This is a genomic window from Lysinibacillus sp. BNK-21 (genome assembly GCF_048684915.1).
Classification (GTDB): domain Bacteria; phylum Bacillota; class Bacilli; order Bacillales_A; family Planococcaceae; genus Lysinibacillus; species Lysinibacillus capsici.
Genome location: NZ_JBLQTS010000001.1, coordinates 2,248,104 through 2,477,276, shown reverse-complemented (window position 1 = coordinate 2,477,276; position 229,173 = coordinate 2,248,104). Strand labels below are relative to the sequence as shown.

251 protein-coding genes, 1 pseudogene, 2 riboswitches and 1 other annotated feature (1 of these 255 cut by a window edge) are annotated in these 229,173 nt (G+C 36.6%); of the genes and pseudogenes, 184 read left to right on the top strand and 68 right to left on the bottom strand.

From position 1 onward, the window contains the following. Positions 1-530, bottom strand: the 5' portion of a protein-coding gene (locus ACMGGO_RS12630; protein WP_374806114.1) for an HXXEE domain-containing protein. It extends 4 nt beyond the left edge of the window; the window shows 530 of its 534 coding nt (coding positions 1-530); its start codon is at positions 528-530; its stop codon lies off the left edge, out of view. Positions 531-681: 151 nt separating this feature from the next. Between ACMGGO_RS12630 and ACMGGO_RS12625 the strand changes: the two genes are divergently transcribed. Continuing rightward, positions 682-942, top strand: a complete 261-nt coding sequence (locus ACMGGO_RS12625; protein WP_374806113.1) for a hypothetical protein — start codon at positions 682-684, stop codon at positions 940-942. Positions 943-1,217: 275 nt separating this feature from the next. Next, entirely contained in the window at positions 1,218-2,990 is a 1,773-nt protein-coding gene (locus ACMGGO_RS12620) for an oleate hydratase (RefSeq protein ID WP_374806112.1), read from the top strand. A 186-nt stretch (positions 2,991-3,176) separates the two neighbouring features. Here ACMGGO_RS12620 and ACMGGO_RS12615 read toward each other — a convergent pair whose 3' ends face one another. Next, a complete protein-coding gene (locus tag ACMGGO_RS12615) occupies positions 3,177-3,638 on the bottom strand; it encodes a GNAT family N-acetyltransferase (RefSeq protein ID WP_066038266.1) in 462 nt (153 codons plus the stop codon). A 78-nt stretch (positions 3,639-3,716) separates the two neighbouring features. Between ACMGGO_RS12615 and ACMGGO_RS12610 the strand changes: the two genes are divergently transcribed. The 6 genes from ACMGGO_RS12610 (at position 3,717) to ACMGGO_RS12585 (ending at position 7,551) form a co-directional block, all read left to right on the top strand. Further along, positions 3,717-4,112: a pyrimidine dimer DNA glycosylase/endonuclease V gene (locus ACMGGO_RS12610; protein WP_374806110.1), complete on the top strand. Its 396-nt coding sequence runs from the start codon at positions 3,717-3,719 to the stop codon at positions 4,110-4,112. Between the two features lie 15 nt (positions 4,113-4,127). Further along, on the top strand, positions 4,128-4,751 hold the full coding sequence (locus tag ACMGGO_RS12605) for an HAD family hydrolase (RefSeq protein ID WP_374806109.1): 624 nt from the start codon (positions 4,128-4,130) through the stop codon (positions 4,749-4,751). 407 nt (positions 4,752-5,158) lie between these two features. Then, positions 5,159-5,479: a PadR family transcriptional regulator gene (locus ACMGGO_RS12600; RefSeq protein WP_004228545.1), complete on the top strand. Its 321-nt coding sequence runs from the start codon at positions 5,159-5,161 to the stop codon at positions 5,477-5,479. A gap of 56 nt (positions 5,480-5,535) precedes the next feature. Continuing rightward, positions 5,536-5,877: a DUF1048 domain-containing protein gene (locus ACMGGO_RS12595; protein ID WP_036080890.1), complete on the top strand. Its 342-nt coding sequence runs from the start codon at positions 5,536-5,538 to the stop codon at positions 5,875-5,877. Between the two features lie 164 nt (positions 5,878-6,041). Next, on the top strand, positions 6,042-6,812 hold the full coding sequence (locus ACMGGO_RS12590) for an ABC transporter ATP-binding protein (protein WP_103117984.1): 771 nt from the start codon (positions 6,042-6,044) through the stop codon (positions 6,810-6,812). Beyond that, the gene (locus ACMGGO_RS12585) at positions 6,802-7,551 is read left to right on the top strand and encodes an ABC transporter permease (protein WP_374806107.1); all 750 of its coding nucleotides are present in this window, start codon (positions 6,802-6,804) and stop codon (positions 7,549-7,551) included. Before ACMGGO_RS12590 ends, ACMGGO_RS12585 begins: the two co-directional genes overlap by 11 nt. A gap of 102 nt (positions 7,552-7,653) precedes the next feature. Here the strand turns inward: ACMGGO_RS12585 and ACMGGO_RS12580 are convergent, their stop codons facing one another. Both ACMGGO_RS12580 and ACMGGO_RS12575 read right to left on the bottom strand, forming a co-directional pair. After that, entirely contained in the window at positions 7,654-7,890 is a 237-nt protein-coding gene (locus ACMGGO_RS12580; protein WP_374806106.1) for a DUF362 domain-containing protein, read from the bottom strand. 11 nt (positions 7,891-7,901) lie between these two features. After that, positions 7,902-8,411, bottom strand: a complete 510-nt coding sequence (locus ACMGGO_RS12575; protein ID WP_374806105.1) for a YwhD family protein — start codon at positions 8,409-8,411, stop codon at positions 7,902-7,904. Positions 8,412-8,997: 586 nt separating this feature from the next. On the opposite strand from ACMGGO_RS12575, the gene ACMGGO_RS12570 reads away from it, so the two are divergent. The 4 genes and pseudogenes from ACMGGO_RS12570 to ACMGGO_RS12555 all read left to right on the top strand — a co-directional run bounded on the left by ACMGGO_RS12570 (position 8,998) and on the right by ACMGGO_RS12555 (position 12,085). After that, a complete protein-coding gene (locus ACMGGO_RS12570) occupies positions 8,998-9,348 on the top strand; it encodes a PadR family transcriptional regulator (protein WP_048393791.1) in 351 nt (116 codons plus the stop codon). Next, a complete protein-coding gene (locus ACMGGO_RS12565) occupies positions 9,335-10,333 on the top strand; it encodes an HAAS signaling domain-containing protein (protein ID WP_328011653.1) in 999 nt (332 codons plus the stop codon). Before ACMGGO_RS12570 ends, ACMGGO_RS12565 begins: the two co-directional genes overlap by 14 nt. 139 nt (positions 10,334-10,472) lie before the next feature. Next, positions 10,473-10,610: a hypothetical protein gene (locus ACMGGO_RS12560; protein WP_004228528.1), complete on the top strand. Its 138-nt coding sequence runs from the start codon at positions 10,473-10,475 to the stop codon at positions 10,608-10,610. A 121-nt stretch (positions 10,611-10,731) separates the two neighbouring features. Beyond that, positions 10,732-12,085: pseudogene (locus tag ACMGGO_RS12555) on the top strand (IS3 family transposase). 137 nt (positions 12,086-12,222) lie between these two features. Here ACMGGO_RS12555 and ACMGGO_RS12550 read toward each other — a convergent pair. The 3 genes from ACMGGO_RS12550 to ACMGGO_RS12540 all read right to left on the bottom strand — a co-directional run bounded on the left by ACMGGO_RS12550 (position 12,223) and on the right by ACMGGO_RS12540 (position 13,729). Continuing rightward, positions 12,223-12,618, bottom strand: a complete 396-nt coding sequence (locus tag ACMGGO_RS12550; protein ID WP_328025253.1) for a DUF3888 domain-containing protein — start codon at positions 12,616-12,618, stop codon at positions 12,223-12,225. Between the two features lie 99 nt (positions 12,619-12,717). Next, entirely contained in the window at positions 12,718-12,882 is a 165-nt protein-coding gene (locus ACMGGO_RS12545; RefSeq protein WP_374806353.1) for a hypothetical protein, read from the bottom strand. A 208-nt stretch (positions 12,883-13,090) separates the two neighbouring features. Next, on the bottom strand, positions 13,091-13,729 hold the full coding sequence (locus ACMGGO_RS12540) for a hypothetical protein (protein ID WP_374806354.1): 639 nt from the start codon (positions 13,727-13,729) through the stop codon (positions 13,091-13,093). Between the two features lie 134 nt (positions 13,730-13,863). On the opposite strand from ACMGGO_RS12540, the gene ACMGGO_RS12535 reads away from it, so the two are divergent. Beyond that, a complete protein-coding gene (locus ACMGGO_RS12535) occupies positions 13,864-14,745 on the top strand; it encodes a hypothetical protein (RefSeq protein WP_374806355.1) in 882 nt (293 codons plus the stop codon). Positions 14,746-14,781: 36 nt separating this feature from the next. Here ACMGGO_RS12535 and ACMGGO_RS12530 read toward each other — a convergent pair whose 3' ends face one another. Together ACMGGO_RS12530 and ACMGGO_RS12525 are read right to left on the bottom strand one after the other, a co-directional pair. Beyond that, positions 14,782-14,988 carry a hypothetical protein gene (locus ACMGGO_RS12530; RefSeq protein ID WP_374806356.1) on the bottom strand — a complete coding sequence of 69 codons (207 nt, stop codon included), beginning with the start codon at positions 14,986-14,988 and terminating at the stop codon, positions 14,782-14,784. A gap of 144 nt (positions 14,989-15,132) precedes the next feature. Next, complete coding sequence (locus ACMGGO_RS12525; protein WP_081010967.1) at positions 15,133-15,255, bottom strand: YjcZ family sporulation protein; 123 nt, start codon at positions 15,253-15,255, stop codon at positions 15,133-15,135. A 601-nt stretch (positions 15,256-15,856) separates the two neighbouring features. On the opposite strand from ACMGGO_RS12525, the gene ACMGGO_RS12520 reads away from it, so the two are divergent. The 11 genes from ACMGGO_RS12520 (at position 15,857) to ACMGGO_RS12470 (ending at position 25,287) form a co-directional block, all read left to right on the top strand. Next, positions 15,857-16,210, top strand: coding sequence for a hypothetical protein (locus tag ACMGGO_RS12520; RefSeq protein WP_374806357.1), 354 nt, complete (start codon positions 15,857-15,859; stop codon positions 16,208-16,210). Between the two features lie 205 nt (positions 16,211-16,415). Further along, the gene (locus ACMGGO_RS12515) at positions 16,416-17,033 is read left to right on the top strand and encodes a cysteine peptidase family C39 domain-containing protein (protein ID WP_066037844.1); all 618 of its coding nucleotides are present in this window, start codon (positions 16,416-16,418) and stop codon (positions 17,031-17,033) included. A gap of 462 nt (positions 17,034-17,495) precedes the next feature. Continuing rightward, positions 17,496-18,401 carry an NAD(P)/FAD-dependent oxidoreductase gene (locus tag ACMGGO_RS12510; protein ID WP_281216533.1) on the top strand — a complete coding sequence of 302 codons (906 nt, stop codon included), beginning with the start codon at positions 17,496-17,498 and terminating at the stop codon, positions 18,399-18,401. Between the two features lie 190 nt (positions 18,402-18,591). Next, the gene (locus tag ACMGGO_RS12505) at positions 18,592-19,089 is read left to right on the top strand and encodes an AAA family ATPase (protein WP_288580841.1); all 498 of its coding nucleotides are present in this window, start codon (positions 18,592-18,594) and stop codon (positions 19,087-19,089) included. A 156-nt stretch (positions 19,090-19,245) separates the two neighbouring features. Next, positions 19,246-19,497, top strand: a binding site (T-box leader). A gap of 78 nt (positions 19,498-19,575) precedes the next feature. Then, positions 19,576-20,937: an amino acid permease gene (locus ACMGGO_RS12500; protein ID WP_048393780.1), complete on the top strand. Its 1,362-nt coding sequence runs from the start codon at positions 19,576-19,578 to the stop codon at positions 20,935-20,937. A 190-nt stretch (positions 20,938-21,127) separates the two neighbouring features. Then, positions 21,128-21,598, top strand: coding sequence for a peptide-methionine (S)-S-oxide reductase (locus ACMGGO_RS12495; RefSeq protein ID WP_066037846.1), 471 nt, complete (start codon positions 21,128-21,130; stop codon positions 21,596-21,598). 429 nt (positions 21,599-22,027) lie between these two features. Further along, a complete protein-coding gene (locus ACMGGO_RS12490) occupies positions 22,028-22,870 on the top strand; it encodes a DUF5700 domain-containing putative Zn-dependent protease (protein WP_066037847.1) in 843 nt (280 codons plus the stop codon). Between the two features lie 572 nt (positions 22,871-23,442). After that, on the top strand, positions 23,443-23,733 hold the full coding sequence (locus ACMGGO_RS12485; protein ID WP_066037872.1) for an RNA polymerase alpha subunit C-terminal domain-containing protein: 291 nt from the start codon (positions 23,443-23,445) through the stop codon (positions 23,731-23,733). Positions 23,734-23,751: 18 nt separating this feature from the next. Beyond that, positions 23,752-24,312: a DUF4256 domain-containing protein gene (locus ACMGGO_RS12480; protein WP_066037849.1), complete on the top strand. Its 561-nt coding sequence runs from the start codon at positions 23,752-23,754 to the stop codon at positions 24,310-24,312. 134 nt (positions 24,313-24,446) lie between these two features. Then, complete coding sequence (locus ACMGGO_RS12475; RefSeq protein ID WP_066037850.1) at positions 24,447-24,680, top strand: DUF3953 domain-containing protein; 234 nt, start codon at positions 24,447-24,449, stop codon at positions 24,678-24,680. A gap of 406 nt (positions 24,681-25,086) precedes the next feature. Then, positions 25,087-25,287, top strand: a complete 201-nt coding sequence (locus ACMGGO_RS12470; protein WP_004228479.1) for a hypothetical protein — start codon at positions 25,087-25,089, stop codon at positions 25,285-25,287. Positions 25,288-25,460: 173 nt separating this feature from the next. On the opposite strand, the gene ACMGGO_RS12465 is transcribed toward ACMGGO_RS12470, so the two are convergent. Beyond that, positions 25,461-25,709: a hypothetical protein gene (locus ACMGGO_RS12465; protein WP_254660047.1), complete on the bottom strand. Its 249-nt coding sequence runs from the start codon at positions 25,707-25,709 to the stop codon at positions 25,461-25,463. Positions 25,710-26,369: 660 nt separating this feature from the next. Here ACMGGO_RS12465 and ACMGGO_RS12460 point away from each other — a divergent pair. The 3 genes from ACMGGO_RS12460 (at position 26,370) to ACMGGO_RS12450 (ending at position 31,567) form a co-directional block, all read left to right on the top strand. Further along, positions 26,370-28,472 carry an Ig-like domain-containing protein gene (locus ACMGGO_RS12460; RefSeq protein WP_259951304.1) on the top strand — a complete coding sequence of 701 codons (2,103 nt, stop codon included), beginning with the start codon at positions 26,370-26,372 and terminating at the stop codon, positions 28,470-28,472. Positions 28,473-29,141: 669 nt separating this feature from the next. Continuing rightward, positions 29,142-29,771: a hypothetical protein gene (locus ACMGGO_RS12455; RefSeq protein WP_066037853.1), complete on the top strand. Its 630-nt coding sequence runs from the start codon at positions 29,142-29,144 to the stop codon at positions 29,769-29,771. Between the two features lie 737 nt (positions 29,772-30,508). Beyond that, positions 30,509-31,567 carry a hypothetical protein gene (locus tag ACMGGO_RS12450; protein ID WP_139111242.1) on the top strand — a complete coding sequence of 353 codons (1,059 nt, stop codon included), beginning with the start codon at positions 30,509-30,511 and terminating at the stop codon, positions 31,565-31,567. Here ACMGGO_RS12450 and ACMGGO_RS12445 read toward each other — a convergent pair. Both ACMGGO_RS12445 and ACMGGO_RS12440 read right to left on the bottom strand, forming a co-directional pair. After that, positions 31,551-32,231 (bottom strand): site-specific integrase, encoded by a 681-nt coding sequence (locus tag ACMGGO_RS12445; protein WP_083225386.1) that lies wholly within the window; start codon positions 32,229-32,231, stop codon positions 31,551-31,553. The genes ACMGGO_RS12450 and ACMGGO_RS12445 overlap by 17 nt on opposite strands. Positions 32,232-32,239: 8 nt before the next feature. After that, positions 32,240-32,362, bottom strand: a complete 123-nt coding sequence (locus ACMGGO_RS12440) for a hypothetical protein (RefSeq protein ID WP_256389913.1) — start codon at positions 32,360-32,362, stop codon at positions 32,240-32,242. Between the two features lie 219 nt (positions 32,363-32,581). Here ACMGGO_RS12440 and ACMGGO_RS12435 point away from each other — a divergent pair, with 219 nt between their 5' ends. The 4 genes from ACMGGO_RS12435 to ACMGGO_RS12420 all read left to right on the top strand — a co-directional run bounded on the left by ACMGGO_RS12435 (position 32,582) and on the right by ACMGGO_RS12420 (position 35,170). After that, complete coding sequence (locus ACMGGO_RS12435; RefSeq protein WP_139111245.1) at positions 32,582-32,728, top strand: terminase gpA endonuclease subunit; 147 nt, start codon at positions 32,582-32,584, stop codon at positions 32,726-32,728. A gap of 29 nt (positions 32,729-32,757) precedes the next feature. Continuing rightward, positions 32,758-33,003 (top strand): terminase gpA endonuclease subunit, encoded by a 246-nt coding sequence (locus ACMGGO_RS12430; RefSeq protein WP_066037857.1) that lies wholly within the window; start codon positions 32,758-32,760, stop codon positions 33,001-33,003. 661 nt (positions 33,004-33,664) lie between these two features. Next, on the top strand, positions 33,665-34,231 hold the full coding sequence (locus ACMGGO_RS12425) for a hypothetical protein (protein WP_066037859.1): 567 nt from the start codon (positions 33,665-33,667) through the stop codon (positions 34,229-34,231). Positions 34,232-34,252: 21 nt separating this feature from the next. Continuing rightward, positions 34,253-35,170, top strand: a complete 918-nt coding sequence (locus ACMGGO_RS12420) for a hypothetical protein (RefSeq protein ID WP_139111243.1) — start codon at positions 34,253-34,255, stop codon at positions 35,168-35,170. A gap of 521 nt (positions 35,171-35,691) precedes the next feature. Here ACMGGO_RS12420 and ACMGGO_RS12415 read toward each other — a convergent pair. After that, positions 35,692-35,829 (bottom strand): hypothetical protein, encoded by a 138-nt coding sequence (locus tag ACMGGO_RS12415; protein WP_175400763.1) that lies wholly within the window; start codon positions 35,827-35,829, stop codon positions 35,692-35,694. A 161-nt stretch (positions 35,830-35,990) separates the two neighbouring features. Here ACMGGO_RS12415 and ACMGGO_RS12410 point away from each other — a divergent pair, with 161 nt between their 5' ends. From ACMGGO_RS12410 to ACMGGO_RS12365, 10 genes are all read left to right on the top strand, one after another. After that, the gene (locus ACMGGO_RS12410) at positions 35,991-36,467 is read left to right on the top strand and encodes a hypothetical protein (protein ID WP_066037861.1); all 477 of its coding nucleotides are present in this window, start codon (positions 35,991-35,993) and stop codon (positions 36,465-36,467) included. Between the two features lie 265 nt (positions 36,468-36,732). Further along, positions 36,733-37,164, top strand: a complete 432-nt coding sequence (locus ACMGGO_RS12405) for a BrxA/BrxB family bacilliredoxin (protein WP_004228455.1) — start codon at positions 36,733-36,735, stop codon at positions 37,162-37,164. After that, positions 37,152-37,940 (top strand): class I SAM-dependent methyltransferase, encoded by a 789-nt coding sequence (locus tag ACMGGO_RS12400; protein WP_066037862.1) that lies wholly within the window; start codon positions 37,152-37,154, stop codon positions 37,938-37,940. Before ACMGGO_RS12405 ends, ACMGGO_RS12400 begins: the two co-directional genes overlap by 13 nt. Positions 37,941-38,003: 63 nt before the next feature. Continuing rightward, entirely contained in the window at positions 38,004-38,558 is a 555-nt protein-coding gene (locus ACMGGO_RS12395) for a hypothetical protein (protein WP_066037863.1), read from the top strand. Positions 38,559-38,562: 4 nt separating this feature from the next. Then, complete coding sequence (locus ACMGGO_RS12390) at positions 38,563-39,054, top strand: immunity 22 family protein (RefSeq protein ID WP_066037864.1); 492 nt, start codon at positions 38,563-38,565, stop codon at positions 39,052-39,054. A 103-nt stretch (positions 39,055-39,157) separates the two neighbouring features. Further along, on the top strand, positions 39,158-39,919 hold the full coding sequence (locus ACMGGO_RS12385) for an ANT(4')-I family aminoglycoside nucleotidyltransferase (RefSeq protein ID WP_374806358.1): 762 nt from the start codon (positions 39,158-39,160) through the stop codon (positions 39,917-39,919). A gap of 493 nt (positions 39,920-40,412) precedes the next feature. Further along, a complete protein-coding gene (locus ACMGGO_RS12380; protein WP_066037866.1) occupies positions 40,413-41,207 on the top strand; it encodes a nucleotidyl transferase AbiEii/AbiGii toxin family protein in 795 nt (264 codons plus the stop codon). A 193-nt stretch (positions 41,208-41,400) separates the two neighbouring features. Next, positions 41,401-41,880: an RNA polymerase sigma factor gene (locus ACMGGO_RS12375; protein ID WP_004228445.1), complete on the top strand. Its 480-nt coding sequence runs from the start codon at positions 41,401-41,403 to the stop codon at positions 41,878-41,880. Further along, positions 41,877-42,386, top strand: coding sequence for a hypothetical protein (locus ACMGGO_RS12370; protein WP_374806359.1), 510 nt, complete (start codon positions 41,877-41,879; stop codon positions 42,384-42,386). Before ACMGGO_RS12375 ends, ACMGGO_RS12370 begins: the two co-directional genes overlap by 4 nt. A 250-nt stretch (positions 42,387-42,636) precedes the next feature. Further along, a complete protein-coding gene (locus ACMGGO_RS12365) occupies positions 42,637-43,413 on the top strand; it encodes a basic amino acid ABC transporter substrate-binding protein (protein ID WP_004228443.1) in 777 nt (258 codons plus the stop codon). A gap of 58 nt (positions 43,414-43,471) precedes the next feature. Here the strand turns inward: ACMGGO_RS12365 and ACMGGO_RS12360 are convergent, their stop codons facing one another. Then, positions 43,472-43,921, bottom strand: coding sequence for an SRPBCC family protein (locus tag ACMGGO_RS12360; protein WP_115674635.1), 450 nt, complete (start codon positions 43,919-43,921; stop codon positions 43,472-43,474). A gap of 204 nt (positions 43,922-44,125) precedes the next feature. Beyond that, the gene (locus ACMGGO_RS12355; RefSeq protein ID WP_054549302.1) at positions 44,126-44,563 is read right to left on the bottom strand and encodes a MarR family winged helix-turn-helix transcriptional regulator; all 438 of its coding nucleotides are present in this window, start codon (positions 44,561-44,563) and stop codon (positions 44,126-44,128) included. A 150-nt stretch (positions 44,564-44,713) separates the two neighbouring features. On the opposite strand from ACMGGO_RS12355, the gene ACMGGO_RS12350 reads away from it, so the two are divergent. The 4 genes from ACMGGO_RS12350 to ACMGGO_RS12335 all read left to right on the top strand — a co-directional run bounded on the left by ACMGGO_RS12350 (position 44,714) and on the right by ACMGGO_RS12335 (position 47,411). Further along, positions 44,714-45,118, top strand: coding sequence for an Ohr family peroxiredoxin (locus tag ACMGGO_RS12350; protein WP_004228436.1), 405 nt, complete (start codon positions 44,714-44,716; stop codon positions 45,116-45,118). 22 nt (positions 45,119-45,140) lie between these two features. Then, positions 45,141-45,767 (top strand): nitroreductase family protein, encoded by a 627-nt coding sequence (locus ACMGGO_RS12345; RefSeq protein ID WP_016995324.1) that lies wholly within the window; start codon positions 45,141-45,143, stop codon positions 45,765-45,767. Between the two features lie 67 nt (positions 45,768-45,834). Continuing rightward, a complete protein-coding gene (locus ACMGGO_RS12340; RefSeq protein ID WP_066037869.1) occupies positions 45,835-46,194 on the top strand; it encodes a DUF1304 domain-containing protein in 360 nt (119 codons plus the stop codon). A gap of 482 nt (positions 46,195-46,676) precedes the next feature. Further along, on the top strand, positions 46,677-47,411 hold the full coding sequence (locus ACMGGO_RS12335) for an SDR family NAD(P)-dependent oxidoreductase (RefSeq protein WP_048394621.1): 735 nt from the start codon (positions 46,677-46,679) through the stop codon (positions 47,409-47,411). 350 nt (positions 47,412-47,761) lie between these two features. Here the strand turns inward: ACMGGO_RS12335 and ACMGGO_RS12330 are convergent, their stop codons facing one another. The 4 genes from ACMGGO_RS12330 to ACMGGO_RS12315 form a co-directional block, all read right to left on the bottom strand. Next, on the bottom strand, positions 47,762-48,898 hold the full coding sequence (locus tag ACMGGO_RS12330; protein WP_054549299.1) for a zinc-dependent alcohol dehydrogenase: 1,137 nt from the start codon (positions 48,896-48,898) through the stop codon (positions 47,762-47,764). A 22-nt stretch (positions 48,899-48,920) separates the two neighbouring features. After that, positions 48,921-49,283: a spore coat protein gene (locus tag ACMGGO_RS12325; protein WP_048394572.1), complete on the bottom strand. Its 363-nt coding sequence runs from the start codon at positions 49,281-49,283 to the stop codon at positions 48,921-48,923. Positions 49,284-49,295: 12 nt separating this feature from the next. After that, complete coding sequence (locus tag ACMGGO_RS12320; RefSeq protein WP_016993944.1) at positions 49,296-49,505, bottom strand: hypothetical protein; 210 nt, start codon at positions 49,503-49,505, stop codon at positions 49,296-49,298. A gap of 680 nt (positions 49,506-50,185) precedes the next feature. Then, positions 50,186-51,540, bottom strand: a protein-coding gene (locus tag ACMGGO_RS12315) for an IS3 family transposase (protein ID WP_139111235.1) whose coding sequence is annotated in 2 segments (ribosomal slippage) — positions 50,186-51,087 and positions 51,087-51,540 — 1,356 coding nt in all. Because the reading frame shifts where the segments join, the coding sequence is not laid out codon by codon here. A gap of 376 nt (positions 51,541-51,916) precedes the next feature. Here ACMGGO_RS12315 and ACMGGO_RS12310 point away from each other — a divergent pair. Continuing rightward, entirely contained in the window at positions 51,917-52,156 is a 240-nt protein-coding gene (locus ACMGGO_RS12310; RefSeq protein ID WP_004224260.1) for a hypothetical protein, read from the top strand. A 465-nt stretch (positions 52,157-52,621) separates the two neighbouring features. Here the strand turns inward: ACMGGO_RS12310 and ACMGGO_RS12305 are convergent, their stop codons facing one another. Beyond that, on the bottom strand, positions 52,622-56,587 hold the full coding sequence (locus tag ACMGGO_RS12305) for a leucine-rich repeat protein (protein ID WP_420281940.1): 3,966 nt from the start codon (positions 56,585-56,587) through the stop codon (positions 52,622-52,624). A gap of 769 nt (positions 56,588-57,356) precedes the next feature. Between ACMGGO_RS12305 and ACMGGO_RS12300 the strand changes: the two genes are divergently transcribed. Both ACMGGO_RS12300 and ACMGGO_RS12295 read left to right on the top strand, forming a co-directional pair. Continuing rightward, positions 57,357-58,496, top strand: coding sequence for a hypothetical protein (locus ACMGGO_RS12300; protein WP_225340947.1), 1,140 nt, complete (start codon positions 57,357-57,359; stop codon positions 58,494-58,496). Between the two features lie 11 nt (positions 58,497-58,507). Further along, the gene (locus ACMGGO_RS12295) at positions 58,508-59,218 is read left to right on the top strand and encodes a hypothetical protein (protein WP_139111252.1); all 711 of its coding nucleotides are present in this window, start codon (positions 58,508-58,510) and stop codon (positions 59,216-59,218) included. A 153-nt stretch (positions 59,219-59,371) separates the two neighbouring features. On the opposite strand, the gene ACMGGO_RS12290 is transcribed toward ACMGGO_RS12295, so the two are convergent. From ACMGGO_RS12290 to ACMGGO_RS12280, 3 genes are read right to left on the bottom strand one after another with little or no spacing between them, the layout of a single operon-like run. Continuing rightward, entirely contained in the window at positions 59,372-59,665 is a 294-nt protein-coding gene (locus ACMGGO_RS12290; protein ID WP_004224163.1) for a hypothetical protein, read from the bottom strand. Further along, positions 59,595-59,825, bottom strand: coding sequence for a hypothetical protein (locus ACMGGO_RS12285; RefSeq protein ID WP_004224158.1), 231 nt, complete (start codon positions 59,823-59,825; stop codon positions 59,595-59,597). Before ACMGGO_RS12285 ends, ACMGGO_RS12290 begins: the two co-directional genes overlap by 71 nt. A gap of 14 nt (positions 59,826-59,839) precedes the next feature. After that, a complete protein-coding gene (locus ACMGGO_RS12280) occupies positions 59,840-60,481 on the bottom strand; it encodes a hypothetical protein (protein ID WP_004224156.1) in 642 nt (213 codons plus the stop codon). Between the two features lie 730 nt (positions 60,482-61,211). On the opposite strand from ACMGGO_RS12280, the gene ACMGGO_RS12275 reads away from it, so the two are divergent. Next, positions 61,212-61,859, top strand: coding sequence for a hypothetical protein (locus ACMGGO_RS12275; protein ID WP_244264666.1), 648 nt, complete (start codon positions 61,212-61,214; stop codon positions 61,857-61,859). 426 nt (positions 61,860-62,285) lie between these two features. Here ACMGGO_RS12275 and ACMGGO_RS12270 read toward each other — a convergent pair whose 3' ends face one another. Next, positions 62,286-62,528: a hypothetical protein gene (locus ACMGGO_RS12270; RefSeq protein WP_374805322.1), complete on the bottom strand. Its 243-nt coding sequence runs from the start codon at positions 62,526-62,528 to the stop codon at positions 62,286-62,288. A gap of 216 nt (positions 62,529-62,744) precedes the next feature. Between ACMGGO_RS12270 and ACMGGO_RS12265 the strand changes: the two genes are divergently transcribed. Further along, positions 62,745-63,359 (top strand): recombinase family protein, encoded by a 615-nt coding sequence (locus ACMGGO_RS12265; RefSeq protein WP_319840332.1) that lies wholly within the window; start codon positions 62,745-62,747, stop codon positions 63,357-63,359. Positions 63,360-63,890: 531 nt separating this feature from the next. Here the strand turns inward: ACMGGO_RS12265 and ACMGGO_RS12260 are convergent. Together ACMGGO_RS12260 and ACMGGO_RS12255 are read right to left on the bottom strand one after the other, a co-directional pair. After that, entirely contained in the window at positions 63,891-64,292 is a 402-nt protein-coding gene (locus ACMGGO_RS12260; RefSeq protein WP_319840333.1) for a VOC family protein, read from the bottom strand. Positions 64,293-64,959: 667 nt separating this feature from the next. Then, entirely contained in the window at positions 64,960-68,061 is a 3,102-nt protein-coding gene (locus tag ACMGGO_RS12255) for an ATP-binding protein (RefSeq protein ID WP_420281939.1), read from the bottom strand. Between the two features lie 712 nt (positions 68,062-68,773). Here ACMGGO_RS12255 and ACMGGO_RS12250 point away from each other — a divergent pair. The 16 genes from ACMGGO_RS12250 (at position 68,774) to ACMGGO_RS12175 (ending at position 82,526) form a co-directional block, all read left to right on the top strand. Beyond that, the gene (locus ACMGGO_RS12250; protein WP_404804012.1) at positions 68,774-69,661 is read left to right on the top strand and encodes a hypothetical protein; all 888 of its coding nucleotides are present in this window, start codon (positions 68,774-68,776) and stop codon (positions 69,659-69,661) included. 69 nt (positions 69,662-69,730) lie between these two features. Next, on the top strand, positions 69,731-70,519 hold the full coding sequence (locus tag ACMGGO_RS12245; protein ID WP_420281938.1) for a hypothetical protein: 789 nt from the start codon (positions 69,731-69,733) through the stop codon (positions 70,517-70,519). A gap of 123 nt (positions 70,520-70,642) precedes the next feature. Beyond that, positions 70,643-70,804, top strand: coding sequence for a hypothetical protein (locus ACMGGO_RS12240; protein WP_004224145.1), 162 nt, complete (start codon positions 70,643-70,645; stop codon positions 70,802-70,804). A gap of 79 nt (positions 70,805-70,883) precedes the next feature. Then, entirely contained in the window at positions 70,884-71,045 is a 162-nt protein-coding gene (locus ACMGGO_RS12235; RefSeq protein ID WP_004230910.1) for a hypothetical protein, read from the top strand. Between the two features lie 97 nt (positions 71,046-71,142). Further along, positions 71,143-71,346, top strand: coding sequence for a hypothetical protein (locus ACMGGO_RS12230; protein ID WP_420281937.1), 204 nt, complete (start codon positions 71,143-71,145; stop codon positions 71,344-71,346). A 3-nt stretch (positions 71,347-71,349) separates the two neighbouring features. Further along, entirely contained in the window at positions 71,350-71,583 is a 234-nt protein-coding gene (locus ACMGGO_RS12225) for a pilin (protein ID WP_004230916.1), read from the top strand. Positions 71,584-71,626: 43 nt separating this feature from the next. Beyond that, on the top strand, positions 71,627-72,604 hold the full coding sequence (locus ACMGGO_RS12220) for a hypothetical protein (RefSeq protein ID WP_420281936.1): 978 nt from the start codon (positions 71,627-71,629) through the stop codon (positions 72,602-72,604). Then, positions 72,591-73,991, top strand: a complete 1,401-nt coding sequence (locus tag ACMGGO_RS12215) for a toprim domain-containing protein (RefSeq protein WP_420281935.1) — start codon at positions 72,591-72,593, stop codon at positions 73,989-73,991. The genes ACMGGO_RS12220 and ACMGGO_RS12215 overlap by 14 nt, the downstream gene beginning before the upstream one ends. A gap of 20 nt (positions 73,992-74,011) precedes the next feature. Continuing rightward, positions 74,012-74,437, top strand: coding sequence for a hypothetical protein (locus ACMGGO_RS12210; protein WP_004230920.1), 426 nt, complete (start codon positions 74,012-74,014; stop codon positions 74,435-74,437). A 59-nt stretch (positions 74,438-74,496) separates the two neighbouring features. After that, entirely contained in the window at positions 74,497-75,696 is a 1,200-nt protein-coding gene (locus tag ACMGGO_RS12205) for a hypothetical protein (protein WP_420281934.1), read from the top strand. Positions 75,697-75,787: 91 nt separating this feature from the next. Beyond that, complete coding sequence (locus ACMGGO_RS12200) at positions 75,788-77,242, top strand: hypothetical protein (RefSeq protein ID WP_420281933.1); 1,455 nt, start codon at positions 75,788-75,790, stop codon at positions 77,240-77,242. 200 nt (positions 77,243-77,442) lie between these two features. Then, positions 77,443-79,665 carry a VirD4-like conjugal transfer protein, CD1115 family gene (locus ACMGGO_RS12195; RefSeq protein ID WP_420281932.1) on the top strand — a complete coding sequence of 741 codons (2,223 nt, stop codon included), beginning with the start codon at positions 77,443-77,445 and terminating at the stop codon, positions 79,663-79,665. Between the two features lies 1 nt (position 79,666). Continuing rightward, the gene (locus tag ACMGGO_RS12190; protein WP_420281931.1) at positions 79,667-80,374 is read left to right on the top strand and encodes a flagellar assembly protein FlaJ; all 708 of its coding nucleotides are present in this window, start codon (positions 79,667-79,669) and stop codon (positions 80,372-80,374) included. Positions 80,375-80,409: 35 nt separating this feature from the next. Further along, the gene (locus ACMGGO_RS12185) at positions 80,410-80,649 is read left to right on the top strand and encodes a YdbC family protein (RefSeq protein ID WP_420281930.1); all 240 of its coding nucleotides are present in this window, start codon (positions 80,410-80,412) and stop codon (positions 80,647-80,649) included. Between the two features lie 3 nt (positions 80,650-80,652). Next, positions 80,653-81,789 carry an ATPase, T2SS/T4P/T4SS family gene (locus ACMGGO_RS12180; protein ID WP_202341711.1) on the top strand — a complete coding sequence of 379 codons (1,137 nt, stop codon included), beginning with the start codon at positions 80,653-80,655 and terminating at the stop codon, positions 81,787-81,789. Then, positions 81,786-82,526: a hypothetical protein gene (locus ACMGGO_RS12175; protein WP_328004024.1), complete on the top strand. Its 741-nt coding sequence runs from the start codon at positions 81,786-81,788 to the stop codon at positions 82,524-82,526. Before ACMGGO_RS12180 ends, ACMGGO_RS12175 begins: the two co-directional genes overlap by 4 nt. A gap of 234 nt (positions 82,527-82,760) precedes the next feature. On the opposite strand, the gene ACMGGO_RS12170 is transcribed toward ACMGGO_RS12175, so the two are convergent. Next, positions 82,761-83,501 carry a hypothetical protein gene (locus tag ACMGGO_RS12170; RefSeq protein WP_420281929.1) on the bottom strand — a complete coding sequence of 247 codons (741 nt, stop codon included), beginning with the start codon at positions 83,499-83,501 and terminating at the stop codon, positions 82,761-82,763. Positions 83,502-83,721: 220 nt separating this feature from the next. Here ACMGGO_RS12170 and ACMGGO_RS12165 point away from each other — a divergent pair, with 220 nt between their 5' ends. The 30 genes from ACMGGO_RS12165 to ACMGGO_RS12020 all read left to right on the top strand — a co-directional run bounded on the left by ACMGGO_RS12165 (position 83,722) and on the right by ACMGGO_RS12020 (position 115,049). After that, positions 83,722-83,997 carry a hypothetical protein gene (locus tag ACMGGO_RS12165; protein WP_004230939.1) on the top strand — a complete coding sequence of 92 codons (276 nt, stop codon included), beginning with the start codon at positions 83,722-83,724 and terminating at the stop codon, positions 83,995-83,997. After that, a complete protein-coding gene (locus ACMGGO_RS12160; protein ID WP_004230941.1) occupies positions 83,994-84,893 on the top strand; it encodes a zeta toxin family protein in 900 nt (299 codons plus the stop codon). Before ACMGGO_RS12165 ends, ACMGGO_RS12160 begins: the two co-directional genes overlap by 4 nt. A 13-nt stretch (positions 84,894-84,906) precedes the next feature. Then, on the top strand, positions 84,907-85,140 hold the full coding sequence (locus ACMGGO_RS12155) for a hypothetical protein (protein ID WP_004230943.1): 234 nt from the start codon (positions 84,907-84,909) through the stop codon (positions 85,138-85,140). Positions 85,141-85,156: 16 nt separating this feature from the next. Beyond that, the gene (locus ACMGGO_RS12150; protein WP_315063176.1) at positions 85,157-85,390 is read left to right on the top strand and encodes an antitoxin VbhA family protein; all 234 of its coding nucleotides are present in this window, start codon (positions 85,157-85,159) and stop codon (positions 85,388-85,390) included. Positions 85,391-85,552: 162 nt separating this feature from the next. Next, complete coding sequence (locus tag ACMGGO_RS12145; RefSeq protein ID WP_315063178.1) at positions 85,553-86,653, top strand: S-layer homology domain-containing protein; 1,101 nt, start codon at positions 85,553-85,555, stop codon at positions 86,651-86,653. Between the two features lie 97 nt (positions 86,654-86,750). Further along, positions 86,751-88,805, top strand: coding sequence for a hypothetical protein (locus ACMGGO_RS12140; protein ID WP_420281928.1), 2,055 nt, complete (start codon positions 86,751-86,753; stop codon positions 88,803-88,805). Between the two features lie 186 nt (positions 88,806-88,991). Beyond that, positions 88,992-91,766: a pLS20_p028 family conjugation system transmembrane protein gene (locus tag ACMGGO_RS12135; protein ID WP_420281927.1), complete on the top strand. Its 2,775-nt coding sequence runs from the start codon at positions 88,992-88,994 to the stop codon at positions 91,764-91,766. After that, positions 91,766-92,089 (top strand): DUF5592 family protein, encoded by a 324-nt coding sequence (locus ACMGGO_RS12130; protein WP_374805357.1) that lies wholly within the window; start codon positions 91,766-91,768, stop codon positions 92,087-92,089. The genes ACMGGO_RS12135 and ACMGGO_RS12130 overlap by 1 nt, the downstream gene beginning before the upstream one ends. Beyond that, positions 92,082-92,723 (top strand): hypothetical protein, encoded by a 642-nt coding sequence (locus ACMGGO_RS12125; protein ID WP_216486337.1) that lies wholly within the window; start codon positions 92,082-92,084, stop codon positions 92,721-92,723. The genes ACMGGO_RS12130 and ACMGGO_RS12125 overlap by 8 nt, the downstream gene beginning before the upstream one ends. 22 nt (positions 92,724-92,745) lie before the next feature. Further along, positions 92,746-94,704: a VirB4 family type IV secretion system protein gene (locus ACMGGO_RS12120; RefSeq protein ID WP_374805359.1), complete on the top strand. Its 1,959-nt coding sequence runs from the start codon at positions 92,746-92,748 to the stop codon at positions 94,702-94,704. A gap of 1 nt (position 94,705) precedes the next feature. Beyond that, positions 94,706-95,311: a hypothetical protein gene (locus ACMGGO_RS12115; protein WP_328004019.1), complete on the top strand. Its 606-nt coding sequence runs from the start codon at positions 94,706-94,708 to the stop codon at positions 95,309-95,311. Beyond that, on the top strand, positions 95,308-96,348 hold the full coding sequence (locus ACMGGO_RS12110; protein ID WP_374805363.1) for an NlpC/P60 family protein: 1,041 nt from the start codon (positions 95,308-95,310) through the stop codon (positions 96,346-96,348). Before ACMGGO_RS12115 ends, ACMGGO_RS12110 begins: the two co-directional genes overlap by 4 nt. Positions 96,349-96,364: 16 nt before the next feature. After that, a complete protein-coding gene (locus ACMGGO_RS12105; protein ID WP_420281926.1) occupies positions 96,365-97,288 on the top strand; it encodes a hypothetical protein in 924 nt (307 codons plus the stop codon). Between the two features lie 301 nt (positions 97,289-97,589). Next, a complete protein-coding gene (locus ACMGGO_RS12100; RefSeq protein WP_004233224.1) occupies positions 97,590-97,883 on the top strand; it encodes a hypothetical protein in 294 nt (97 codons plus the stop codon). Then, the gene (locus ACMGGO_RS12095) at positions 97,883-98,218 is read left to right on the top strand and encodes a hypothetical protein (protein WP_004233226.1); all 336 of its coding nucleotides are present in this window, start codon (positions 97,883-97,885) and stop codon (positions 98,216-98,218) included. The genes ACMGGO_RS12100 and ACMGGO_RS12095 overlap by 1 nt, the downstream gene beginning before the upstream one ends. Further along, positions 98,211-98,681 carry a hypothetical protein gene (locus tag ACMGGO_RS12090; RefSeq protein ID WP_420281925.1) on the top strand — a complete coding sequence of 157 codons (471 nt, stop codon included), beginning with the start codon at positions 98,211-98,213 and terminating at the stop codon, positions 98,679-98,681. The genes ACMGGO_RS12095 and ACMGGO_RS12090 overlap by 8 nt, the downstream gene beginning before the upstream one ends. Positions 98,682-98,700: 19 nt before the next feature. Next, positions 98,701-99,933 carry a MobP2 family relaxase gene (mobP2, locus tag ACMGGO_RS12085; RefSeq protein ID WP_340815464.1) on the top strand — a complete coding sequence of 411 codons (1,233 nt, stop codon included), beginning with the start codon at positions 98,701-98,703 and terminating at the stop codon, positions 99,931-99,933. Between the two features lie 13 nt (positions 99,934-99,946). Further along, a complete protein-coding gene (locus ACMGGO_RS12080; protein WP_004233234.1) occupies positions 99,947-100,378 on the top strand; it encodes a hypothetical protein in 432 nt (143 codons plus the stop codon). Beyond that, a complete protein-coding gene (locus ACMGGO_RS12075) occupies positions 100,350-100,610 on the top strand; it encodes a hypothetical protein (RefSeq protein WP_004233235.1) in 261 nt (86 codons plus the stop codon). Before ACMGGO_RS12080 ends, ACMGGO_RS12075 begins: the two co-directional genes overlap by 29 nt. A 13-nt stretch (positions 100,611-100,623) precedes the next feature. After that, on the top strand, positions 100,624-102,327 hold the full coding sequence (locus tag ACMGGO_RS12070) for an LPD25 domain-containing protein (protein ID WP_420281924.1): 1,704 nt from the start codon (positions 100,624-100,626) through the stop codon (positions 102,325-102,327). A gap of 136 nt (positions 102,328-102,463) precedes the next feature. Beyond that, positions 102,464-103,240: a DNA-methyltransferase gene (locus ACMGGO_RS12065; protein ID WP_279494831.1), complete on the top strand. Its 777-nt coding sequence runs from the start codon at positions 102,464-102,466 to the stop codon at positions 103,238-103,240. Between the two features lie 98 nt (positions 103,241-103,338). Beyond that, the gene (locus ACMGGO_RS12060; RefSeq protein WP_225340972.1) at positions 103,339-103,572 is read left to right on the top strand and encodes a hypothetical protein; all 234 of its coding nucleotides are present in this window, start codon (positions 103,339-103,341) and stop codon (positions 103,570-103,572) included. A gap of 138 nt (positions 103,573-103,710) precedes the next feature. Beyond that, the gene (locus ACMGGO_RS12055) at positions 103,711-104,118 is read left to right on the top strand and encodes a hypothetical protein (RefSeq protein WP_225340973.1); all 408 of its coding nucleotides are present in this window, start codon (positions 103,711-103,713) and stop codon (positions 104,116-104,118) included. Between the two features lies 1 nt (position 104,119). After that, complete coding sequence (locus tag ACMGGO_RS12050) at positions 104,120-104,299, top strand: hypothetical protein (RefSeq protein WP_225340974.1); 180 nt, start codon at positions 104,120-104,122, stop codon at positions 104,297-104,299. Continuing rightward, positions 104,296-105,096 carry a hypothetical protein gene (locus ACMGGO_RS12045; RefSeq protein WP_225340975.1) on the top strand — a complete coding sequence of 267 codons (801 nt, stop codon included), beginning with the start codon at positions 104,296-104,298 and terminating at the stop codon, positions 105,094-105,096. Before ACMGGO_RS12050 ends, ACMGGO_RS12045 begins: the two co-directional genes overlap by 4 nt. Next, positions 105,093-105,755 carry a hypothetical protein gene (locus ACMGGO_RS12040; protein WP_225340976.1) on the top strand — a complete coding sequence of 221 codons (663 nt, stop codon included), beginning with the start codon at positions 105,093-105,095 and terminating at the stop codon, positions 105,753-105,755. The genes ACMGGO_RS12045 and ACMGGO_RS12040 overlap by 4 nt, the downstream gene beginning before the upstream one ends. Positions 105,756-105,798: 43 nt before the next feature. Next, positions 105,799-107,937, top strand: a complete 2,139-nt coding sequence (gene topB / locus ACMGGO_RS12035) for a type IA DNA topoisomerase (protein WP_279494835.1) — start codon at positions 105,799-105,801, stop codon at positions 107,935-107,937. Between the two features lie 56 nt (positions 107,938-107,993). After that, on the top strand, positions 107,994-108,230 hold the full coding sequence (locus tag ACMGGO_RS12030; protein WP_279494837.1) for a hypothetical protein: 237 nt from the start codon (positions 107,994-107,996) through the stop codon (positions 108,228-108,230). 139 nt (positions 108,231-108,369) lie between these two features. Next, entirely contained in the window at positions 108,370-109,647 is a 1,278-nt protein-coding gene (locus ACMGGO_RS12025; protein ID WP_131522764.1) for an IS110 family transposase, read from the top strand. Between the two features lie 1,874 nt (positions 109,648-111,521). Beyond that, positions 111,522-115,049 (top strand): tetratricopeptide repeat protein, encoded by a 3,528-nt coding sequence (locus tag ACMGGO_RS12020; RefSeq protein ID WP_279494838.1) that lies wholly within the window; start codon positions 111,522-111,524, stop codon positions 115,047-115,049. A gap of 214 nt (positions 115,050-115,263) precedes the next feature. Here ACMGGO_RS12020 and ACMGGO_RS12015 read toward each other — a convergent pair whose 3' ends face one another. After that, positions 115,264-115,419, bottom strand: a complete 156-nt coding sequence (locus ACMGGO_RS12015) for a hypothetical protein (RefSeq protein WP_175400720.1) — start codon at positions 115,417-115,419, stop codon at positions 115,264-115,266. Between the two features lie 645 nt (positions 115,420-116,064). On the opposite strand from ACMGGO_RS12015, the gene ACMGGO_RS12010 reads away from it, so the two are divergent. Further along, positions 116,065-116,673, top strand: a complete 609-nt coding sequence (locus ACMGGO_RS12010) for a YpjP family protein (protein WP_036080766.1) — start codon at positions 116,065-116,067, stop codon at positions 116,671-116,673. Positions 116,674-117,079: 406 nt separating this feature from the next. Here the strand turns inward: ACMGGO_RS12010 and ACMGGO_RS12005 are convergent, their stop codons facing one another. Beyond that, complete coding sequence (locus ACMGGO_RS12005) at positions 117,080-118,582, bottom strand: SH3 domain-containing protein (RefSeq protein WP_066036868.1); 1,503 nt, start codon at positions 118,580-118,582, stop codon at positions 117,080-117,082. Positions 118,583-119,056: 474 nt separating this feature from the next. On the opposite strand from ACMGGO_RS12005, the gene ACMGGO_RS12000 reads away from it, so the two are divergent. Together ACMGGO_RS12000 and ACMGGO_RS11995 are read left to right on the top strand one after the other, a co-directional pair. After that, on the top strand, positions 119,057-119,404 hold the full coding sequence (locus ACMGGO_RS12000; protein ID WP_048394556.1) for a hypothetical protein: 348 nt from the start codon (positions 119,057-119,059) through the stop codon (positions 119,402-119,404). Positions 119,405-119,706: 302 nt separating this feature from the next. Continuing rightward, positions 119,707-120,252, top strand: a complete 546-nt coding sequence (locus ACMGGO_RS11995; RefSeq protein ID WP_374805379.1) for a hypothetical protein — start codon at positions 119,707-119,709, stop codon at positions 120,250-120,252. Positions 120,253-120,885: 633 nt separating this feature from the next. Here ACMGGO_RS11995 and ACMGGO_RS11990 read toward each other — a convergent pair. After that, entirely contained in the window at positions 120,886-121,323 is a 438-nt protein-coding gene (locus ACMGGO_RS11990) for a carboxymuconolactone decarboxylase family protein (protein ID WP_374805381.1), read from the bottom strand. Positions 121,324-121,337: 14 nt separating this feature from the next. Then, entirely contained in the window at positions 121,338-121,979 is a 642-nt protein-coding gene (locus ACMGGO_RS11985; protein ID WP_048394551.1) for an FMN-dependent NADH-azoreductase, read from the bottom strand. Positions 121,980-122,151: 172 nt separating this feature from the next. Here ACMGGO_RS11985 and ACMGGO_RS11980 point away from each other — a divergent pair, with 172 nt between their 5' ends. After that, entirely contained in the window at positions 122,152-122,652 is a 501-nt protein-coding gene (locus tag ACMGGO_RS11980; RefSeq protein WP_103118029.1) for an RrF2 family transcriptional regulator, read from the top strand. Positions 122,653-122,799: 147 nt separating this feature from the next. Here the strand turns inward: ACMGGO_RS11980 and ACMGGO_RS11975 are convergent, their stop codons facing one another. Then, positions 122,800-123,213: a gamma-type small acid-soluble spore protein gene (locus tag ACMGGO_RS11975; RefSeq protein WP_066036862.1), complete on the bottom strand. Its 414-nt coding sequence runs from the start codon at positions 123,211-123,213 to the stop codon at positions 122,800-122,802. A 194-nt stretch (positions 123,214-123,407) separates the two neighbouring features. On the opposite strand from ACMGGO_RS11975, the gene ACMGGO_RS11970 reads away from it, so the two are divergent. The 4 genes from ACMGGO_RS11970 (at position 123,408) to ACMGGO_RS11955 (ending at position 126,018) form a co-directional block, all read left to right on the top strand. Next, entirely contained in the window at positions 123,408-124,304 is an 897-nt protein-coding gene (locus tag ACMGGO_RS11970) for a TetR/AcrR family transcriptional regulator (RefSeq protein WP_048394548.1), read from the top strand. 347 nt (positions 124,305-124,651) lie between these two features. Beyond that, positions 124,652-124,990: a hypothetical protein gene (locus ACMGGO_RS11965; RefSeq protein WP_231595711.1), complete on the top strand. Its 339-nt coding sequence runs from the start codon at positions 124,652-124,654 to the stop codon at positions 124,988-124,990. Between the two features lie 48 nt (positions 124,991-125,038). Further along, positions 125,039-125,485 carry an HTH domain-containing protein gene (locus ACMGGO_RS11960; protein WP_066036860.1) on the top strand — a complete coding sequence of 149 codons (447 nt, stop codon included), beginning with the start codon at positions 125,039-125,041 and terminating at the stop codon, positions 125,483-125,485. A gap of 155 nt (positions 125,486-125,640) precedes the next feature. Beyond that, the gene (locus ACMGGO_RS11955) at positions 125,641-126,018 is read left to right on the top strand and encodes a hypothetical protein (RefSeq protein ID WP_279494847.1); all 378 of its coding nucleotides are present in this window, start codon (positions 125,641-125,643) and stop codon (positions 126,016-126,018) included. An 82-nt stretch (positions 126,019-126,100) separates the two neighbouring features. Here the strand turns inward: ACMGGO_RS11955 and ACMGGO_RS11950 are convergent, their stop codons facing one another. Beyond that, positions 126,101-126,754 (bottom strand): FusB/FusC family EF-G-binding protein, encoded by a 654-nt coding sequence (locus ACMGGO_RS11950; RefSeq protein ID WP_115674629.1) that lies wholly within the window; start codon positions 126,752-126,754, stop codon positions 126,101-126,103. Positions 126,755-127,111: 357 nt separating this feature from the next. Here ACMGGO_RS11950 and ACMGGO_RS11945 point away from each other — a divergent pair, with 357 nt between their 5' ends. Next, a complete protein-coding gene (locus tag ACMGGO_RS11945; RefSeq protein ID WP_066036856.1) occupies positions 127,112-127,759 on the top strand; it encodes a class I SAM-dependent methyltransferase in 648 nt (215 codons plus the stop codon). Then, entirely contained in the window at positions 127,749-128,732 is a 984-nt protein-coding gene (locus ACMGGO_RS11940; RefSeq protein WP_374805387.1) for an HD domain-containing protein, read from the top strand. The genes ACMGGO_RS11945 and ACMGGO_RS11940 overlap by 11 nt, the downstream gene beginning before the upstream one ends. Positions 128,733-128,747: 15 nt before the next feature. Here the strand turns inward: ACMGGO_RS11940 and ACMGGO_RS11935 are convergent, their stop codons facing one another. Further along, positions 128,748-129,083, bottom strand: coding sequence for a hypothetical protein (locus tag ACMGGO_RS11935; protein WP_259418909.1), 336 nt, complete (start codon positions 129,081-129,083; stop codon positions 128,748-128,750). Between the two features lie 148 nt (positions 129,084-129,231). Between ACMGGO_RS11935 and ACMGGO_RS11930 the strand changes: the two genes are divergently transcribed. The 10 genes from ACMGGO_RS11930 (at position 129,232) to thrS (ending at position 135,814) form a co-directional block, all read left to right on the top strand. Next, the gene (locus tag ACMGGO_RS11930) at positions 129,232-129,714 is read left to right on the top strand and encodes a hypothetical protein (RefSeq protein ID WP_279494850.1); all 483 of its coding nucleotides are present in this window, start codon (positions 129,232-129,234) and stop codon (positions 129,712-129,714) included. An 86-nt stretch (positions 129,715-129,800) separates the two neighbouring features. Beyond that, positions 129,801-130,199: a MarR family winged helix-turn-helix transcriptional regulator gene (locus ACMGGO_RS11925; RefSeq protein WP_420281923.1), complete on the top strand. Its 399-nt coding sequence runs from the start codon at positions 129,801-129,803 to the stop codon at positions 130,197-130,199. Then, positions 130,199-130,546: a DUF3147 family protein gene (locus ACMGGO_RS11920; RefSeq protein WP_016993931.1), complete on the top strand. Its 348-nt coding sequence runs from the start codon at positions 130,199-130,201 to the stop codon at positions 130,544-130,546. The genes ACMGGO_RS11925 and ACMGGO_RS11920 overlap by 1 nt, the downstream gene beginning before the upstream one ends. A 15-nt stretch (positions 130,547-130,561) precedes the next feature. Next, a complete protein-coding gene (locus tag ACMGGO_RS11915; protein ID WP_420281922.1) occupies positions 130,562-131,047 on the top strand; it encodes a GNAT family N-acetyltransferase in 486 nt (161 codons plus the stop codon). Positions 131,048-131,094: 47 nt separating this feature from the next. After that, a complete protein-coding gene (locus ACMGGO_RS11910) occupies positions 131,095-131,559 on the top strand; it encodes a hypothetical protein (RefSeq protein ID WP_131520336.1) in 465 nt (154 codons plus the stop codon). 123 nt (positions 131,560-131,682) lie between these two features. Next, positions 131,683-132,189, top strand: coding sequence for a hypothetical protein (locus ACMGGO_RS11905; RefSeq protein WP_259950661.1), 507 nt, complete (start codon positions 131,683-131,685; stop codon positions 132,187-132,189). A gap of 121 nt (positions 132,190-132,310) precedes the next feature. Next, the gene (locus ACMGGO_RS11900) at positions 132,311-132,907 is read left to right on the top strand and encodes a hypothetical protein (RefSeq protein ID WP_066036851.1); all 597 of its coding nucleotides are present in this window, start codon (positions 132,311-132,313) and stop codon (positions 132,905-132,907) included. An 11-nt stretch (positions 132,908-132,918) separates the two neighbouring features. Continuing rightward, positions 132,919-133,275, top strand: a complete 357-nt coding sequence (locus ACMGGO_RS11895) for a hypothetical protein (RefSeq protein WP_054549268.1) — start codon at positions 132,919-132,921, stop codon at positions 133,273-133,275. A 14-nt stretch (positions 133,276-133,289) separates the two neighbouring features. Next, positions 133,290-133,520, top strand: a complete 231-nt coding sequence (locus tag ACMGGO_RS11890) for a hypothetical protein (RefSeq protein ID WP_004230268.1) — start codon at positions 133,290-133,292, stop codon at positions 133,518-133,520. A 377-nt stretch (positions 133,521-133,897) separates the two neighbouring features. Next, positions 133,898-135,814 carry a threonine--tRNA ligase gene (gene thrS / locus ACMGGO_RS11885; protein WP_258858993.1) on the top strand — a complete coding sequence of 639 codons (1,917 nt, stop codon included), beginning with the start codon at positions 133,898-133,900 and terminating at the stop codon, positions 135,812-135,814. Positions 135,815-135,938: 124 nt separating this feature from the next. Here thrS and ACMGGO_RS11880 read toward each other — a convergent pair whose 3' ends face one another. Beyond that, positions 135,939-136,409: a hypothetical protein gene (locus ACMGGO_RS11880; RefSeq protein WP_328011583.1), complete on the bottom strand. Its 471-nt coding sequence runs from the start codon at positions 136,407-136,409 to the stop codon at positions 135,939-135,941. 172 nt (positions 136,410-136,581) lie between these two features. Next, a complete protein-coding gene (locus ACMGGO_RS11875; protein ID WP_004230265.1) occupies positions 136,582-136,752 on the bottom strand; it encodes an aspartyl-phosphate phosphatase Spo0E family protein in 171 nt (56 codons plus the stop codon). A 518-nt stretch (positions 136,753-137,270) separates the two neighbouring features. On the opposite strand from ACMGGO_RS11875, the gene ACMGGO_RS11870 reads away from it, so the two are divergent. Both ACMGGO_RS11870 and ACMGGO_RS11865 read left to right on the top strand, forming a co-directional pair. Then, a complete protein-coding gene (locus ACMGGO_RS11870; protein WP_416141667.1) occupies positions 137,271-137,837 on the top strand; it encodes a hypothetical protein in 567 nt (188 codons plus the stop codon). Next, the gene (locus ACMGGO_RS11865; protein WP_405027311.1) at positions 137,830-138,387 is read left to right on the top strand and encodes a histidine phosphatase family protein; all 558 of its coding nucleotides are present in this window, start codon (positions 137,830-137,832) and stop codon (positions 138,385-138,387) included. Before ACMGGO_RS11870 ends, ACMGGO_RS11865 begins: the two co-directional genes overlap by 8 nt. Positions 138,388-138,438: 51 nt before the next feature. On the opposite strand, the gene ACMGGO_RS11860 is transcribed toward ACMGGO_RS11865, so the two are convergent. Continuing rightward, a complete protein-coding gene (locus ACMGGO_RS11860; RefSeq protein ID WP_048394516.1) occupies positions 138,439-138,990 on the bottom strand; it encodes a GNAT family N-acetyltransferase in 552 nt (183 codons plus the stop codon). Positions 138,991-139,191: 201 nt separating this feature from the next. On the opposite strand from ACMGGO_RS11860, the gene ACMGGO_RS11855 reads away from it, so the two are divergent. The 3 genes from ACMGGO_RS11855 to ACMGGO_RS11845 are packed head-to-tail and all read left to right on the top strand — an operon-like array spanning position 139,192 to position 140,695. Continuing rightward, entirely contained in the window at positions 139,192-139,779 is a 588-nt protein-coding gene (locus tag ACMGGO_RS11855) for an SMI1/KNR4 family protein (protein ID WP_066036847.1), read from the top strand. Positions 139,780-139,781: 2 nt separating this feature from the next. Next, positions 139,782-140,264 carry a GNAT family N-acetyltransferase gene (locus tag ACMGGO_RS11850; protein WP_420282325.1) on the top strand — a complete coding sequence of 161 codons (483 nt, stop codon included), beginning with the start codon at positions 139,782-139,784 and terminating at the stop codon, positions 140,262-140,264. After that, positions 140,261-140,695, top strand: coding sequence for a GNAT family N-acetyltransferase (locus ACMGGO_RS11845; RefSeq protein WP_054549263.1), 435 nt, complete (start codon positions 140,261-140,263; stop codon positions 140,693-140,695). The genes ACMGGO_RS11850 and ACMGGO_RS11845 overlap by 4 nt, the downstream gene beginning before the upstream one ends. 14 nt (positions 140,696-140,709) lie before the next feature. Here the strand turns inward: ACMGGO_RS11845 and ACMGGO_RS11840 are convergent, their stop codons facing one another. Further along, a complete protein-coding gene (locus tag ACMGGO_RS11840; RefSeq protein ID WP_420281921.1) occupies positions 140,710-141,447 on the bottom strand; it encodes a class I SAM-dependent methyltransferase in 738 nt (245 codons plus the stop codon). Positions 141,448-141,792: 345 nt separating this feature from the next. On the opposite strand from ACMGGO_RS11840, the gene ccsB reads away from it, so the two are divergent. Further along, positions 141,793-142,962, top strand: coding sequence for a c-type cytochrome biogenesis protein CcsB (gene ccsB, locus ACMGGO_RS11835; protein ID WP_288580966.1), 1,170 nt, complete (start codon positions 141,793-141,795; stop codon positions 142,960-142,962). Positions 142,963-143,170: 208 nt separating this feature from the next. Here ccsB and ACMGGO_RS11830 read toward each other — a convergent pair whose 3' ends face one another. Both ACMGGO_RS11830 and ACMGGO_RS11825 read right to left on the bottom strand, forming a co-directional pair. After that, a complete protein-coding gene (locus ACMGGO_RS11830; RefSeq protein ID WP_048394504.1) occupies positions 143,171-144,361 on the bottom strand; it encodes an amidohydrolase in 1,191 nt (396 codons plus the stop codon). 13 nt (positions 144,362-144,374) lie between these two features. Then, positions 144,375-145,904, bottom strand: coding sequence for an AbgT family transporter (locus ACMGGO_RS11825; RefSeq protein WP_048394502.1), 1,530 nt, complete (start codon positions 145,902-145,904; stop codon positions 144,375-144,377). 150 nt (positions 145,905-146,054) lie between these two features. Between ACMGGO_RS11825 and ACMGGO_RS11820 the strand changes: the two genes are divergently transcribed. After that, positions 146,055-147,353: a hypothetical protein gene (locus ACMGGO_RS11820; protein WP_048394501.1), complete on the top strand. Its 1,299-nt coding sequence runs from the start codon at positions 146,055-146,057 to the stop codon at positions 147,351-147,353. Between the two features lie 130 nt (positions 147,354-147,483). On the opposite strand, the gene ACMGGO_RS11815 is transcribed toward ACMGGO_RS11820, so the two are convergent. The 3 genes from ACMGGO_RS11815 to ACMGGO_RS11805 all read right to left on the bottom strand — a co-directional run bounded on the left by ACMGGO_RS11815 (position 147,484) and on the right by ACMGGO_RS11805 (position 150,707). Next, positions 147,484-147,684: a cold-shock protein gene (locus ACMGGO_RS11815; RefSeq protein ID WP_004230248.1), complete on the bottom strand. Its 201-nt coding sequence runs from the start codon at positions 147,682-147,684 to the stop codon at positions 147,484-147,486. A 229-nt stretch (positions 147,685-147,913) separates the two neighbouring features. Beyond that, positions 147,914-148,540 (bottom strand): response regulator transcription factor, encoded by a 627-nt coding sequence (locus ACMGGO_RS11810; protein ID WP_048394499.1) that lies wholly within the window; start codon positions 148,538-148,540, stop codon positions 147,914-147,916. Next, positions 148,515-150,707: an ATP-binding protein gene (locus tag ACMGGO_RS11805; protein WP_288580973.1), complete on the bottom strand. Its 2,193-nt coding sequence runs from the start codon at positions 150,705-150,707 to the stop codon at positions 148,515-148,517. The genes ACMGGO_RS11810 and ACMGGO_RS11805 overlap by 26 nt, the downstream gene beginning before the upstream one ends. 190 nt (positions 150,708-150,897) lie before the next feature. Between ACMGGO_RS11805 and ACMGGO_RS11800 the strand changes: the two genes are divergently transcribed. From ACMGGO_RS11800 to ACMGGO_RS11765, 8 genes are all read left to right on the top strand, one after another. Then, entirely contained in the window at positions 150,898-151,806 is a 909-nt protein-coding gene (locus ACMGGO_RS11800; protein ID WP_288580975.1) for a hypothetical protein, read from the top strand. Positions 151,807-151,853: 47 nt separating this feature from the next. Then, the gene (locus ACMGGO_RS11795) at positions 151,854-152,831 is read left to right on the top strand and encodes a thymidylate synthase (RefSeq protein WP_288580977.1); all 978 of its coding nucleotides are present in this window, start codon (positions 151,854-151,856) and stop codon (positions 152,829-152,831) included. Between the two features lie 184 nt (positions 152,832-153,015). Beyond that, positions 153,016-153,201: a hypothetical protein gene (locus tag ACMGGO_RS11790; protein WP_048394492.1), complete on the top strand. Its 186-nt coding sequence runs from the start codon at positions 153,016-153,018 to the stop codon at positions 153,199-153,201. Positions 153,202-153,246: 45 nt separating this feature from the next. After that, positions 153,247-153,453: a hypothetical protein gene (locus ACMGGO_RS11785; protein WP_036080672.1), complete on the top strand. Its 207-nt coding sequence runs from the start codon at positions 153,247-153,249 to the stop codon at positions 153,451-153,453. A 105-nt stretch (positions 153,454-153,558) separates the two neighbouring features. Then, positions 153,559-153,972, top strand: coding sequence for an Rrf2 family transcriptional regulator (locus ACMGGO_RS11780; protein ID WP_048394490.1), 414 nt, complete (start codon positions 153,559-153,561; stop codon positions 153,970-153,972). Between the two features lie 70 nt (positions 153,973-154,042). Then, positions 154,043-154,672 (top strand): NAD(P)-dependent oxidoreductase, encoded by a 630-nt coding sequence (locus ACMGGO_RS11775; protein ID WP_048394487.1) that lies wholly within the window; start codon positions 154,043-154,045, stop codon positions 154,670-154,672. Positions 154,673-154,827: 155 nt separating this feature from the next. After that, positions 154,828-156,246 (top strand): aspartate ammonia-lyase, encoded by a 1,419-nt coding sequence (aspA, locus tag ACMGGO_RS11770; RefSeq protein WP_004230240.1) that lies wholly within the window; start codon positions 154,828-154,830, stop codon positions 156,244-156,246. 159 nt (positions 156,247-156,405) lie between these two features. Beyond that, on the top strand, positions 156,406-157,650 hold the full coding sequence (locus ACMGGO_RS11765) for a methyl-accepting chemotaxis protein (RefSeq protein ID WP_259950678.1): 1,245 nt from the start codon (positions 156,406-156,408) through the stop codon (positions 157,648-157,650). Positions 157,651-157,776: 126 nt separating this feature from the next. On the opposite strand, the gene ACMGGO_RS11760 is transcribed toward ACMGGO_RS11765, so the two are convergent. Then, the gene (locus tag ACMGGO_RS11760) at positions 157,777-158,166 is read right to left on the bottom strand and encodes a hypothetical protein (RefSeq protein WP_420282324.1); all 390 of its coding nucleotides are present in this window, start codon (positions 158,164-158,166) and stop codon (positions 157,777-157,779) included. Positions 158,167-158,276: 110 nt separating this feature from the next. Here ACMGGO_RS11760 and ACMGGO_RS11755 point away from each other — a divergent pair, with 110 nt between their 5' ends. Then, positions 158,277-158,657 (top strand): PH domain-containing protein, encoded by a 381-nt coding sequence (locus tag ACMGGO_RS11755; RefSeq protein WP_048395723.1) that lies wholly within the window; start codon positions 158,277-158,279, stop codon positions 158,655-158,657. Positions 158,658-158,821: 164 nt separating this feature from the next. Here ACMGGO_RS11755 and ACMGGO_RS11750 read toward each other — a convergent pair whose 3' ends face one another. Continuing rightward, positions 158,822-159,589 (bottom strand): GNAT family N-acetyltransferase, encoded by a 768-nt coding sequence (locus ACMGGO_RS11750; RefSeq protein WP_279494888.1) that lies wholly within the window; start codon positions 159,587-159,589, stop codon positions 158,822-158,824. Positions 159,590-159,800: 211 nt separating this feature from the next. Continuing rightward, positions 159,801-159,985: riboswitch (cobalamin riboswitch) on the top strand. Between the two features lie 225 nt (positions 159,986-160,210). Here ACMGGO_RS11750 and ACMGGO_RS11745 point away from each other — a divergent pair. Next, the gene (locus tag ACMGGO_RS11745; RefSeq protein WP_288581013.1) at positions 160,211-160,966 is read left to right on the top strand and encodes a hypothetical protein; all 756 of its coding nucleotides are present in this window, start codon (positions 160,211-160,213) and stop codon (positions 160,964-160,966) included. Positions 160,967-161,102: 136 nt separating this feature from the next. Here ACMGGO_RS11745 and ACMGGO_RS11740 read toward each other — a convergent pair whose 3' ends face one another. After that, complete coding sequence (locus ACMGGO_RS11740; RefSeq protein ID WP_269898529.1) at positions 161,103-163,040, bottom strand: elongation factor G; 1,938 nt, start codon at positions 163,038-163,040, stop codon at positions 161,103-161,105. A gap of 182 nt (positions 163,041-163,222) precedes the next feature. After that, positions 163,223-163,410: riboswitch (cobalamin riboswitch) on the top strand. Between the two features lie 162 nt (positions 163,411-163,572). Between ACMGGO_RS11740 and ACMGGO_RS11735 the strand changes: the two genes are divergently transcribed. The 3 genes from ACMGGO_RS11735 to ACMGGO_RS11725 all read left to right on the top strand — a co-directional run bounded on the left by ACMGGO_RS11735 (position 163,573) and on the right by ACMGGO_RS11725 (position 167,354). Then, positions 163,573-164,565, top strand: a complete 993-nt coding sequence (locus ACMGGO_RS11735; RefSeq protein WP_387253981.1) for an ABC transporter substrate-binding protein — start codon at positions 163,573-163,575, stop codon at positions 164,563-164,565. Between the two features lie 52 nt (positions 164,566-164,617). Beyond that, on the top strand, positions 164,618-165,295 hold the full coding sequence (locus ACMGGO_RS11730) for a precorrin-3B methylase (RefSeq protein WP_387253983.1): 678 nt from the start codon (positions 164,618-164,620) through the stop codon (positions 165,293-165,295). A gap of 70 nt (positions 165,296-165,365) precedes the next feature. Beyond that, on the top strand, positions 165,366-167,354 hold the full coding sequence (locus tag ACMGGO_RS11725; protein ID WP_420281920.1) for a S9 family peptidase: 1,989 nt from the start codon (positions 165,366-165,368) through the stop codon (positions 167,352-167,354). Between the two features lie 175 nt (positions 167,355-167,529). On the opposite strand, the gene ACMGGO_RS11720 is transcribed toward ACMGGO_RS11725, so the two are convergent. Further along, complete coding sequence (locus ACMGGO_RS11720) at positions 167,530-168,726, bottom strand: class I SAM-dependent rRNA methyltransferase (protein ID WP_420281919.1); 1,197 nt, start codon at positions 168,724-168,726, stop codon at positions 167,530-167,532. A 62-nt stretch (positions 168,727-168,788) separates the two neighbouring features. Next, a complete protein-coding gene (locus ACMGGO_RS11715) occupies positions 168,789-169,706 on the bottom strand; it encodes an alpha/beta hydrolase (protein WP_420281918.1) in 918 nt (305 codons plus the stop codon). 160 nt (positions 169,707-169,866) lie between these two features. Here ACMGGO_RS11715 and ACMGGO_RS11710 point away from each other — a divergent pair, with 160 nt between their 5' ends. Next, on the top strand, positions 169,867-170,343 hold the full coding sequence (locus ACMGGO_RS11710; RefSeq protein ID WP_054549236.1) for a dihydrofolate reductase: 477 nt from the start codon (positions 169,867-169,869) through the stop codon (positions 170,341-170,343). Positions 170,344-170,386: 43 nt separating this feature from the next. Here ACMGGO_RS11710 and trhA read toward each other — a convergent pair whose 3' ends face one another. Continuing rightward, entirely contained in the window at positions 170,387-171,022 is a 636-nt protein-coding gene (gene trhA, locus ACMGGO_RS11705; protein WP_048395699.1) for a PAQR family membrane homeostasis protein TrhA, read from the bottom strand. 275 nt (positions 171,023-171,297) lie between these two features. Here trhA and ACMGGO_RS11700 point away from each other — a divergent pair, with 275 nt between their 5' ends. The 5 genes from ACMGGO_RS11700 to msrB all read left to right on the top strand — a co-directional run bounded on the left by ACMGGO_RS11700 (position 171,298) and on the right by msrB (position 175,019). After that, entirely contained in the window at positions 171,298-172,140 is an 843-nt protein-coding gene (locus ACMGGO_RS11700; RefSeq protein ID WP_036080608.1) for a DegV family protein, read from the top strand. A 396-nt stretch (positions 172,141-172,536) separates the two neighbouring features. Beyond that, entirely contained in the window at positions 172,537-173,466 is a 930-nt protein-coding gene (locus tag ACMGGO_RS11695; protein ID WP_227744879.1) for a GDSL-type esterase/lipase family protein, read from the top strand. A gap of 4 nt (positions 173,467-173,470) precedes the next feature. Further along, positions 173,471-174,052, top strand: coding sequence for a YpmS family protein (locus ACMGGO_RS11690; RefSeq protein ID WP_048395694.1), 582 nt, complete (start codon positions 173,471-173,473; stop codon positions 174,050-174,052). A 12-nt stretch (positions 174,053-174,064) separates the two neighbouring features. Next, positions 174,065-174,598 (top strand): peptide-methionine (S)-S-oxide reductase MsrA, encoded by a 534-nt coding sequence (gene msrA, locus ACMGGO_RS11685; protein ID WP_420281917.1) that lies wholly within the window; start codon positions 174,065-174,067, stop codon positions 174,596-174,598. Continuing rightward, a complete protein-coding gene (gene msrB / locus ACMGGO_RS11680) occupies positions 174,591-175,019 on the top strand; it encodes a peptide-methionine (R)-S-oxide reductase MsrB (RefSeq protein WP_048395692.1) in 429 nt (142 codons plus the stop codon). The genes msrA and msrB overlap by 8 nt, the downstream gene beginning before the upstream one ends. Before the next feature lie 215 nt (positions 175,020-175,234). Here the strand turns inward: msrB and ACMGGO_RS11675 are convergent, their stop codons facing one another. Next, entirely contained in the window at positions 175,235-177,076 is a 1,842-nt protein-coding gene (locus ACMGGO_RS11675; RefSeq protein WP_420281916.1) for a methyl-accepting chemotaxis protein, read from the bottom strand. Positions 177,077-177,324: 248 nt separating this feature from the next. Here ACMGGO_RS11675 and ACMGGO_RS11670 point away from each other — a divergent pair, with 248 nt between their 5' ends. Further along, positions 177,325-177,543 (top strand): YozE family protein, encoded by a 219-nt coding sequence (locus ACMGGO_RS11670; RefSeq protein ID WP_048395688.1) that lies wholly within the window; start codon positions 177,325-177,327, stop codon positions 177,541-177,543. 111 nt (positions 177,544-177,654) lie between these two features. Beyond that, the gene (gene deoD / locus ACMGGO_RS11665; protein ID WP_048395686.1) at positions 177,655-178,362 is read left to right on the top strand and encodes a purine-nucleoside phosphorylase; all 708 of its coding nucleotides are present in this window, start codon (positions 177,655-177,657) and stop codon (positions 178,360-178,362) included. A gap of 107 nt (positions 178,363-178,469) precedes the next feature. Here the strand turns inward: deoD and ACMGGO_RS11660 are convergent, their stop codons facing one another. Together ACMGGO_RS11660 and ACMGGO_RS11655 are read right to left on the bottom strand one after the other, a co-directional pair. Then, positions 178,470-179,513, bottom strand: a complete 1,044-nt coding sequence (locus ACMGGO_RS11660; RefSeq protein WP_328012332.1) for a beta-propeller fold lactonase family protein — start codon at positions 179,511-179,513, stop codon at positions 178,470-178,472. Between the two features lie 404 nt (positions 179,514-179,917). Continuing rightward, positions 179,918-180,007: a hypothetical protein gene (locus ACMGGO_RS11655; RefSeq protein ID WP_333880816.1), complete on the bottom strand. Its 90-nt coding sequence runs from the start codon at positions 180,005-180,007 to the stop codon at positions 179,918-179,920. 380 nt (positions 180,008-180,387) lie between these two features. Here ACMGGO_RS11655 and ACMGGO_RS11650 point away from each other — a divergent pair, with 380 nt between their 5' ends. The 7 genes from ACMGGO_RS11650 to ACMGGO_RS11620 all read left to right on the top strand — a co-directional run bounded on the left by ACMGGO_RS11650 (position 180,388) and on the right by ACMGGO_RS11620 (position 184,917). Beyond that, entirely contained in the window at positions 180,388-180,816 is a 429-nt protein-coding gene (locus ACMGGO_RS11650) for a hypothetical protein (RefSeq protein WP_420281915.1), read from the top strand. 104 nt (positions 180,817-180,920) lie between these two features. Then, positions 180,921-181,295: a hypothetical protein gene (locus ACMGGO_RS11645; protein ID WP_420281914.1), complete on the top strand. Its 375-nt coding sequence runs from the start codon at positions 180,921-180,923 to the stop codon at positions 181,293-181,295. Positions 181,296-181,518: 223 nt separating this feature from the next. Beyond that, complete coding sequence (locus ACMGGO_RS11640) at positions 181,519-181,806, top strand: NUDIX domain-containing protein (protein WP_374805424.1); 288 nt, start codon at positions 181,519-181,521, stop codon at positions 181,804-181,806. 69 nt (positions 181,807-181,875) lie between these two features. Continuing rightward, positions 181,876-182,430: a hypothetical protein gene (locus ACMGGO_RS11635; protein WP_374805426.1), complete on the top strand. Its 555-nt coding sequence runs from the start codon at positions 181,876-181,878 to the stop codon at positions 182,428-182,430. Positions 182,431-182,718: 288 nt separating this feature from the next. After that, positions 182,719-183,234 carry a group-specific protein gene (locus ACMGGO_RS11630; protein ID WP_374805428.1) on the top strand — a complete coding sequence of 172 codons (516 nt, stop codon included), beginning with the start codon at positions 182,719-182,721 and terminating at the stop codon, positions 183,232-183,234. A 495-nt stretch (positions 183,235-183,729) separates the two neighbouring features. After that, positions 183,730-184,143, top strand: a complete 414-nt coding sequence (locus tag ACMGGO_RS11625) for a GNAT family N-acetyltransferase (RefSeq protein WP_259950695.1) — start codon at positions 183,730-183,732, stop codon at positions 184,141-184,143. Between the two features lie 120 nt (positions 184,144-184,263). Beyond that, positions 184,264-184,917 (top strand): DUF2306 domain-containing protein, encoded by a 654-nt coding sequence (locus ACMGGO_RS11620; protein ID WP_066036821.1) that lies wholly within the window; start codon positions 184,264-184,266, stop codon positions 184,915-184,917. A 69-nt stretch (positions 184,918-184,986) separates the two neighbouring features. Here the strand turns inward: ACMGGO_RS11620 and ACMGGO_RS11615 are convergent, their stop codons facing one another. Continuing rightward, positions 184,987-185,688: a DUF421 domain-containing protein gene (locus tag ACMGGO_RS11615; protein WP_387254004.1), complete on the bottom strand. Its 702-nt coding sequence runs from the start codon at positions 185,686-185,688 to the stop codon at positions 184,987-184,989. Positions 185,689-185,848: 160 nt separating this feature from the next. Between ACMGGO_RS11615 and ACMGGO_RS11610 the strand changes: the two genes are divergently transcribed. Next, complete coding sequence (locus ACMGGO_RS11610; protein WP_288583127.1) at positions 185,849-186,868, top strand: serine hydrolase domain-containing protein; 1,020 nt, start codon at positions 185,849-185,851, stop codon at positions 186,866-186,868. 52 nt (positions 186,869-186,920) lie between these two features. Here the strand turns inward: ACMGGO_RS11610 and ACMGGO_RS11605 are convergent, their stop codons facing one another. Next, positions 186,921-187,598, bottom strand: coding sequence for a hypothetical protein (locus tag ACMGGO_RS11605; protein ID WP_231595642.1), 678 nt, complete (start codon positions 187,596-187,598; stop codon positions 186,921-186,923). Between the two features lie 134 nt (positions 187,599-187,732). On the opposite strand from ACMGGO_RS11605, the gene ACMGGO_RS11600 reads away from it, so the two are divergent. Next, on the top strand, positions 187,733-188,218 hold the full coding sequence (locus ACMGGO_RS11600; protein WP_054548636.1) for a hypothetical protein: 486 nt from the start codon (positions 187,733-187,735) through the stop codon (positions 188,216-188,218). A gap of 8 nt (positions 188,219-188,226) precedes the next feature. Here the strand turns inward: ACMGGO_RS11600 and ACMGGO_RS11595 are convergent, their stop codons facing one another. Both ACMGGO_RS11595 and ACMGGO_RS11590 read right to left on the bottom strand, forming a co-directional pair. Then, on the bottom strand, positions 188,227-188,424 hold the full coding sequence (locus ACMGGO_RS11595) for a hypothetical protein (protein ID WP_009371305.1): 198 nt from the start codon (positions 188,422-188,424) through the stop codon (positions 188,227-188,229). A gap of 362 nt (positions 188,425-188,786) precedes the next feature. Next, positions 188,787-189,092, bottom strand: a complete 306-nt coding sequence (locus ACMGGO_RS11590) for a hypothetical protein (RefSeq protein ID WP_048392961.1) — start codon at positions 189,090-189,092, stop codon at positions 188,787-188,789. Positions 189,093-189,374: 282 nt separating this feature from the next. On the opposite strand from ACMGGO_RS11590, the gene ACMGGO_RS11585 reads away from it, so the two are divergent. Next, positions 189,375-189,899, top strand: a complete 525-nt coding sequence (locus ACMGGO_RS11585) for a GNAT family N-acetyltransferase (protein ID WP_374805434.1) — start codon at positions 189,375-189,377, stop codon at positions 189,897-189,899. Positions 189,900-189,931: 32 nt separating this feature from the next. Here ACMGGO_RS11585 and ACMGGO_RS11580 read toward each other — a convergent pair whose 3' ends face one another. After that, on the bottom strand, positions 189,932-191,089 hold the full coding sequence (locus ACMGGO_RS11580) for a Ger(x)C family spore germination protein (protein WP_115673552.1): 1,158 nt from the start codon (positions 191,087-191,089) through the stop codon (positions 189,932-189,934). A 156-nt stretch (positions 191,090-191,245) separates the two neighbouring features. On the opposite strand from ACMGGO_RS11580, the gene ACMGGO_RS11575 reads away from it, so the two are divergent. Next, positions 191,246-192,040: a PhzF family phenazine biosynthesis protein gene (locus tag ACMGGO_RS11575; protein WP_115673553.1), complete on the top strand. Its 795-nt coding sequence runs from the start codon at positions 191,246-191,248 to the stop codon at positions 192,038-192,040. A gap of 275 nt (positions 192,041-192,315) precedes the next feature. Here ACMGGO_RS11575 and ACMGGO_RS11570 read toward each other — a convergent pair whose 3' ends face one another. Then, complete coding sequence (locus ACMGGO_RS11570) at positions 192,316-193,695, bottom strand: MATE family efflux transporter (RefSeq protein WP_420281913.1); 1,380 nt, start codon at positions 193,693-193,695, stop codon at positions 192,316-192,318. Positions 193,696-193,712: 17 nt separating this feature from the next. Continuing rightward, positions 193,713-194,192, bottom strand: a complete 480-nt coding sequence (locus tag ACMGGO_RS11565; protein ID WP_016994140.1) for a DUF6530 family protein — start codon at positions 194,190-194,192, stop codon at positions 193,713-193,715. A 243-nt stretch (positions 194,193-194,435) separates the two neighbouring features. Between ACMGGO_RS11565 and ACMGGO_RS11560 the strand changes: the two genes are divergently transcribed. The 7 genes from ACMGGO_RS11560 (at position 194,436) to ACMGGO_RS11530 (ending at position 202,520) form a co-directional block, all read left to right on the top strand. Next, positions 194,436-196,067 carry a diguanylate cyclase gene (locus ACMGGO_RS11560; RefSeq protein WP_420281912.1) on the top strand — a complete coding sequence of 544 codons (1,632 nt, stop codon included), beginning with the start codon at positions 194,436-194,438 and terminating at the stop codon, positions 196,065-196,067. 23 nt (positions 196,068-196,090) lie between these two features. Further along, positions 196,091-196,453, top strand: a complete 363-nt coding sequence (locus tag ACMGGO_RS11555) for a response regulator transcription factor (protein ID WP_048392951.1) — start codon at positions 196,091-196,093, stop codon at positions 196,451-196,453. Next, a complete protein-coding gene (locus ACMGGO_RS11550) occupies positions 196,446-199,238 on the top strand; it encodes an ATP-binding protein (RefSeq protein ID WP_420281911.1) in 2,793 nt (930 codons plus the stop codon). The genes ACMGGO_RS11555 and ACMGGO_RS11550 overlap by 8 nt, the downstream gene beginning before the upstream one ends. A gap of 526 nt (positions 199,239-199,764) precedes the next feature. Continuing rightward, positions 199,765-200,958 (top strand): MFS transporter, encoded by a 1,194-nt coding sequence (locus tag ACMGGO_RS11545; RefSeq protein ID WP_374805448.1) that lies wholly within the window; start codon positions 199,765-199,767, stop codon positions 200,956-200,958. Between the two features lie 117 nt (positions 200,959-201,075). Beyond that, entirely contained in the window at positions 201,076-201,612 is a 537-nt protein-coding gene (locus ACMGGO_RS11540) for a TlpA family protein disulfide reductase (RefSeq protein WP_048392947.1), read from the top strand. Between the two features lie 99 nt (positions 201,613-201,711). Beyond that, a complete protein-coding gene (locus tag ACMGGO_RS11535; protein ID WP_048392945.1) occupies positions 201,712-202,050 on the top strand; it encodes a hypothetical protein in 339 nt (112 codons plus the stop codon). 245 nt (positions 202,051-202,295) lie between these two features. Further along, positions 202,296-202,520 carry a hypothetical protein gene (locus ACMGGO_RS11530; protein ID WP_281216475.1) on the top strand — a complete coding sequence of 75 codons (225 nt, stop codon included), beginning with the start codon at positions 202,296-202,298 and terminating at the stop codon, positions 202,518-202,520. A 50-nt stretch (positions 202,521-202,570) separates the two neighbouring features. On the opposite strand, the gene ACMGGO_RS11525 is transcribed toward ACMGGO_RS11530, so the two are convergent. Next, positions 202,571-203,083, bottom strand: a complete 513-nt coding sequence (locus ACMGGO_RS11525; protein ID WP_387254479.1) for a GNAT family N-acetyltransferase — start codon at positions 203,081-203,083, stop codon at positions 202,571-202,573. Between the two features lie 225 nt (positions 203,084-203,308). Here ACMGGO_RS11525 and ACMGGO_RS11520 point away from each other — a divergent pair, with 225 nt between their 5' ends. Next, complete coding sequence (locus tag ACMGGO_RS11520) at positions 203,309-203,413, top strand: hypothetical protein (RefSeq protein ID WP_155483363.1); 105 nt, start codon at positions 203,309-203,311, stop codon at positions 203,411-203,413. Positions 203,414-203,865: 452 nt separating this feature from the next. On the opposite strand, the gene ACMGGO_RS11515 is transcribed toward ACMGGO_RS11520, so the two are convergent. Then, positions 203,866-204,741 carry a DMT family transporter gene (locus tag ACMGGO_RS11515; protein ID WP_411825116.1) on the bottom strand — a complete coding sequence of 292 codons (876 nt, stop codon included), beginning with the start codon at positions 204,739-204,741 and terminating at the stop codon, positions 203,866-203,868. Between the two features lie 206 nt (positions 204,742-204,947). On the opposite strand from ACMGGO_RS11515, the gene ACMGGO_RS11510 reads away from it, so the two are divergent. The 3 genes from ACMGGO_RS11510 (at position 204,948) to ACMGGO_RS11500 (ending at position 206,332) form a co-directional block, all read left to right on the top strand. Next, positions 204,948-205,439 carry an Lrp/AsnC family transcriptional regulator gene (locus ACMGGO_RS11510; RefSeq protein ID WP_420281910.1) on the top strand — a complete coding sequence of 164 codons (492 nt, stop codon included), beginning with the start codon at positions 204,948-204,950 and terminating at the stop codon, positions 205,437-205,439. 179 nt (positions 205,440-205,618) lie between these two features. Next, positions 205,619-205,897, top strand: a complete 279-nt coding sequence (locus tag ACMGGO_RS11505) for an ArsR/SmtB family transcription factor (RefSeq protein ID WP_054548639.1) — start codon at positions 205,619-205,621, stop codon at positions 205,895-205,897. Between the two features lie 51 nt (positions 205,898-205,948). Further along, the gene (locus tag ACMGGO_RS11500) at positions 205,949-206,332 is read left to right on the top strand and encodes a VOC family protein (RefSeq protein ID WP_112118708.1); all 384 of its coding nucleotides are present in this window, start codon (positions 205,949-205,951) and stop codon (positions 206,330-206,332) included. Between the two features lie 47 nt (positions 206,333-206,379). On the opposite strand, the gene ACMGGO_RS11495 is transcribed toward ACMGGO_RS11500, so the two are convergent. Together ACMGGO_RS11495 and ACMGGO_RS11490 are read right to left on the bottom strand one after the other, a co-directional pair. Further along, positions 206,380-206,553: a hypothetical protein gene (locus tag ACMGGO_RS11495; protein WP_175400719.1), complete on the bottom strand. Its 174-nt coding sequence runs from the start codon at positions 206,551-206,553 to the stop codon at positions 206,380-206,382. Between the two features lie 91 nt (positions 206,554-206,644). Next, the gene (locus tag ACMGGO_RS11490; RefSeq protein ID WP_048392936.1) at positions 206,645-207,490 is read right to left on the bottom strand and encodes a copper amine oxidase N-terminal domain-containing protein; all 846 of its coding nucleotides are present in this window, start codon (positions 207,488-207,490) and stop codon (positions 206,645-206,647) included. Positions 207,491-207,713: 223 nt separating this feature from the next. Here ACMGGO_RS11490 and ACMGGO_RS11485 point away from each other — a divergent pair, with 223 nt between their 5' ends. From ACMGGO_RS11485 to ACMGGO_RS11475, 3 genes are all read left to right on the top strand, one after another. Beyond that, positions 207,714-207,878 (top strand): hypothetical protein, encoded by a 165-nt coding sequence (locus tag ACMGGO_RS11485; protein WP_004230164.1) that lies wholly within the window; start codon positions 207,714-207,716, stop codon positions 207,876-207,878. 99 nt (positions 207,879-207,977) lie between these two features. Continuing rightward, positions 207,978-208,469: a GNAT family N-acetyltransferase gene (locus ACMGGO_RS11480; RefSeq protein ID WP_288583104.1), complete on the top strand. Its 492-nt coding sequence runs from the start codon at positions 207,978-207,980 to the stop codon at positions 208,467-208,469. Positions 208,470-208,474: 5 nt separating this feature from the next. Continuing rightward, positions 208,475-209,413 carry a DUF2268 domain-containing putative Zn-dependent protease gene (locus ACMGGO_RS11475; RefSeq protein ID WP_281216473.1) on the top strand — a complete coding sequence of 313 codons (939 nt, stop codon included), beginning with the start codon at positions 208,475-208,477 and terminating at the stop codon, positions 209,411-209,413. Between the two features lie 23 nt (positions 209,414-209,436). Here the strand turns inward: ACMGGO_RS11475 and ACMGGO_RS11470 are convergent, their stop codons facing one another. Further along, positions 209,437-209,916: a DinB family protein gene (locus tag ACMGGO_RS11470; protein ID WP_279494951.1), complete on the bottom strand. Its 480-nt coding sequence runs from the start codon at positions 209,914-209,916 to the stop codon at positions 209,437-209,439. Positions 209,917-210,003: 87 nt separating this feature from the next. After that, the gene (locus ACMGGO_RS11465; protein ID WP_004230157.1) at positions 210,004-210,621 is read right to left on the bottom strand and encodes a LysE family translocator; all 618 of its coding nucleotides are present in this window, start codon (positions 210,619-210,621) and stop codon (positions 210,004-210,006) included. Between the two features lie 213 nt (positions 210,622-210,834). Here ACMGGO_RS11465 and fabZ point away from each other — a divergent pair, with 213 nt between their 5' ends. From fabZ to ACMGGO_RS11440, 5 genes are all read left to right on the top strand, one after another. Continuing rightward, positions 210,835-211,260, top strand: coding sequence for a 3-hydroxyacyl-ACP dehydratase FabZ (gene fabZ / locus ACMGGO_RS11460; RefSeq protein ID WP_048392930.1), 426 nt, complete (start codon positions 210,835-210,837; stop codon positions 211,258-211,260). Between the two features lie 17 nt (positions 211,261-211,277). Beyond that, a complete protein-coding gene (locus ACMGGO_RS11455; protein ID WP_319840420.1) occupies positions 211,278-211,460 on the top strand; it encodes a hypothetical protein in 183 nt (60 codons plus the stop codon). 88 nt (positions 211,461-211,548) lie between these two features. Next, positions 211,549-212,043 (top strand): hydroxymyristoyl-ACP dehydratase, encoded by a 495-nt coding sequence (locus tag ACMGGO_RS11450; RefSeq protein ID WP_333880916.1) that lies wholly within the window; start codon positions 211,549-211,551, stop codon positions 212,041-212,043. Next, a complete protein-coding gene (locus tag ACMGGO_RS11445) occupies positions 212,027-212,485 on the top strand; it encodes a DinB family protein (RefSeq protein WP_279494956.1) in 459 nt (152 codons plus the stop codon). The genes ACMGGO_RS11450 and ACMGGO_RS11445 overlap by 17 nt, the downstream gene beginning before the upstream one ends. A 63-nt stretch (positions 212,486-212,548) precedes the next feature. Further along, on the top strand, positions 212,549-213,295 hold the full coding sequence (locus ACMGGO_RS11440; RefSeq protein ID WP_374805458.1) for a polysaccharide deacetylase family protein: 747 nt from the start codon (positions 212,549-212,551) through the stop codon (positions 213,293-213,295). Between the two features lie 43 nt (positions 213,296-213,338). Here ACMGGO_RS11440 and ACMGGO_RS11435 read toward each other — a convergent pair whose 3' ends face one another. Beyond that, on the bottom strand, positions 213,339-213,617 hold the full coding sequence (locus ACMGGO_RS11435) for a hypothetical protein (protein ID WP_048392921.1): 279 nt from the start codon (positions 213,615-213,617) through the stop codon (positions 213,339-213,341). A gap of 131 nt (positions 213,618-213,748) precedes the next feature. Between ACMGGO_RS11435 and ACMGGO_RS11430 the strand changes: the two genes are divergently transcribed. The 9 genes from ACMGGO_RS11430 (at position 213,749) to ACMGGO_RS11390 (ending at position 225,634) form a co-directional block, all read left to right on the top strand. Beyond that, positions 213,749-214,522, top strand: a complete 774-nt coding sequence (locus ACMGGO_RS11430) for a GNAT family N-acetyltransferase (RefSeq protein ID WP_115673563.1) — start codon at positions 213,749-213,751, stop codon at positions 214,520-214,522. A 300-nt stretch (positions 214,523-214,822) separates the two neighbouring features. Next, positions 214,823-216,337, top strand: a complete 1,515-nt coding sequence (locus tag ACMGGO_RS11425) for a S41 family peptidase (protein WP_048392917.1) — start codon at positions 214,823-214,825, stop codon at positions 216,335-216,337. Positions 216,338-216,405: 68 nt separating this feature from the next. Continuing rightward, the gene (locus tag ACMGGO_RS11420; protein WP_374805461.1) at positions 216,406-217,308 is read left to right on the top strand and encodes a CobW family GTP-binding protein; all 903 of its coding nucleotides are present in this window, start codon (positions 216,406-216,408) and stop codon (positions 217,306-217,308) included. 443 nt (positions 217,309-217,751) lie between these two features. Further along, positions 217,752-218,441 (top strand): CAP domain-containing protein, encoded by a 690-nt coding sequence (locus ACMGGO_RS11415; RefSeq protein WP_374805463.1) that lies wholly within the window; start codon positions 217,752-217,754, stop codon positions 218,439-218,441. Positions 218,442-218,543: 102 nt separating this feature from the next. Further along, positions 218,544-218,855: a helix-turn-helix domain-containing protein gene (locus ACMGGO_RS11410; protein WP_374805465.1), complete on the top strand. Its 312-nt coding sequence runs from the start codon at positions 218,544-218,546 to the stop codon at positions 218,853-218,855. A 178-nt stretch (positions 218,856-219,033) separates the two neighbouring features. Beyond that, the gene (locus ACMGGO_RS11405) at positions 219,034-221,988 is read left to right on the top strand and encodes an EAL domain-containing protein (RefSeq protein WP_374805467.1); all 2,955 of its coding nucleotides are present in this window, start codon (positions 219,034-219,036) and stop codon (positions 221,986-221,988) included. A 121-nt stretch (positions 221,989-222,109) separates the two neighbouring features. Further along, positions 222,110-223,543, top strand: a complete 1,434-nt coding sequence (locus ACMGGO_RS11400; protein WP_374805469.1) for a spore germination protein — start codon at positions 222,110-222,112, stop codon at positions 223,541-223,543. Then, positions 223,540-224,568: a GerAB/ArcD/ProY family transporter gene (locus ACMGGO_RS11395; RefSeq protein ID WP_374805471.1), complete on the top strand. Its 1,029-nt coding sequence runs from the start codon at positions 223,540-223,542 to the stop codon at positions 224,566-224,568. The genes ACMGGO_RS11400 and ACMGGO_RS11395 overlap by 4 nt, the downstream gene beginning before the upstream one ends. Beyond that, on the top strand, positions 224,558-225,634 hold the full coding sequence (locus ACMGGO_RS11390) for a Ger(x)C family spore germination protein (protein WP_048392902.1): 1,077 nt from the start codon (positions 224,558-224,560) through the stop codon (positions 225,632-225,634). The genes ACMGGO_RS11395 and ACMGGO_RS11390 overlap by 11 nt, the downstream gene beginning before the upstream one ends. A 43-nt stretch (positions 225,635-225,677) precedes the next feature. Here ACMGGO_RS11390 and ACMGGO_RS11385 read toward each other — a convergent pair whose 3' ends face one another. Next, positions 225,678-227,024, bottom strand: coding sequence for an MATE family efflux transporter (locus tag ACMGGO_RS11385; RefSeq protein ID WP_048392901.1), 1,347 nt, complete (start codon positions 227,022-227,024; stop codon positions 225,678-225,680). Between the two features lie 171 nt (positions 227,025-227,195). Between ACMGGO_RS11385 and ACMGGO_RS11380 the strand changes: the two genes are divergently transcribed. After that, a complete protein-coding gene (locus ACMGGO_RS11380; protein ID WP_048392899.1) occupies positions 227,196-228,272 on the top strand; it encodes an undecaprenyldiphospho-muramoylpentapeptide beta-N-acetylglucosaminyltransferase in 1,077 nt (358 codons plus the stop codon). Positions 228,273-228,352: 80 nt separating this feature from the next. On the opposite strand, the gene ACMGGO_RS11375 is transcribed toward ACMGGO_RS11380, so the two are convergent. Beyond that, positions 228,353-228,901, bottom strand: a complete 549-nt coding sequence (locus tag ACMGGO_RS11375; protein WP_004230128.1) for a GNAT family N-acetyltransferase — start codon at positions 228,899-228,901, stop codon at positions 228,353-228,355. Positions 228,902-229,173: the final 272 nt, after the last annotated feature.

Here is a 229,173-nt window from a genome sequence, read left to right as displayed (position 1 = left end):
ATCACTCTTTTTCCTATCCAATGCGCAGTAAAGACAATGGGGAAAAATAGTATGCCAAAAGGCAGGCTTATCAAAACGATATGCCAAGTAAGGATGCCACTAGTAAACAAAGATTTAAATAAAATAATGCTATAGGGAATAATGATGATGGCTGATGTTATAGCTCCTGGAGTAACAGAACGAAATAAGAGCGATTGTCCAATATGGGTAAAAGCATGGATAAAGAAAACAAGTGTAACAGCTGTGAAAAAATAGATAGTAAAAGTGACTCCATTTAGAAAATAGTAGTTAGCTAGAATGGTAGAGAGACTGACAAACAAGAAGATAAATAAGACAGCAACAGCAAATTGTGCGGTGCTCATTGAAAATTGTTTTACCACTTTATCGGCCATTTTTTGGGGTAATCTTTCATACAGCTTATGACGATTATGATGTAACCATTTCTCTACCATAATAATTTCTTCAAAATCATGAATAATAAATAAAATAGGAAACAACCAAATTAGTGTTTGAACATTCGACCATTCCATATGAATACCTCTCTCCTTATCACTATGCTGGTAGTGTTACTGAAAATACCATATTTATATAATATATGTTAATAATAACATATTAGAAAAAGTTGTACGCTAAGATTCATTTATTATTGAATCTAATTATTAAGAAATCGGGGATGAAGCTGTGAGTGAAATCGATAAACGTAATAGATTAAACAAGGAACCATTCTCATATCAAACGACAAAAAAGGGGACTGTCGTTATTTATTATGAAGGCAAGCAAATTAAAATCGTCAAGGAGAAAGAGGGTGAGCGTCTACTAGCAAAAATTCAGCAGGTGGAGGGGCAGATAAAGGAAGTCCAGCTATTGTTAGCTAAAATTACGGGTAATTTTAAAAGAGGTAACGAGAAATTGGCTAAACATCAAAAAGGGAATGAAGGTTAAAAAAGATTTATTGAGATAATAATTATGCAAAGCTAATAGTAACTTATTGAATTGGTTTTTCCTTTTTAAGGCAGGCGTTAAGGGGGTTATTACGATTATTTACTGTACGGTTCTCTTTATAAAAATACAAGCACTTGCTTTGTCCAATGAGAAGGGAAGATAAATTAACGCACAATTGGCGGATTTGAATTTTTTGTTAATTATTAGCTCATTTTACCATTTTGTCGATAACCTGTGTTATTCTATATTAGAATAATAAATTAGGAGGCGGTAATATGTATTACAGCAATGGTAACTATGAAGCTTTCGCACGTCCTAAAAAACCTGAGGGAGTCGATAAAAAGTCTGCTTATCTGATTGGCTCGGGACTAGCCTCACTGTCAGCAGCATGTTTTTTAATTCGTGATGGCCAAATGAAAGGTGAGAACATTCATATTCTTGAAGAGTTAGATATTTCAGGAGGAAGTCTAGATGGCATACTTAATCCGACGAGAGGGTTTATTATTCGCGGTGGACGAGAAATGGAAGATCATTTTGAATGCTTATGGGATTTATTCCGTTCCATTCCCTCGTTAGAAGTAGAAAATGCTTCCGTTTTAGATGAATTTTACTGGCTTAATAAAGAGGATCCTAATTATTCAAAATGTCGATTAATGAAGGATAGAGGCCAAAGACTTGAGGATGATGGCAAGTTCACCTTATCAGACAAATCCTCAGAAGAAATGATTAAATTATTCTTTACGCCTGAGGAAAAATTAGAGGATAAAAAAATCACAGATGTTTTCTCAGATGAATTTTTTGAATCGAATTTTTGGCTCTATTGGTCCACAATGTTTGCGTTTGAAAAATGGCATTCTGCGATGGAAATGCGTCGTTATATTATGCGTTTCATTCATCATATTGGCGGATTACCAGATTTATCGGCCTTAAAATTTACAAAGTATAATCAGTATGAATCGCTCGTGCTGCCAATGATTAAATACTTAGAAAGTCATGATGTTGATTTCCAATATAATACGGTTGTAGAAAATGTTTTAGTTGATAAGGTAGGAGACAAAAAAGTAGCTCATACATTGGTGTTACGAAAAGATGGTGTGAAAAAGAATATTGAACTAACAGAAAATGAGTTAGTGTTTGTGACAAATGGTAGTATTACAGAAAGTACAACATACGGGGATAATAATACGCCAGCCCCTATCAATAAAGATTTAGGTGGCAGTTGGTCCCTGTGGAAAAATATCGCTGCCCAAGGTGAAGAGTTTGGTCGACCAGAAAAGTTCTGCGATAATCTGCCAGAGGAAAGCTGGTTTGTTTCAGCTACCCTTACAACATTAGATGATCGTGTGGCTCCATATATTGAAAAAATCAGTAAAAGGGACCCATACGCTGGTAAGGTCGTAACAGGAGGGATTGTCACAGCTACCGATTCTAATTGGATGCTAAGCTATACATTGAACCGACAACCTCACTTTAAAAATCAACCAAAGGACCAATTAGTTGTTTGGATTTATGGCTTACTATCAAACAAGCCAGGTGATTTTATTAAAAAAAGTATTACGGAATGTACAGGCATTGAGATTGCACAAGAGTGGTTATACCATATGGGTGTACCAGTGGATGAAATTCCAGACATTGCACAAAATTCTTGCAATACGATTCCATGCTATATGCCTTACATCACTTCTTATTTCATGCCAAGAGCAATGGGTGATCGTCCACTTGTTGTGCCAGAAGGATCAGCTAATTTAGCCTTTATTGGCAACTTCAGCGAAACCGCAAGAGATACAGTCTTTACTACTGAATATTCCGTAAGAACGGCGATGGAGGCAGTCTATCAACTATTAACGATTGACCGAGGTGTGCCAGAGGTGTTTGCGTCTGCCTTTGATGTTCGCACATTATTAGCATCAACGGCTCGTTTGCTGGATGGTAAAAAACTAACAGATATTGATGCACCATTTATCTTAAAGCAAATCGGTAAATTGGGTATTCATAAAACAAAGGATACAATCATTTATGATTTACTGATAGAAAGTAAACTAATATAGTGTTGAAAAAGAGACAAAGCAGTTTGAGGGGCTTTGTCTCTTTTTTTATAGCCAGTCTTTTACATAGGCAAGTAAACCGATAAACGCACCTAACCCCATGCCAATAAAGACAGGCACTATGAGGTTGGCTTTCTTGTGTACGGTTTTCATTTCTTCCATTGAAATCCCTTCTTTCCCATCACATACTTAAAATTCTAAGCGCATCGTTTGGTTCGTATCCTTGAACCCGTGTTTTTCATATAAGGATTTAGCGCCTTTATTTTCAGTCAATACATTTAACTCCAGATAGTCCAAGTGACGATAGGCTGCCCATTTTTTCGCTTCATCTAATAAAGCAGACCCAATTCCTTTGTTTTGGTAATGCTTGCCAACAATCACATCCACAATAAAAGCATATTTGTGTTCAACCAAGCAAGTATAGGGTGGGGTCGTCGTTTCTTTAATAAGTAAAAAGCCTACTACTTCGTTCTCGAATGTTGCGATTAAAATATCTGAATCATCCTCAATGATCGTAAACCTGATAAAGTTGGCATCTTGTTTGGCAGGTTTGATATATTTAGGTTGAAGAATCGACATCTCTAAAAAAAGCTCTTGGTATAAACGCTCAATTTGTGGAATTTCATCAAGCGTTGCAGTTTTTATTTCCATACTATCCCTCCATCAGTTTTAGTATCATAGTAAGTAATATTTTACATTAATGGTTGATTAATAGAAAGGGGAAGGCACATGAGGTTATGGCATATAGATTTAATTGCATATCTACCAAAAGGACAACTACTGTCGCAGTGGAGAGAGCTAAATAGCATATTTGCGAAAGAGGATCAGCATATACTGATTAATTATATATACGAATACCCAAAAGAAGATTTGTATTTATATACAGAAAAAGTCATGGATGAAATGCAGAAGCGGGGTTATCAAATTCGAACCTACGAAAAAAAGAATAACTACTTTAAGGGTTTGGGCCCAGTAAAGGATAGGAGACCCTTTCAACAGCATCATAATCAGGAATATCTTGAAATATGTTTTTATAATTTAAAGGAGAAATTTATAAGAGGCCAGAAGGATTATGAAGAGGAATTGTATCAGCAATTATGCACATATATAAATAACGTGCTTTAACTAGGAGGGTTATACATGTTAAGAGCGATTATATTTGATGTAGATGGAACGATTTTGGGTACGGAGCAAGCGATTTTACAGTCATTGCAAAGAACCTTACGAGAAGAAACAAAACAGGACTATCCCTTTGAGGCATTACGATTTGCTTTAGGCATCCCAGGAAAAGATGCATTGCAGAGGCTTAACGTGGATGACGTAGAGGCTGTGCATCAGAAATGGTCTGCGACTGTGCTGGATTTTTCACATGAAGTGGCTGTTTTCGAAAGTCTAGAGGAAGTTATTCAGCACCTTGCAACAAAGCCACTACAATTAGGTATTGTCACTTCTAAAACAGCGCAAGAGGTAGTGGATGAATTTGAGCCGTTTGGGTTAAGTGAGTATTTCCAACATATTGTAAGTGCCAGTGATACGGAAAAGCATAAACCACACCCAGAGCCGCTGTTAAAATGTCTGGACGCATTACAGGTAGCACCAGAAGAGGCCATCTATATTGGTGATTCTATCTATGATTTCCAATGCGCAAAGCAAGCAGGCACCAAATTTGCCCTTGCCCATTGGGGAGCCAAATCCACCATTGGCTTTGAGGAGGCAGATTACGTTTTTTATGAGCCAAAGGATATTTTAACAATCGTTAAGTAGCATGAAAAACAGAAGATGGTGTCCTAGATTTCACACCATCTTTGCCTATGAGGAAGGTAAATAGTTAAAAAGGTTAAGACAGTTAAATTCCCAATATCTACAATCACATGGGATAAGATATTGAACGTAAATAAATGGTTCACCTGATATGGATAAGTACAGTCGCTTCATAAGAATGTGAAAACTTAATGAAGGAACATGGAGTTGCGAGTTGCGTAGGCAGCTCTGTTTTTCTTTCTTGAATAGTGGCGTCAAAAAATTTTTAAGAAAAGTAATTGACACCCTAACTACTCGGTGTTACTATGTAGTTGTAATAAGTAATACTTAATAGCTTCTCGAAAGCGAAAAAATTTTACCTAAGTACTAAGTTGTACAGAATAGTAAAGCAAATAGAGGTGGTTCTGCATATGGAAAATTTAACGGAGATGCTGAAGGGGTCCCTGGAAGGCTGCGTACTGGAAATCATTAGCCGTCATGAAACCTATGGATACGAAATTACCCGACGCCTGAACGAGTTAGGGTTCACTGAAGTCGTGGAAGGGACGGTCTACACCATCCTCGTGCGTTTAGAGAAAAAAAAACTGGTGAATATTCAAAAGAAACCATCAGATATGGGACCGCCCCGCAAGTTTTACTCACTTAATGAGGCTGGACGTGACGAACTAAAATTATTTTGGGAAAAGTGGGATTTTATCTCGTCAAAAATCAATGCTCTAAAGTCTTTTTAGTTTCATATGATAATGCGTCTGAACTTTAGCTTGATAATACAAAGGAGGAAAATAACGTGATCGAATTGTTCAAAAAAATGATGGGTGATAAAAAAGAGTACAAGATGATGATGGCACGGGTCGAACAACTACCAGAGGATTACCAATTTGTGTTTAAAAAAATTCAAAACTACATGTGGAATTTCACAGTGGGTAATGGGATGGATATGCTGCATATGCAATATGAATTGATCGAGTTGTTCGAGGCTGGGGCAGCAGAAGGCAGGAAAGTGCTGGAAATCACTGGCGAAGATGTAGCGTCTTTTGCTGATGAGCTAGTGGCAAACGCAAAAACCTATATCGCCAAGTATCGTGAAGATTTAAATCAAAGCATTTTGAATCGATTAGGAAAAAAATAAATGGGTCAGTAATACCGACTGAATAGCTACTTGTTCATTGTTGCCTTCGCTATTCAGTTTTAATTTCAAACGGTACTAAGTTATACAGATTATCAGTCAGACTAAGTAGTTAAGGAAAGGTAATCTAACTCTGCAAAGAGATTTTTAAAAAGGGAGGAAAAAGGATGAGCAAAGATACGATTTCTGTAAAAGGGTTAAAAAAATCTTTTAAAGAAAAGGAAGTTTTAAAGGGCGTGGATTTTGAGGTGCGGCGTGGCGAAATTTTCGCATTGTTAGGCTCAAATGGAGCAGGGAAAACGACGATAATCAATATTCTCTCCACATTGATGAAATCTGATGGTGGCAAAGTAGGGATTTGCGGTTTTGATGTCCAGCACCAACCAGATCATGTTCGTCAGAGCATCAGCCTAACAGGGCAGTTCGCCACTTTAGACGGTATGCTAACAGGGCGGGAAAACCTGATCATGATTGCCAAGTTGCGAGGGGTTTCCAATCCCGCTCAAACAGCAGACAATCTACTCGCAAGATTCAGCCTGACAGATGCGGGCAATCGTCGGGCAGACAATTTTTCTGGCGGGATGCGGCGCCGACTTGACATTGCCATGAGCATGATTGGGTCGCCAGCGGTTATTTTTCTAGACGAACCAACGACAGGGCTTGATCCTGAAGCACGAATGGAAGTCTGGGAAACAGTCAAGGAGCTTGCGGATGGTGGCACGACCATCTTGCTAACGACCCAGTATCTGGAGGAAGCCGAACAACTGGCGGATCGTATTGCCATCCTACATGAAGGAAAAATTATAACGACAGGCACCCTTCTAGAACTTAAAGAGATGTTCCCACCTGCGAAAGTAGAGTACATTGAGAAGCAGCCAACACTTGAGGACATTTTCCTTGCCATCATTGGCAAAAAGGAGGATTTAAATGAAGAGTAAAACATGGGTATTGCTAGGGCGTTTAATGCGTAACATTATGCGCAGCCCAGATACAATAATTACGGTGGCGATTACGCCAATTATGATGATGCTACTATTTGTCTACGTATTTGGTGGTGCAATAGAGACAGGTACAGCCAACTACGTCAATTATTTATTGCCAGGAATCTTATTGATGGCCATTGCATCGGGCTGCGCTTACACTTCCGCACGGCTGTTTACAGATAGAAAGAGTGGGCTGATGGCACGTTTTATCACCATGCCCATCAAGCGGTCGTCTGTATTGTGGGCTCACGTGTTGGCCTCGCTTATTTCCAACGCACTTACTGTTGTAGTCGTTATCCTTGTTGCGTTCTTGATGGGTTTCCGTTCTAGTACGGATCTCTTGGATTGGTTTGCGGTAGCTGGCATACTAGGGCTGTTTACGCTAGCACTGACATGGTTGGCAGTCATTCCTGGATTAGCAGCAGGGTCTATGGAGGGGGCAACAGCCTATTCGTACCCGCTGATTTTCCTGCCCTTTATCAGTTCGGCCTTTGTTCCCACGGAAACCATGCCTAAAATTATCCGTGCGTTTGCTGAGAACCAGCCCGTTACCTCAATCGTCAATGCAGTTCGCGCCCTCTTATATGAAGGCTCTGTGAGTAATGATATCTGGCCCGCTCTTATGTGGTGCATCGGCATCATGGTCATCGCTTATTTTTTCGCCATTAAACAATTTAAACGCCAGTTAGGCTAAATTCGTCATTATCAAATAAGCCATACGAACAAGTCGATTTCTTATTGTATAGGAAATCGACTTGTTCTCGCTTCTATTCAATCTATATGGATAAAGACAATGCTAATTTCGAAAATGATTTCGTGCTAGAAGGGTTGCTGACTGATATTCAGAAGGCAAATCATCCTCAAAATAAATCGCTTCTGCTGGACAAACTAATTCACAAGCTCCACAATCAATGCAAAGATCTGGATCAATTACATATTGGGTATCTGTCCTAACAATGCAATTTACTGGACATACATCCAAACAGACAGCCGCTTTTTCATCCCTGCATAATTCTGTAATTACAAATGCCATTATAAATCCTCCTATACAGACAACTGGTGTTTTAATTCTTCGGGTGAGTGTTTCCAATACGCTTCATTAAATTCAGATAAAAACTGATAAAGTAGTTTTTTTGAATGACTATCTATATGCTGCAAGAGAAATTTCCCTTTCAGTGCCTTATCTAAATAATTTACCTGCTCTGGCAAAGATTTATAGCCAAGCTTAATACGACGTTCTTCTTTTGATACCCGTACTTCACTTGCGGTACATCCCGCATAATAGGGGCCATTTTGATTAACCTGAATCGCTACCCAAACTATCCAATAACGATAATAATCGCTACTAGCATGAGCTAGATCAGGTGAAAAACGAACTTTTTTTTCAATTTTACTTCGTCCGTGTAAGGCTTCTAAATCTATAAACACGTGCTCTTTTTCACAATCTATAATAATTGACGTTACATTATTTAGATCAAGGGTACCTACTCCGTAACCTCCATCTCCGTCAGTTGAATCGTTACTTAAAATTGTAAAATGCATTTTCTCTTTCATAGAAGTCACCTCGACACATTTGTATTTCCTTATTAATAAATAGTTAATCGGTCTGAACATACAGTTTTTGCTCATAGCAAAAACGCATAAAAAAAACATCACTGTACGCTACGTTGTACAAGATGTTCTACCTGTTGGTAATTTTTCAAGTACAAATCTAACAAACACATTACGTATAGTTTTTATAAATTAAGATACTTGAACGTTTTAGTAGTAATTTTTTTCTATACGTAATGGTTGTCTAGGATTTTTCCTCATACTTTTATCGTTAAAAAGTATAAATACAATATAACGTCTAACATCAATGATTGTCTTCAGACTAATGTCTGAAATGTTATGTATTGGAAATTTGACGATAATACAGTGATTGGACCTTTAATTAGCAGAAGGTTGTTGCTATAAATTTTGCCATTCCGTTTTAATTGGTAGAAACCAAGCAGCTGAAAAAGGACTAAGACTCCTGAAAACAGCTATTTTTTCTATAAAGGACAATAAAATTGCTTGTTGTTGTAACAACAATAGTGTACGATACATAGTATAAGTTATACAGTGTATGTCATATAGTAAGTGAAATTGAGGTGAGTGAATGAGTACGTTACTGAATTCATTAATGACAGAACTTAGGAGAGGAACACTGACATTAGCCGTTTTAAGTCAATTACGAACACCGCAGTATGGATATTCACTTGTTCAATTATTGGAAGATTCGGGCATTAACATTGATCAAAGTACCTTATATCCATTGCTTCGCCGTTTAGAAAAACAAGAGTTAGTGACAAGTAGCTGGGAAACCTCTGAGAGTAGACCCCGCAAGTATTATGTATTAAGTGAATTTGGATTAGACGTCTTTTTGCAATTGAAACGAGAATGGATTAATAATTCAAAAGAACTTTATGAGCTACTAAAAGGAGATGAGGATAAAGATGAATCTGACTGAAATTTATATTCAAGAAGTCACGCGGAGGCTGCCTGAAAAAAATCGTGAGGATATCGCACTTGAGTTACGATCAACCATTGAGGATATGTTACCTGATGATTACAATGAGCATGATGTAAAGGAAGCGCTGGAAAAGTTAGGGAATCCAGCGGCGTTAGCGAGCGGTTATCGTGATCAACCAATGCATTTAATCGGCCCTCGCTATTTTGATGTATACCTTTCGTTACTAAAAATGATTATACCAATTGCCGCTGTCATTGCAGTAATCTCAATGATTGCTGAATATTTTATTAGTTTTGGTGGGGAAGAAGCGGTTATGAATGCTGTCCTCAATATGATGGGTGAAGGAATATGGAGAATCATTGAAGTAGGCATACATGTCTTTTTCTGGCTAACGGTCGTATTCGTCATTTTGGAACGTACTGATAAAGGAAAAGAGCAGCATCCATTATCAGCAAGTCTAAAAAAATGGACTCCCGAAGATCTGAAAACCGTCATTTATATTCCTAAGAAAAAGGCAATTACCAAGCTTGAAGTATTTGGCTATTTAATGTGGACGGCCATTTGGGCAACTTTTTATTTTTATGCAAATCATCTTTTAGGTATATATGAAGATGGTGGAGAGGGCCTCGAATTCGTAATGCCAGCTTTAAATCAGGATGTTTTACTTCATTATTCGCCCATTGTGATCGTTGTCATTGCTCTCGAAATTGGGTTAGCTCTCTACAAACTACTGAAAGGTCAATGGACGAAAAAGGTGGCAATCTTTAATACAATTGTGGAGCTTTTCGCAACCGTTGTATTCATTGTGATAGTAAGTAATCCGAATTTAATGAACCAAGAAAGTATCGCGTACATGAGTAATTTATTTACCACCTCTACTAAGCAATTTGAAATATGGCTAATGGGCGGCATAATTATTATATTTGTTGTATCTGCGGCAATCAGTATATTCGACGGCTTCCGCAAGGCTCGAATCCGTTAATTCATCGTTGTTTAGCATTAATTAGTACGCAACCATGGATACTTTACTTAAAGATGGCCTCCGTATAGAGCCATCTTTTTCTTTTAAAATCTATGTAGGATGAAGTGAAATTACATAAATAAACAGTGGGGGAAGTAAAATGGATTTACTAATTGGAATAGCAATTGTACTAATTGTGTTTTTCTCTTCAAGCATAATAGAGAGAAAGTTAAAATCGATTGAAAGGCAAAACAATCGCATAATAGAAATACTAGAAGAAATAAGAGATAGAAAATAAATAGATCGTCTATGAACAGCGAAGTTTAGTATAACGATGAAATACCCCATCAAAGTAAGACAAGCTTTGAACTGCTCCCCAAATGTTAGACACATCTAACATTTGGAGGAGCAGTTTTTATATGGCTAAATTTACATCGGAAGAAAAACTACAAGCAGCCTTACGTTACATAAAAGGCAATGAAAATTCACATGAAATTGCTAAATCTATCGGAACAGATCACAAAGCAATTCTTAATTGGGCGAAACAATATGAGTATAATGGCGTAGAAGCGTTTATAAAGCGATATACAAATTATTCGGCACAGTTTAAACTAGACGTACTAAACTTTATGATTGAAAATGGTACGTCCTTACTTGAAACAGCAGCTATCTTTAAGATAGCTACGCCTTCTACACTTCGTAGTTGGAAAAAGCAATTTAAAACAAAAGGATTCGATGCCCTTCAATCAAGGAAAAAGGGGCATCCATCCATGAAAAAAGAAACGAACAAACAACCAAAACAAGCACCAGTAGAAGGGACACCTGAAGCACTTCAAGCAGAAATCAATCGTCTACGTATGGAAAATGAGTACTTAAAAAAGTTGAACGCCTTAGTTCAAGCCAAGGAAAAATCACCAAAGAAGACAAAGTAAAGGTCATCTATGAATTAAGGCATAAATACTCGGTGAAGGCGCTTGCGAAATTCGCAGGCATTCCACGTAGCACGTACTATGATTTAGTGAAGAAGATGGATCGTCCAGATCCAGATGCCGAGTTAAAGGCCGAAATTCGAGCAATTTATAACGAACACGAAGGTCGTTATGGTTATCGTCGTATTCGTGATGAGCTAGCAAATCGTGGGAAAAAGTGAATCATAAAAAGGTTCAACGTATCATGAAAGAATTAGGTTTAAAGTGCTTAGTGCGTATGAAGAAATACAAATCTTATAAAGGGACAATCGGTAAGATTGCGCCTAATAGATTGGATCGTAACTTCATAGCAGAAGCACCGAATGAAAAATGGGTTACAGATATTACGGAGTTTAAGCTGTTTGGTGAAAAGCTCTATTTATCACCTATTTTAGACTTATTTAACGGCGAAATTATTACGTACACAATTGGTCATAGACCAACATATTCGCTTGTATCAGAAATGTTGGAGAAGGCACTAGAGAGGTTGCCAGAGGAACATCAATTATTGATGCATTCAGATCAAGGTTGGCATTACCAAATGAAACAATATCGCCACGCCCTTGAATCAAGAGGCATTGTGCAAAGTATGTCACGTAAGGGAAACTGTTATGACAACTCTGTCATGGAGAATTTCTTCGGCATCATGAAGTCAGAATTCCTCTACTTAAAGGAATTTGATAGTGTCGAGCATTTTAAAAAGGAACTTGAAAAGTATATAACGTATTACAACACGAGACGTTTAAAGGCAAAATTAAAACTGAGTCCGGTAGAATACCGAACTCAGTTTACCCAAGCTGCCTAAACGAAATAACCGTGTCTAACTTATAGGGGTCACTTCAAAGTAAGACAAGCTTTGATGGGGTGCTTTTATGATTCACAGATAAAAAAATCGCATGACATTCAATAAAGGGACAAGCTTACAATTTTAATGGGAAGGTATTATTCAGGCGGATATTTATACGTTTTGAGATGTGTGTGATGAATCAATTTAACATCAGGTCCTGAAGAAATTTCATAGGTCATTCGATCCTTTCCAATAGGAATCCATTGTCCGCCATCCGTAGGTTCAATTTCAAATGTAATTTGCATTTGAAAGCCTCGGAAATGGTTTCTATTTGTATCAATTACTTCAATTTTCCAAGGCGTAATATGAGGGGAAACATCCTTTCTAATCTTTGAATAATAATTGGTCAAATCTTCTTCAATATAAGGAGTAAGCAAAAGCATGAGCATATCCTGCAATCTCAGCTCGTTAGAATCCTGTGTTGGTTCAGCGGATATCGTTTGAAAAGAAGTAACAAATATAAGGAGGAGTACGAGTAACATCTTTTTCATTTTCTTCTACACCTCTTTGTGATCTTTTCCTAATGCATTGTATTGTTACCTTTATGGAATGAAGTATGTATGATCGAAGTAAAGGTGTTCGAGTATAGGTTATACAAATAATTGAAGATATATTCTGACATGACGATTGGCAAAAAATAAGCTGCGATACGGTTCATCATAATAAATGGTGTGGAACCAATCATTTTGACGGAACCTTGCTATATTTTGACCAACATAGGTATTCGATAAAAAATTTAAAATAACCTCTAACATAAATCTACGTCCCATCATAACGAAATAATTATATGTATGGGATGGCGATGAAGTGTGCAATAGGCAAAAAATAGAAGGGGCACAGATGGAAGTGCCCCTTAGTAACAAATCGGGAGGTGCCATGTTAAACGAATTCGCTTAACACTACTTCTATTTATATGATAAGATTACTTGGTTTTATAGACCATCATCTTGCATATGCTAAAATTTACACATCGTAGCGAAGAATAGCTGTTATCCAGTCCTTTACTAATAGTTGCCATTGGAGCTGTGAACTGTCTAAGGGAAGAGAGAGACTTTGCAGCTCTTTAGGGAGCAAGTGTATTTTATGACGTATCATTTCATTGTCAGGTGATTCTGTATCAATAAATAAAAGATAGCGTCCAATTAAATCTTCCTTATACATAGATGGATAATCAAGGGCTTTTAATACACGTGTAGAAAATTCCCCACCATTTAGTATTACTTCAAAATGTCCCCGCACATTAAATTCACAGTGAATATGTGTACCAGATAATCGACGTAGCGCTTGTAGGAAAGCAGCTAATGTTCTTTCACTAGTGAAATAGGTTTTCCAATAGTATTGACTTTCTTCATGTTTACTTGAATTAGCATCATATGTATCATATCTTATTTCTAATGTTTCTTCGGCTTCGTCAGATTTTTTCCTAGTGAGGTAGTGCCGAGCAATTTTTTTAATGGTGTGATGATCTAAGTCACATCCATAGCTGAGAATAGTTACTTGTCTACGTTGTGCTTTGGCAAATAACCGCATTTCTAAATTTGCATCACTATTTAGATCCCAGCCATAGCGTGGGTTGTAATGAATACATGTACTTTTGTTCATTGCGACCTCCTTTTTGCCATGTCTACTAACATTATAAATAATTTTGTCTAATTTTCCCTATTTTTCTTTTAAAAATGAAACTTTTGGATTTTAAGTTTCGTATAAACTGGAAAATACTTTTTTAGGAGGTAATTATGGCTAAATGGAGAGGCACAATCCTTCTTTGTACATTGCTATTAACAGCCTGTACAGCAGAAACCGTTCAACCTAAAGAACAAATACAGGAAGAGAAAAACGATGAAAATATTGTGGTCACAAAGGATGGCAAAATAACCTTTGAAATTAAGAATGAGATTGGTGTTCCACAAGAAAAAGTAGAGGCTATAAAGGATGAAATTGTGACAGCATACGACCACATAAAGAATTCTATACATACTTCCTACACGCCATCCGAGCACATCAACGTATGGTTTAAGGAAGACGGTCTCTCCTGGGGGTTTGCATCGAAAATCGAACTAACTGGTGTTAATGAAGATATCTATCCACTAGTCCATGAAATGACCCATTCTTTACTTGGCTATGGCAACAATTTTGGATCAGACCATGGCTATTTTACACAAGAGGGTTTTGCAAGTTATATGGAAGAACAATATGGAAAAAATAAATTATACTTTGAAAAATACATGAAGCATTATTTGGATTCAGATAAGTTAATTCCTATTAGTAAGTTAATTGATCCAAATCAAGATGATGTCTATTTTCGCCCAGCACTTTCAAGTGAAGAACAGAATCGAGTCATGATGGAGATGAGCTACTCGCATGCGGCATCATTTGTTACATATTTAATAGATACTTACGGACTCGAAAAGTTTGAACATATATATAACGAGAAAGAACTAGCGCAAAAATTAGAGGAAGTTTACGGAAAGAGTAGTAGTGAGTTAGAAAAGGAATGGTTAGCATTTATTCAACAACAACAAGGGTTTACTCATGAGGAAAAATTTAAATCAGGAAATTTTTATGATATGAATACAATTCTTCTTCAAATAGACCCAAAATATTTTGCCAAGGAATAATATTTTTCTAAATATTTAAGTAAACCCAAGTGCTCTTTAATTGGAGCTCGTGGGTTTACTTGTGTATGAATTCGGATGAAACAGTCTATGTAATAAATGAACGCCAAGTAAAACGCACAGACCACCAATGATTCTTAATAATATATTTTTGAGAAATACAGTATCGTCAACCGTAATGACAATCAACATAGGGCCAACCATAATCAATGCGATGCCTAGCAATGTTTTAATTATTCGCAACATGTAGAATTCACCTCAAATTTACCATTTCAAATTTGATTATCGCACGATTGTCTGAAAAGGAAAAGGGTCACTAGGCTGGTAAAGTGACCCTTTTACCTTCAGACTTTAGGAGTCTGTAAAAGGTTTAGGTGCTAATTGGGATGATTAGTACAAGAAAGAAGCGCCAACAATAATTAAAAGAATGAATAGAACGACGATTAATACGAATGTTGAACCGTAATAGCCGCCACCGCCAGAGTCGCCGCCATAATAGCAGCTGTTGTTCATGTTACCTACGTTTCCGTTGTATCCCACTGAAAATCCCTCCTTTCTACAACCTATAATATGTGTGCTGGCAGAAAGGAGAAATGGTATTTACCCTATGGTTCTAAAAAATGCTGAAAACATACTTGTAAATTACTTTTATAGAAGAAGGCTTTTCATTTACTTAATTTTTATTTTTTTACATAATTAGAGAGTGGTGTTTTAGGTTTGCAAGTAAAGTTAGAAAAGAAAGCGGGCGTCACATGCTAAGGGAAAAGCTAAAGCAAAAAATCATAAGTGAACCAACTGAATGTATGGCTTATTTAACAGAATTAGTGAAGTCAAATCGAATTTATGATGGGAAGTATTGGCAATCATTATAGATAGTATAAAAAATGGACCTGATTAACCAACACACAGTGGGATGTTTTGTTAGATAAGGGTTTATTACCTGATCTTTATGTAGAATGTGATAGCTGTGAAGATACCATTCCTTGGTCCGAAATGTACCGTGCGATCTTCAGAGCGAGAGATCATTATTGTCCCTTTTATAGATATTTAGCAAATAAAGAAAATACAAGGTTATTTAGAATGGCTATTGTTTTTATATGTGGTAATTTGTCTATTGAGCTTTAACATAATTCACCTTGGAAACCTTCTCTATGTGGATATGCCGCACGAAGAACCGATGATTGTGACAACATCCTTTGCGCATACATCACTGTTTATTATAGGTATAGGTGTTGTTTGTTTTTTGTATATGAAATATTTATGGGGCAGTAGTGCTTATAAAAAGTCAAAGGCAGTGATCTGGGGAAGTCTATTTACTTGCCATGCATTGACAAGCGGTTTTTATTTGCTCATGCGATATGGGCTTATATGGAATCAACATGAAGCAATGGAGCTTTTATTATCGACGATCATTAGTTTCGTCCTTACAATCCAGGCTGTGATGAAATATGTAGCAAGTAAATATTGAAAGAGTGAGATGCTAGGAAACTGGTATAGTAAAGCAACGTTTGACTTATTCAACAAACGGGCATTTAATTAAGTAAAACATAAACCAAAATTGGATAATTATGTTGAAATGAAGAAGAAATAAAATATACTAAAAAACGGAGCGGATAGTGAAAAAAGGACTTAGAATATCGATTTAATTAGACACAAAGATATGGGGGTCGTGTATGTTTATAGTTAGTCAAGTTATTTTATGGATTATTATATCAACTATTATTAATGCATATTTAATGACATTACCCATACCTGTTTTACAGAGAAGAGATTTTCCAGCTAACTATCTTATTCAACAAAACAATCGAATAGATTTTCAAAAGAATAACGAATGTGCAGCATTTTCAACAGCATATCTATTACGTCATTTTGGCATGGAAGATGATGGTGAAGGGTTATATACGCATTTTCCTAGTAAAACTAGGGTTGGTACTGTATATCCAAAGGGAATCCGAACGGTGTTAAGAAAAAAGGGTTTTAAAACAAAATATCATAAAGGAAATGTAAGTACATTAAAGTATGAAGTTAGTAAAGGAACTCCCGTGATTGTTTTTATTAAAACACAAAAGGATCGTAACTATCTGCATTTTGTCCCAGTAGTAGGCTATGACAAGGAATATATTTACCTTTCAGAATCAATAAAGAAACTGGTGAATTGTGATGATGTACACAATCGCTATAATCGAAAAGTTCCAATTAATGAATTTAAGAAACTATGGAATGTAAAGAGAATTCATATGCTTCTTTATAGCAATACTTACATAGCCGTAGACGCCACACAGTCTAGTTAATTGTTTTATCATTTAAAATGTTTACAATAACAAGAAACAGGAGTTGAACGTTATTTAACAATCGGGCGAGATTTTGCAATAAGAAAAAACACTCAAATTATCAAATAATATAAACTAACAACGCAATATTTTTTATGTGAACTAACTGGTGGAGATATTCAATATCAAGACTTAGATGAAGAAATTGCTTGGTAGGATAGCAATGAAATTTCAAAATTTATTCATGCATACCCGAAAGACTCAGAAGCTATTGAACAACTATTATCAAATTTATCTTAAAAAAATCTTCCACAATTGTGCGCATTTCTTTAAAAAGGAATGCGTCTTTTTTAATACGAAATAAACAAAAACTCCGCGTTATTTTTTAGTGTGTAAAGAATGGAAATCCATGATGTAGGAAATAATGTAGTTCTCGAATGCAAATTACAATTCAAAAGAAAGCAAATCATTGTGGAGGTAAAAATGACTGTTCTTGATTGTATCATTATAGGCGGAGGTCCTTCTGGGTTAAGTGCTGGCTTAACTTTAGGAAGAGCTAGGAGAAATATTGCATTAATGGATGATGGGACAAATAGGAATAGAGTGACACAGGCGTCACATGGATTTATTACGCGTGATGGGATAAAACCACAAGCATTTAAAGAAATAGCTTTAAAAGAGTTGGTGAATTACCCGTCCGTCTCCTATCTTAATGCGACAGTTACTGAAATTATAAAGGATATAGGTAATGAGCGATTTACTGTCAAAACATCTACGAGTCAGGAATTAGTTTCAGAAAAAATAATACTCGCCACCGGTGTTCAAGAAATATTTACTATACCAAGTATAAGAAAGTTTTATGGGAAAAGTCTATTTAGTTGTCCGTATTGTGATGGCTGGGAGCAAAAGGATAAGCCATTAGTGGTGATGGCAGAAAAAGAAGAGCATGTACTCCATTTGACTAAGTTGATTTATAATTGGTCACAGGATTTGGTTGTCTTAACGAATGGAGCTCACTTATCTAAAGAAGGTGAAATGGAGTTACAAAAACACAATATCAAAATAATATCAGAAAAGGTAAAAGACTTCATAGGTAATGATGGGTACTTGCAAAAAATAGAGTTTGAATCCGGAGCCACCATTATAAGGTCGGGTGGATTTGTGGCCCCCTCTTATTATCGCCCCAATCAGTTTGCTGAGAAGCTTGGCTGTGATATTGACGAAGATGGAAAAGTCATAACAGATGGTGTTGGTAGAACAACTCAAAAAAATGTATATATTGCAGGGGAAACCGAAAGATCTAAACCTTCCACTTTAATGATTTCAGCTGCCAAAGGTAATAAAGCTGCTGTTTCAGTAAATACTGATTTAACGATGGAACGCTTTTGATGACGCCAAAACACTTGGAATAGGATCTTAGCAATAACATATCAGCTAATGTATTCTCAAATATTGTGTTAGAGTTACTATAAGAAATGACGAAGAACGGATTTTGCTTGTAGAATCCGTTTTTGTTGTTCGTTTTACAAGGATAGGGTAACAACTAAAACCAATAAAAAAAGCTCGGGGGAAGAAAAACATGAAACAAGTGGGGACTCTATACTTTTTCTGTGGAAAAATGGGAGCGGGAAAATCAACAAAATCAAAACAATTGGCTAAAGAAAAAAATGCGGTACTTTTATCTGAGGATGAATGGCTTTCCTCTCTTTATCCCAATCAGATCACATCATTTGAGGACTATCTAAAATTATCAGCACAGCTCAAGCCGATGTTGAAAAAGCATGTCCAAAACATTTTAAGTGTTGGTACGCATGTAGTAATGGATTTTCCAGGTAACACTCAAAAACAGCGAAAGTGGTTTTTGGATATAGCTTCAGAGGTCAATGCAAACCATCAACTAATCTACCTTAATTTAAATAACCAGCAATGCTTGCGTCAAATTGCGCAAAGGCGTAACGAACAACCCGAAAGAGCAGCTTTTGACACGGAAGCGACGTTTATTGAAGTTACTAAATTTTTTGAAGCACCAGAAGCTTCCGAGGGTTTAAATATATGGGAGTTTAGTGGGAAAGAATAACACAGAATTTTAGCACCAGGAAAAATTAGCTGGACTAAACCGCCTATAGAATTGTCATATGTAATTTATGCGGTTTATGAAGAATTTTTGAAAATTATATTGACAAACTATTTTTTTTCTGTAAAATGAAAAACAATTCAAAAATATTTGTATAGAACAAAGGCTATGAAAAGAAGTAGTATCAATTATTTTTACGAACAGAAAGTTACCGGTCGATGAGAGGTGCATGTAAAACGATTGAGAATTCATCTTGGAGCTGTGTACCGAAAGGATTATTCTAAGTAGGCTACGCCGGTAAGCACCCGTAATCATGTGCGAGAGTATCGTCAAATGACCGTACTTCTTAAGGTAAGTAATGTGAATTGCTTATAAATTAAAGGTGGTAACACGAGTTGAATCGTCCTTTTGGTTAATCCAAAAGGGCGTTTTTTTTATTCCTTTTTTGAGCAAGTATTTGAAAATCTAAACGTATGAGGAGTAAGCATTATGAAAGATAATCATCAAGATTCACAACTAAAGCGGGAATTAAGTACTCGTCACATGCAATTAATTGCACTTGGCGGGTCCATTGGGGTCGGTTTATTTTATGGCTCTAGTTCAACCATTCAAATGGCGGGACCATCTATTTTACTAGCTTATTTAATTGGCGGGTTAGTTATTTTCACCATTATGCGTGCATTAGGCGAAATGGCAGTAGCAGAACCTGTATCAGGCTCATTCAGTATGTACGCGAATAAATATTTAGGGCGCTTTGCTGGCTTCTTATCTGGATGGACATATTGGTTCATGTGGATTGTCGTGGGCATGGCAGAACTAACAGTTGTCGGTGTATATATTAACTACTGGTTTCCAGATATTCCACAATGGGTAACTGCCCTTGTCGTACTTGTGATGATGACGCTTGTAAACTTAGCAAATGTAAAAGCATATGGAGAATTCGAATTCTGGTTTGCGATGATTAAAGTTGTGGCAATTATCGGGATGATCGTTCTAGGATTAGCCATTATTTTCTTCGGTGTCGGCAATCACGGTGAAGCAATTGGCTTTGATAATTTATGGGCACATGGTGGCTTCATGCCAAATGGTTTCCATGGTATTTTAATGTCACTCGTATTAGTTATGTTCTCATTCGGTGGGGTTGAATTAGTGGGTATTTCTGCAGGAGAAGCAAAAAATCCTAGCAAGTCCATTCCATCAGCGATTAACAACATCGTTTGGCGTATTTTAATTTTCTACATTGGGGCGCTAGGCGTTATGATGGTTATTTATCCTTGGAACGAAGTTGGCTCAGAAGGTAGCCCGTTCGTTCAAATTTTCGATTACGTTGGTATCCCTGCTGCGGCTCACATTATTAACTTTGTCGTCATTACAGCTGCAATGTCTGCCTTTAATAGTGGCTTATATGGTTCAGGACGTATGCTACACAACTTATCGGTTCAAAAAAATGGTCCAGAATATTTTAAAACAGTAAGCAAAAACGGTAGTCCGAGTCGAGGGATATTATTTTCGTCAGCTGTGTTATTAATCGCGGTTGTCTTAAACTATGTAGTACCTGAAAAAGTGTTCATCTATATTTCTGCTGTTGCGACGGTTGCAGTCATTACAAGCTGGATGATTATTTTATTAGCACAGTTGAAATTTAGGAAGTCAAAAACGAAAGAGGAAGTAGCCAAACTGAAATTCAAAATTCCGCTTTACCCACTTTCTACGTATATTGCTATTGTATTTTTATTAATGGTGATTGTGTTAATGGCGTTTATTCCAGATATGCGTGTTGCCCTATATGTGGCACCAGTTTGGTTTTTCATCTTATATATTGGCTACAAAGTAATACATGTTAAAAAGTAGTTACATCTTTTTATACTGATACTTCTACTGCGCAAATTGTTAAAAAATCATTTTGGTATACTCGATTCGTTACGTTTATCTAAGGTTTAATAATTTTTAGCCATTAGTAAAGAATGTGATGAGTGCCTTCCTTTATGAATAGGTTCATAATAAAAATTGATCTGTATTTAGACAAAAAAGGAGGGGCAAGATGGAAGTAGTATATTTGGCTGGTGGATGTTTATGGGGCGTACAAGCTTTTATAAAAACGCTACCAGGAGTTACGTTTACAGAAGCAGGAAGAGCGAATGGAACAAGTCGTACGCTTGAGGGCGATTATGATGGATACGCTGAATGTGTAAAAACAGGGTTTGATCCAACAGTTGTAACCATTCGAGATTTAATGGGCTATTTATTCGAAATCATTGATCCTTACAGTTTGAATAGACAAGGACAGGATGTTGGCGAAAAATATAGAACAGGCGTATATAGTGAAAATCCTGAGCATTTAAAAGAGGCGAAGGCATTTCTTAGAGAGCAAAATGATTACGAGCTTATAATGGTTGAAATATTGCCCCTTACAAACTATGTCAGAAGTGCAGAGGAACATCAAGATAGATTAACCAGATGTCCAAATGATTATTGTCATATTCCCGCAGAAATTTTAAATAAATATAAATAACGGAATTCACGAGACCTTTCTTTTTAAACTACACAACAGTTTTGAGGGGGAAGTGGATGACACTATCTATTCTGTGTGTCTGTAAAATGAGAGAGACTGCTATTTGTAAACATTATACCTAAAAATGATAGTTAGAATAAGGAAGATAGTGTATTGGTATATAGTATTGAACAATGTATTATCAAATCAATACATCACTATTATTTTTTAAAGATAAAGCCTGTATCTTCAATTACCAAGTAATTATGGATACAGGCTTTTTTTGTGGCCTTTTAATAAAGATTGATAATAATTAAGTTCGATTAGTAATAATAAATTTTTGATGAAAAAACTGTATGAAATGAGCAGGAACTAAAAATTATTTGGAGAAATTTAAAAGTATAGTTCAAATTAATGAAGAGGATTGTTATATAATGGAGGACGGTAATTATGAAAATTTATAATACAGTTCCATATTTTTTATTAAACTACATGCCTTCGGAGCAGTTCTTAAAACACTACCATGAAAAGTTCTCCCAACACTTCAAGGAATATTTCCTGTATCATTGTAAAAATGCAGATGAGAAGATTAAAAACGCAATTGAAAAATATCCTTCCCAAATGAGTGAGATACAGGAATCAAGTGGAAAAATCGAAAGCCTAATTCAACAAGTTGTGTTATCTTACAGACAAAAATATAATGTCGAGTTCACTAAAGATGTACATATAATTGTTGGAGCATATGGGTCAAATGCATTTACACATCGTCAAATTATTCCTGAAGTGACTTTTTGTTTAGAAAAGCTCTCTTCTAATGATAAGCATTTAAAAGTAATTATTGCTCATGAATTTGGTCATACTCTTCATAATATTTTATCAGATCAGGAGGGGATGGATTGGTCTAAAGTTCAGTGGTTTCATCCCTTTACAACGCTGTTTCAGGAAGGATGTGCAACGTATTTTTCAGAACAAGTTGCTGATGCTGACAAATCGGTCTATTTTTTATACGATGATAATGGAGAAGAATGGTTAAGATTTGCAGAGGATAACAAAAATGATATTATCACTACTTTTTTGGGTGATATAAACAAACGTACACAACCTGAAATTATCCATGAATGGTTTTCAATTAATGGAGGTTCCTACTTTGGTTTCACACGTTTAGGGTATTTTATTGGATACAATGTGATCCAAATCTTAATTGAAAAATATCAAGAGAAAGAGGCCGTTACACTTTGGAAAGAATCTACCTTCAATAAAGAAATAGAGAATGTGCTATTAGAACTTACTTAAAATGTTTAATTTAGAGTTAAGTTATTCGACATTCGGGACCGATTGTCGAGTAACAGAGGACGAAGTAGAAACTTTAAGGTCATCTTCAAGATATTCGGAATCTAACATCTCCACATTTTCATGAAATCTATATGGGTTCTTGAGCCACAATTTGAAGTTAGTAAGAACATCAGGTTTACCGTCTAGATCCAAAATATCCAACCCTTTTATCTTCAAATACACAATGAAATACCATAAGTTGTAGCAGTATGTTCTTATCGTATTAGGGAATACTTCTCGTTCAGCTCTTGCTTGTATCATATCAAGATATTCCTTTACCAATGATTTAAAATCCAAGGATGCTACTCCCTTGCAGTATAGATTTCCAATAAAAAAATCACCGCTCATTTTGTTCAAGTAACAGATTTTTTGATGAGTAATTGAATTTGGCTAAAGTTAACTATAGAAGTTGTTAAATCAGTAAATGTAGCACCAACTTCAATAGAGCGTGAATTGATGAAAAATTAAAGTGTCCCTTTTCAATCCCTTTGAAGAAATATGGTAAAATGGACAAAAGTAAAGGCTTTGGAGGGATGAGGTTGGCAGAAAAAAGGTTAAAAGTTTGTGAAAAAGGACATCCATTTTACAAAAGCACAGATTGTCCAAGCTGCCCTACCTGTGATCAGGAAAATAAACCTAGCAGTGGCTTCCTTTCCAAATTGAGTTCACCTGCAAGAAATGCATTAGTACACGCAGGTATTGATACGTTGGAAAAACTATCTATGTATACGGAAAAGGAAATCTTAAAATTGCATGGTATTGGACCAGCCTCCTTACCGATTATGAAATCATCATTGAAAGAAGAAGGCTTGTCATTTAAATAAGTGAGGGGGAAGACAACAATGTCAACGAAGGAATTATCACAAGAGCAAACCGAGGAACTAATCAATACTTTGCAAGTTCGCTTCGAGAAAAATACATCTCGTCATGAAGGGCTTGACTGGGCAAATGTCCAAGCTAGGCTAGAGGCTAATAGGGAGAAACTATGGTCGCTCTACGAAATGGAAGCAACAGGCGGTGAACCAGATGTAATAGGCTATGATGCAAACACGGACGAGTTCATTTTCTATGATTGTTCTGCGGAAAGTCCTAAAGGTCGCAGAAGTTTATGTTATGACCGCGAAGCATGGGAATCTAGAAAAAATCACAAGCCTGAAAATACGGCTATGGACGTAGCCAAGGAAATGGGTATTGAGCTGTTAACAGAGGAGCAATATCGCCAACTACAGGAGCTTGGCAAGTTCGATTTAAAAACATCAAGCTGGGTACAAACACCTGACAACATTCGAAAACTAGGCGGAGCTATCTTCTGCGATCGTCGCTATGACATGGTCTTTATGTACCACAATGGAGCAGAATCCTACTACGCAGCAAGAGGCTTCCGTGGATCGTTAAGAGTTTAAGAAATAAAGGCATATGTCCGATTTGCGGATGAGCATATGCCTTTTTCTATGGAAATATAGTTATGCCAATGTCTTTCTAGTTAGCTATATCCTTTATTTAGTGTATGATAAACTAAAAGGGGAGGTGGAGAATTATGTTAAATTGTTTAAAAATTATTTTTTCCATCACAGGCATATCTCTCGCAGTTTACGGACTAATCACACGTGATTTCCAATTGAATTACCTCATGATATTGTTCTTAGGCCTTTTCATGTTCACTCTAGGCATTCAAGAATTCCAAAAACAGCGAACAGTTTATGGTTGGTTCCTAATGGGGGTATCTATATTTTCAATCTATGTGTCCGTTCAAAGCTTTGTCTTGATTTAAGGGAAGTAGCCACTGTTAATTTTCGTAATACCATACATTGATCAAGTCCTTCCAGACATTTTCATAAATCACTTCCAAAGTATATAATGGCCCTTCATCTGGATAGGATTCAGTTAAAATTTGCATGGCATTTTTTTTCTGTCGATGTCATGTTCAAATGTTCGTCTTTACCTCACGATTTGCCCCTTGTCCCATCATTATTATTTTTAGGATTTCATCAGGAAATGCAAATGTTTTTCCTCCAGTCTAACTGTTTCATTACAAGCAATAACAAAATGAATAATAAGAATATTTTCTTCATTATTTTCCTAGATATTTTATAGGTTTGTGGGTAGACTCCCTCATCGCACATACTAGATATTTATATGTTATAATTTACATAAATTACATAAAATGAGGTGATAAGATGGAGAATGAAAAATTAGTGTGCAAGGCTTGTGGTCGAGATAAATTTACGACTGGACAGGTGGGAGGTACTACAAGCCAGGGCAATATAAGACCTATTGGCGCAATCATGGCGGTAGGGTCACCACTCCAAATGACTTTTTGTAAAAACTGCGGGGAAGTCGCTTCATTTAAAGTGGTAAAACCACAGAATTTTAAATAATCGTTGAAAGGGTCACTGATAAGAAAGTGATCCTTTTTATATAGTGGACGTTTAAAAGGGATAAGGATTTAAAAGCATACATGATGTTCGACTTTGGTTAATTGAATACCATGATATGAAACCTGTCTTACAAGACAAAACACCCTCTAATAGGTTTAAAGGGTGTTTAAAAACTAGATAGAGTTTCGATAAGCTCTCAAAGTTGAATGTAAGTTTGAATTCGAACTTGTGATTGATTTTTTATAGTTATACATACCTAATGGGCTTAAATGATTAGAACTAGATCCTAATAACCCTTGCTTTACAGCGCTTTTTAACGTATCAATTTGTTTGCTAGATAGTTTAGAAGTTTTACTTTCTTCAATTATTTTATTTATCTTTTCTTGATCCTCTTTTGATGTAGCTTTAACTTCCTTGTTCATTTGTCGCGTCAACCCATAATACTTAGACGAGGATCTACGTGACATTAAATATTGCATAGTAGAAAATTTTGTCGTCATCATGATAAATTGTCACCTTCCCATTCACATTTTTAGTTCCATAGTTCTTATCGTACTGAATTTGAAAAGATTTAGTATATTTACTTTTTTTAGTAATTGATTTTCAGGTTTAATCATACCAGATGATGGCACCTGTAAGCATTGAAAAAACGTTGAGACATACTAGCAAGAACACAGTATTAAGTCAGTTGGATATAAGCTATCATATCTACCACTGCCGAAGAAGCATATATTGAATATGAAAGTAAGCGTTAATTACTGTTTATTTTGTAATTAATATATATTTAATGGATGGATTGAATTACAGAAGGAAAAAAAGTAATAGGTAAAGAATATTTATTGTAGAAGACCTGTTAAAACTAGATGAGTTTGTTGATAGGAGGGATACAATTTAACAAGTAATTTGTGATGATAGAGTTCTAAGTAAAATGAGAAGTCGCTGCACAAGCAACGAATAATTCTATGCTGTTAATAATTAACAGTACTATTAACGTTTGTTAATAGAAACGACATTAAATGGCTATAAAATTAATAATTGAAGATGAAAGATACTTATTCCAAACTAAACTAAGGAGTGTTATTTTGAAAAATATTATAATTAGTATAGTATTTTTATCAAGTTTTGTCGTTTCATTTCTTTCAGTAAATACAGTCACCTTTGCTGCAGTTGATTTCTCTGATATTGAGAATTCCTATGCAAAAAATGCTATCAACGAGTTAGTGGAAAAAGGCATTATAAATGGTTATCCAGATGGTGAATTTAGACCATCATCAGCAATTACAAGACAAGATTTTGCTATGATTTTAGCGAAAGCACTGGATTTAAATCTAACTAACTCTCCAAGTACTCCAACATTTACCGATATTCCAACAACTCATTATGCTTATCCAGCTATCGAAGCAGCAGTTAAAGCCGGATTAATAAATGGGATAGGTGATGGGAAGTTCGGCGTTGGCTCAGGTTTAACACGTCAAGAAATGGCCACTCTATTTGCTAGAGCATTAGGTGGTGAAACTAATGGCCTTGGCGAACAACTTACTTTTGCTGACCAGCATAAAATTTCTGCTTGGGCAAGGGATGCGGTAGGTTTTGCAGTAGCATCAAACCTAATGACAGGCGATACATTAAATCGTTTCAATCCACAAGGAATAGCTGAAAGACAACAAGTTGCCCTTGTTGCTTCTCGATTTTTAAAGCAGATTGATAAAGTAACACCAGAACCAGAACCAAAGCCAGAACCAAAGCCAGAACCAAAGCCAGAACCAAAACCAGAGCCAAAGCCAGAACCAAAACCAGAACCAAAACCAGTACCAAACTCAGACTCAGACTCAGATCCATCACCAACACCAAGTGTAATTCCTGTAGTCGGGATTACATTGAATGAGGTGATAGAAAATCTTAAAATTGGTGAAACAAAGACATTAACAGTAAATGTTGTACCCACAAATGCGACAAATAAACTTGTGAGATGGACTTCCTCAGATCTGAACGTTGCAACTGTTAACGGGCAGGGGAAAGTAATAGCGACTGGTATAGGTACTGTGACCATAACAGCAACAACGGTAGATGGACTAAAAACGGCTTCAGTTACTTTCACAGTGACCCATAGCAATGGTGCAGCGATTACTGGCGTAGGAACATCATCATCTGTTTTACAACTGGGAGAAACTACTAGTAGAACAGCAGAAACAACCGAATCAGGCACAATAACGTGGTCATCAAGCAATACAGGTGTTGCAACAGTTCATTCTAGTACAGGTGAAATTACTGCTCACACACCAGGCAACACAATCATTTCGTATACAAGTAGTAATGGTAAAATGAATTCTGTGAGTCTCACTGTATATGATGAGGCAACAGCAAAAAGCCCAACATATTCGCAAGTACTGCAAATGGATGAAGTAATAACAGCTTCAGTAGGAGCAGGTTTATCTGCAACAGCAACAAACAAAAGTTTTGTAGCTGAACCAACAAGTGTAGCGATAGTGAATGCTACAACTGGCCAAGTAACAGCTATAAGTGCAGGTAGCTCAGTTATTACGTATGTAGGAATGGATGCTAATGGCGTAGTAATTGAAAAAGGTACGACAACTGTGACAGTTCATCCACAAGCAGCAGTAGCAGCAATACCCATGGTGCCAGCACCTTATTCAGTTATTGGCTGGGGCTCAGCAGCAACTAATTTTACGCCTCCAGGAATCGGACAATCCATCATCTGGACTGTAACAAATGGTACAGGAGCTGCAACAATTCAGCAAAGTACAGGGGCTATAAGAGGTGCTACAGCTGGTGATGTAACGGTAAACTATAAAATAGTAGATAATAACACTAGAGTAGTAGCTTACAAGTCAGCACCCGTAACGGTAACAATTCCAGATACACCAAGAGTTAATATTTCACCACCATATGTTGATGGGGGGACATTTGGTGGACCTTATTCCATGTCAACTAATGTAAATTTGACGGTTGCCATAACAGGGGAAAACAATTCAACTGTCATTTTCAGTAATCCGAGAAGTAATGATGACAATATTGCCACTGCAACGATTACGGGTCCAAATCCTTCTGGACATGTTTTTTTAAATGTGCAGAAGATTGGTACAGGAGAAGCTCAGATAACATTTGATTACACAGATATTAACAATAATACTGGGTCGATGACATGGATTTTTAATTTCCAATAGAACTAAATTTACAAGCTAAGGGATGCGTCTATGGACGTGTCCTTTTATAGTGTCGTTCAAAAGAGGCATTGACTAATCATTCCCTCTTTTTTCAGCATAAAGTCGGCAATAAAATCATCACAGCTTGGCGATCAGCCATTCATATATAGTGAACCTCCAAGTAAATTAAGCGAAGCGAAAACAAAGCCAGTTTGATACAAAGCATGTCGCGTGTTGGTCAATGTATTGATACGGACCGATTGAAGCATTTTGGTGCAAAAGCATGGCTTATGTAAATATTATAAGCATACCGTTAGCAGAAACGTTTGAACGGCTTGATTCCTGTCTACTTACAGTTGTTCATTTTGACAATTATGTGAATGGTTTTACCTAACTAACTTTAAATTGTTTTCAAGGGTTTTTGAAGAAAATTCACAGTAAATATTACTTTAGATGTACAAGTAATGCCTTGTACGCCAATAATAAGGAAGGATAAGTGACGTGATTTGGCGTGATTTGTTTTTTATTTATAAATTACGCCAAAATATACATAATAAACGCCAAAAAAATGGCGTTGATTGAGTGTTGATTTAGAAAAGTTAAGAATGTTAGGATAAAATTACCTCGAGGGATATTTACTATAGTAATTCAACAACTATTACTAAATAGATTACAATAGGAGTTTATTTCATGAGAAAATTTAAATTAATGACTATTTTAATGATCACAATGACGTTACTTTTTTCAGGGGTCTCTAGTTCGTATGCAATTAGTACTGTTGAAAGTATGAATCAAGAACAAAAATTAGAAAATGATTTAGCAGAAGCACTTGAATTGATTTTTGACAAAGCAGTTTTAAAAAATAATAAAGAAGTTATTGTAGGTTATGATAGAGAAATAATAGAGACAGAATTAAAAGGTAATTCTATGAAAGAGGCGATCATTGAGGGATTAGAAGTAGAAAACCTACTAATTTCTTCTGAAGACGTTAATATAATTTCTGAACCACAAATTACACTATTTGCAGTAGCTTGTGAATGGCATGGTAAAAGAGAAACAATGGAATTTAGAGCAGCAGAAAATGAATGTATTAAAGAAGGTTTATCGAGTTATTTTGGTATTGCTACATCATTAACGATTATTGTTGATGCAATTAGAGCATCTAATTTCAAACAAGCTGCAAAATTAATTTTAAAAGAGTTTCCTAAAAAAGTTGCAGGTGCAACACTTCCAGGTTTAGTAATAAATCTTAGTGTTATCTCAGTAAGCTGTTCTACTAAGATGAACAAACTATTCCCAGGAAGTTCTAATTGTGAATAAGGAAAAATAAAATATGAAATTAATCAGGAACTTTCTAATTTATTTTATAGTCGGTGCGATAATTATAAACATTTCTAAGTTTATTTATAATAAAGAGGACTACTATTTTGATAGTAAAGAGACGATAATGTACGGTATTATCACTATGGTTGTATTTCTCATAATGGATTATGTAAGAAATATAAGTAAGTCCAAAAGTAAATAATTTTGTGATAAACCCAGGTATTCAATAATTTTGAGCCTGGGCTTTTTCCTTTTGTATTATTGGTATATTTAGTAATTAAATATTACTTTATATGAATACATACTAGAAGCGATGAAACATAATGAAAGCTTTGATTGTTCTAATTGTGCAATCACGAAGTCACATTCCCCCCAAAAACCCAAGAAATCAGGCGAAAAGCATGTCTTTGTACATTCACACAAAACCTCTTTGCGAATACATATGAAAGAGGGTAAAAGCATGAACGCTTATGATGAATGTATGCGTTCATGCTTTTTCTATGTCTTGATATATCAACGTTTATAGGGGTTTTTTGAGGTTGGTTTTTTAGAAAAAGTCACGGAAAGTAAACATTTATTCTTAAGTTCTTTTTGAATAAAGTTTAGGTCTAAAAAAAATTTAGAGCAACATTAAAAATAAAGTATAATATATGTAATAAATGGGTTTTACTAATTAATTTAAACACTTTAAGAAGCGAGTGAGATAGAATATGATACTTGTAAATGGAATTATTATGTATTTAGCAACAGTTGGTATAATGTTGCTTATTTTGAAAAAAATTAGTGTTGTTATGCTAAAGGTACAAAATAAATTAAAAGAATTTTTAAATCGAAAACAACTGAACTACTTAAATAATAGACAATTAAAAAATCTCATTAGAACTATAAAAATAGAACTTTTTTTATTAAATATACTTAATAAATTTATTCAAGGTTTCCCATCTAAAGAGGTAAAGAATTACACAAATGAAGAAACTACATACTTTATAAATGGAAATGTAGAATACTATAAATTTTATTTAATTAAGTTCTTACCTATTAATATTTTTAACGTATTAATAGTATTATGTATATTACAATTATTTTATGAAATACCGATAGTTAGTTACATATTTAATATTAATTTACCAACATTCAAAGAGTTGAAAACTTGGATAAGTTTAGCCTCACCACTAATAGTAATTTTAATAATTGTTCTAGCATTTTATTTTTTAAGCCCATCTGGATTAATAAGAACTACAAAAAAAGCTGTTCATAAAGATAATTTAAAAACGCAAATTGAATTTCATTTTAAACATAAAGGGTTATTTTATAGGGCGTTACGTACTGCTAACCAAAATATAGGATATATTATTAATAATCAGAAGGATTTTATTGAAAATAGAATACATAAAAAAGCTTTTTATTTAGAAAATTTACTTGATATTGATGAAATTTCATTATTGGCAAAAGCAATCAATAATTTTAAAGTCGAAAATTCCAATTTGGAACTATTTACTTTCGGGATTAGTCATAAGGTTTGTTATGATTTAGAAAGAGAATTTTCTAAACAAATGGATGAAAATGAAATTTCAGAAATACTGCAAAGTATTTTTATTACAAAAGAATCCTTTGATACGTTTTATTTTTCAAAAAACGATGAGTTTTTAGTTTACAAATTTAGCAAATGTATTTTAAATAGCATTAAATTTCAAATCTATATTCATAAATATCTTAAAATAGTTGAAGAGAAAATTGTTAAAAAACATAATATATTTGATTTCTTATCATTTATCACTAATAAAGATAAATAAACCATAATAATTTAAATGTGGAGATACTCTTTAAGAAATTAGTATCCCCATTTTTATCTTCACACTTCCAACAACTCAGTAAACTTATCATGCATCCTCTCAGTAGCGGCCATGCGCATCCCAGATGTAACATGCAAATAAATCTTCGTTGTTGATCAGAATTCTTATGTCCAACCCGATTCATAATAAAGTTCAAATCCACCCCAGCCTCTGCCAACAGACTAATATGTGTATGCCGGAGGATGTAGGTGCGGAATTGTTTGTTGATGTCGGTGAGTGCACCGATGCGCCGGACGGTTTGGTTGAGCATTTTGACGATAGGGGGGATGCCCTCCTTATCGCCGAAAACAAAGTCGGACTTAGCCCATTCTCGATACTCGCGCCATTTGTAAAGCTGCTTTAATTTCTCCACTACAATATCATCAATATCGACGGAGCGGATGCTGCCTGCAGTTTTGGGTGGAGTGAGCTCGAAGTAACCCCTTATACTTTTCTTTGCATACACCGTTTTGTTGATGTGTATGACCTTCTTCTCCAAGTCCACATCCTCATACTTTAAGGCAACAGCTTCGCCTGGTCGCATTCCTGTAAAAGCGATTGCGTAGATTAGCGTGCGATATATGATATTATGATGTTTGTCCACGTAACTTAAAAATTCCTTCAGTTCATTGGTTAAAGCTTCGCTGTGTCCTCACTGCTTGCTTCCTCTAACGTCATTTTCTTCTTCGGCACAAAATTAGCTTCCACAGGGTTCATTTCAATCAATCCAGATTCTTTGGCATAGGCAAATAACATTTTGGCTGTATTATGAGTACCGCGTAGCGTATTATAGGCTGTTCCATTATCAAATAGATGATTGAGCTATCCTTGTAATTCGATAGACGTGATTGCGGTTATTTTCTTTTTCGCCAAATAGCGATTGAGTAGGGAGATGCAATAGGTACCTTTAACTTCTAATATTCTCGTATATTTACTATTTAATATCTATATACAGAAGTTAAATGGAAATCACATCTGGGGAAAAAGATTGCTCGAAATATTGAAGCAAAGAAACGTGGATTTCATTTAAACGCCCTTGCATCTCCTTGGGAGAAATGGGCAAAGATTTTAGATGAATTTAAAGAAGCAAATCGTAAAGGTATAGAAACCTTAAAAACGTAGGTTAATACAGTCGTGAGAAGAAAAGACGAATGATTAAAGACCATTATAAACTTATTTCTCGACATATTGGCTATGAATGCGAAGTACCAAAGGACGTATTAGTATTGACGGCTGTAGTTGATGTTCAAGATGACCGATTAGAAGTAGAAGTTGTGGGTAACGCTTCTTTTGATCCTTTTGTAATAGCCCTTTGTCGTCAGATAGGTTCAGCATTAGAACTGAATTATACAGATAATTTAAAAGGTACAACAATAGAGATCCGTATTCTTATTTAGCGAGTATGGGAATCTCCGAGGCACAATTCAAGCTAGACATTTTAAATGGCTTGGAGGAAGTAAAAGGGGCTGAAATTACAGAAGCGAAAGTTATACTTAGTGATACAAAAACTATTCCAGCAGTGATTATAGATGGTAGGACACACGTTTCAAGTACAAGAGCTAGCCGATCTTTTAGGGTTAAAACTCGTTTATAACAACGAAAGTTAAACAACAAAAATGTATGAAGTAAAAAGATAATATTAACTCTTTTGTAATTCGAAGGCCTGTTACCTTAATTGGTAATGGGCTTTTTTATTTCACAAACATAAAATCAAATAAATTACAATGAAATTAATAGTAATTATTGTTAAGGTTTTGTAAAAACAATAAAATATACTATCAGATAAGAATGTCAAACAAAATCTGATGAAATTAAAATAAATGTAACTTTGGACCTTCTTATTACATAAATACCGCCAAAATATGGCGTGATTGATAGCGTTATGTGGCGGTTATTGTAAATTTAATGTAAATTTTACGCCGAAGAATGGCGTGTTTCAACAATTGAAGTGGGGAAGTTTCCAATGATAGGATAATAATAACTCGAGGGTGTGCTTACTATAGTAATCAGCTTATTAACAGAAAATTAAATTCAATTAATTCATGGAGGGTAAATATATTGAAAAAGTTTATTATTAGTCTAATATCTACATTTTTATTATGCGCAACGATTTTACCAAGCATATCTTTTGCACAAGAAATAAATGAAGGATCTGGCAATGAAAATTATGAATATCCCGAAGGATTAGATAATACCCTTCCTATTGATAAAATTGGTGATGGTGAGGAAGCGGTACAACAATTTTGGGTAGGTCCTATATTCAGAGTGGTTTTACAAGCTGGGAAATATATTTCATCGATGAATAGAACAGGTAAGGTAATAAAAACTGCTAGAAATGTTGTAGCTACAGAAGCTCATATTTTTTCAAAAAAGCATCTTGATGGAGGTATACTGAGATTAGGAAAAGATAGACAGCAAATTGTAGACAGAGGGATTGACATAATATCAAAAAATGACGACAACGGAAAGTTGAAACAAGGGCATAATCAAATTTGGACAAATATCAATAACCAGCCAGCTGAGGTAAGATGCTTTGTGAGTAAGGATGGTCAAATAGAAAGTTTTGATATTTTCTTTCGTGCGGTAAGTACGCCTAAACCAGGTGCTAATTTGATTATTGATTAAGAGGCGAGGATGAAAAATTTCATGAAAAAATTACATTCGAACGGACATTCACTTATACAAAATGAAAATACACTATCTTTCGTAAGTTTTTCTGAAGAAGAGGATAAAACTTACTATTATCAATATAATGGTGAAAATCTAAAGGAAATATCAAAAAAAGAGTATGTGGAAAGTAAATTTGGTGATAAATGGGATGATATATCTAGTCAATTGGAGGAGTCAAATTATTCATACATCGAAAATATAGCGAAATGTTGGATAAATGAAGAAGGAAAAAGAAAATTAATTAGTCTTAGTGAATACTATATTAATACATTTGGGGAAAATTGGGAGGATAAATATGATATTAATATCATACCTCACAATATTTTTTCTGATGTTACTAATTTTATGACATGTGCTATAAGAAATGAAACGATTTGCCTTCTGTGGCCTCATAATATCATACTGCACTTCAATGAGGATGATAAGCTTGTTCAATATATTTTGTTGGAAACCTCTGACTATTATGATACATTGTATAAAATTTGTTCAGATGGACAAGCAGTCTGGGGCGTATCTCCCACTTTGAATTCTGTTGTAAAATATAAATTTCCGAGTTTTGAAATAGAAAAAATCTACCGTTATATGCCTTATGAAGAACTCCCAGGAAAGTCTGAAGGTATAAGTAATGAAATCAATGTAATTTATTGTGAAAATGAGCTAACAGGATTAAATTACCCAGAATATATTTCTTATATCGATGAGAAATTATATATTTGTGATATGGAAAATAAACGAATTGTAACGTTTAATCCAAACAGTGGGAAAATTGAACAATATATCTCTCTGAATTCTAAACCGTTTGAGTTTTTAAAATATAAAAATCAATTTGTTATTCAAACAGACACTGGAATATATTTAATGAATAAGAATGAAAAGAAGGATTTTTCCGATTAGAATTTCTCAAAAAAGACCAGGCGCTCATATAAAATAGAGTACCTGGTTCTTTTTGTTTATTCATCATATTCATCACATGAAGTTCCTTAGCTGTATCTTTTCTTTTTAAAATATACAACGATGTTAAAAATCACTAATACTAAGCATAATGAATAAATGACTATCATTGAGTAATCAAAAAACTTTGGTTCTTTCCAATTGACCATATCTGTTAAGATATACAAAGCAAATGCTAAAGCAGCCACATATCCGATATTTTTCATAATTGAATGGATGTGATAAGATTATAGGGAAGGAGGCGCTAACCTCCTTCTGTAAGTTTTTAGCGACGTTTACCTTTGCGAGAGGGCGTCGCTTTTGTTTTGGCTTATTCTTCATATCGCTAGTGTTTTTTGCGGAACTTGTTAGTAAGTTAAGCAGTTGCGATAGCTACTAGATAAGCTAGAACCTTATCATAATCACTTTGTCAACCTCCTTTCTATACTCATGATATATATCAAGTGATTTATAAAAGTTTTTTTTTATTTTGCTAAGTGATTATCATAGTATTCATCAAGCTTTTCAGCTACTCCTAATCCCATACGGCTAATGTCGCTAACACCATCTTTAGCAGCCTGTGCAGCGTTAATAACTGCTTCTACCTTTTCTGTAAGTTTCATATGTCATCATCCTTTATAATTTTATTTAATTGTAAATCAAATGGTATATATATCAAGTGGTTTTTATTTTATAGAGAACCACTCTTTTTGTTGAGAAACTCTTGGTATATTTTAGGTTTCAAAGTATACTCTATATAAATCCATAATAGGAGAGATGACGCATGGTGAAAGCTTTGAATTGTCCAAACTGTGCTGCAGTTTTTAACCCAAGCAATAAGTCATGTGAATACTGTGGGAGTTACATCATCACCACTGATTCGAAACAATTTAAATATGATCTAAATGAATTTAAACCAACTTATAAAAAGATTTTTTTCCATGAAATTGAGATGGGTACGAATGAGCTACCAATACGCTCTGGAATGGCGAACATTTATTATAGTGCAACTAAATCGGATGGAGGGCGCTTGTTATTAACCAATCAACGCCTTATTTTTTGTGCTCATGCTCTAAACATTAATCCTAATTTATATTGGGAAATTAGTTTAAAGGATTTAGATCGAGCCGAGAATGGTTTAAATCTTCTTATCTCTCAGAGAATTAAGATTTTTGATAGGAAAGATAATGAAACAACTTTTGTCGTTTATGGCGGGAAAACTTGGATAGCCGAAATTGAATGTGCTTTAAATCAATATTAAATAGAAGCGACCAGGTATATAATTATTATTAAGCTTGGTCATTTTTCCTCTATGATCCAGTTACATTCAATTTAGTTCCATTTTTTAGGTGTGTAACGACCCCGAATAAAACCACTATCCGTTACACAAAAAAGTCACCAAAATCACAAAAAAGTCACATTTCTCCCGAAAACCTACGAAATCAGGCAAAAAGCATGTCTTTGTACATTCACACAAAACCTTGCTATAATAAGGTTTGCGAATACATAGGAAAGAGGGTAAAAGCATGAACGCTTATGATGAATATATGAAGCAGGTTGTGAAGCCGATGCGTGAGGAGCTTGTGGAGGCTGGTTTTACGGAGCTAACGACTGCGGATGCGGTGAATGAATTTATGGCGGAGACAAAGGGAACATCATTAGTGGTGATTAACTCGGTTTGTGGTTGTGCGGCAGGGCTTGCTCGTCCAGCGGCGCGTGAGGCAATAGCAGCGGTGAAGCCAGATCATCTTGTGACGGTGTTTGCGGGGCAGGATCCAGAGGCGACTGCAGCGATGCGTGGTTATTTTGAGGATGTGCCACCTAGCTCACCATCTATGGCGATTTTAAAGGATGGGGAGTTGGCTTACTTTATCCCACGTGAACAAATTGAGGGATTCCCTGTGGAGCAGATTGTCTCTCATTTAACTGGCGTGTTAGAGCAAACATGCGAGAACTAAAAACGATTGTGACGACAGCGGGCAGACCAGACGATGTATCGATGGCGCTCGCTGCTTTTGCGTGTCAAGAATTAGGTGCTGCGTTTGAGCCACGGAACAAGCGCTCTGTTCGCAAAATTTCGCAGGAGTTGCAGGCACATGTGATGGTCGCTGGGAAGAATCGCTTCGAGTATTACGCCTATGGGGCGCAGGAGCCGTTTTTCTTTCACCCCAATTCTGCGGCGTTTCGATTAAAGCGTGTGGCCCGTGGTGAGGCAGAGCCTTTTTTGGAAGCGGCACAGCTTCAACTGGGGGATTCCGTGTTGGATTGTACGTTAGGTTTAGCGGCAGATGCCATGTTAGCAGCTTATACAGTGGGTGAAGCAGGTCGTGTTGTGGGACTGGAAGCAAATCCAAATGTAGCGTTTATTGTTAGACAGGGGATGCAAGCCTATGATACATCCGAGCTACCGTTAACTGCCTGTATGCAACACATCGAGGTAATACAGTCTGAAGCTGTTCGCTATTTAAAAACCCTACCAGACAACGCATTTGATGTGGTTTATATGGACCCAATGTTTGAGAAGGTTATAGAAGAGGCCAATAATTTTCAGGCATTACGGCTAGCAGGGGAGCATGTCACATTAACCGATGAATGGGTTTATGAAGCCAAGCGTGTAGCGAAAAAGCGTGTGGTGTTAAAGGCACATTTTCGCTCAGAGTGGTTTGCGACCTATGACTTTCAGCAGCATGAACGGATCACTGCAAAATTTCATTATGGTGTGTTAGAGGTATAGAGGCTTGTTCTTGAGACAAGCCTTTTTTTAGTATATGGTAATAAAAGAGGAGGGTGGAATAATATGGTGAACAATGATAAACGAACTCCCTTTGAGCTAGACTTGCTGGCGAATGCACAGTCGTTGATCTGCACGAAACCTCCTATTCCATGGGCGTATGAAACGAGCATTGCTGCCAATGGTGTTTTGGCTTGCGGTTGGGATCATGAGGAAAACATCGTGCTAGTTAGTGGCTCTGGCTATAGTGTCACTGAGCCTATAACAGGTCGTCGTCTTCATCGAGAACGAGATATGGATGAAACCTACGACAGAATGAGTGATGACCGTTTAACGTTTCAATTGCCTCAGGGGACAATATCTATTTTCGGCTTTGAAGCTGGGGATGGGATTCATATGACAGCAGATGGCTGGCAGGTTGAAGTTATTTATCCTTGGTGGCCACGTGCCACAGTAGTACTCGATTATCTTTATACAACTAATTATACTTATTTAAAAAATGCGACAGCTATTGATTTACAGCGATTGGATGGCATGATTAAATGTGGATTTTCGCCATCTGGCAAGCATTTAATAATAATGGGCTCAGGCGGTGCATTGATTTATTCGAGAAAGGGATGAGGTCATGGATGATGAACAGAATGGCTATGTTTCCATATGGGCTGGTAATTTTACAAGCGAAGAACAGTTACATACATATCTTGCCACTGTCTATCAGGGAGAAGATGAAACGGACGAAGCCTTTTCACAAAAGTTAGCAAAGCTTTTTTTACCAGAAAATCAGCACCGTACTTGTGAGGAAGAGTTTAAAGCACTTTATGATGAGTTCTACAATCAATTTGAATACGATTTCGGCTTAACCTTCGACGAGGATTTTTGTGAAGCGCTATGTTACGAAGCAGCTTCAAACCAACTTAAGCAACTACTTTGTGATGAATTTTCCTATTCGCAGCAATTTAAACATCAAGTGCTAGCCAAAATGAGGAATGAACTACAGAAAGCTTATAATGCAATAATTTTACTATATGACATGAAATATGAGGGTCACATTCAATCTGTAAGCCATGAAGCGTTTCATATCGATTTTGTATGCTCTATTAAATTACAGGAAATGTGATGAAAGGAGGTTTTGATGATGTTACCAGCAAAAATTCCTCGTTAAGCCCGTGGTCCACCTTGGTTCAATAACAACGATCTTACTTATAAAAGGAGCGATGTAAATGATTGGACCAAGAAAAAAGACAAGTGATGAACGCATGCAGATTGCCCATTCGATTGCACAACAAGTTATAGCAAAATATGGAGGAAATGTTCGAGCAATTGGTATTTATGGCTCGTTGGCTAGAAAATCAGATGGTCTGTTTTCTGACATTGAGCTTAAGTGTGTCTGTCATCAATTAGAGCACAGCTACAGCTATGAATGGACAGCAGGATATTGGAAGGCAGAGGTTAATTTCGATCAAGCAGAAGTGATTATCGAAGAGGCAATAACGGTTGAGGAAGATTGGCCATTAACAAATGGGAAGTTTTTCGATTTACAGCCACTTTACGATCCTACTGGCTTTTTTCTAGAACTCAAAGACAAAGCGGCCACTGTGGAGAATGCCCGATTTAAGGAAGCAATTTGCAAAACCATTGTAGACGAAATGTATGAATACATGGGGAAATTAAGGAACATAGCTGTTCAGGGTCCCACTACATTTTTGCCGATACTGGCGATGAAAATAGCGATGACAGGTGCCATGATAGTAGGATTACACCATAGGCAGTGCTATACAACATCTGCACAAGTATTACCTGAGGCTTTAGCGATGGATGATCAGCCACATGGGTTAAAAGCATTAGCTGAAATGGTCATGACGGGCAATCTAACGAATCCTCAGCAAATCATAGCTGCCTGTGAAAACTTTTGGCAAACACTTCTCCAATGGACAGCTGAAAAGGGCTACCAGATTAAATGCTCTAAGGAGATTCCTTGGTAATTTTTTATAGACCTTTACTTTTATAGTATAAGGTGCTATAATAGAACACGTGCTATTTTAGGTAGCATATTTCCGTAATCTGGCATTCTGCTTTTTGTTTTTGTAGATACTTATTCACACTGGCGCATGCTTTGGGGCTGCAAGGACGCAAAAGATGGTAGGGTTTGCGTTGCTTAAGTTAGAAGGCACACAGTGGAATTTTACCGCGGTGATGAAACGAATCTGGTTTCAAGATAATATTCCCCAGACGATTGGGTTGAGACTTTACAATTTACGAGAATGTTACCTATAAATACTAAAGGGGTAGTTTCGCAACAGCGAGGCTGCCCCTTGTCTAATTTTAAGGCCTGTCATGTCCAACCATGACAGGCCTTTTTGGTATACATTACCGTTTACTCTCTTCCATAAATAAGTGATAATAAAAGCATGAATTTTAGTAAAAATCTAAATTCTGCATAAAAAATCAGAAAAATCAAAAAGGTGAGGGATGTCAATGGGAAATATCGACACACTATCGACGAATGTCGTGACACAATTAGAAGAAATGGCTATACGGCAAGACAATATGGATCTGCTAGTATCACGCTATTGCCAAGAAAGACTGCTTTATCGCCTATCCGTATCCTCCTATGATGATCAATTTTATCTAAATGGGGATCTACTATTATTTGCTTTAACAAATGGATTGGTGAAGCCTTCCAAAGAAGTCACGCTGACTGCGCAAGCAAGCGTTCATCAACACGATATAGTGAAACAGGCCTTTTATGAAATTTGTTCACTAGCAATACCAGCGGATGGCATTGAATGGGATTCACAGCGGATCGAATCGTCCGTATCGAGTGACAATATTCAATTAAGCATACCAGCTACATTGGGCAAAATGACTGTATACATAGAAGTTTGGATTACCTTTAAAGAAAACATGCGAATAACACCAAAGGCCATTAATTTTCCAAGCTTGCTAGACAATAAGGCTGCGGTGGTTTATACATATCCAACAGAATTCGTACTGGCACAAAAATTTATCGAAATTTACCAGTACCCAGCATTAGAAAAGACTGAAAAAACAATAAATGAAGTACAACAATTGCTACAAACGCAAACTATTGAAGGACGAAGATTGCAGGCGTATATTGTGGACTTATTTGATCGTCATCATTTTACAATCGAGCTAACTTCTACACTCGAGATGACAGGGATTCTGAAACAATTCTTTATCCCTATTTATGAAGCGATTTTGGCTGAGGACGAATTTTTCAAGCAATGGAACAATCGAGCTTGGCAATGAAGAGAGGGACCCGCAAATCATCTACGGTTTGCGGGTTTTTGCATGGCTATTATTCAGTAATTTATTAGGGAGATACATTTGTATGTCTCATGAATGGTTTCTTCTTTTTATTAAAATGTAGCTAAAGTGTATGTGTTGCACGAATAGATAAAGTTGAATCGTATTATGTCATGAAGGAGGTTAGGTGAAAAATATGATAAAGTTTGCTGGCTTAAGTGTGCAAGAAATTGTTCAAACATATAGTGACACCCTCATACGAATTGCTGTGCAACAGACCAAAAATATGGCTGAGGCGGAGGACATTGTGCAGGAGGTTTATATGACACTGATGAGGCAGAACAAGCCCTTTGCTCATGAAGCACATTTAAAGGCTTGGCTCATAAAGGTGACATTTAATAAGTGCAAGGATTATTTTAAATCCTCACGTGTGAAGAAGACAGTACCCATTACAGACGAAATGGCCTTTATTGCAAAAGAGGAGCAGATGGTTCTTACTGAAATTTTTGAGCTTCCTTCAGAAGAGAGAGTCATTGTTTATTTACATTATTACGAGGGCTATACAACGGCAGAAATTGCTGATTTATTAGAGATCAACGTCAATACAGTAGGCTCAAAGCTCAGAAGGGCACGAATGAAGCTGAAAACGATTCTAGAAGAGGGGAGCAAAGTATGATGAATGCTTATAAGAATGTGATGAAGCAGATTCATGCTTCTGAGGAATTTAAGCGTAAGATGCAGGAAGAGATGATGAAATATGAAAAGAGGTCCTTTATGAAAAAAGTAAGAATTAGTGTTGGAAGCTTAGTAGCCTGTGCAGTGATTGCTGTCCTTGCTATGGTAAATATAAATCATGATACACCAATTGATTTGACGGAGAGAATTGTTGCGGACCATTCAGCTCCTGCGGCAAGTGCGGTAGTAAATATCGAAGGGACCATTACGGAAGTTGGAGAAGATGGGCTGAGCTTTACATTGGATAACGGTATGGAAGTAGTCGTGACAGACAAAACCAAAATAGGAATAGACGGACCGACAGCACCACCTAAGGAGGAACAGCTATTTGAGCCTACTTTTAGAGTAGGTAATTTAATTGGCGGCTATACAGAAGATACCTCCTCGAACCCAGTTCAGGCTGCTGCCATTTATACAAATTGGAATTTTGAACATCCAATACGATAAAGATTTAGATGCGCAAAAAAGAATTTCCGAGGGGAGATTCTTTTTTTATAGCTTCTGGTTAACTATTTATTCCTTTTTATCCTAAAAACGAGATTGAATAATACTATTTATAAAGAAATGATTATTTTTATACAAAAAAGTATTGTCTAAAGAGAATATTGTCACTATAATTTACGTAATAGTCTTACATTTCCGAATTGCGAAAAATAATACGCATTATGGAAAAAATATCATACTAGGGGGATGGGCTATGAAAAGAAATTTAATGGTGTTGCTTACAATTATGGCAGCTTTCACGCTAGTTTTAGCGGGTTGCGGCTCGAAAGACAATACATCATCAGGTGATGGAGATAGTAAAAAAGTTTATAAGGTAGGTACTGAGGCTACATTTGCACCTATCGTATCTCTTGATGATAAAGGGAATATTGTAGGGATTGATGTGGATGTGTTACAAGCAATCGCGGATGAAATGGATTTTGAAGTGAAGTGGGAAAGTATTGGTTGGGAGCCTGTATTCCAAACAATTAAAAATGGTGAAACAGATATTGGTGGTGCAGGGATTACAATTACGGACGAGCGTAAGGAAACATTTGATTTTACTGAGCCGTACTACGAATCTCAATTATTAATCGTGGTGAAAGAAGATTCAAAGATCCAATCATTGGATGAATTAAAAGATAAAAAGATTTCTGTACAAATTAATGCTACTGGTCATATGGCTGCCAAGAAGCTACAGGGTGAATCTAGTCCCAACATTTTTGCTTTCGAAAATCAACCAATTGCTATTCAAGAGATGCTGAATGGCAACGTAGAAGCGGCGATTGGAGATAATTCAGTTGTTTATGAATATATCAAGGCACATCCAAATGACAAAATCAAAGTAATTAAAGATGATTCCTTCGAAAAAGAATACTATGGTTTCATGGTTCAAAAGGGGAACAAAGAGCTTTTAGATAAGTTAAATGAAGGCCTTAAAAAGATTAAAGAGAACGGTAAGTTAAAAGAAATTACAGGTTCAGACTTTTAGTAATAAATAAACCGTAGAAGCTCACCTCAAGGGAGTTCTACGGTTTATTTTTTAGGTGCTAGTCTTGCGCTTCAGCAACTGTTTTGACCCGTTCTAAAAATTGTACGACTACTTTATCCGATGCAAACAATAAAAATAATTTGACGAACCATTTTAACGCATTATTTGTTACGGAATAAGTAAAGGAAGTCTCTGTTTCATTTATTTTATTTAATTCATAGTAAGCCGTAATTTCAAACAAATTAGCGAGTACAAAGCCTACTTTCAATATTTTTTTATCAGGTGTATTCGAATGTTCCAATGTTTCTACATCATACGTTTCGATACGTTTTCCTTCTTTATATTTTTGGCGATAAATACTGCCAACCCCTTCTTCTGTTACTTTTACAGGCTTGTTTTCAATTACCTGTGGCATAATCTTCTGCATGTCAGCTAAAGAGCCATCAAGTAATTTCCAAACGTTTTCGATGGGGGCATTTATGTTTATAGTCTTTGTCCATGTTTTCATCCAAACACCTCTACTTTCAAAATTACTTATCTATGCTGTAAATTAAACTAATTAATAAATGTAAGTATACTAAATTTTAACGGTAGCCACATGATTATTAACATTTGAGGAGATGAGGGAGAGAAAAACAAAAAAAGATTGAAGCCAATGTAGCTCCAATCCTTCTTATTTACATATTCATCCTATTAATGGAATAGCTATGTGTTAGTTTTCATCTTTTATTTTCCAATCGTTATAAACGATATCTTGAAGTACATTTTTCAGTTGTACAAATTGCTGCTCTGAGATATTAGATTGCTTCATCACTTGGCGGGACACTTCAGGTAGTTTCCTTCTTACATCTACGCCTTCCTTGGTTAAATATATTTTCATTAATCGTTCGTCCTCCTTAGAACGTTCACGACAAATGTAATTCTTTGCCTCTAATTTTTTTAACAACGGTGTTAATGTTCCTGAATCTAAAAATAAACGTTGGCCCAATTCTTTCACCGTTATCTGTTCGTTTTCCTCTAAAGCTAATAAAGTGATATAGCCTGTATAAGTAAGATCGTAAGGCTTCAATAATAATGTATATTGCCGAGTGATTTCCTTAGATGTTGCATACAAAAGAAAGCACAGCTGATTATCTAAATGATTAGGCATAAAAATCCCCTCTTAAAGTTCTTCTACTATCATTTATATTAAAAATAAAGTTCCTACTTGTCAAACGCAATTAAATTGTGTACAATTCAATTTGTAAAAATTAGATTGTACACAATTTAATTAATAACAAAAGATAAGGGGTTTTCAGTTATGAAAGAATTATACGCAACTACAATGATTAATGAAGGTGGCCGTAGTGGCACATCCTATGCAGAAGATCAATCTTTATCGTTAAAAATTGCACCACCAGGCTCCAAATTAGCGGATGTTACAAACCCAGAACAATTATTTGCGGCTGGCTATAGTGCTTGCTTTAATAGTGCATTAGATTTAATCAAACGCCAAAAGAAACTAAAAAATGCATCAACCATTAAAGTAACAGTGAAATTAATGGAGCAAGCTTCTTTTGACTATGTGCTTGCAGTGGAAATCGAAGGGCATATTGAAGGACTAGCAGTGGAGGAAGCACAGGAATTATTAGAGGTCACACATACGGTATGCCCATATTCAAAAGCAACAATGGGCAATATTAATGTAACAATAAAAGCAGTTTAAATTGTGAAAAGAGGGAAACTACATGTTATCAAATACACCATTAAAACAAATTATGCAAATGCGTAAATCTGTTCGTAAATACAATGCAGAGACTAAAATTCCGCGTGAAACAATCATGCAGCTGTTGCAGGATGCTACTTCAGCACCTTCTTCAAGTAATATGCAGCCATGGCGCTTTCTTGTCATTGATGATAAGGAAATTCAGAAGAATATCAACTTCTTTTCATTTAATCAAGAGCAAATCGAAACAGCCTCTGCCATTATTGCTGTCATTGGTGATATAGAGATGTATGTAAATGCTGAGGAAATCTATGCAAAAAACGTGGAGCTGGGCTATATGCCAGAACCAATTGCCAATAAGCTTGCACAAGATGCGCTGACAATGTATGGTTCAGCACCAACAAAAACATTAGAAAATATCGTACACTTTGATGCTGGCTTAGTATCGATGCAAATCATGCTATTAGCGAAGGAAATGGGCTATGATACCGTTCCGATGGGTGGGTTTGATAAAGCAAAATTCGCGGAATACATGGAATTACCAGCAAATGAAATTCCTATTTTATTATTAGCCATTGGTGAAGCGGCAGCCCCAGCATATGGTTCTTCACGCCTACCAATAGACCGCATTGTTCGTTTTAATAAATAGTTTCAAGCAATGTCCTTGATACACTTGAGGACATTGCTTTTTTAAAGATTTTTTAGGAGGGAATAGGATGTCTTCATTAACTTTTATTTTAAGCTTAGTCGTAGCAGCTGAGCATTTGTATATTATGTATTTAGAAACGTTTGCAACTACTTCTAAAAGAACAGCAAAAACATTTAATCTGTCTGAAGAAGCGTTAGAAAATGCAAATGTTCAAGTTCTTTTCAAAAATCAAGGCGTTTATAATGGTCTGATTGCGATCGCCTTATTGTATGGATTATTTTTGTCACATCAGCAAACTGAAATTGTTGCCATTTTTTTAATCTTTGTAATCATTGTCGCTTTGTATGGTAGCTTAACAAGCTCTAAATCGATTCTATTAAAACAAGGTGGGCCTGCTATTTTAGCACTTATTAGTTTATTTTTCTAAAGGAATCTCTACAATAATAAAAAGATTGAAGTTAATGTAAACTTCAATCTTTCCTGCACACATATTCTAAAGCGTGTCGCACATTTTTTACCTCAGTTGGCCACAAAGAAATTCAATAGCAAAACATTGATAACACGACGTAATGCATAACAGACGTTATCTCTGTTCTAATGGAAGTATAGTGGAAGACTTATATAATTGCGAGCAAAGATTTGTTTTAAGGAAGGAAGATAATTAGCTTACGTCTAATATCCATATTGTCCAAAACTTTATTAACAGTCAAAAAGATATATATTGTGATGATTGTCTCTCTGAAAAGTTGAATATTAAACCAAGACAACAAATCAATCAAATTTGTAATAAGTTAAAAAAACAGGTCTTTGTAAAGAGAGGTTAAACAATGTTCTTCTTGCGCCAAAGATAGAATTTAGGTAGAGTTTTTCATAACATCCTAACTTTTTAATAAAGGGGTAAAATAGATGATGCTTAAAAATAGAAAAGTAATAGTAACAGGTGCAGCTTCTGGTATAGGAAAAGAAATTGTTAAACAATGTTTAGATGAAGGTGCTTCAGTACTTGCTTGTGATATTAATGAAGACGCCTTAAGGGAATTAAAACAATCAATGAATGTCCCCTCAGATTTGTATACATATCAATTAGATGTAAGTATTTATGAAGAAGTAGTCAATTTTTTTGGAAATTTGGAAAGAGAACATTGTGATGTAGATAGTTTAGTTAATAATGCTGGGATTTATTTGGGTAAGAATATACTGGATTATCAAACCGAGGAAATTGATAAAGTCATAGATATAAACTTAAAGGGATGTATTTATTTTTCTCAAATGTTCGGGAAATATCTACTTCAGAGCGAACGTAAGGGAGTCATCGTGAATATGTCTTCTGTATCAGGTATGGAAGGCAGTTCAGATGCAATATATGGACTCTCAAAAGCTGCTATATTGGGATTAACTAAAAGCTGTGCAGTGAATTTCTCACCATACATCAGAGTTAATGCCATTGCCCCTACAATGGTAAACACTCCTATGATGGATGCAATACCTATTTGGAGAAAAGAGGAATATTTAAATCATCAGCTCATCGATACACCTGTAATGCCTGAAGATGTTGCTGATACTGTTATTTTCCTCTTGTCAGATAGATCAAAGCATTACACAGGTGCGACATTTGATATTAATAATGGTGGATATCTAAGGTAGTTCAAAAACTTATTCAACTGTTTTGCCAAACTAATTATTTACCCAGAAATTTGGCGCTTTTCTCAAATAAGGAAAGCGTCTTTCCTCATGGAAATAAAACAAATGGTATGTTGAGTTGTTTATTAGAAGTTATTCAATTTAAAGGAATCGCTACATAATGATTTTTGATTAGGGAGGGGTTAGTTCTGTTGATCAAAATGTAGTTCGCCAGTGGAAGAGGCTTGGTGCTCAAATATTAATGCCATTTTGAAGAATCACTTTCAGAAGTAATACATATAAATATGTACCCCTAGGTCAATGAAAAAGGTACTTTTGCAATGCAGAAACAAAAGTACCTAAAAACTTCTATATTAGGGTTTTAAAACCACTTTAATGCAACCTTCTTGCTTTGTATCGAATATTTCATAAGCATGTTTTGCTTTTTCAAGGGGGAGTACATGTGTAATGATATCACCGACATTCACTTTTCCTTCAGCCATTAAGTTATAGACATGGGGCATGATATGAACAACTGGAGCCTGTCCAGTACGAATCGCTACATTGCGTTGGAATATATCTCCAAGTGGGAAGGCGTTGTATCGACCGCCGTATACACCGGTAATTTGGATTGTTCCTCCTTTACGTACAGCTTGACTGGCTGTGACAAGGGCTCCCATAGCACCACCTTGAAGTTTTACCCCACTTGCAAGAAATTCTAGTGGCGTCATTTTTCCGCTCATCCCTACGCAATCAATGACAACGTCTGCACCGCCCTTGGTAATCTCTTTCAAGTATTCACCACAATTTTCATGGTCTTCAAAATTAACGATTTCCACGTTATTTGTCTTCTTTGCATGTTTAAGACGATACCCAATGTAGTCAACTGCGATTACTCTTTCTGCTCCTTTCAGCCAAGCAAATTTTTGTGCTAGCAGTCCAACAGGTCCGCAGCCAAGAATAATAACAGTATCTCCTTTCTTTACACCAGCATTATCTACACTCCAAAAAGCAGTAGATGCGGCATCGGCAAGGAGAACAAGACTTTCATCAGGAACTTCTGATTTCTCTGGAATTTTGAAAGGGATAAAATTACCATAGGGCACTCGCATAAACTCTGCCTGTCCTCCTGGAAAACCGCCTGTTGTGTCTGAATAACCAAAGTAGGCACCCATTTCGCCATTATCGTTTGCATTATCACATTGACTTTCCAGATCATGATTGCAGTACCAGCATTCCCCGCATGCAATATTAAAAGGAATGACAATCCGGTCACCCTTTTTAACCTTCGTCACATCTTTTCCAACTTCTTCTACAATACCCATTGGTTCATGACCAATGACATAATCTTGTCCAAGATTCGGAATCATACCATGAATCAAATGCAAGTCTGACCCGCAAATGGCAGTAGTGGTTAAACGAACAATAATATCATCGGCTTTTTTTATTTTAGGGTCTTGTACTTCTTTAACCTCAACATTTTTTACACCTTGAAAAGTGACAGCTTTCATTAAAAAAATCCCTCATTTTCGTTTATTTTTTCGGTGGGGTAGGGAACATTCCTTTTCGATTCATATCTTTAGGGAATAAATCCAACTGGGCAATACTAATCGCATTTTCTGCTGATTTAATATCCAGTTCCTTTTGACCTGCAAGATCATAAGGTTTCAGCCATTCTTTTTTTACCATCAGTTCAGAAATTTCGAAATATAAATCGACCATGACATCCAGCTGAGTTCTCAAGATTTTCTGAAGAGCAGGAGAAGCTGTTTCTGTTAAGGCAATTGAAAGATTCCGAATACCCGTTTTAGTTGTAAGTAAAAACTCAAGAGCAATCCCCGAATCAGTTAGTTCAGGCATTCCAACTGAATTTATAGGATCTAAATAGTCTTGCATACAATTGTCCTCCTAATATTCCAATTCCGATTTTGAGTAGAGCTTAACCATAGCAGTGAGTGCCGGGGTAGATAATTTTACATTTTTGTCCAATAACGCTCTTAAATCATCATCAAAGACCACACCTTGACTCAGCTTCGATTTAAGTAAACTAGTTGTCATAAAGTTAATGACTTCATGAAATTCCATGGTTTCATGAAGTGCTAATTTTTTCTCAAACACGTAATTCGCACCTCCATAATTTTCTTTAAAAAGTCTTCCCTGTAGCAAGTCTATTTATGCAAATTCGCATTGGATTAATTCTAAGACTATATTGATAGCTATAATCTGATTTAAAGTTGAATTTCCTCCATTCTTTTCACTCAACCCATTTATTACATTACTTATGTGCTTGAAGCCTTATGAAAATTGGTTTTAGGCGTTTTTCTCTTTGTCTAAAGAAAATGCGGGATGTATCCTAAAGGGCGCTTTTCTGAAATAAGGGAAGCTTCTTTTTTTCATAAATGGGTCATTTAATGAAAGAAGGGAGCAACACTTTTTTTAGATAAATTTATATAAAATTGGATATAAAAAAGGACCTTCAGTCTCTATAGCTGTCAGGTCCTTATTTTTTATACTATTTCATTTGTTTTTTAAAATATCTTCTACTTTGGTAAACCTCAAGACAACAAACAGGAGAATGAAGCCCAGTACATCCTGGATATAACTCAATGGTTCATCATCTTTTGAATGCAACCATAAATTTGCTTAACACACTGCCAAGAATTATTAATATTATATTAGTCCCAACAAGCCAACTGTGTGCATGCATTACTATACATTGTAATGTAAAGAAAAATAAAAAACCCCAAAAGCTGCATATAACTGAAGTGACCCCTATAAGTTAGACACGGTTATTTCGTTTAGGCAGCTTGGGTAAACTGAGTTCGGTATTCTACCGGACTCAGTTTTAATTTTGCCTTTAAACGTCTCGTGTTGTAATACGTTATATACTTTTCAAGTTCCTTTTTAAAATGCTCGACACTATCAAATTCCTTTAAGTAGAGGAATTCTGACTTCATGATGCCGAAGAAATTCTCCATGACAGAGTTGTCATAACAGTTTCCCTTACGTGACATACTTTGCACAATGCCTCTTGATTCAAGGGCGTGGCGATATTGTTTCATTTGGTAATGCCAACCTTGATCTGAATGCATCAATAATTGATGTTCCTCTGGCAACCTCTCTAGTGCCTTCTCCAACATTTCTGATACAAGCGAATATGTTGGTCTATGACCAATTGTGTACGTAATAATTTCGCCGTTAAATAAGTCTAAAATAGGTGATAAATAGAGCTTTTCACCAAACAGCTTAAACTCCGTAATATCTGTAACCCATTTTTCATTCGGTGCTTCTGCTATGAAGTTACGATCCAATCTATTAGGCGCAATCTTACCGATTGTCCCTTTATAAGATTTGTATTTCTTCATACGCACTAAGCACTTTAAACCTAATTCTTTCATGATACGTTGAACCTTTTTATGATTCACTTTTTTCCCACGATTTGCTAGCTCATCACGAATACGACGATAACCATAACGACCTTCGTGTTCGTTATAAATTGCTCGAATTTCGGCCTTTAACTCGGCATCTGGATCTGGACGATCCATCTTCTTCACTAAATCATAGTACGTGCTACGTGGAATGCCTGCGAATTTCGCAAGCGCCTTCACCGAGTATTTATGCCTTAATTCATAGATGACCTTTACTTTGTCTTCTTTGGTGATTTTTCCTTGGCTTGAACTAAGGCGTTCAACTTTTTTAAGTACTCATTTTCCATACGTAGACGATTGATTTCTGCTTGAAGTGCTTCAGGTGTCCCTTCTACTGGTGCTTGTTTTGGTTGTTTGTTCGTTTCTTTTTTCATGGATGGATGCCCCTTTTTCCTTGATTGAAGGGCATCGAATCCTTTTGTTTTAAATTGCTTTTTCCAACTACGAAGTGTAGAAGGCGTAGCTATCTTAAAGATAGCTGCTGTTTCAAGTAAGGACGTACCATTTTCAATCATAAAGTTTAGTACGTCTAGTTTAAACTGTGCCGAATAATTTGTATATCGCTTTATAAACGCTTCTACGCCATTATACTCATATTGTTTCGCCCAATTAAGAATTGCTTTGTGATCTGTTCCGATAGATTTAGCAATTTCATGTGAACTTTCATTGCCTTTTATGTAACGTAAGGCTGCTTGTAGTTTTTCTTCCGATGTAAATTTAGCCATATAAAAACTGCTCCTCCAAATGTTAGATGTGTCTAACATTTGGGGAGCAGTTCAATACAGTGGGGTTTTCACATAAGATCATCAGCTTATTCTAAATATAGTCCTACAACAACGGTTGGTATCGGTACTGCAACTGTAAATGGTGTTATGATTAATTCGCCGTATTCAAATCACACAGCAGCACCAGATTATAATTTCCATGGTAGTTTGAAAAATTATCAAATTATGTTAACAGGCAAAAGCCAACCTCTTAAAGCCAACGATATTGTAACTCTATTCTTTAGAGCACATTCATCTAACGGTGCAAATAGTAGTGCTACTTCGGTTGACCTGAAATGTAGAGTATCATAAACTTTCCATATAGGGGGTTAAATAGATGGCTCTTAGATGGAATAAGGAAAATATTATTTTCGATAGCTTACATGAAGCAGATGTATGGGCCGACTCAATAGGAAATGAGATTTATGCAAGACTATATGATGGTTATGATACACCAGATTATAAAATAGCTTATTCCTTAGCTTTTAGACTTGCTGAAATGAAAGAATTCAGAGTAATTACTGAGATTTCAATAGATAAGGAAACAAGATATAAAGTCTGGGTAATATCTGCTTAGAATTGATTACACTTATTTAAAACTTACTCCTTGAATACATCTTGAAGCCCCGAATTGTAGACACTTAAAAGTGAAAACTATTCGGGGTTTTTTGTTTTATAGCGAAACACTTTAAATATCTATGGGAATAAAAGTGGTATGTGATTGGATTCATCTATTAAATATTAAATTTAAAGCCTATTAATAAATGTGTGGTTTGAAATAAAGTTGCGAAGTTTATAAAAAAGACACGATGTTTAAAACAAAGTCGCGATAGTTATAAAAAAGTTGCGAAGTTATACCCCTTTGGATCACTGAGACCAAAGGATTTTTATAAAAAGGTAGTATTCCACAAACGGGCCATATTATTGAATAACAATTTTTAAAGATATATTACCAAACGACGCTTTGGTAACGTTCTATCCTACAAAAAAGACACCTATCTGATGGGAGTTGAATCCCAATCAGACAGGTGTCTTTTTTGTCTTATTTTTTCATCGTCATTTCTGTTGCAGCTGCTTCAATGACTCCGATTGCCCAATGACTAGCCGGTACATCACGGAATGTTGATTCGGTGATGTTTTCTACTGTTGGTCGTTCAAATAATTGGTTCAGGACTTTTACCGCTTGTGCACGTGTTAACGCACCATTCGGATTAAACGTTGTCGCACTGTTTCCAGTCATAATGCCGAGGGCACTTACTCTTTCAATCGATGAGGCAGCCCAATGGCTTGCTGCAACATCGGAAAAGACTTTTCCGGGCTTAGCGGTTTGACAATACGTTTTCGTGTCATCTTGTGCACACACTGTATCTACCCAGCGTGCGATGACACCCGCCATTTGGGCACGGGTAATTGTCCCATTCGGGTCAAATTTGGTTTGGGTTGTGCCATTAAATAAACCAGCTTGTTTCACAAACTCAATCGCATACTTCGAAGTATTCTTTTCCGTATCTTCAAAAGTTACTTCGGCTGTTGGAATTTTCCCATTTGTTAAGAAACGGGCTAACATTGTTGCCATTTGAGCACGTGTTACCGAAGCATTTGGTTTAAATGTGCCATCTGGGTACCCTTGAATGTAGGGCACTAATCGGTTTGTTTCTACTTCCTCTTTCTCTTCTTCTTGCACTTCTGAAGCATACACTAAGCTAAATGTGGAGAAATGATCGACTTCAAATTGGAATCCTTTCACACCTGGTTCAAATTCTACTATACGACCACGTTTTACTTCAGTTGTTGCGTCACTATGCTCAATATAAACAACCAGTGAGGCCATTTGTTCTGCTGTTAATGCAGCCGAAATTGGTAACGTAATCGTTATCGGACGATTTTGTAGATTCGTTTCAATCGTTACCGGTGTCCCTAACAATGAAAGGGTTGCTCTATTTGGCATCGCCTGTTGAATGTGTTCATTTTGTCGCACATTCGCCTGAATCATTTCCTGTTGTTGTGCCTTTACAGGCATAATGCGGAAGAATATATCCTCAGTGATCCCATTAAATGCGGTAGATGGCATCATCAAGTGTGCTAATGCTGTTTGCATAAAAAGATTCGTTTGTTGCTTGTTTAAATAGAGCCCAGCCGTTCGTGGGAGATGTAAAATCGCTTCTACTGTCGCCGTTTCTGCTGGGTATACGAGACGAATTGTTCGTTCCTCTTGATTCGACATTTGTTGTACTTGTACTTGAACAGGTTCCAATAAAACGTTTGCATGATAACGCACGATTCCTTGTTCAACCGTACGAATAATAGGGATGACACCTGAAGGCATCGGTTCCACTGAGTCGTCTGGTTGTGGTACCGGTGTCGTCTCTGGTACGGTTGTTGGTGCCTTCACCGTAATGGTAGCCGTATCAAATGAACTGCCGTAAGTAGCCGTAACAGTCACCGTACCGGGTGCGATTGCAGTTAAGGTACTTCCTTGGATCGTCGCAACCGTTGGATCGCTTACTGTAAATCCGGTTTTCGCCGTTTGATCTTGCGTAGTGCCATCCGAAAGGTTTTCTATTAGTTGGAAGTTTTGTGTGCCTCCAACAGTTAGTTGCCCTGTTTTAGGTGAAAGACTAATGCCTGTTGTTGTGACAGGAGCTGAATTCACCGTAATGGTTGCTGTATCAGATGTGCTGCCGTAAGTAGCCCTGACGGCCACCGTCCCAGGAGCAATCGCTGTTAAGACATTATCTTGCATCGTGGCGATGGCTGAATTATCTACTGTAAATTGGGCATTCCCAGTTTGATCTTGGGTTGTGCCATCCGAAAGGTTTTCTATTAGTTGGAAGTTTTGTGTGCCTCCAACAGTTAGTTGCCCTGTTTTAGGTGAAAGACTAATGCCTGTTGTTGTGACAGGAGCTGAATTCACCGTAATGGTTGCTGTATCAGATGTGCTGCCGTAAGTAGCCCTGACGGTCACCGTCCCAGGAGCAATCGCTGTTAAGACATTATCTTGCATCGTGGCGATGGCTGAATTATCTACTGTAAATTGGGCATTCCCAGTTTGATCTTGGGTTGTGCCATCCGAAAGGTTTTCTATTAGTTGGAAGTTTTGTGTGCCTCCAACAGTTAGTTGCCCTGTTTTAGGTGAAAGACTAATGCCTGTTGTTGTGACAGGAGCTGAATTCACCGTAATGGTTGCTGTATCAGATGTGCTGCCGTAAGTAGCCCTGACGGTCACCGTCCCAGGAGCAATCGCTGTTAAGACATTATCTTGCATCGTGGCGATGGCTGAATCATCTACTGTAAATTGGGCATTCCCAGTTTGATCTTGGGTTGTGCCATCCGAAAGGTTTTCTATTAGTTGGAAGTTTTGTGTGCCTCCAACAGTTAGTTGCCCTGTTTTGGGTGATAGAACTATGCCTGTTGAGTAAGTGGGCCACTTTGCATAAATTATCATAGGTGCTGTAACCGTATATGTCCATGAAGTAGTATACGATTGGTCCTCGAACCATCCGTGAAAAGTAGCTCCTGGCTTGGCTTGGTGATTAAATGCTGTCTGACTAAGTCTTGAAATTTGTCCTTTAAATTCAACTTGATTTAGCTGGTTATTATAAAAGGCAAAAGTCCCAATACTAGTCACACTAGAAGGAATGGTCACATTCGGTAGCTGGTTAGACGCAAAGGCAAAACCCCCAATACTGGTCACGCTAGAATGAATGGTCACATCCGTTAGCTGGTTACTATAAAAGACATAATCCCCAATACTAGTCACGCTAGAAGGAATGGTCACATTCGGTAGCTGGTTATACGCAAAGGCAGAAGCCCCAATACTGGTCACGCTAGAAGGAATGGTCACATTCGTTAGCTGGTTATTATAAAAGGCAAACTCCCCAATACTGGTCACGCTAGAAGGAATGGTCACATTCGGTAGCTGGTTAGATCGAAAGGCAAAAGCCCCAATACTGGTCACGCTAGAAGGAATGGTCACATTCGTTAGCTTGTTATTATAAAAGGCATACTCCCCAATACTGGTCACGCTAGAAGGAATGGTCACATCCGTTAGCTGGTTACTATAAAAGACAGAATCCCCAATACTGGTCACGCTAGAAGGAATGGTCACATTCGGTAGCTTGTTATATCGAAAGGCAGAAGCCCCAATACTGGTCACGCTAGAAGGAATGGTCACATTCGTTAGCTGGTTAGACGCAAAGGCAGAATCCCCAATACTGGTCACGCTAGAAGGAATGGTCACATTCGTTAGCTGGTTAGACGCAAAGGCAGAAGCCCCAATACTGGTCACGCTAGAAGGAATGGTCACATTCGTTAGCTTGTTAGATTGAAAGGCAAACTCCCCAATATTGGTCACGCTAGAAGGAATGGTCACATTCGTTAGCTTGTTAGACGCAAAGGCAGAAGCCCCAATATTAGTCACGCTAGAAGGAATGGTCACATTCGTTAGCTGGTTATAATAAAAGGCAGAATCCCCAATGCTAGTCACGCTAGAAGGAATGGTCACATTCGTTAGCTGGTTATTATAAAAGGCAAACTCCCCAATATTGGTCACGCTAGAAGGAATGGTCACATTCGTTAGCTTGTTAGACGCAAAGGCAGAAGCCCCAATGCTGGTCACGCTAGAAGGAATGGTCACATTCGGTAGCTGGTTAGACGCAAAGGCAAACTCCCCAATATTGGTCACGCTAGAAGGAATGGTCACATTCGTTAGCTGGTTATACGCAAAGGCAGAATCCCCAATACTGGTCACGCTAGAAGGAATGGTCACATTCGTTAGCTGGTTATATCGAAAGGCAGAATCCCCAATACTGGTCACCGCTTGACCATCAATAGTAGGTGGAATAGTGACGTCTTTTGTTGTTCCTTTGTAACTTTTAATGGTAACGCCTGTACCATTTGGATTTGTTAAAAAATCGGATTCACTATTCGCAGCACCATAGACCGGTATATTTCCCCATTGTAAATTGAGGAGTAACACGATTAGGAATAGACTAGCTAGTTTTTTCATATAGTAAGTCCCTCTCTTTCTTGTGATTTCTATGTACGAATAACGTCAACTTCTCTAGCATTCAGAACATACAAAAGTAAAAAATAACATACAAAGGTTAAAAATAGGTTAAAAATTTAAAATTAAGTAATTATTTTTTATACAAACCCATTCAAAATAACGTTCCCAAATAAAAGTTTGGGTAGACACAAAAGCCAAGAAACGCTGTAAAACAAACGTTACTTGGCTTTTTCATTGGATATTGTTTATACAAAGGTATATAAAGAGAGTTTACAATAAGACTTTTCAAAATATTGCAGAAAACATTGTAGGGGTGTTATATGAATAAAAACCTGTATATGGAGACTTTCTAAATCTGTATTCTTCTCAATCCTATATTACAATTGCTGGTGGTTTAGGTGAAACGATCTTCAACAAACGGGCGCGATTGTGGAGCAACACAGGTAGAAAATAATCAAACTTTTTTATTAAAACCTAACTTATAACTGCTAAAGAAAAACCCCTTTTGATCAATCTTTTTTCAAAAGGGATTCTTCTTAATTTAACATAAAATAAGGGTTTGCAAGGTAATTTTACTCAAACTTTAATTCAAAGCTACAGTTTCTCCACTAACTAGTAGCGATAGAACAAAGCATAATTTTATTTGTTATAATTTAAGTAATATATATAAAATAAGTAATAATATGGATAATTAACTGATTCTACATAGTCAAGTGACATTCAAGAACTAATTCGTTCCACATTTAAGCTAAAGAGAGTAGGGATGTTTATGTATAAAAAGCTTTCTGCGGATGAAAGAGAGCAACAGCTATCAGCATTAACTATAAAACAACGGAATTTTTTAGAAAACGAAATGAAACGTGGTAGACGGACAGTATTAGAAAACGTTATGAGAGAGGAAAAAATCACAGCACTCAAGTCCATAGATATAACTCTTCAAGAAGATGAGATGAATGTCGTAGATTGGTTGATTTCCGATTACAATGATTTTGGTCCAGGTAATCTAGATGGGCGATGCGCCTGTGGTCGACGACTACGATATATGTTTACCGTTGAACATCAAGTGACTCGGACAAAAATTCAATATGGGAAGGATCATTTGAGTGCATTTTTAAATATTGAAGTGAATGAAATAGATGGCGTTATAAATGAGTTAGATAAGATTGATTATGAACTAGATGAACTTTTATGGAAATTAAATAATAATGTGTACTACCACGAATACTACAATAGAATCCCTGATAAAACAGTAGTTTCTGAAAGCATTAAAAGGCATTTTGAAATGAATATTCCATTTTTAGATCGACAAATCAATAGGTTAAATAAATATTTTCAAAAACAAATGGAAGCATTAGAGGAAGAACAACGTAAAATTCAGCGTGAAGTTGACCTTGAAGAGCGCCAGAAAGAAAGAAGACGAATTGAAGAATTACTTCAGGAAAAGAAAAATATTGAGGCCACTTTAGAGGTTGTAAGAAAGGCTCAACGCGAAATTGAAATCAAAAGACAACAGCAGGAAAACGAACGTATAGAAAAATTGTCACAAGAAAAAAAGATGATAGAAGACAAACTAATTGAATCAGTAAAAGCACAGCTCGGCTATAATGCTGCTTTCGATGAAGTAGCATATTCACTTGTATTGAACGGTCAACATAGCGCGGTAGCAATTAGTCATATTATGGCTAATGATTTTGGCTTTAATAAGCATTTTTCTGTAGGCATTATGCATCGTCCCTTCATTTATTTTGATGTATTACTGGCTTTGAAGAAACAAGTGGATAAAGGATATCTTATTATGGATGAATCATCAAATATAGTGGATTGTATTTTCTATGTGAATCCTTACCGTGAGGAAGATAGAAGTAATGAATCCGAGGAGTTGCAACAACAAACTTTTTCACTTTTTTAATGGTAAATAATTTGGATGAGATAACTCATATTTTTGTTTATTTTAATGATTTTGATGCAATACTTGATGGATTTTACTTAGTTTCAGAAAATGATTTGTCCGATTTAAAAAGTTTGAAATCAGCAAGATTTATAATAAGAGATATAAACGGCAACGAAGCTTGGTTTAATAATTTGAATTGCGGTTATGGCGGTATAGGACCATCTTACTCACAAAAAGTACTTGAGAAACTTGGTATACCATCAGACAAGTCCAAATGTGTAAAAGATAGTAGTTATGACATAGTTAAGTATTTTAAAAATGAAAAAGGGGAGTTTGAAGTTTATCCTATTGAAAGTGCAATTACGAGAAAATCAGAATGTAAAGCAACTTTATATTATCACAAGGGAAAAATAGTTTGTTTGCAAGTTGAAGAGAATTACGTGTCTTATATGGATGATAAAACAAAGTTCTTATATGAATATTCATCGATTGTTCCCAATCCTAGTGATATTATCCTGTTTAATAATAGAGAGTCTGCTATTGAGCATGGATATTTCACAAAAGATTTTTTTGGTAATGATAAGGTTTACCAAGTAATATTAAGAGATCAGCATGGTAGGGAACTTTGGTTATGCCCTCCTGTTCATGATAATAGCGCCTTGAAATATCAAAAAAGTGTAAATGAAATATTAGAGTTTTGTGGTCTAGATGTAAAGTTTGAGGAAAACAAACATAAGTAAATATTAAACCGAAACAAGTTCCAGTAGAAGTAATTGAAATAAATAGCAGCTTATAGTTAATTTACATTAAAAGAATTGATTATAAAAGCACTCAAAACAAAAAAATCACACACATCAGACAAGTCTAGGTTGTGTGATTTTTATTTTCATGCATTAATATGCTGTGTAAGCAATATTTTTATTTTTTTCTCCAAATTCATTTGCGTTTTTATCATTAGTAGCATTTTTGAGTCCAAAATACACATCAAACCAATATAAATCTCTTTTTCTATTTAAATCACCTGTGTCCGTTACTTTAAAAATAGTTTTATTACTATAACCTTCTACATATAAAGCATTTTTTATGAGTATAGTAGAACCAAAAGGAAATATAGTATCATGGTTTGATGTTGATTTTTGATGAACAGCAACAGTCATATACTGTTTTTGGATAACTTGCTCCACCATGCCCTATTTTATTTCCTGTATAACCAGTTACTACACCTGCAATATGTTCAGAGAGCGCTTGTGTTTCGATGTCCGGTGTTTCGATGGCCTGTGTTTTCGGTGAAAATGTAAAAATAAATATAAAACAAGTAAGTATCGAGATAACTGCATTTTTCTTCATGAATACAACCCCTTTTAGTTTTTATATTGTTCTCTTTCAAATTCTTCTTCTAGCTCACCCGTTTCTGCATTGAACAATAAATAAATCATATTTTCCTTGGACTGGTCCCATCCGATAACCATCACAATTGGAATGTTTTTTTGCGAGTCTTTAGTAAAACTAAAATTATATCCCTTAGCAAAAGTGTCTCCGGGATAAATTTTGGTGATTTTTTGAGCCCTTTTTAGTAATTCAGGTGTATCATACTTAAATTCTTCAACACTAGAAATAAAGTGACTTTTAGGCATAGCGTTTAATTCATTAGGAACATGTACTTTATCTAGTACCTTTCCGTTTTGAATAGTTATTAAATAATAGTCTTTTTTATTTGGTATGCCAAATTCAATGCTCCAGTACTTTCTTCTGCCTTCCATTCCTGTTGGCGTTTTATCTTTGTCAACACTATTTCCACTATATAACATTGCTTCTTTGTTCCACTGAAGAGCCTCTTTTTGGGCAATCTCAATTGCTTCTTTTAACGTTAAACCCATTTCCATGTCAGGAGAAAAAGCAACTTCAGATTTTTTGCTCGAATCTAACGTTGTATCGTGGTCTGTACTTTGTTGACAACTTGCTAAAAATACACAAATGAAAAGAAGTAAAAAAAATTTCTTCATTAATTCCTCCCTCCAAAGAAAATTAATTTTAGTTGGTATAAGAGTAATTTATACATATAATTTCAAATACCTTCCATTAATTAAAATTTTTATGAAAAGGTCTCTTCGATTTCTATTTACCTAGAAGAACGCCAGAAAGAAAGAAGATGAATTGAAGAATTACTTAAGGAAAAGAAAGAAATTGTGGCCACTTTAGAGGCTGGAAGGAAGGCTCAACGCGAAACTGAAATCAAAAGACAGCAGCACAAGAAAATAGATGATAGAAGACAAACTAATTGAATCAGTAAAAGTACAGCTCGGCTATAATGCTTCTTTCGATGAAGTAACATAATTACTTGTATTGAACGGTCAACATAGCGCGGTAGCAATTAGTCATATTATGGCTAATGATTTTGGATTTAATAAGTATTGCCCTATTTAAATGGACCAAAGATGAACTAGGTCCTACAAGTGTATTTTTATGGTCAACCGATTAACCAGGTCCTGCAGCTGAATATGTTTGGATTGATTGCCCCAGTGATGAGCAGGTCATCTGGCCAAAGCAAAGAGGCTTAATAACTAGCCGCATTAAAGGTGGCTTTATTCTTAAAATTTTAGTGTTTCATGATTTTACATTAAAAAGTTGAATAAGACGAAAAAGGTCGAATACATTATGATATCTGCTCATATCGTAAAATGAGAGGAGGTGGGATTTATTAAAAAGAAATTCCTTATTGTAGTCTTAAGCATCATGGGGGTACTATTATTAAGCTTCGGATTAGCTTCTTTAAATGGTTCTGCTGAAAATAACATTAGTCCACCACCAAAAAGTGCTGAAATTCAAATGTTGGAAAAGATAGAAGTAAAATTAGTGGGGAAATATAAAATAGGTACCTATAGTATTAATACTCATGTTGATAACAATTCGAAGGATATAGATATTGATGTTCTTGGAAGCCAAGAGTATTATGATTCAGTAAAACATGAAATCAAAGATGTTGTGAGAAATTTGATTAGGTCAACTAAATTTGAAAAATATAATGTTAATGTAAAAAAAGGTGAAATTCGTCAAATGATAACAGAAGAAGAGTTAGAAAGAAATAATTTATTGGTTGAGATCGCAAAAAAAATTAATAATGAATTATCTAATGCTTATCCAAACAAAATTGATGGAGGAGTAGATATGAGAATTCCTCCACCGGAAGATCCCCAAGAACTAATTGTGGAAGTAAGTACATTGTTAGATGGGGAAAAACAAGTAGATATTGGTAAGGAAATAGAAAGGACAATATATACTACATTAGAGAAAAAGTTAGCCTCTAATAAACTTTTAAAAGAAAGTACCGTGAAAATATACATTTATAATAAGAATAAAGAAAAAATAAAAACATCTTTATAAAAAGATGTTTCAGACTGTAGACAAAGTCGATTTTTTCGACTTTGTCTATTATTTTTAAATTAAACGGCTATAAGTACAATTTTTTCAGATTTTCCAAACCCTTTATTTTCTAGGATTCAGAAAAATATTTGAACATAGAAAACTAAAGTTAAATGCCGACTTATGATAACTTTTTGTTACGAATTTAGTTTGTCGACACTCTGAAATATCTTTATAAAAAGATGTTTTTTTTCTTTAATCATAAAAGCTTAATGTAAACTTGTCACCCTTATCAACTAAAATAGAGAATTGTACTCTATCACCTGCATTAAGATTACCAATTTGAACAGTTCCTTTATAGTCATCTATTGAATTAAGTAAAGTAAACTTTTTAACCCCATTAACAAAATAAGTAGTATGGACATAATTTGAACTATAAAAAGTGCTTTACATATCTATTTTAAAATTCCCACCATCAGTCGCAACATATTCATTAGTCAACCATGCTACTCCTGCTCCAAGTGTTGGATTTTGTTGTCCTTTAAAATCCCATTCTCCAGCCCCCAAAGGATTTACCTTTGAATCACTATCAATTTCTGTTGCATAAGTATAAAAAGGAATTGCAAAAGTAGTTGCTAAAGAAATCATAAAAACTAATAACAGAATTTTAAATCTAAATAATTTATTCATAATAAAACTACTCCTTTTCCAATTTTTTAATTGCTATTAATTTAATTCTATAATATTGTAAAATATCCTCTTAATATAAAAAATTATATAGTATGTATATTTAAATCTATTTTCTGTTCATTATAAGTAGACTCTAGCTGAACAAAATAGAATGTAGTAATATCAATGTATTAGATTGTTCATTATAAGTTGTTCAATCAAAGGAGTCGATACATAATGATTTTTGGTTACGCAAGGGTTAGTTCTGTTGATCAAAATTTAGATCGCCAGCTGAAAGAGCTTGAAGCTTTCGGATGTGAGAAAATTTACAGTGAAAAAAAGTCAGGGAAAGATTTTGCTCGTTCTGTTTATCGTGAAATGAGATCAAAAATGCGGTTTGGTGATGTGTTGGTCGTTCATGATTTAAGTCGGTTCGGGCGGAACAAACAAGAAATCCTTAATGAATGGAAGCAAATAACAGAAGATGAAATTGATATTGTTGTTTTAAATATGCCGATCCTTGATACACGAAAATATAAAGAATTAGCAGGTGTTGGCCAGCTGGTGTCCGATCTCGTTTTGACACTTCTTTCGTGGATGGTTGAAGAAGAACGGAATCGAATTAAAACAGCACAGTCAGAAGGTATCGCTATTGCAAAAGAGCGCGGAGCTTTTAAAGGAAAGCCTAAAAAATATCATGCTGAAGCAAAGGGAAAGGATCGCCTTATCTATAATGTAGTGGTCCAATTATTAAAGCAAAATGAATCAGTAATGAATATTCATCGAGAAACAGGTCTTGCTAGGAATACTATTTATTCGATTAAAAGACAATTAGAAATTGATTACATGTAGATTTTTATGCATGGGGAGCAAAAAAGTGTTCTTATTATACAAGAACACTTTTCTATCAACATTTACTTACACTATCACATTTATTGAGTAACAAAAGTTTGCTGATATAAGCACTTCATAATTTGCATCTTTAGTTGTGTATGTTCTTTTATGACCTACACTTAAATCAGAGAAACTTTTCGGTTCGGTATTTAATGCACTTACTGTTACTTTTGCTTATTAAAGAGATCAAAAAAAGAGACGATTCATTTCCCTGATACTGTATTCTACAGGTTTTTTTACCAGATTACTTTTCTTGTTCTGTTAAAGTGGTGATATTCCTTCAACTGGAGGGAGTTTGTTCATGATCAATAGACTTAATCGCTACTTTGTTTGATTCTACAACTTCATCATTTTCTTTATTTTGTAAATTACTTGAGCTTTGATTTGGTTGATAATTTTTTTCATTTGAACATAAGTATTTAATTTTTGTAGTATGCTTACTCCATTTCTAATGACTTAATATGTTCTGTTAATGCCCCCATAAATTAATTATTGACCAGGGTGAAGAATGTTTGTTACTCCTAACTTATTTCCATCGGGGTCCACGAAGCTGAATCCTCCAAAACCATTATTTGGATCAATGTTTAAAGGACTCAAGTTAACTTTTTTTTCTTTAAGCCAGTTATAGAACTCACTTAACTGTTCGGTGTAAAAATCAATAACACTGTGGGTAATGCTAGTGTTTGAATTTCTAAAGGACAATTTATAAATCTCATCAGTTTGTACTAAGTAAATTGTTGGTACACCTTTGCTTTCAAAGCTTAACATTGCACTTTCTTCACTTTTAAAATGAATATTTAAATTAAAGATATTTTCGTACCAGTCAATAGATTTCTGAACATTCGAAACAGGTATTTCTAAGGTAGCAACGTGTTTGATATAGTTACTCATTAATTAGCCTCCAGTTTACAATTTGTTTTAGATTTAATAATTATAAAAGAAAGAAGATTTCGCCTTTAATACTACATTATATTGTTCGAATTATCAAAAAATAGTAACAATATATTAGTAGAGGTGATATAAATTTAGACTTTCTCTATATTAATAATACTAGGATTGATAGTTGGCATAGGATATTGTCAGAGTACATCTGTGGACAATGGGACAATACCTATAGTGATTTAATTAATGATAAGACATGAATCAGTAGTGAATATAATATTGATCGAGAAACGGGTCTTGCAAGGAACACTATTTATTCAATTAAAAAGGAATTGTAATGTAACATCAATTTGAAATAGTTTCAGATATTTATAAAAAAGAAAAGAAAATTTAATAAAGGTGACTTTTATAGAAGATTTGGGAAAAATCCTGTCTTGTTATGTAGGATATTTTTGTTTAACAAACGTGCCAAAGATATGCAGTTAAATAATATTTGGAAACAACTAATGTCAAATGAATTAAAATCGAATTGTATAGATTGTAGATAAATACAAAATGATAAATCGTAGCTTGGAAAATCTGAATCATAATTTCTAAACTGTAAAAAAATATATCACAATAAAATTAAGGTGTATTAATAAAATACACCTTAATTTTAGTCATCTATTAGTTTTTATTATTTGTTTTCTCCATGATATTCAGGATTATTGTCATTATAATCGTAATGTTTAGGAATACGAAATGAGACTTGTGTACCTTTATTTAATTGGCTTTCAATCCGAATACCTTCTCCGAAGAGTTGCTTAAGACGATGATTAGTGTTAGCGATACCGATACCATACTTATGTTTAATTGGTCTTACAAGAATTTCCTCTATGAGGCTAGCAGTCATACCAACACCTTCGTCCTTTATGGAAACGGTATGATAATCATTTTGATTTGTCACTGAAATGACGACTTTTCCACCTTCTGGTTTTTTGAGAATACCATGTATTACAGCATTTTCAACTATTGTTTGAATAGCAAGAGGTGGTACAAATATCCCTTTTAGTAAACCTAAATCCCATGAAATTTTGAGACGATCTCCAAATCTCTCACTTTCTATGTATAAGTAAGATCGAACAAGTTCAAGCTCTTCTTCTATTGGGATTAAGTTCTCTGTGTTGTTTGGATTGAAACTTCTATGTAAGTAGTTTCCGAACTCGTTAAGTAGATCATTCATACGTGAAGGATCAATTTCACCTAAAATAGAAATTGCATTTAATGTATTAAAAAGAAAATGTGGCTTTATTTGAGCTTGTAAATAAGCTGCTTCTAAACGAAGTCGTTCTTGATTTGCATGTTTTTGTGCAATTAATGAGTGGACTCGGGCTTTTAGTTCAACAGCATTTGTGGGTTTTGAAACATAGTCGTTTGCACCAGCAAGAAAACCTGTATAAACATCTATTGGTTGTGTTCTAGCAGTCAACAACAAAATAGGAAGTTCTACAATTGAATAACGCTCTCGAATGGTCTTACACAATTCATAGCCTGACATTTTTGGCATCATCACATCGGATATGACCATATCCCAACCCCAAAATTCAATCATTTTCAATGCTTCTTCTCCACTTTTGACAGTAGTAACATTGTAAAGCTCTCTTAGAACATTACTAATAATTTTTAAGTTTATTGGATCGTCATCAACTATAAGGATTTTGCCTTTAAATTTTGATTTTAATCCATTATCTAATAATTGTTCTTCATCGTTGTCGTTAGCATTGTTAGGTCGGGAATAGACATTAGTGTCTAATACTTCATTTTCTATAGAAACTTTTTTATCCATAGCTAAAGGTAATGTGAAAGAGATGGTTGTTCCCTTACCAAGTGCTGATTGTACAGTAATTGTACCTCCATGAAGTTCAATTAACTGTTTCGTAATATTTAACCCAAGACCAACGCCCTGGTAATTAGTTTTTTTAGAACGCTCATAACGAAGGAAGACTCGTTTTATCTCGTCTTCACTCATTCCAATACCAGTATCACGAATGTATATGGTTGCTTCCATTTCATCCTGAGTTGCACTAATTGTTATGCTTCCTTCTTCAGTGAATTTAACAGCGTTATGAAGCAAATTAAAAAGGATTTGTACAAGTCTGTTCTCATCTGCATAGACAGGTGGGAAGGATATCGAAATGTCTGAGTTGATATTCAATTGATTTGTATTTTTTGTAAAATGAATCATATCTACTACCCCAGATGTGACACTATGTAAATTTAGCGGTCTTTTCTTTAAGTGGATACGTCCTTCATCTAGTTGATTTAAGTCCAATAAATCGTTCAAAGTTGAAGTCATTCGATCCCCAATTTGCAATAGTAATTGAAGATTTTCTTTACTATTTTTTGTTAGCACTGATGATTCACTTTCAAGAATTGAGTGAGCTATGTTTAATATCCCATGCAATGGATTTCGTAATTCATGGGATGTATTAGCAAGAAATAAATCCTTCTGAATGTCAATTCTGACCAATTTTTTGTACTGCTCCCTATTTAATTTAATCACATTAATGTGTCGTTTAATTAACAGAAGAGCTATTACAATAATTGATATAATATAATCAAATGGGTAATAGGGTATGTTAACAACCAGAGTTTTAATCGCCGTCCCCCAAACACTATTTGATGTGAAGCAAATTAAATAAAAAAGTATAAAAACCCCATCAATATTTCCTTTTACTATTGCTGTAATAGTTGGAACAATGAGTAATGCTAAAATAAATGTTCCATAAATGATTAAAAATAATTTCATTGGTGCGAAATGTAACGCGGGTGTAGTCATTATAATAATAGAAAGTGGAACGAATACCACAAACAATATATTTGATGCTATGGATTTTATTTTATAGAGTTCATTGATAAATTTTAAGGTTAAAAGTAATAATCCTATAAGTAGTACTATTAGTAATTTAATATAAAGTGCATTTGCAATTGGAAGGTTTAAGAGTACGTTATCGTCAATTAATATAATAAATCCATTAAGTAATAGCAATAAGCTAAAGTAGAATAATTCCTTCTCATATTGTCCTTTTCCAATGAAGAAAATTGATAAAGCATAAAAGCAGTGTAGGAAAAAAATCGCACTAACAAGTAACTGCAATGATTCTGAAAAATTTATGCCCTTTGATATTGCTGATTGAAGTCCAAAGTAGACTGAACCCTTTAAACCTCCCGAATTTAAACTATCAAAGTTAGATATTTGTATAATTAAGTCAATTTCATTTGAATTTGTGGAAAATATAGCTGTCATCGGTCCTTGTTTTTTTGTTTTCTCCACAGGTTTTTTTTCAGCAAAATTATCACTGTTAATTAGTTTTCCATTTACATAGATACTTGCATAAGACCCAAATTCTTTTAATTGAATACCATATATCGTTTCTCCTTGATCAGGTAGCAAAATTTTAAGTCTGTATGAGCCGTAACCTATTGCTGATCCCACTATTGTTTCCATATTTTCTTTCCAATTCCCAGGAACTTGTATCTTTTGCTGATCGGTTTCATTTACATTAGGGTTATTAATTATGAACTTTGAAGGATAGAATATCCACTCCCCATTTAAAAATATTACTTCATCTTCTTTCATAGGTTCATTACGTAAATCAACAACCCCTTTTTTTGCAGTGTGATGTGTGGGAGAATTAAAATAAAAAAACCATGCTAAACGCAAAGACAATATACTTATTATAAAAATAATAATAATTAACAGTATTTTTTTTGACTTTATAGGTTCTTTTTTAATCAAGTTTTCCACCTTTCTTTTATATGAAAGTTCTTATATTTCTTCTTACCTAATTCTAATTATTTCTTTAAATTGAACTATATTTCATTTATTTTACGCTTTTAGATAGTATTTTTAAAAACTTTAATTTAAGAAGTCATAAATATTAATTAAATTAAAGATGTGCATATTAAATGAACATCAGTGAGGTATGGTGAATAATTTTTCCTCCAAATTAATTAATTTTATGGGGAAAAGGCTAGTTAATATACCAATGTTAGCAAATTTAATGGTTTTTCGGAACCCAGGAGAAAGTTGGTTCAAAGTATTTCATCTCTTAGTCTCAATTGTATAATCTAAGTTCTTCAACTAACTGGGATAATGAATTTCCACAAACGGGCGCAAATCTTGAGTAAGATGATGGAAAGTGATCAATCTTTTTTTAAAATGGAGTTTTTGAAGTTGCTGTTAGATTAGGAATAATGGATATTCATTAATCACGCTTTATTCGAAAGTTTTACTTGGACTTTGGACTTTTTCTGGACTTTTCTTGGACTTTTCTTGGACTTTTTCTGGACTTTTTTTCGGAAAATCTGTGCTAAAGTATTAGTATCAGAAGTATGTCCTGAAGAAAGAAAAACTTTTGACAGGATACATAAAGGGTCTTTCCTATTTATAGGAGAGATCCTTTTCGCTTTTGAAATATTAATATTTTTGATGGGAGGGCAAAGAGAAAATGGAAGAACGTTCGAAGCAACAAATCTATGGGTATGAACTTGAGCCAGTGGACATTTCAGATATGTTGTCTTTTGTAGAAAGTAGGCAGGAAGTACACGGCAATAAACCAAAAGTTACTTTGTGCATGTACGGAGATGATGGGAAATGGCATGTTGACGCAGCTGTAAGCTACAAAGGTCGTGAAGGAAAGGATGAGTTTCAACCTTTCTTATTAAAATCCTATAAACAACTGTGGCGTGCGGAAAAATATGCGAGGGAAATTGCTGAAGAACATGGCTTTTCATATGAAGGACTTAATCCTTCATTAACTAATTCAGATATGTTCTTACAATATCAAAAACGAAAGCATGTAAAGGATACATTCACAAAAGACATGCGAAATGAAATTGAACAACATGGTACTGAATTAATGAAGGTTGTCGAAACACAGGCAATTGATGATGAAAATGACCAATCTTTCTTAACCAAGAAAGAGGTGGAACATTTAATTAGTGAGCAATTTAATCGTATTGAAATAGGTATCGAACAAATGCTCAATTCTGTGGATCCACAATCAAAGAGGAAGACATTCGCTGACTATCGTGATGAAATGAAAAATCTTCTAAAGGAATGTCGCCAGCATTTCAAAGATTCTATTATTGAACGTACATTAACATCCAAACAAAAAATGGATGACAAGGTAATTGGGCTACGGGACGGTGTTCGCGATAGTATTTCCGAAGTAAAAGATTCAGCTAAATCAAAGTTGATGCAGAGCATTCTTTATATGAATGAACGTTTAAAGGACTTTACAACTGTTATTGATCAAAAGTTGTACGAGCATGAACCAGTACAACTTGATAGAAAGCAAAACAAAGCTATGGCTGCACAAGCTCATGAACGATAGGGATTCCCCAATTTTGGGGAGTCCTTTCTATTTTTAAAAACTAAGATACTAAAAAAGGATGGGATTATAGTGAAAATGACAAACAACCTTAAACGTAAAATGATGGCTGTGCCATTCGCTGCTGTGGCATCTATGATGCTAATGACATCAGCATTTGCTGCGGAAACAGAAACAAAACCAGTTAACCAGGTAGAACCAATTGTAGAAGTAGCACCAGTAAAAACAACAACGCAGCAAAAACTACAATCAAACAATGATAGTGAGCGTCGACAAGCATTAGAAGAAACATTTAACGTGAAGCTTTCTGACACAGATATTTGGGCAGATAAAGCAGGTGAGTATACTTATGATATGTATGGAAATAAGCATGAATATACACCACACGAAGCACTTAAAGCATTAAATGTTTATGCAACAAATGCAAATCGCCAAGAGTTAATTCAATACGGCATTCGAGAAAATGACTGGCAACCATATCGTGCATTTGAAGCTGAAAAAACACCAGCGTACTTTGAACTTGTCGATGGTAAATACGAGTACAATAAAATTTTCTGGGGAAATTTAATTGAACATGATCTTACAAATTTTAAAACAAAATTGGCCGATAACTGGAATGACCTTGAAAAGCGCGCTGTAATTGAGGCTGAAATGAAAGCCTACATTAAAAAGCAGGTTGCTATTTTTAATGAAGCTCCTGGAATCGTTCCTTACGTAATTGGACTTAATCACACTGTAACTTTGGCGAAAGAACATGGTGTTGCTGAAGTAGCTAAAGATTACTTTGACAGTAAATATAATCATCCTGATGTTATGGCAAAAGGTATCTTTAAAGATGGTTCTAATCCATTTAAAAAATAATGTGTTTGATAGTTTATTAATGTTCGACAGGCAGCTTGGGGCTGGAACTAAATATTAATGCATTCAAGAGAGGGGGGCGTTGGCCACTCTTTTTTTATTGCCCTTGAAGGGAGGTGGAGAATTTTGAATAACTACAAAGCAGAGATCACTCTAGCTATTATCGTTTTAGTTTTATTTGGTGGGATGGTAGCCTTTGCTACTGGTGTAGTCGATCCTCTAATGGCGAAAATCGGTGCTGGATGGACGAAAATGGTAGACAACGTATTTGGCGGAATTGGCGTTTAAAAATACAGCCTTTTAGAAGAGAGCGTGAGAGACTCTTCTTTTTTTATTGCTCTAATTCAATTGAAGGGAGGTATAAGAATTGAATAACTACAAAGCAGAGATCACATTAGCCATCATCGTTTTAGTTTTATTCGGTGGAATGGTAGCCTTTGCCACTGGCGTAATCGATCCTTTAATGGCGAAAATCGGTGCTGGATGGACGAAAATGGTAGACAACGTATTTAGTGGAATTGGCGTATGATAAAGGCTTAATTCAGCCCTGTAGGGGGCAGGCAGTCATGAGGAGCAGAAGATAACGATCTTCTGCTTTTTTATTTTATCGAAAGGAGAATTACAAATTGACACCATCAGAAAGAAAGCGTCAAAGCAAAGTAAAGCCAGAAGGATTTGCTGATATGGAGGCCCTGGTAAAACAAATATTTGATGCACAAGAACAGTCTTATTTTGATTGGCTTCATCAGCAGCACCAAGCCCAAATAATCAAATTTAATTTAGAAAACAAAGGAATAATAGCTTCTCTAGCTAAAGAAAGGGAGGTATAACATATGGATAATGCCATTACGCTGATTAATGAGATTGCAAATGATGTACAAAAGTTTGCTCCTGCAGTAGCTGGTTTGGTTTTAATTATCATTGGCCTTGTTTGGATGTTTGCAAAAGATCCTCAAAAGAAAGAAAGTGCGCAGTCTTGGATGATGAACGTATTTATCGGATTCGCCATTGTTTATCTAGCTGCATCTTTCGTTGCTTGGATGACAGGAAAAGTATCAGGATTCTGATCTAATATTTTACTGAGGGAAAGCAAGGGAAGGAGAAAACAATGTGTTACGAAAATTATTGATTCGTTTCAAGGATGACGGTGATTACTTTCGAGAAATTGATGAAGAACGGAATTATTTTTTTACCGAAGCAGAAGGAATTATTGATAGGATTCGTGACAGAATTGCAAAAGAAAAAAGGGCAGCCTCTACCAAGTCATTTGAGTTTTGGATTGATGGCCAATGTTTAGTTATCAGCCAAGTTCATTTTGAAAAAAAAGATAGCCTCCAAAAACAGCTTGAACATACAATTCTAACATTTGATAGTTGGGAAGAAGATATACGACATAAGTATGTCAACACCCTGAAGGAGTATGTTGAGGAGGAAAAGCAGCTGTTTATTAATAAAGAGTTTGCGACATTTGCGATTCGCTTTGATCAACTATTCGGTGTTTCTGCTTTTGAACCGTTCCCTATTTATTTAGATGGTTCACAACTAAATCAAGTATATGGGACCATGCAACCACTTGTTAGAACAGGCTTTTATGCAGAACTTGAGCAAATGATGGCAGCTATAAAAACTGCTTTAGAAAAGTTAGTCCTCGATGCACAAAAGACTTTGCAAGGTGAGCAAACAGACTATCTTCAACAGCAGAAACTGTTAGAGGAAAAGGTAAATTTGATATTGCAAGAGGATGCAGCTTTCAAACAATTTACTCAATATACTGGTGCAAGTTTTCAGTCTGTAGGAAAACACCGCATTGAGGCTTTATGTCCCAATTTCAAACTATATCAGGCTGTTCAGCTGATTCTTTTTTCCACTTTTGTAGAACAAAATAGTTTTGCTGAAGCTTACGAAATTCATTTAACACTGGTTACGGCTTTAAAAGAAAAATATGATGCTATTTTATCGCAAGGCTTCTCGCTTGCTAATGATGAAATGATTGAATCTCTTGTTTTAAGTCCAATTCTACAACAATTTAAGTTGGATATTGAAAAGCAATTACAGAGAGATGAGGTGAAGGAGGATGAGCCTCAATAAATTACTTTATCAAGATATAAATGAGATGTTGGCCGAATTAAATGCAAAGGATCGAGGCAGATATTTCATTTGTACGTGTCCAGAGTGCCAGCAACAGGAAGCGTTTATTTATAAAAACAATATGAATTTCATTCAATGCAATCGAGAAAATAGTTGTGGTGAGCGTTTTATTTTATCCTACGAAGAAAAAGAGGCTGAAATCTCTTACTCTACTGATCAAGATAAAAGAAAGGGACTTAGCGTTAAGGAGTCTAAGCAGCTGGCCGACTTTACAAAATTAATGACTCATGTCCTACAAAATATCGAAAGTGACACTTTAGATAAGGGTTATCGAGGACTTTCACGTGCAACTACTTCCTCATTTATTGCCGATTTTTCTAATCCAGAAGGCGTGAAATTTATGTTTGAATATGCGAATGGATTATTACCGAAAAATTATGCAGATAATCATTGGATGTGTCAAAGAAACCTTGTCTTTCCGTTATTTAGTGAGGATGGTCGTATAGATCGCATTTTATTACGTTCTTCCATCAATCCAAATATTGAACCTAAAGAAATACAACTAGTTGTGAATCCCTCAAATGAAGCGAGGGATTTTTTTGTTGATATTCCTGAAGAGGCAAAAACCGTTGTTATTGGTGAAGCTATTCTGGACAGTTTATCATTCCGTGAAATCGATAAAACGCTTGGAATTATGGCTTTAACAGGTTCTCGGAAATATAGAACGCTCTGCAACTATATAAAAGAAAATCCAGAAAAATTTAAGAATAAGCGATTTCTTATTGCTATGGACGATGATGTTGCTGGCTATAAAGCTTCCAAAGAAATCGCTAGTTGTCTGGAAGAAATACATGCTGATTATCAAATTTTTATATACCCTGAAACGTGTAAAGATGGAAATGACTTTTTAGTAAAGGAAAAGGAAAAATTTCAGCGATATGTTCAGTTTTTTGATCAAAAATTTGAGTCAAACAGCAGAAATTATATTGATATTAAAAAGTCCATGCAACATGTAGTAATATGCAATTCGAGAATGGATGCTTTATCATTCCGAAGTGTTGATGCAGAATGTGGCGTATTAGTTTTACAGGGAGAGGACAATGTTGATTTTAAAGAACCTATCCAGAAACTAATGTTAAACAGGGATTTACAGCATAAAACATTTATTCTAGCTATGCCACATACAGCTGAAGGTCAGAACAAAACACATGAGTTGATTGGATTTTTTGAGAAAATGAATTTAGAGTACAAAGTTTTTGAATATCCTGATGATGCCTTATCGCCAATAAAATTTTCTCTGGATGATCATAAGTCTTTTGAGAAATGTGTTAATCAACAACTTTTCAAAAAAGAAAATCAAGTGCGGAAACTTCAATATGAACGATAAGACACAAGGAAGGAGATATTATGACGACTTTTTTGAAATGGTTTGTACCACTACTAGCGTTCGTAGCTTTTATAGGGTTTATTGCCTACGGGGCATCAGTTCAGAATATAACGACACGTACAATGGCCGAAACGGAAGTGGTTTTGGAAACTGCTCATGTAGGAGCCATTCGAACAGGCTTAAATGAGCAGGGACGATCAGAGAAGGACGCTTTGTATATAGACAAAAAGGAATTAGTAGAAAATTTGTTGACTGAAATTGCAGCAACTCAAAAAAATCTTACCTACAAGCTCCAAGTAAATTATGCATTTGTAGATGCAGGAGGTAAAGTAACATCCATTGATAAAGATATTCGCGGTATCCAATACCGTATTCGATATATTGATGAAAAGGGTAAAGTGAAGGGTACTGCTGAACGACACTTAACACTGAATGAATTAGAGTAGGTACTCACCAAATTTGGTGAGTGCCTTTTACTTTAAGGGGAGGGTGGTGAAGCACAGGCATGTCAAATCTAAAAGGTGCAATTTTGGCGATGGCACTATGGGTTGGTGTAGTGTTTCCTTTCTTATTAAGTTTTGGAATCGACTCTTTGCAACAACGTGCTTATCTCAGTACAACAGAAAAAATAGCAGAGCTTCTTAAACAAGAAGGTGGCGTTTCCGAACAAGTACAACAGGTAGCGAATAATTTAAAGGGCAAAGGCTACATAGTGACTTTTTCTAAACCTAGTTTAGTTCAGTTTGGAGAAGAAATTGTTATTAATTATCAATATGAGTATCAAAATGTACGTGGTAAACAAAAGTTAGCTACACAAAATAAAGTGGTAATAGACAAACGTATAGTCGCAGGTGGCGGTAATCCTACTACGCCAAAGGAACCTCAAACATATTCTGTGACAACGCCAGAATCGTTAAATGCCAATGGTGAATTTACGTTTAACATACCAGGATTAAAAAATATACTAAATGTAACTTCAAATACTGGAAATGTTGAAATTGTGCATGTTAACGGTGAAGAAGTAACAGCGAGAGTTTCTAATGGAGCCATCTCAAAGAAAGTTCAAACAGGTGGAGCATTTATTCCAGCTGATACGAAATTTGTTCGAGTTACAGAAAAACGAAGTAGTCCTAGAGTAGCGAAATACTTGAATTATAACCAAGATGGGTATGTAGGTAAGTTACAATACGTTGGATATTCAGGAACAGCACCAAGTAAACAAGTAACAGGTGATAATTTGTGTATACATTTGGTAGCTGGAAGCTCTTCATTTTATGTTTATAAAGATGGAGATTGGACTCGTACTAGCGGAACAACAGCTTGTAGTAACACTGTTTTTAAGTACAAAGAAACAGATTCAAATGGTGTAACTTGGGTAGGTGATTTAATTGATTATGTGGATACCTTCTTCAATGAACCTAAGTATGTTTATAGAACTGGGGAATCATCACTAGAATTATTAAACGGTGTCGAATATCCAAATAAACCTGATCTTAATACCATTGTCCCTAATCCTAAAAATGGAGATACCCTTGAAATTTTAGCTACTAAGGGTATTCGTAAATTTACTGGTATAGCTTATGACAATTCTAAAGGTAATCCAAGCTGGGATTACGAAGGATACGTCACAAGATCAGAATCAGATACACGTACTTACGCCAACTACTATCAATATCAACTACAATTTGAGTATATAAGTAATTGAGGACGATAAAACTTTCTATCTTTAAGTGCTAGAACCGAAAGGTTTAGCAGAGTGGTGAGTCATTTCACAAGAAGGGAGTGAGAGATTTCATATGTCTAACCTAAAAGGTGCTATTCTGGCCACAGCGTTGTTTGCAGCTGTGGTTTTTCCTTTTCTTCTCATGATGTCTATCGATGCTTTCCATCAACATGCCTTTTTAAAGATGACAGAAGAGGTTACAGAGCTTGTCAAAGAAGAAGGCGGTGTATCTGAACATGTTTCACAAGTAGCTGAAAGATTAAAGAAAAAGGATTTAACAGTGACTTTCTCTAAGTCAGGGCTTGTTAAGTTTGGAGAAGAAATTGTTATTGGGTATAAATACAACTATCAAAATGTACGTGGTAAGAAAACGCTAGATGGTCAAGATAAAATCGTGATTATGAAGCGTTCCACAGGTAAAAATGGTGGTAATTCTAATGAACCTAATCTGCCAACTGAAATTGCAAAGTCATACTCTACAAAAACACCTGAGTCATTGCAGCCAGATAAAGAGTATACATTTACGGTACCAGGGTTAAAAAATCTGCTGGGTGTATCTGCAGATATGGGAAAAGTAGAAGTTGTACGTGTTGATGGGGAGAAAGTGACCGTTAAAGTATCAGGTGGAAAAGTTGTAAAGACGATACAAACAGGTGGAACAAATACGCTGGCAGATGAAAAATATGTGACAGGCGAGGACTCAGCTGCGTATAACCAAAATGGTTATACAGGCACCCTAGAACGCTATCTTTATAGTGGGAAACTTATGCCAGCTGATAGTAAGGTGATCACAACAACCAAAACATCGTTATTTACTAGCATTTTCCCAGGTTCTATTGATTATGGAACAGATGGCTATCATGGCACTTTGTTGAAGAATGGAGATCCAGTTAAAACGATCTTTAGTGGTGAATACACACCTTCAGATACAAAATGGATAGAGGGTGCTACAGTTGAAGATTACAATAAAAACGGTTATACAGGCAAACTTGAAAGATATGTTGTAAGTGGCGTATACATCCCTAGCGAGAGTAGATATGTAGAGGGCCAGGATCAAGCCTATTACAACCAAAATGGCTATACAGGTATGTTAGAACAATATGTTGCTGGTTGGAAAGAGGTATTAGTAGATCGTTATGCTGATTATGTTGTACCCACAGGATTGAGCTGTCCTGCGGTATATCCAGGTGGCAGTTATCCTTTGTATGACTACACAGAGGATGTAATGGGGGCAAAAACATGTTATTACAAGTATACTGTTTCTGAAAATATCATTATTAACAAATATCGTGGCACAGTAACAAAACCAGGTATAGACACACGTGTATATGCTTATAAGGGAACAGTAACAAAGCCAGCTACAGATACACGTATTTATGAGTACGTCCAAAATTACACTGGTACAGTTACAAGACCTGAAATGGATACACGTATTTATAAGTACCAAGGAACCGTGGTAAGACCAGCCTCTGATACGCGTACTTATGAGGATTATTACCAGTATGAATTGAATTTCCAATACAAATAAGGTGAGATATATGAAAAAATTTCTCAAAAAGTCAATTTGGTTTTTGTTTTTTGTATTTGTAGCTGCTATAGCTTATATAAATACGGACTATGGGAATATTGCCCCTCAAAGAGAGCAACAAGAAATCAAACACGTTCAGATGTAACTACTACATCCAGAGCGTGTTTTTTGTTGGAATCTGAAAGAAAGGAGTAAGGTCTATGAATGAAACAAAATATTTACAACGTTTAGCACAACCTAAAGGGCTTCTTGTTTTCTCTATAGTTTTTTGGTCACTCATGTTTTTTGTTTCGAATTTTGTGCTTGCATTCCTTCAATCTATACTGGCATCGTTCCATCAATTCCAGGCAGATCCCAAGAGTGTATCTTTTTCGATTGATTGGCGAAGCTTTTTAGATTTTCAGTCAACTTGGATTCCATTTTATATAGGGTTTGCAATTCTAAGCACGATAGGATTTGTGAAATTTATCTATAAAATTCGCTTGAATTTTGTGGATTTGAATAAAGGGCAGCACGGCACTAGTGAATTTGAACAGGTGCGTGAATTGAAAAAGCAATACAAAATTATCCCTGCTGCAGAAAAAGAATATGAAGGTGATGGTGGCGTCATTATTTCAGCTTTACAGGAAAAAGGGCGTCCGTACCGTCTATTAATCGATGAAGGACCTATTCATACGATGGTTATTGGGATTACGAGATCGGGTAAAGGGGAAACTTTTGTATTTCCTCAGATAGATGTACTGAGTCGAGCCAAAAATAAGCCCTCCTTAGTTGTCAACGATCCAAAAGGGGAACTTGCAGCTGCTAGTTATGACACGCTAATTGCTCGTGGTTACGAAGTGCATGTATTTAATTTAATACAACAATACATGGGAATGGGATTTAATCCATTACAAGTAGTTATCGATGCGTGGAAATCAGGAAATACGAGTTTAGCGCAACAGTATGCGAATAGCGTAGGATTTATGCTATACAATGATCCATCAGCAAAAGATAAGTTTTGGTCCAACTCAGCTCAATCTTTGGTGACGGCAATCATTTTAGCCTTGACTGAAGATGCGCTCCTGACTGGTAAAGAAGATACGATTAACTTATATTCTGTGGCTAATTTCCTTTCTACACTTGGAAGTGATAATAACGAGGAGACAGGTGAAAACGCATTAGATTTATTCTTCCGAGCCAGAGATGAGGTCAATCCAGCTCGCATGATGTATGCAACAAGTAACTTTGCTGCTGGTAATACACGTGCAGGAATTTTCTCATCAGCGATGGATAAATTGCAAATTTTCACATTAGAACCCAATGCAAAACTTACAAGTTACAACAGTTTAGATTTAACAGAAGTTGGATTTGGCGACAAGCCAATTGCGATTTTTATGGTAACGCCTGACTATGATAAATCGAACCACGTTTTGGCCAGTATTTTTGTGAGTCAATTATACCGAGTAAATGCTGAGAAGGCTACGATGAGTCCTAGCGGAAAAATGAAACGCCAGGTACATGCTTTACTTGATGAGTTTGGGAATATGCCAGTAGTGGATGGTATGGACGGTATGGTTACTGTAGGGGCTGGCCGAGGGTTTAGGTTCCATTTAATTATACAAGCTTATTCTCAAATGAAATCCCTGTATGGTGATGACGCAGATACAATCATTGGTAACTGCTCTAACCAAATATATATTTTAACGAAAGATAAAGCGACAGCAGAACAGTTCTCCGCGCTCATTGGTACAAAAACAATTACAGATGTGAGTCGTAGTGGGAAATTACTGTCTACAGATAAGTCGCATAGTGAATCCGTGAAAGAACGTGCATTACTGATGCCAGATGAATTAATGCAATTAAAAGAAGGGGAATCTGTAGTCGTTCGTGCAAATAAGCGTCAAGATAATGAGCGTAGAAAAATTGTACCTAAGCCTATTTTTAATACGGGCGTTACAGCTGCTAAGTTCCGTTGGGAGTATCTAGCAGAGGATTTTGATAATAGTAAGTCCATATTATCACTACCGATTATGTCTACTAAGTATCACAATTTAAAGATGTCTGAAATGGTCTTCACTTCAAAAAGTGAAAGAGACCTTTTTGTATGTATGTCTTCAGCAATGAGTACAGCAGAATTTTCTAATTTGACAAGTACCTTGTATCAGCTATTACAATCAACGGATGATTATTTAGATGAAATCCCTACCTGGTCATTTTTACAGCTCTTTAGTTATCTTACTTATGGATCAACGATTGAATCAATAGCTATTGAACGTAGAATTTTCAAGGATTTAAAAAAATACTTACCAGATAAAGTTTTGAGGGAATGGACAGATATTCTGCGAGAACAACGCGAAAAAACGATGCAAAAAAACATGTCTTCAGCTCAAGATGAAAAGATAACAACTATTCAAAAATTGATTATGGAAGGGAGTCAATAAGATGTTTAACGAGTTGTTAAAGGAACGGTTGCTTGACGCTCATTTGGAGTTTTTCGGAAAAGATAAAAAGAAATTTCTAATCCATCGTATTTTATACGCTGTGGTTGTAACCATGCTGTATACAATGATCATTATGGTGATTAAAAAACCTATATTGTTAATTGGTTTGCCAGCTGGCTTTTATCTAGGATGGAAATTTGCTTATATAAAATTGCTGGCAACCAAGAAAAATATAGACGTAAAAAATTCCTTTTTGTTTCCGCAATTTTTGCAGAGCTTCATAGCATTACTGCCAAGTTCAGGAAATGTCTATCAAACATTGAAAGTAGCGTTGAAATATACGCCTGATCCATTGGATAAAGAATTGATCAAACTTATTCGGAAAATCGAGAATGGAAATGATCGAAATGCCTATTTAGAATTTGCGGATTATATAGGTTCTAGTGAGGCTTACATGGTTATGAATATGATTTACCAATTTAGTGAACAAGGCGTAGAAAAGGACTCTATACAGGAATTAGAGCGATATATCCAAAACCTTCAGGAAAATAAGGTCGATGAATTGATACAACATAAGATGAATGCAAGCGATAAATTTGGTTTATTTCCAATTTTAATATCGCTTTTTTTAGTGGGTGGATTTGCTGGTGTCATTTTCTTGCACTACATGACGAATGTGACAGACGCATTAAATACCATGCCTAAATAGATTTTAAACATTATGACAAAGGAGGATGGTGGTGAATGTCTAAGGAAACGTTTGAAATTATTGAAAATGTTGCCCTTTTGAGAACTGCTGATACGGGATGGACAAGGGAATTGTCAAAAGTAAGTTGGTATCATAAACCAACTACGATTGATATACGTTGGTGGTCTCCTCGAAAAGAAAAAGCAGGAAAAGGCGTATCACTTACGATGGAAGAAGCCCAACTATTGTTGGAAGGATTACAAAAATGTTTGTCTATTGAACAAATGGAGGTATAAAAAATGAACGTAATGAGCGATCAGGAACGTCTAGAAAAAAGAATTAATGAAATATTGGAGCAAAGTTTTTTAGGGCCTTATTTGAAACAATTAACTATCACAGATATTAGATTTAATGGTACACAATTGAGGATACAAGATAATGAGAAAGGCCGTTATTTTCCGCCAGACCAGCCAAGTAAAGAAGAAGTCCAAAAGCTAGTGAAACAAATATCTGATATTCAAAAAGGAAACTTTTCGCACGCTGAGCCACAATTGGATACAGAAATCGGTATTCTACGAATCAGTGGTACACATCAACGTATTAGTATTGACGGTGTTAATCTTGCCATTCGTGTTTCTCGTCCTCATTTAGCGATTAGTTCAATAGCTGCTTTAGTCACGGGTGATTATGAACCTCTAGAGCAATTGTTTAAAGTATTAATGCTAGCAGAAAGTAATCTTATTATTTGTGGACGAACAGGTTCAGGAAAAACAGAATTTCAAAAATTGTTAGTTGGATATACAGCTGAAGATGCAAACATTGTATTAATTGAAGATACAAGGGATAGTCATATAAAAACATTATATCCTGAAAAGGATATTACAAGTTGGAAAACGATACCAGGTGTGTTTGAAATGAGCGATGGTGTGAAAGCAGCACTTCGAAATAATCCAGATTGGACCATTATCGCTGAAACCCGAGGTGCGGTATCTGCGGATGTACTTGATAGTGCGAAAACCGATCATGCTATTATCACTACTTTACACGCTAAAGGTGCAATGAATATTCCATCTCGTTTGATTCCGATGATTCGACAATCCCCTGCTTATGCGATTATTGATGATCAGTTAATTGGGAATGAAATCGTAGAATTTTTGCGTTGGGGTTGCTATTTACAAGGGACAAGGACCAAAGAAGGGAAAACTGTTCGAAGAATCAAAGAATTGGCCGAGTATACGGAGTTTACTTCTAAAGGAACAGTAGGGAATTATGTGTATAGAGAAGTGAAAGTAAGGGACCAAGAGACAGGTAAATATCGTATTGAACAACGCTATCAACCTTTATCAGAAAAGACATTGGCAGAACTAGAAGATAAAGAATTAATTCATTTAGTTCCAGACGAATTTTTGCCAAAAGGAGGCAGTAAACAGTCATGAAACAATTATTAAAAGAAGCTCGTGTGTTGTTCTATGGCTGGGAAATCGCGTTTTATTTACTAATATGGTTCTTGGCCAACTATCAGTTTTTCTATCTCATTTCAAAAGAGCGCACCATTAGTATTATTGTTGGCTGCATAGGTGCTCTCTTTTTCTTTTTTGTCTTTACGGTACAAAATCGTCAATTAAAAAAGTATCAAATGCATTTAAGTGAGTTATTGAAGTATGTCACAAACATGATTTTCTTTCTACAAACGGGTGAAAATGTTCTTCATGCATTCAAGGAAACGAAAGAAACTGTCCATCCAGACATACAAAAAGCAATTGAAATCAGTATTCAACAGTTAGAAAAAGAGGCTCAATTAAATACAAAACAGTTTGAAAAGTATGATTTTCCAACCTTAGATCAGTTTCATCAAAATTTAAAGATTCAATATGAGCATGGCGGTAATCCAGGTGACTTATTTAGCCAAATACATAAAAACATGATATTTGAGCTAAAGAAACGTGATGAATTATACCGTAAACGTAGAGGTTTCGCGATGGCTGTGTACATGTTGCTAGGCATGGTAATGGGGATCTCATTAATGCTGCGTTTTATCGTTGGGGAACTATGGGACACGTTTTTAAACCTTGGTTATGCTGGTCTAGGCGTGTTACTAATAACACAAGTATTTGCTTTTTTAAACCTATACTTTTTACAGAAAAGAAGTATGGATATATCGATTCGCTACTAAATATAGAAAACAAAGGGATTCGCCAATTTTGGGGAATCCTTTTGAGATATTGAGGTGACAAAATGAGTGTTTTGGAAAAAACTTCTTTAGTAATTTTTAATTTGATAATAAACGTTGGCCATTCAGCATTATTGTATTTAAGTTTGAGTTATTATCTGAATGGAGCAATGATTACAGCTATTACTAGTTTTTTGTTTTTGTTATGTTTGGTTATTTTCCAATGTCATCAGATTGTTAAATTTGTAGAGCAATGTAAATACAGAAAGGAAGGATGACAGGTATAACAGTTTTTAAAAATTGTTTCGCTTTTTCATCAATTAAATTAGTTTTATTTTTTGGTATAAAAATTGAATCAATAATGAAATAGCATAGATAGAGTTGGAAGAAAAATAACAGTATAAGGATTAATGGTAAATACCCCTGAATTAAACTAGGTACTGAAAAGGTTTCCATCAAGTTTAATTTGAAAAAGGTGTTTGTACTCATTATATGATGAGCCATAAAAGCACTTGCACCCAACAAGACAGTGTAAATTATCTTTCTTTTCTTTTTTTGAATCATTTCTATAATTAACATACTAATTAGTAGTCCAACAATAAGGTAAAGTAAATAATGTTGAACTTGTTGAAAAGATGTTTCTAAAATATTTAGTATTTTTTCAATAGTTGGTGATCCTGTTTTATTATCTATAAGTAATTGAGGTGTTGTTTTGAGTTTTAGATAAACATTAACTGCTAAAGCTGAATAAGTGATGATTAGTATAAACTTGCGTAACCATTTAGCAATTGTTTTTCTATTTTCTGCTGATGAATTAGCAATTTCTGGTATAAAAATTCTAGAATGAGTATTCGATGCGGCAGGAAATGATGGGTTTGATTCAGTTTTTGGTTTATAACGGTCAAGAAGTTGGAATACAAGACTGATAACAGAAATAATAATTGGAATGATCGTTTCGATAAAGAAGTTAATATTCATAATTGTAAATGCATCCTTTTTTGGTATTTATTATTATTGTACTATTTTTTTAAAACATTAAAAGATATAAATATGAGTATTCGCCCAAAATGTTCGTCCTTTTGTTGTGAGCATATTTATTTTAGATTGTTTCTATAAGTTCTTAGATTTGTTGTAATTAGCAACAAATTGGGTTATACTAATACTATCAAATGAAGTATATACAAAGGGGTGTAAAACGATGGAGAAATCTTTAAATTACGAACAAACTTTCAAAATCGAAGTATTAAACGAATTTTCTAATGGTGTCTATGCACGATTACTAAATTTTATCTTGAAAAATGGTGTTGATAAAAACGATAGTAATAACTTTTATGTTAGTCTGTTACAACAGTTCTCAGAAATGCTTAATGTAGACTTATTTAAAATGTCAAATGTTGAATTAGATAATGTTAAGTCTTATTGGGAGAATATGAACGATTACATTAAAGGAATCACAAAGGAAAAATCAGCATGAATAAGTTTGATCTCGCTTATTTTTCAGAAGATGAGTTCCAGGAGCGTTTGCAATTTACCATAGATAGATTAAGTAAAAAAAAGAAGCCTTTTCAAAAGCCAGTTGCTTATCTTTTAGGGGGACAAGCAGGTGCAGGGAAAACTACATTACATGCTATTATAAAGGATAAATTGAACAACGATGTTATAACCATCGATAATGATACATTTAAACAAATGCATCCTAATTTTGATTTACTGGTTGAAAAATACGGTAAAGATTATGTGGCACATGTTACGCCCTTTTCTAACAAAATGACTGAAGCCTTGATTGAACATTTTAGTAGCCAGGGTTTCAATTTAACTATTGAAGGCACTTTACGAACAATTGAAACGCCTATGCAGACTGCTACATCTTTAAAAGAAAAAGGCTATGAAGTCAACCTTTATGCAATGGCAGTATCAAAAGATTTGTCTTATCTAGGTACAATAGAGAGATATGAATCAATGTATTTAATCGATCCACAAACAGCAAGATCAACTGATAAGGTTATCCATGACACAATAGTTTCAAATTTGCCTGATAACCTCGATATGCTTTTTAATAGTGGTTACTTCGCTGAAATTAGTCTTTTCACAAGAGAAGGAACAAAAGTATATTCTAGTGTTGATACGCCTTCTATTAGTCCAAAACAAATTATTTATGAAGCTTTAAATCAAGAAATACCCAAAGATGTATTGATTAATAAAATTGATCATATTATCCAATTGACTAAACACAACAATCATCAAGTGCCAGATCTGTTACATTGGCGGAAGGAACTGATACGACAACCTATTTCTCCTTTCCAAGACGATGAGAAGAAGCAAGACAAAGTATTTAATAAAGTAAATAAAAATAAGGTTTTTGAACGTTAAGGAAGAGATGTCATTGGAAAAAGTATATTTAAGCCAAACTGATATTGGAAAATTGACCGAAAAAGTAGGCTGGGGAGATCGTCGGAAAATTGCTGTTCTAATAGGCAGAAATCAATTTCCTCCACACGATGTACGAATAGGAAGTACGAAAGGTTGGAAAAAAGAAACGATTGACCAGTGGTTCGAAGACGTAGTGGAGAAAGATTTAAAGAAAAAGCCAAAAATACCTCTGAAGCCACAAGTCTAAGGTAGCCTAAAAAACTATGAGAAAAAAAACGCATGAAGAAAATATGGAAGAAGTAAAAGCTGTTTTAGCTTTCGAAGGCTTAGAATTATCACCAGAGTTTGAAGAATTAATTCTAATGGAGGCCAAAGGAGAAATTACAACTTCGCAGATGCATCAAAAGGCAATGGCAATTTTGGAGTTGGATAATGGAAATGTTCAATCAACAATTAAAATAAAAGCCAAATTAAAAAAACACAATCAAGAGTTTTAAATCAAGGATTCACCAAAAATGGTGAGTCTTTTTTCATGGAAATAAATTGATTATTTTAGCAGATATGGTATAATATAGTTATAGAAACTTCCTATTTAATAGTTATTGGTTTGAAATATAGATTGAGCAAAAAAATACCATTTGTTGAAGGAGGAAAATGAAATGAGAAACAAATTATTTATGGCGACATTAGCAGCTGCTATTGCTGTTCCAGTGATGGTGGCACCTATTCCGACTCATTATGCTGAGGCTGCAGGAACAAAAGGGACTGTAGTATTGGCCAATAATCCTTTCAAAGATGTAAAAGTAAATTCTCCATACTATAAAATTATTCATGAAATGCGAGATGCTGGGATCATTCAAGGCTATGAAGACGGCACTTTCCGTCCAGATACAACAATCAGCCGTCAACACGCTGCTGCATTAGTTAGCCGTGCGCTAAAAATCAATGATCTAACGCTGGAAAAGATAAATGAATTTAAACAACCAAAGGATTTACGTACAGACAGCCCTTATTACGAGGACATCAAGGGCTTAGTAGAAGCAGGGCTTTTAGAATTAGATAGCCAGGGCAATGTAAACCCGAACAAACCCTTGACACGTGGTGAAATGGCGAAGATTATTGCTGTGGCTTTCAATCTTGAAGTGAAGGCAGATTATGTGTTCGGGGATGTGAAAGGTTCAAAATATGAGGATTACGTGAAAGCATTGTATTCAAATGGCGTAACGACAGGTTATGAGGACTATACGTTTAAATTGAATGGTTCTTTAACGCGTGTTCACTATGTCCTTTTCATGCACCGTGCGATGAATATAGATGCTGATTTCGTAGCAGAGCCAATTCCAACACCAACACCGCAACCAACGCCAGAACCAAAACCTGATCCTAAACCAACAACTAAGAGTCCAGTTAAGTACAGCGATTGGAGTTATGAGGAAATTAAAACAAAAATTCCTCGTCCAGCTGGCTATGTAGCAGGTGAACATGAGAAGAAGAATGCTGAAATTTTAAAAGAATTAATTATAGAGAACGGACATAGAGGAAAAGGGGGCTTTACTATAGAAGCGAATTCCCCTTTCTGGAGTTCTTCTTTTACATTTGAAGACAGACTACGTTCAAGTGCTGAAAATGCTGGTGTAACTTATGAGGAATATGTCCAGATTATTAATCGTGTAATTGAAACAGGTGAAGTATATAATGGGGGAACATTCGCTATTTATTTTGATTACCAGAGTGGAGGAATACGCAACTCTAGTATTTAGGATGCCATTTAAGTTGAACTAGTACCTTAAAAGACCTTTTATATTGAAAGGTCTTTTTTGTATGGAGAAAATTGTACAAGATAAAGGTGGTTTGTTTATGAAATTTAAAAAATTTATTTCTAAGTTATGTTTAGGGTTTTTACTACTCACAATCTTTAACTTTAGTGGTAGTAATGTGCTTGAAGTAGCCAATGCTGCTACTGTTCCAATTAAAGATACCATTACTCTTACGGTGAAGTTTCCTGACACTGTTGGGGAAGGATTTGGTGTAGAACCTACTGATCCTGAAGAGATTCACATGATGATTAATACTGAAGGTCGAAGTCATCCCCACCGCACAGGATGGGGAGCCCTTCCATATGCGTGTGTACGAACAGATACACCTTATATAGCTGGTTATGACTATAATGGAAACCCTATTTGGGATGTTCATACAGTTTCAGGCTGGAGACAAGATTTTGGTTGGAGTACAGAAGATAGCCATGTTCCCCATCAACCTTCAGAAGTTAAAAAAGAGATCGTTGAAAAGTATGGGCAAGAGATGTACGAACTAGCAGAAGCTGCAGGCGCCGTATTCTATTATGACGACACAACACCTATTCCTGCTCGTTTCCTTACAGGTGACATTGGCGAATTTAACAAACGGGTGAATGGCACAACGGGACGCTATTCGATTTATTATAAAGATACAACGTATACGGATCGTCATTGTGAAAATGGGGAAAAAGCTTATTTTTATCGAAACAATGATTTCTTCGTCACAGCAACTTTTGATGTTGAATGGAAGGAGCCAGAAGATAAGCAAGGAACAGGTTTAGGGAGAGCATATTGGGAATTAGAAAGAACGGATAAAAATGACCTCAGTGAAGTAGCTGTCTATAGTAGCTTTAAGGGAGAATACGATAAACATGTTGCAGTTCGAAACATTAAACATACAGTAAATCTTGATACGAAACATGTTGAACAAGAAGGACCGATTGAATTTACGATAAACGCAAAACAAGTCCAAAATAAGGACATGCAGTATGGCTTTGAATATGAGTATACCAACAAAGAAATTGGTTGGGTTTGCACAGGGAAAGGCGAAGATCGAGAATGTCATTGGGATGATCGTCCCGATTGGCGAGCCGTTCAAAAATTTGAATTAGGAGGTTCTATTCCCGTTGATCATCAACAAAAGAAAGCTGAAAAATCGGATAAACTAGATAGCATTTTAGTAAAAAAATGGGTCGTTGGTAGAGAAGATAAGTATGGTCCATCGAAAGAATCAAAAGCTTATTATGAACAATATCATCGTGCTGAAGGGAATGAATGGCAGGATGAGATAAATTTAAAAACACAAACTACTTTGCCTATGACACCAGGAAAATTATTGTATAGCGTAGAGCTACCTTCAGGTAAACATAAAGACGGTGATTTTTATCCACTTATGAAAACACAAAGTTCGGGTACTTATAAAGCAGCTGAATTAGACGAAAGCCTACAAGCTGAGTTTGAGGATGGCGTACAGCTTCAACAAAAAGTAATGAAAGATATGGGGATGAAAGGTGATCAACGGGAGTTCGAAGGAGAATTTGTTTCTGATTTGTTTTTCACGGCCTCTGGAACAGGCTTTATGTCGGGCTATAACTATGCGGAAAAGGTGAAGCAAGCGATTAATAATGATCAAGCACTACCGAGTTTCGCGCAAGTAGTACAAGAGGGTGCAGCTAAAGGGGAAGCAGACTTTGTTCAATACACAAACGTGCCATTTGAGGATGAATGGGTCTTTACAAGTTCAGAAGAGGATCTTCCTCACTTACAACGTTATTCTTTACCAATTACACCGTATTCTCAATTAATGCCGAATGAAACGTACAAAAATCAATTAGAGTTAGTGGATATGGGATTAAGCGATCTGAGCTTTACATTTGATCAATCTTTTAGCTTTGAACATTTTTTATTTGGTTCGGGGTATGATGATGCCTGGATTATTGAGCAGCCAGAATCAAGAGTGCCTGTGACTGAATTTGAGACAGTGGAGTTAACGCATGAACAAGTGAAAAAACTTGCTAAAGCTGAAAGACAACACTCTAATAACAAAATTCATAACTTCCGATTTGTGGATCGGACTTTCCCTGATAAAGTAAGAGAAATCCGAGGCGCGCGATAAAATGACTATGATTTATCTGATAATCACTCCTATCCTAGTCTTTGTTATTTCATATTTTTGTGCAAGATATGTCGTATGGCCAATTTTTAAGATAATTAGTCAAATAGATAAGGATTCACCAAAAATGGTGAGTCCTTTTTCTATTAAAAAGTTTGAATGTAGAAAATAAGAAGGGAGGATTCATTCATGGAAGATAATGAAATTATCGAGAAACATAAGATACTGGAATCCATTTTGCATGTGAGTGATGGCTTTCTTTGGCAAGATGTGTTTAGGGCGCTTGGAAGTGGCATTATCTACACATTAAGCTGGTTGAATCAATTATTAGAAGACATAGTGACCAAAATTATTACACTCAATGATTTTTATGCTACGGGCGCAATGGGAGAGTTTATGGATAAAGCAAGACCATTAATATGGATAGTATTCTTTATAGCTCTTGTGGTCCTGGGCTTTCAATTTATGTTAAATAAAGTGGAAAAACGTAAAGAAATTCTCTTAAATATTGTGATGGCCGTATGTTTTATCGTCATCATTCCAGATTTAATGTCTAATATGCAGAAGATTATTGGTGTCGGAATTGAACAAATGAATCCTGAAAATGAGACGCTTGCTAGTAATATGATCAAAAGTAATGTGGCTGACGTTTTGTATTATGCCGAACATGATTTTCAATTTGCTAGTAGTACACGTGGGGATGAAAGTTCACCTCCACGACCAGCGAGCAAAGAAAATAGTTCAGTAGGAACTACAGATTATACTTATGCAAATCGTTTTTCTGATTCATCAGCCTTGCACATCCCCTTTTTACAAAAGCTTGATTTGCATGAAGATGATGGCTGGCTTTTTAAAGAAGATTGGGTAAAGCAATTAAGTGATGAGTCAAAAGAGGTTTTAAAAACGAAATCAGTTCCGACAGGTGTTGGCGACAGTTATCAAGTCGAAGAATTACAAGATAATGCGGTCCCTATGACGAAAATAGGTCGAGAAACTTATTATCGTTATCATGTCAATTGGCTGTCTTTAATTGTGTCCTTACTGGTAACGTCTATTGCGTTAGGTATCACAGTTCTAAAAATTGGCCGTGCTATTTTTGATCTAGCGTTCCATCAAATTTTTGGTATGTTCATTGCAGCGAGTGACCTTACAGGTGGACAACGGACAAAAAAAGTATTGGTGGAAATGGTCAATACTTTTGTCGTGATCTTTATAATGACGGGTCTCCTCCAACTATTCGTTTTGTTTGTGAATTGGGCAAACGGATTAAAGACGGATATTGGGATGTTCGGTGTCGTCATACTCATGATTGCTGGGGCTTGGGCATTGATTGATGCTCCTGATATTGTTCAACGTATGCTTGGTATTGATGCAGGTTTACGAAATGGATGGCAAGCGATGATGGGAGCTTATGCAGGAGGTAAAGCATTGACAGCTGGCGCACAGGCGCTTAAAAACGTAGCTCAAAAAGGTGCTGCTACTGTAGCAGGTGGCGCAAATATGGCGAAGAGAACTGTCGAAGGAATGCGTACAGAAACACCGTCAGAGGTAGGAAAACGTACTTCTGTGCCAGCGATACCTGGTAGTGGCGATGTAAAAACCATGCCAAAATCAGATGAACAGCATTCAAATTCTACTATGGGGGGTACTTCAGATTCTATCCCGTCATCGGTTGAAAGTGATGGATTGAATGCACATGATCAGATAGCTGCAACTTCACAAGATTATGAGCCAATTCCATCTAGTGATAACAGTAACCAAGTGGGTATGCCAGGCAGTATGGGAAGTGTTCAACCTGGTCAAATACCAAGTCAAGGTGGAAAGGAAAAAGGAAGTCCACCAATCCAACCAAAGACAATAACAACACCAGCTAAACCACCAACAAATACAAGCACAAGTGATGTTTCACAACGGGGTGCTATGCAACGTCAAGAAAGTCAACCTATATCAGGAAGTCCTAGTGTTGATTCTTCAATACAAAGTGTAACTGGTCATGATGGCGACATGCACCAGGGACCAATTCAGCGACAAGAACATGAGCCAATTCCATCTAGTGAAACAATCCCGTCTGAAGGGATCTCAACACAGTCAAGTACACCAGGCGTGACAAGACAAGTAGATACAGCAGCAACTATTCCAACAGGAGGTCCAAACGTTCGTCAAACAAGTGAAGCAATCCCGTCTGAAGGGATCTCAACACAGCCAAGTACATCAGGCGTGACAAGACAAGTAGATACAGCAGCAACTATTCCAACAGGAGGTCCAAACGTTCGTCAAACAAGTGAAGCAATCCCGTCTGAAGGGATCTCAACACAGTCAAGTACACCAGGCATGACAAGTTCAGCAAATACAGGAAATGTTCCAATGAGGTCGAACGTCCGACAAGCAAGTGAAGTAATCCCACCTGGAAGGGTTACACAACAGGCAGGCACATCAGGAGTAATAACACCATCAAGTACAGGAAATGTATCGACAGGTTCAAACAAACGTCAAACAAATGAAACAATCCCATCTGTAGGAGTTGCACCACAACCAAATACACCAGGAGTGACAGCTCCAACGGTTATAGGAAATGGGCATCAAACTGTTACTAGTGGAGTAGTTCAACAAGGTGCTTCAGGAAATGTCCAACATGTTGCACCGCAAAATTCGACACAGGCACAAGTAGTTAGTCAACCAACAGGAGGATCAAACGTTGTACAGCAAGGACCAGTTGTTTCGACTGTAGGAGGACAAGGTGGTATTGTTCAGCCTAATCAAAAGTCAACTACCATTGATCCTAAAACATATGGACATAAACAGGTGGTGCATACAAATACCATTCTTGGTGGTAATCCATCTGTACAACAACTGAAAGAAAGCGTGACACGTGCTGGTAATAGTGGTTTTACACTTGGTCAAAATATTCGTCGTATGACCAATAATATAGGAAAAGGAAAAAGACAAGGGAGTGACCAAGAATAATGTATGACATTCCAAAAGAAATTAAGGCAAAGCCTAAAATTGTTGGTTTAGAAGTAAAGGAGTTAATCATTTTGTTGGTTAGCTTCTTTCTTTTTTTCACCGTATTAAAAGATTTAGTACATGGTATTTTGTTTATTCCTTATATATTGATGGCAAGTGGTACCTTGTTTTGGATGGTATTGCCTTCTAGGAATAACCCTCGACTCAAAAATTACATGTCATTGTATTTATATTTCAAGCGTAATAAATACACTTATCATGCATTAGATGTCAAAAAAATTATGAATGATTATTTATATGGAGAGGGGGAACATCGTGAATAAAGAGGAAATCAAGCCAATTATTGTCCCTTCTTATACCGAGGAAAAAGTGTCTAAAAAAAGCTTCCTTAAAAAGTATCCTTTTTTTCTAAAGAATAAAAAGGCAAAAAAGAAGGTTGAAAGAAAATCTCATGTTTTACGGAAGACGCCTATGATTATGCCATTTATCGATATAACTGACGAGTACATTGTGATGAAAAAAGGGTACTTTATGGACATCTTTCAAATTATGCCTAGTGATTTACACTCACTAACGGATAACGATATAACAGTAAAACTTTTAGAAAATGCACGCTTTTATCGTAGTTTTTCATCTCAGCACAAAGTTGTAGGGTTAAACTTTCCAGCCAATACAGAAAAGCAAAGGCTGTATTGGGAAAGAAAAAAAGAGAAAACGACAGATCCATTACGTTTACGTTTTATCAACAGAAAGTTATTTGAGTTAGAGTTTTTAGAACGCGAACGGACAAACCGTGAATTTTTCTTGTTTATCTATGCGAAGTCAACTCAGACTTTAGAGGATGAAAAAAAACAAGTAGTGCGAGGGATGCGACAATCATTCCCTTTGCAAGCTTTAACAAAAGAAAAGAAGCAAGACATTTTATTTATGATGTCTAATCAAAATTCTAAATTATAAGTAGAGGAGGGGATGTTTAACAATGAAGCTATTAGACTCTCTTATGAAGATGAAGCAGCCAGATAAAATGAAGCAAGAGGAGAAACAAGAGAAAGTGTATAATCCCACTTTTTTAGCTGCTATACAACCGCAAGGCGGTATTCAATTTAAAGATAAATACATTCAAAAAGGAGACGGTTATGAGGCCTGTATTCACATATGGGACTATCCAACGAATGTATCAAAACTATGGTTAGAAAAAATATTCTCCATGCGTGATGTCATTGTAACGATGGATAATGCCACAATGCCTAAAGATGAAACCGTTAGTGCGATTAATAAAAGTATGTTAGAGCAGACCGTACGTTATTCAAGTGGAAAACATCAATCTGAAAAAATGGATGCTCAAAATAGTTATCAAGAGTTAGAAAGGCTTTATCAGGAAATTTCACAAATGGGTGAGGTCGTAAAGCTTGTCGACATTCGTTTATTTGTACATGCAAAAACGATTCATGAGCTGGAACAAAAAGTACAAGCAGTTGAAACGGATTTAATTAGTTATGGATATAAGGGAACGATATTTCTTAATGAAAGTAGTTGGGAATGGCAGTCCCTTTTTGTTCCTTATCAAGAGCAACAAACCTTTCCAAATAAAAGAGAAAGTAAAGGCGTACCAGCGCTTTCATTAGCTGCAGGTTTGCCTTTTCATTTTTCAGAGCTTAACGATCCCACAGGCAGTTATTTAGGTACAACATTTAGTGGTGGTAATGTTATTTTTGATCTGTTTCATCGAGACAAACAGCGTACATTTTTTAATGCCGTTGTTGCTGGAACGATGGGAAAAGGAAAATCGACACTGTTGAAAAAGCTGACAACGGATAATGCTTGTCGTAGTAATGTGATACGGGGTTTTGATGTAACAGGCGAATTTGCCACGTTAGTAGAAGAATCTTTGAATGGCCAATTAATTAGTTTAGATGGCAGTCAAGGTATCATAAATCCTTTGCAAATTTATCGTATTTCAGATGGCACAGATCAAAAAAGTGAAGAACTTAGCTTTATGCAACACCTTTCAAAAGTTACAACCTTCTATCAATTTTTAACGAATAATCCTTCAACCGAAGACTTAGAAGAATTTAAAAAAGTATTACGTTTGTTTTATGTATCTTTAGGTTTCCAAGAACGGATTCAAAGTACGGGTGTAACTCAGTTAGCGAATGAAGAATATCCGACATTCAGTGAATTTTTACAGTATGTGCGGAATGAATTATATGAGGATTTACCACAACGTATTATTCGTAAAGAGTTGTCTATGACTAGAGCCAATCGTCTAGAAAAAATTGAATTAGTAATTGATAATTTAGTACACAGTTATGGTCATTTATTCGATGGACACACATCCATTCCAGCTTTTACAGATGAACAAGTGATTTTCTTTTCTGTCCGTAATTTAACAAGGTTAGAGAAAAATATATTTAATGCCCAAATGTATAGTGCATTAACGTTGATATGGGATAATCTTATTCAAATTGGTACACCTCAAATGCGAGCAATTTATGAAGATAGTAATTTCAATGAAGAGGATGTTATTCGGTTTTTCCTCGTTATTGATGAATCTCATCGCTTTATCAATGCTAATAATCTGTTAGCTGTGGACTATTTAATTGATTATGAACGAGAAGCCCGTAAGTATTTTGGTGGCATTGTATTAGCTAGTCAATCCATTCGAGATTATGTACCTGATCATGCAGATTCGGAAGTTGTGACAAAGATTCGTACATTATTTGAATTAACACAGTACAAATTTATCATGGGGCAAGACGCCAACACATTAGATGCTATGCGAACGATTTTTGAGGGTCAAATCAGCGAAAGTGAATTGGCGCAAATACCGCAGTTCCAACAAGGAGATTGTCTACTATCTATTAATGGAGTAGGGAATTTAATGTTCAGCGTAGAAGCATCAGAAGAAGAGTTGGCAATGTTTAGAGGGGGAATGTAACGTGGAACGTTCTACAATGTCAAAATTAATCTTGGTACTATTCATTGGTTTGGTCATGTTAGGGTTCATGATAAAAATGTTCTTCTATGATGGTAAAAATAAAGATGATACAGGTTTTGAGGGAGAAAATGAATACAGCTACACAGAACCAATAGAGGAAGAAAGAACAGACTCAGAGACGGAAACCGATAAAGATCAACAAGTACCTGTAGGGAATACGGAAATCGATTATGACGCTGAGTATGGGGCTAAATTCGGTGAAGATAAGGTACAGGCAGCAGAAAAATTAGCGGAAAAAGTTATGCAAGCTTGGCTAGAAAATAATACAGATATGGAGATGTGGAAGGAAATTTCTACAGCTCCTTTTTTAATTGTTGTACAAAATGAAGTAATGGCTCCGAAGGATCAACTAACAAGGAAAGTCCAGTCACTTGATGTTTCTCCTACAAAGGCTTCAGGAGATCAAGAAATACAATTCATGGTCTATGCCACATGGGATGTGCTTTCTGCAGGTAAAAAAGTTAGAGAACAATCCAACATGTATAAAATATCTTTGACACTTTCTGAGTCGGGAGAATGGTTTGTAAAAGAGTTGAGTCGTGTATGAAGCAACTCATTAATTTTATTGGACAGCAGATTGGTAAAAAGATTTTGGTATGGATTGCAGGGTCGTTAGGGTTTTCATTCTTTGCGATTGTAGCTGTCATTTTGTTGGCCATCATCATGATAATAGGTGCAGTAGGAGGCTCAACAAACAATCATTCTATTGGAGGAAATGGTTTATCAGCTTGTTCTGTGACAGGAGAAATCGATGAAGTAAGCTGGAATGCAGCCTTTTCAAATGCAGGGGCTTTCACTGGAAAAGGAGATTTATTTATAGAACTTGCAAGATTAAATGGTATTGATCCTGTATTGGCTACAGCAATTGCTTTTCACGAAACAGGTCGAGGTACATCCAATGCGGTTGTAAATAAAAACAATCCAGGAGGCATCATGGACCCAGCTACAGGTTGGTCTAAGTTGATGCATTTTTCCACATTAGAGGAAGGGTTGTCATACACAATGGCGAATTTAAAGCGTCGCATTATTGATGACGGACTCTCAACAATTGAGTCATTAGGGAGTGTTTATGCACCCATCGGGGCAGCAAATGATCCGAACGGATTAAATGCACATTGGGTACCAACGGTCACGAAATTTGCTAGTGAGTTGGGTGGATTAACGATGAATTGTTCGCCTATGGGTTCTCAAATTGTTGGAAATGAAGCTTTTAAAACGATTTTAAACGAGATGTTAAAGTACGAAGGATGGTCCTATGTTTGGGGTGGTTACAATCCAAATATGGGCTTTGATTGTTCAGGATTAATGCAATGGTCTTACGCAAAAGCAGGCATCCAACTTCCACGTACAGCCTATACACAATACAAATTTGCTCAACCAATAACACGGGATCAATTGCAACCAGGCGACTTAATTTTCTTTAAAAGTGCTAATTACGCACCAGTTACACATGTCGGTATGTATGTAGGAAACGGAAAAATGTTTAACTCGCAAAACGATGGTGTGCGTTATGATGACGCGTTAACAGGTTATTGGGGATCTGTCATTGTGGGTTATGGAAGAGTGGCCAATTTCTCTGAATAAAGGAGGGCGTTAAATTGTGAAATTAAAAATAAATAAAGGCTTAGAAAATAAATTTTATGTAAGTCTGATGTCGTTTCTCATCATTAGTTTTTTGATTATCTTCACATCCAAGTTGTGGATGTATGATGATAATCCAATTAAACAAACACCTTTTAACAAAGACATAGTTGGTTTAGAACAAACGACATTAATCTTAAAAAAATGGCACTATAATCCCGAAAAAGGGTTCATGGAAGTATTGCTGGAAACACGACACACAGGTTCAGATAACGTAAAACCTACATTTGCATTTGCGGCCAAAGCGTCCAAATCATTGGAGTCTTACCCTGTGAAAATTATCTATCAAAAAGATAATCAGTACGTTCTTCATATTTCAAAAGTGCCTGAAGAGTATTCTGTTATTGGTTTATTTGTTAAGGAAATTCGTGATCAAAAAATACTTGAAAGTGAGGCAAGGGACAAACTGTTGGCTGAAAAAGGCGCTGTCGATCCATCAGCTGTTTTAGATTTACCACAGCCGAAAGAAAAGATTATTGTTGGCGATTATCGAAAAATAAGTGAGGATAAAACCTTGAAAGAAAAGACACAGTTCGCCTATCAAGAAGAATTTATTGCGCTTGAAATTGACCAAATTGATAAGAAGATTCGTACATTGGAAGGAGAACAGATTCCCTTACAAGATGACATTATTGCTTCAATACAAAACGAAATGAAGCATCTAGAAAGTGAGCTTGCCTATAAGACGGAAGACGAAAAACAAGAAGTACGTCTACAACTTGTAAAGAAAAAAACAGCGATTGAAAACGTCAATGAGAAGAAAAAAGACTATCAAAATCGACTAATAGAATTACAAAATAAGCGAAAGAAGTTGCAAGAAAAAATTGAAATGATTGGCTCAGATGAAAAGAAAAAAGATGTCACTAATGACAGGTCAGTATAGTTGATTAAGATAAAATTTATCTGTAAGAGTGGGAAAAATAGCTTGAATTTTTATTCAAAAACTATATAGAAAATATATAGAAGGGAATATATGTTTGTATAGAAAACATGTAGAAAAGCGCATTTTTATGGGGACACCGAAATACTAGGCTCTGCCTAGTCTATCACCCCAGGTGATAGCAGATTTCCCTTATGCTCTTTCACTCAATAGCCTGCGTTCGCAGGCTATTTTCAGTTTCGCCTCTTTTAGAGACGAAACGCTCAACGCCCTAGCGACTTTGAAGTAAAGGAGAGATTGTACAATGGCTGAAATAAAGGCAAGGGTTGATCCAGCATTAAAGAAAAAAATAACAAGCATGGCCAAAAAAAAGAAGATGACACAAAATGATTTTATTAATCTTCACTTGAAACGAATAACGACTCCAAATTTATTTCAAGAAGAAAAAAATCGCTTCGAAGAAATGCTGGGGATGCATATAGAAGTGTTTGCGACTTTTGCAAAATCGAATGAAGAGTTGCTGAAAAAACTGATTTCAATTGAGGGCATTTTAAACCAAGAAGTGCAAAAAGTTTTTGGGCAAGAGGTGAACGAATAATGGGTGCTATATTAATTCGAGATGTCGATGAATTAGCAATAGATAAAATTGATAAAGCTGCTAAAAAAGCAAAAGTGTCACGCCAGGTTTATTTAAAATCTTTGCTTGAACGGATAGCTTATTTTGATGTGTTCATTGAGGAACGAGATCGCTTTGAAAAAGTTGTAACAGCTTCTCAAACACAGATGGAGCAATATTTATTACAACAAAGTGAGCTATATAAACATGTATTGCAAATTGAATCGATGTTGTACCTACTATTTGACAGCGATGAGGAAGAAATTCAACAACAATTATTGGAAGTTGGCGGAAGGGAGTTGAAACAAAATGAGTAATGAAAATAAGAAGCAACAAAAAAATCTCTTCTTAACTGAGTCCACTATTAAAAAAATTGAACAGTTAAAGAAGGATAGAAAATTATCTTCACATGGGGCTGTTATTGAGTATCTAGTTGATTCATATTTTGCTAATGAATCTTCTCAAAATCAAACGTTACTAACTGAAATAGATGCAATAATGTTACAACACCTGCAACGTTTATTGGAGCCACTAACAGAGGATTTAAAGCGAGTACGTGTAACAAGTAATGTTATTGATCGTAATACTCAAATGATGCTTGAATTTTGGAATCACTATTTCATTATGACAGAGGCAAAACAGTTAGGTTCTACTGATCGATTAAAAACAGTGCCTTTTAATCAAGCTGAGGAATTAATAAAAAATCGTATTGCACATAATCGTCAAAAGAAAATCGATCAGGAAACCAAAAGAGCGTTGCCAGATAATCAAAGTTCTTAATGGATAGAGGGAGATAAATATGAATAATTCTCCTGGCGTTGTTTTAAAAAGTAGATTTGTTATGCCATCAAGCGATGAATATCAGGATTTTATTAATTATATTGATCGTGATGCTGCGAAAGTGAACGAGAAAATTATTACTGATGAAAATGATTCCTTTTCTGTTTTTTATCAGTATATGGACTATATGGGAGATGAAAACAAGCAAGGTGCATTGTTTTCATCTACTGAAGATATTATCAATATGGATCAAAAAAATTCATTAAAAGATTTGTTCAAGCAGGCTCAAGAAAATGGTTCTCCACTTTGGCAAGATGTGATTAGTTTCGATAACACTTGGCTACAAAAGTATGGATTAATGGATGAAGGTGGACAGGTCAATGAAGTGAAAATGAAAAATATTGTGCGCGCTGCAGTAAACGAAATGTTAAAAGCAGAGAATATGATCGATAGTGCGGTATGGTCTGCAGCTATTCACTACAACACAGACAACCTTCATGTTCATATAGCGACAGTTGAGCCGATACCTACACGGGTTAAAAAGTGGACAAAGAATTTTGAAACAGGTAAATGGGAAGAACAACTACGTGCCAAACGAAAACAAGGTTCCCTTGATAAAATGAAGTCGAAAGTGGCCAACCTTATTATGGATCGCACAAAAGAACGTAATCTTATTACCGATTTGATACGAGGTAGTGTGAATTTAAAAAAGGAAAAGGGGGTCGATTTATCTACACACCGTCAAACGAAAAGGCTTTTTCGAGAGGCACTTCAACGATTACCGCAAGATCGTTCTCAATGGAGGTATGGTTATCAGTCAATTGATGGGGCAAGGCCGTATATTGATCAGATCGTTGATATATATTTAAAACGTTACTATAAAAATGAAATGAAAGATCTTCATCGGCTACTGGATGAAGAAGTTGAAGTCATGAAAGAAAAGTACGGAGAAGGTAGCAAGTATCAAAACTATAAACAAACAAAATTAGAGGATTTAAAAAAACGTATGGGTAATGCGGTTTTAACTGAAATGCGTGCCTATCAAAAGGAAGCTGATCATCGTTTGTTTGAACTATCTAAATCCCAAAGGAAGTATCAAGCTCCTATGTATCGTCAAAATTTACATGTTTCTAAAGGGTTAAACCAGGCACTAAATAATTTGAATTATCGGTTACGAAAAACGTATCACGACTTTAAAAAAGAACGAAACATGGAAGAATTTGACCGCATGTTAGATGGATATGAGCGTTAGAGGAGGTTATTAAATGTCCTATCAAGTCAGATGTGAATCATGCAATAAAGTACTTGATGTAATAAAAGAACCATATCAAGGAGTAATGTGTATGTCGTGTATTGATAATAATCTAGATATTGTTGTGATGTCTGCTCCAAAAGAAATTGGTTTCTTTGACGAAAATAGTAGATGGATTTCCCCCATGAGCTATTTAATTCAGAACCTTGATGGAAAAAATTATCTTATACATCGAGAGCTGGCTTTGGATGAACTATGTGAGTACGATGATGACCAAACTTTTTATTATCGATCACAAAAATATCTAAAAGAACTTACAAACATGCCCTCGAAAGAGGCTGCAGAAGAAATCATTAAAAGCTGGTGGAATGCATTTAATGAATTAAAAAATTTTGAAAATAAGAGGGATGGCAAAAATGAACAACATTCAATATGCGTTTATTAAAGAGTTAGAAGAACAGCATGTTACGCTTCGAGTAAATAGTGTAGACCTAAAAGTAGAGCTAACAGAGGATAATCGACAGTTTATCTTTGGGGCAATTCAACAAGGTACATTTATTGTGCCATTCAATCAAGAAAGCCATGAAATAATTATGGATACCTCATTACTTGAATATTTTCCTGAAACAGAACGTCATGAATTAGCAGATGCCCATTTGGTACCTGAAGAACTTTAAAGGAGTAGAGATTATGGTGATGACACGTAAAAAATATACAGCAAAAACAGCAGAGGAAAAGCAAAAAGAGATCGAAGAATTATCAGAGAAAATGACCAATCAACTAAGCTCCTATTTTATAACTGAGGATGCTTTAAAAGAGCATTTAGCTTTTATGTCAATATTTTATAACTATTCCTTGCGTAACATGGCTTTGATTCAAAATCAGTTCATGGGTGCAAAAGCAGTAGGTTCATTTAAGTTTTGGCAGGACAAGGGTGTATCTGTTAAAAAAGGTGAGAAGGGGATTCAAATATTTGTCCCTACACCTGTCACATATTTTAAACGTGATGATGAATGGATACAGATGCAATTCGCTAATTCAAGAGAGAAAGCACAAATTAAAAATGGCGTGCTAGAAACTGAAAAAAAGTTGTTTTTTAAAATTGGCCATGTATTTGAATATACCCAAACAGATGCAAGAGAGAAAGGGATGCCTGTCTCTGAAATCTTTGGCCAGTATCACCAGGATGGAGTGATAGAAAATGAAGGTGAAATGTTAGCAGCCTTGCATAAAGTATCTAAAAATATTGGGTTTGAAATATTACCAGTACCTCCACGTGAATTAGGAGTAGCGAAAGGTGTTGCTTATCCATATGAAAAAATAATTGCCTTAAACCCACGAAATACAGCTTACGAAAATGTTACTACGTTACTTCATGAGTTAGCACATGCTAGGCTGCACACTCCTGATGTTCGAGATAGCTTTACTACAGCAGAACGTGAATTTCAAGCAGAAATGGTGTCCTATGTCGTGGCCAGTCGATATGGGATTGATACTGAAAATTTTAGTCTTTCTTATTTGGCCAGCTGGACACAACAAGGTAAAGAATTAAAAGATAAAGAAATGTTACTAAATGGTGTGAGAACAGCAGCGAGTGAATTTATAGAAACCATCGATAATCATTTTTTAGAAATTCAACGTGCAAAAGAGAACGAATTAATGAAGCCTGTGCAGCTGCTATTAATCGAGTACGGGGCTTTATCGAATGCCAGCTTGCGTGCAATTGAAGCTGAGGACTTAAAAGAAATTATTCATGACATAATCACTAATAAGGTTGAGCAATTACAACATCCAGCATTTAAACAGGAATTGGATCAACTTAGGAGTGTCAGTGATGATTTACTTACCTTTGAGCAAGTAAATGCAGATTTTATCCAGGTGTTTAATAATACGTTTAAAGATAATTTTGCCCTCATTAATCAGCAAGAAGTGACTAATCCGAAGATCCTAATCCAATGGTCTGAAAGTGAACTAATGTCTAATGAATTAATGGGGTTTGCTGAAGGAAATGAACGCATGGCGCTGCTTGAAAAGGAAGTGTTTTCTGATAAAGAAAAAGCATATAGTTATCTCAAAACTCGATACCATGTATTAATTCCAAACGGAGATACAGTCGATCTAGTTAATCCAGATCGATTGGATATTGGTGATGGAGAGTACAAGAGTCCATATGATCAACTCATTGCAGAAAATAAGCTAACTGATCCGCAACATCAGGAAATTTTAAAGGAACTCGCTTTGTATGCTGATGAAAAGCAGCGTGGTGGCCAATTAACTGAGTCAGTCCAGGTAGAGAAAGAGTTGCAACAAAAAATACCTGGTGCTCATGATGAAGTATTGAAAAATGAAGTGGGTACCAAACACAAGCGAAGATGTATTGCATATGAACGTTAAGGAAGCGCAGTCAATTTGACTAGCGTTATTTTTATTGAAAAATTAAAGAGGCTTGTCCCTTCAAGCCTCTTAAAAAGTATGTAAAAGAACGCTTGTTCTCCTGATTTAATTATAATATGTCGGGAGGAAAAAAGCTATGAACATTAACAAAAATACTATTTATAACATGGATTGCCTAGAGGGTATGCAGTACATACCAGACAAGTCGGTTGATTTAATCCTGACAGATCTTCCTTATGGAACGACTACCTGTCGTTGGGATACGATTATTCCGTTTGAGCTTTTGTGGGAGCAGTACGAGCGAGTTATCAAAGATAACGGAGCTATTGTATTAACGGCAAGCCAGCCATTCACTAGTAAATTAATTATGTCCAATCTTAAACTGTTCAGATATGAGTGGATTTGGAAGAAAGGAAAGCACACAACAGGATTCCCAAATGCCAATAAGATGCCACTAAAAAATCATGAAAATGTATGTGTCTTTTATAAAAAACTGCCGACATACAATCCGCAAGGAGTTATATATTGTAAGCCTGTATTAATAAAAAATTCTCCTAAAATGAAAATACTAGGAGATAGAAATGAAACATTAAGTAAACCACATATCGTGAAAAGGAAAAACTACCCTAAGTCAGTAATTGATTTTCCACGTGACAGCAAAACTTGGCACCCGACACAAAAACCATTATCACTATTTGAGTATCTTATCCTAACTTATACAAATCCAGGTGACACAGTGTTAGATAACTGTATGGGAGCATTTACTACAGCTGTAGCATGTGACAATACAAAACGTTCCTGGATTGGTTTTGAGTTGGATTCAGAATACTGTGAAGGGGGGAGAGAACGAGTAAACGAAAATAGACAAAAGTTAGGTTTAAAACCAGTTGAAATTTTGTCCTTAAAAAAGTGAAAAGTAATATTTAATTTTAAAGAGATCAGGACTCATCAAAATTGGTGAGTCTTAGCAGTTAAACAACTATTGTTATTATCATTGAGGGAGATGTGTCTATGGCTGAAAAAATAAAAATGATTGCGGTAATAGAAGTTGATGAAAATATAGCGAAAGATCACAATTACAACATTGAAGAGGAATTTAAATGGCTAGTTGATAGTGGTATATTTTTAAGAAATCTTGTGAATGTTCCTCCTGATTTTGATATAAATGATCTGCAGCAAGAAAATAAACTAATGAAAGAGAAAAAAACAATTAGAAAACAAGACAAAGGATTTTATGAACGTTAGTGAAAAGATTTTTAAAATCTAACAAATATTCAAAGGTTAAGGATTCATCAAAATTGGTGAGTCCTTTTTCTTATCAAAGGGAGTTTTTCAGGCTTTGTAGATCAAATTTAATTATTTAGAACGGAAGGAGTGTGTAATATGGCAATTTTAAAGCCTTTAAAGAGGTTGAGTGAGTGTTTCTTGATATTAACAATGCTTTATTTAAGTATCGATGGAGTGTGTGTATTAACAACCTTTATCAGTAGTGACAATGTACGTGAAGGTATCGAGGGGCTTATGGTTTTTTTAATTACGACTTCCTTCGCATTGTCACTAAGCTTGAAATTTACATTTCGAACGTCAAAAACCATATTAGAATCCTTTTTGCTTTGTTTATCTTTATGTACATTGTTAGGCTTATCGTTTTTAGGAAACCAGGAAAGTACAACATTAATAATTGTAATTTATCTTGTTTTAAATGCGGTTCTATTTTTAGTTCAGAAAATAATTATTCATAAAAAGCAGAAACAACATAATTTAATTGTTAATGATAAAGGAGGAGTTTGAAATGTCAGAAGAAACAAATGAAGATATTATTCAACCATTTTCTGTAGAATGTCCCTGGTGTGAGAGGGAGCAAAAAATATATGAACAAGAGCAAACAGTAGGCTGTACATCGCATAAATGTGAAAGTTGCGGGATAAGTTTTGCCATTTGGCACTTAATTGAAGAGAGGTATAACAAATGAAAAAATATAGATTAGGTTATGATTATGTATTTTTAGCAGATACGCCATTTATGTACAAAGGCGTTAATATTGGGGCCACAAGCGTAAATGTGTTGTTTAAAGTGTTTGATACTAAAGGAAACGAAAAATTATTTGAGTCAGAAAATGAATTAAATGAACAAAAAATTGATTTTGGTAATGGAAATTCATGTTATTTATTTGAATTTATTAGATGTTTTATTGATACAGAAAATGTTTTGAATTTTGAACCCAATATAAAACTTTTAAGAGAATTTGGATGCTCTTATACTTTGCAATGGGAGAAAACGTCATATACAAAAGATATTTTGATTAATGGTGTTCTAAATCCTGAAGATGTTTCAGAAGTTGAGTTTATGGAACTGATGAAAAATAATATGGAATTATTTGATATTCGTGATAACTACCCAGCTCAAACAACTTCGTTTTTTACACAAGAAATAATCATGTTGCACGATTACAAATTAAAAAACGTTCCTGTAAATTATGGGCTTGGTAAAGAAGAAACTGTTTCAAAATATCGCTATGAATACAACGGTGAAAAATATTTAGTTGAGGTTGTACTTGATATAGGAAATATGATTGAGGTTGCGGTTTTTGAGCTTGATGATAATACCATAAAGTACGTTGGAGATACAGGGGAAAATGTATTCTTTGTTTTTAATACGATGACTGTTTTAGTAAAAGATTTACAAAGTTATGTGAATAAATGGATTGAAGAACATAAAGAATTGATTTTTCATGGGAATTGCTTACTTGAGGAGGTAGTGAAAAAATGAATTTAATTAAATTATTGAACCAAATAAACATTGATCAAACAATCACTGCAAATCCTATACATTTTTTGTTATTTAAAGAATCTCACTTTGAAAATCTCTATATGCCTATGTACTGGGGTGGATATGGACGACTCTTCAATAAAGAAATCTTAAATGAATTTTTTAAAAATGAAATTTCATATGATGAAATTATTCAAGCTGTAGATTTAACAACATTAGAGTTGCCCTATCAAAATGAATTTCTTCCCTTGATTAAGGAACGATTAGAAGAAATAAAAAGCCTTTCTGAACCAGTCCTTAACAGCGAAAAGATGAATATATTAAACTCACTTATTCTGTCATCAAGTGCATTTGTTTCATTACCTTATATCAGGAAATCTATTCACAAGCACGAACTTATAACTTTGTTAGCTTTAACTGAGTGGGAATTTTGGTTTCAAACTTGTTCAGGATGGGGTGTTAGCTATACCGCACTCACTATAAAATTCAATAGCATTTTCGATATATCTGAGTTAGAAATATATTTACCTTATGATGAACTGAACCAGTTACTAGATAAGCTTCAGTTTCAAAATGAAGAACTTTATAGAAACTTAGAATCATCTAAAAATATAGAAGAAAGTGAACTATTTGCAAGGTTATCTAACTTGAATATGTAGCCTGTTTATTAAAGTCAAAAATATATAAAAGGTGGTTATTAGAATGAATACAGTCATATTAGCCGAAAAACCTTCACAAGCAAAAGCTTATGCCGAAGCTTTTGAAGTAGCAAAAAGAGAAAAAACACACATTGAACTAAAACCTTGTAGCACATTTCCAGATGGAGCAGTCATCACATGGGGAATTGGACATCTTGTTGGCTTGAAAATGCCAGGGGAATATCGAAAAGAATGGAAAAACTGGGATATTAAAAATTTACCTATCATTCCAGCACAATTTGAGTATAAGGTTTCTGAGGATAAAAAAGTTCAATTTAATGCTGTAAAGAAGCTAATTAATAACGCTGATGTAGTAATCAACGCATGTGACATTGATCGTGAAGGTAGCAATATATTCTATTCTACTTTCAACATGACAGGTGCAAAAAATAAAACGATTAAACGGCTCTGGATTAACTCACTTGAAGTAGATGAAATTGTCAAAGGCTTTCAATCCTTACAATCAAATGAGAAAGATTTATTAATGTACAGCGAAGCAAAAACTCGTCAAATATCAGATTGGCTTGTAGGAATGAACGCTAGTCCTTTGTATAGTTTGCTTTTGCAAAATAAAGGTCTTAATGCAAGTTTAAGTATTGGCCGTGTACAATCCCCATTAGTTTATATGATCTACCAACACCAAAAAGAGATTGAGAACTTTGTATCTAAGCCATTCTTCGAATTAGTTGGCCATTTTAAATCAACAAATGGCCAATATACAGGTAAGGCAAAGGTTAAGACAGATACACTTAAAGAATTAATTTCATTTTTAGAAGAAAAAAACCTGGTATTAAATAAAGAAATTACAGGTGAAGTTTTAGAAATAGAGACAAAAGAGAAACATATAAAATCACCAAGATTACACTCTTTATCAACACTACAAAAGATTGCTAATAAAAGATGGAAGTACAGCCCTTCTAAAGTGTTAGAAATAATGCAGTCTTTGTATGAGAAAAAAATAGTCACTTATCCTCGTACCAGTATAAATTTCATTACTGAAAATGAATTTGTTTACTTGTCAAACAATGTTGAAAATTATATGCAGTTAATAAATGTCGATTTTACCCCTAATAAAGTTGCTAATAAACGATATGTAGATGGCACAAAAGTTCAAGAGCATTATGCCATAATACCAACTAAGACAATACCTAGTGCTAATACATTAAACAGCTTATCGGTTGAAGAAAAGCATATTTATGATGAGGTTTTGCGTAATACACTTGCTATGTTCCATAGTGACTACTTGTATGAGGAAACGAAAATTGTCACAGCTGTAAATAATGTGAAATTTGAAACTGTTGGAAAGGTAGAAATTGAAAAAGGTTGGAAAGCTTTATTTGTACAATCAGATGATGAAGAACATGTGGAAAATGGCAGTAATAAGGTGCTTCCTAGCGTTTCAAAAGATGAAAGAGTATTAAGTATCCTTCAAAGCAAAGAAGGGCATACAACGCCTCCTAAGCCCTATACAGAAGGTGATCTAGTTAAAGTAATGAAAAACGCTGGGAAAACAGTAGATGATGAAAGTGATAAGGAAATCTTAAACGAGGTAGAGGGGTTGGGGACTGAGGCCACACGTTCTAGTATCATCGAAACCATTAAGAAAAATGGGTATATTACAGTAACGAAAAATATTGTTTCTGTGACGAATAAAGGCAAAATTTTATGTGAAGCAATAGAGGGTACTTTACTTGCAAGTCCAGTAATGACTGCTAAATGGGAAGGAAAGCTAAAAGAAATCGGAACTGGAAAAAGTTCACCTGAGAATTTTATTTCTAATATTAAAGCTTTTATCATGAATTTAATTCAGGAAGCACCGAAAAAAATAGGACAAGTTAGTAATATAGAGCAAACAATAAAGATAGAACAAGCAAACAATAACAAAGGTAACTGTCCTTGTTGTAAGAAAGGTCAAATGATAGATCGTAAAACTTTTTTAGGGTGCAGCGAGTATAAAAATGGTTGTAAGTTTTCGATTAATAAAATAATTGCAACTAAAAAGCTTACGGAAAAAAATATCAATGATTTATTAGAAAAAGGGATTACGTCAGTCATAAAAGGCTTTAAATCGAAAACTGATAAATCGTTTGATGCAAAACTAAAAGTAACTGGTGACAAAGTGACATTTGAATTTTCTAAATAGGTCATTTTATTAGGGAGTCATTTCTTGAAAATGGACCGTAAGAAAGGAGACTAATCGTGCTAGGAACTAAGGCAAGACAAAAAATAAAAAATCCTACTTTGATTTTGGGTTATATAATTGCTGCTCTAGTTGGATGTTTAGGTAGTTACCTGGTCTTTTTACGTTTATGGTCATTATATGGTGTGCCACACCTGATGTTTTCGTTATTGGCTATAAGCAGTGGTGGAATTATTAGCTTTATTTTAGCTATTTTCTTGATGGGTAAAATATTTGATAAGCTTTATTTTGACTGACTATATAGTGAGTCTTTTTTGTTTTAAGGAGCATTCCTGTTAGAAGGATTTTCAGGGGCTTGAAATCAGAAAAGCCCTCTTGTATGATGCATGAGTGTCAACAGCCATTGACCCACTATCACACAGGAGGACTCCTTTTATGAATTCTAATAGGAACCAAAAGATTAATCAAGTCTCTGAAAAAACACTCGTCATCGGTATCGATATTGCCAAGCGTACACATTATGCATGCGCGGTTGATGAAAGAGGACGCGTGCTCCATAAATCGTTCCCTTTCTCGCAAACAAGAGAAGGTTTCGATGCTTTTTATGAAAGATTACTGGCTTTACGTGCTACCCATGAAAAAAGTGAAATTCTTGTCGGTTTCGAGCCCACAGGTCACTACTGGATGAATCTCGCTGCCTATCTTCAAGCACATGGAATTCCATTTATCATGGTGAATCCTCATCATGTCAATCGTTCCAAAGAGCTAGATGACAATCTTCAAACAAAGAATGACCAAAAGGATGCGCTCGTCATTGCACGTTTAATGCGAGATGGACGATTTAGTTACCCACGTATTCTAGAAGGCGTGGAAGCTGAATTGCGTAATGGTACAACCTTGCGTGCCAAAATCCAAGAAGATGTAAATGCCTTACAAAATCGAATGATCCGTTGGTTAGATCGCTTTTTTCCTGAGTTTACACAGGTATTTAAAAACTTCGGGAAAATGGCGTATGCGGCGCTTGAAAAGACACCACTGCCGATGGACATTCAAGGGAAAACGCCAGAAGAATTATTATTTTTATACCGCCAAGTAGATGGGATGAAAAGTCCACAGCTACCAAAGGCAAAACAATTAGTCGAGGTGGCACAAAGCTCGATTGGACTGACAGAAGGCTTAGTGATGGCACGCATTGAAATCGCTACACTACTTTCCCAGTATCAATTGATGCAAGCTCAGCTTGATGAATTAACAGTCCAGCTTATAGAACTGGCAAAACAAATGACGGATTATGCGTATTTAGCATCAGTACCTGGAATCGGAGACGTAACAATTGTCGAGCTGCTTTCCGAAGTTGGTTCTCTTACACAATATGAGCATCCACGCCAATTAATCAAACTAGCGGGACTCACATTACGTGAAAACTCTTCTGGACAGCATAAAGGACAAAAACGGATTTCTAAGCGTGGTAGAAGAAAACTTCGAGCTCTTTTATTCCGTGTCATGATACCGTTAATTCGTCATAATGAGGCCTTTAAGCAATTACATGATTATTACACTACACGCACCATCAATCCACTTCGAAAGAAACAATCGATTGTCGTGCTCTGTGGAAAGTTACTGAAGATTTTACACACCTTGTGCAAGAAGAAAGTACATTTTGATGTGAGCCAAATGATGAAAGACCTTTATTGTCTCGGAGAGGCAGCCTAAGCAATCAGAACTCGACCTCTAACAGAAGGATGACACGGAGAAGCCGGCATTATTTTCACCATAAGACTACGAGTCCCTTAAGGAGCATCGCCAGCCTCTGCCTTATGAATAGACCGAACGAAGGAATGTATGCGCTAGACGCCAAGAGACATGGGAGGGTGAGTCGTCATAAGCATCGCAGAGATCCATTAGTGCATCATATAGTGGAATTAAAAGTTAATTTTTTTCAATTAACTTTAGCGAAGCGTACTCACCAAATGACAATGAATTGAAGAACTAGAAAAGACTATATGTACTATGCGGTGAAAAAATATTTTCATCACTTTAAAAACGGGTCAGACCGTTGATATATCAACATTTATAGAGGGAGGTGATTTAGAATTTCTTATTTTTAATCACATAATGTATGGATGGCAAAGTTATATTTTAATTATTATTAGTTATTTTTAGGATTCATCGAATTTGATGAATCCTTTTAATTTGAGTTAACTGGATAAATGATGAATTAGTATTTCTTTTGTATAAGGCACTGACATATTTCAAAAGAATAAAGCTATAACACATGTGATTAAAATTATTAAAGGGAGTATCAGGATTGAAATTTTTGAATGCTGAGATGTTGAATTGTTTGAAACCATAATAAGAATATTGATGGTTAAAAGAATTCTATAAATAGTTTTCTATATAGTCTGCGTTGAAAATAGATTATATATGTAAAATATATTTTAATATTGATTTTATGAGAAAATATGGTTATTATATTTTGGAGGATATATTAAAAAGAACTACTTATATAATATTATATTCCTATTTTATGTATTACTTTTTATATTTATAACTTTATATAGGATTTTGGTTATAAATTAAATTAAACTGAAAAGGAACTACAATGAAAAGATACAATTAAAGCTCTTAGGGATACAGATTTTATGGTTAATACAAAGTGTTCACCTGACAGATATTTTTATCCAGAATGATTATTTACTATAAGGCAAAAGAATTAAACAATTAAAGTTATTAATTTCAAAACCTTCAATAAGTATAGCCCCGTTCTAAGAAAAGAACGGGGCTAAAAATATAGTTGTTTAATTTGTGCGAAAAGAAATTACTTTGAATTCCAAAAATTTTAACACATCTTACATAAGTGTGTAAGAGAATTAAGAGATACAAATAAAAGGGAACAGGAATTAAAGTTAAATAAAAACACCTTTAATTTCTCTTATGAAGCTATTATAAGCAGCATACACAAACAACTTGAAGCATTTAAAGTGAAAGGTGAGGAAGGAACTGAAATATGAAAAGTGGAATTGGTTACTTTAAGATATCCAAAGGAACCTAAAAGTTCGATCTGGACAAATTGAAATTCCTTTTAAAGTAAAAAATTGAATATTTTAGCTTATTTAATTTCAATAAAACCAGCAGAACAATAGCACTGCATGGATGTCTGATATACTGTAGACGTATGTAAAATGTGTACTTATTACCTCTTACAAACTATCTTTGAAATGCAGAAGAACATATAATCAGTCAGCTAGATGTCCAAATGATTATTACCATAATCCAGAAGAAATATAAAGGCGGTATAAGAAAGGGAGATTATTTAAAGATGGTTTATAGGTAGTTTTCAGAAATGCTTTACCTTATAATACTTCACTGGAAGGTTTGCCTCTAGTCTACTTTGTTTTAAAATAAAATTACCTATTGGATCCATTATTTTTATATTTTAAAGGACACGTTTCAGAGACAGTTGTCATTCTTCCCTACTACTTCACTCCTGTGGTGTATCAGCAGTCACTCAATATTCTCAGTAGTTGCCCCATGACCATATACTTAATAAATACGAAAAATAAATCATGTATGAAAGGTGAATATAATTGAATACTACATCATCGATTATCTTTTTAAAAACTATTGCTCCTAAATTTATGTCCTATCTGCTTCCTAAAGTTACAAATACAAAAATTTTTCGTGATATTAAAGATAAATGGATAAGAGACAATTATACGCAAAAAACTACACTTATTTTTAAAGCAGCTATTGAAGACGCAAAAGCAGTATTGAATATTCCTGATGAATTAGCAGTAGCTTTATTAGACGATTCTATAAACAGAAATGAGGTATTCCGCTGGATTTTAGAAGAGGCACCAGCAAGTATTAATACACACGAACTAAATCTCGACCCCTATATGGAATCGTATCGAGAGTACCAAGATTTAATAAAACCCTTTTTTGAATTAATAGCTCTTTGTATGAATGACTATAAAACAAAAAATTGGGATCCAGAATTTTTAGAACTACTATACAAAATCGGAACTTTAGAAGAAACAATTAAAGAAGGCTTTAATACAGTGATTGAAAAGCAAGCTTTAACTACTAATTTAGTTGAAGAGAATAATAGTTACTTAAAAGAAATAATTACCCCTACTGAATTTAATGATTTAAATGATCTAATGAAAAAAGGTCTCTTAAAAAGTGCTCGAGAAAAAGCTATTGAAAGATTAAATAAACCAAATCTAAAGCCCGACGAAACTTTAGAGCTACATATAGTAATAGCAAATACTTTTATTGAAACTAGAGAATTTGAAAAGGCTATTCGACACCTCTACACTGCCATCACACACTGCAAAAACGAAGCTAGAAAAGAACGTTTTTTAGCTCTTATAAACATATTTGAAGAACGTTTTAATAAAGCAGAAATTCACATTGGAAAAGCTATTGAAATAGGTGGAGAGACTTCTGAAAACCTTAGTGTCTTATTAAATGTATTAATAGGCCAAAATAAATATAAAGAAGCTATTGATATTATTGAAAGTGAATCAGACGGAAAATTCGAGGAAACAAAAGCTAGTATATGGATTCTTTTGCAAGAGTTTGAAAAAGTCATTAATCTTGCAAGTGAAAAACTACAAGATAATCAATTTAATATAGTTTGGTTATTAATAAAAGCTGAAGCATTAGTATTACAATTAGAGACTAATCTGTCTAGAAATAAAATTGTATATCCAGAACTTACATTTAAAGGGGTGCTACCACTTCTTGAAAGTATTGAAAAGCAAACAACCGAGAACTTTTATATTTTAGATAGAATAAAAGAGTTAAAAGCTTGTCTTTACTTTAGAACAAATAGGTTTTCAGAAGCTAAGATACTGTATGAAGAATTATTTCAAAAAGACAAAAATTACAGAAGTAAAATATTTGACAATCTACTTCTTAATATTATTGGTTCTAATGAATGGGAAAAATCTATAGTTTTATTAGAAGAGAAAAAAACTATCGATGGTTTAGACTTAGATGAAATGTTACTCTTAGCTGATTCATATATAAATTCAAGCATTCCTGCTAAAGCAGTACAACTTCTACAAGAAAACCAATTACTGGGGGAGCCTAACGATACTAACTTCTCATACTATTTTAAATATATTGATGCGTTGTTTGCAAAATTAAAGCATGCGGAAATTATAGAATTAATTAATACATTTAATATCGACGAGTTTAATAGTTCGTTCAAAGACATTTTAAATGGATATTATGCCTTTAAAAAACAAGATTGGGAAAAGACGATATCTCTTTTAGAACCCAATTTAGATAAATTCAATTATCAAGATAAGGTATCTATAAAAGTAATCTTAAGTATAGCTTATTACAATAAACACACTAAAGATGATTATATAAAGTTAAAAGAAATTATAATTACAATTCCTAATTGGATACAACACGAATCTATAGTTAGTCGCTATATCCAAACTCTCTATGAACTTGGTGAATACAAAACAATAGTTGACTTTGAGGAGAAATTGCCTTTTAAATCTGTTATCCTATCTGAGGTAATTGCAACTATTTATTTCAATTTTGGATGGTATGAAAAGGCAAAGCTTAATTATTTATCACTATATCAACAAACTAGAGAATTAAAATACCAATTAAGTTACGCAAATTGCTTTTATCAACAAGGGGAGATCCAAACTTGCCTTGAAATTTTATCTGCTGCAGAAAATGAAGTAAATAAACGTGGAAATATAGAAGATTACCAGTTAATAAGTTTTGCCTATAAAGAAGCAATGGAATATAGGAAATCAATGGAATATGCGTATAAAGCTCTCCTGGTAGGAAAAAATTCCGCAAAAATATGGGGATTTTATTTTTACAATTTTTCAACGCTGAATCAGTTCATTAATGATCCTGAAGAAAACTGGATAAAAGAATACCAAAATATTATTAAAAACTTTGAAAGTACATTTCCAGATGATGATCCTATTTTCAAAAAAATTACAGTATTAGAAAATGATGAAGTATCTTCTGAATTAATTTCTAACTTAAAACAGCCAAAGGAATCTACAGAAGAACCTATTACATTATTTATTAAGTATAAACTACCTATAAATTTTCTAGTCAATATCTTAAATCGAAACCCCTTTGAAACATGGGCATATGTAATTAATAATAAGGATCTTCCTATAAAGGTTATAAATGGGTCTATAGAGGAATTAGTGTCAGGTTTAAAAATTGCTTTATATTCAAAAGGAATATTATGTGATTTTACTACCTTACTAATGTTAAATCATTTAAATTTACTTGACATGCTTAAATCAGAATTCAAGTTATATATTCAACAAGAACAATTTGATTCAGCCTTACATGAATATTACAATAATAAACTTTCTATTCACAATGGTATTAAGACAATGTCATATGAAAATGAAAAAATACAAGTAATCGAATACTCTCCAAGCCAAGTAAAAGAAGCAGTACAAAATCAAGAGTATATACTTAACTGGATTAAAGAAAATTGCATAATGGTTGGTAATGTTATTAAAGATCAAGTTTCTAATCCTAAAGACATTCCATTCTTAGAAAACATTTTTGAAATATGTAAAAATCAATCACTAAATCTGTTAATTGATAGTGCAACTGTAAGAGATATAGCTAAAAATGAATTTAATATTAACTGTATTTCTACGCTAGATATAATGAATTTATTAAAATTCAGAAAAATTCAAACGCAAGAAGAACAAAATTTCTTAATGGGTAAACTAATAATGGCTGGTTATACATTAATACCAATTACAGATGAAGTTTTCACTTGTTATATAAAAGAGAAAAATTACGTTACGGATTATGAAATGCAACTACTTTTTAATTATTTTAAAAATGAAGATTTAAAGGTAGAATTTTTGATAGATTTAGTCTCAAATATTCTTTATTGGCTATGGACTGAAATAATCCAAATAAACGATAAACATACAATAACTAGGTTTATTTGTGAGTATATTTGCTTTAACCGAAATAAAGACTTTATCATATCTAATATAATGGTGAGGACTGAAACAAAATTCAATCCTTTTTCAGTACATCAAAAATTACTGTTGAAACAATTTTTAACGGAATGGCTTGCTAAGTCCTAAACATTTCAAATAATTTAGTAAAATTTCAAATCGTATTTACAATGAAGTGGGAAAGTATAACCTACGATATTTTAAAATATCAGTACTGATTCACACCACCTAAGTGGTTTTATAAAAGAAACACAACACTCGTTTACAATATGGGTGTTTTTTTGTGGTTTAACCAAGAGGAAATAGGGTAAAGCATGTACTCCCAATCATTAGATATTTCAAATTATTTTAAAGTGATAATTTCATCCATACGATTAGATACGTGTACCTCCTCTTTTTTTAATGAATGTGCATAAACTTTATAAATCGTCTCTGGAATATCGCCAACTAAAGCAGCAACTGTAGATATCGGAATATTATTAGATAATTGTATCGTCATGAAAGTGCGCCTTAAGTAGTGAGGTGTAAAATGATTATTTTTGGGGGAGTTAGGGAAGAAAGTGATTAGTTGAAAGAAATTGTACAGTAAAAATTTATAATTTAAATAACTTTTCAAATTCTTCTTCTTAATTTATGTTTTTCGACCTATATAAAATAATAGTCTTATCTGAAATTAATTTACCTTATTAGAAATTAGCTTTATTTATTTTAGCTATTTACTAATTTAATTTAAAATTTTGCTTAACGCGCTGCCAAGTATTAGTAATATTATATTAGCCCCAACAAGCCCCAACATAGTCCCAAAACGAGCCCCAACTGTGTGCATTATTTTGCGTTACTATGCATTGTAAAGAAAAATGAAAAACCCCAAAAGCTGCATATAACAGGCTTTTAGGGCTTTGTAGGGTACATATTACAAAATAAAAAAATTAGTCCGTGAAACATAAAGATGATAAGTAACCTAACATTAATAAAAGACCAATACCCATTGCGATGCTCATGCTTTGTACCTCCTTTAAAAAAACGACACATTATTCATAAATATTGTACAATGAATTATAGAAATATGAAACCTTTTAATGGCGAGAACGTATATAATAATAGGAGAATTACCAATTTGTACATAAAGAGTAGGTGACAATAAATGAAAACGTGGGTTAAGAAAAGTATAGTCATCATGGTTGCGTTTTTAACATTTGGTTTAATAACGCCTACACATGAGATTTGGGAAGCATTTGATCAAAATCCTTCGAACCGTGCATCCATCGGCCCTTCATCAGGGACAAGCACTGCTTTAGCTGCTGAGCATGATGACAGCAGTGACGAGCAGCTACAGATACAAGAGGAAGCGATTGATTATAATGCCTTACTGGTGGATGCAGCTAGAGAACAATCGTACATAAAATTTGGCACAAAAATTGGTCCAAAAATTAGCAATGAATTCGACAGCATCATCTTCCCAAAAATGGAGGAAGCCATTGCAATGACAGTGGCTAATCTTGATGATCAAACTGCTGCATCTTTAACCATCTCTGAAAGGCCAAGTGGTAATTACGGTGAGAAAATTTTCAATGTCATCAACAATGAAACAGGCACAGATTTAATTCGTTTCCATGTTCGTACAGAAAAAAGACCGCAGGAAGGCTACTACTACAACTTCCATTACCACAGTGTCGAGGACAACTTCATGGCACATAACAACCTGGGCGATATCTATTGGGAAAAAAACACACCACCTAAGTGGTTGTCATAATAAGTACGAAACACTCGTTTACATGACGAGTGTTTTTTTGTGAATATCTCAGCGTTTGTAAAATGTCATTGAGTTATAACTTTTAATTTTTCAGAGTGGGGGAGGTAGGAAAGCATGTACCCTAAAAAGTACCCCAAACTCTTAAGTTTTTGATTTTCTTAGATTTATCAATTGAATTGTAGCGATAGCTGATATCAATAGCTACATTGAGCACTCTCGATTGAAGGTGCTTTCCATCAATATGAACAGGACTTTTGTTTATGATTGATTACCCTATATGCAAGTCCTTTTGTTATGCTTTCACAGCCTCTCCCGTAACTCCACATAGGGCTTTATAGCACCATTTAGAGAACCATATAAAAGAAAGGTGACTTTTATAGTCACCTTTTCACTTATAGATAGCAATTTATTTATTGAATATTTGCTCATAACGGTGGAAGAATGCCACAGCGTGCGCTCTTGTTAGAGAATCATTTGGTTTAAACTCTGCATCCGTTTTAGTAGTTGTTAAGTCGAAGTCACGTAGAAACTGGATGGCTTCTGGCTGAGATACTGTTTTTCCATAATGCATAGATGCTAGGATACGAGCAAAATTACCACGTGTGATGTCTTTGACAGCATATACCTGTTTAGACGTTGATATACCACCAAGCGTTGGTAGAGCGTACTTACTTGCTAGTTGATAGTTTACATCTGCACTCCATGAAGAACTAGGTTTTGTTGAAGCTAATTCATCAGACTTAAAGTAACGGAAAAGTACAGATAACATCTGATTTTCTGTTAAATTCGTGTTTGGTTTCAGTAAGTTTTCGTATTTCTTTGTTGCAGGGTTGTATACGTTTGGATAACCGCTGATAAGTCCTTTGTTTACTGCCCATTGAAAATCCTCTGCCCAGTACTGGTCTGCCTTGTAATCAGCGAACTTTGATACATCTATACTACCTACTGGAGTTGTAGGAGTTGTAGGTGTTGAAGCTGAGTAGTTTAAATAACTTGATGCTACATACCCCTCTGTCCCGTCATTTCTTTTCACAGGATACCAAACAAAATGGTTTTTCTTCGTTGATACGGCTTCATATTCAAAAGGGCCCGTAATGGTAACAATTTCGCCTTTACGTAAAGTACCCATAGAAGGACTATCCGTAGTAGGTTTTGTCCTAACTGTTACATTAGTTGTTGCATTAACTTTTTGATTTGTTTTAAAAAAGTACTTTGATTTTGTTAAAGGTAAATCAAAATCATAGTTCATCGCTGAAAATTTAATATTTTCCCTGCTGTTAGAGTCATATTGAAAATGTTCGCGTGTAAAAGGCAGCTCTGTTAAGTCTATTAATTCTAATCTCTCAATAATTTGGAGAATTTTTTCTTGATAGGCATTTGCATTTCTTTCCCCAGTTGCTTGGACAAATGGACTATTTACCGGCTTAGTACCGTTATAAGCCATGATAGCGAAGTACCAATGTTCCAATATATCTCTTTTCCCACCGTTGATGCTAGGCAAATCCTTACGCTTAAACATATCATCTAGAGTCTCCACACCAGCTCGAATATTATAGACAATATCGCTTTTTAGTCTATCTTGATTGTAGTCAGCTTGATTGGTAATTTGCATAATGCCAATTCCATTATCAGCTGTCACAATCGCTTTACCATTCATATCGAAATGACGCCAATTTCCACTTTCACCTTCCGCTATTGCCTTCACAATTTCAGGAGGAACATTATAACTCAGTGCTGTTTCGGTTAACAAACAGTTCATTGTGGAATAATCAGGGTTGACCTTCGATGCCGAATCATACTTACATGTATTTGCAATATCATTAGCTAATACATTTTTATCTATATTTATAGTTAGAGAGAGGGCACCAATGACAATACCACTAATCAATGGTTTCAATATCTTTTTCATATCTGGTTATTACACTTCCTTTCATATTTTCCAAAGTTAAAAGATTCAGATATATGTTATCATAAACCCAATATTTGGGATAGGGGTAATATTCAATGTTTCTTTCATTTAACAGGGGAGAGTGATAAATGATAGCCCTAACATATATTGATTTGGTGAAAGGGTTGTAAATAGTGATACTATTTTAGTGAACAAATTCTGTTTCATTTGGAGTAAGTGTATCAGTAAGTCAGCCGAATCTGCTTCTACGGGTTTTTATATTCATGCAGATTATAGTAGGTGGAGTCGTATATATGGTGACAAATTATAAAGAAGTAAAATACAACGTTGCTGGAAAATTTTTTCAACAACTTATAAAAACTATCCATAGGCTGATAGAACTTATGAAAAAATATTATATGAATACTAAAAAATAAAAAGATGCAAAAGAAGATTTGGTTAAATACCCTCATCTTCTTTGGTGGAGGAACAAATATGATAAAAAGATCAATTTTGTTATTTTTAGTTACTTTCCTTCTGTTAACTGGGTGCAATGAACGAAATCAAGACAATATTTCTTTCCCTGTATTTAATTGGAATGGTCATAATTATATTGTTACTAATGAACCGATCCCAAATGATAAAATAGAAGAAAAAGTCGGAGAAATAAAAGAACAAACAACAGATTTACCTACAAAGCACGAAGAGGGTTACAGGCTGAATACCGGAACGAATATATATAAAATAAGGGCTGTGGAAATTACGAATGATATTGATAGCAATATGGCGATAGAGATAGAAGGTGAATATAGAGTAGCGAGAATAATTGTTGACATAAAATAATAGTATCTAGCTTATGCCATTTGATGCTCATTTTTGGAGAAAAAGTTACACACCTATAATATTTTGATAAATTAAAGGATTCACATACACAAAAAAACTCAAACCATTTTTGTCTGAGTTTCAGTACAAAGGGTATTGGTTAAGCGAAATATGCTGATTGATGAAATAGTTAAATGACTGGGATGGACTTAGTATTTATTAAAAGGAAAAATATCATGGGCAAACTCCTCTCTTATGTACAAACGAATATGACCTAAAAAACATAAAATATTCTAATCGAAATAATAGAAGGGAGGATACATTTGTCTAATAATCATGGATTCAATAAGCTTTGCAATGATTGCGAGGGGTGTGAAGACTGTAAAAGTTTCTCCAAGTTTAGGGTTTCTAGTTGTCCCAATGTGCCAACTCAAGAAGAACCAGTACAATTTATCCCAGCTTATGGTTCAATATATAACGTAGCTGGAGGAAATCCTACTATTGATCCAAATGTTAATTTCGACACAGTCGGACCTCCCAGTGGAACAACACCAAGTACAATTGATGATTCTATTACTGTTAATAGTCAAGGGGTATATACTGTTACGTTTACAATTGAACTAAGAGCAAGTTCAGGAGGAATATCGAATAATATTATTTTTCGCCTCACTATAAATGGGACTCCTCTTGCAACAAAACAGATTGAATATCAAACCTTTGTAACTGCTGCTAATATTGAAGTAGATTTAGTATCAAGAACAGACCAATTAGCGTTAAACCAGGGTGATGTTATACGAGTTGCCATAGTAAGTTCAACGGGACTCATAACTTATGATAATGCTGCATTGGTAGTAACAAAAGTTGCATAGGTTAAACAAATACAATGAACTATGCGATATAGTGAATTACGTTAATAAACTGTGTAAATTGATATTATTAAGTTTTATCAAAAGTATACGGAAATACGCTAATCAAATTTCCATTACAAAATAAACATGTTCACTGTACGTGTATGTTGGAAACAAGTGAAAGACCACTCAATATTTAACCCCAATCTTAATAAACTTGCAAGAATTTAAAAAACCTTAAAAACAAACACAGCACCTAAGTGGTTATCATAATAAATACGAAACACTCGTTTACATGACGAGTGTTTTTTGTGCGAAAACACAATACTGAGAGAGGTAAGTGAAAGTATGTACACTAATAATTTTCTAAGATTGCATGGTCATAGAAGACATTTAACAGGAAATAATTATAGCCCCTGTCTTCTGCCAGTATTTCAAAAGGCAAGGAAAATGAAGAAATCAGTCGCTTGATGGAGGAATGTGGGATTGAATTTGTCTTTTCTTGCGCTTACCCGGGAAATTTTTTTATTTCCTAAACAAACATTTGAACATTTTGTTAAAGGGAGATAGGGGGGGACTGCCAAATGAAAGTACGACTCAAATTGATATCAAACTACTATAAGAAAAATAGCTACCTGTTAAGGCAGCCATTTATTATTCCGCAACATTGCCCATAGCAATAGAAATTCGATTCCAACTGTTAATTTGATTAATCAAGATAACCAAATCGACATAAGCCTTTTCATCAAAATGCTTGCGAACACGCTCATATAATTCCTCAGGAACGCGTTTTTCTGGAATATGCGTAATATGTTCCGTTAATTCTAATGCTACTTTTTCAGCATCTGAATAAAAAGTACATTCTCTCCAAGCGCTAATGCAGTATAAGCGCTGTTCAGTCTCTCCCATTTTCTTCGCATCAGCAGTGTGCATGTTGATGCAATAGGCACAGCCATTAATTTGAGAAGCTCTAATTTTAATGAGTTCACGTAGTTTTCTATCAATACCACTTGTCTTCGTGTATTTTTCCATTTCCATCATTATCTTCATAGCATCTGGTGCAATTTCATAATAATTCATACGTTGTGTCATTGTGAATCCCTCCATTATTTATTAGCTAATTCAACGGATAATTGATCCGCTTGATAAAGTGCATTTTGCAAGACATCTTCTGTATTCAATAAGGCTGTTCCTTGGACACGAAGAATATTAACATCTTCTATTCCAAGAAAGGCAAACATTGATTTAAGGTATTTGTAAGAATACTCCACTTCGGTATACCAATCGCCATTTGTATAAATTGAACCACTTGCCTGAATGAGGATCATGCTCCTTCCATCATTTAATAAGCCCACAGAACCATTTTCCGTATATTTGAATGTTTCTCGCGCAATTAGAATGTTATCCATATAATCCTTTAGCTTTGAAGGAATATTAAAATTATGCAAAGGCATTACAATTAGATATTTATTGGCACTTTTAAATTGAACTAAAATTTCATTCATGCGTTCCAAAACTTCATTTTCTTCGTGTGTTAAAGGATCTCCATTTCGTGAATGTTCCCAGCCACTTAAAACAATTTTATCTATCATCGGAACAACGTCTTCATATAGATTAATTTGCTCAATTACTTCATCATCCTGTTTATTTTCTTTGTATGTCCCTAGAAAATGATCTAATACTTGAAGGCTCAAAGATGTCTTTGACTCCACTTCAGGGTGTGCATTTATCACAAGTAGTTTACGCATAAAAATCCTCCAGTTAAATAAAGGTGTTGCTAATCGTCGATTATTTTAATCGTTGATTAACTTTGTCTACAATATACGCTTTTCATTTTCGTTTGTCAATCTGATTCATTTATGTATAGCTAAAATGTGTTACTATCATGGTAAGCAAAATGTTTTTTAAGAGGGTGAAATAATGAAATATAGTGTGATGGTTGAATATGCCCTACACAGTCTTGTTTATTTAATTGATGTACCAAAAAATGAAAGTATAGGAATAAAGGATTTATCAGAATTTCAAGGATTATCGGAGACCTATCTTTCAAAAGTTTTAGGGAAATTGTCCAAGGAAGGCATTGTTAGCTCGGTATCTGGTGTAAAAGGGGGTTATCGACTCAATAGAAAACCTGAAGATATTACATTTTGGGATGTTGTACGAGCTGTTGAAGGTGAAGATCCGATATTTCAGTGTAAGAATATTAAAGCGAATTTTGCTTATCAAAATAAAAAACAAAAGTGTGAGTCTTGTTCAAGTCAATCGAACTGTACGATCAATAGTGTCATGCTGGAAGCGGAAGAACACATGCGAAATTATTTAAGAAGCAAAACGATAGCGTGGTTAGAAGAAGAATTACTGCGGACTCTACCAAAGGAGCAAATAGAAGAAGCAAAAAATTTTTTTAAAAAAACAAATTGATAACTTGAATTGAATCATTTTGGATGTATGTAAATTCGGTTTACCTGAATGAAAATCTAAAGCGGGAATTTTATCCTGAAGGAATTAACCAAAATTGTGAGAAACAAAAAACCGGCAAGGATGCCGGCTGCGGATGTTGAATAAAAGCTATTTTGAATTATTTTCGTTAGCAAATTTACCAGAAGCAAATTTTTTGTTTGCTTCAGCTTGTTGAATTTGTTGTCTGATTTGGTTAACATCAGTTTCATTCCCAAATTCAACGTTCGTTGACTTCATTGCGTTCATAGAACCAGAAGCCTGTTGCTTTTTAGCTTCAGCTTGTTGAATTTGTTGTCTGATTTGGTTAACATCAGTTTCATTCCCAAATTCAACGTTCGTTGACTTCATTGCGTTCATAGAACCAGAAGCCTGTTGCTTTTTAGCTTCAGCTTGTTGAATTTGTTGTCTGATTTGATTAACATCAGTCTCGTTCCCGAATTCAACATTCATTGAATTCATTGCGTTTGGAGCTGCATTAGGAATTTTTGAGTTGAAATTTTGGTTGTTGTTATTATTCGCCATTAAATATCACCTCCTGAAAAGTAGTGTGTGCAGAAGGTTTTTTACTATCCATACATTTTAGAAAAACCTAACCGATTTGGACTGGCACTACCGAGTGAGGACCTCTAGTATCAAATTTGCATAGTTTAAGAAATCTAGTTTTCCTAGTATAATTGTAGTAAGTTCGTTATTGTGTTTAGAGATTGGAGAAATGTATGAAAGATCGTAAACAAATCGTTATCGAATCAACATTACAATTATTTACTGAAAAAGGGTATCAGCATACATCGGTTCAGGATATTTTAGATAAGGCAAATATTTCGAAAGGTACATTTTATAATTATTTTTCATCTAAAAACGAATGCCTGAAAGCCGTATTAGAGCAAAATCGTCAAGAGCGAAATGTTTTAAAAGAGGAAATTTTAGTTGGTAAGAAAAAAGATGATGTAGACGTTTTAATTGAACAATTAATCGCCACATTAAAAATTAAAGAAAAATATAATTTAATGCCTTTATTTCGAGAAATCTCCTTTTTGCATGATGAAGAGCTGCAAGAAATTCTTGCGGAACATCGCTTTCATGAAATCACCTGGTTAAAAAACAGATTCTATGATATTTATGGAGAAGAAGGAAAGCACTATTATTATGAGTGTGCGGTCGTCTTTTTTGGCACTTTCCAATATTTATCTTTTTATTGGAATTTGGCTACTAATATGACGATAGATCTAAAAAAAGTGGTTACTCGGTCATTGAAATATGTAGAAAGTTTTCTGCCAGAAATGATTAAGAGTGGAGAAATTCTATTAGAGCCACAGGAAATGTTTTTATTAGAAAAGGATCTAGCCTATAAGTCCATTACTAGTAAAGAAATACAAGAGAAATTAGAGAAATTTTGTAAAAAAATCTCGACAATCGAACTTCCACAAAAATCACTCGAACTCTCTAGCTTACTTTTGGATGAAATGAAGAGAGAAACACCCCGCATGAGTGTTTTAGAGATCATGCTACAGCCATTTCGTGCTTCTTTTGCTGAAACGATTTATAAATATGAAGCTGAAGAAATAGCCAACCTTTTCTGGCTCTTTATGAAGATGAAAAACAGCAAGTCATAAATGAATGATTGAATAACTAGACCAGCTTTTTAGCATAAAGTTGGTTTTTTCTTTTGTATTCGCTGGCTATTAATACTAGTGAGGGCATTAAGTTTTTTCATTCTTTTGTCAGTGAATATTCGATACTTGGTGGAATCGTGTCATTTTTCATAAAGCGGAAATAATAAAAGTATACATTTCCCACCAATTATACTTTGTTCTATAATTCCTACCCAATTCATGTTGAAACCGTATTAAGACACAACAAGTAAGCTCACCATAGACGACAATACATTCTCGGTTTAAGTGAATTACTAATTCAGGAAGTGTTATAATAATTTTACAGATTGTGGAGGTGGAGAGAGCTGGTGAAGGAAATAAGAGAACTATGGATGATTACATTTAAAATATTTTTAGAATTAATAAGAATTATTATCCTTTTTTCCATTATTGGATGCGTGATGTGGGGAGGCGCCAGGCTTATTTATACCTCTTTTGGAATAAATGTTGATGGTTCATACGCTGGGTGGCTGGGGGGAATCGCTATATATAGTTTATTGTTTGTCCTCTATCGTAATAAACTGCAGTTTTCGGGATTTTATAATGGTCCATATCGCCAAAAATTATCCCCTACAACCACTACCATTTTTATTACGATTTCCGTTTTTTTATTAATACTGCCACTTTTTTGGCGTCCTCATTTTTAATATAGTTTCATTTGATACATCAAAAAGAATGAAAAGAGGGTTACTACTGTGAAAGAATGGAAGGATAGGGCAGAAGTATCTTTTGTCACGGATATTTCCCGATTCGATTACCTGAGACAGCAAATTCAAGAAGTGGCTGAAAAATTCAGTTTCAATCATCAGCAACTTGCGAAAATATTTGATTTACCAATGAATGAGCTGGATAGTTTATTGAATAACAAGGGCAGCATCACGACGGAGCAGCTAGATAAGATTGAACGAAAAATAGTTATGTTATGTGTTGGCTTTGAAGGCTTTGATGCAAGGGAAAGAGCCGCATTGCTTTTGAATGACCTCATTAAGGAATACATGTTTTCAACGGCTAGTGTCGCGAAAATGATTCATGTAGAGGAAAAGGACTTAATCGATTTTAGACAAGAGATATCGATCGATAAGAACGTAGAATTGAAAATTTGCGTGAATAGTATCATGCTTCATTTTGTATTACATGACTAATGACAAGCCCTGGTATTTTGGACTAAATCATTCACGAAGGAAGAATAAAAAATCTTCTCTTCTTCGCTGGCATTCTTCATGACTTCCACGTTTTCCTTCATACATAGTAATGAAGAGAACCTCACACATTAACCAAAAAGTATGGAGGTTCCTAAATGAAAAATGCCAATAGAGTGTATGTGCTTTTATTTATCGTAGTTTTCTCATTTTCTTCAACCGTATATGCAGAAGAAAATAAGGAAGGTATTCTTGTATACCATGTGAAATATGATTATGAAGCTATAAGTAAATTTTTGGGCATGACAGTGCAGGAATACGACCAAGAGTGGAGGAAAGGTCTTTCGATTGCAGAGATGGCGGAGAAAAAAGGAATTGCTAGAAGAGATGTAGAAGGCTATTTTTATCAATTTCATTATGAAGAAATGCAAAAATGGCGAAAAAAGGGTGTCATGACGGAGAAACACTATTTCCATCTTGTGTACGGATTAGCCGATGAAATAGAGGAATTTATTGATCGTAATCCCAACCGATAACATTTCTCTATACCCTAAGAGTAATTCTTTTAAAGTTTAAAGGCAGAAATGTTGCTTGCACAACATTTCTGCCTTCGTTCATTTATTTTTGTGTAATACGCTCGAAAAACTCCAGTGTTCTGTTCATATCCGTAACATGTTCATTGCATGTTTGACTATCTGCACAAATGTAATTACTGTGGTTGGTAAACGTGCCTACCACCTGTCCTTTAATGGAGGTAGTAAATAGGCCTACATCTGAATGGCGATTACAGATAGCGCAAATGCCGCGAACGGTGTTATTGGCAAATATCCCTTTGATCCCTTTTAGCTGCCCATTTTGCTCAAGGACAACATACTTTCGATGTGTGCCAGCATCATCCCAAGCAAGATAACAAATTTGCTGAAAATCGAGTGCTTCTAGATTTGGTAGCTTGAGCTTCTTTTCTTTTTTAAATAAGGCTTTAAGCGTACTAGCGGTCACCGGCTTGAACGGGATGACATATGGTTTTAATTGCTCTAAAAATGCATCACCTTGTGCACGATCTGTTACAGTAAAAAGCTGTTCAATCAGCATTGTTTCTGCTGCTGATAATGCTAATTTTGTTGTTACCTCCGTATCAACAAGGCCACGTACTGCTAGGATAACGTTTTTATCCTTTGTTGTTGTCAGTGCATGTAAAATTTTATTTAATTGCTGTTCTAGTAAATGATAGTTGGCAACCGTTAAAAACGGCTGAATTGTTTGTTGTTCCATTTGAAATCTCTCCTGTTTATTAGGCTATTTGATTACTTTTTGGCCTAAAGAGATCATTCAATTTCTGTTAGTTTATAACTTAATCTTGACCTCTTTGACCTAAAGAAGTCGTTCTAGAGCATGCATTACAAGTGAATGCTATCATGTCGATTCCTCCTTGAAAGAAAACTATCATTATTATAACAGCTTTTGACAATTTGATAAATGATAAAGCATTGTTTATTTTCTGAATTGTTGAAAAGGTAATAAATTGGTATAATGGACTGAATTGGTTAATGAAGGGGGATTTATGATGAAACAGATGACTGAACGTAAATTAATGAATGCTTGGAGAATTTATACATCTTAGGAGGCACTATGCTATTAAATAAAGAAGGTTTTGATTTATGGGCCGATGGATACGACCAAACGGTACAACACAGTGAGGAAAAGTATCAATACCCATTTGCAGGCTATAAAGCGATTTTAAATAAAATTTTCAATGAAGTGATGGCTGTTCCCGCTTCCACAGTTTTAGATATTGGCTTTGGAACAGGGGTATTAACGGCGAAGCTTTATGAACAGGGGCATTCGATTTATGGCTTTGATTTTTCTGCGAACATGATTGCCATTGCCAAGGAAAAAATGCCAGAGGCTCATTTAATGGAGTGGGATTTAATGAATGGCTTGCCACAGGAGCTATTACAGCAGCCCTATGATGCGATTATTAGTACGTATGCGCTCCATCATTTTACAGATGAGCAAAAGTCTTTGTATATCACACAATTATTACAGCACCTATCACCAACAGGGAAAATTTTAATTGGCGATGTAGCTTTCCAGACAAGAGAGCAGCTGGAGCAATGTCGTCAAGATAGCAAGGGATACTGGGACGAGGATGAATTTTACTTTGTCCATGAGGAGCTAAAGGTTGCCTTACAGGAAATTTGTGAGTTAACATTTTACCCACTATCGCATTGTGGTGGAGTCTTTGTGATTAGTCGGAAGAATATAAATGCTGATTAGTGACCCCTTATATGGGGAGTTCGAGATAGATGGTTTGTTAGAGGAATTGATTGTAAGTAAGCCAGTTCAACGCTTAAAGGAAATTCATCAGGCTGGGGCAGGCTTTCTAGTAAATAGCAAGTGGACTATTTCAAGATTTGAGCATTCTGTAGGTGTCATGCTGCTTATTAGACAGCTTGGCGGTTCATTGCAGGAGCAGGTGGCAGGCTTATTACATGATGTGTCCCATACCGCTTTTTCCCATGTGGTGGATGTGGTCCTTGAAAATGAGGCGGAAGATTACCATGAAGCGATATTCATGGATGTTATCAAACAGTCTTCGATACCTGCGATTCTTGAAAAATATGGCTACGAGGTAGAGAACATACTAGATACATCCAGATGGTCGTTACTTGAACAACCTGCTCCAGCATTGTGTGCGGATCGTATAGATTATACATTAAGAGATATGTATTTTTATGGAAATTTAGCCCTGGAAGATATCCAAAAATTTTTACAGGACTTATTCGTTTTTCAGGGGAAATTGTGTGTTAAAACGATTGAGCGTGCAGAATGGTTTGTAAAAATTTATTATCAGGAAGTGTTAGATTTTTTCTTGCACCCTTTAAATATCTATGCGACAAGTTCGTTAGCGAATGTATTAAAGCTGTCACTAGCAAAACAAATTCTAACGCTTGAAGATTTCCTAAAGACTGATCATGAGGTAATGCAGCAGATGAAGACTTCACATGATCAAGACGTTCTTGCTCTTTTACAACAATTACATGAAAATGTAGAGGTAAGAGAAGAACAAGAGAATTATGATATTCATTTTCGCAATAAAGTGCGACTCATCGATCCAGCTATCTATCATCAACAGCGACTATGGAAGGCGAGCGAGGTATCTAACTATGTCAAAGCAATGAATGTCTCTGCTTTGGAAAGGTTTGAGCAGGGTGTTTATGTGAAAATAATCAATGAGGAGCTGTCATAGGGCAGCTCCTTTTCTTTAGGCAAACATGGATAAAATATATTTGCCAGAAAGCATAAATACGGCATAGACAGCGAGCGCGCTCATAACAGAGATGCCTGGTTTAAACCAGCTTGTTAGGAGAAACGTGAGCACAGTAAATAATAGCATGCCAACCGCTCCAAATACAGTGTTTTGAAGAACAGTATGAAAGGTATCTTCTTTCATATTTTTCATTTGCATGCCCATATTAATGAGCGTCAATATCGGTAAGGCCGTAATAATACCTGATAAAAATAAATACTTAGATTGGCTAAGTAGTAGCGCTAGCACCATGATTGTGCCACCTACTAAAAAATAGAGAAAGTATAACATGGGATGCCCTCAATTAAATTCAGAATAGAGTAATAATACTGTAGAACGTAAGTGTTCACAAGTACCCATTGATACTATTTAGCAAGAAGCGCAGAAAGATAGATGTTTATGAAAAATAGATAGAATTTTTGGGAGGGGGTGAGTAGTAATGTCCATTCTATCCTTTATGCTTTTATATGTAGTAGGCATACCAATCTCTACGCTGCTGCATGAAATTGGGCATGCATTGGGTGTTATAGTATGTTCAAAGGAACGAGCCCATGTTTATTTAGGTGCAAAAAATCTTCCTGAAAACTTGCGTATAGGTCGTATACATTTCCATATTCGATGGGGATTGTTTGGCTTCTGTACCCCACAACAAGGGAGTAGCTTAACGCGCAAGCAGTCGCTAGGATTTATAGCGGGTGGTCCTATCATGACTTTAGCAGTATTACTTTTTGCCAGCTATCTAGCCCGTTATTTTGCTGCTTATGCAGGGATACACTATTTTTTCAATAGCCTTTTTTATTTGAATACTTTTCAATTTCTTGCAACAGCAGTCCCGCTAATTTATCCAAACTGGTATAAGCCCTATGCAGGTTTACCCTCAGATGGCTATCAGATGCTAAGCTTACTGAAGAAAAATATCTGAAAATAAAAACTTTAACGAGGTCACTTTTAATATATCGTTGTATACGATATAATCGTTTTGAACGATATATTAAAGGAGTTATTACAATGATTAAAGATATAAATGATTATTTTACAACGATATTCTATCATCTACATACAACCCATGAAGATGTTATTTCCCATCAGAGTGTGCGTATTTTGCAAATGATACAAAAGGAAGAGGAAGTGACGGTGCGTGATATTGCAGGGTTACTAAATATTTCTCCTAATACGGCATCAGAGCATGTGAAAAAGCTAGAGCGTCATGGCTGGGTGATGAAGGAGCGAGCAAGTGACGACCAGCGTAAGGTCATGTTGCATTTAACAGAAGAGGGGCAACAAGTGCTGAAGAAAAACTCGGAGCTAGATGATGATAAGCTACAGCATGCCCTTAATCAGCTAACTGAGCAGGAGCAGCAAGCCATTCTACAGGCGTTTCGACGTCTAAGTGAGGTGGCAAAATAATGTATACATTCTTTAAAATTTTGAGTTCAGCAGCTATCATTGGCGTTGTGACGGAGGTTGCACGACGATTTCCTACCTATGGAGGAATTATTGCTGCGTTGCCCTTGGTGAGTATTTTAAGCATTATTTGGCTGACAGTGCAAAGTGAGTCGAGTGAGCATATTCAACGCTTTACGGTAGGCGTTATCGTTGGCTTGCCTGCAACGATGTGCATGCTATTTGTGATTTACATGGCGATGAAATCCTCCGTACATATTGTACTAGCTATTGGACTTGGTGTGCTATCCTGGGCTGTATTTTTAGGCATACAAAAGGCGATTGCAGGGGTTTTTCATATTTCCATTTAAGAAGGAGTTTATAAAATGACGATTATTGCCATACATCAACTACCAAAACGAACTGTAAGCGAATTTTTTCAGGAACATTGGGGTACGACAGAGATGGTCATTTCCAGTGGCATTTATGATTGTAGTGAATTAGCGGGCTTTGCTTTTATGAATGAGCAACAAATGATGATCGGTTTAATCACCTATATCGTGCGGGAAGAGGACTGTGAAATCATTTCGTTAGATAGTACGGTTGAGGGGAAAGGCATTGGTTCTGCTCTTGTGAAAGCGGTAGAACAAGCAGCAATGGAGCAGGGCTGTACAAGCATATCACTTATTACAACAAACGATAATTTACATGCATTGAAATTCTATCAAAAACGAGGCTATTGTTTAATAGAAATACTGCGTAATGCAGTAGAAAAAGCAAGAGCCTATAAGCCTTCTATCCCACTCATTGGTAATGATGGTATTCCAATACGAGATGAAATACGTTTACAAAAACAACTTGACTGTCAATAAGTCAGGTTGTTTTTGTTATACTAGTTGGGAGGAAAGAGAGGGAAAGTATGAAAAAAATACTATTTATTTTAGTACTGAGTGTGCTTGTGGTCGGGGCAATCTTTATGATTTATCTCAAGAGCAATCCACCACTTGTTATTCAAAGCTATAGCAGCAAACAAGGCAATGAAGCAATCAAAATCATCGCACTTGAAAATACAGGGCTGCGTGAAATTAAGCTAAAGCAAATACTGGTGAATGATCAGCGTCCTGATAACGCGAAGCTTGTAATAAGTAAGTCAGAACCTTTTGAGGCGGAAACAAAGCTAGAGGGAAATGATCAACTATCTTTTCATAAATTAGCACAGCGAACGATCGTACCTCAAAGATACATAAATCAACAAGCTATTGGCGAGCAGCCACAGCATTATGCAGTACAAGTTCTAGCATCTAACAACCAGAAAGTAACGATACACTATGAATACTTAAAAATACCTTTTACGCTTACAGTTGAGCTTCAAGCCAACAAATAATCACTTTTTGTCTTATCCTTTATGCCTGTGTCAATTTCTAAGATTGTTTGGTGAAAAGCTCCTATCCCTCCTAGAACATGGTAATATTGTATTAACAGCAATTGTGATACTAGGAGGGACCTAATGGCATTTATCATCTTGGGTATAGTACTATTTATCTGTGTTATCACTGTGGCATTAGTGTTTATGAAAAAGCTTTTAAAAAATGATATTATGCTTGAAGTGACAGCCACTTGTGAAGGAAAAAATGAAGACAATCAAGCGATTATGAAGATATATTTTAGGTATTCCATTGGACGTCTTGCCAGAAGGAAACGAGAAATGATAGGCAGTATTGAATGGTCTGAAGGGTGGATGCCTGTCAGCTATAATTTAAAAGAACATGGCGTGTATGATGAAGAACGACTTCTGTATGCAACGAATGAGCAAACGTATTCCACCTTTGAAATCAATGCGACGAATGCGCTTGATGAGCAAGGACGTGGAGAGGGCTACGTGGTCCTTGTATTGGAAAAGCCAAATACCTCTCATATGTCCCGAGCGGGTGTTATTCTCGCTGTGACAGCCAATATGGTTACATATCAATTATCAGACTCGACTAGCTGGCCCAATGATATGCTAGCGAACTAGCTATCCAATGTATTGGATAGCTTTTTTGGTATTTACAAGTAAAAATAGGCTGTTTATGGAACCAATTGCGGAAAATAACGTATAGAAAGAAGACGGACTAGCAGGAGGAAGGAGGATATAGATGTCCGAACAACATAGCAAATACAATGATTCAAGGCTTGTCACAATAGATGAGCAAATATGTGCACTTTTGCAGCAACGAAAAGAGCAAGCTGCTCTTACTCCAGGCTTGCCTTCGGATGATACCATTTCGAAATGGGCACAGCAATATGGTTTCGATGATACTTTTTTAGCGTTGTTCTTCCAGTTGATTAAATCAGAAAAATACTATACTTCAAAGGTAGAACCTTCAGGCTTCCGTCACTATATCCCTGTATTGAAAACGGTAACAAAGGGAGAGCGTTTGTATACGGTTTCTTATGTTCGTCAATATGACAATGCAAGTGTGGTGCAATTATTAATCGATTGGGATGAGCAGCAAGAACCTCAGCTAACGATTCAGCAAAAATTAGAACGAAAACATTTTGGTCTATACATTGATGCGTCCTATGAATGCCGAAGTAAAGGTACAGGTGGCTCAAATGGACATGAAAGCAGTACGTATGTGGTGACACCACCCTTGCCAGATGATTTAAGGGGACTTCATTTTGTTTTTACAGAATACGAGGATGCCTTTGAAGAAAAGCCGACAGGGTGGGCTATCACCATACAAGGTTAGGGGGATATTTAATGAAAAAATGGATGTTTCCACTTGCCCTCATCATCCTATTGACAGCTTGTCAAAGCCCCAAGCAGGAGATACATTATATCGCCAAAAGTGAGCATTGGAAAGCCATCTATCATAGTAATGGTGAGGTGGGCTTACGCTTATTTTATCTGGGAGATGATGATGATTTGGGGCCTTTAGAAATTACAATTGAGGGGACAAAAGAATCCCAAAATTTAAGTGATGTTCAGTTAAATAAAGATGGCTATTATTCCTTCACAAAAAAAGAAAGTGAGAAAATCTTTAAACGAGAAACAAAGCCAATGATCCATGTAGAATGGCAATCTGAAGATGAGACCTTAGAAGTGAAAAATCATTAGGAGATAATAATAAAATGCGAATTGAACAGCGCGAAGATATAGTGATTATTGATGGGTTAGAAATCAGCGGTACGATTCAAAAAAATCAACAATGCCCGAGTTGTCAAAATTCCATCATCTATGATGACACGTTTGATAGTTATTTTTGTGCGATGTGTAATGAGTGGCAAGAGGAGGCATGTGATGACCCGCATTGTCACTATTGTGTTCAACGTCCAGAACGCCCATTGCAAGTCCGTCGCTAAATTTTTTTCTTTTTTAGTGTTTGACAAAGAATTCACTATTCGTTATAGTAATTAACAATTTCATACAAAATGAAATGGGCAATGATAAGGACAAGAGATGCGATTAACCATTTATAGAGAGGGGGGCCTTGGCTGCAAGCTTCCTAATGTCGTACTCCCATCTTACTACCTTGGAGCCGTGCTTGGAAACTTGCACCGTTTTTTGCGGCGTTACAGCAAAATCAATGAGCCACTAGCTTATAAACTAGTGGGAATTTGGGTGGAACCACGGGTAATCAACACATACTCGTCCCTTCTTAGGGGCGGATATGTGTTTTTTTATCTACACAATTATGCCAAGGTGTAATTGATTTTATTACTAAAAGGAGTAGAGAAACATGTCAAATCAACGTATTCACATTCAATTTCCAGATGGTCAACAACAAGCATTTACTAAAGGTGTGACACTAACCGATATTGCACAAGCGATTCGTCCAGAGCTTCGTAAAAAGGCAGTCGCAGGGAGTGTTAACGGAACCATCATTGATTTGACGCGCCCGATTATGGAAGATGCACAAATTACATTGTACGATGCAAGCTCAAAGGAAGGGATCGAGGTCATTCGCCATTCTACGGCCCATTTATTAGCTCAGGCAATTAAACGACTTTATCCACATGCACAATTTGGAGTAGGACCAGTCATTGAAAATGGCTTTTATTATGATATAGATATTGCTGATACACTGACACCGAGTGATTTACAGCAAATTGAAAAGAAAATGAAACAAATTGTACAGGAAAATATCCCGATTCATAGACGCGAGGTTTCACGTGAAGAAGCAAAGCAATTATTCGCCCATGATGCGTTAAAGCTAGAGCTGTTGGAGGCAATTCCTGTAGATGAGCTAGTTACGATTTATGAGCAGGGAGATTTTTATGATTTATGTCGTGGTCCACATGTCCCGTCTACAGGCAAATTACAGCATTTTAAATTAATGCATGTGTCAGGCGCTTATTGGCGAGGCGATAGCAAGAATCAAATGCTTCAGCGTATTTATGGCGTTGCCTTTGCTACAAAAGAGGAACTGCGCGATCATTTTATTTTCTTGGAGGAAGCAGAAAAGCGAAATCATCGCAAGCTAGGTAAAGAGCTATCGTTATTTATGTTTTCAGAGGAAGCACCTGGCATGCCCTTCTATTTAGCCAATGGTCAAATTTTACGCAATGAACTGGAATCGTATTTGCGACATTTACAAGCAAAATATGACTATAGGGAAGTACGAACACCGCTGATGATGAACCAACGCTTATGGGAGCAGTCAGGTCACTGGGATCATTATAAGGACAATATGTATTTCACACAGGTGGATGACCAAAGCTTTGCCTTAAAGCCGATGAACTGTCCTGGGCATATGCTGATTTTCAAAAATGCCTTACATTCCTATCGGGATTTACCTATACGTATGGCAGAATTTGGGCAAGTGCACCGACATGAATTTAGTGGCGCCTTGAATGGTCTGTTACGTGTACGAACTTTTTGTCAGGATGATGCCCATATTTTTGCAACACCACAGCAAATTGAGGATGAAATTGCACTGGCCTTAAAGATTATAGATGAAGTGTACAACGTCTTTGGATTTGCGTATACGATTGAATTATCGACACGACCAGATGATTATATGGGTGATTTGGCACTGTGGGATCAAGCAGAAGCAGCACTTGAAAATGTCCTAAACAATTTAGGTATTGCCTATACAATTAATGCAGGGGACGGGGCTTTTTATGGACCGAAAATTGACATCCATATTAAAGATGCGATTCAGCGCAGTCATCAATGCGCAACGGTTCAGCTTGATTTCCAGCTACCAGAGAAATTTGATTTAACGTATATTAATGAGCACAATGAAAGGGTGAGACCTGTTGTCATCCATCGTGCAGTGTTTGGCTCAATTGATCGCTTCTTAGGTATTTTAATCGAGCATTTTGGCGGAGCATTCCCAACTTGGCTGGCACCACAGCAAGTCCAAGTGATTGGAGTAGCTGAGGCACATCAAGGCTATGCCAAGCAAGTTGTTGAAGCTTTACAACAGGCAGACATCCGTGTGCAATTAGATGACCGTCAAGAAAAGCTCGGCAAAAAGATACGAGAAGCCCAATTGCAAAAAATACCATATATTGTGGTTATTGGTGATCGTGAGGTTGCCAACCAAACTGTAGCTGTTCGCAGACATGGTCAGCAAAATTCCACTGATAAGTCACTACAGCAATTAATAGAAGAAGTCACAACAGCCATTCAACAAAAAAGTTTAGCTTAATTTAAGTAAAGAAAGCTTGCGATGAATGTTCGTCATTCATCGCAAGCTTTTTAATTGTTAAGAAATTTTTACTTCTATTTTTTTGAAATGACTACTAGAATCTACATGGTGTGCATACAATGAATTAAAGGTGCTTGGAACTTTCTTGAAAATGCGAATGTCCCAGTATTACTTCTTGTGTTTCAGCGTCGATGACAAGAAATTTGCGATAGGATTCATCGGTATTGTGCTGAAAGGATGCTAAAAAATAAACTTGTCGATTGGGATGAATAAAAGTATGTTGAGAGAGGTCTATTGTTTCCTGTTTACCATCTGTTTGTAAATAAAAACGTTTTGTCGCATTTGCTACATCTTTAAAAGCCATCTTTTGACGAATGTTCAATGAAGCATTGGTATATTCCTCATAAATCGCACGATTAAGCTGCTGATAAAATGTGTCCTCATCACGAAACGATTGAAATTGGTTGTTTGGGTATTGATATAGTGTATTTATTTCAGTTGGTGTGCAAAGTGTGGGTGATGTATGGTCTACTGAATGTTGAGGTGGCAATAATATTTTGGAAACAACCATAAAAGTTAAGATGAATACGTGCATCATTCAACCTCCAAATGTTTTCTTATCAAAAACATCGCCTACTTTTTCATTCTCTATACATTCTGAGAAATGGCTAGGTGAATGCATGTATCATCCCCGATAAAACCAGCCAATAAAACATGGCCTGGCTTTATCATATCTATACTTTCTTCTATTATATGCCTCGTTATGATTAGGAAGCTTGTGCTTGTTTTAAATATCTATTAAGTAAGACATCCAATTCTTGACTGTAATCTACTACAATAGGGTGGGTGAAACCAAGATCCTTTGCTTTTTTATACATAATTCTTCGTTTGATCTCAATTTCCGCCTTCAAGAATTGTTTAAGTAATAAGTTAACCAAGATATTTTCCTCCTAATTTTTTATCCATATTCTTGAAATAAATTTTTATGACCTCGATTCAACTTTTTCATTGTATATCACTTATATTAAAAAAAATGTCACATTGTGTATCGTTTCTTAAATTCGTAATTTAGTCATAGATAGGGTACTTCATCCTATTTAGCTCGATTGAAAATTTTTATGTATAATAGATAAATAATACTGTGAATTTCCCTTTTTATATAATTTAATACATGACTTAAAACCCTATTCATGTGCTGGATAGGGTTATTCACGTTCTTTGTTTTAGAAAATATTAAAGGGAAAATAGAGAAGTCTTAAGTCTTTTATACTAAGAAAAAAGTTGTGATTAGAGATTGAATTTTCCGATAATTAAGCGTGGAATTCATATCTTGTCACATTTTAGCAAATTCCCTTTTTTGTTGTTTAGAAATGGGGACATTTCATTGTCTATGGTGAAATGTTGAGAATTTTTGAAATTAATGGAATAATGGATAGTAGATGAGGTGATGTAGCGCATGATGAAAAAACTGGTTTCAATCATTGCTTTTTTAAGTTTACTAACGGCATGTGAAAGGGAGAAGCCCTTACAGGAATCGACCATTGTGTATGACATGGATACGACATCGAAATCCACATCCACATCCACTGAATTTAGCTATGTAGCCGATTTATCTTTGGAAAAAAGAGAGGCCTATCAAGCATTTTTAAACGATGGAGAAATTCGTCATTTGCAGACCTTTTCGCCAGAGGAAATGCTGCTAATTATGTTTGATTTAGTGGAGGAACCTCGTATGGATGCATTGTATGCGATTACTTACAGCAATGATGCATTCCCCACAAAAGAATTGTTTGAGCAATACTATACGGATTCACTTGCAGGTGATTTGCTTGTTACCTATTTCATGTATAGATTTTATGATCGAATAGTGATTAATGAATCGAGCACCCCTGATTTACAGGTCGTTCAACTGGAAATTTCCGTTGGGAGTCAGCGCTACATAAAAACATACGCCCTGCAACAGCAAGAGGGGATTTGGAAGGTTCATTTAGCTAAAGATCAAAGAGGAGAAACAGATGACTGAAATTTATTTTGTTAGACACGCACATGCTCATTATTCAGAGGATGAATATCATCGTCCACTATCTGCTCAGGGACAAAGGGATGCAGAGTGTGTCACAAATCTTTTGAAGCATCATCGAATCGACGCAGTTTATGCTAGTCCTTATCGTAGAGCCATTCAAACAGTGGAGGGGATTGCACAGGCGCGTCATTTACCCGTTCAAACGATAGATGCTTTAAAAGAAAGACAACTTGCTACTGGGAAGCTGGAGGATTTTCATGCAGCAGTTCAACGGGTGTGGCAGGAGCCAAGCTTTGCATGGGCAGGTGGGGAGTCCAATCAACAGGCAATGGCTCGCGCTATTCCAAGTTTGCGAAACATCCTTCTCACGCATCCACAGGAGTCTGTCGTTATCGGTACACATGGCAATATCATGGCATTGATGATGCAATATTTTGATGCCCAATACGATTATGCATTTTGGCAAACGTTAAGTATGCCAGATATCTATCGATTAGCCTTTCAAGGGCTATCCTTACAGGAAGTAACACGCGTGTGGCAAGAGGACTGAACAAAAAAAGAGATACTACAGCAATCATAGTATCTCTCTTGTGCTATTCTGTTAATTCCTCTCCCAATCGGAGCGTAAGAGGCCAAATAAAACTACGTCATGGAATGTACCGAAGCGGAAAATTTCTTGGCGTAAAATGCCTTCTTTTGTGAAGCCACATTTTTCATAGGAGCGAATAGCTGCTGGGTTAAAGCTAAAAACCTGAAGCTTGATTTTCTGAACAGCTATATATTGGAAGATAAAATCAATAAGCGTTTTCATTGCATCCGTGCCATAGCCCTTGCCGTGCCACTCTTTCCCAATTGAAATGCCCACTGAGCAAGTGCTATTTTGCCAATTCACTGCATAAACGCCACAGGAGCCTATTAACTGTTGTGACGCTTTTTCATAGATACCGAAAAAGTATTCCTCCTTCTTTCCGCTGATACTGTTAAAGAAAGCGGTGTGATCCTCTACAGTTTGTGGAAAGGGAATCTCATCATTAGCAAGTAGCAAAGAGGTGATTTCGCTTTCGATTGCTATAAAAGCCTCTAGGTCAGCAGTAGTCATTTGTTGTAAAGTGATCGATTGACCTGTTAAAAATGTTTTCAAATAATGTTCCATTATTGTATTCTCCCTTATATAAGGGCTGCAAGTAGCGTTACAACCCTACGATTGTTGGTAATATTTTCACGTCTACTGCATCTTTCACACTCATAAATCCACCCCTTTTTTTGTGCATACTTCCATAGTAGCATGAGGGACTAAGAGAATGGAAGAAATTATGTTAAAATATGTCATAGTTAAAGAGTGAGAGGGATTAAGATGCGCACAACATATTTTGCAAATTTATTACAATACTTACCACAAGAAGAGCAGCAACAATTACAACAGGCTTTTGGTGCTTCAGAGACACAAATTCAGGCCTTGTTAGAAGTATTTCCGAACTGCCCACAAGCTTTGGTGGAGCTATTACAGGATGTCAATGGTACATATTATTGTCAGCATGGGCAAGAAACGATCTGTGTTTTAGTGCTAGGCTCTGATTTAGGGGATTATCCGTATTATTTAAAATCGGTGGAGCAAATCGTGAAAGATTATCATGACAAGCGTGAAACAATTTATGAGCGCTATCAGGAATTTTTAGCGTATGTGGAAGTAGATGAAAAGATTAATATGCATGTCCCGTTAAATGAACGGCTATGCTTTGCAGATTGTATGAATAATGGGGGCACATCAAGCCTATATATTGATTTTACGCCAAATGAAGCGGGACAAGTTGGCCAGGTGGTTCGTTATGTCCATGATCCTGATAGCTTTGAGGTGATTGCAGCTTCGTTTGAGGATTATTTACAGCAACTTATAGAGGGAGAATATGAATTCACCGCTATTTACGAGGAGGAATTCGAGTGACTATGCAGCTCATGTTCTATGAGGACAAAGCACAAAATTTAGTAGAACAATATACCCTAACAGAAGAGCAGCTACGCTATACAAAGTCTCCAAAAGAAAGCATTGCACTTGCTAAGCAGGATAATAGTCGGCATGCCATTTTAGCAATGGATGGTAACAAGCTAGTCACGTTCTTTGTCTTACATGAAAAAGAGGGGGTGACGCCTTACTCCTCCAACGAACAGGCGCTATTAATCCGTTCCTTTTCAACTGATTTTTATGAGCAGGGCAAAGGCTATGCCAAGACAGCACTCCAATTATTGCCTGACTTTGTTCGCAAGCATTTCCCATCCATCAATGAGCTGGTGCTCGGGGTCAATGTACCAAATAGAGCTGCTCAAGAACTTTATAAGCGATGTGGCTTTGTCGATGAAGGCAGACAGGCGATGGGACTTCGAAATGAGCTAAAGGTGATGAGCTACTATATGAAGGAGGTTGAAAATTGAGCCATCATATAATTGAAGCAAGAATGGAGCATTTACAAGCACTTTGTACAATCGATCAAGAAGTAATTGGAGATTCATCCAGAGCGGAAGAAATTCAGCAAGCTATCAAAGAGAAACGCTGTTTGCTATACCAATCCGCTGATACCATTGGGGGGTTTTTGCTATTTAGCAATGACTTTTTTGGCTATAGCTTTATTTCCCTAGTCATTGTCAAGCCGTCCGAGCGCAGAAAGGGGATCGCATCTGCCTTAATGACCGCTTATATCCAAATGGCTAAAACAGCAAAGGTTTTCTCCTCTACAAATCAGTCCAATAGGCGTATGCACCAGCTTTTTCATAACCTAGGCTTTGTCAAAAGCGGTTTTATCGACAACTTGGATGAGGGAGACCCGGAAATTATTTATATGAAACAAGCCTCACCACAAACATAGGGTGAGGCTTTCGTTTATTTTTTTGCTTTGATGAATAAAAAGGATGGTCTGCGTAGCTCCTTTTCAATAGAAGGAAGTTGTTGAATGGCTGCTGTGCTTGGAATTGGTTCTACGATTTTATCAATGGTAAACCCATGGGTAATCAATGTATTGACCAGTGTCGCTATAGTTCGATGATATTTGACAACACCATCCACCAACCATGTTTGCTCACGCAAGCCTTCTTCCTGGTAATGATCCACAGCATAGTGCAGACGTTGATGATTGTCATCATATACCCAATTATCATCTGTTGTATGACGAGCTGTAGCAATAGGATGCTCTACAGAGAAAATAAATACACCGTTAAGACGTAGCATGTGAGCAATTTGACCAATGACCGCATCGAAATCTTTGACATAATGAAGAGATAGGGAGCTGGTTATACAATCAAAGCTAGCCGAAGGAGCTTCATAATCCTCTATTGCCTGTAGCTGATAGTCAATTTGTGGGTGGGCATGCTCCTGTTTAGCGACGGACAGCATATTGCTCGAAACATCTAATGCGGTTACGTGCTTGGCTTGATGGTCGATACAATACTTGGCGAAATTCCCCATACCACAGCCAATATCGAGTACCTGTAAATTTGTCAACGGTGGAAGTAAAGCCTTCATCGTGGGCTGCTCCAAAAGACGGTTATAATTAGATGCTTTTTGTCTCAATGTCTTGTAGTGATGAAAAAATATCGGATTATCATAAATATTTTGTTTCATTAAAAGCCTCCAGTTTATGAAACATAACGTTATGTTATTTGTGCGCATCATTATTGTCCCATGTAGATAGAAAAAGAAATAGACTTTTATTACAATTTTTTGTAAGATGTAGATAGAGGCATACCATTTTTTTTGATACAGTTATCTTCCATTTAATGGGACATTTTATCGTTCCCTCTACATAATGATTGATCCTACCAAGCACATCCCCATTTCCATGTCATAAAAATGTAACAATTTGAAAAAATAAAAATATTTAAAGGTAAAACATGGCACTTCTTACACGCTATAACGTTCTTACTATTTGGAAGCATATTCCGAAAAAGAGACGTTGGAGGGATTCTATTGAATCAAGAAAGTTTATTATCCATTAGTAGCAATGCCTTATTTATTGCCTTTATTCTACTACTCATTGCTATTGTGCCATTAGGGCTAGCAGTCAAATCAAAGAGAAAAACATTCGGTAAGCTTGGACTATTGCTCACTTATATAGCCTTTGCCCTACAGCTCGTGTACTTTGTTGTCAGATGGGTGGCGGTTGACCATGCACCTGTCAGTAATATGTATGAATTTATGACGTTCTTTGGCATCATGCTTACAGGAAGTTACTTAATTATCCATTTCTTATATAAGCAAATCGTGGTTGGCTTATTCACGATTCCTGTATCCTTAATCATCCTTGGTTATGGAAGCGTTTTCGCGAAGGAAGTATCGCCGCTTGTTCCATCATTACAAAGTAACTGGTTAACAATTCATGTCATGACTGTGGCCTTTTCTAGTGCCATTTTATCTGTATCCTTTGCTACAGGTTTAATTTACTTATTAAGAACGCTGGATGTTTCCAAAAAATCTATCAGTACATACGGTCTTGAGTTTGTGTTGTATTGTTTGGTGGTTGTCATTGGCTTTATTGGCGTATCGACGTTTTTCAGCCTTGCCACAGAAGAGGTGCAGGTACAATTCGATAATGCACAGGGACAGCAAGAAAAAGCCACTTACTCCATGATGCCCCTGATTGTCAGTAAAGGAGCCGTCACCGAGAAGGGTGAAGCAATCGGTGGTGTCGAAATCACAAATAAAATAGATGCCAAGAAATTAAACTCGATTGTCTGGGCATTTATCGTGGGTACTATTTTATATGGTGTCATTCGATTCATCACAAGAAAATCAGTGAGTGCCTTATTAAAGCCATGGACAAGCCGCGTACAGCCACAATTAATGGATGAGATTTCCTATCGCGCAGTTGTTATCGGCTTCCCATTATTTGCATTAGGTGGCCTGCTATTCGCCATGATTTGGGCGCAAATTGCCTGGAGTCGCTATTGGGGCTGGGACCCGAAAGAGGTGTGGGCATTAATTACCTTTTTATTCTACGCAGCCTTCCTCCATTTCCGCTTATCCAAAGGCTGGGAAGGAGAAAAAACAGCCTGGTTGGCCATCATCGGCTTCGGCATTATTGTGTTCAACCAAGTATTTGTCAATCTAGTCATTGCCGGCTTACATTCCTATGCCTAGTTAAAGGTAGGGGGTCTTGGCTCCTAAGTGATCCTGACTGAGTGAGGAGGAGCCCGCTCTAAAGTGAGGAGAGAGCGCTCAAACTAGTCAGGTAACTGCTCCAACTAGTGAGAGAACCTCTTAGCTTTGGCCATCCTTTTCTTCTTATTAAAATATTCAACCGAAAAAAGCATTACGAAATGCATGTAGCACTTCGTAATGCCTTTTATTAATTATTTTTTGCGAAATAGTCTAGCGTTGCTTGACCTAAAACGTTGGCGGCAATTCGTAAGGAGCGCTCGTCGATATCGAATTTCGGATGATGGTGTGGATAGACTTCCTCCCAATCAGGGTTTTTCGCCCCTGTGAAGAAAAACGCACCGGGGATTTCCTCTAAGAAATAGGCAAAGTCCTCACCGCCCATATTGGGATCAACTATTTCAACAGTCTCAACATCTGCAATTTTCTCTGCGGACGCCATTATATGCTCAGTCTCTGCATCATGGTTCACAACAGGCGGATAGCCTCGCACATACTCATACTCGTAATCAGCTTTTGTTAAATAACAAGTTGCCTTTAAAAGCTCTTCGATTTCATGCTCTAACAAACTACGCTCCTCCTCGTGGAAAGTGCGCACCGTACCCTTCATGTACACTTGATCAGCAATGACGTTGAATGGATTTAATGCCTCAATATGGCCAATTGATACTACTGCTGGACGTAATGGGTTGATGCGACGTGCCACAAGCTGCTGTAAATTTGTAATAAACTGAGCTGCAAGGACAATGGAGTCCTTGGTGTCACTTGGGTTTGAACCATGGCCGCCCTTGCCTTTTATCGTTATATAAATACCATCTGCTGCAGCCATTAATGGTCCTTTAGCTGTTTGCACTTTGCCAAGATCAGTGGGTGCCCATAAATGTGTCCCAAAAATAACATCTACACCTTCTAAGCAGCCATCCCTAATCATCGAAATAGCTCCACCTGGCGCAAGCTCCTCAGCATGCTGATGAATAAAGACGATTGTTCCTTCTAAATCATCCTTCATTTGATTAAACGCCTTCGCTAAGATTAAGAGGGAAGCTGTGTGTCCATCATGGCCACAAGCATGCATACGCCCTTTAATTTTCGATTGGAAAGGTAAGCCGGTTTCTTCCGTAATGGCTAAAGCATCAAAGTCTGCTCGTAACGCTACTGTTTTCCCTGGTTTTCCACCAACTAGCTTTGCCACAACTCCATTGCCACCTACACCTTCACGAACCTCATGACCTAATGCACGATGAAAGGCAGCAATGGTTTTTGGCGTTTCAACTTCCTCAAAGGAAAGCTCAGGATTTTCATGGAAATGACGACGAAGCTGTATTGTCTCTTCTTCATAATGTTTTAATAAATCTGCTAACTGTTGTTGTAATGTTGTCATTCTCTAACACTCCTTATTTTAAGTAAATATAATCTCCAGGGCCAAGCGGTAAACCTAGTAGGAACCAAATGGCGAAGAGGATAATCCAACCGATTGCGAAAAACACCGAGAACGGCAATAAAGAAGATATAAGCGTGCCTATACCGATATTTTTATCATAGCGCTTTGCAAATGATAGTAAAATCGCGAAATACGGTAACATAGGGGTAATTGGATTTGTAATCGAATCCCCTACACGATAGGCCATCTGCGTAACCGCTGGGGAATAGCCTAAGTATAAGAACATTGGTACGAAAATTGGTGCAAGTAAAGCCCATTTTGCAGAAGCACTGGCGATTAATAGGTTGACAAAGGCACAAATTAAAACAAATCCTATCATCATTGGTAAACCTGTAAAATTCAATGCTTGTAAAAGCTCTGCACCTTTAATGGCTAAAATAGAACCAATATTGCTCCAGTTGAAAAAGGCAATCATTTGTGAAGCGGCAAATGCTAATACAATAAATGGCGCCATATCTGCAATGGATTTAAAAATTTTCTCTGCAACTTCCTTATCGTTTTTAACCTCCTTCGCTGCTATCCCATAGGCAAGCCCAGGTAATAGGAAGAAGAATAACATGATAGGTACAATGCCTGCCATGAAAGGTGAGTTTAAAAAGCCACCTGTGGCAGGATCTCGTAAAAGACCGTTCGAAGGTATGACTGTAAAAGCAATGACTAAAATATAAACTAGCGTTACGATTCCAGCCCACTTTAATCCTCTCTTTTCTAAAGCTGTCAATGGCTCTAGCTTTTCAATTTCACCATGGAACGAACCAAAGCGAGGCTCTGTAAACTTCTTTGCAACCCATGTACCAATAATGACTAATAAAAACGTCGAAGCAATTAAGAAATAGTAGTTCATCGTTGCACGACCAGTGTACGCGGGGTCTGCTATTTGTGCTGCTGATTCTGTAATCCCTAATAATAATACATCTAGAGAGCTAATTAATATGTTCGCACTGAAGCCCCCAGCTACAGCTGCATATGTAATAATTAAGCCTGCTAATGGATTTCGACCAATACTCATAAAAATCATGGCTGCAATTGGTGGTAAAATGATAAATGCCGCGTCAGCCGCTAAGTTACCAACTAAACCTGTAAAAATGATAAAAGGTACAATTAATTTTGTAGGTGCTGACATCACAATTTTCTTCATTACAGCTGAAATTAAGCCTGTTTGCTCAGCTAAACCAATACCAATCATGGTCACGATTACTAGCCCTAATGGAGCGAAACCTGTAAATGTTGAAACCATCTGCGTTAAAATTAAGATAAGTCCTTCTTGACTTAGCAGATTTTTTACTTGAATGACATCTTCGGTCCCAGGTTGAACTGCTGAAATACCGAGCATGGATAAAACCCATGATAAAACTAGTACTATACCTGCTAGAATAATAAATAACGTGATAGGGTCTGGTAGCTTATTACCTGCACGCTCGATTTTATCTAACATATTGTCAATCCAAGATTTTTTCTTAATTGTTTGTGAATTCCCTTGCATAAATTTCATCTCCTTTTATACTTTATTAGACTTAACCTTTAAGAATCCAATGTCTCTATTTTAAGACATTGAAAATCTATGTCCTTTATACAAAGAAACCATATTTTCTGACTATTTTCAATATTTATTTTTTATTAAGGAGCTATATGTATGTATAAAATTAATGTTTTTACCGCAAAACGCTCACTTTCATGGGTTCAACAGCTTGAAAAAATTAAACCCTCTTTTTGTGAATTTCATTACTATGCTTATACTGATTTTGAACATTTGAATGAGCTTTTAGAAAAGTATTTGGAGGGGGGAGATGGAGCGCTTTTTAGCGGACAAATTCCATATTTTTATGCTCAAACGCATTTTCAAGAAGCAACGGTACCTATGCATTATTTTGATATTTCAGAGCGTGATTTTTACCGTACCGTTACGGAGCTTTTTTATGAGAAAAAGATTGCTATGAATCGCATTGCCATCGACTTTTGCTATGAGGAAAACGGCTATTTGGGCATTCATGAATGGTCGATAGGAAAAAAACCTTATCTTTTTAGCCAAACGATGAGCGAGTACGCAAGTAGCGATATTGTCGATAAAGCTGCTGAATGGCATCTACAATTGCATAAGGAAAACAAGGTTGATTTGAGCTTTACCCGCATTGCAGAAATACGTGAGCGCTTAGCTGATCAAAATATACCATTTATCGCTTTTTACCCGTCTCAATATGCCATGCAATTAACATTAGATCATTTTCTCAATCAACTGCGAATTCGACAGCTTAACCAAAATAAAGTAGTGGTAGTGCATATTTTAATTCCGATAGATAAATCGAATATAGAAGACTTAGAATATCGGCAAATTGCCTTATATAAAACTATATTAGATTTCAAACAACTGTATGCTAGCTCATTTATCGTACATCGTGAGGCATCGTTTATTGCAATTATCACGACGTATAAGCAATTTTTAAGTACAACGAATCGTTATTCACATTGTCATTTAGTTGATTTTTTAAATGAGAAGCTATCGTTTCCTGTCAGAATAGGGTGGGGAATTGGTGACTCTCTAATTGAAAGTCAGGAGTTTGCTAAAAAAGCCGCAACCCTCTGCTCTTCAAAGGAAACACAGGGATACATTATTGAAAATTCACGAGAAATCGGGCCTTTACTTTATGGAACGATGCTACAGTTTGACGATGAAAAACAACAGCATCTAAAAAATTTAAGTACGACATATGATATTCCCTTATTACAATTACAAAAAATAGAAGCGATGCTGGAAAAACTAACGACAACGATCGTCAGTGGAGAACTGCTCAGTACACATCTTGGCATTACGGTACGCTCTGCAAACCGTATTTTAAAGCAGCTTCATGAGAAAAATTTAGCACACGAATTACCAAGCAACACGTCCACCACGCGTGGACGCCCAAAAAAGTATTATCAAATTCATTTATATTAGTCAGGATGGAATGGTTCATACGGTGGGGCTACCTGTGCAAGTTGATAGGATGAATAAATCCTGACACAGGAAAAAGAGACATCCATTTACGAATGTCTCTTTTTATTTGCACGTCTATGTTAAGTGAAGATTATAGTTTCACTACATTCGTTGCTTGAGGTCCACGGCTGCCTTCTTCTACGCCGAATTCAACTTTTTGGCCCTCTTCTAAAGTTTTGAAGCCATCAGATTGGATAGCTGAGAAATGTACGAATACATCATTGCCACCTTCAACTGCGATGAAGCCAAAACCTTTTTCTGCGTTAAACCATTTTACTGTACCTTGTGTCATGTAAACACCCTCCCAAAAAAATTCAACAATCAATTGCTTCTATCACATATAAAAAACGTATTCAAAAGCTCGTATTACTTTTGAATACGTGTTTTTAATCATAGCAATGAAGTAATGTAATTATTACCCTTATTATAGTACAGAATTGTTTGTATATCCAGTAAATTCCGTTTTTAGTAAGGAAAAATTTACATTTGTAATCTAATAGTAAAGAAACGCTATTTCCTCATTATTTAATCCATGCTTTTTCCTTCGCAACAATGACCGCCTCTGCCCGCGATTCTACATTTAGCTTGACGAATAGCTTCGATAAATAGTTCTCCACCGTGCGCTGGGTGACACCAATTGCAGAGGCGATGGCTTTATTTGTACAGCCTTGGGCAACGAGCTGTAGTATTTCCTGTTCCTTATCGCTCAGTAGAACCTCCTGCTGCACATTCGGCAGGTTGGTGCGTTGCTGAACAAAGTCTAAGAAATCGGCTGCCAGTAAAATCTCACCTCTTATGGCTGCTTGAATGGTTTGGATCACTTGCTCCTTTGTCGCTAGCTTTGATAATAGACCGTCAATTTTTTTCTCAATCAATAGCTCATAATAATCGGAAAGTTCGTAGCCTGTGTAAAGAATAATCAATGCATCTGCTTGTTTTTTCTTAATCATCTCTGATAGTTGAATGCCGTTGATTGGCTTCATATTGATATCAATGAGAAACAACTGAAAGGTAGCTGTATCCATTCTTGATAAAACGGCTGCGCAATCCTGTTCTGTTTCGATTTGAACATTGGCTAAATCCTGCAACAATGTTTTCGTACCATCTAAAACGACAGGATGGTCATCTATAATAAGTATGTTCATCATATGAATCCCCGTCCTCTTGTATTTGTATATAAATATGCATGCCCTCGTTAAGGCTCGATTGAATGGTAATGTCACCATTAAAAGCACGGACACGTTCGCGAATGCCATTAATGCCCATTGATGCAGAGGACTGTATTAAATCGTCAATGTCGCAGCCTATACCATTATCATCGTATCGAAGGATAAAGCCTTGAGGGATTGCTTGTAATTGAAGCGAAACCTCTGTTGCTTCGGCATGCTTGATTGCATTATTTAACAGCTCCTGAACAAGACGATAGACTACGAGATGCAGGGTGACATCCTGAAATTCTACACGATCAATTTGGGCGCTTAATAAAAAATCAGCCCTTATTTTTACCTTTTGAATGAGTTTTTTTAATGCCATTTGTAAACCAAAGGTATCCAATAGTGGGGGACTTAAGTTCTCGCAATATTCTCGTAAGTCCTTCGTTGCATTCAATAGCTGCTCGCGTATAGCTAGCACGGTCTCCTTCTGAATAGTAGGGGAGCCAGCTAGGACATCAAGCTCTCTGGCTAAATGAAGCTGCTCCTGCAAAATGGTATCATGTAATTCCTGTGCTAAAATACTCTTTTCCTTCTCAATAATATTCCATAGCAATTTATCGAGCCAAGGAAGCGGTGTATCGCTGGTATTTTTTATATGCTGAATTTCACGCACTAAATCCTCAATTTGCTGTAAGTTATTGATAAACATGGACACATACAGTGCAAGCAATTCTAACCAAAGCAGCTCTTCCTTTTGCAGAGCATGGCGTATTTCTAACATAATCTTTTCCTCACCAGCATCATGTAACAGTAAATGCGGATAGTAACTTACATGCTGTGGAGAATCGTCTGTTATTGTCCGGATATGAAACGCTGTGGTTCCAAGCTTCTCGGTGATTTCATATTTAAAACGATCCAATAATTCTTGTTGGTTTTTTGCTTTGCCCATACGCTGAACGGCTGCATATAAATTATGTACATAATTTCCAGTAGAAGAGAAGATAATTTTTCGATACTTAAAATCAATGCGTTCTTTTATATAAAAGCTTGCAATGATCACCATAAAGACAAGTAAAAAAATACTTGTGACATGGACGATGGATAGCTCCCCCATGAATAACAGGGCAATCCCTGCTGTCAACAGAAGCGCACTGAAAAAGGCTAGCGTTGAATAATAGCGTAATCGTGATAATTGGTATTCAATATCGAATAATCGTTCGTTCACCTGAATGAACAGAAAAGAGAACGGAATAAATAATAAAAATAATGCGGCGATTTCAGCGTGTAATATCGGCTTATGTCCTAATATTTCAGGTGTAACGAAGAATAATAAAAAGGGTAAAAAAGGCACGATAAAGGCAAGCGCAATTAAACGAATTTTGGCCAATTTAGTACGTAAATAACTCGTTACTAAAATAAAAATTGCATAGACTACCAGGACAGCAAATAAACTTAGGTTCAATATAGGTGTGAACTCACGTAATGATGGCTCAACTTCCTCCATTAGATAAAAGCCAGGGATGAACAGTATTAATAAGTACAGCCATTTGCTGTGAGGGTAGGTCCACTTAATTTGTAGGTATTTGAAAAAGTGTTGTAAAAAGTGAATAAAGAGAACCATGCATAAAATAATACAGCTACTAATGACAAACATCCCAATCATATTTCCTCTAGCTGATGCGCCAGTACTGATATAGGCGGTCGAACAAGTTAATAAAAATAGGATCAATAAAAACGTTGAAAGATTATTTTGATTGCGTCGCCAAACATAAAGTGCGACACCAAAAGCTAGGAAAAAATAAAAGATAGGGAACAAAATTTGCAAATATAATTCTTCTGGCATGTCTCGATGTTTGACAGCAATGGTTTGAATACTCTTATCAGCCTTTTGGATCGTTAATGCATTGGCGCTTCTAACGATCATTTGCTGTTGAACGTAGCGATTCTCCATGGCTGGCTGCCCATCGATAGCCACAATAATATCCCCTTTTTCAATATTTTTTTGCTCTGCCCATAGAGGGTAATAGCTATCCACAAAAACAGGCTGACCGTTTGTCGTATCGAGAGTGAGACTCACAAAGGGTGTTTTGATGGTAATACCTAACACATAAATACCGAGTATTAAGTATGTAAGAAAAATACAATAAGTACATTTTTTCATTGTTAAACCTCTAATTTGCTTATGATCATAATCTCCTATATATTATCGCTAATTATTGATAAATTTGGAATACCGAAATAACGAGTTTCGGAAAACCACTATTGTTTTTTCGGAATAACGAAATAGTGTTTTCGGACATGGCTATGATAGGGTAAATTTAATCATTAGTGACGAATAGGGGGACTTCTGCGTGAAAAAAGGCATTTTAACACTTTTACTTTTTTTTCTCATCGCTATGATCACCATTCCATTGACCACGAAGGCCAAAACGGTGAATCAGGATAAAGTCGAGGTAGAAATTGGTCTCATAGGTAGTGATCATCATTTTGTCTATAAGATTCCGAAGCATTTACATAAGGATATGCCCTATGCAGAAATGAAAAATGGCATTCAAGCTTCCTTAGCTAATCATTGGAAAATTGGTGAGACTCGTTATGAGGCCAATAAATCCGATGTTGCCTATACCTTTTATATTCAGGATTTATTTCAAGAAAAGCAGGATGGTCAGCTAAAAGTAGCCATTCCCTATCGTCATCTAGTAGGGATGTTTGGCGAGCAAGATCCTATTCAATTGCGTATTTTAGCAAGTAAATTATCCAAGTGGACTGTCAATACAAAGGATTGGACAGCGCTTGGCTTTATGGAGCCCTTTACTTTTTTAAGTGAACGTGAATATGTCTATGAGGGGGCAGTCCAAGAGTTATTAAACCAAAGAGTGGGCCATTTTGATGGCACCATTCAAAAAAGTCAGTTGCTTTTATACAGTGTCATTTATTTTTGCTTTATGGCTATCCAACTGCTTGCTTGTCTTATTTTATCCAGACGGTTAAAAAGGAAAATCATTAAAAACCCAGACAATATGCATCAGTTCCGTAAACTCAATTACCTGTATCAATTGGTGCCGATTTTGATTATTGTCGCACAAATCGTGTTCCTTGTATTATCGGGTCTGATTACAGCATTTGGATTATACTTTAGTCCTGGCATTGATTTATTAGTGATTGTTGGACCTGTTTTATTAAATATCATCCTGCTGCCCACTTTTTTTGTCACAACAGAGAGTGAAATTTCAAGGGAGCTCAACAATAATTCGTTGTGAAATGGTATAATGATCAACAGCAAACTTGAAGGAGCTGTTGAAGAAAAATGACGCATCCAGAATTCGCGTACTTAAATTTACTACAACATATATTAGAAAATGGCACAAAGAAAGAGGATCGAACGGGGACAGGTACATACAGTGTCTTTGGGTATCAAATGCGTTTTGATTTAAGCAAAGGTTTTCCTCTTCTAACGACAAAGCGTGTGCCCTTTAAGCTTGTAGCAAGTGAATTATTATGGTTCATTAAAGGGGATACCAATATCCGTTACCTATTGCAGCATAATAACCACATCTGGGATGAATGGGCATTTAAAAAATGGGTGGAATCTGATGAGTATAAAGGTCCTGATATGACAGATTTTGGTCGACGCTGTTTAGTAGACGAGTCATTTAACGCATTGTATCAAAAAGAACTTGCCTCATTTTGTGAACGTGTCTTAATAGATGATGACTTTGCACAGCAATATGGAGATCTCGGAAATGTCTATGGCAAACAATGGCGCCATTGGACAACCTCTGATGGCGATAGCCTTGATCAGCTACAGGATGTCATTCATCAGATTAAGCATCAACCTGATTCACGCCGTATCATTGTCAATGCATGGAATCCTGAGGATGTCATTAATGCGGGCGCAAAGGGCAGTAAAGCTGCATTACCACCGTGCCATGTGATGTTCCAATTTTATGTAGCAAATGGTAAATTAAGCTGCCAGTTAATGCAAAGAAGCCTTGATACATTATTAGGCTGTCCATTCAATATTGCGTCTTACGCCTTATTAACACATTTGGTTGCACATGAGTGTGGCCTAGAGGTTGGCGAATTTATTCATAGCATTGGGGATGCACATATTTATGCAAACCATGTGGAGCAAGTGAAAGAACAGCTATCACGTGAGCCAAGAAACCTACCAACATTGCACATCAATCCAAATAAAACATCCATCTTTGATATAGAGCTTGAGGATTTATCGATTGAAGGATATGATCCACATCCTGCGATTAAAGCACCAATTGCCGTATAATGCTAACAGCAGCCATTTTGGTTGCTGTTTTTTTCAAACAAAGATCTAGGACTAACTATTTGTTTTACGAAATAGGCAAGTAGTTGGATGACTGGATGAAAAGAAATTAATTATAGTTATTATGGTATAATTAGCATTATTTGGTATAATGGGAATAGTCCATTATATTGTAGGGGTGATAGTTGTGAAAAATACAATGGTACTTCTAGTAGATGAATATGATCGACAGCAAAGCGAGCCAGAACAAAGCATGGGTTCTGTGCAACATGCATATTCTTGTAACAAGATCGAATTGTCGCAGCAGCAAATTCAAGAAATGATGCAAATCATCGAAGAGATTCGTTTGAAAGGTTATAAAGATACACTATAAATGTAAGCGCCTCCTAAGCTATAATGGCTATGGAGGTGTTTTTTTATGAACGTTATTTTTATCGATTCTTATTCTGGGGAAGAGCTGCTACATATGGTGTCACAAGATGTAGCAGGCATTTTGGCAGCAGCGCAAGGAGAAAGTGTGACATTTCCTGTAGGTCACTTTAAATATGAATTTCATAATTTAGATTTTTATGAGGACAACGGTCAAATACGACAGGAATTAGTCATTTACGTAAAAAAAATATAAGCGATACATTAGCAACAGCATAACGGGGAACAATATATACAGGTGACAGGGCTTGACTTTTTTCTGCACCTGTAACTATAATAGTTACAACAGGTGGTGATACATATGGTGAACAGTCGATTTTCGGTGGCGATCCATATTCTTTCGCTCATTGCTACAACCTCTGATAAAAGTCTCCTTACGTCCGATTTTATAGCTGGAAGTGTGAATACCAATCCAGTAGTCGTAAGAAGAATGATTGGTGTGCTAAAAAAAGCAGGCTTACTTTCTTCTCATTCTGGCATGGCTGGCTATGAGCTATTAGTAGAGCCAAAGGATTTAACACTGCTAGCGATTTATCAGGCAATTGATGGGCCAGAGCAGCTATTTGCCATTCATGATGAGCCCAATCCAGCGTGTGCAGTAGGTCAAAAAATCAAGCATACATTAGAGGGTGTCTATACATCTGTGTGGCTGGCAATGGAAGAGCAATTACAAGCACAGACGCTACAGGATGTGCTAGATCAGCTTCGTACTTAGACGGAGATGGTCTTCTTGTATCTAACCTGTAACTAAAATGGTTACAACTAAACCTTAGGAGGAATAAATCATGAAAATTGCCGTAATTGGTGCAACAGGAAAAGCTGGACAAAAAATAGTAGAGGAAGCGGTACAACGTGGTCATGAGGTCACAGCCATCGTTCGTTCAGCAGCAAAAGTGACAGCTGCTATTCCAGTAATTGAAAAAGATGTGTTTGATGTGACGCAAGATGATGTAAAAGGCTTCGATGTCGTTGTCAATGCATTCGGTGCTCCAGCTGGACAAGAAGATTTACATGTCAAAGCTGGTCGTCATTTAATCTCGATTTTCCAAGGTATTCCTACAAAATTAGTGGTTGTAGGGGGAGCGGGTAGCCTATTTGTGGACCCAGAGAAAAAAGTGCGTGTGATGGATACACCAGATTTCCCAGCCATGTATTTAGCAACAGCGCAAAATCAAGGACAAAACCTACAGGATTTACAACAATCATCCATTACTTGGACATTTATTAGTCCATCTGCATTTTTCGATCCAGAAGGACCACGTACAGGTCACTATACAGCAGGAGTCGACCACTTATTAGTAAATGACGCGGGGGAAAGCTATGTCAGCTATGCCGATTACGCAGTGGCTGTCGTCGATGAATTAGAAAACCCACAGCACGTTAATAGCCGTTTCACAGTAACGTCAAATAAATAATAAAATGCAACCGAGCGTAGGAAATGCGCTCGGTTTTTTGTGATTTTTTTGCTTTTTTGAAGGATTTTTTTCGTTTACAGAAAAATGACTGTTTACAATACGACTTTTATTAGCTACTATCAAGTGTGAGTATTACATAAAAGGAGACGACAATAATGTCAACACAACGAATAGAAAAAGATTTTTTAGGTGAGCGCGTATTACCAGCAGAGGCGTATTACGGAATTCAAACACTACGTGCTACGGAAAACTTCCCAATTACAGGCTACACAATTCACTCATCACTTATTAAAGCAATGGGGATTGTGAAGAAGGCAGCTGCATTAAGTAATATGGAAGTACACCTATTATCAAAAGAAATTGGTGAGGCAATTGTCGAAGCAGCGCAAGAAGTGATTGATGGCAAATGGGATGCTGAATTTATTGTAGACCCAATTCAAGGTGGTGCAGGTACATCCATCAATATGAATGCCAATGAGGTCATCGCTAACCGTGCCCTAGAAATTTTAGGGAAAGAAAAAGGTGACTATCACACAGTAAGCCCAAACAGTCATGTCAATATGTCACAATCAACAAATGATGCTTTCCCAACAGCTATTCATATCGCTGTGTTAAATTTAATAGATGAATTATTAGTAACGATGGATTATATGCAATCCGTTTTCCATCAAAAAGCAGAGCAATTTGCTCATGTCATTAAAATGGGACGTACGCATTTACAGGATGCCGTGCCAATCCGCTTAGGACAAGAGTTTGAAGCTTATTGCCGCGTGATCAACCGTGATATCGTACGCATTCGTCAAACTCGCCCGAATTTATATGATGTGAACATGGGTGCAACGGCTGTCGGAACAGGCTTAAATGCCTTCCCAGACTACATTAAATCTGTTGATGAGCATCTTGCTGAAATTTCTGGTTTACCATTAAAAGGTGCAACGCATTTAGTGGATGCAACACAAAATACAGATGCCTACACAGAAGTATCAGGCGCTTTAAAAATCTGTATGATTAATATGTCTAAAATTGCTAATGACTTGCGTTTAATGGCTTCTGGTCCTCGCGCAGGCTTAGGAGAAATCCTGTTACCAGCTCGTCAACCAGGTTCTTCAATTATGCCAGGTAAAGTTAACCCAGTTATGCCTGAGGTGCTGAATCAAGTAGCCTTCCAAGTAATTGGGAATGACCATACAATTTCTCTAGCATCGGAAGCTGGTCAATTAGAATTAAACGTAATGGAGCCTGTATTAGTGTTCAACCTAATCCAATCGATTAGCATTATGAATAATGTATTCCGTGCGTTTACAGAAAACTGCTTAAAAGATATTGAAGCAAATGAAGAGCGCATGAAAGAATATGTAGAAAAAAGTGTAGGCGTGCTAACAGCAGTTAACCCTCACATCGGTTATGAAGTAGCTGCTCGTCTAGCACGTGAAGCTATTTTAACAGGTCGTTCAATTCGTGAGCTTTGCATTGAAGAAGGCGTCCTAACAAAAGAACAATTAGACTTGATTTTAGATCCATATGAAATGACACACCCAGGTATTGCGGGTTCTAGTATCATGAAATTAAAATAAAACGAGCAATTATGGACTGTAGACATGCCCTAAAAGGCTGTCTATAGTCTTTTTTTGTAGACCTTTTCTCATATAAAATAGAGCGTATCCTTATGTATTTTAGGATTATTCAACTATAATAATGGTATGGAAGACATATTTTAGTTGGGGGAATTTGTAATGAGTTTACGAAAAAAGAGTTTACTTGGCTTTTCCGTTTTAAATGTTTTAATGATCGTTATTTTATTTATCGATTTAGCCAATGTAACGACATTGGATTGGTTTTCTACCGTGTTAACGATTGTAGGAATTGCTATTACACTATCTTACACAGTGTATGTCCATTACAAAGTGATACAGCCTATCAAACAAATCACAGAGGCTGCACAAGGAATTACGGCAGGTCAATTAGATACCGTTGTCATTGAGGTTCGTGATAATGGTGAAATTTCTCAACTAGCACAATCCTTTTTAGAGATGCAGGAACAATTACGAACAATGACACAAAAAATTGCGCACAGCTCTACAGATTTATCAGCAAGCATCGAGGAATTATCTGCGAGTACGAATGAAATTACACTTGCTGTGGAAGAAGTAGATCAACAAATGGAGAAGACGTCAGAGGGCTTGAAGCAAGCAGCACAATCGGCTAATGATAGTGCTAAATCTATGCAAGAAACCGTTGATGGCATTGAGCGAATTACAGTAGCCACACAAGATGTGTTTGTGCATGCGAAAGATGCTAGCGAGATAGCAGGAAATGGTGCAAATATTTTACATGTGGCAAAAGAGCAAATGCAATTTATTTCCTCTTCAACAGAAAAAACAAGTGGATTGATGCAGCAATTATCCCTTAAAATGTCAGATATTAAATCAATGACAGATATGATTACTACCATTACAGATCAAACAAATCTACTAGCATTAAATGCGGCCATAGAAGCAGCACGCGCTGGGGAGCATGGTAAAGGCTTCGCCGTTGTAGCTGAAGAAGTGCGTCAATTAGCAGAACAATCAAAGCACTCTGCTACGCAAATTGTGGATTTAGTTGTAGGAATAGAAAGTGATACAAAACAAGTAGCCTCATCAGTAGAAGATGATTTGAAAAATGTTCAACAAGGAGTGTATGTCATTGACGAAGCGACAAAATCATTTGGCACAATTTCACAGCATGTTAGTCAGATGACAAGTCAGCTGGAGGATATTTCGACGACAGCTGAGCAGCTTTCAAGTAGCGCCAATGAAGTGGCATCCACTGTGACAACCATCGCAGCTGGCATGGGCAAGCTATCGAATTATACAGAAGCTGTTTTACATTCAATGGATGAGCAAACAGCCTCAATGCAAGCAGTTAATCATGTCACACAGGATTTAAGTGTCCAAGCGGATAACTTACAAAAGTTAACTAACCAGTTTCAGGTTTAGGCAATGAAAAGTATTTTTCTAGGTTTTTTAAGCCCTAAATAAGCATCTTCATCAATACTACGAAAAGCCACAAAGTAGAAATGATTGACCATAAAAACACTTTTCTAGAATACATGGAAAGTGTTTTTATGGTCGAACCAGCGCAATTAGTTTCCCAGTGAAATCCTCAGATATTGTGTAGATCGTATGCGTATCCTCGACATGCATCAAACTACTGTTTTGCCCTTTATCACCTAACCAAAGATGATAGCCATATTTGTTTCCTGCCTTGTCCACTATTTGTACATCATATTCTGGCGAAGCCATATTGACAACACCCTCGTTTTTGACTGTTGTTGCAATGGCTTGTTGGAATAGTGTAAGTGATTCTTCATCCGTATATTCTTTAAAAAAATCAGTGTTCACCTTGTTAAATTTAGCACCAATAGAAATGCTGACCTTAGCTAATTCATCATCTGGTTTTTCATTACATCCTAGTAAAACAACGGCTAGTAGAGACACTAAGGCAACTATCATTATTCGCAACCACTCACCCCCTTTATAGGCTAAATAATACCACCATTTCCTGTCGTAGCTCTCACTTTTTTGTAATACATTAAATAAACGAGAGCGAAAGGGGACAGATAGTGGGCTTATTTGATGGATTGATCGGCAATGCAAGCGAGGTGAATTTAGAAAAACTACAGGAGGAGGTCCATAATTTATTAATTCCAAACGAGACAGTCAAGAACGCCTATAAAATTATTAGAGACACGTTTATTTTTACCAATAAACGATTGATCCTCATTGATAAGCAAGGAGTGACTGGCAAGAAAACAGAGTATCATTCCATTCCCTATAAAAATATCGTTCATTTTTCAGTCGAAACAGCTGGAACATTTGATTTAGATGCAGAGCTTAAAATATGGGTGTCTGGCAGTCCATTACCGATTCAAAAAAACTTCAATAAGGCGACAAATATTTATAAGGTGCAAAGCGTCTTAGCACAGTATGTTTTGGGGACGTAATGAAGGTGCTAATAGTACGTGTGCACAACCAAAAAGCCCGCAGATTTGCGAGGCTTTTCTGTCGTGCCAGGAAGGGGTCGGTGTAACGGATTTTAAATCAGCTTCATGATTACGGTAAGCTCGAAAATACTGTCAAGTGTAAATAAGAGCGCCTTGGCGAAGTCTTATTCAAATACAATCATTTCTCCGACTTCTTTAAACCCGAAGCGTTTATAAATATTTTTTCCATCCTCTGATGCCTGTAAGACTACGGGCTTTTGCTTATCGATTGTTTGACTGAGTAGGAATTGAAACATCTCACTGCCATAACCCTTGCCCCTATACGCATCTTTTGTCATCACATCATAAATCCCATAGCTATGTTTACTGTCGATTAATAATCCCGTAGCGATAGGTACTTCCTTTATACAACCAATAAACATGCGAGCATTTGATGCTAGTTTTTCCTGTGAGAATTGATGAAAGTAAATTTCTAATGCATCTCTTTCTGCTGTTTCTCCAAATAAACTTAGAAAAACTTCCTTATATTGTAGAAGCTCTTCCTTGTTACTTACTTCTGTGATGGTAAGATAATTGGAAATTCGTGGACCTGTGTGAAGTGTATGGTCAAGCTTCATCATCATATTTCGTTCAGCTTCCTGTAAATTGCAGTCTTTTATCAGCTGTAGCCAATCATCGCTTAGATAGTTGGCATCCACCCACGTGCTGAAGGGAAGTTTATTCACAATGAAATGATTAATCCTTTGTTTAAGATGATTTTCCTTATGAATTATAGGCGATTTCGCTACTAACAAATTAAATGTATCAGTTGGAATATTTGTATTGGCTATGACAAAATGAGCTTCCTCTATAATTTGTCCAGAAACGGCTCCAGTAAATAGTTTCATTTTTTCCTCTAAATTACTCGTTACTAATTGTTGACTTGTTTTCATATTTTTCATCCTTCCACTATTAGAAGTTCACTATCTTTCATTATAAAGTCAATGAAAGATAAAAAATACGCAGTTCACCTTTTTTATATCCCGCTATAACTTTATTAGTAGTTTGGAAAATATTGTGATATTTGACTTTAGAAAAACACTACTTTACAATTGATTTTAGTAATCTAATAGGAATGTGCCTATACTCATTCCTATGACAACTGAATAGCGTGTAGTAAGAGGTGTAAATTGCGTGCAATTTGCTTAAAAGGGAAGTCGGTGCGAATCCGACACTGTCCCGCAACTGTAAATGTGAGCGACTTTTCAGTATCCACTGTCTTTGGACGGGAAGGAGAAAAGAAGCGATGATCATGAGTCAGGATACCTGCCTGTTACGAGTACACACCATAAACCTACGAGGAATAGGAGGTGGCATGTTGACAAAACAGAATGCTCTGTTCGTCACAGTACGTCAAACGCCCATAGTAAATGAAAGGGTTCACAATCGAACTCGTTCACACATACTTAGGGTTTGTTTGGCATTGTGTGATGAAAGAAGATAAAATGAAGGATTTCCTCAAAAGTAGGGAGTCCTTTTTGTTTTGAAAATATGTACGCAAAGGGGATGCACGTATGACAAATATTCATGTAACGACAATGTTGGAAACGCCTTATGAAGATCTGAACATTTGTAAGCAACCACGGACAGAAGTTGCCAAGAAAGCGAAAACAAGAATGGTGGTCGAGTCTCTGATCGATCAATTATTAGCAACGAAGCTGATTCGTAATGATCGCTTCTTTGAGCAAATCTTATATAATAAAGAAATTATTTGGATACAAAATGGGGATGTGGACGGTCATCTTTTAGCGAAAGCAGCCATAGCAGATGAACTAAAAACAAAGACGAATAGTTTTATGATGTACATGCCGACCAATCCGATTGTCTATGAGGTCAACGGAGAAGCGTATCACTTAATTACGCGCATTGATTCTACACGCGCAAAGCCCAACCTCGACCGTCTATCATTGGAGCCAAAGCCTGTTTTAAGTGCCGCTCGTGTCAATGACTTATTATGCTCGATTGTCATGCGCTTTTACGAAACATATTTATATGATTTAGCATCTCATCATGACAAACTCATTGCATTTGTGCAGCAGGAATATGCCCAATTTATTGAAGCGGTGCAAGCGTTAAATGATTATCATTTCAACTGGCATCCACGTGGCAACGGTCACGAGCTTTTACTGCAATTAATTGATCATCTACAACTATTAAAAAGTCAACCTGGTAAGGTACTAATTGATTTTACGAACAAGCATGACTATGTAATAGTTGAACCCGCATATTTGTTGGACAATCCAACAAAGAAAGCTGTCGGTGCACTATAAAAACAAGCCCTCCATTTTTTGGAGGGCTTGTAATATCTTATGGCAGGGTAGAGATATATTGAAGCCCAAGCAAGAAATACCCGCGCTAGAGCGATGGATACCAGTGGAAGCCGAGGAAATACCCGAAGCGCCCACCCTACAGGCAATGCATGGCTGCCTGTGCTTCTTGCCATGGAACCGAATATCCTTTGCCCTTAGCACAAAAGATACTAGAGGAACTATACTCAGGGTCGGCATTTTTATCGTAGCCAATCTGTGCAATCACATCCTCTGTATTATGGCACACATCATAGCCATCAAATTGGAGTGTGAGTGCACCTTTCCCATTTGTATAGGCGGCAAAGGTTGTGCTGTAGCTCATTAAAGTGGCAACAGGTGCACGACCTGTTAGGATAACATCCGTTTCGGATAAAATCGGGTCATCGAACGTGCCAGCTGCTTGCTGAATATCAGTCATCATACGACCGATAAAGTCATTTGAAGCTTTCATTTTAAAGCGATAATAGGGTTCAAGTAGGACATTTTGTGCCTGCTCCAGCCCCTGACGCAGGGCACGGAAACTGGCTTCACGGAAATCTCCCCCCGATGTATGTTCATTGTGCCCGCGACCTGTTAGAAGTGTAAAATGAATATCTGTTACAGGGAAGCCTGTCAGTAGCCCATGATGGTCACGCTCAAACAGATGCTTTTCAACAAGGCGCTGATTGCCTACAGATAAATGATCGGCATGACAGGCATTGGTGAAGGTATTACCTGTTCCACGTGGATTTGGCTCCATTAATAAATGAACTTCTGCATAATGCTTGAGGGGCTCGAAATGACCATAGCCCGTTACGGTCGTCGCAATGGTTTCCATGTATAAAATTTGCGGCTCACCAAAGGAGACAGCTAATGAAAAACGCGTCATTAATACCTCTGTCAGGACCTCCAATTGAATGGCACCCATAATATGCACATGGATTTCCTGAAATTTTTCCTGCCAGACCACACGCAAGGACGGTTCTTCTGCTTCGAGTAAACGGAAAATCTGTAGCACTTCCTTGATATGCTGATCACCCTCATATTGAACCTTTGCCTGTAAGGTTGGGACAAGCTCATAGGGCTGTGATAGCATCGTTGTACCGATTCGATCCCCAATGTTTGCCTGGCTCAGTCCTTTGACAGCGAAAATTTCTCCTGCCTCTACCTGTTGAACGGTCTCAAAGCGACTGCCGTTATAAAGGCGAATTTCGGTCACTTTTTCTGTTACTTCGTCAAATGAAAATTCATCTCGTACATGCAACGAGCCCTTGGTTGCCTTCATAAAGGTTAAACGCTGGTGCCCATCATGACGAATCTTAAAAACCTCGCCCTCAAACGGGGCATCCTTGTCAAAATGGGAAGCCGTTAACAGCGGGAGCTGGTCAAGAAATTCCTGAATGCCCTCATCCTTTAAGGCCGAGCCAGCAAAGCAAGGGAAGGCACCTTCATTTTTAATCATTTCCTTTAATTGAGCAAGACACTGTTCATGCTCCAATGACTCATTTAGAAAGGCATCAAGCAATTTTTCGTCGCGCTCCGCCAGCCATTCCATAATATTATTTGATACATAGTCTGCTCGCAGTGGCTCATCGATGAGCAATACATGCTGAGAGCAATCTTTGCGAAGCTGGCTGATGACGGCCTCCATATTGGCACCCTCACGATCCATTTTGTTGATAAAGAAGAAGGTAGGGACATGGTATTGACGTAAAAGTTGCCACACTGTTTCTGTATGGCCCTGTATCCCTTCGACAGCGCTAATGATAATAATGGCATAATCCATCACACGAATGGCACGCTCCATCTCAGGGGAGAAATCGACATGCCCTGGCGTATCAATCAATGTGTATGTATCATCGCCAATATTCATGCGCCCTTGCTCGGCAAATATCGTAATGCCCCGTCTGCGCTCTAGCTCATGATGATCAAGAAAGGTATCCTGATGATCAACACGCCCCCGTGCTTGAATACTATTTGTATGAAAAAGCACTTGCTCAGAGAAGGTCGTTTTTCCTGCATCCACGTGCGCAAGTACACCGATCGTTTTGTACATAAGAAATCCTCGTTTCTATAGAATGCTATCTTTTTATTGTAACAGAATACTAGCTTCTATATTTCTTGTAAAATAGTTCGTCTTTATGTCGAAATAGTGCTAATATAATGATGATTATACTTTTAGTGTCATACTACTGATTGCGCGATAAATTTTCTTCTGCTAGTCTATCAATAGTATTGACCATTATAGAACGTATTGGTGCAAATGGCATTGGTCATTTGCTTAAAAGGGAAATCGGTGCAATTCCGATGCTGTCCCGCAACTGTAAATGGGGAGTCTATACAGCATGCCACTGTAGTGAAACTATGGGAAGGCGTATAGATGATGAACCTAAGCCAGGATACCTGCCAGTATGTATTTTTTGACTAAGAACCACGAGGATGGGGATAGTGATGAAGGTAATGATACCGTTATTTCACTATGCTACTCTCTTGGCGACAAGAGGGTTTTTTTATGCCCTTCCAACTACCTTAGTAGTAAAGAAGTCTCTGATTTCTTTCTATATTTTAACAGCAAAGGAGAAAAGGACATGAAGAAATGGAAAAGTATATGGTTGATGATGATCATTGCCTTGGTCGCTGTTTTAGGGGCTTGTAACGCAAAGGACAAAACGGAATCAGCTGCACAAGGTGAAAAGGTTGAGCCATCTGAGGCGGCAGCAGCAGTAACCATTAAAAATAATGACACAACTCAAACATATACGGAAGCACCAACAAAAGCGATTAGCTTAAATCAACATGTGACAGAAATTATGCTAGCACTTGGTTTAGAGGATTCTATGGTAGGGACAGCTTACTTAGATGATAAAATCTATGAACCACTGCAAGAGGCATACGATAAGGTCCCTGTTCTTTCCGATCAATACCCAACGAAGGAGCAAGTCATCGATGCCGAGGCAGATTTCCTATATGCTGGCTGGAAAAGTGGCTTTGGCGAAAAGGGTGTAGGCACACCAGAAGAGCTTGAAGAATTAGGCATCCATACGTATTTACATACGGCTTCCAACATGACAAAGCCAACAATAGAGGATATTTTCACTGATATTCGCAATATCGCGAAGATTTTCCGTATTGAGGATCGTGGCGAAGCTTTAATTGAGCAAATGACGAAAGATGTAGAGGCAGTACAAGCTAAATTACCAAAAGATAGCGAAAAATTACGTGTTCTTGTGTTTGATAGCGGTGAAAAGGATGTATTTACAGCTGGTCAAAACTTTATGAATGAGCTTGTGACAATCGCGGGTGGACAAAATATCTTTGGTGATGTGGAATCAGGCTGGACAACTGTGTCGAAGGAAGATGCAGTAGACCGCAACCCAGAGGTAGTTGTCGTGATTGATTACGGTGAAACAACGGCAGACCAAAAGATCCAATTCTTAAAAAATGATCCAGCCTTAAAGGAGATGGAAGCGGTCAAAAATGAGCGCTTTGTCATCCTGCCACTTTCAGCAGCGTCTGAAGGGGTTCGTGCGGCAGAGGCCATTGAAATTTTAGCAAAGGGCTTCTATCCTGAAAACTTTTAATCCATTCGAGCTAGCGTTTTTGCTAGCTCCTTTTTTATAAGGAGCGATAAAAATGAACGCATTTCAAAAAAATGTACCAGATCAAACATTTGAAACACTGAACCGTCATGGTGAGTTTACCCGTCTAGCCGTTAGCCCTGGCATTATTAATAAGCATTATACTCCTGCACAATTCCAAAAAATAGCCGAAATTGCTGGCGAAAAGGGGGCGATAAAATATTCTGCTTCCTATAGTATACTCGTATCCATACCAACGTGCGATGCCACGGAAGCGGTGCAAGCCTTACAGGAAGCAGGTCTTTATGTTGCTCCCTCTGGTTCAATCATAGCCATGAAGGCCTGCGATTTTTGTGATGGGGAGAAAATGGAGGCTGCTCCGATAACCGAACAGCTCTATCATGCCATAGAGGGGATGAAGGTCCCTGCAAGACTGCGTGTCAATATTAATGGCTGTGCATCAGCTTGCTACAATGCAGTCTATGATGATATTGGACTCGTTTACCAACAAGAAAGCTTTGATGTCTATTTAGGGGCAGTACCAATGGGAGCAAAGGCACAGGCAGGCACGTTATTCGCTAAGAGGGTAGACGTCACACAAATTGAAGATTTTTTACTGCACCTGATAAATCTTTATAAGGAGCATGCTCGCCCAAATGAGCCCTTTTATAAATTTTATCGCAGAACAAAGTCAGCAGAATATTGGGAACTAGTAAAAAATTCAATTAAATAGAGGAATATTACTTAGGGTGTCGAAGTATTGTAGTAAGGCACAGAAAATTACAATACAAAGGAGCAAGAACATGACATCGAAACAAGGGATTCAACCAGAAGATCTTTATCACTTAAAATCAGTAGCAGATCCACAGCTTTCACCAGATGGGACAGAGGTAGTTTATGTAGAGACTCGTATGGACGAGAAGAAAAATGACTATATATCGAATTTGTTTTACATAAACTTGAAGGACAAAACACCACAGCAATGGACATTTGGTGAAGATAGAACGAGTTCCCCTGTTTGGTCACCAGATGGTAGTCAAATTGCATTTTTGTCAACGAGAACAGGTAAGTCGCAAATTTATGTTCTTTCGAAAGCAGGTGGAGAGGCAAAACAGGTGACACATTGTAAAAATGGAGCGACCTCCCCTGTCTGGTCACCATGTGGCAAGAAAATTGCTTTTTCAGTCGTGCTAGGGAAAGATGAAACCATCCTAGATAAAGCGGAGGATGAGAAGAAAAAGGATAAAGAACTAAAGCCACTAGAAATCGAGAAAATGAAACACAAATCGGATGCTGGTGGATTTATTGATATGGAGCAGTTTACCCATATTGCCATTGTCAATGTGGCATCAGGAGAGCTAGAACAAGTGACAGAAGGCAAAGAGTACTGCCATCTGGGTACTTGGTCGCCAGATGGCAAATACCTTACGTACTTAGCAGATAAAGCGGAGGATTTAGATTTCTCATTTAATGTGGATATCTATTTATTGGAGTTAGAATCTAAGCAGAGTCACAAGCTAACAGAAGGTTCGGGTGCTTATTACCAAACAGCTTGGTCTCCGAATAGTCGCTATCTTTCTTTTGTAGGTGGAGAACGTGAATTTGAAAATGCCACACAAGCAAAGCTTTGGATTTATGACATGGAGCAAAAACTACTAAACTGTGTAACAAGTGAATTTGATGCGCCTGTTGGTGATTATGTCATCGGTGATTTCCTGCAAGGTGTAGCTTCACCACGTGTGCAATGGATGAATGATAATCATAGCTTCTACTTCCAAGTCACAGATCACGGCAATGCGGCGATTTATTACGGAAATCTAGATGGCGAAATTTACCCAGCTATCCATGATGATCAATATGTCTATGGCTTCTCACTTGATGCGCAAAACGATCAGGCTATTGCGGCTATTAGCACAACGACCAATCCAGGCGATCTGTTTTATGTGAACCTAAAAACAGGTGACAAAGAACAGTTGACGTCCATTAATGAAGATTTTTTAAAAACCAAAACATTAGCTGTTCCAGAGAGTATCGAATTTGAAGGTGCAGAAGGCTGGAAGGTCAATGGCTGGATTATGAAGCCAGTTGGCTATGAAGCAGGGAAGAAGTATCCTCTCATTCTTGAAATCCATGGTGGTCCGCATGCAATGTATGGTAATACCTACTTTAATGAATTCCAAATCCTTGCTGCACAAGGCTTTGCAGTGCTTTATACTAATCCGCGTGGTAGTCATGGCTATGGCCAAAAATTTGTGGATGCAGTACGTGGCGATTATGGTGGTAATGATTATGCGGACTTAATGGCAGCGGTAGACTACGCTATGGAGCACTATGATTTTATTGATCAAGATCGTCTAGGTGTAACTGGTGGAAGCTACGGTGGTTTTATGACCAACTGGATTGTGGGCCATACAAATCGCTTTAAAGCAGCTGTGACGCAGCGCTCCATTTCGAACTGGATTAGCTTTGCTGGTGTCAGTGATATCGGCTATTACTTTACAGACTGGCAAATTCAAGCAGGACTCGATGATATAGAGAAGCTATGGCATCATTCGCCACTGAAGTATGTAGACAAAGTGGAGACACCATTATTGATTTTACATGGTGAAAAAGACTATCGTTGTCCAATTGAGCAGGCAGAGCAATTGTTTATCGCCTTAAAATATCGTAAAAAACAAACAAAGTTCGTGCGTTTCCCTGAGGCGAATCATGAACTTTCAAGAAGTGGAAAGCCTACATTACGAATTAATCGACTTGAATATATCCGTGATTGGTTTGTGAAATATCTATAATCGGGTGGCCTAAGAAGAGAACAGTCTTCTTAGGCTACTTTTAATAGAAAGGCTCTGTTTGTTTATAACGTTTCAATCTTTTGGAGTCTTTATTGTAGAGATACCGAACCTCCTTAGGTAGAATCAACTTTTCCTTACATAAAAAGAATCACACCTTGGTGTGATTCTCGATTGGTTAGTCGATTTTCTGGATGAACACGACCTTCAGATAATTAAATTCAGGGTATTCACGTGGTACACGGAAATCCTTCGGTAAACCGTATTCCTCGACAATTTTATAGCGTGTACGAGTCTCTTTAAATGCTTGGTCAATAAAGCCTTTGAACTTTTTCATGCCAAAGCTGGCATTATTTGTGGAAGCCACGATGATGCCGTTTTTAGCGGTAATGGCAATCGTGTCCTTTAGTAATTTAGGGTAGTCCTTTGCCGTTGAAAAGGTCATTTGCTTCGTACGTGCAAAGCTAGGTGGGTCTAATACGACAAGGTCAAACTGTAAAGCATGGCGTTGTGCATATTTAAAATAATGGAAGACATCCATGACTTTTATATCCTGTGCCTCATAATCAATATGATTGACACTAAATTGCTCAATCGTTTTGGCTAGACTACGCTTTGCCACATCTACACTCGTTGTCTTGATGGCTCCTCCTAGAGCGGCTGCCACAGAAAATGCTCCTGTATAGGAAAATGTATTCAGCATGTCTGTGTTGTTGGCATAACGCTCTCGAATAGCCAATCGTACCTCACGTTGATCGAGGAAAATCCCTGTCATGGCGCCATCGTTTAAATGCACCGCATAGGTCATACCATTTTCCTTCACCATGATAGGAAATTCTCCTGGCGTGCCCATTACAAAATCATCTTGCTCGATATATTGTCCTTTGCTATCAAAGCGTTTTTTCTCATAAATCGCTTGGTAGTCTACTGTCTCAGCAAGCGCCTCATACACCACTTCTTTAAATGAGTAAATGCCCTCACTATACCAGCTTACCATGTAGTAGCTGTTAAAAAAATCAATCGTAAGACCGCCGATGCCATCTCCTTCACCATTAAACACACGAAAGGCTGTTGTGTTTTCATTGCTAAAAAATGCAGCACGATTGTCGATGGCTTTTTTGAATTTTTTTATAAAAAAAGTTTTATCAATTGTTTCATTCGTATCGGTCGTTAGCACCCAGCCAATCCCTTTGTTTTGGATGCCGTAGTAACCTGTTCCAATAAAACGGTTATGATGATCCATGAGCCTGAGGAGTGTTCCTTGCTCAGCAGGTAAACGTCGTGCATCAACCGCATCCTTTGAAATAAGTGGGAAGCCTTTTTTTAATTGATCAGAAAAGGGCTGTTGTATTTGTAGAGCTATTGTTTGTGTCATAGTGTCATCCTTTAAAAAACGTTTTGCTCTATTATCGCACTGTTTGCGCGGGATAGCCAAACTTATTTCAGGAATTGCGCAATTTTTGTCACGGTTTCAATCGTTGCTTCTTCAAAATAATTCATTTTACTGAAATAACTATGGATTAAACCTGGCATTGTAATATGTTCCACTACCACACCAGCAGCCTTTAACTTTTGTGCATAGCTTAGACCCTCATCAAAGAGAACATCTGCCTCTGCAGCTATAATGAATGTTTTCGGCATGTTACGGACTTCCTCTAGTTGAAGAGGGGACACAAGTGGATTTGTGAAGTTTGCTTCCTCTGTATAGTGATGAGAGAACCACTGCATGGCTTGTGTATCTAAGCCGTAATCTTCACCATATGCCAGATAAGATACTGTTGAAAAATCGACATTTGTGACAGGATAGATGAGTGTTTGAGCGTGTAACGATGGTCCCTCGAGTGCAGTAGCTAAGTATGCAACTACAGTAGCCAAATTTCCGCCAGCACTGTCCCCAGCAACTGATAATCGACTTGCATCGCCACCTAAGGATTCCATATGATCGTGCACCCATACTAAGCTATCATAGGCATCATGTAAGGGTGTTGGGAAAGGATATTCAGGTGCTAAGCGGTAATCCACTGATACCACAATCGCCTGTGCCTGGTCTGCTAATAACTGGCAGCCTGCATCGACAGATTCTAGATTGCCATAGACCCAGCCTCCACCATGATAATAAACAATAACAGGTAATGTTTTACCGAGAACGGGCGTATAAAGCCGAACTGTAATTTGTTCGCCATCTCGCACTGTAATTTTGTGATCCTCAATGGATGCTAGCTTCGGTTTGTGTGCAGATTGCCATTGTGTAACCGTCCGCATGGCTCTCGCTTCCTGCGGTGAAACTTTGTAATAAGGTGTACCAGTACGCTGAGCTTCTAGATATTGAACAGCTTCTTTTCTTAAAGTTATCATCTTCATCATTCCTTTTTTGAGAGGTTTGTTATTCCTATTATAAACTATTCATATAATTTTACTAGGATTTAGGTGTAACAAATGTTTATTTATTTAAAAATAGGTGAAATAAGCGCATTATGTTTATAATAAAAGGGACGAAAGTATTTGGAGGGACAGTATGATTTCTTTAATTGTGGCACATGATGACAATCACGTCATCGGATATAACAATGGGATGCCTTGGCATTTACCTGGGGATCTGCAGTATTTTAAACAAAAAACAATGGGCAAGCCTATGATTATGGGACGTAAAACATTTGAATCCATCGGTCGACCACTTCCAGGGCGACGCAACATCGTCATTACACGTGACGAAAACTATCAGGCAGAAGGCATTGAAATTGTCACTAGCTTGGAAGGTGCTTTAGCGCTAGCTGGAGATGTACCTGAGGTGATGATTATTGGCGGCGAGCAAATTTTCCGTTTAGTGATGGAGATGGCTGATCGCTTGTATATCACAAAAATTAATCATGCCTTTCAGGGAGACACCTATTTCCCGAGCTATGAGCAAGATTTTGTTCAAGTCTCTTCAGAGGAGCCTGAAACAGCACCAGAAGGTTATACATTCCAATATCAAATTTTTGAACGTAAATAAACGAAAAAGCAATCGCTCCCTTTACAATGAGCGATTGCTTTTATTATAGATAAAAATAAACACACGCATACATGGAGGCACAGCCAGCTAGCACAAAGAGATGCCAGATTGCATGGTTAAAGGGCAGAGAGCGCCATGCATAAAAGATGGCTCCAATCGTATAGAATAGCCCACCTGCTAGCAGTAAAGCAAAGCCATGTAAACCTAAATACAGATAAACGGGCTTAATGGCAAAAATAATTAACCAGCCCATACCAATATAAAAAATTAATGAAAGTACTTCAAAGCGATTAATAAAGAAACATTTAAACAATACACCAAGCACAGCCAATGACCAAATAATACATAGTAGCGTCAATCCAAGGGAACCACCAACGGCAATTAATAAAAACGGCGTATAGGTGCCGGCAATTAAAATATAAATGGACGAATGGTCCAAAATAGCGAAAAAGTGTTTATATTTTTCTGGCATACTGTGTAGTAATGTAGACATTAAAAACAGAATGATGACAGACGCACCGAAAATGCTGAAGGTTGTAATATGTAGGGCATTTCCTGTTTGTACGGCTGCTAACAGTAGAACAACCAGTGCTGGAATACTAGCAATGAAACCAATACCGTGTGTTATGGCATTCCACAGCTCTTCCCTCCATGATTTATAGTCAAATGAATCAACCATTTGAAACACTCCTTTCGTTCATACATTTACTATACCCCAATAATTTATAGATGAACATTTACATTTGTCATATAGTTCATATCAAAAATGTCATAAGCCTGTCATATTCTTTGAGGGGCATTGATAGACAAGAGGTAGGTGAAAACGCTATAGTATCCAAGGTAGCGTTTACATGCTAGCTAGGACAGAGCTTTGCCTAATGACAAATGTCATGTTTACATAATGATTCATTAGTCTATATAATAAATTTTAATGAAGTAAAAGGATGTGTCGAAGTGAGACGAATTCATATAGTAACGGACTCAACTTGTGATTTAACAAAAGAAGAAGTAGCACAACATGGCATACATATCGTGCCTTTAACGATTCAAATTGATGGTCAAACATATACAGATGGAGTGGACTTAGAGCCACAATCTTTTTTAGGCTTAATGAAAAATGCAAAAAATTTACCGAAAAGTTCACAACCAGCACCAGGTAAATTTAAGGAATTATATGATGAGCTCGGTAAAGATGGCGATCAAATTATCTCCATCCATATGACTGGTGGTATGAGTGGCACAGTAGAATCAGCTCGTCAAGCAGCTCAAATGACAGACGCCGATGTGACAGTCATTGACTCACGCTTTATCGCGATTGGTTTAGCTATCCAACTACGAGAGGCCATCCGCATGCGAGATGAAGGCGCAACTGTGGAGGACATCGTGGCACGTTTAGAAAAGGTACGAGACAATACACATTTATACGTTATTGTAGACACGCTCGAAAACTTAATCAAAGGCGGTCGAATTGGTAAAGGCACAGGCTTTATCGGTTCCCTCCTAAACATCAAAGTCATTGCCAACCTTGAAGGTGGCGTATACAATCCTGTGTCAAAGGTACGTAGTCATAAACAAGTAGTCAATTTTTTATTTAAACAATTCCAAGCAGATACAGCTGGAAAAACAGTTAAGGCAGTCGGCATTTCCCATGCAGATGGCCTAGTAACGATGGGCAACCCATTAAAAGCGCTGATCGAAGAAACTGGCTTTAACGATGTTGAAATTGCCTTTACATCTCCAATCATCTCGACACACACAGGTCCAGGAGCAATTGGTTTTATTTATTTTGCAGAATAACAGGAAGGAGCTACTACATAAGTAAATGTAGTGGCTTTTTTATTATACGTGGATCTACTAGCAGGATGAGCGGATTATTCAAAGATGAGCAGTTTTTGTTTAGCTGTGATCAGTTTTCGACTAACTATGAGCGTGAGCGGCTTTAAATAGTAATCGTGTTGAACAGTAGCTTCAATCAAACAGTGATCACGTTGCCACCAAAAATAATCAGACATCCTACTAATTATCATCCCTTCTGCATAAAGGCACACTGTATAAACACACATTTTTCCATACATACACCTGAGGAAATTTGGCAAGCACACAAAATTATGGAGAACTAAGGGGAAGTCACTTTTCATTGCGGCATGAACTATTCTATAATAGAAGTAATAGAAAGGGATGGAAGGTGGTCAAATGGACATTTGGCGATTTATGTTGTCATGTTTGACCGTCTTTGTACTAAGTGGTTGTGCAATATCAATCGATGAACCGAATCCGCAAGCAGAACCTGAAGGTGAGCAAGCAGGAACGGAGCAAGATATACCGCAGGATGAGCAACAAACAGAAGATGAGGAAAAAACATCTAAGAATATGTTGACGCAAATTTTTGAACATTTTTTTGAGCCATCAGCAGAGGATTTATCGCAAATTGATGAAGAACAAGCAAAGCAACTACATTACTTGGCACTGGGAGATTCGTTGACAGATGGTGTCGGTGATGAGTATAGTCAAGACGGTTATGTTGGAAGATTAGCAGATTCATTGCTCGCATGGCCTTCGATTTCGGATGTAGAGGTTGATAATCGGGGCAAACGTGGCAGACGCAGCGATCAGCTACTAAAATTAGTGAAAAAAGGGCATTATGATGAGGAGCTGCAAGAAGCACAGCTAATTTCCTTAACAATGGGTGGCAATGATGTCATGAAGGTCGTCAGGCAGGATTTATTTAACCTGAAACGTGATGCTTTTGATAAGGAATTACTGGCATACAAGGAACGTTACAGCAAAATCGTAGAAGGCATTCGTGCTAAAAATCCGACAGTGCCCTTATTACTCATTGGTTTTTACAATCCATTTTCGATTGTAACCAATGAGGCGAATGAATTTGATACGATTATCACAGAATGGAATAATGTGATAGAGGAAGTAGCCAGCAAGGATTCCAATGCTTGTTACGTATCAGTAGAAGATTTGTTTGATTCAAATGAAGAGCTCGTCTATCATACAGACTTTTTCCACCCGAATGCAAAGGGGTATGAAAAAATGACAGAGCGTATACTAGCAGCAATGGAGCAGTGTGGTATGGAAAAAAAGATTAACAAGGCAATAGGCTTCGAGGAGTGACAAAATGAATAAATGGAAAGTCGCGTTTTTCGCCTTAGCGGGCACAGTGCTTTTTGCAATCCTCCTCGTCGTTTTTTTAGCAACTAGACCAGTGGATGGCGTCCATGTTGCGAAGAGTTCAGCAGGTGAAAGTGAAAGCAAAGGAAATGTACTCGTGGTGCAAACCACAACAAAGGAATTAGAATCGATCTCAAAAAAATACCTAAAGGATGCAGCAAAAGGCTCACCTTTACCACTTGATTTCACAATTGGGGATGATATTCAACTACGTAGCACACTGACGGTATTCTATACGGAAATCCCCATTTCCATGAATTTTGATCCTATTGTGGATGACAAGGGGAATATTATTTTAAAACAGACAGGCATGAATGTAGGTTTATTAAACATTCCACCAGAAACGACAATGAAAATCATGCGCGATTCGGTGGAATTTCCCTCATGGATTACCGTGAATCCGAATAAAGCAGAAATATATATTGATTTATCGCGCATTAATATTGCCTCTGGTTCACGTGTACGTGCTAAAGAATTGGACTTACCAAAGGATAAAATCTTATTGGAAATTATTGTTCCTGGTGAATAAGGAGTGAAATGAATGGCAAAGCAATATGCAACATTTGCGGGAGGCTGTTTTTGGTGTATGGTCAAGCCCTTTGACGAAACACCTGGGATTAATTCCGTAATCTCAGGCTATACAGGTGGACATGTTGTAAATCCTACCTATGAACAGGTTTGCTCGGAAACAACAGGGCATGTGGAAGCTGTACAAATCACATTTGATGATGAGTTATATAGCTACGAGCAGCTACTTGCGATTTATTGGACTTTAATTGACCCAACAGATGCAGGGGGTCAATTTTACGACCGTGGAGAATCCTACACAACGGCCATTTTTTATCATAACGAAGAACAGCGTGAGCTAGCTGAACGTTCAAAGTCAGATTTACAAGCGTCTGGCAAGTTTGATAAACCAATTATGGTAAAAATTTTACCAGCCACTACGTTTTATCCGGCTGAGGATTATCATCAACAGTATTATAAGAAAAATCCAATGCACTATGAGCGCTATTCGATTGGATCAGGTCGTCGAGCGTTTCAGGAGCAACACTGGGGGAACAAACATGAATAAGGAACAACGTTTAAAAGAACTAACAGAGATGCAATACTATGTCACACAGGAAAATGGCACAGAGCCACCATTCCGTAATGAGTTTGATGACCATTTTGCAGAAGGCATCTACGTAGACATTGTGTCTGGCAAGCCTTTATTCAGCTCACTCGATAAATACAACTCAGGCTGTGGCTGGCCAGCCTTCACAAAGCCGATTGAAAAAGAACAGGTAACTGAGCATTTCGATACATCTCACGGTATGCGTCGTGTGGAGGTACGCAGCAAAGAAGCGGATTCGCATCTAGGACATGTCTTCCCAGACGGCCCAAGTGAGCAAGGTGGCTTACGCTACTGCATAAACTCAGCAGCGCTTCGATTTATCGCAAAAGAAGATTTAGAAAAAGAAGGCTATGGCGAATACCTAGCACTATTTAAATAGTAAAAACCTAGCAAGGTAGCTCCTTGCTAGGTTTTTTTATGGTCATGAGAAACAGCAGATTAGAAGGATAGAAATCTAAAAGTGGAGGATAAACCTGAAAAAGTAGCGGATAGATTGCTCAAAGTGAGGGATAGCCCCGCAAATTAGGGGGATAGCCCAGCAAAGTTAAGGGAGAACCAATAAAAAATTGGTTCTCCCTCTCTCTTTCAGTTCGCTTAAACTTTAAACTCGCTCACGAGGTTGCGTAGGCTATCTGCTTGTTGGGCAAGCTCAGTGGCAGCAGCGTTGATTTCCTGCATGGAGGCGGAGCCTTGTGTGGCTGCTGCCGCAGATGTCACAGTGTTGGCCGCGGATTGTTCTGCGTAGGCATTGACATGAATAAAGTCACTTGCCACCGCATTGCTATTTTCAAGCGTTGTCGCAATTTTATCCACCATGGCCGCGATGATTGACGTTGTTTCTTCGGTATGCGATAAAATGTTGGCTAAGGATTGATTTGTTTCGTTTGTTACTTCAACGCCTCTGATGACCGTTGTCACACCCTCGTGATTTTGAGCAATGATGGATGTGACCTCATCTTGGATAGATGTGACAATCGATGTCACCTCTTTCGCTGCACTTTGAGATTGCTCTGCCAGTTTGCGAACTTCATCGGCTACGACAGCAAAGCCTCGTCCATGCTCACCAGCCCTTGCCGCTTCAATCGCCGCATTTAAAGCGAGGAGATTCGTTTGCTCAGAAATGGCCGTGATCGTACCAATAATAGAGGTAATATTCGCAGATTTACGACCTAACGCCTCCACAGTAGATGTTGTAGAAGCCATTGTTTCTTCAATGGATTGCATGACGAGTGATGATTGCTCTACAGAGCGGCTACCTTCATCGGCTGCTTGCTGCATGGCGATAGAGGCACGATGGACAGCACTCGCTTGCTCATTTAATTGATGCATTGAATGCTCTAAGTCGCTCATTTTTTGCTGCGCACTATTCATACTGGAAATCGTATTGTCACTATCACTCGCAATATCTGCTGTCGCATCCGCAATATCCTGAATTGTACGCGCATTTTCATCTGCTAAGGACATTAGCTCCTGACTGCTGCTTGATACATGATCCGCCAACTCACTTACGCGTCGAATTAAGTTAGAAATCGACTCAATTAACGTATTTGTCGAGGCTGCAATAATCGAAAATTCATCACGATTACGCACATTTACACGTCTTGTCAAATCGCCTCCTGCTTGGGCAATATCAAGGATAGAGTCATTAATCGCTTGTGTATTACGTTTTAATGATTTAAATAGCATAAAGCCAAAAATTACAATCGCTAAAAAGCCAACAATTGAAACGAGAAAGAATGTAGTGATAGAAATATTTACCTGCTGGTTAAGCTTGTCTAATTTTGTTTTATTGGAATCGTCCATGACAGTATTAATGGTCTCAATGTTTTGATCGATATGTGTTTTCATTGTTTCCCCAGTAGCACCCATCATCAGTTTACGAGCCTGCTCAAGACCGAGCTCATCACGCATTGTCATGACTTTATCTGAATAATCAAGGTAATTTTTATAATATTGCTCGATTGCCTGCATATGACCGAGTTCCACTTGGCGATCTTGAAATTGATCTTTCAAAGCGGCTAGCTTTTTATTAATGGTATCTATTTTTAAATGATAAGAAGTAGAATAAATGCCGTTACCCGTAATTAAATACGATTGCTCTAAATTGGTCAGTCTAGCAATCTCATAGGCAAGTTGATTCACCGTTAGTTGCTCCTGCACATTTTTCTTTGTGAAATCTTCCATTTGGTGCTGCAAGTTTTGTATATTGACATAGGACAATATACCCATAATACCGTTAATTACAATAAGAAGTGCAAACATAATAAGCACTTTACCCCGAATTAAATGGTAAAAACGTTGTCGTTTTTCTTTAATAGGAGGGGGATTTTTCCCAGTTTCCCCTTGTGTAGAAGCTTTCCTCTTCTTAAAAAAGCTAAAAGTAAAGAGAGACGGGCGTTTTTTCGCTGTACCATGGGTTTTTTTAGTCTTTTTCATCGCCATCACCTTCCTATTTTTTAAATAATCGATTTCAATTTTATCTTATTTTGCTAGATTTTTCTATCTTTATTTCTAAAAATTAAAATTTTTCAGATAAAATAACTATGACAAAAGTCAGTATCGACCATGAAAATAGTTCTAAAATCATAAGTGGGTAAAATATTGTAGTAGTGGAATTTATGACGAATGCTATTTTTTTTGATACACTAGCGAAAAGCCAATGCATAAAAAGGGGAATTTGTTCGATGAAGAAAAGTTTTTATTTATATGTCCTAACCTATCGAGGTGGCGATTGGTCTGACCCTAAAGTACGCTTTGCAGAGGAAGTGTTTCATGAGCATAATTTTCCAAAGCAGAGCACAGACTTTAATGAGTTGTCCGACTATATAGAAACCTATGCAACGGAAAACCTAACAATCCAGACCTTTGATACTTTGTGGACACTTTATGAGGAACAAGCATAATTGTACGAAAACTATAAATAATTTTGTAGTTGCTAGACGTCTAGCATTGCGTAAATGACAGAAACACAGTATTATTTATAGTGATAACTGACAGAAAAGAGGGATTGCAGTATGAGTATTCATATTAATGCAAAAAAAGGTGAAATCGCTGACACAATTTTACTTCCAGGAGATCCATTGCGTGCAAAATACATTGCGGAAACATTTTTAGAAGATGTAATTTGCTACAACGAAGTACGTAATATGTTCGGATACACTGGTACGTATAAAGGGAAACGTATTTCTGTACAAGGAACTGGTATGGGTGTGCCATCTATTTCAATCTACGCAACAGAATTAATGCAAGAATATGATGTTCAAAAATTAATCCGTGTAGGTACTTGTGGTGCAATTCAAAAAGATGTAAAAGTACGTGACGTGATTTTAGCACAAGGAGCAACATCTGATACACGTATGAACCAAATCATCTGGGGCGGTGCTATCGATTTCGCACCAATCGCTGACTTTGATCTTTTATTAAAAGCATACAATGCAGGTAAAGATGCAGGTCTTAACTTACAAGTAGGGAATATCTTCACAGCAGATTTATTCTACTCAGATGAGCACCAAAACGAAAAATTAGCTCAATACGGCGTACTAGCGGTAGAAATGGAATCAGCAGCTCTTTACACATTAGCGGCAAAATTCGGCCGTAAAGCACTTGCTGTTCTAACAGTAAGTGACCATATCATCACTGGTGAAGTAACGACAGCTGAAGAACGTCAAACAACATTCAATGACATGATCGTGGTCGCTTTAGACGCAGCGATTCAAGACTAAGCTAACTGTAGCCATAATTAACTTTATAAAGAATGCAGGCAACCGACAAAAAACAGCCCATTTTCTAAGATGGGGTGGAAGTAGTCGGTTGCTTTTTTTAGGGGTAATTATAGACAGATTGTTCCAGTTTTGATACCAGTAGGCCCGTTAAATCCTGGGATTGTTGCAATTACCATGTTTGTTGCTATGTCGATGACAGACACCGTATTGTCTACTTGATTTGTTACATAGGCAAAAGTACCATCTGGCAAGATGGTTACTTGGTCTGGAGATGCACCTACAGGAATAGTTGCAATCACCGTATTGGTGGCTGTATTGATGACAGATACGGTATTATTGCCTTTATTCACAATGTAAACAAGCGTTCCATCAGGGGTAATCGCTGTTCCTACAGGTCCTGTACCAACAGGAATGGTAGCCACTACTGTATTGGTAGTGGTATTAATAACCGATACCGAATTGCTATTTTCATTTGTCACATAAGCAAATTGCCCGCTTGGAGTCAAAACAATGGATCTAGGACGAATTCCCACAGGGATTGTAGCAATCACCGTATTGGTTGCAGTATTAATAACAGATACTGAATTGGAATTCTCGTTGGCAACATAAGCAAACGCACTATTTGGCGTAAAGGCAATACCTTGAGGTTGTAGCCCTACTGGAATAGTGGCTGTTACGGTATTGGTGGCTGTATTAATGACCGATATAGTGTTCGATCCGTGATTGGATACATAAGCAAGTGCTCCATTTGGTGAAATGGCGACACCAAGGGGGTCAATGCCTACAGGAATGGTAGCGATTGGCAAGTTTGTGGCAGTACTAAAAACCGTTACATTATCCGAGAAGAGCGCTGGAACATAGCCGAAAGCGCCATTAGGTGTAATCGCTACTTCTAGCGGAGCAGATCCTACTGGAATGGTAGCGACGATTGTGTTTGTTGCGGTATCGATCACAGAAACTCTATTATCAGGCGTTGCGAGCTGCCCAGCATCTGTCACATAGACGAGATAATGACAACTTGGTGGTATGGGTAAAAATGGCGGCTTACATTTACAACGACAACAAGGACAACAACAGCGACAATGACAATTTGGATTTGACGTAAACTTGAATTTTTGAAAATATTTATGTTCTTTCCCCACACAGGACATCCTTTCAGTCATATATGGCTACTTTATGCGTAAAGAGCTAGGCTTGTTGTACGTTTACCTAGCCATTCTCTTTTACCATTTTTACTTGTTATTGGAATAGTTCTAAACTTCTGAGTACGGTTCTTCTAAAAAATGCAGTATGATGAAACTAAAAAGCATAGGAGACATGAAGATGTTTAGCTTGATTAAAAATGATATAAGATTCATTGAAATTGAATATGATCTTCGTTATAAGGGATCTTCGAAAACATTTTCCTGATTTGACGATAAAAATCAATTTTATTACATTAGCTTTCCAATAGCTTCTTCGATATCTTTTCATTCGTACACTAACTCTTTTAACACTTTCCTACCAATTGTAATTTCTAAGCTTCGCCCCATAATGTTCATAAAAATAACGTGTTTTATTCTATAGCTAAGACTTCGACAAATATAGTTTGGTAGTTCTTTTGATGAAAGCAATGAAAGATTTCCTTCAGCAATTGTTTTCCTATCCCTTTTCTGTGATAGTTTTCTAAAAGATAGAGCGTTTCTACATACTTGGAATGGGGAAGGGTTTGAGTCTATTTTACTTGCAGATGTGAAGCCAATAATGTCGTCTAATTCATTTTCAGCTACTAGTACATACTTCGTTTTGTCGGCAATTTCTTGTGTCCATAATTGCGTTTTTGTTCGTAGGATAATTTACTTTAATATTTTGCTGGCACAATATGCTTATAGGTTGTTCACTAACTATCAACATGTACTTTTCCAATACCTTTCGCATCTTTATAGTTGCCTTTCTAATGATCAAATTTATCACCTCCTATTAAATCTTTATAAACAGAATGATAACATCTCTATAGTTTATTTACTTAATAAGGTAAAATATGAAATGTATAGGTTTATAGAGGGTGGTGATATTCAATTTGATGTGTCAAATGATGAACAACTATTTAGTTTTAGATCTGGTTTAGCCTTTATAGCTATCCCACAATTTTTCTCCACGCTCACCAGTTTTTATCAAGGTAATACAAATGAAGTAAAAATAGATTGTCACGGAAACTATGATTACTATATTTTTTCCAGCTATGGTGAATACATATTAATTGAACATAAAAGTCATTATCCTATCGAAAGAATATTTAATTATCAATTTTCTCTTAAGGGGTATATGGAGGCTATAGATCAAGGCTTCAAGAAATATTTGGAGCAGTTAGAGAATGAAGGAATCTTCCCATTGGAAAATCATGCATTTGCTGATCCTTTAGGAGAAGATGTTTTAAATGCTTTCTATAACTTTTCTTCATTATTAAAAGCTTGAAGAGCAATGAAAAAAATAAAGTATGACCGCTTCAAAATAGAAGCTCTATTTTACAGATAAATTTTAGCAGCCGATTCTTAACCAGACAAGGAGGAGGGTGAACCTTGAAAAAAATAGGTTTACTAATAGCAACTCTTTTCGTAGTAAGTGGGGTCTTTATTGATAGCAATAAATTATTATATCCTCCTTTGCCAATCGATTCCTTTACACCAAAGGAAGCTATACAAAAATTAAATGCATCCCCCTTTGATTTAGTGGCGCTCTCCAATGATAAGCAGGCAACTTGGTACCTCGCAGCCAATTCAGCTAGGGGCATACAGAAGGTGGACGAGGACATTCAGCAAATGATGGCTGATGAAGGATGGGCATTTCTTGAAAAAGAGGGGAGCGGGTTATTTTTCGAAAAAAATGGGGAACGTTCTATTGTGACAACGGAAATGTGGACGAAGCAGTATGTGCTTGTTCAAATTCAGAAATGAGGTGCTCTATGGAAGTCTGGGATCTCTATGATAAAAATCGCCAAAAAAAAATAAGCGTCATGTACGTGGGACAGCATTAGCAGCTGAAGATTACCATATCGTTGTGCACGTATGGATTCGCAATAACAGGGGAGAATTCCTTTTAACAAAAAGACATCCCAATAAACATTAGCCTCATTTATGGGAATGTCCAGGAGGCTCTATAGTAACGGGTGAAAGCAGTTTGGACGGGGCTATTCGTGAGGTAGAAGAGGAAATAGGGATATCATTATTGAGGACCAATGGACAATTAGTAAAGAGTGAACGACGTGATTGTTTCAATGATTTTTATGACGTTTGGTTATTTGAGCAAAGCTTTGAAATTAGTGACACAAAACTTCAGGAGGAGGAAGTGACAGCAGTTCAATGGGTCACAAAGCTAGAGCTTGAAAAGATGCTACACGCGAATAACGTAGTACCGACACTTCGCTACTTTACGTCCATTTTTAACGATAAGACTATGCCATGTTAGTGTTATGTCAGCATAATTCTGATTCTGTAGGTTAACCTATACTTAAATAGGTTAGAGGAGCGGTAAAATGTGACTAAGCGTATTCTTATTGGACTAGCTTTATTTACGTATGTTTCCACTTTTAATTTGGTTTTTGCAAAGGACAGTGATTCGCCACAACCTCTTGAAGAATTTCTTCCTGAAATCGGCTATAAAACAGTAGAAATAGCTGTAAAAGAGTTCGAACACCACTATAATAAAGAGCTGAAGCTACCCCTACGAGTACCGCCAATCAGCTTTACGCATCACTTTGGAAGGTTTAGTGATTTAGAAGGAGAAATGAATGATCAGCTGGAGGTGGTAATGATCAGTGATCAATTGCCACAAAATCATTTCAAAATCAAGGTTCGACCAATTCAGCATAAAATGTCATTTGAAAAATATAAAATAGATGTATTTAAGTTGAAAAATGGCAGTGAGGCAGCCTATATTGAAAATCCACGAATTGGTTTTCATTTACTCGTGTTTGAAAGAGACAATTGGCAATATGTCTTTAGTATTGATCGAGATGTGGCAGATCAAGTAACGGCTGAAGTCTTGATTGATATTGCTAATTCAATTGATTATCCAAAGCAAAAGTATTAGCCCCTCTAATTTTTATTCTTACTGTTCAGTTCCTCTCGTAATTTCTTTAGTTCCTCCGTTTGCTCCAAAATAGAATTGTTAACTCGTCTAATCGAATCATATATAGCAAAAATCCCCGCAAAAATAAGAATGATAACTAATAATTCCATTGTGCACCTACTTTCTATTTATACAATGATTGTAACAGGAATTTCTAAATGTTCGAAGAATTAGTTAGGTGGAGGTGCTTGTCATGCAGAGATATGTTTATATCATATGGTTCCAAGGGAAATGGTGGGTCATGAGCTCATGCCACTAAATAGGTTAGGGGCATTATTTCCACATTTATATGAACGATATTCGAAAAAATATTTTGATCATCCTGAGAGACCGAAATTATTCATGAAAGAAATTCCTCACTTAAATTGCTTGTGGAATGATGTTGTTCATTTCCTACCAATCCATCCTAGTCATCTATATAAGGCTTTAACAGAGCTTGGTATTGAAACGAGAGGAAGCCTAATGTTTTATCAAATTCCAATCCAAAAACTAGCGGTTAATCGTAATGCGATGTACCTGTATTCCAAGGAACACTATAAAGGGCCAGCAGGGGCAATTGCTGCAGAGGATATAAAGCTACTGTCGTTACCTGATTATAGAGAACTAGAACAGCTACCATCAGCAACAGTAGACTATTTCCAAACGGAGAAAGAACAAGGGAAGAACTTTGGGCTTTTTGCGTATATTCCGCATCTCTTCAGCTTAGGCAATATCAACGTAGATGAAGCGGAAATCATTACATGGAATCACTTCAATCCTAGCTGAGGTGGAAAAAGAAATAGGGTATGCCGAGTAGTTGGCTACCCTTAAATGTCATAATTTCTTCCACCTACTCATTAGCTATGATTTCTATTAGACTGTCGAAATACTAGTTGAAGCAAATAGACAATCAATCGAAAAATGAGTAGATAAATAAAAGCTTCAATCAAGCTTGTTGCTAGTATCATTACATAACGACCGAAATCTTCTAACTCATGAAAAGTATATGTTTGTATGTGCCAATCAAAAAATAATGCTTTGTAACTCGTCCCCAAAAAGATGGGTATGAAAAGTAGCCAATAAAAGGGCGGTAAACTAAATTTATAGCCTTTAACCAGCAAGGGACTCCCCTCCTCAACTTTTAAGTGATCATAACATAAAAGAAAATATTTTAGTATATTATGGAAGTATTAAATGATAATACGAATACATTATTTACAATTATAGTAATTTAAAGGTATTATTAGTAAGTTGACATAATGCCCAGAAAGGTATAATTCCATGAAAATGATCCATTCAAGCAAGATTCAACCCGAAGTGAAAACATTATTATCCTATGCTACTTCCGAAAAGAAAGTGGATAGGGAATATCCATTGTATATCGAAAATCCTGAAAGAGTGTTGTATGGCTATACCATCGAGCAAGATTTAGTCGGTTGTATAGGAATCGTTAAAGGAGAGGCAAATCGCTGTGAAATTAAACATATTGCCGTATCGCCCGTTTTTCGTGGAAAGGGCATTGGACGTGAGATGATTCGGTATGTAGAAGAACATCATGCTTTTTCTTCCATTTATGCAGAAACAGATCAAGAAGCCGTCCTCTTTTATAAAAATCTCGGCTTTCACATTACAAGTTTAGGAGAAAAATACCCTGGAGTGGAGCGTTTTGGCTGTCTATTAACCTGCACTATCTAATGGTCAATTCGTTGTACTGTCGATAAACGTCCACTTATATGCTTTTTACGCCCTGTTATTTGTCTGTGTTAAAAGATCGGAGATTTGAATGGTACGCTAACATAGAAAGGAGCTATAAAAATGAAACAAAAATTGTGGTGGATTGTATGTGGCTTGGCATTGTTCATAGCAGGCTATTCGGTTGTTCAATATTTACTATTCGATGCACGGCAGGCGGGATTTGTTCAATTAAAGCTTATGCTTAGTGCAACATTGCATTCATTTTGGTATATCATGCTCTATATACATATTGTATTCGGTATATTAGCCCTCGTCATCGGTCCTTTTACGTTGTCATCAAAGTTACGAGAGAAAAATGTGAAACGCCATAGACTACTAGGCAATATCTATATGGTTAGTATTTTGTTTGGTGGCTTGGCTGGACTTTATTTAGCGCTGAACGCAACAGGGGGATGGGTAGCACAGCTAGGCTTTGCTTTATTAGCCATAGGGTGGCTCTTCACCATGTTTCAAGCGCTGGTCCATATTAAAAAAAGAAATATCCAAGGCCATCAGAAATGGATGCTAAGAAATTATGCTTTAACCTTCGCAGCTGTCACATTGCGAATTTGGCTCCCTTTGTTTACGGTAGTATTTGGCTTTGAAAATTTTGAATCTAGTTATGCCTCTATCGCTTGGCTATGCTGGGTACCCAATTTAATCGTGATGGAATGGTATATCCAGCGTAAGCTGCATGCATTTATAGACAATCGACATGTAACAAAAACGACTTGACTTGAATGTCTTCTTCGAGCATTGGGATTAAATAGAGCCTAATGCTTTTTACGTTTGCAATAATTTTAATTAGTATCTAAATACATGCAAATTGTTCTTTTGGTCCATAGTGGCAAGAAGGACATCTTTTATTTCTAGCTTATAAGTTGTTTTCAGTTGACCCATCAACCATTGCTCAGAATGCTTGGTTTTGCTTAACTCATGGTAATCAATTTTTCCCTCTTTAATAAGAACCGTGGGAAGAAAAAAAGGATTAGACTGTACACTTATATCTGCTCGTGTTGGTGTTTGGTAGGGTGTATGCAAAAAACTAGAGATCGATCCGTCTGGTTCCCATAATGCGAGTGCTACATTTTGAACCTCTTCAATTTTTTCCTTTCTTAACTCGGATAAAAGTAAATCCACAGATATTCTAGCCTTTTGTAAGTTGGCGCTAATAATTTGCCCATTTTTAATTAAGGGAATCGGCGTAGAGTCTATCAAATGACGAAAGGCAACCCATTTTAGGCTCAAAAAAACACCGATGAGGTAGAGCGCAACTAAAACGGCCATGGTAATCATGGAACCCTTCATTCCTAAACCTTCATCAGATAAGGGATGTGCGATAATATTCCCAAGTGTGATAGCCATTGCAAAATCCAGCATTCTTAACTGAGAAATAGAGCGCTGTCCCATAATTTTTGTTGCGAAAAGTAGGAAGAAAAAAGCGACAATGGCTCGGAGAATCCATTGAGTAGCAGTAAGTGATTCTTGACTATGAAAAAATTCCACAGCGACACATCTCCTTTTTTCTTATTGTTTCCTTCCGTTACATGATTATGCGGATCTTCAGGATTGAAACGAAATAGACTTGTAAAAATATGTTCAAAACGATATTGTTAAAATAAAAAAACTATTATTTAGTAATTTTAAGAAAATCAGGAGAATACCTATGCAAACAAAATTACAAAATATTCTTATCGACATACAAGAGAAGGTTAATTTTTCAGGAACGGTGCTAGTGGAAAATCAGGAGAAGGTTGCCTTAGTCAACCAAAGTTTTGGCTATGCGAATCGCTCAGAACAAATCGACAATCATGCCAAAACTCGTTTTGGCATTGCCTCTGGCTGTAAAATTTTTACCGCAGTCGCTATTTGTCAGCTTATTGAAAAAGGGAAGCTAGCATTTGATACAAAATTATGCGATTGTCTGCCTCAACTATTTAAGCACTTCGATGAGCAAGTAACCATCGCTCATCTGCTAACACATACGTCAGGAATACCCGATTATTTTGATGAGGAAGAAATGGAGAATTTTGAAGCGTTATGGGTTGAAAATCCGATGTACCAGCTTCGAACATTGCGAGATTTCTTACCATTATTTCAGAATCGTCCAATGAAGTATAAAGTTGGTGAGCGATTTCACTATAATAATGCAGGATATATTGTATTAGGGTTAATTGTAGAGCATGCAACTGGTATGGATTTTTCCGCTTACATTCAACAACATCTTTTCGATCCGGTGAATATGACGGAATCAGGCTATTTTTCGTTAGATTCTTTGCCAGCTAATACAGCATTAGGGTACATAGACAACCCAGATGGAACTTGGAAAACAAATATCTATTCTTTACCTGTAAAAGGGGGTTCTGATGGGGGAGCATTCGTAACAGGGAAGGATATGGCAAAGTTCTGGAGTGCACTTATGAATTTCGAACTTTTAAATGAAGAGTTAACGAATCAACTGTTAATGCCTCATGTCGAACTGAATGAAAATGATTGTTATGGCTATGGTGTATGGATTAAGAAGAATAGTGAACAAGCAATACTGAAATACCATGTGATGGGGTATGATCCTGGCGTGTGCTTCCATTCAGCCTATTATCCTGCTTCTTCCATCAAAGTTGTCGTATGTTCCAATAAATCTAAGGGCGCTCTTGATATGATGAAAGGAATAGAGGCTATCCTATAAAAGAATAAGGCTTGTCTGTGAAAAAGATTACAGGCAAGCCTATTGCTAGTTATTAAGTAATACCACCATGTATATTACAATAATACTCGATCTCAATAATATGAGGTGAGGATACACCATTATATGAATAGTAACCACCGATTGCAATATTGTAAGCACTGCCATGATCTTTAATGGAAGGGTCATACCCCGTTTGCGTCCAGTAGCCTTTACCCTGTTCAATTTTAGAAGACAAGGAATGCATAACCGAAAATAACTGTCTTCCACCAGGAATGTCCATGCTTAGTTGGGTGTCAAATGAACCATCAACACGAATGATTGTTCGATGTGCCCCCATATGTAATTCAACGAATTTTGGTACTTTAACTGGAGAAAAAACTTCCTTATTATCGGCCACGACATAAGAAGTGTCTATTCTGCCTTTTAACATGTCTTCAAAATCTTTTAATTCAAGCCAATAATTTGCTGAAAATGTTGTAATGGGATCTAGCTTAAAGCCTGTACCATATTCTTCATTTAGTTTATTGACAATAGCCGAATATTCTTTATAGTAGTATTCTTTCTGTGGTAGCGTTAAAACTAATGGAACAGGTGCCATGACAGATTCCATTGCTATTATTTGTTTATCTACTGATGTAGATAGTGGTGAGGCTGCTTTGTCATCCTTTTCACAGCCTGTTAGGAAGATGGCTCCTACTACAATGCTTGTCACCAAATATCTTTTCAACACCTTCACCTCCCAAAAATGAATAAAATCTATTATACCATACATAAATATGTATAATTTCGTTTTTTTGGTAAAATGATAATTTCCTAGTATATTGTAGAGAGAACAACGATTAAGCAAGTGTAAGGGGCGGTATAGTGGCAATTTTAAAAGATGATTCGAGTCATCCGAGTTGTGAGGTAGAGCTAGATATTTTAATGGTGAACGAGGAAAGTGTAAAGTTTCGTATTGAATTTCGCTTTGGGCCAGCTTTCCCAGCGATAAATACTGAGATTTATTGTTTAAAAAGAGATTTCCTTCAATTATTAGAAGACATAACACAATTGGAGCCTGCTTATTTAAGTATGCTGGAGCCGCATGATCCTGGCCTATGCATCTATCATATCCCTCATTATGGTGAATATTTTTTTCCTGGATACGGTATCTTTCAAATTCCTGAAGAGGAGAGGGAGGAAGCAGAGCAACGTTATAAATTAGTGTTTGTACTAGATGCTTATGAGAAGAATCATCATGGTGCAAGAGAATGTGGGCCTGCATTATGTATTATTGTGACGATGGAACAAATCCGAGTCTTCATTACCACTTTGCGAGAACAAGTAAAGAAATTCAAAAGTAAAAGGTGATACAACGGTCATTCATTCTCTTCTACAACGATGCTATAGGATAGGTTGAGACGATCACATACCCAATTTTTAAATAGATGATCAATTTGTTTTTTTATTTCATCGCTAGGTAATTGCTCATTAATCCCTAATTGTTCAAACGAAAATGTTTCCTGAATTTGATCGGTATATTTCGTATTAAAGGTAAACGTAATGAGTTTAGACACGTTGATTTTCCTCCGTTTTCTAGCGTGTACATTTATGAGCCAATTATTAGAAATTGAATGTCGTTGATATTTGTAAATAAATTTTTTATCTTTGGGTAAAAAGAATAGAAAATGCTGTCGGCTGAATTATCATGAATAGAGACAGTGTAAGTAGCATAATTTTCTAGCAATTGTTTTAACGGTTAGATTATTTGTTCATTCGGTGTTTCAGCTTTTGTTCTTTTGCTAGTTCAAGAGTGATTGCTGCCGTCATATTTAGTATATCTAATTGTCAAAAGGTAATGTAACAAGTATGAAATTTATAAAGTATTTTTGTTGAAATTTAGTATAAGCTTTTGTACATGTAGGTGTAATAGTCACCATTAAGGAGCAGTATACTTCTGTTTTCTTCTCTTCTTTTGCTTATAGGTAAGATAAGAAGTTTTTAAGGAGGCATAACTTCCAATTGCTGCATAGCCATAAAACCAGCCCATGAATAGTCCTGCAAGAAGATTATGTCGGTGGCTGATGAAAATAGAAATGAATAAGCCGACAACTAGTGCAATGGTTGGAACCCAAAAAGGCTTTATATGACACATTTTCTTAATGAGTTGGGTAATCATCATAACTACAGGGACTGCAACGACGGCATCCCAAAAATTTGTATGTATGAGTGGAAAGTGTTCCATTCTGTTCACCTCTCATTGACTATTTTGAACTTATTGTGGACATATAGGGAAATTTTATACAGTAGTGTAGTGTGCAACATTGGGGATTTGTAGAGAGAGTGTATAGATAGCTCTGGTAGACTTACTCTGTCGGGATGCACAAGCAAACTAACACGCACAAAAAGGACAGGGCAACTAGCCTTGTCCTTTTAACAAAGTGGCATCAAATGGAAATAGGGATTGCAATAGCTAGTTGACAAATGTAAAATTTGATTAATAAATCTACAATAAAAGAGGTATATGATGTTTCCAATTTTACATACTGAACGATTAGTGTTAAGGGAATTGACGAGTTCTGATGGACAAGCTCTTCTTGCGTGCTTTTCGAATCCTGAAGTTTTGCGCCATTATGGACAACAACCTTTAACCAGCTTAGTTCAAGTGCAGCAAATCATTCAAAATTTTGCCAACAATTTTGCCGAAAAACGTGGTATTAAATGGGGCATTGCATTAAAGGATCAAGAAGGAATGATTGGTACAATCGGCTTTCAAGAGTGGTCAATAGAGCATCGAAGAGCGGAAATCAGCTACGCCCTTTTTCCTGAATATTGGGGAAATGGCTATGCTCAGGAAGCTGTTAAACGAGCTATTTCCTATGGTTTTGAAGAAATGGATTTAGTACGTATTGGAGCCATTGTATTTAAAGAAAATGAAGCTTCCAATCTACTATTGCAAAAAATAGGCTTCGAACAAGAAGGATTATTAAAAAAATATATGCATCAACATAATGTGCCCCATGATACTTATATATACTCACTTATAAAATAATAGGGAGACCAGATTCCTATGAGGACATCTGGTCATTTTTTTATTGTTTCTGTAAAAGTTTTTCGACCTGGATTGATTTTGGCTACATCCACATCAATTTTACTAATTGAATCCTCTGATAATGGGATTTTTCCATCTTTCTCAAGCTTTTTCCAAGCCTTGACGTTATCGCGGTAGAGATATTCTGACAATCGATAGATATCCACATCTAATTTTAGACCTTCTTTATAGGTTTCCTGAATTTCCTTTTTCACTTCTTTTACAATAAGCTCTCTCAGCTCCTGTTCGGTTACTTTTCCTTTAAAACCATTGATGGTCGCATTGATTCTCAATTTGACTTCAAATGTAACAGCCTCTTGTTTGACAAGTGGTTCCACATCGACATGTATTTTCTCAATACTAACCGTTAGTTCTTCCTGGTCACTTGTGTTTAATTGAAAGGTAATCTCCCCGCGATTAGTATAGTTATGCATCCATTGACTGCCGCGAGCCGCAGTGTCTTGCACGAACCCCTTAAAGCCATCTTTCGATAGGACACCAACCCCTGAAAAATAGGTTTCCTCAACTTGCTCCTCATCTGTTTCCCAATCGTCTTTAATGGACACATAAGGAATTGTTACTTCATAACTTGGCTCATTTAAGCCAATGACAACATCTCTTAAGTCTTTTGGTTCGATAAATGTTTCTTGTTCTGTTGGGTTGATTGGGTTACTTAATTTTGATGAGGATAACGAATTTCTTAAGATTGGTGTGACAAGCAATATATCTTCAACTGGGTTTTTTGTACAATACACCCAGATTTGATACCTAGTATCACGAAAGCGTATGAATGTATCGATGACAGGAATAATGTGTTCATTTTCCATAGCCTGCTCTGAAAAAATCATATATCGCATATGCCCCCAAAAAATTTCTTGATCCGAGGAGCGATATAATTTGTAAATTGCCTCTTCTATTGTTTTACCAGTGGCACGTCCTACTTCAGCAGGCGCCACCGTTGCGCTAGGTTGTATAGATTTCGCGACATCAGCGAAATTAATCACTTGTAAATAGACAATATACTCGTCGTTTTCGTAGTCTACACCTACTGCATTTATATAGTACATTCTTTGCGGCTCCGTAATATCCCAGCATCCTGCGAGTAATGTCGTCAATCCGATGATCAATAAAAATTTGAAATAAGTTTTCATGGTTTCTCCACTCGAATTGCTCTTCAGTTGTATTTTATAGTGTTAGCTTAGACAAAAGATGGCTTTTTTATAAAGTGCTAGCTGAGGAAATAGTATTTGGAAAATTATATCCAATGAAACAATTTTCAGGTATGATGAGGCAAGGAGGGGAGAACGGTGACTAGTATTTCATATTGGCTAATTAATACATTTACGAATGAGCTATATAAAGGGAATCCTGCAGCAATATGTCTATTAGATGAAGAAGTTTCTGAGGAGACCATGCAAAAAATTGCACAGGAGATACCTGTCCCGACAACAGCCTTTATTGAAAAAAGACAGGTTGAATTTACGCTGAAATGGTTTACGCCAAATAGGCAAATACCCATTTGTGGTCACGGCACCCTTGCTAGTGCCTTTGTCCTTTGGCAACAAGGAATTGTGCCAAAGGAGCACACAATTACATTTCATACAGCAAGTGGTCCTTTACATGCCAAGTGGCAACATGAACGAGTGGAAATCGCCATCAAAACGTATCCAATTGCTGAAATGGAATGTCCTTCAGCATTGGAGGACTGGTTAGGATGTAAGCCCATCTTTGTAGGGAGGACCGAATTGGATTATATCGTGGAAGTAGGCAATGAAGACCTAATTGTACAGTTTGAACCTGACTTTTCTGCGATGAAGCAGTTTCCTGTTCGAGGTATATGTCTAACTAGTCAAGCGAAGGAAGAAGACATCGATATCGTATCTCGCTTTTTTTCTCCAGCACAAGGCATTGATGAGGATCAGGTAAATGGATCAAGTCATGGCGCACTAGGCCCTTATTGGTGTGAGAAATTATCTAAACAACAACTTGTCAGCAAGCAGCTTTCTAAACGTGGAGGTGTAATCTATGTGGCTCCTCATCACAACAAGGTATTGATCGCAGGCGCAGCAGTTACAGCATTGCAAGGAGAATTAAACATCTAGATACGGTTTAGAAGGAGATTTGTATTCAAAGTATACAGTTCGTTTTCTATATTTCGCCTTATTTTGGTAACTGCTAAAAAGTGAGAAAAAAATTCGAAATTTGTTGTAACCTTTTTCAATGTTAAACGACTACTCTATTAGTAGAATACAAAAGAACTAAAGCAAGTAGTAACATTCACTTTTCACAAAATGACCAGGGCTCAATTTTGAGTGCCTGGTTATTTTGTTGCCATAATAAAAAGAGGGCACGCACATATGGCATGCCCTCTTCCATTTTATTCGCTCAGCATAGCTTTTAATGTTCGTTTTTGCCAGCCTAGCTTGAAGTATGCATATTGCATAATGAAGTGGACGCAGAAGGTGATTGGATAGGCTAACCAAACGCCATTTAGTTCTAGTGACGTATGGTGAGATAATAGGAACGCTAATGGTACCTGTACAACCCAAATCGTAATGACTAAGAAGATAGTTGGCCATAATACGACACCAGTGGCACGCATTGTAGCAGAAACAGTTTGTGTGTGTCCGAAAATTAAATAGCTCCAAAAGGCGATATATAAATAATTCTTGGCAATAAGCACAGTCTCATGTGAATCGATAAAGAAAGCCAAAATAGGCTCTGCAAACAGATACATAATGAGTATGATCGCGCCACCTAGAAGATAATTAATGCGCACACCCATTTGACGGATTTTTTTAATCATCTCTGTAGAATTAGCCCCTAACGCCTGTGCTACAAAGACAGATGTTGCAATGGCAATACTCATTGCTGGGACTTGTGCATAGCTAGCTACCTGATTGACAACGCCATAAGCGGCAGTAGCATCCGAACCATAGCCATTCACAAAGCCAATAACGGCAATTTCGGCTACTGAAATGGCAACCATGCTAATACTGGATGGAATGGCTAGCTTTAATAAGGACGATAAAATATCTTTCTTTAATTTAAAATGCTGTAAGATTGTTTTATCAAAACGTAGTAAATGCTTTGTCTTATGCAAATAGGCTAACAACAGAATCATTGTCACCAGGTTTGATAACACGGAAGCATAGGCAGCCCCATTTAAGCCGAACGCAGGCAACCCCAACCATCCGAATACTAAAGGGGGGAGGAAGGCGATATTTAACATAACACTAATTACTAAAAATAGAAAAGGTGTTTTGGAATCGCCGACTCCTCGCATAAAGGTTGTATACACCAAATACCAAAACATAATCGGTAACGTGAAGAAAAGTATTTGGGCATAACTAATACTCATGTCTAAAATATTCGCAGGTGTCTGCATAAAACGTAAAATCCATTCGATGAAAAAGCCACCAAAAATCGCGACAGCGATGGATAAAATAGTTGTAAAGGCGAGTGTTACACCAACAACCTCTTTCATTTTGGCATGATTACCAGCCCCAAATGTTTGCCCGACTAAAATAGAGCTTCCTGAACCAATGCCAATTGCAAAGGCCATTAAAAAGAAGAAAAATGGAAAAAATGCCGAAATGGCTGCTAGGGCATCGACCCCTAAATTGCGTCCGACGATAAACATAGCAAAAACTTGGCCAACAGATTGCAGCACATTCGCTAGCATCACGGGAATTAAGAAATTAAAAAAAGCTTTGCGTAGCTGTTGATCATCCTGTAACATTTGTTCGTTCATCATTAAGTTCCTCTTGAGTTTTAATAACCCATTTCTTTTAAGATTCTTGAAAGTGTGCGTAGGCGTTCACCAATTAGCTCACCATCATTATTAAGTGCTTGTTGAAAAAGCTGAATATCCTCTTTAATCTGTTCATTTTCTGTGCAAACTTCCACTGTCATGGCATCTCCCTGTAAGCCTACACGATTAATTACAGGGTTTTCTTCATCATATAAATGCTCATGACGATAAGCCTCCTTAAAATAAAGTTCCGTTTCACACACTAAAATAGCGAGATCAAGTACGCGGTGTAGAGGAAGTTCTTCTGATTGGCGAGACCACTTGCCTCCTGTATGCCGCCAAACCTTCGCAGAAATATCAACCTTTCCTCGATCATTCCATTGTGCCAGACCAAGGGAAAGCCCTTGTGCATCTGTTTGATAAGCCGTGCGCCCATCAATATTGGCATAATTTTCTGCCACGATGACAGGTTTATGTTTTAAATGTGTTGGAATTTTCATGTATCTGTACTCCTTATCATTTCGAATTTAGTAATTTAGTAAATTACTGCTTTAGTAAATTTAGCATTAAACGCTTCTATAAGTCAATCGAAAAGAGCAAAGTTAGAACCCTTTCTTTTAAGACCAGCTAAGAGGGGCTTAAAAGAAAGGGATTCATTACAATAAACGTTCAAAATCTGCCGTGGTTTTTACAAAATAGTAAGTTATAATTTATAGAAGTATGATTGATTGGAGAGAAATAGGATGGAAACAGCTAAATATCACCGAATGGTTTATACACGTATATGTGAAAATTTACAAAAATGGGATAATAGTGACTTTGTTAGAGAAGACGAGCTCTATTCATTTTTACATACGTTAAAAGGCACCGCTGGATCAATCGGTTTACATGAATTAACGTCGATTGCTCGTGAAAAGCTAGAGCTTTTGAATGAAGACAGTAACAAACAATGGACCCAATCAGAATGGAAAAAGTTTCTTGCTCCATTTATTGAAAGCGTTCATTTTTATAAAGAAAATGATTCAATGACACAACATATGGAACATCCTACAACCATCATTAAAAATCCAGCAAAACAAGATTTTATTCTGATAATAGATGATGATGTTGTATTTATTTCCTATTTAAAAAATGTTTTAGAGAAAAAGGGCTACTCTGTCATTGCAGCTCATAATGGTAAACGAGGATTAGCGTTAATTTATGAATTGCAACCATCCATCGTATTTCTAGATATCATGCTTCCAGATTCTAATGGCTTTTCTATTTTAGACAATATTAAAAAGACGAAAAAAGAGCTCATGTTTGTGACAGTGATTAGTAGTAATGATTGTAAAGAAAATCGTATTCGCACATTGGAGATGGGTGCTATGGATTTTATGTCAAAGCCCATTGATGAAGAGCTATTAATCGCTTATGTTTCCAATCGCTTAGCCTATAAAAGAGAATTAGAACAGGCTATCGTCATTGACGAATTAACCCAAATTTATAATCGTAAATTTATGGAATCGCAAATGAAGCTTTTCATTAAACACCATCAGCAAAACAAAGAACATTTTTCAATTGCGATGATCGATTTAGATTATTTTAAAAAAGTAAATGATACATATGGTCACCTAGTGGGGGATGAAGTGCTTAAGGGTTTCGCTTCATTGGTGAAGGAGCTAAAAGGAGCTGAAGAAATTGCTTGTCGCTATGGTGGAGAAGAATTTGTAATTTTAATGCCTCGTATAACTAAAAAAGAGGCATTTATTTTTATTGAAAAACTTCGTACCTCCATGGAGAAAAAGACATTTACAGCAAATGGAACTAGCTTCCATGTTACATTTTCTAGTGGAATTGCGGAAGCCACTTCTACCAATTTACATCCTAAAAAGATGCTAGAAGAGGCAGATCAAGCACTTTATACGGCCAAGCAATTAGGGAGAAATCAAACGATCATCTTTGATAACGTAGCTGCTGTGGAGAAAAGAAAGGTGAAAATTAAGATCGTTGTCATTGATGATGTGTATATTATTCGTGATCTGATTACCAATCATTTTAAGCATTTGGAGGAAAATGACGATTATAGGATTGAAACATTATCATTTCCTGATGGCATTAGTTTTCTGGAATCCAATTGGTATGACCCTGCATGCAAATACATTATCTTATTAGATTGGATATTGCCGCAAATGGACGGCATCGAGGTGCTGAGTAAGATAAGAGAGCAGCATGCTTCAAGTAATGTAATCGTCTCCATGCTAACTTCACGTGTGGGGGAAGAATACGTCATGAAGGCTTTCATTAATGGGGCGGATGATTATATTGTGAAGCCGTTTAATGTGGCTGAAGTATCGGAACGTATTGTTCGTTTAATTCATCAAATGTTTCTTTAATGGGAAAGGGAGAAAAAGACAGGATGGCTAGAATTTTAGTAGTAGATGATGAAGAAATATTACGCATGTTAATACGTGAAACATTAGAAGATTTAGAATTTGATATTGATGAGGCAGAGGATGGCGAAGAAGCCCTAAAAAAAATGATGGAAAGCTCCTATGATTTAATGATACTCGACTATATGATGCCGAATTTAACAGGAATTGAGGTGATCGAGCTTCTCCCACAAGAGATTAAAATGTCAATGCCTATTCTCATGCTGACAGCAAAATCACAGGAAAGTGATCGTCAAAAGGTATTTGATTTAGGGGCAGATTACTTTATGTCCAAACCGTTTAGTCCCATTAAGCTAATGAACCTGGTGGAGGACATCTTAAATGATTAAGTCGACACCCTTGCTGAATAAAAGTATACGCAGCCAATTCTTTAAAATGCTGCTTTTTCTAGTTGTTAGCTTTTTAATCATCATTGCTGCCTTTCTTGTCGTAGTCAATGCAAGTCAAAATGCCTTACAGCAGAAGAGAGAGCAAATGTATGAAAAATCAATGCTTGTGGATGAATTGGAAGAAAATTTTAATGGCATATTTTTTCGAGCAAGGGGCTACTATGCCTTTCAAAATGAGCAGGAATTGAAGTTATTGTATGAAAATTTGGAGAATTTCGAAGTTCTATTACAGAAGTTTTCGCAACTGGATTTAACGGAAGAAGAACGAGGGCTCTATAATGAGCTAGTTGATTTTCATTATAATTATAAAACGGTTACTCTCCCAAAAGGGTTAAGCTTTGCGAAGATGGGGGATTATGAGGCTTTGCGAGAGCTTTCGAATAGTGGCGCAAATGACCTTGTCAATAAATTTATTGCCTATACAAAATCCTATAAGAAAAAAACAGACCACTCCTTAAACCAAATTTTTAGCAAGACAGTGGAGCAGGGGCAATTATTTACTTTTATTTCGCTCATGATTAGCGGTCTCATTTTACTATTTGTTGGGATCATTTTACGAAGAGTGCTGAATAATATGATTCGACCAATTGAACAATTAACACTTGCGACAAACGCTTTGGCGTCAGGGAAATCCATTGATTTAGGTAATCTTGTACAAAAGGAGGATGAGTTAGGCATTCTAGCGAACTCATTTCTTAAAATGATACTCTCCATTCAGGATAAGGAAGAGGTACTGACCACTCAAAATGAGGAGCTTTTAGCGCAGCAGGACGAGCTTCAAGAAAATCAGCTACAATTACAAAATTCATTAAATTATTTAGAAAAGTATAATCAATTAAATCATGTACTAACCTTTACGTTAAATAAACAGAAACTAATCGATAATCTCCATAATTATTTAAACGACATTTATCAATATGATACGAGTGTGCTGTATTGGATGGAGGGTAATGTTTATGCGACAAAAGGTTTATCACACCAATCTGCTGCAGACCTAGTTGAAAATTTTGACATGGATAAACAAGCACGATTAAAGCAGGAAAAATCCTTTGTTATTACACGTCAATTGACAGCAAATGAAAAAGGAATTGCACAAGAGTCTTATTATGCCTATGACTTGTATTCTTCCGTGTTTAATTCTAAACGAGAGCTAGTCGCTATTTTAATGGCGACACGAGAGGGGCATCCCCATAATGATCGGGATATAGATAGTTTAAACGGACTATTAAATCGTGTGTCCATCGCATTTGAACGTATTCTTATGTATGAAGAGGTAGAAAAATCGAGGACGTTAAATCAAACGATTATTGATAATGTCAACGAAGGAATCCAATTAGTTTCTGCTACAGGCGATACCGTTCTTATCAATAGAGCGCTGTGTGGTATTGTCAACCTCCTTAACTTGACAACAGAAACAAGTATCCCTAAAAAGGATTGGCTACAGCATTTTCAAAAATGTAGTGCCCAACCTGATGAATTAATTGAATTTTTAGAGGCATCTATTATGGAGAGCTTTGAGGAGACACGAAAATGCCGCTATTGTATGACGGCTGAACATGAAATCTTTGTCGAGGTGTATGCAACTTGTCTTTTTGATGGACAGGAAAAAGTAGGCACAATTTTTGTGCATCGTGATATTACAAGAGAATATGAAGTAGATCAAATGAAATCCGAATTAGTGAGTACGGTAAGTCATGAACTGCGAACGCCTTTATCGAGCGTACTTGGCTTTACAGAGCTTCTGTTAACGAAAAATATAAAACCCGAACGACAAAATAAATATATCGATACAATTCATAGAGAAGCGGTACGACTAACCAATCTTATAAATGACTTCTTAGATTTACAGCGAATGGAGTCAGGCAAGCAGCAATATAACATGGAGACACTACAATTAAATGAAATAGCCTTTGAAATTGTCAATCGCTTCCGACATGAGCAAAAGCATAATGTCCATCTAATTGATAAAGCAAGAGAGGTCTACGTCAATGCAGATCAAGATAGACTCGTCCAATTATTTATTAATTTAATAGGAAATGCGATTAAATTTTCTCCACAAGGTGGGGATGTGGAGATTTTGTTAGAAAACAAAAATAATAGCATCCAAGTGAGTATAAAAGATGAGGGGATTGGCATATCTAAACAGGATATTGCTCAGTTGTTCCAAAAATTCAAACGAATCGATAATAGTTTAAGACGTAAAATAGGAGGAACTGGACTGGGTCTTTCCATTTGTAGAGAAATCATCTTAAAGCATGAGGGAGAAATATGGATAGAGTCAGAAGAGGGACAAGGTACTACTGTGTACTTTACTTTACCACTCGCAAATAACACTATCACCTTCTATGAAGAGGATGTAATGGAGGATAGCAACGGCTTAAACATTATGCTTGTTGAGGATGACTTAAGCTTAGCTCTATTGTTGTCTGAAGAGCTAAAAAGCAAGGGCTTTACCGTGATTCATCATCATGACCCAAAAAAAGCTTTTGAAGATACACTCAATACGCCTTTACTTGGTATTGTGATTGACATAATGCTGGGCGAAGAAATGAGCGGCTGGGATTTAGTCCGTGCACTAAGGGAAAGAGAGCATACAAAAGAGATACCGATTATTATATCCTCAGCATTAGATGAGGTAAAAGAAATGGTGGACCAATTTCAAATTAAAAAATACTTAACCAAACCATATCCACCTGAAGAAATATCAAAACTGTTTGTGAAATAATAGGATAGCTTGAATCGTTGTCCGTAGCATTATATTGTAAGGAAAATGTGAGCAGTAGCTTAAATTCATAAAAACTATAATAGGTGAAGCCAAAGCGTATGTCGCAAGTTGCTCCTTACAAGCAGGCATTAAAGGCGAACAACTTAAAACAAGAAAAATAAGTTTCGTGAATTTTTCTTCAAAAATGTGTAACCTTTGCCAAGCTGGCACGACTACTGTACTAGTAGAATACAAAACACTAAAGCAAACTAGTAGGTTTCACTTTTCACAAAAAGACCAGGGCTCAAATTTTTTGAGAACACCTGGTCTTTTTGCGTGCTGGCAACAAAGTGAAAGTAATGCTAAAATAAGATAAATACTTTAGAATTTTCATGAAATTTAATCAAAATCACGCATAGAAATTTGAAAAAAATGAAATCCCCCATCGTTTTTTCAACTAGGCGTAAAAAGGAGTTCAGACATGCAGGTTCGTCCAATTTAAAAATCTCCCAAGAAAAAATAAAATCTTAATTTTGGGGGATAAAACGTGTTTAAAAACCAATCTTTTTCACTTTTATTGACAGGTCAATCTTTAGCGGATATTGGTGATATTCTCTATATAGTAAGCGTGATTAGTATAATTTATCGTTTCACCAACTCGGCGATTGCTACTTCCTTCGTACCGTTTATTATTACTACTTGTATGTTGGTTTCCAGTTTGCTAACACCTCTTATTACGACAAAAGTGTCGTTGAATCAATTGCTAACTATTTCTCAAGGCTTTAAAACCGCTGTCATTTTGGGCCTTGCCTTGTATGTACAATGGGTAGGCGACCAGCCGATGATTGGCTTTGTGTTTTTATTGATTGCGATGGTTGCGTTTTTGGATGGTTGTGCCAATCCTATTCGTCAATCCTTGCTGCCTCATTATGTGGAAGAAAAGGATTTATTGCGAGCAAATAGTATTGCAGAAACGGTTATCCAATCCATTCAGGTGGGTTCTTGGTTTGTTGGCAGTTCCTTGCTGCTTCTCTTTACAACCTCACAGCTTATATGGGGCGTTGTCGTCCTTTTTTTCATGGCAACATTGCTTTTAAAGCTTTTACCAGATGTGGCACGTATGGAACGTCCAGAAAAAAAGAAATGGGTGTTATTTATGCAAGGGTGGCAATCCATCCATCAAACACCTGTACTAAAGGTAGCTGCACGAATGGATTTACTGGAATCAATGGCAGGTGCAGTGTGGGTCGCAGCGATTTTACTTGTTTTTGTAGAAGAAGCATTGCGGGCTTCTTCTCAATGGTGGGGTTATCTCAACGGCATTTTTTTTATTGGCATGATTATAGGGAGTATGATTTGTTTAAAATGGACTAAATTTATTGAGCGTAAGAAAGCTATGTTCATAAGTGGAGGTGCGCTGTTGTCCGCTATTTTTACATTATTCTTTGCGGTTAGTATCACACCATTGATGGCTTTACTCTGTTCTTTGCTGATTGGCTTATGTGGGCAATTAAAAAACATTCCACAGCAAACCATCATTCAAACAAGTGTCTCAAAGGAGAAATTACCAACGGTGTATACATCGTTGAATGTCATTGTGACAGGGGTATTCGGCCTTTCATCTTTAATGATGGGCATGTTGTCAGAATGGTATGGGATACGAGTTGTTTTTTTCCTTTCAGCTAGTATGCTACTTCTCGTAAGTGTGATTGCCTATAAAAATAAAACATCTTTCACGTAAGAAAGAGTAGCCCTTACTTTTAGAGTAGGGGCTATTTTTTATAAAAAGTTCATATCCTGTTTGTTGATAGTATGGTAAAATATACAAATATTTGTATATTTTAAAAGGAGAGTAAGTATGAATCGTAAAAAAATAAGTTTCATTATCTCTGCACTTATCATAGCAATCTTTATTGGTGTGGCATTAAAAAATGTTTTTTTCCAAGCATCTCTTACACCATCTATGACTGTTTTGGAGGATGGCACCAAACAAATTAATTATGAAACTGCTTTAACAAAGCTAGATCAATCCTCCACAACGTTTGAAGCATATAAGGGCAAAATAGTAGTAGTGAATTTTTGGGCGTCCTGGTGTGGACCTTGTCAACAGGAAGCACCTGAACTAGAGGCATTCTATCAACAAAAATCAAAGGATGTCGAGCTGCTAGCCATCAATGCCACAGCCTATGATAGCTATAAGAAGGCGGCAGCATTTAAGGATACTTATGCTTTATCATTTCCTATCTTCCTAGACGAAGAGGGAGTACTACAGAAAACGTTTGAAGTGGTGAATTATCCTAGTACCTTTATCTTTGATAAAGAAGGAAAATTACAGCACAGCGTGAAAGGCGAACTCACTCAACAACAATTAATACAATTGATTGATGATCTCTAAGAACAGAATAAGTCTTATAGACAATATATTTAGAAAAATGAAACTTTTTCTAAAAAAATGCGTAGAAGTAGCTAAAGAAAAAAGGAAGGGGCTCCTTTAATGCCACGGAAACACATGATTATTATCATCATTGCATGGATTGTAGAAATATCGTTGACGTACTGGGTTGCCACAATATTCTCTGTGCGATTTATCGAAGTGATGTTTTTCACGGGCATTGCCTTTACCTTAGGAACGTTTTACTTTTCGAGTAGCGGTGGAGCGATGTCAAGGCTTTATACATCCCAAGTGAGTGCACAAACAGGGATCATTCATGAGCGAGAACGGTTCAAGGTTAAACTTGGGCCCGTATTTATAGCGTCACTGATATTTTTCCTTATTGGATTGGTATTCTTTATTTTACTTGTAACAGGCATTATTCCACCACAAAAGGTGTGAAAGTTATTGGCTTCCACCTGCAAAAAATCAAGATGGCTAGGTGCTCATTTTGATTTTTTTGCGTTGTATAGAATTTGTAGAGTGCTATATTATAAAATAGGCTTCGATAATTGTATTTTTACAATTATAAAGGAATAAAAAGGTAACTATTATACTATAATTACCCTTCGTTATTAGTAATTTGTCATGCAAAATATGTATATCTATGGAGGTATACAAGATGTTAAAGGAGCTATCAAACCGCAGTGCCTCAAAATCCAAACCAACAAAATAGAGAAAAGAGTAGACACCAAGAACCTGACGTTCAGTATAATGCTATGCTAGAGATTCAAACAATGGAAAGTAGCATAAAAAGATACATAACAGTGCATGGTGATCACTTGAATGCAGCTGAATATCATTCTTTACTGCAAATGATTAAGAGTTTAGAGGAATTGAAAACAGCGATTAAAGAGGTCTCATTAGATTAGGCACATTCATTTAAATTGAATGATCTGACAATACGGTTTGTCAGATCATCCTAGGAATTAATCCACCGGTAATAAGTAAAAGTGAAGTTTTGACCATTCATTTCAAATGATTCTCCGCTTCTATCCAATTGTTTAAAACCGTTTTTTTCTAATACTTTTTGAGAGGCTATATTGTTCGTTGTTGTTTGTGCCTCAATGATGAGCATGCCTTGCTGGCGCATAAGGTCTAATACTAATTCTAAGGCTGTATGGGCAACCCCTTTCCCACTAAATTCTTGTCCTACTCTATAACCGATATGGCCTAATCGTTGATCCTTATCAATATCGATTACATTGATTCTTCCTATAATTTCTTCAAGTTCATTTTTTATTAGATAGAAATAGGATAGCTGTTGTGCTTGTTCCTCTAAAAGCATGTCATTTTTTCTTATGAAATTTGGTAATTCGTAATAGTCATCACCTCGACTTGGGACTGTTTTTTCAAAATAGGCCCTATTTTTAACCTCAAATGCATATAAGTTTTCAAAATCACCCTGTGTTAATGTTTCTAATCGAATTTTCATGGCATCTCCAATCAATTTTGGTTTTTCTTTCATTATACCTGTAGTCTAGGGTTAATCTCACCCAGTTTATGGATTGTTCAGATGATTTTGTAGATGTGTGGATAGACATGAGTACTGGTTTGCTTTTTCAGCCATCCACTAAAAAAGGACCGTCATTAAAAAGACCCACTTCCTGTCGGATTTAGTGAATTAAATAGTGAGCGGACAAGTAAATTAGTAGAGGCATTGAGCGATTTTTTAAGAGAGTCCAGTAATTTTCAAAATGTGGAAGCACTTGTTCTACTAGAAAATGAACTTAGGTTGGTTCAAGTCTACCTCTATATACAGTAGGAGCGTTTTGGCAAGCGTATTCAGGTTGTATGGCAACTAAAGTCGGAGACAACTGTCCTCATCCCATCACTGACTTACCAGCAATTAATTGAAAATGCATTAAAGCATGGAATGTTAAAGCGTTCTGACGGGGGAACGATACATATTCGTATTATCAATTTTGATACCCATCTCGAAATCACCTTAGCGGATAATGCGTTGAAATGGATGAAGACAATTGGCAAAACTACTGTAGCCTCAAGAACGCTCATCCAGCAGTAATCAATACCCATATAAGATTGCAACACCATTATGGGCAAGGTTTACGTATGACAAGCAAGCTTCACGAAGGAACGGTGTTTCATTTGTGGTAGTAGCAAAAAAACATCTACATCATTAGATGCATTGCCTCTCGATGAGTTTTAAGAGGGGGAATGCATCTTTTATTATTTGCAAGTTTGAAAAATAGAAATTTAGAGCACAGCCTGAGGCGTCTTCGTTTTAAAATGTGTGAATAAGTAGCATCCCAAAATCACGATGATTCCCCCAATGCCTTGCAGCCAGCTTAGCTGTTCACCGATAAATAAAAAGGCGAGCAATGCTGTAAAAATAGGATTAAAGTTTAGAAAAATACCAGAGGTGGTGGCACCTAATTGTTGAACGCCAATATTCCAAAATACCATACAAACTACTGTAGAGATGACCCCTGTATAAAGAAGCGAAAGGATGAAAGAGGAGTCGATTTCGGAGAAGGTAAAATCCGTAATTGTGAATGGGACTAGGATGAGTACCCCAAACAAACCTGCATACAATGTCGCCATTAACGGAGAGGTTGTTTGCATAGCCCACTTACTACATACAGAATAAAGTCCCCATACGCAAACGGCTGCCACCATCCATAAATCTCCTGTATTCAATTGGAAGTGCCATAACAGCTGCCAATCTCCTTTCGAAAGGACAAGAAAAACACCAATTAAAGAGAGTACCATCGCCAGAAGTTGCAAGCCATTTATTTTTTCTTTCAGAAAGGCGAAGGAAAAAAGGGCGATGGACATGGTATTCATTGTAGAAATAAGACCAGCATTCGTGGATGTGGTTCGTTCCAACGCTAAAAATTGAAATATATTAAATAAGGCAACACCTGTAATGCCCATCAGTAATAATGGCACAAGAGCGGCTTTAGCAGGAACCAATCTCTTCTCTTTCCACCAAACTAACGGTAGCAGGACGATCACTGCGATCAGCCATCTGACCAACGTTAAGGTCATTGGAGAGGCATGAGCCACTAGCGTCTTAGCCACAACAAAATTGCCTCCCCATAGTAAGCTCGTGACAAGCATTAAGCCCATATAAAATTTAACCACAGTATAGGTACACTCCTTTTGCTTTTATGTATAATAAGAATCATAGCACTATTAGTGATTTATCAGTATAATATTTTGTATAATTGAATAAAATCAAAATAATCGAAAGTTATTTAATGAATATCAAAATAATATTTTGAAATCGCATTAAAAACTTCCTTGTCTAAAAATAATCAAAAGAGGAGAAAACAATGGAGGATATAAAAAATAAAGGATTAGATAATGTCGATCTGCAAATCTTAGCGATTTTGCAGCGAGAGGTTCAGATTAGCAATGCGGAATTAGCTAGACGGGTGAATTTGTCCCCACCAGCAACCCATACAAGGGTGAAACGTCTAGAAAATGAAGGCTATATTGATCAACAAGTCGCAATTTTAAATCAGGAGAAACTAGGGTTTGATTTATTGTGCTATATATTTATGAGCACAAATATTCATCAGGAGAAGGAAATAGAGGAGTTAGAAAACAGCTTGAAAACAATGACCGAAATTTTGGAATGTCATTGCTTAACAGGTGCCTATGATTATTTGTTAAAGGTCGTAATTCGAGACCGCCAAGACTTAAATCAATTTATTCGAAAATTAAATAAGCTTGGCGTTTCTAGAATTCAAACGAATTTATCCTTACGAGAAATTAAATATTCTACAGTGTTACCGATCGAAGAAAACAGCAAGCCTGAGTAAGCTAACTCAGGCTTGCTTTTTTTTACTGATGAAAGGTAAGCAGCCGCTCTAAATGAGTAGCACTCCGCTCACGAGGGATTATCCCAGCTCCAAATAAAGAGATCACATGTGCAAAAATCATACAACCGACAAGTTGCTTATAGTTGACATGCAACCATAGAGTTGCCTATAATCAAGCTATGAATTGGGATAAAGACGCTGTTTTTAAAGCACTAGGGGACTCAACTCGGAGACTTATATTAGATGAACTGGCTGAGTGTGATGAGATGACGTTGTATGAATTGACGGTGCGTCTTCTAATGAAACATGAACTTTCCATTTCGAGGCAGGGGATTGCTAAGCATCTGTCTGTCTTGGAGAGTGCTGGACTCGTCCTATCACAGCGAAAGGGAAAATATCGAGTCATTCTTTTCAATAAGGAACCACTTAAAGATTTACTGAAAGGATGGGTAGAATAAAGTTTACGTGTGAAGGATGCTTCTTAAACGACTTAAAAGGAGGAAAAGCAATTGAATATTATTGTCAACAGTATTTTTGTACAAGATCAGGAAAAGGCACTGGCATTTTATACGGAAAAGCTAGGGTTTGTAAAAAAGGAGGATGTCCCAGTAGGAAAACATAGATGGCTAACGCTTGTGTCGCCTGATGATTTAGAGGGCACTGAGCTATTACTTGAGCCAGATGAGCATCCTGCAGCAAAGGACTATCAAAGGAGGATTTTCGCTGAAGGCATTCCAGCAACAATGTTTGGAGTTACTGATTTAGAAAAGGAGTATAGCCGTTTACTGGAGAAAGGCGTTGAATTTACACTTAAGCCGACAAAAGCGGGAGAAGTCACAATAGCAGTTTTTAATGATACATGTGGCAACCTTATTCAGATTATACAAAAATAGTGTAGAAAAGCGTGTTTGATAAAAAATATCAAAACACGCTTTTCTCATTACTCAGCCATTACCCAACCTTTATCATCGTTCAAAACGTTTAGATTTTCTTTTGGCTGCGCATTTACGGTCTGTTCTTTGGCTTCTGCTTCCTCGCTGGGCGGAGCTTCTTCCGACGAACAAGCAGATAAAAGGAATAGTAGCGCTATACTTAATGATAGGAATTTCTGCATGAGGCAAACCTCCATCAATCAATCGTTGATATGAATATTTTGCACATCTTTTTACAGAATATGTTGTGTATAGCTGCCATTAAAAATTTTTTTAAGCGACTGTATTACTAATTATTTTGCTAAAGCCATTATTATATGCACTATTAATCAGCTGCTGTATTGACTTCACTGCTTGCTCAGAGAAAATATACCAGTTATCGCCATCGAAATCATGGAGTAAATACTCAGGATAGCCTTGTAATAATTCCTCTGGGAAAGGTTGATTTAATGTATAGATATCATATTGTCGAACACTGTTTTGATCATGGCTCATAAAATCAAATTGACCAAGCTTGTAATAAGATCCAGGAGTTTCTAGATTGAGGTGCCAATAATAATCTTTCGGAGCCTCTACTTTGTCGCCTTTCTTTTCTTGGAAAATTTTGAAAAGTGCTTGGTGATAGGCATTGCCCTTGATGTCCTGAATGACACCACCCATTGTCATATGGTATTCATAGCGTAGTACCTTGATTTTTTCATCTTCAATTAGCAATGGTTCAGTCGTAATATTCACTGTGCCATCATTATAATGCACTTGACTGCCGAATGTTTCAGCAATAAAGCGAATTGGTACATAGGTGCGATTGTTTTTCATGTATGGTTGTACATCCAATTGCTCTTTTTGACCATTTTTAATGACTGTTCGGTTATTAAGATTCAATTTAATAGTTGTTTGATCCATTGAAAGGGTGATTTGTGAATCCTGCCAATGAACTTGCGCACCAAGATTTTCACTGATCACTCGTAATGGCACCATTGTTCGATTGTTTTTTTGCTCGGGTGCTGTATCAGATTTTACCACAACATCGTCGATTTTGATTTGTGTCGTTGCGGCATCAGCAGGTGTTGCTACAAATAATGTAGATGTTAAAAATAGCCCTGTAAAAAATTTTTTCATGGTATATAGCCTCCTTATATTTTAACATTTACCACCACCGGAAATTTTACCATAATATTCTTCAATATATAATAAAAATATTACTATTTTTTCTCTAAATTCAATAACCTTTTTAATTATCAGATGCATAATGACACAAAGTCACCATCGCTAATAGCTACTTTTTGACAGCGTATAATCTGTATTTGTTCTCGATTACTAACGCTGAAAGGAGGTTTTTTAAATGAAGTTTTTGACATGGGGCATTGTTGGTGCGGCATTATTTGCTGTGATGAAAGGCTACGGAAAATCGAATCAAGGGCAAAAGGATAGCTTTCAACAAACAACCACGCCTGTACAATTAGTTGCCAATGCGAATCCGCTGACAGCCAATACACCGAAACAGTAGAACAAAAGCTTATAGATTATAGGGATCTATAAGCTTGCTATAATTTTACATAAATATCCTATCATTGGTATAATAGATTGCGAGAAAAGGGGTGTATAGATGCTTCATTTTACAAACTATCATGACGATGATTTAGAAGAAATTCTGCAATTATTTTACGAAACCGTACATAGTGTAAACGCAAAAGATTATTCACAGGCCCAATTGGAGGCTTGGGCACCGTTAGCCATACAGCCAGTTAAAGTAGCGACTTGGCAAAAGACTTTAAGACATAATAAGACCTATGTCGCACGGAAGCATCATCAAATTGTTGGCTTTGGGGATATGACAATGGAGGGCTATTTAGATCGACTTTATGTCCATAAGGATTTTCAAGGACAGGGGATTGCATCAGCCATCGTAGATTTACTAGAAGCAGACGCAAGAAAACTTGCTCTTACCTATATTTACACGGATGCTAGTCTTACAGCGAGACCATTTTTTGAACGGAAAGGATACCAAATCATGCAAACACAAAAAGTCGAGCGACAGGGCATATCGTTGATGAACGTTAGCATGGTTAAATTATTTCCTGATGAAAAGGACGGATGAAAAGGATGAATTGTGTAAAGGGTTTTATCGTATTAATGATGTTATGTTTCATACTTAGTGCCTGTGCACAAACAGAAAAGCCTTCTTATGAGAAACCAGATGTAGAAAATATCACGGTTTCATTCGAACATCCTGAAACAAAGCAACCATTTAAAATAATTCATGCTTATGAGCTTTTTCAAAACTATACAGAAAAGGTAGAAAGTGACCCAGATCGTTCACCATTGGATGTCTATCGAGAAGAGGTCGTTGATCCAGTTTATAGTGCTTGTTTTGAGAATGGTGAATATATAAACTTGGCTGAGTTGGTGCTAAACATAACGCCTAAACAAATAAAAGATAATCAATTATTAAGTGAAAATATTGAAAGGGAAGCAACGGAAAGGAGCATTAAAGAAGCTCTTTTCAAAGCTTCTGATTTTCTTCCTACAAAAAATGAAACAACCGTATGTGTTTTTCCTGCTACAGATGTAGGGATTGGCATGGTGGCTATAGGGTCAGGTAAAATAACTGTTCTATACAATAAATATTATAATGATGAATATATAAGATATACAATACCTCATGAATATCATCATAGTGTTTTGACTGAAAACCGCCCAAGAACTGAAGGAACCGTATTGGACCATATGGTGTTTGAAGGAAAAGCAGTTATGTTTGAAAAATTAGTCAATCCCGAAATGGATTTAAGGAAAATTGATTTCAATTCCAAAGACTTTTATTGGTCAAAAATTGTAGGAGATCTCGAAAAGAGGGACTTGAATCGTGCATCTGAAATCAATTTAGGTGGAAATGGTTTACCCTATGAATATGGCTACAGTGAGGGCTATAAAATGGTAAAATCCTATCTGGATTTGCATCCCAATGTATCGATAGAGGAATGGACCGCCTTAAGTCCGAAAGAAATTTTTGACAAAGGCAACTATCTTGAAAACTACCAATAAACAAGTAAGCAACAGACCCAGTATCAAACTCGGTCTGTTGCTTCGTTTAGGCATCGATAAATGGTTAAAATCGCTTGTAAATGCATACCTTCATGAAAGATGGTGCGTAACAGTACTTGTTCAATGGTTTGCATACCCATATCAATAGGAGGGAATTCCTCTGACAATCGATGACCGTACTGTTCCTTTAATTGTTCAGGCTGCTGAGCTAAATACTTCTTTAATTCCTCAAAGGATGGCGTTTCGTCGTCAAAATGCTTTGGCGATGTACCAAAGCCAAACCATTTCTTGAGAGCTTCTAAATCTATATCCTTTTCCTTTGTCAATGCCTCTATCCATAAATATTGATCGAGATAAACATGACCCATATTCCAGCGAATATTATTATGAAATCCAGCTGGGATGATGTTCGCTTTTTCTTCTGATACATGCTCGAGTAAGTGAAGCAGCTCGCCACGATAATTGGCTAGCTGCTGAAATAGATTTTCTTGACGTTGATTCAAATGTAACCCTCCTTTTTAATATTATTGGCTATTAAAACTCCATTTTCCTGCAAAAAAAGAAGAACACTTTTTGTGTTCTTCTCCAATTTATCTACTTTGTGTCTGTAATGCTAAACGGACACCGAGACCGATATAAACGAAGCCAACTGTCTTTTCGAGCCAGCGTGAGCTACCGCTTGTTTTTGTAAAGATTTTTTCGCCAATGAAGCTTGTAATTACTGCGAGTAGGATTGTATATAAAGCACTCATCACGACAAATGTTATACCGAGTGTTAGCAATTGGCTTGTGACAGATTGCTCGTTATGCTGAACAAATTGCGGTAGGAAGGCTAGGAAAAACAGTGCCGTCTTTGGATTGAGGATTTCTGCTAAAAAGCCTTGACGGAATGAAGTACTAGCAGGACTTTGTTCGACAGTCGGTTGCTCAATTTTCTTTGGCTTTGTGAGGAGCATCTGAATGCCTAAGTAAACAAGGTATGCCACACCAATATATTTCACCACTTCAAAGGCAGTGGCTGATTTCATTAAAATAGCAGAGAGACCTAAAACAGCCGCTAATGTATGAACCAAGTCACCAAGACCGATCCCTAAAGCTGTATAAATACCATTCTTTTTTCCGCTTTTTAATGTTTGTGTAATGGTAATAATTACTGCAGGACCTGGAATTAAAAATAATAAAAGAACTATTGCGATAAAAGATAACATGCGAAACCATCCTATTCTAATAAACTAATCATTCTAGGGTGAATGCATGGAATATTATATTCTAGCTATTGTGTGGCTGTCGATAAAGAAATATTGAAAAAATAATGAAAAATAATTCAGAAAACTAATGAATAATACTTATTAAATTTTATTACCTAGTACTAATATTTAGTGTTAGAATAAGATTATAAAAAATACGTTGGAGGAATTCATATGTTAACAAGTCAACAATTACAAGCTATTTTGCCACACCGATATCCATTTCTTTTGGTAGACCGTATTGTGGAGTTAGAAGAGGGCAAGCGCGCAGTGGGGTTGAAAAATGTAACGATTAATGAAGAGTTTTTTAAAGGTCATTTTCCACAGTATCCTGTGATGCCAGGTGTGCTAATTGTTGAAGCATTAGCACAGGTTAGTGCAGTGATTATGCTGACAAAGGCTGGGAATGAGGGAAGATTAGGTTTATTGGCAGGAATCGATCATTGTCGCTTTAAAAAGCAAGTAAAGCCTGGTGATCAGCTACATCTAGAAGTGGAGATTACGCGTGTGAAGGGCGCTGTTGGGAAAGGCAGAGGGATTGCAATGGTAGATGGAGAAATAGTTTGCGAGACGGATCTTGTTTTCGCTTTTGGATCTTAGAAAATGGAGGCTCTCGGTTGAATTACACATTTATGCTTTATATCGCCGTTTGTATCATGCAAATAGCGCTATTAACGAATATTACGATTGCTAAAGGCGCTTGGAATGGGGTGACAATGTGGCTTTGTACGGTAGTTTTTGTTTTCGCAACAGCTATTTTTGGATTAAGTAGAGCGCGGCAAAAAGACACTCAAAAATAAACGACTTTGCTTCAATTCGTACTACACGGCTCTCTTTCCTTCATATAGTAAATGGAGTGAAAGTTTTAATATGAGAGGGTGAGGGGGTTTGAGGGTCGCTTTTATAGAACATAAAGAAGAACAGCTACAGCCAGAGCAAGCGTTGGCGCACGATTTCTGTGATCAATTTGTGCAAAAGATGCATAAAAATATATTGCATAAAAAGCTTGATGAGGATGTGTATCAGTCCTATTTTGTTATCCTTCAGCAACAATATACAAGGCAAGAGCTGCGATTTATTGTCCATCTGTTAAAGGTACAGGCAAATGAGATAATACGCATGAAGCCCATGTTTATTACCATGAGTGGTGTTATTTTATCCATGTTTACATTGCTTGCTACAACCATCAATAGCAAACTCATGATCGGCATGTCGCTTGTCCAAATCGTTGCATTAGCCGTCTTGAGTTTTAATGTCGCCATTATATGGATTTCCTTTAAAATTGAAATCGAACATAAGCGGGTGCAGGCAGTGATTGCATTATTAGATTATTACGTAACAATTGTTTCAGAAGGGAGTTACCTTCGTGCAAAAGACAGTTGAACAATTACATTATTGGCTTATAAAAGTACCAGAAGTATTTCGTGTGATGACAGAAGCGGAAATAACACAACGACCTGCTCCAAAAAAATGGTCCAAAAAAGAAGTAATCGGTCATTTATGTGATTCGGCTATTGTCAATCTTGAACGATTTCTTCAAGTTCAGAATGAAGCTTCACCCTATGTAGTGACTACATACGACCAAGTACAATGGGTCGCGTTACAGGGCTATCAGGAATTACCGATAGAAGATATTTTAATGTTGTGGACAAGCATCAACAAAAAAATCATGTATGTACTTGACCACCTTGATGAAGAGACATTGGCCCAGCCATGTGTGATGAATCAACAACAAAGGACATTGGGATGGTTGATAGAGGAGTATATGGAACATCTGGCACATCATATCCACCACCAAATTTTAATGAATGAATGTGAAACATAAGCATTTTTTTAGGAAATCCTCAAATAATAAAGTACGAAAATAATTATTTGGGGACGTGAAAATGTGAAAAAGTTTTTATTGCTTTTACTACCACTTAGTCTAATCACGGTATCGCTTTTTTATGTAAAAGTGAGTTCTTCTGAAAATAAAGGAAGAAAGTATTATGAGGAAGCAGGTCAAATTCTTTGGGAAATTCAGACAGATGAAAAAATCATTGCCTTAACATTTGATGATGGGCCACATCGCAAATATACAGCGAATATCCTTGATGTATTGGAAAAATATAATGCAAAAGCAACCTTTTTTATTGTCGGTCAAAATGCAGAAAAAAATCCTGAGCTGATTACAAGAATGTACGAAGAAGGACATGAATTGGCCAATCATACCTATACACACCCTTTAAGAACAAATGTTACCAATTTAATGAAAGAAATACAGCAAACAGATGAAGTGATTGCAGGGATTACAGGCTATCAGCCAACATTATTTAGACCAGTTGAAGGACAATATACCGATGCGATGATTGATGCAATTTCAAAAAAAGGCTATAAGGTTGTTATGTGGTCTTGGCATTTAGATACGCTTGACTGGAAAAGCCCAGGTGTTCATCGCATCGTGAATACCGTTTTAAAAGGTGTGAAAGCAGGCAATATTGTCCTATTTCATGACGGTGGGGGAAATCGAGCACAAACGGTTCAGGCAATGGAACAAATCATACCGGAGCTTGAAAAACAGGGCTATCGGTTTGTGACGGTTTCTGAATTATTGGAAATCCAAAGGACACATAAGAAAATGGAAAAAAAACAGTAGTGTTGAAGCAGAAACGTCTTCAACACTTTTCTTTATGTAAAGGTTATTTAAACATTTTTTTGATGTGTTTAAGCTCAGCAATTAAATAATCAATTTGTTTCTGCATATTATCTATTTTAACTGTTTGATGCCCATTTCCATTGCCATTATTCGTTTGAGAAGAATCATTGTTCGCGTTTTGGAGCGCTTCTAATGCGAGTCCCGCTGCAATGGTTTGTAAACCATCCCCTAATGTTGAAATGGCTGTGCCAATATAGGATAGCTTAGCCGCATAAATTTCTATTGATTCATTGCCTTGGCTCGGTTTATTATTTCTCCCCATTGTTTTTCCTCCTTACATTTGTCATTACTTGCATCATATGCGACAACAAGTGAAAAGGCGATTCCGATGATCGTTGAATGATTCACTAAAAATGGTAAAATTAGTACAATCAACGGATTGGGGGACTAGCATTGACACACCATGTAGAGCTGATTGAAATGAATAGTGAGCTGTTAGAGGGAAAGGGTAGCTTTTGTTTACGAAGCAAGAAAAAAACAGAGGGCTATCAGAACAAAAACAAATGGCTTAATCAACAATTTGAAAAGGGCTTACATTACATACAAGTACTTGAAAATCAAAAACAAGTAGGTTTTATAGAATATACAGACGCGGAATACTCTTCAAGAGTTGTACATGCAGATGGCTATGTGGTGATTCACTGTTTATGGGTAAGTGCAGTGGGTAAGGGCTATGGTACACAATTACTGAAGAGGTGCTTAAAGGATGCCAAGGAACGTGGGAAAAAGGGAGTGGTGGTCATTACAAATGACCAAACTTCCTGGACGCCAAGCAAGGATTTATTTTTACAGCATCAGTTTCAGCATATGGCAACAGCACTCAATGATTTTGAATTATGGGCCTTTCCATTTCATGAAAGCGTTGAACGGCCATACTTTCCTGATAATTGGCAGGAACGATTAACGAGATTTCCTCATTTAACGATTTTACGTTCCTTTCAATGTCCATATGTAGACGTCGCCACGGAAAATATTCAATTAGCTGCCGAAAAATTAGGATTGCAGCCAGTGCTGGTGGATCTTCAAACGAGAGAAGAGCTGATGGAGAAATCACCGACACCATATGGTATTTTTTCAGTAGTTTATAAAGGACAATTGATTGCCTTTCATCGATTAACCGTGCATTCTGTATATAAAAAACTGCAAAAACTCATGAATAATTTCTGATAGGATGCAACTTTTTTGGACACTGGCACGTTATATTCTTATAGCATTTCTATGATTCTTTGAGTTTTTTGTTGACTGCTACTAGGAAATGAGTAAAATTAAAAGGCAGTACCATAATATGCCTAAACTTAGTAGTATGATGGCTGAATAGGTGCTGGAATGCTAGTTATAATGAAGCATGATCGGACAAGGTCTGTCATGAAATTTTGACAGTCTTTTTCTTTTCGTCTTCTGGATAACCTGTTAAGATGGTAGTAGTGTGACAACAAGTTAGTGTAAATGAGAGTGGTGACAATCAAGATGGATGAACAGAAAAAAGAAAGTACAGAACAGCAGCAGGAGCCGACTCCAGCTGAAATAAAGCCGGCAGGACAATTTATACAACTGAAACCGTTTAAATTTATCATGCTAATGTTCTTTACAATTCTTATTACGGCAGGTTTAACAATATTTGCGTTAACCTTTGGTGATAAGAAAGTAGTAGAAGTGAAAGTTCCGATTGAACGAGAGGAATTTACAAAATTATATGAAGCATTTGATTTACTGAAAAATAACTATTACCAAGATATTGACGATGAAAAAGTGGTCGATGGTGCGATCAATGGTATGTTTGATGCATTAGGCGATCCTTATTCCGATTTCATGGTAAAGGAAGAAGCGGATCAATTTAATTCTGGCTTATCTTCAAGCTTCCAAGGAATTGGTGCAGAAATCCAAGAACGTAATGGTTATATTACAGTTGTGTCACCTATCAAAAATTCTCCTGCTGAAAAGGCAGGCTTATTACCAAAAGATATTATCTTAACAGTTGATGGGAAAAGTATTCAGGGCTTAAGTGCAACAGAGGCAGTTGCACTGATTCGTGGCGAAAAAGGAACACCCGTAAAATTAACGGTAAAACGTGGCGAAAATACGGAACCTATTCAAATGACGATTGTTCGTGATGACATCCCAGTCGAAACCGTTTATGGTGAAATGCTGGATGGCAATATTGCCCATATTCAAGTTACATCATTTAGTGAACAAACTGCCCAAGAGCTTGAAAAAATCCTTACTGAGTATGAAGGCAAAGGAATGAAGGGCATTGTATTAGATTTACGTCAAAATCCTGGTGGCTACCTAAAGGCTGCAGTCGATATCTCTAATTTCTTTGTACCAGAAGGAAAGGCGATTGTGCAGGTACAAGAAAAAGATGCGGAGCCTCAAATTACAAATGCCATAGCAGGTAAAAAATATAACCTACCGATTACGGTACTAGTTGATAGTGGCAGTGCTTCAGCCTCTGAGATTTTGGCAGGAGCATTAAAAGAGTCAGTTGGTGCTAAAGTTGTTGGTGAAACATCATTCGGTAAAGGAACTGTCCAAAATGTTACACCATTAAAAGACGGCTCTAATTTGAAATTTACGACAGGTAAATGGTTAACACCGAAGGGCAACTGGATTAATGAAAAAGGAATTGAGCCTGATGTCAAAGTTGCGTATCCATCCTATGCCTCTTTACCATACTTGAATGCCTCTTTAGAAATGAAGACAGGCCTACAATCTGACTCTGTGAAAGCAGCAGAGGAGATGCTTCAGGTGCTAGGGTATGAGCCTGGTGAAGTAGATGGGATCTTTGATGACAATACCGCACAGGCAGTAGAAAAACTACAAGCAGCGAACAACCTTGAAGAAACAGGCATTCTAACAGGTAATACAACGTATGCTTTAATGGATGCGTTACGTGCAAAAATGAAAGCCGATGATCCTCAGTTACTAAAAGCGAAAGAGCTTCTTGTAGGAACAGCCGAAAAAACAGAGGAAACAACAAACTAACAATGTAGCTGTCGCAACAGTTGTCTTTCACGGCATCTGCGACAGCTTTTTTTATGGGAGGAACTAATATGAAAGATGTGTACCTATTTAGTGGCTTTTTAGGGAGTGGCAAAACATCCATGCTGACAGATGTCATTCGCCAGCTAAAAGAAAAGAAATTAAAGCCTGCTGTTATTATGAATGAGCTCGGGAAGCTGCCATTTGACTCGCAGGCAGTGGAAAAGGATATCCCGCTAAAGGAGATGCTAGAGGGCTGTATTTGCTGTTCGGGTGCTGAAAAAACAGAGGCACAAATTCAATCTCTTCTATTAGATAGTGATTTTGATGTGCTCATTATCGAAACAACAGGTGCAGCACATCCTGTAGAAGCTTTGGATGCCGTTTTTTCACCGCTTTTTGCAGATCAGCTCAATGTGAAAGGCATTATCACGGTGGCGGATTCTAAGCTCTGGCTACACCGTGATACATTAACACCACAAGTGCGCTCTTTATTTCTGGAGCAAATTCGCCATGCACATCTATTGTTAGCAAATAAAACAGACTTATTAACAGAGGCAGAGCAAGGTCAGGTCGTCTATGAACTACAGGGCTTGAACCCTCATGCCTTTATATTGCAAACGACAAATGGACGCTTACCACTCAGCTTATTAGAGGGGCTGAAGGCAACAACACAGGTCGATAAAGCAGATATAGTTAAAGCGCCAATAGCCTCAATGCAGCTGGGCTCTCGCTTAGTAGATTTTACAGATCAGGAATTTACACAGGAGCAGTTTGAAGATTGGGTGCGTGCATTACCTGAAACGATTTATCGTATGAAAGGCTATGTACCAATTAAGGGCATCAAAAACCCAATGTTGTTCCAATATGCTTATGGAATGGTGCAATGGCTCCCAGAATATCTGAAAATGCCAGCAAAACTTGTTATTATTGGAGAGAATGTTAGTGCTTTACCTGTTATTGGGATTAATTGAAGAATAAAGCAACCAGTGAATTTCTGCACGTGAACAACCTGTGTAGCTTTACACAGGTTGTTTTATTTTTATGTAAATGAAATGTAACGCTCTTGTAACACAATTGTAATATTAGGCTAACATGAGGCTACGACACTAGCCATCTCTAGGGTGATGCAAAGAAAGTAATGAAGAAAGGCGATGAAAAAATGAGTGTATAAAACATACATTTTTTATTCATATCAGCTGTTTATTTTCTAAAATATTTACGAGTTTAGGAGGGGTGTCAACCCTCTTTCAAACGTAAGTATTTCATAGATTGGTGAAACCTGCTAAAAAATAACGCGAAAAAAACGTGATTTTTCGCGCATTTTCTTCTTCGTTGGTGTAGTTAGCAGATGTTGGTAAGATTTTAATGAAAATCATCCCTTACGATTAGTGGCAGAGAAGGAGGAATTGCAAACATGAAAAAAACACTAACTGCAATTTGTGCAACATTTCTTTTAGCAGCTCCAATTCAAATAGCTTCTGCTGCTGCAAATACAACAGAGGGGAATTCCGTACAGCAATCAACAAACTGTAATGTTTATTATTATAAATGGTCAAACAATAATCATAAGTGGACGATTAAACTTCCACAGGCATCTACACCATCTAATGAGACGCCAACAACAAATAATACAACAACAACAAAGCCAAATAATAATCAATCATCACAAAATGAAAAGCCAGCAACACCACCAACTACTTCAACACCATCAACAACAACTTCAGATGTGGACGCATTTGAACAAGAAGTAGTAAAATTAACAAACGCTGAGCGTACAAAAGCTGGTTTATCACCACTTCAAACAGATGCAAAATTAATGGCTGCAGCTCGTGAAAAATCACAAGATATGCAAACAAATAAATATTTCTCACATACGAGCCCAACATTTGGTTCACCATTTGATCGTATGAAAGCTTTAGGTATCGCTTATAAAGCTGCAGGTGAAAACATTGCTCAAGGTCAACGTTCACCACAAGAAGTAGTACAAGCGTGGATGGACTCACCAGGACACCGTGCGAACATTTTAAACGGTAAATTTACACACATCGGTGTAGGTTATGTGAAATCGGGTAACTACTGGACACAACAATTTATCCAAAAATAATCATTTATTAATAGAAAGATGCTCTATAAGTCTATAAAGGCTTATAGAGCATCTTTTTTTATTGAATTAATGGTAAAATTTGATGAGAAAGGGAGGATAGAATTGAAACAATATAGCATAGCAATGGCGATTTTCTCATTAGCCGTGTCGTTTTTAATAGGAAGCTGGCTCATCGCCACTAGTTTAAAAGAGCAGCCAAAGGAATCCGTGCAACACCAGCTATTGTCACAACAAGAGGCAGCTGATTATTTAGGAATCAATGTAGTGGAAGTGCTAAAATTAACAGAAGTGCCAGACGGATCTAATAGCTACATAAGCGAAATCCCTCATGTAAAGGTAGGGGACAAAGTCTATTATCCAAAGCAAGCCATTGATCGCTGGCTATTGGATATGGAATTAATCGTAGTACCTTAAGAAAAACATATGAACTATTTCTTTGGATAGGGGCATCACTTAATAAAAAAGAGCGATTCTCCAGCGAAAAATGGTCGATGAAAATTTTCTTTCTCTTTTATAAATAGTAGTTTTTAAACTGTATTTTGGGGGAATTGATAAATAAGTAGTGGGTAAAAAGTAGGGAGAGGTGAGATGGATGAAAAAGCCGAATCTATTAAAGCAGTTTTTTACAAAAGAAGAAAGACCGCATACGTTTGCGCTGGCAACAGCTCAAGACCATCGTTTATTTTCATATGCCATGTCCTTTGCCAAGTACCACCCCGATATGATGATTGTGTTTTCGGCAGATGGCGAAATTATTTACGTCAATCAAGAAGCACTCTATGAACTATTACAATATCGACCTAGTCATGCAGAAGATTTTAAGAAAATTCTGACTGATGTAGATTATAAACGATTAAAAAGAGCGTTCAATCGAACATTACGAGGAAAGTCGGTCAAGATTGATATTGAAAGACTACAGCATCAAGGACAAAACCTAAGCCTCGTACTGACGTTTATACCAATCAAAAATGACGACAATCAGGCCGAGGGGCTCTATTTAATCATTGAAGATATGTCCACGTATTCAGCCATGAAGCATCAGTTAATGCTACATGAGAAGCATTTAAATTACGCCCAGCATATTGCGGCAGTTGGGAGCTGGGAGTACTTTATTCAGCATGACAAACTGTTTTGCTCAGATAACTTTTATCATATTTTTGGCTTTGCACGTTCAGATAACGATGGTATTGATCACGTTTTCCAGTTCATTCATCCAGATGATTATGAAAGGACATATGATGCATTTAATCATGCTCGAAAAGGGACTAATTTTGACAGTGACTTCCGAATTTATCACGGTAAAACCAATGAACTGCGTTTTCTACAGGCAGCCGCCGAAGTCATATGGAAGGATGACAAGCCCTTTAAGATGATTGGGGTTGTCAAAGACGAAACAGCTTTCAAACTACTTGAGAAAACACTAAATGATACATTAGCCAACTATCATTCTATCTTTGACAATTTAGATGCAGGGATTTGGATGCGAGATTCCATTCGGGGCAATATGCTGTTCGCCTCTAAAGGGTTGGAAGGAATTCTTGGTATTCCATTAGCTAAGCTTTATGATGACTCAGAAGTATGGATTAATATGATTCATCCTGCACATCGTGAGGAGGTATTAGCGTATACAGATCATCTCGCTTCAGGCAAAAGCTATCAAGTGATTTATCGTATCCTAACGGGGGAGAATCAGACAAAGTGGTTGCTGGAGCAAATTGTGCCGAGACTAGATCAGCAAGGGGAGGTCAACCATATTTTCGGCTTAGTAACTGATATTACAAAGGAGATTGAACGAGAAAAGAAGCTTAATTATTTAGTGTATTATGATGAATTGACAGGTTTACCAAATCGCTTGAGCCTACATGATAAAGTTGATACCCTATGCTTAGCTGGCGAACCCTTCGCACTATTATATATTTCGATTAACCGCTTTCATATCTTAAATAATGCGCTAGGTACAAAAATCGGTGATGAGCTTCTGCGCACGGTGACCAACTACTTTTCAACACTAACAGATGATCACAGTTACATGGCACGTTTAGACAATCAGCATTTTATCATTGTCATAAAAAAATATGGGAGCAAGCAACATATTTACGCGCTGGCTAGCCGTATACTGAAAACCTTTGATATACCTTTTTCGGTAAAAGACTATCGCTTGCACCTATCTGCTAGCATAGGTATTGCTTTTTATCCAGAGGAGGGCTTAACGAGAAACATTTTATTAGAAAATGCATATTCAGCTTTATGCTATGCGCAACAGCAGGGAAGGAATCGTTTTCATATTTATGCCTTTACAGAGGATATTACTTCCTATAAACAGTATGTGTTAGACCGAGATATGCGACAAGCCATGTTAAATGAGGAATTCGAATTATATTTCCAACCATTGGTAGAGCCGCAAAAGGGGGTTATCAACGGTGCAGAAGCGTTGATTCGTTGGCATCATAAAGAATGGGGCCTTGTGTCACCTGGTGAATTTATTCCATTAGCGGAAGAAAACCATATGATTCACATCATTACAGATTGGGTGATTAAAAAAGCATGTGCGTTGTTACAGCACTGGAAGCAGCAAGGGCATGTGCTGCGAACAATTAGTATTAAGATATCGCCAATCCGTCTAATGAAAAAGGGCTTTATTCAGTTTGTCCAAGAGCAATTACAGGTAAATTCGATTGACGCTCATTATATACAGTTCGAGATTAGCGAAAGTACCATCTTAAAAAATAGTACAAGTGTGATGACCGTTCTTAAAGAATTACAAGACATCGGTGTCAAAATTGCTATTGGTGATTTTGGAACAGGCTACTCTTCCTTAGAATCATTGCGAACATTCCAACCAACGACACTCCATATCTATGAAGCGTTTATCCGTGAAATTCGTCATGACCGTCCGATTGAAAATGGACTCATTTCAGCAACGATTTATTTAGCCAAAATGCTTGGTATTCAGGTTGTGGCAAAAGGAGTTGAAAGTTACGAGCAATTTATCTTTTTAAAGCAGCAAGAATGTGATTATTTGCAAGGTAGTATTTATACGAAGGCTGTTCCCGCGAAAGCTTTTGAAAAAATGCTGGCACAAGGCATTTTAACACCACAAAAAGCGATTGTTCATAAAAAACCTGTGGTGGAGCGACGCAAATATTATCGTTTTCAATTCCCGGCCTATGTGAAGGGCTTCATGACAATTATCGAAATGAATGAGCAAAAAATTAATATCGGTCATACCCCGATCATCATTGAAAATATTAGCTTAGGCGGCATGAAGATTCGCTCTTCTTTGAAGCTACCCGTTAATCAAACGATGAAATTTAAATTTAGCTTTATTTTAATGAATCAATCATTTAACCTAGAGGGTACTTTTAGATGGACCTTAGAAGAAAAATACCAAATCTATTCTTATGGCGTCGCCTTTAATTTGACGCAGGAGGATGAAGGAAAATTAGCCCCGATCATCAATCGAATGACAGCCTTGCATAATCACCATGAAAAAATAGAGGGAACGCCCTTTATGTATGAGGATATTGAAGCTTATTTTAAAAAATAGCTGATCATGAAGATGCCCAAATGTTCTAGAGGGCATCTTTTTTTCATGGCGTGGAATCACACGAACTAAGCGTTTGAAATACACGAAAAATGCTTATACTCTCCAGTAGAGGAGGCGTTTTATGGATAAAGTGGAGTATATGATCAAAAGCCTACAAAAAGCATTCTACCATTCCTCGGATTTGACCGTCAGACAAATAGATTGGCATGAAGGGGACACGGCTATTTTATGCTTTTACGCTTCTCTTGTTGATGCGAAGGAAGTCCAAAAAATACTGGATACCATTTATGCACGTTTAGATACAGAAAAACCTTTTTGGAGTGAAACCCTACTTACAACACTCGATAATTTTGCGCTACCGCAAGCGATTGAACGGGTTTGCCAAGGTGAAACGCTCGTGATTTTGCCTGATACGGGAAAAATGCTGACGTTAGCGATTACCAATGAAGTTCGTCGTAATCTTGAGGAGCCAAACAATGAACATATTCTGCGAGGCTCCCATGAAGGTCTTGTGGAGCGGGCGGATACCAATTTAACATTGATACGAAAGCGAGTGAATAATCCCGCTCTTGTGGTCAAATCTTTTACAATTGGACAACAAACTAACACTAAAGCTTATTATCTCTATATGGATGGGGTTATACGGCCTGAAACCTTACAAGAGATGGAAAAGCGGATTGCAGACATTAAAATCGACTATTTTTATAGTATTGGCCAGTTAAGTGATGCACTAGAGGATTCCGTGTTATCGCCATTTCCACAATTGTTAAATACAGAGCATCCAGATCGTGTGGTAGCCCACTTAGTGGAGAGTAAAATTGTGGTCATGACCAATATTTCGCCGTCTGCCTTGATTGGCCCTGTGACATTTTTCTCTTTCTATCAAACACCTGATGACTATAATAGTCGGGTAGTGGTTGGCTCTTTTTATAAAATAGTGCGTTTACTGTCGTTTGTAACGGCGGTTTTTTTACCAGCATTTTATATTGCTGTGATTAGCTTTCACTTTGAGGTATTACCCTTAGAATTAAGTAATCAAGTAAAAAATGATGTTAATGATATACCTTATCGACCGTTAATTGAAGCACTGATACTTGAGATTATTATGGAGCTCATTCGAGAATCAAGTATTCGTTTACCACAATCAGTAGGGCAAACGATTGGGATCGTAGGGGGATTAGTGATAGGAGATGCCATTGTAAGTGCGGGACTCGTGTCGAACTTAATGGTCATTGTTGTCGCCTTAACGGCCATTTCAAGCTATGTTGTCCCGTCCGTTGAATTGAATAGCACGATTCGCATGATCCGTTTTCCGTTTATGCTACTTGCCTCATTATTTGGGTTTTTAGGCATTGTGGTAGGAGTTGTCATCCTATTAATTCATTTAATTAGTTTAACGTCATTGAAACAGCCGTATTTTTCACCTATCGTACCATTTCAACCGAAAGCTGTTTATAAAATTTTTTTACGCTGGCCATTTATTAGACCGACAGTCCAAGTTACTTCCTTTCAACCACCGAAGGATGAAAAGGGAAAAAATGAGGATACACCATGAATTTTTCTCTATCAAAGGCACAATTTTTTTTACTACTCTTTATCATTCAGACAGGTGTTGTCTACATTGCCTTTCAAACACCGTTAATCATATACAGTCAACATAGTGCATGGTATGTCTTCTTCCTTGCTAGCATCTTCCATTACGGCTTGCTGTTATTTTTTGAACGCTATTATCAATTTTTCTTTTTAAATGGGTTCTTTCGCTGGGTCTATCTGATCTATTGGTTATTAATAACAGCTGTATTAATTGCCTATATGGGGTATGTTCTGGCCTCATGGGTCTTGCCCCGAACACCTGAATGGATTGTTGTCATGATGATTGTAGGGCTATCTTTGTATGCCAATTTAGTTAGACCAGAAACCATCATCAATATTGGTGTCATGCTAATTCCTATTATTTTCCTCTTTGTCATTTTTTTAATGCTGGCTATTCCAGATTTAACGTGGAGTAATCTTTTTCCCGTTGAGTGGAACAATACTAGGCAAATCATGGCGGGCATGATTCATAGCATGTATGCCTTTTTTGGGATTGAAATGTACCTCCTTTATCGTCCATTTCTCAAACAGGATTTACAGGTGAAGGGAAAGCCCTTATTGATTTATCAACTCGTCATTTTTATCTTTTATTTTATTTCGGTTGTCTTTACACAAATGTTCTTTGCTTTGGAGGAGGTTCAACTAATACCAGAGCCTATTATGTATATTTTAAAATCACAGGAAGTGAATTTTGTAAAACGGCTGGATATTTTTTTCATCTATATTTGGCTTTCTTTGTCCATTGTTACGGTCATGATCTACGGTTTGTCCTTTCGTGTGCTTTATTTGTCAAAAAAACGGAAGCATCCGAAACGAAGTATTGTTTTTTTTCATCTTCTCTTAGCCATCCTGCCGCTATTTGTCATGCAATTTCAGCGCATTGAGTTTATCAAAAATTCTATACACTACGTACTCATTGTGTTTACGATTCTACTACCAATGATGATAATTTGTTGGAATAAATGGAGGGGAAAACGTGTATCGTAAAGGGATTATGCTCCTCTTGTCTATGTTACTTTTAGCTGGCTGTTGGGATGAACGACTTTATAAAAACGCTTCCGTTGTGACGCTCGTTGGGGTGGACGGATATATAGGGGCATACAAGGGATATTATGCCTATCCGAATACAGCAGCTCAGCAAAATGAAGTGATTGAAGCGGACGGCATTTCACCAAGAGATGTACGGAATCAAGCCAATTTAAAAGTAGAACAAACACTTGATTTATCTGAGTTATCGACCATCCTTGTATCGGACCAAACGGTAAGAGAGCCTCTTTATGATATTTTGGATATTTATTTTCGTGATCCCCAAAACCCGATTTCGATAAAAATTGCTGTAACAGAAGGGGATGTCAAGCCGTTTATAGAGCTAACAAAGGATTTAGCAGGGGGGGCAGGAGGCTATTATGAACGTTTTATGGAAAGCACAGAGGAAAATACAATTTTTCCGAAATTAGATTTACAGACGGTTGGCTCCATGCTATTTGAACAGACAATTGATATAGCACTTCCGTATATTCAGTTAAGTGAGGATAAAAAGCATGCTGTTGCGGCAGGTGTCGCTTTGTTCTCAGGTCAAACGTTTACGGGTACAATATTAACACCAAAACAATCTCTCACGATGCTTCTCTTAATGAATCAACCTAGCAAACAAGCGCGGATGAGCTATATGTGGAAGCATGATGGAAAATCGATGCCAATCACGGCTGATGTTATTCATATCAAGCGTCAATGGACGGTGAATGAGGAATTAAAAAGAATAGACATGGATTATCTCATAGAGGTAGAAATTGAGGAATTTGCACATGACCATTTATATAAAGACCCCGTTTTCAAGGAGGTTCAGCAGTTGATTCAAGATCATGTGCAGGGAGAGTTTGAGGAGGTTTTGCGGATTCTTCAAGGTCAGCAATCGGATACGTTGGGGATTGGTCGATATATTCGTGCTTATCACCCCAAAATGTTTCAGAAGGATTGGCATGCTGTCTATGCATCCTTACAGCTAGTGCCGTCTGTTCAAGTGAAAATCATTCGCACAGGTGTTTTACGCTAAAAAAATCGCCTTTCTCAAGTTAGAGAAAAGCGATTTTTTGTTGTTAAACAGTGACTCTTTTTTGAACAACCAATAGACGAATTAAAAGAGTAATTGCGCCCATTGTTAAACCTGCCACAAGGCCAATCCAATAGCCAAATGGGCCGAAATCCGTATGTGTGGCAAGGGTATACCCAACTGGCAAGCCAATTACCCAATAAGATATAATGGCCATGATAAACGTGATCATAACATCTTTATAGCCTCTCAATGCGCCTTGTACTGGTGCTTGTATTGCATCAGATAGCTGGAAAATGGCTGCGTAGACTAAAAATTGTACGGCATACTCAAGTACCATCTGATCTGTCGTATACATATGTGCTACAGGTTCACGTAAAATAAACAAGATGCAAGCTGATATAAAGCTAAATAAAATGGCTGTGCCGACACATAGATAACTATACATACGAGCATCTCGCATGCGACCAGCGCCGATCTCAAAACCTACTAATATTGTGACACCCATAGAAATACTGAGCGGAACCATGTATAACAGAGAAGTGAAATTGATGGCAATCTGATGGGCTGCTATGATTTCTGTGCTAAAATTACTCATCATCATGGTCACAGCAGAAAAAATACTTGTTTCTGCAAATAGGGAAATACCGATCGGAACCCCAATCAATAAAATTTCCTTCCATCGAAGCCATTCAAGCTTAGGCCAATCATGAAACAGACGGAATCGTTCGAACGGTACTCGTTTAGCGATGATCCATACTGTAATCATGAATATTAGCCAGTACGTTATTGCTGTCGCTACACCAGCTCCGACGCCGCCAAGCTCAGGCGCACCAAATTTGCCGAAAATAAAGATATAGTTCAGCACGATATTAATGGGTGTTGTCATTAAGGTAATGATCATCGTGACCCGTGTCTGACCAAGGGCGTCAATAAAGCAACGCATAACAAAAAATAAGAAAAGTGGCAAAAGACCCGCACACATCGCATAGATGTAGCCTTTTGCAATGCTATGTACAGCAGACTCTAAGTTCATCTTACTAAGTATCCAATCAATGCCAAAGAAGAGTCCTGTAAAAATAAGGATCGCCAGCAATATGGCGACATAAATGCCTTGCTGGACTGCCTTTTTTGCATCCATCTCTTTTTTCGCTCCCACAAGCTGTGAGACAATTGGCGTAATAGCTAGGAGTATACCTGAAAGTCCAGTATAAATCGGCATCCAGATAGAGGAACCAATCGAAACACCTGCTAAATCAACCGTCCCGTAACGACTGGACATTAAAATATCAAAAAATGAAATAAGATAAATAGCTACCTGTGTCACTAAAATAGGGACAATCATTTTTAAGAGTAGCACGTATTTTTCCTTAATTGTGGATGTTTGATACATATTTTCTACTTCCTTCATGAACATAATGAACAAGTATAGCATATGTAAAGAGAGAAAAGCTGAAATTTTCATGCTTCATCTATATCTTTTCGTCAGCATATAGTAAAATAGAACACTGTAAACAAAAAGTAGTGCTAACTACAATGGTTTTTAAGGAATAGGAGAATTTGTGTGAAACAACAAACAATCATTTTAACCGGTGGTGGGACAGCTGGCCATGTATCGTTAAATCAGGCGATACTCCCGTCTTTACTAGAACTTGGTTATGATGTCCACTATATTGGCTCAGAGCAAGGTATTGAAAAAGAATTAATTGGCGAGGCGTTCCCCGATGTTCCGTTTTATGGCATTGCGAGTGGTAAATTGCGTCGTTATTTCTCCATGAAAAATTTTACAGATCCATTTAAAGTGCTTGCTGGAATGATGCAGGCTTTTCGTATTATTAAAAAAGTGAAGCCACAGGTTGTCTTTTCAAAGGGAGGGTTTGTCTCTGTACCCGTTGTGATGGCAGCGAAATTAGCAGGTGTGCCAGTCGTCATCCATGAATCTGATGTAACACCTGGTCTTGCCAATAAAATAGCCTTACCTTTTGCTTCGCATGTATTCACAATTTTTGAAGAAACTCTGAAGCATTTACCTCAAGAGAAGGCTACTTGCACAGGCTCCATTATTCGTCCTGAGTTATTTGAGGGAGAAAGAGCAAGGGGGCTAGCTTTCTGCGGCTTTTCTACTTTAAAGCCTGTTTTACTTGTTATGGGAGGGAGTTTAGGCTCTGTTGTCTTAAATGAGGCACTACGTAAAAACTTACCAGAGCTCCTCAAGCAATTTCACATCATTCATTTATGTGGGAAGGGGAATTATGATGAAGCACTGGAGGCAATGCCAGGCTACAAGCAATTTGAGTATGTGACAACTGAGTTACCTGATTTATTGCATGCTGCAGACTTTATTGTGTCACGAGCAGGCTCTAACTCCATTTTTGAATTTTTAGCGCTTCACAAGCCGATGCTATTAGTACCTCTCTCAGCGCAAAAAAGCCGTGGAGATCAAATTTTAAATGCCAACTTGTTTAAAAAACAAGGTTACGCAGAAGTGTTACAGGAAGACGAGTTGACAAAGGAATCTTTTATGAAGTCTGTTCATACACTAACAGAGCGTAAAGTGGAAATGGTGGAGACAATGGCAAAAACGCAAAAACCAAAAACACCAGATGAAATGGCGTCATTAATTTTACGGTACAAGAAATAAGTGCTATTTGAAAAAAGAAAAGAAGCTATGAGGTAGGTCGAAATGACAAAACCTTATAGCTTCTCTTTTATATATACACACTACATTGCTTGCTCTTCGCCTTCTTGCATTTGGTGTGCCGTTGTTAGGTAGAATAAATCTTTTGGAATTTTAAATAAATTAAATTGTGCCTCACCGCTATTAACCTGCGCTAATAATGTTGGATGACTTTCATTGGCACTCACCACATAGGGAAGCTTTAAAGCAGCACGCTGTGATTTTAAATTTTCAACACGTATACGGAGAAAGACCGTATGAAAATTATAGTCAAAAAATAACTCGTTCAAAAATAACATTTTTGCTTTTTGATTATAACCTTTACCTTGGTAAGGGAGTCCAATCCACGTTCCTAGAAAGCCTGCACCGTCCTCCACATCGTGAATACTAATGGTGCCGATTGGTTGACCCCAGTCATCAGTTATGGTCCTCGAGATAGCGAGTCCTCTCGCTTCCTCTTCAATCAGTTGTTTTGTCATAAACCAATATTCATCAGCGGATGTGGCTTTTTGACGGACAAAAGGGAATACAGAAGGGTGTGATAATAGCTCATAAAGCTCTGTACATTCATGCAGGTCTCGATGTTTAAGCATACGAAACGCCTCCTTTACTAGGGTAGTTAAAACAATTCCGTTGAAGCATAAAGAAGAAAACTAAAATTCGTACTGGAATTAAAACCCAAAGAACTAGACGTTATAACTATGATATTCCATAATCTCCCGCTGTCTTACTGATTTCGACCATACCGAAAAAAGGCTAGTTTTTTAAATATAATATAACATATAAACTGCTTGATGCAATCATTTTGCTCGTAAAAAAACAAAATTTGAGTTTAATAGTCAGTAAATTCTGATAAATGAAATGT

What these genes read in the sequence shown, in the direction of transcription:
- ACMGGO_RS12310 (WP_004224260.1), top strand. Translation starts at nt 51,917, where the DNA reads ATGGCTCTTAGATGGAATAAGGAAAATATTATTTTCGATAGCTTACAT.
- ACMGGO_RS11955 (WP_279494847.1), top strand. Translation starts at nt 125,641, where the DNA reads ATGAAAAATGCCAATAGAGTGTATGTGCTTTTATTTATCGTAGTTTTC.
- ACMGGO_RS12055 (WP_225340973.1), top strand. Translation starts at nt 103,711, where the DNA reads ATGGCAATTTTAAAGCCTTTAAAGAGGTTGAGTGAGTGTTTCTTGATA.
- ACMGGO_RS11890 (WP_004230268.1), top strand. Translation starts at nt 133,290, where the DNA reads ATGCGAATTGAACAGCGCGAAGATATAGTGATTATTGATGGGTTAGAA.
- ACMGGO_RS11795 (WP_288580977.1), top strand. Translation starts at nt 151,854, where the DNA reads ATGACGCATCCAGAATTCGCGTACTTAAATTTACTACAACATATATTA.
- ACMGGO_RS12080 (WP_004233234.1), top strand. Translation starts at nt 99,947, where the DNA reads ATGTCCTATCAAGTCAGATGTGAATCATGCAATAAAGTACTTGATGTA.
- ACMGGO_RS11740 (WP_269898529.1), bottom strand. Translation starts at nt 163,040, where the DNA reads ATGTACAAAACGATCGGTGTACTTGCGCACGTGGATGCAGGAAAAACG.
- ACMGGO_RS11810 (WP_048394499.1), bottom strand. Translation starts at nt 148,540, where the DNA reads ATGATGAACATACTTATTATAGATGACCATCCTGTCGTTTTAGATGGT.
- ACMGGO_RS11805 (WP_288580973.1), bottom strand. Translation starts at nt 150,707, where the DNA reads ATGAAAAAATGTACTTATTGTATTTTTCTTACATACTTAATACTCGGT.
- ACMGGO_RS12475 (WP_066037850.1), top strand. Translation starts at nt 24,447, where the DNA reads ATGTTAAATTGTTTAAAAATTATTTTTTCCATCACAGGCATATCTCTC.
- ACMGGO_RS12400 (WP_066037862.1), top strand. Translation starts at nt 37,152, where the DNA reads ATGCGAGAACTAAAAACGATTGTGACGACAGCGGGCAGACCAGACGAT.
- ACMGGO_RS12045 (WP_225340975.1), top strand. Translation starts at nt 104,296, where the DNA reads ATGAAAAAATATAGATTAGGTTATGATTATGTATTTTTAGCAGATACG.
- ACMGGO_RS12195 (WP_420281932.1), top strand. Translation starts at nt 77,443, where the DNA reads ATGAATGAAACAAAATATTTACAACGTTTAGCACAACCTAAAGGGCTT.
- trhA (WP_048395699.1), bottom strand. Translation starts at nt 171,022, where the DNA reads ATGGTTGATTCATTTGACTATAAATCATGGAGGGAAGAGCTGTGGAAT.
- ACMGGO_RS12190 (WP_420281931.1), top strand. Translation starts at nt 79,667, where the DNA reads ATGTTTAACGAGTTGTTAAAGGAACGGTTGCTTGACGCTCATTTGGAG.
- ACMGGO_RS12345 (WP_016995324.1), top strand. Translation starts at nt 45,141, where the DNA reads ATGTTATCAAATACACCATTAAAACAAATTATGCAAATGCGTAAATCT.
- ACMGGO_RS12505 (WP_288580841.1), top strand. Translation starts at nt 18,592, where the DNA reads ATGAAACAAGTGGGGACTCTATACTTTTTCTGTGGAAAAATGGGAGCG.
- ACMGGO_RS12605 (WP_374806109.1), top strand. Translation starts at nt 4,128, where the DNA reads ATGTTAAGAGCGATTATATTTGATGTAGATGGAACGATTTTGGGTACG.
- ACMGGO_RS11625 (WP_259950695.1), top strand. Translation starts at nt 183,730, where the DNA reads ATGAAAATGATCCATTCAAGCAAGATTCAACCCGAAGTGAAAACATTA.
- ACMGGO_RS12070 (WP_420281924.1), top strand. Translation starts at nt 100,624, where the DNA reads ATGGTGATGACACGTAAAAAATATACAGCAAAAACAGCAGAGGAAAAG.
- ACMGGO_RS11775 (WP_048394487.1), top strand. Translation starts at nt 154,043, where the DNA reads ATGAAAATTGCCGTAATTGGTGCAACAGGAAAAGCTGGACAAAAAATA.
- ACMGGO_RS12170 (WP_420281929.1), bottom strand. Translation starts at nt 83,501, where the DNA reads ATGAATATTAACTTCTTTATCGAAACGATCATTCCAATTATTATTTCT.
- ACMGGO_RS12145 (WP_315063178.1), top strand. Translation starts at nt 85,553, where the DNA reads ATGAGAAACAAATTATTTATGGCGACATTAGCAGCTGCTATTGCTGTT.
- ACMGGO_RS12140 (WP_420281928.1), top strand. Translation starts at nt 86,751, where the DNA reads ATGAAATTTAAAAAATTTATTTCTAAGTTATGTTTAGGGTTTTTACTA.
- ACMGGO_RS11765 (WP_259950678.1), top strand. Translation starts at nt 156,406, where the DNA reads ATGAGTTTACGAAAAAAGAGTTTACTTGGCTTTTCCGTTTTAAATGTT.
- ACMGGO_RS11880 (WP_328011583.1), bottom strand. Translation starts at nt 136,409, where the DNA reads ATGCACGTATTCATCTTAACTTTTATGGTTGTTTCCAAAATATTATTG.
- ACMGGO_RS11870 (WP_416141667.1), top strand. Translation starts at nt 137,271, where the DNA reads ATGATGAAAAAACTGGTTTCAATCATTGCTTTTTTAAGTTTACTAACG.
- ACMGGO_RS11670 (WP_048395688.1), top strand. Translation starts at nt 177,325, where the DNA reads ATGAAGAAAAGTTTTTATTTATATGTCCTAACCTATCGAGGTGGCGAT.
- ACMGGO_RS12280 (WP_004224156.1), bottom strand. Translation starts at nt 60,481, where the DNA reads ATGAAGAAATTTTTTTTACTTCTTTTCATTTGTGTATTTTTAGCAAGT.
- ACMGGO_RS12180 (WP_202341711.1), top strand. Translation starts at nt 80,653, where the DNA reads ATGAACGTAATGAGCGATCAGGAACGTCTAGAAAAAAGAATTAATGAA.
- ACMGGO_RS11525 (WP_387254479.1), bottom strand. Translation starts at nt 203,083, where the DNA reads ATGAAAATTCGATTAGAAACATTAACACAGGGTGATTTTGAAAACTTA.
- ACMGGO_RS11435 (WP_048392921.1), bottom strand. Translation starts at nt 213,617, where the DNA reads ATGGGGAGAAATAATAAACCGAGCCAAGGCAATGAATCAATAGAAATT.
- ACMGGO_RS12420 (WP_139111243.1), top strand. Translation starts at nt 34,253, where the DNA reads ATGAAAAAATTACATTCGAACGGACATTCACTTATACAAAATGAAAAT.
- ACMGGO_RS11900 (WP_066036851.1), top strand. Translation starts at nt 132,311, where the DNA reads ATGTCCGAACAACATAGCAAATACAATGATTCAAGGCTTGTCACAATA.
- ACMGGO_RS11920 (WP_016993931.1), top strand. Translation starts at nt 130,199, where the DNA reads ATGTATACATTCTTTAAAATTTTGAGTTCAGCAGCTATCATTGGCGTT.
- ACMGGO_RS11580 (WP_115673552.1), bottom strand. Translation starts at nt 191,089, where the DNA reads ATGAAAACTTATTTCAAATTTTTATTGATCATCGGATTGACGACATTA.
- topB (WP_279494835.1), top strand. Translation starts at nt 105,799, where the DNA reads ATGAATACAGTCATATTAGCCGAAAAACCTTCACAAGCAAAAGCTTAT.
- ACMGGO_RS12610 (WP_374806110.1), top strand. Translation starts at nt 3,717, where the DNA reads ATGAGGTTATGGCATATAGATTTAATTGCATATCTACCAAAAGGACAA.
- ACMGGO_RS12530 (WP_374806356.1), bottom strand. Translation starts at nt 14,988, where the DNA reads ATGTTGCGAATAATTAAAACATTGCTAGGCATCGCATTGATTATGGTT.
- ACMGGO_RS12550 (WP_328025253.1), bottom strand. Translation starts at nt 12,618, where the DNA reads ATGAAAAAGATGTTACTCGTACTCCTCCTTATATTTGTTACTTCTTTT.
- ACMGGO_RS11830 (WP_048394504.1), bottom strand. Translation starts at nt 144,361, where the DNA reads ATGACAACATTACAACAACAGTTAGCAGATTTATTAAAACATTATGAA.
- deoD (WP_048395686.1), top strand. Translation starts at nt 177,655, where the DNA reads ATGAGTATTCATATTAATGCAAAAAAAGGTGAAATCGCTGACACAATT.
- ACMGGO_RS12285 (WP_004224158.1), bottom strand. Translation starts at nt 59,825, where the DNA reads ATGAAGAAAAATGCAGTTATCTCGATACTTACTTGTTTTATATTTATT.
- ACMGGO_RS12380 (WP_066037866.1), top strand. Translation starts at nt 40,413, where the DNA reads ATGGGAAATATCGACACACTATCGACGAATGTCGTGACACAATTAGAA.
- ACMGGO_RS11815 (WP_004230248.1), bottom strand. Translation starts at nt 147,684, where the DNA reads ATGACACAAGGTACAGTAAAATGGTTTAACGCAGAAAAAGGTTTTGGC.
- ACMGGO_RS11475 (WP_281216473.1), top strand. Translation starts at nt 208,475, where the DNA reads ATGAATTGTGTAAAGGGTTTTATCGTATTAATGATGTTATGTTTCATA.
- ACMGGO_RS12385 (WP_374806358.1), top strand. Translation starts at nt 39,158, where the DNA reads ATGATTGGACCAAGAAAAAAGACAAGTGATGAACGCATGCAGATTGCC.
- ACMGGO_RS12480 (WP_066037849.1), top strand. Translation starts at nt 23,752, where the DNA reads ATGTCAACGAAGGAATTATCACAAGAGCAAACCGAGGAACTAATCAAT.
- ACMGGO_RS12260 (WP_319840333.1), bottom strand. Translation starts at nt 64,292, where the DNA reads ATGAGTAACTATATCAAACACGTTGCTACCTTAGAAATACCTGTTTCG.
- ACMGGO_RS11860 (WP_048394516.1), bottom strand. Translation starts at nt 138,990, where the DNA reads ATGGAACATTATTTGAAAACATTTTTAACAGGTCAATCGATCACTTTA.
- ACMGGO_RS12525 (WP_081010967.1), bottom strand. Translation starts at nt 15,255, where the DNA reads ATGAACAACAGCTGCTATTATGGCGGCGACTCTGGCGGTGGCGGCTAT.
- ACMGGO_RS11585 (WP_374805434.1), top strand. Translation starts at nt 189,375, where the DNA reads ATGTTTCCAATTTTACATACTGAACGATTAGTGTTAAGGGAATTGACG.
- ACMGGO_RS12175 (WP_328004024.1), top strand. Translation starts at nt 81,786, where the DNA reads ATGAAACAATTATTAAAAGAAGCTCGTGTGTTGTTCTATGGCTGGGAA.
- ACMGGO_RS12150 (WP_315063176.1), top strand. Translation starts at nt 85,157, where the DNA reads ATGAGAAAAAAAACGCATGAAGAAAATATGGAAGAAGTAAAAGCTGTT.
- ACMGGO_RS12390 (WP_066037864.1), top strand. Translation starts at nt 38,563, where the DNA reads ATGGATGATGAACAGAATGGCTATGTTTCCATATGGGCTGGTAATTTT.
- ACMGGO_RS12375 (WP_004228445.1), top strand. Translation starts at nt 41,401, where the DNA reads ATGATAAAGTTTGCTGGCTTAAGTGTGCAAGAAATTGTTCAAACATAT.
- ACMGGO_RS12560 (WP_004228528.1), top strand. Translation starts at nt 10,473, where the DNA reads ATGGATTTACTAATTGGAATAGCAATTGTACTAATTGTGTTTTTCTCT.
- ACMGGO_RS11910 (WP_131520336.1), top strand. Translation starts at nt 131,095, where the DNA reads ATGAAAAAAATACTATTTATTTTAGTACTGAGTGTGCTTGTGGTCGGG.
- ACMGGO_RS12565 (WP_328011653.1), top strand. Translation starts at nt 9,335, where the DNA reads ATGAATCTGACTGAAATTTATATTCAAGAAGTCACGCGGAGGCTGCCT.
- ACMGGO_RS11780 (WP_048394490.1), top strand. Translation starts at nt 153,559, where the DNA reads ATGGTGAACAGTCGATTTTCGGTGGCGATCCATATTCTTTCGCTCATT.
- ACMGGO_RS11550 (WP_420281911.1), top strand. Translation starts at nt 196,446, where the DNA reads ATGATTAAGTCGACACCCTTGCTGAATAAAAGTATACGCAGCCAATTC.
- ACMGGO_RS11465 (WP_004230157.1), bottom strand. Translation starts at nt 210,621, where the DNA reads ATGTTATCTTTTATCGCAATAGTTCTTTTATTATTTTTAATTCCAGGT.
- thrS (WP_258858993.1), top strand. Translation starts at nt 133,898, where the DNA reads ATGTCAAATCAACGTATTCACATTCAATTTCCAGATGGTCAACAACAA.
- fabZ (WP_048392930.1), top strand. Translation starts at nt 210,835, where the DNA reads ATGTTAACAAGTCAACAATTACAAGCTATTTTGCCACACCGATATCCA.
- ACMGGO_RS12120 (WP_374805359.1), top strand. Translation starts at nt 92,746, where the DNA reads ATGAAGCTATTAGACTCTCTTATGAAGATGAAGCAGCCAGATAAAATG.
- mobP2 (WP_340815464.1), top strand. Translation starts at nt 98,701, where the DNA reads ATGAATAATTCTCCTGGCGTTGTTTTAAAAAGTAGATTTGTTATGCCA.
- ACMGGO_RS11485 (WP_004230164.1), top strand. Translation starts at nt 207,714, where the DNA reads ATGAAGTTTTTGACATGGGGCATTGTTGGTGCGGCATTATTTGCTGTG.
- ACMGGO_RS12215 (WP_420281935.1), top strand. Translation starts at nt 72,591, where the DNA reads ATGAGCCTCAATAAATTACTTTATCAAGATATAAATGAGATGTTGGCC.
- ACMGGO_RS12620 (WP_374806112.1), top strand. Translation starts at nt 1,218, where the DNA reads ATGTATTACAGCAATGGTAACTATGAAGCTTTCGCACGTCCTAAAAAA.
- ACMGGO_RS12450 (WP_139111242.1), top strand. Translation starts at nt 30,509, where the DNA reads ATGTATTTAGCAACAGTTGGTATAATGTTGCTTATTTTGAAAAAAATT.
- ACMGGO_RS12275 (WP_244264666.1), top strand. Translation starts at nt 61,212, where the DNA reads ATGGGGGTACTATTATTAAGCTTCGGATTAGCTTCTTTAAATGGTTCT.
- ACMGGO_RS12270 (WP_374805322.1), bottom strand. Translation starts at nt 62,528, where the DNA reads ATGAATAAATTATTTAGATTTAAAATTCTGTTATTAGTTTTTATGATT.
- ACMGGO_RS12250 (WP_404804012.1), top strand. Translation starts at nt 68,774, where the DNA reads ATGGAAGAACGTTCGAAGCAACAAATCTATGGGTATGAACTTGAGCCA.
- ACMGGO_RS12015 (WP_175400720.1), bottom strand. Translation starts at nt 115,419, where the DNA reads ATGACGATACAATTATCTAATAATATTCCGATATCTACAGTTGCTGCT.
- ACMGGO_RS11895 (WP_054549268.1), top strand. Translation starts at nt 132,919, where the DNA reads ATGAAAAAATGGATGTTTCCACTTGCCCTCATCATCCTATTGACAGCT.
- ACMGGO_RS12470 (WP_004228479.1), top strand. Translation starts at nt 25,087, where the DNA reads ATGGAGAATGAAAAATTAGTGTGCAAGGCTTGTGGTCGAGATAAATTT.
- ACMGGO_RS12490 (WP_066037847.1), top strand. Translation starts at nt 22,028, where the DNA reads ATGAAAATTTATAATACAGTTCCATATTTTTTATTAAACTACATGCCT.
- ACMGGO_RS12325 (WP_048394572.1), bottom strand. Translation starts at nt 49,283, where the DNA reads ATGCAAGACTATTTAGATCCTATAAATTCAGTTGGAATGCCTGAACTA.
- ACMGGO_RS12040 (WP_225340976.1), top strand. Translation starts at nt 105,093, where the DNA reads ATGAATTTAATTAAATTATTGAACCAAATAAACATTGATCAAACAATC.
- ACMGGO_RS11570 (WP_420281913.1), bottom strand. Translation starts at nt 193,695, where the DNA reads ATGATGAACGAACAAATGTTACAGGATGATCAACAGCTACGCAAAGCT.
- ACMGGO_RS11590 (WP_048392961.1), bottom strand. Translation starts at nt 189,092, where the DNA reads ATGGAACACTTTCCACTCATACATACAAATTTTTGGGATGCCGTCGTT.
- ACMGGO_RS12395 (WP_066037863.1), top strand. Translation starts at nt 38,004, where the DNA reads ATGGTGAACAATGATAAACGAACTCCCTTTGAGCTAGACTTGCTGGCG.
- ACMGGO_RS11710 (WP_054549236.1), top strand. Translation starts at nt 169,867, where the DNA reads ATGATTTCTTTAATTGTGGCACATGATGACAATCACGTCATCGGATAT.
- ACMGGO_RS11940 (WP_374805387.1), top strand. Translation starts at nt 127,749, where the DNA reads ATGCTGATTAGTGACCCCTTATATGGGGAGTTCGAGATAGATGGTTTG.
- ACMGGO_RS12350 (WP_004228436.1), top strand. Translation starts at nt 44,714, where the DNA reads ATGAAAGAATTATACGCAACTACAATGATTAATGAAGGTGGCCGTAGT.
- ACMGGO_RS11505 (WP_054548639.1), top strand. Translation starts at nt 205,619, where the DNA reads ATGAATTGGGATAAAGACGCTGTTTTTAAAGCACTAGGGGACTCAACT.
- ACMGGO_RS11495 (WP_175400719.1), bottom strand. Translation starts at nt 206,553, where the DNA reads ATGCAGAAATTCCTATCATTAAGTATAGCGCTACTATTCCTTTTATCT.
- ACMGGO_RS12050 (WP_225340974.1), top strand. Translation starts at nt 104,120, where the DNA reads ATGTCAGAAGAAACAAATGAAGATATTATTCAACCATTTTCTGTAGAA.
- ACMGGO_RS12430 (WP_066037857.1), top strand. Translation starts at nt 32,758, where the DNA reads ATGATTAAAGACCATTATAAACTTATTTCTCGACATATTGGCTATGAA.
- ACMGGO_RS12600 (WP_004228545.1), top strand. Translation starts at nt 5,159, where the DNA reads ATGGAAAATTTAACGGAGATGCTGAAGGGGTCCCTGGAAGGCTGCGTA.
- ACMGGO_RS11675 (WP_420281916.1), bottom strand. Translation starts at nt 177,076, where the DNA reads ATGAAAAAGACTAAAAAAACCCATGGTACAGCGAAAAAACGCCCGTCT.
- ACMGGO_RS12200 (WP_420281933.1), top strand. Translation starts at nt 75,788, where the DNA reads ATGTCTAACCTAAAAGGTGCTATTCTGGCCACAGCGTTGTTTGCAGCT.
- ACMGGO_RS11785 (WP_036080672.1), top strand. Translation starts at nt 153,247, where the DNA reads ATGAACGTTATTTTTATCGATTCTTATTCTGGGGAAGAGCTGCTACAT.
- ACMGGO_RS12410 (WP_066037861.1), top strand. Translation starts at nt 35,991, where the DNA reads ATGGTGAAAGCTTTGAATTGTCCAAACTGTGCTGCAGTTTTTAACCCA.
- ACMGGO_RS11415 (WP_374805463.1), top strand. Translation starts at nt 217,752, where the DNA reads ATGAAAAAAACACTAACTGCAATTTGTGCAACATTTCTTTTAGCAGCT.
- ACMGGO_RS11840 (WP_420281921.1), bottom strand. Translation starts at nt 141,447, where the DNA reads ATGAAACAAAATATTTATGATAATCCGATATTTTTTCATCACTACAAG.
- ACMGGO_RS11905 (WP_259950661.1), top strand. Translation starts at nt 131,683, where the DNA reads ATGGCATTTATCATCTTGGGTATAGTACTATTTATCTGTGTTATCACT.
- ACMGGO_RS12465 (WP_254660047.1), bottom strand. Translation starts at nt 25,709, where the DNA reads ATGAACAAGGAAGTTAAAGCTACATCAAAAGAGGATCAAGAAAAGATA.
- ACMGGO_RS12330 (WP_054549299.1), bottom strand. Translation starts at nt 48,898, where the DNA reads ATGAAAGCTGTCACTTTTCAAGGTGTAAAAAATGTTGAGGTTAAAGAA.
- ACMGGO_RS11730 (WP_387253983.1), top strand. Translation starts at nt 164,618, where the DNA reads ATGAACGCATTTCAAAAAAATGTACCAGATCAAACATTTGAAACACTG.
- ACMGGO_RS12545 (WP_374806353.1), bottom strand. Translation starts at nt 12,882, where the DNA reads ATGTTAGAGGTTATTTTAAATTTTTTATCGAATACCTATGTTGGTCAA.
- ACMGGO_RS12185 (WP_420281930.1), top strand. Translation starts at nt 80,410, where the DNA reads ATGTCTAAGGAAACGTTTGAAATTATTGAAAATGTTGCCCTTTTGAGA.
- ACMGGO_RS12440 (WP_256389913.1), bottom strand. Translation starts at nt 32,362, where the DNA reads ATGTTATTTGCCTATGCCAAAGAATCTGGATTGATTGAAATGAACCCT.
- ACMGGO_RS12165 (WP_004230939.1), top strand. Translation starts at nt 83,722, where the DNA reads ATGGAGAAATCTTTAAATTACGAACAAACTTTCAAAATCGAAGTATTA.
- ACMGGO_RS12540 (WP_374806354.1), bottom strand. Translation starts at nt 13,729, where the DNA reads ATGAACAAAAGTACATGTATTCATTACAACCCACGCTATGGCTGGGAT.
- ACMGGO_RS11850 (WP_420282325.1), top strand. Translation starts at nt 139,782, where the DNA reads ATGCAGCTCATGTTCTATGAGGACAAAGCACAAAATTTAGTAGAACAA.
- ACMGGO_RS12100 (WP_004233224.1), top strand. Translation starts at nt 97,590, where the DNA reads ATGGCTGAAATAAAGGCAAGGGTTGATCCAGCATTAAAGAAAAAAATA.
- ACMGGO_RS11945 (WP_066036856.1), top strand. Translation starts at nt 127,112, where the DNA reads ATGCTATTAAATAAAGAAGGTTTTGATTTATGGGCCGATGGATACGAC.
- ACMGGO_RS12415 (WP_175400763.1), bottom strand. Translation starts at nt 35,829, where the DNA reads ATGAAACTTACAGAAAAGGTAGAAGCAGTTATTAACGCTGCACAGGCT.
- ACMGGO_RS11510 (WP_420281910.1), top strand. Translation starts at nt 204,948, where the DNA reads ATGGAGGATATAAAAAATAAAGGATTAGATAATGTCGATCTGCAAATC.
- ACMGGO_RS12305 (WP_420281940.1), bottom strand. Translation starts at nt 56,587, where the DNA reads ATGAAAAAACTAGCTAGTCTATTCCTAATCGTGTTACTCCTCAATTTA.
- ACMGGO_RS11565 (WP_016994140.1), bottom strand. Translation starts at nt 194,192, where the DNA reads ATGAAAATTCCAACACATTTAAAACATAAACCTGTCATCGTGGCAGAA.
- ACMGGO_RS12535 (WP_374806355.1), top strand. Translation starts at nt 13,864, where the DNA reads ATGGCTAAATGGAGAGGCACAATCCTTCTTTGTACATTGCTATTAACA.
- ACMGGO_RS12300 (WP_225340947.1), top strand. Translation starts at nt 57,357, where the DNA reads ATGTATAAAAAGCTTTCTGCGGATGAAAGAGAGCAACAGCTATCAGCA.
- ACMGGO_RS12060 (WP_225340972.1), top strand. Translation starts at nt 103,339, where the DNA reads ATGGCTGAAAAAATAAAAATGATTGCGGTAATAGAAGTTGATGAAAAT.
- ACMGGO_RS12135 (WP_420281927.1), top strand. Translation starts at nt 88,992, where the DNA reads ATGGAAGATAATGAAATTATCGAGAAACATAAGATACTGGAATCCATT.
- ACMGGO_RS11745 (WP_288581013.1), top strand. Translation starts at nt 160,211, where the DNA reads ATGACAAATATTCATGTAACGACAATGTTGGAAACGCCTTATGAAGAT.
- ACMGGO_RS12455 (WP_066037853.1), top strand. Translation starts at nt 29,142, where the DNA reads ATGAGAAAATTTAAATTAATGACTATTTTAATGATCACAATGACGTTA.
- ACMGGO_RS12405 (WP_004228455.1), top strand. Translation starts at nt 36,733, where the DNA reads ATGAACGCTTATGATGAATATATGAAGCAGGTTGTGAAGCCGATGCGT.
- ACMGGO_RS11660 (WP_328012332.1), bottom strand. Translation starts at nt 179,513, where the DNA reads ATGTCCTGTGTGGGGAAAGAACATAAATATTTTCAAAAATTCAAGTTT.
- ACMGGO_RS11385 (WP_048392901.1), bottom strand. Translation starts at nt 227,024, where the DNA reads ATGTATCAAACATCCACAATTAAGGAAAAATACGTGCTACTCTTAAAA.
- ACMGGO_RS12000 (WP_048394556.1), top strand. Translation starts at nt 119,057, where the DNA reads ATGATAAAAAGATCAATTTTGTTATTTTTAGTTACTTTCCTTCTGTTA.
- ACMGGO_RS11620 (WP_066036821.1), top strand. Translation starts at nt 184,264, where the DNA reads ATGAAACAAAAATTGTGGTGGATTGTATGTGGCTTGGCATTGTTCATA.
- ACMGGO_RS12500 (WP_048393780.1), top strand. Translation starts at nt 19,576, where the DNA reads ATGAAAGATAATCATCAAGATTCACAACTAAAGCGGGAATTAAGTACT.
- ACMGGO_RS11425 (WP_048392917.1), top strand. Translation starts at nt 214,823, where the DNA reads ATGGATGAACAGAAAAAAGAAAGTACAGAACAGCAGCAGGAGCCGACT.
- ACMGGO_RS11650 (WP_420281915.1), top strand. Translation starts at nt 180,388, where the DNA reads ATGTATAGGTTTATAGAGGGTGGTGATATTCAATTTGATGTGTCAAAT.
- ACMGGO_RS11975 (WP_066036862.1), bottom strand. Translation starts at nt 123,213, where the DNA reads ATGGCGAATAATAACAACAACCAAAATTTCAACTCAAAAATTCCTAAT.
- ACMGGO_RS12110 (WP_374805363.1), top strand. Translation starts at nt 95,308, where the DNA reads ATGAAGCAACTCATTAATTTTATTGGACAGCAGATTGGTAAAAAGATT.
- ACMGGO_RS12335 (WP_048394621.1), top strand. Translation starts at nt 46,677, where the DNA reads ATGCTTAAAAATAGAAAAGTAATAGTAACAGGTGCAGCTTCTGGTATA.
- ACMGGO_RS12340 (WP_066037869.1), top strand. Translation starts at nt 45,835, where the DNA reads ATGTCTTCATTAACTTTTATTTTAAGCTTAGTCGTAGCAGCTGAGCAT.
- ACMGGO_RS11630 (WP_374805428.1), top strand. Translation starts at nt 182,719, where the DNA reads ATGCCACTAAATAGGTTAGGGGCATTATTTCCACATTTATATGAACGA.
- ACMGGO_RS11750 (WP_279494888.1), bottom strand. Translation starts at nt 159,589, where the DNA reads ATGAAAACAAGTCAACAATTAGTAACGAGTAATTTAGAGGAAAAAATG.
- ACMGGO_RS11930 (WP_279494850.1), top strand. Translation starts at nt 129,232, where the DNA reads ATGTCCATTCTATCCTTTATGCTTTTATATGTAGTAGGCATACCAATC.
- ACMGGO_RS11925 (WP_420281923.1), top strand. Translation starts at nt 129,801, where the DNA reads ATGATTAAAGATATAAATGATTATTTTACAACGATATTCTATCATCTA.
- ACMGGO_RS12025 (WP_131522764.1), top strand. Translation starts at nt 108,370, where the DNA reads ATGAATTCTAATAGGAACCAAAAGATTAATCAAGTCTCTGAAAAAACA.
- ACMGGO_RS11735 (WP_387253981.1), top strand. Translation starts at nt 163,573, where the DNA reads ATGAAGAAATGGAAAAGTATATGGTTGATGATGATCATTGCCTTGGTC.
- ACMGGO_RS11400 (WP_374805469.1), top strand. Translation starts at nt 222,110, where the DNA reads ATGGATAAAGTGGAGTATATGATCAAAAGCCTACAAAAAGCATTCTAC.
- ACMGGO_RS11695 (WP_227744879.1), top strand. Translation starts at nt 172,537, where the DNA reads ATGGACATTTGGCGATTTATGTTGTCATGTTTGACCGTCTTTGTACTA.
- ACMGGO_RS11610 (WP_288583127.1), top strand. Translation starts at nt 185,849, where the DNA reads ATGCAAACAAAATTACAAAATATTCTTATCGACATACAAGAGAAGGTT.
- ACMGGO_RS11865 (WP_405027311.1), top strand. Translation starts at nt 137,830, where the DNA reads ATGACTGAAATTTATTTTGTTAGACACGCACATGCTCATTATTCAGAG.
- ACMGGO_RS11690 (WP_048395694.1), top strand. Translation starts at nt 173,471, where the DNA reads ATGAATAAATGGAAAGTCGCGTTTTTCGCCTTAGCGGGCACAGTGCTT.
- ACMGGO_RS12575 (WP_374806105.1), bottom strand. Translation starts at nt 8,411, where the DNA reads ATGAAAGAGAAAATGCATTTTACAATTTTAAGTAACGATTCAACTGAC.
- ACMGGO_RS11535 (WP_048392945.1), top strand. Translation starts at nt 201,712, where the DNA reads ATGCCACGGAAACACATGATTATTATCATCATTGCATGGATTGTAGAA.
- aspA (WP_004230240.1), top strand. Translation starts at nt 154,828, where the DNA reads ATGTCAACACAACGAATAGAAAAAGATTTTTTAGGTGAGCGCGTATTA.
- ACMGGO_RS11970 (WP_048394548.1), top strand. Translation starts at nt 123,408, where the DNA reads ATGAAAGATCGTAAACAAATCGTTATCGAATCAACATTACAATTATTT.
- ACMGGO_RS11725 (WP_420281920.1), top strand. Translation starts at nt 165,366, where the DNA reads ATGACATCGAAACAAGGGATTCAACCAGAAGATCTTTATCACTTAAAA.
- ACMGGO_RS12485 (WP_066037872.1), top strand. Translation starts at nt 23,443, where the DNA reads ATGAGGTTGGCAGAAAAAAGGTTAAAAGTTTGTGAAAAAGGACATCCA.
- ACMGGO_RS11990 (WP_374805381.1), bottom strand. Translation starts at nt 121,323, where the DNA reads ATGACACAACGTATGAATTATTATGAAATTGCACCAGATGCTATGAAG.
- ACMGGO_RS11405 (WP_374805467.1), top strand. Translation starts at nt 219,034, where the DNA reads ATGAAAAAGCCGAATCTATTAAAGCAGTTTTTTACAAAAGAAGAAAGA.
- ACMGGO_RS12095 (WP_004233226.1), top strand. Translation starts at nt 97,883, where the DNA reads ATGGGTGCTATATTAATTCGAGATGTCGATGAATTAGCAATAGATAAA.
- ACMGGO_RS12130 (WP_374805357.1), top strand. Translation starts at nt 91,766, where the DNA reads ATGTATGACATTCCAAAAGAAATTAAGGCAAAGCCTAAAATTGTTGGT.
- ACMGGO_RS11540 (WP_048392947.1), top strand. Translation starts at nt 201,076, where the DNA reads ATGAATCGTAAAAAAATAAGTTTCATTATCTCTGCACTTATCATAGCA.
- ACMGGO_RS11825 (WP_048394502.1), bottom strand. Translation starts at nt 145,904, where the DNA reads ATGCAAGGGAATTCACAAACAATTAAGAAAAAATCTTGGATTGACAAT.
- ACMGGO_RS11980 (WP_103118029.1), top strand. Translation starts at nt 122,152, where the DNA reads ATGAAATATAGTGTGATGGTTGAATATGCCCTACACAGTCTTGTTTAT.
- ACMGGO_RS12090 (WP_420281925.1), top strand. Translation starts at nt 98,211, where the DNA reads ATGAGTAATGAAAATAAGAAGCAACAAAAAAATCTCTTCTTAACTGAG.
- ACMGGO_RS11820 (WP_048394501.1), top strand. Translation starts at nt 146,055, where the DNA reads ATGTATAAAATTAATGTTTTTACCGCAAAACGCTCACTTTCATGGGTT.
- ACMGGO_RS12265 (WP_319840332.1), top strand. Translation starts at nt 62,745, where the DNA reads ATGATTTTTGGTTACGCAAGGGTTAGTTCTGTTGATCAAAATTTAGAT.
- ACMGGO_RS12225 (WP_004230916.1), top strand. Translation starts at nt 71,350, where the DNA reads ATGGATAATGCCATTACGCTGATTAATGAGATTGCAAATGATGTACAA.
- ACMGGO_RS11560 (WP_420281912.1), top strand. Translation starts at nt 194,436, where the DNA reads ATGGAAACAGCTAAATATCACCGAATGGTTTATACACGTATATGTGAA.
- ACMGGO_RS11855 (WP_066036847.1), top strand. Translation starts at nt 139,192, where the DNA reads ATGCGCACAACATATTTTGCAAATTTATTACAATACTTACCACAAGAA.
- ACMGGO_RS11515 (WP_411825116.1), bottom strand. Translation starts at nt 204,741, where the DNA reads ATGGGCTTAATGCTTGTCACGAGCTTACTATGGGGAGGCAATTTTGTT.
- ACMGGO_RS12365 (WP_004228443.1), top strand. Translation starts at nt 42,637, where the DNA reads ATGAAAAGAAATTTAATGGTGTTGCTTACAATTATGGCAGCTTTCACG.
- ACMGGO_RS11760 (WP_420282324.1), bottom strand. Translation starts at nt 158,166, where the DNA reads ATGATAGTTGCCTTAGTGTCTCTACTAGCCGTTGTTTTACTAGGATGT.
- ACMGGO_RS12355 (WP_054549302.1), bottom strand. Translation starts at nt 44,563, where the DNA reads ATGCCTAATCATTTAGATAATCAGCTGTGCTTTCTTTTGTATGCAACA.
- ACMGGO_RS11555 (WP_048392951.1), top strand. Translation starts at nt 196,091, where the DNA reads ATGGCTAGAATTTTAGTAGTAGATGATGAAGAAATATTACGCATGTTA.
- ACMGGO_RS12580 (WP_374806106.1), bottom strand. Translation starts at nt 7,890, where the DNA reads ATGGCATTTGTAATTACAGAATTATGCAGGGATGAAAAAGCGGCTGTC.
- ACMGGO_RS12370 (WP_374806359.1), top strand. Translation starts at nt 41,877, where the DNA reads ATGATGAATGCTTATAAGAATGTGATGAAGCAGATTCATGCTTCTGAG.
- ACMGGO_RS12585 (WP_374806107.1), top strand. Translation starts at nt 6,802, where the DNA reads ATGAAGAGTAAAACATGGGTATTGCTAGGGCGTTTAATGCGTAACATT.
- ACMGGO_RS12205 (WP_420281934.1), top strand. Translation starts at nt 74,497, where the DNA reads ATGTCAAATCTAAAAGGTGCAATTTTGGCGATGGCACTATGGGTTGGT.
- ACMGGO_RS12360 (WP_115674635.1), bottom strand. Translation starts at nt 43,921, where the DNA reads ATGAAAACATGGACAAAGACTATAAACATAAATGCCCCCATCGAAAAC.
- ACMGGO_RS12075 (WP_004233235.1), top strand. Translation starts at nt 100,350, where the DNA reads ATGAACAACATTCAATATGCGTTTATTAAAGAGTTAGAAGAACAGCAT.
- ACMGGO_RS12570 (WP_048393791.1), top strand. Translation starts at nt 8,998, where the DNA reads ATGAGTACGTTACTGAATTCATTAATGACAGAACTTAGGAGAGGAACA.
- ACMGGO_RS11985 (WP_048394551.1), bottom strand. Translation starts at nt 121,979, where the DNA reads ATGCGTAAACTACTTGTGATAAATGCACACCCTGAAGTGGAGTCAAAG.
- ACMGGO_RS12160 (WP_004230941.1), top strand. Translation starts at nt 83,994, where the DNA reads ATGAATAAGTTTGATCTCGCTTATTTTTCAGAAGATGAGTTCCAGGAG.
- ACMGGO_RS12510 (WP_281216533.1), top strand. Translation starts at nt 17,496, where the DNA reads ATGACTGTTCTTGATTGTATCATTATAGGCGGAGGTCCTTCTGGGTTA.
- ACMGGO_RS11375 (WP_004230128.1), bottom strand. Translation starts at nt 228,901, where the DNA reads ATGCTTAAACATCGAGACCTGCATGAATGTACAGAGCTTTATGAGCTA.
- ACMGGO_RS11420 (WP_374805461.1), top strand. Translation starts at nt 216,406, where the DNA reads ATGAAAGATGTGTACCTATTTAGTGGCTTTTTAGGGAGTGGCAAAACA.
- ACMGGO_RS12290 (WP_004224163.1), bottom strand. Translation starts at nt 59,665, where the DNA reads ATGGTGGAGCAAGTTATCCAAAAACAGTATATGACTGTTGCTGTTCAT.
- ACMGGO_RS11950 (WP_115674629.1), bottom strand. Translation starts at nt 126,754, where the DNA reads ATGGAACAACAAACAATTCAGCCGTTTTTAACGGTTGCCAACTATCAT.
- ACMGGO_RS11915 (WP_420281922.1), top strand. Translation starts at nt 130,562, where the DNA reads ATGACGATTATTGCCATACATCAACTACCAAAACGAACTGTAAGCGAA.
- ACMGGO_RS12615 (WP_066038266.1), bottom strand. Translation starts at nt 3,638, where the DNA reads ATGGAAATAAAAACTGCAACGCTTGATGAAATTCCACAAATTGAGCGT.
- ACMGGO_RS11715 (WP_420281918.1), bottom strand. Translation starts at nt 169,706, where the DNA reads ATGATAACTTTAAGAAAAGAAGCTGTTCAATATCTAGAAGCTCAGCGT.
- msrA (WP_420281917.1), top strand. Translation starts at nt 174,065, where the DNA reads ATGGCAAAGCAATATGCAACATTTGCGGGAGGCTGTTTTTGGTGTATG.
- ACMGGO_RS11490 (WP_048392936.1), bottom strand. Translation starts at nt 207,490, where the DNA reads ATGAAAAAATTTTTTACAGGGCTATTTTTAACATCTACATTATTTGTA.
- ACMGGO_RS11480 (WP_288583104.1), top strand. Translation starts at nt 207,978, where the DNA reads ATGCTTCATTTTACAAACTATCATGACGATGATTTAGAAGAAATTCTG.
- ACMGGO_RS11720 (WP_420281919.1), bottom strand. Translation starts at nt 168,726, where the DNA reads ATGACACAAACAATAGCTCTACAAATACAACAGCCCTTTTCTGATCAA.
- ACMGGO_RS12495 (WP_066037846.1), top strand. Translation starts at nt 21,128, where the DNA reads ATGGAAGTAGTATATTTGGCTGGTGGATGTTTATGGGGCGTACAAGCT.
- ACMGGO_RS12010 (WP_036080766.1), top strand. Translation starts at nt 116,065, where the DNA reads ATGAAAACGTGGGTTAAGAAAAGTATAGTCATCATGGTTGCGTTTTTA.
- ACMGGO_RS11395 (WP_374805471.1), top strand. Translation starts at nt 223,540, where the DNA reads ATGAATTTTTCTCTATCAAAGGCACAATTTTTTTTACTACTCTTTATC.
- ACMGGO_RS12210 (WP_004230920.1), top strand. Translation starts at nt 74,012, where the DNA reads ATGACGACTTTTTTGAAATGGTTTGTACCACTACTAGCGTTCGTAGCT.
- ACMGGO_RS12065 (WP_279494831.1), top strand. Translation starts at nt 102,464, where the DNA reads ATGAACATTAACAAAAATACTATTTATAACATGGATTGCCTAGAGGGT.
- ACMGGO_RS11935 (WP_259418909.1), bottom strand. Translation starts at nt 129,083, where the DNA reads ATGTTATACTTTCTCTATTTTTTAGTAGGTGGCACAATCATGGTGCTA.
- ACMGGO_RS12590 (WP_103117984.1), top strand. Translation starts at nt 6,042, where the DNA reads ATGAGCAAAGATACGATTTCTGTAAAAGGGTTAAAAAAATCTTTTAAA.
- ACMGGO_RS12005 (WP_066036868.1), bottom strand. Translation starts at nt 118,582, where the DNA reads ATGAAAAAGATATTGAAACCATTGATTAGTGGTATTGTCATTGGTGCC.
- msrB (WP_048395692.1), top strand. Translation starts at nt 174,591, where the DNA reads ATGAATAAGGAACAACGTTTAAAAGAACTAACAGAGATGCAATACTAT.
- ACMGGO_RS12515 (WP_066037844.1), top strand. Translation starts at nt 16,416, where the DNA reads ATGTTTATAGTTAGTCAAGTTATTTTATGGATTATTATATCAACTATT.